This window comes from Pseudoalteromonas sp. NH0006-46, assembly GCF_057547735.1.
The window spans coordinates 57,672-288,357 of sequence record NZ_BAAJML010000003.1 but is presented as its reverse complement, the minus strand read 5'-3'; the positions used below and the strand labels follow the sequence as shown (position 1 = coordinate 288,357).

Sequence of the window (230,686 nt, the reverse complement as noted above, 5' to 3'; positions counted from 1 at the left end):
ATAAATCAGTCCGAGAGATTGATAGTTACTTGGTAGCTTATTAATAATAATAGGCCTTAACGGTTTGGCTGCTTTAAGAGTATCAATATAAATATTGCGAGCTTGATTAATTAGGCTAGGCGTTAAGTTGGTTAAGCACTGAGGATACGGAGTTTTGGTTTGTTGTTCTAAAAAAGCAACAACACTATTACTAATACTCGCGTTTTCACCTAGGCTTGAACATTGACTATGATTTGAAAGCATTTGTTCAAGTAGGGTTGACCCGCTTCTGGGCATGCCGATTATAAATACAGGCGTGATTGTGCCAGAAAAGTCTTTTTCAGGTGAAGCTAATATATCTTGAGTGTTGTATTTAATAATCTGATCATAAAAAGGGTCGAGCTCTTTGGTTTTAAATGGGCTTAATTTATATTGCAGCGTATTTGCTAGTTCAAAATAGTTAAAAGCTTGATCTGTATCACCTAGTTTATCGTAGCTCTTGCCCAATGCGTAATAACACACCATTTTAAGGCGTAGGTTGTTTGTTTGAGTTAATAAGTGATGCAAATTACTAATGTAATTGTGTTCTTTATTAAAACGACCTAGTTGTACTAATTCAAATAAAATATAGGCGGTAACAGGGTATAAGCCCATGCTTAATGCGTGTGCAAATGTGGTGTGCGCTTTATCTAAATTACCATGTGTTAAATAATGCTGTGCTAAGTAATAATGTGGCTCAGGGTTATGGCTTGCTATGCTTTTTGCGTATTCTAATACAGTAAGTGCGTCGTGTGGTGAATTAACACCATTAAAAGCGTCTGCCAACGCGTGCAGTGGTTCTAACATGTGGGGTAAACGTTCACAGGCTTTTTGTAGTAAATAAACTGCGGCATCAAACTTTTCTAGTCTTAGTGCTATCTTACCTAAACCAAATAAGGCTTCGCCATTTTCAGGCTCACTAGCAAGTAGCGTTTTGTAATGAAACTCTGCTTCTTTTAGCTTGTTTTGTTCGAGTAGTTTGTTGGCTTTATCTAATAACATAGTAGAACATTTTATTTTTTATTCACTATAAAATAAAAAAGGCGAAATGTCTTAACATTTCGCCTGAGTGCTTTCATTCTAAAAATTAGAAAGTGTACGTGGCCTTAGCGTAGTAGAAGCCACCGTTAATACCGTAAGGAGATGTTTCGTAGTATTTACCACCCCAGTTATTGTTTGGGATACCAGTCGCATCTTGGAAATCAAGTTTTTCAGCATCTTGGTCAAGTAAGTTTTGTGCACCTACAGAGAAGCTGATTGAGTCATTCACAAAGTACGTAATTTCTGCATCAAGCGTTACAGATGCGTCTGCTGTTTTAGCTGTTGCGTCGTAATCTACGTGAACGCCTTGATATTCGCCATAGTAGTTAAGACGAGTAAATGCAGAAATTGACTCCCACTGTTGAGCCCACGTAAGTGTTGCACGGTGGTTTGGTAAGTCTTCTTCTAAGCGTTTAACTTTAAACTCACCGGTAATGTCACTGAATTTAGTTACTTCAGTTTCATTCCAGTTGTAAGCAAGGCTAAATGTAGAGCTGCCACCTAAAATATCTGCTGTGTAGTTAGCTACAACATCAACACCTTGAGTTGTTGTATCAAAGTCATTAGTGAAAAAGCTAACTTGCGCAAGGCCTTCAACATTAGGTACGCCCGCAGCTGTTAGTGTATCTTTATCTGCTTGGCTAAGCGTAATTTTTTCAGATTGACTTATACGGTCTTCAACTTGAATGTTGTAGTAATCAATTGTTAGGAACAAATCGCCAAGTGTATAAACAGCACCAAATGTGTAGCTTTGCGATTCTTCAGGCTCAAGTTCTGTACCACCTAGTTGAACAGCAACTGGGTTTGTTGGTGGTAACAATGCAGAATCTCTTAGCACACCATCGCTTAGGTTTGTTTGAACGTTACTAACGTTTGCTTGACCAACGGTTGGTGCACGGAAACCTGTGCTGATTGAACCACGGATATTTAAGTCTTCAGTTACATGATACTGAGCCATTAATTTGTAGTTTGTTGTGCTACCAAACGAGTCGTAGTCTTCAAAGCGAAGCGCTAAACCCATTAAGAAGTCTTCTGTAAATGGTGCTTCAATGTCTACAAATGCTGCGTAGTTACGGCGTGTAAATTCACCCGCTTGCGACGGTTTAAAACCAGGGAAACCGTTTGAACCAATGCCAAAACCTTGCGCTGTTAATGGGCCCGCGGTGTATGATGCTTCATCACCTGAGATGATTGTAAATGTTTCTTCATGCCACTCTAAACCACCGGCTACGTTCACATCGTAAGCTAGGTCAAAGTCGAAGCCTTTAGATAGGTCTAAGTTAAAGTTTTTCTCTAACTGCTCATATTTACCTGGGCTAAAGTCACGTGGTGTATCTGGACCTAAAGACGCATTAACTGTGTTGTAAATAAAGTAACGAGATTCATTTAGGCCAACAGTACCGCTTAAATCATAAAGTACGTCTTTCATGAAGCCGTCTGTAAATTCACCTTTAGTACCAATGGTTAAAGAGGTATCAGTGATGTTGCCACCAAAGTTTGGTGTAAAGCCACCCGGGATCATTTCGTTAAATGCAAAACAATCTGGATTGTTAGCTACACCGTTAATGTAAGCAGGGTCGTCTAAAACGTTACCGTCTGTAATTGAAATAGTAGGACAGTTGGCGCTCATGTCGTCAGTTAAGTCTGCAACAAGAAGTGTTGCGCCATCATCGTTTGAGTATACACCAGAGCGAGTATGCGGGTTACGGTAATAAAAACCACCGCGTACATCGCGCTCAGAGTAGTTACCAAACATGTAAAATTGTGAACTGTTTGTTAGGTCTAGGCCTACATTACCAAAAAGTGAGATATCGTCATCAACCTCTGGTGCACCCCAAACTTGAGCAAGAGACGAGACTTCAGGTACACCTGCTGCTGCAAAACCTGCTGCATCTGGGCGTTGAACTGAGCGACTAGTCGCATCTGCTGTTTTATATTGGAAGCTTAAGTTGGCAAAACCACTGTCTGTAAATGGTAAACCTACGTTACCAGAAATTTGAGTGGTATCGCCGTCGCCTTCAAAATATTGACCTTTACGAACTTCGAACTTACCGCCTTCTGAAGCGTCTTTTAATTGGAAGTTCATTACACCTGCGATGGCGTCAGATCCGTACTGAGCAGCTGCACCGTCACGAAGTACTTCAACTTGTTTAATTGCAATGCTAGGAATAACTGAAATATCTGAACCTTGTGCACCATCGTTAATACCACCACCTAAAAAGGCGATTACAGATGCACGGTGACGACGTTTGCCGTTTAAAAGTATTAAGGTGCTGTCTGATGGCAAACCACGAAGGTTAGCAGGGCGAACTAGTGATGCTGCATCACTAATCGGGTTTTGATGAACGTTGAAAGAAGGAACAGAGCCTTTTAGAAGTTCTAGCATGTCAGTATTGCCTGACTTTTCTAGTTCTTCACCACCAATAATATCAATAGGTACCGGTGAGTCACCAATTGAACGTGGAGCTGAACGCGTACCTACTACAGCGATTTTCTCTACATTTTTATTAACTTTAACTTCGCTTTGTTCATCTGCTGCTATTGCAGAGCCCGAGATGAATAATCCGGCGGTGGTTGTGGCTAATGCAAATTTAATCGCTTGGTTTAGCGCATTGTTTTTTAATTTCATTCTAAATTTCCCCAGTTAGAATAATTTTGTTTTAGTCGTGCTTTAAAGCACGCCTTAATCATAATTGTGGAACGAACAGAGTGGTTTAAGCCGATTGAAATATCGATTCAAAAGAGCGTAAATGCTCAGCTTCCGTTAATTCCTGAATACAGACTATACATAAAAAACGACAAGAGCAATTATTAATTAACTATTAAATAACAAAACTTTAATTGGGTAAAAAATCCAAAGGTGGTGCATTTTAATGCCGATTATAACCATTTGTGTGCAGGTTGAGTGGTAATTGGGAATATTAATGCAGGTGGTGAGGGGCTTTTCGAGGTTGGTTTTTTAACTTTTATCCTGTTTTTTTGTTTTTGTTTGCAAATTTGTTAATTTCCATGTTGTTAATTTTTCTCTATATTCGTCCCACACACATGAATAACAATTGCCACTGCCGCAACATTCATCAGATTTTGGTTTTTCAGGTTTTTCAGGTTTTTGTGGAATTTGAGTTGTGAAATCAGGCATAGTTTATTCTTTTGGGCACTAGTTTGGTGCAAAGGATAAAGTATAGTCATAATCAAGTAAATTATTCTTTGTTAACCCATCAGCATGTGTGAAAATATACACATGCGATTATATAAAGTTATCCACCGTGCTCCTTGGCGTGTAGTAAAAATTAGTAAAAGACGTCAGCAGCTTCGTTTTCGTCGTGCTATGGTGGCGCTTAAAATTGCACTTGCTCAAGAAAAACAAGAAACCAAAGAAATGCTTTCTATATACAAGCGATACACACAAGGGCAAACAAACAGTGCAGAGCTTAAACGCGCCAATGAGCAGTTTGTTGATATACTGAAAGGTTTAGGCTTAGGTATATTTGCAGTGCTTCCTTTTGCTCCACTTACTATCCCTCTCGTCGTTAAGTTAGGTCGCCTTGTTGGAGTTGATGTTTTACCCAGCTCGTTTAGCATAAATAAATCAATAAAAGAACTTGATAACGAGATAGCTCAAGCAAATCAAAATTCAACTAAAAAAAACATATTAAAAAAGTAACAACAAAAATCCTTTAATTAGCGATACCTTTTAATAGTGCTTATTGGTATGCTCATAAGTACCATTTTTATAATATATGAGCTATTTAATGAGTGCATTACTTCGCAATACATCCTCTGGTATCCCTTTATCATTTATTCTTAAAAGCGAACTCTCTGATTGGCAAGCAAAACAGCCTTTATTTATACAAAATTGGTTAAGCAATACCGGTTTTGAAAAGCAAGGTTTAGCGTTAATTCCAGATCCTGACTCAGGGCAGCTAAACCAAGTAATTTGCTTAATGCAAAGCGCAGATGACTTTTGGGCTGCGGGCAATTTAGCTAATGCGTTACCTGCAGGTAGTTATCAAATTCAAGGTGATGACACGTTTATAGAGCAAGTTGCTTTAGGCTTTGTTCTTGGCGGATACGAATTTAGTGAATACAAAGAAAAACCGACGCTAAAAGCAGAGCTGTGTATTGAAAACGAGCTTTTATACACACGAATTAAACAACAAGCCGATGCTATTTTTTTAGCGCGTGATTTAGTCAATACACCGGCGGTTGATATGATGCCGCAACATTTATCGCAAGTGATGGAAGATTTAGCTTCATCTCATGGTGGAGAGTTTTCACAATGGGTTGGTGATGAACTGTTAGAGCAAAACTATCCAACAATCCATATGGTAGGCCGTGCAAGTGAAAATAAACCGCGTTTACTTGATTTGAAGTGGGGGGCCGATGATGCACCACTTATAACGCTTGTTGGTAAAGGGGTGTGCTTTGACTCTGGCGGGCTCGATTTAAAGCCAAGCTCTGGTATGCGCAACATGAAAAAAGACATGGGCGGTGCAGCGCATGTAATTGCATTAGCCCAGTTAATCATGGCGGCTAAATTGCCTGTTCGTTTACGTGTGCTAGTACCCGCAGTTGAAAATGCGGTATCACGAAATGCATTTCGCCCAGGTGATGTAATAAAAACGCGCAAAGGTATTATGGTTGAAATTGATAACACGGATGCTGAAGGGCGTTTGGTCTTGTGTGATGCGCTAAGTGAAGCACAAAATGATAATCCAGAACTTATTATTGATTTTGCAACATTAACAGGGGCATGTCGTGTAGCGTTAGGTACTGAGCTACCTGGTTTCTTTTCTACAGAGCGTGATGTAGCTAACGGTATAATTGATGCGGGCTTAAGTGTGAACGACCCTGTTTGGCAATTACCCTTGTTTGAGCAGTACCGCGGATTTTTGAAAAGTGACGTTGCAGATATGGCTAACTGTTCAAGTACGCCATTTGGTGGCGCAATTACTGCTGCGCTTTACTTAAAAGAGTTTGTAGAGCCAACCACACCTTGGGTACATTTTGATGTAATGGCGTGGAACCTTCGTTCGTTACCAGGTCGCCCAGCAGGCGGTGAAGCGCTTGGTATTAGAGCCGTGTTTAACTATTTACAAAACCGCTTTAATCATTAATTAACCGTGAAACATTAGCGCTATATGAAGCTTAAACTTCATATAGCTCTAGCGGCAAATCATCAGGGTCGGCAAAAAAAGTAAACTTTTTACCTGTAATTTCATCAATTCTAATTTCTTCCACAGCCACACTTTTACTTTCTAAATATTCTTTTGCTTTAGTTACATTGTTAACTTTAAATGCTAAATGGCGTAAGCCTTGTGCTTCGGGGTAACTAGGCCTTGATGGTGCACCTTCAAACGAAAATAACTCAACTTGGCTTCCATCAGGCATAGCTAAGTCTAACTTATACGAATTACGCTCAGCCCTGTAATGCTCGTTAACAATATTAAGTTTTAAAATTTCACTGTAAAAATGTTTAGAGCGAGCATAATCACTGCAAATAATCGCAGTGTGATGAATACCTAAAAGCTCCATAAATGTGTCTTCCTTAAACAAAAAACGCACTAAAAAGTGCGTTTTAATTCTATATTTTCAAAGCGAGCTTATTCAGCGTCTTTACATGCTTTAACAGCCGGAGCAACTAACTCTAAACCTGTTTGAGTGCAAGGCGGTAATTGTGCGTCGCTAAGGCTAATTGGGGTTACACGTTCACCCCATTTTATATAACTTGCAGCCCATGTTAAACCAGCACCAAATGCTGCAGACATAATGTTTGAATGAGGCTTTATCAACCCTTGTTCAACCGCTTCACATAGCGCAATTGCAATAGTGGCGGCTGATGTGTTGCCATAATCTGCAATGTTAACCATTACTTTTTCATCAGGCACTTTTAAACGGTGCTGAATTGCTTGAATAATGCGTAAGTTAGCTTGATGTGGTACCAGTACGTTTATGTCGTCTAGGCTTAAATTAGCTTGTTCGAGCACGTCGTCACAGGCTTCACTCATTCCTTTTACGGCACGTTTAAATATTTCGCGCCCTTCAAATAACAGATCAGACGGACCAATGGGCTCATATTTGTTTAAATCACTACCAAAGTTAGTGATATGAAGAATGTCGCGGTCTTCACTATCACACCCTGTTTTAGTGCCAAGTAAACCTGCGGGTGTTTCTGCCGCTTCTAGTACAACGGCACCAGCGCCATCACCAAATAGCACGGCACTGTCGCGGCGCGCCCAGTTTACGTACCAAGTCATTCGCTCAGCAGCAATAACAACCGCTTTTTTGATCATGCCAGCTTGAATTTGCGCAGTAGCAGCTTGTAATGCATATAAAAAGCCAGAGCACGCAGCATTTGTATCCATAGCAGCTGCGCCTGTTGCGCCGATATTTTTTTGCACTTGCGATGCGGTATTTGCAACAACTGTTGAAGGCGTACAGGTTGCAAGTATGACAAGATCAATCTCTTTTGCGTCAACACCTGCGCAAGCAAGCGCGTGTTTTGCAGCAATGGTTGCCAGCTCTGCTGTACTTACATGGCTTACACGGCGAGATTTGATGCCAGTACGCGTGGTAATCCACTCGTCGGTGGTATCAACTATTTCGCTAATTTCATCGTTGCTAATACTTGCTGGTGGTATGCATTTGCCCCAACCAGTGATATGTGCGTATGGCATAGTGTGTTCTCTTAAGGTGGTATAACTTCAATTTATTACCGGCAAGTTATACCAAAAATCAACTTGTAAGACTAGTTTATAGCGTGCTTTGTATCGTAAATATTCGCTATTAAAGGTTTTTTAAGGTAAACCTAGTATAAAAAAGGAGCATCTATGAAAACAGCACTCACAACATTATCGTCAATTGTATTGGCAATGTTCGCTAATAATGTAAGCGCAGGACATTCTAAAATTATTTACGCAGGTAGTTTACTTGTGGCACCTGAGCAAGCGCTAAAAAAAGAACAAACCTTGATTGTTACCCATGACAAAATAGTGTCAATTAAAGATGGTTATATATCAAAGTCAGCACTTAATTTACCCGATGCTGACATAATTAATTTAAAAAACCAGTTTGTTATGCCTGGTTTGATTGACATGCATGTGCATGTAACTTTTGAACGTGATGCTAAAGCAAACCCTCACCGTTGGGCTACAGAATATGAGGCCGATTACGCGCTGCGTTCCATTAAGTATTTAGAACGTACGCTTGATGCGGGTTTTACGTCGGTGCGTGACTTAGGCAGCGATTACCAAGTTATTTTTCCGCTAAAACGCGCTATTGAGCGAAAAGATATTGCCGGTCCTCGTATTTTTGCAGCGGGTAATACAATATCCCCAAGCGGCGGTCATGCTGATATGCATGGCTATAGAAAAGATATAACCGATGTTTTTAAAACGACACTAGGAATTTGTAATGGCGCTGACGATTGCCGCCGTGCAGTGAGAGAAGTTATTAAAAGCGGTGCCGACGTAATTAAAATTACCGCAACGGGTGGTGTTTTAAGTAATACCGCAGCGGGAGTGAATCAGCAACTTACTGATGATGAGCTGGCTGCTATTGTAGATACGGCTCATCATTTAGGACGCAAGGTAACAGCACATGCCCACGGAACAGAAGGTATAAAAGCAGCGCTTAGAGCTGGGGTTGATTCAATAGAACACGGTTCTTATTTAGATAGAAAAACAGTCGATTTATTCAACAAAACGCAGGCCTATTTAGTTCCTACTTTGCTTGCTGGTGCCACGGTAAGTGAAGAGGTACTTACTAATCCTAATATGCCAGCGGCAATTGCCAATAAAGTGCGAGAAGTAACGCCTAAAATGCAAGCATCGTTTAAATTAGCGCTTAAAAATAAGGTCAATATTGCCTTTGGTACCGACTCGGGCGTATCCCGTCATGGTCTTAATGCAAACGAATTTAGTTTAATGGTTGATAATGGAATGAGTGAGGCGCATGCAATAAAGTCAGCCACGGTATATGCTGCTAAATTGTTAGGACAAAGTCATCAGTTAGGCGACTTGAGTGTTGGCAAGCAAGCAGATATTATCAGCGTAAATGGCTCGCCACTTGAAGACATAAACGTACTTAAAAACGTGCGATTTGTCATGAAGGCAGGGCAAATTTACAAGCAATAGGGAAGCACATGAGCAGCAAAATTAAAGCGTCGTTGTTTAATCATTTAATTGAGGCTGAGCGTCAATTACTTGAGCCTGAGGTTCGCCAATCAGAACGTGCACTCGATGCTTTACTCGACGATGAGTTTATCGAAATTGCTGCTAATGGCACGTCATTTAATAAATACCAAGTACTCACACGCCTACCCACTGAAGTGGTGCCGCAGTTTTATAATCAGCATTTTAAAGGCCGAATGTTGAGCGTTGATGTGGCGCAAATAAGTTATCAAGCAGCGTATAGACGCTCTGCCCGTGCCGAATTTAATTATTCACTTCGCATGTCGTTATGGCGTAAAAATAGCGCACAGCAATGGCAAATGGTGTTTCATCAAGGCACACCTTGCGCTGCTTTTACAATTTCAATGGACGATGAGTAGCGCTCTACCAGAGTTTATTTTTATATATTAAATTGGAAAATCATTGTTTTGTTAATGCAAACCGATCCCACTATCAGCCGTTTACTTATGTTACGAAGCGGCGCCATTGCAGTACAATTAGTTGCTGTATTAAGTGTCTATTTTTTGCTTGATTACCAGTTAGCGTTACTGCCCTTACTTGGTGTGATTGCTTTAGAGGCGGTATTTCAACTAATCAGTTTATTTGCCTACCGACACGTTAGTCACGCTAAGCCCTCAGTTATGTTGATGCAACTCACTGCTGACGTTTTATTTTTAACTATTTTGCTTTCTTTAAGTGGCGGAGCTACCAATGCCTTTGTATCTTTGTTGCTGCTACCCATTATGATAGCAGCGGTCACATTGCGTGAAAAAGGCTTAGCTTATATTGCGTTACTTGCCATTGCAGCATACAGCTTTTTATTAATAAATATGCCCGATCACAGTATGCATCAAATGAACATGAGCGGCCATTTTATTGGCATGTGGGTTAACTTCGTTTTAAGTACCAGTGTAATAGCGCTTGTAATAGGGGCCATGAGCCGCACGCTAAAAGAACGCGAACGCATTATTGGCAAAGCAAGAGAAAAACAATTACGAAATGAGCAGTTAGTCACGCTTGATGGCGCAGCAGCACAAATAACTCATCAGTTAGCAACACCGATAGCTAACTTACAATTACTGTTTGAAGAGCTATTAGAAGACCAACCTGACAATGCTATTGTTAAGCAAATGCAACCTCCTCTTATACAATGTCGAGCGCAACTTAATAGTTTTAGAGCGCTTTCAGAGCAAATAAGGGTTAAAAATGCTAAAGATCAAATAACCATAACGCAGTTACAAACAGCCATCAGCGATACCTTTGTATTACAATACCCTGATCAACACATAAAATGGGCTGCTTCCTCAATTACCGCCGTGCTTTTAAGTGATGCAATGTTGTTACCGGCTATATTAAATTTGTTGCAAAATGCGGCTATTGCAAATCAAAAGCAAGGTAAAACAAAGCTTGAATTAAGTTGGGAGCTAAGCCCACAAGAACACCACATATACTTATTAATTCGTGATTTTGGTAATGGTTTTACCGATTCACAATTAGCGGAGCTAGGCGGGCAAGTAATGCCTAGTGAGCAAGGCATGGGGTTAGCTGTATTGTTATCTAACGTCACGTTTGAACGTCTAAATGGCTCGTTAACGTTATTTAACCATAAAGAAGGCGGTGCCGTAGCAAAGGTTAAGTTAGCCATTATTAATAGCGAGCAAACAGCATAATGAAGTTACTGATAATTGAAGATGATATAAATTTAGCCAGTACGCTTGCTAGGCGTTTAACTAAGCAAGGCTTCACCTGTGATGTTGCGCATAACCAAAGCGACGCATTATTGCGTGCGCGCCAATTAGTACCCGACTCAATTTTACTAGACATGAAACTTGGAGACGACAATGGCTTAATGCTTATAAAGCCACTGCGCAACTTATTAGAAAATACACATATAGTCTTACTAACTGGGTTTGCTAGCATTGCCACTGCGGTTGAAGCAATGCGCTTAGGGGCAAACGATTATTTAACTAAACCTATTGATATGGCAACATTATTAAAAGCACTCAATAACGAAACAAGTGAACTTCAAACGAGTATTGATGATGCTGTTATGTCGCCTGAGCGCTTAGAATGGGAGCATATTCAGCAAGTACTACACAGTAATAATGGCAATATATCGGTCACAGCTAGGCAATTAAATATGCATAGACGCACATTGCAACGTAAGTTACAAAAAAAGCCGGTTCAGCACTAACCGCTTAAGGAAAATAAATGGGTGAAAATGCAGGCACACTAATGCGTAATCGAAAAATTATATTATTCGACTCACAATGTAAATTATGTAGTGCGTGGTGTAATTTTATAATTAGTAACGATACCAATGCTATTTTTAAACTATGCAGCGTGCAATCCCCAAAAGGTGAGTTGCTATTAACTCACTTTGGCTTTTCAACTACACAATACGCCTCGATGGTGTACTTAGAAAACGGCAAAGTATTCACGCAAAGCCATGCTTTTTTTGAAGTAGTAAAGCAGCTTGGTTACCCTCACAAACTAGCAACTATTTTTAGTGTTTTACCTAACACATTTAATAATTGGCTGTACGATAAAATTGCTCTAAACCGTTATACCTTATTTGGCAAATACCAATACTGCAGAGTCCCCAGTCCAGATGATGCAAAACATTATTTAATTTGAACGCAGATACAGAGATTTATTAACGTATTGAATCATATTCTCCATTAGACAAATATATAAAGCAGTATAATAATCGCAATGATAGGATATGCTGTTTATGCATTGGACAGCTGTTTCAGACTTTCCAATATATTACAGCACCGACTTGTACAACTAATTGATTAAGTTAAGTAATTAAGCAGTTTGAAAAATCTACACGGTATTGCGAAGTCCCAAAAAACCAGGTCTTGAAATGTTTAAAAAAGTAGAGGTTTTTGTCTTTGGCTGATTACTGCTAATCTTGAAGTGTTAATTTATAAAAATTGATAGGTTATAAAATGCCAGGGCTCTTAAGTTAGAGTGTACGAATACGCTATAGAACATTCTTCCCCAACAATTAATAGAAACCAAATATGAAAAAATTTATATCTAAATTATTAGTTTTAATATTAGTTATTTTTTCTGCAAAAGCATTTCCTTTTCAGGAAAAAATTGAATGTGAAAAAATATCTTGGGGCGAACTTTTCAAGAATCAAAATGATTTGGTTGGAACTAAGGTGTGCTTAGTTGGACATTACGGACACCTTGATTTTTATGAAGATCGTGCTGCTTTAGAGAATATGTCAAAGCAATACTTAGTATTCCCATTTTACGGTGATGTAACTGAGGGGTTTGTCAAGCGTTGCAGTGATAGAATGCTTTTAGTGGAGGGCGTTATTTCCAGCCATGAAAAAAGTAAAGCACCACGAATTAGAAAAGTAACTAGGTTGAGCCCACTCTCGGACCCTGAATATAGCTGCTTAGAGCAAATATCAGGTTTCGTGAATTAAAGCGTACTATTGGTGGACCCAATTATGTGATTGGTCAGCTATAAGTAGATGCTTGGCTTAAGTGGCTGTGCTAAAATCGCCGCGTTTTAAATTATCAGGGCTTTGAAATGGCAAGTACAGCGCACGCACTCCACATATTGGTTAAACACAAAGAAATAGCAGAAGACATTATTAAGCAATTAGGTAAAGGTGCAAAGTTTCAAACCTTAGCTAAAAAATATTCGTCGTGCCCATCGGGTAAAAAAGGCGGTGATTTAGGTGAATTTAGACGAGGACAGATGGTCCCGCAGTTTGACAAAATAGCCTTTAATGGCGCTATTTTAGAGCCGCACTTAGTTAAAACTAAATTTGGCTGGCATGTTATTAAAGTACTTTATCGTACTTAAAGTAAATTTATTGGGTTATTAAAAAGGCTGCAACGCGCAGCCTTTATTGTTTGCCTAACTCATTAAGCTTCTTGCTTAGCCTCTTCTTCACTAATTTGTTTAAGTGCTTGAATGAATGAGTCGCTTGGTTGCCCGCCAGTGAGCGCATATTTATCGTTTATGATAAACGTAGGCACTGAGGTAATACCCATTTGTTTAAAGTTTTTTTGCTCTTGGCGTACAGCTTGAACGTATTTGTCTGAGTGTAAAATACTGCGGGCCTCTTCTTTATCAAGGCCAACACTTTGCACTACATCAAGCAGAGCGTCTTCTTGATTTAAATATTTTAAATCAGTGAAGTGTGCCTCAAAGAATGCGAGTTTAAGCTGTGTTTGTTTATCTTCTTCACGTGCCCACATTAATAAACGGTGCAAATCAAAGCTGTTGATCATGATACGTTTACCATCAAAGTTAAACGTAAAGCCAGCACGCTGTCCTGCTTCGAACATATTTTTACGATTTTCATCGCCTTGCTCTTCAGTTAGGTTGTACTTTTGCATTAAGTGCTCGTTTAAGTCTTGACCCTCAACTGGCATATCTGGATTTAGCTCAAAAGGATGCCATGTAATATCTGCACTCATTTCGTCTTTGAGTTGGCCAAGCGCTGTCTCTAGGTTTTTATAACCAACCACACACCATGGGCACATTACGTCTGACACGATATCAATTTTAAAGTTTTTCATATTCATCCTTTTGCGGATTGCTTTGGTATAACAGGGATATTGGGATGAAGTATGCATTATCAATCCTTAAACTAAAAAGAGCAGCTAATGGCTGCTCTTTATAAAGGGTTTAAGCATTAAGCCCAAACGGGTCATCAATACTGTAACTTGGTTGTGTAAACCAATGCGGGCCGTTGTCGGTCATATAGAAGTGATCTTCTAAACGTACGCCAAATTCATCGGGTATTACTAGCATTGGCTCGTTACTAAAACACATGCCCGATGCAAGTGGGGTTTTATTTCCACCTACTAAATAAGGCCATTCGTGAATGTCTAAGCCAATTCCATGGCCCGTACGATGCGGGCAGCCGGGTGTTTGATACTGTGGCCCTAATCCTTGTGCTGCTAAATAGTGACGAGCACTTGCGTCAACATCTTCGCAGGTAGCACCAATACTCGCGGCGTTAAATGCGGCGAGTTGCGCTGCTTTTTCATGATCCCAAAACATGCGTTGGCGTAGTGTTGGTTCACCAAATACATACGTGCGGGTTATGTCTGATAGGTAGTCGTGTACTTTGCAGCCGGTATCTATTAATACCATATCGCCTTTTTTAAGTACTTGCGCATCTTTAACACCATGTGGAAATGACGTAGCAACACCAAACAATACAATGCAAAAATAGTTACCTGGTGCACCTACCTTTTGATGCGCTTTTTTAATAAAAGCTTCTACTTCTGTGGTGGTAATACCTTCGTAAAGCATACTGGCGGTTGCTTGGTGCACAGCTAAGGTCATGTCCATTGCACATTGCATAAGCGCTAATTCGTTTACCGATTTATGCATTCTGCAATGTGCAGTAACACTTTGCGCATTAATTATATTTAAGCTTTTTTGTGCTTTGTTAATGCCATCGAATATAAAAAATTGCGCACTTTCATCAATGCCAATGGTGGCGTCGTTACTAATATTGAGTTGCTTCAATACGCTAACAAATAGCGCATAAGGATTTTCGTGCTCTTGCCAGCCGTGTATTGGTCCTTCAACCACTTTAAAGCCATTAAGGGTACCAATTTCAAAATACGGGGCTATGTATTGTACTTCACCAATCGCAGGTAAAATTGCGCCAACCATTCGCTCGCTTGCGAACCACTTCATGCCTGTAAAGTAGGTCAGGTTAGTGCCTGCATTTAAGTATATGGCATCGATGTTGTTAGCCGCCATATAAGCTTGTGCTTTTGCTATACGTTCAAGGTGTTCGTCAGCCTGAATAGGCGTTAACGATTGGGTCATATTACTTAAGCTGGCTAATGCTTGTTCTGGGGTTTGTGTGCCAATACCGATTGTGCTCATTAGGCTTCTCCTTGGAATTTTAGCCATTGTGAGCAATGCCTATTCTAAATTCAATGTTATGCGACTAGTAGCATGGTTAAGTATTTAAAGATTGCTTGGAATGAGTCGAGTTAGGTGGTTGTAAAATAAAAGGGGTGAAATACACCCCTTAATGTTATTTTTTTGCGTAGGGAAGGCGCGTTAATTTATTGGCGGTGTGGTAGCTGTCAAGGCCCGTCACAGCCACAGTATCAATGGCTTGTAAATCTAGAAAACCATCGCTTTGCAAAGCGGTTTCATCTAAATACACGTCTACAATTTCACCAATAACCAGTTCAGTACCATTAATTTCAAGATGTTTGCTTTCAACAAATTTAACAGAGTATTTTAATCGGCTTTCTTCAACAAAAGGGGCTGAAAACTCATTTAAATACTCAGGAGTAAGTCCCGTTGCGTCAAATTCAGATTCGTCTTTGTCGTAGCGTGCTGAGGTTTGATGCGCTTGTTTATAAATGGCTTTATTAACCTGATTAATAGTGTAAACACCTGTTTGTAATATATTTTCAAACGTGTGTCGCGGTACACTGTGTGGTCGCATTATCATGCCAACCAGAGGAGGATGAGCCCCTAAATGAATAACCGAACTGACAATCGATAAATTAGTGTTGCCTAGTAGGTCTTGTGTGCCTATTAAGTTTGCACTTTTAAACCCAGATAACGAGTTTATTAAATGTGTACGAGTACGTTTTTCAAGTGCGTCGATGCGCGCTTTAGTAAAATGCATTTTTAATCCTTACCACGGTATAGTTGTGCCTTGCCAATCTAAGTAGGCCGGGTCGCCATTTAGTTCTAAATCAGGGTTATTATTTGTTAAATCAAAAAGTTGGTGTGCTACAAATTCGGGTGTAAACAACTTGCCTTCGGGTACATTTTTTTGAAATGGCTTAGAAAGCTCGGTATCGGTTGTACCGGGATGGAACAGCACAAGTTTGGTGTTCTTTGCACGACGAGCGAGCTCTATTGCGGCAGTTTTAAATAGCATATTTAGGGCTGATTTAGATGCACGGTAAGTGTACCAGCCCCCCATTTTGTTATCGTTGATACTTCCCACACGTGCACTGAGGGCTGTTATTGTACAATGCGTTTTATGATTAATTAAAGGTAAAACGCTTTGCAAACAAAGCAATGGGGTGAGCGTATTAGCGTTTAGTAACAAGTTAAAATAATCAGCGTTGATGTCCTCAAGCTTTTTTTCTGGCATGTGTTCGGTGTTATGTAACTTACCGTTAAACATAATTACTTGGTGTATGTCGGCTTGTTCATCTTTTAAATGCTGAGTCAATCCAGATAAGCTATCCGCAGAGTAGTCAGTATTATAATAACTAATGTTGTCACTATTTTGTGAAACTGTGTTGCTTGAGCTTACACATACAACATTAAATTTATTTGCCTGGTTTTGAAGGTGCTTTACGTAGGCTTTAGCTATCGCGCTACTAGCACCAAAAAGGATGATAGTTTTCATTTTTTACCTTTTGATTTTATGGCGCACTGGCCGTTATTGCATTGGGTGTTAGGCATTAAAAACTGGCTAATAGAGTGCCTATGCTTTGCAAAAAAAACATACCCCCAATCTGCAAAAATTCGAATAACGGGTAGGCGAAGTAGTTTCAACCACCTGTGTTTACCAACTGTTTTCCAAGACTGATACGTTACATCTAGCCCATAAATCATCTCACCAGTGTCTAATTGCGCTTGCAGGTAAGCAAGTGCTTGAGTTTTATTCACATGAGCATAACGATGGCTAAAGTCGTTTGCATTTAAGTCTTCAAGCGTGATGAGATTGTGCTTGTCGGCTTGCTTTAGCTGCTGCATCTCGGTGCTACAAAGGGGGCAGTTGCCGTCGTAAAAAATGATCATATCGATGCTTTGTGATTATTTTATCTATATTTTTTTACGACATGACATTGCAAATGGATCTATTAAATATGCGCTCTTAATGATATTAATAGTCTTCCATGAAACAAAGGAGACTGAGAAATGAGTGAACAATATGCCGCCCTGCGAGGTAATGTAGGTCTACTTGGACAATTATTAGGTCAAACTATAAAAGATGCCCAAGGCCAAGCAATTTTAGATAAAGTAGAAGAAATTCGGGCTTTATCAAAATCCTCTCGCAGTGGTAATGAAGACGATCGCAAGGCGTTAATTGAAGTATTACATGCGCTTAGTGATGAAGAGCTTTTACCGGTTGCCCGTTCATTTAATCATTTTTTAAATTTAGCCAATGTGGCAGAGCAGTTTCATACTGTATCGCGTTTTAATGACGCTGGTCTTGGCCAGCAAAACCCTCTCACTCAAACATTAAAAACGTTAGCCGCTAAAGCACAAGAAGGTCAGCTAGATTCTAACCACCTTGCTGACACACTCTCAAAACTCCACATTAATTTAGTATTAACTGCTCACCCCACTGAGGTTACTCGTCGTACAATCATCAATAAGCACGTAGAGTTGAGCGACTGTTTAGCATCGCTGGAACGAAAAGATAACTTGGAACATGAGCGCGAAGCTATTTTAAATAGAATTGCCCAGCTAATAAGCCAAGCGTGGCATACCGACGATATTCGCCGCTCGCGCCCAACGCCTGTAGATGAAGCTAAATGGGGCTATGCAGTTATAGAAAATAGCCTGTGGCATGCAGTACCTCGGTTTTTACGTGAGTTTTCGGAACACGCAAAAGAGCAGCTTAGTTTAGAGCTGCCCATTGATTACAGCCCTATTGAATTCACATCTTGGATGGGGGGAGATCGGGACGGTAACCCATTTGTTACTGCGCAGGTTACTTCACAAGTACTTGACCATGGTCGTTGGATGGCGCTTGATTTATATGGCCGAGATATTGATACGTTATGCGCTGAGTTATCTATGTCTGATGCTAGCGAAGAGCTTATTGAGTTAGCTGGCCAAGACTTTGAACCCTACCGCACAGTGCTCAAAAAGCTCAAAGGCGAAGTGTCTGAAACAGTGGCACATTTAGGTGCAAAAATTAAACACAAACGCACTGACGCACAAGATCTTGTGACTGATATTAACCAACTCAAACACCCAATTGAGGTGTGTTATCGTTCGTTATTAAAATGTAACATGAAAGTCGTTGCTGACGGGTTACTGCTTGATTTAATGCATCGTTTAAACAGCTTTGGCCTGCGTTTGGCAAAATTAGATGTGCGCCAAGACTCATCGCGCCACAGTGACGTTTTTTCTGAACTTACGCGTTATTTAGGGCTAGGGGATTACAACCAGTGGCAAGAGCAAGATAAGCAAGCCTTTTTATTAGCAGAGCTTAATTCGCGTCGTCCGCTTATTCCTAAGCATTGGCAACCAAGCCCTGATGTACAAGAAGTGCTCGACACCTTCGATGTAATCGCACAGCAAGATGAAAAAACATTTGGTTTGTATATTATTTCAATGGCACGCACTGCATCCGATATTTTAGCTGTTCAGCTTCTTCTTAAAGAAAGTGGCTGTAGTTTTGAGTTGCCGGTTGCTCCATTATTTGAAACATTAGACGATTTAAATAACGGTAGCGACGTGATCACCACATTACTCGATAATGTGTGGTACCGCGGCCATATTCAAAATACACAAAATGTAATGATCGGTTATTCCGATTCGGCAAAAGATGCCGGTATGATGGCTGCCGGTTGGGCTCAATACGAAGCCATGGACAAACTAGTGCAACTTGCCGATGAGCGTGGCATTGAGCTTGTGTTGTTTCACGGCCGAGGAGGAACCGTTGGTCGCGGTGGTGCACCGGCTGCGCAAGCATTGCATTCGCAACCACCAGGCTCACTTAAAGGTGGCTTACGGGTAACAGAGCAAGGCGAAATGATACGCTTTAAATTTGGTTTGCCAGATGTTGCACTGCAGAGCTTAAATATATATGCAGGTGCTGTACTGCAAAGTAACTTATTACCACCGCCAGAGCCTAAGCCACAATGGCGTGAAGTCATGAAGCTTATTAGTGAGCAGTCGTGTGAGCATTACCGCAATGTTGTCCGCCACGATGAGAATTTTGTTCCTTATTTTAGAATGGCAACGCCAGAGTTGGAGCTCTCTAAACTTCCGCTTGGTTCTCGCCCTGCAAAACGCAACCCTAATGGAGGCGTTGAAAGTTTACGTGCTATTCCGTGGATTTTTGCATGGAGTCAAAACCGGTTAATGTTGCCTGCTTGGTTAGGTGCGTTAACAGGCTTAAAAAAGGCACTAGACCAATATGGCTTAGAAACACTAAACGAAATGAGCCTCAATTGGCCATTTTTTAGAGCCCGTTTAGAAATGCTCGAAATGGTATTTAGTAAAGCCGATAGCTGGTTAAGTGAGCATTATGATAATGCGCTGGTGGAAGACATGTACAAGCCATTGGGTGTAACTTTGCGAAAAGAGCTTGAAGAAGCTATTGAGCTTGTGCAGTCATTAAGTCCACAAAAAAGCTTACTTGCCGGTCAGCCTTGGATCAAAGAGTCGATTAGTTTACGAAACCCGTACACCGATCCGCTCAATGTATTGCAGGTTGAATTGCTTCGCCGTGCTCGCTCTAACGAGGAGCATAACGAAGGGGACATCGATAATGCATTAATGATCACCATGACAGGTATTGCTGCAGGTATGCGTAATACTGGTTAATCATTAACGTTTATTATTTAGCAAGGGAACACGCTGTGTTCCCTTTTTTATGTTTAATAACCTAGCAATTTGGGTCTTAACCTTTTAAACTACTTAGCCATTGAATAATTAAAAAACCTTATGGCTTCATCAACTTTTACTGTGCAACAAGACACAGCACTTATTAATAAACACATCTCTTTAAACGTAGCGCAAACAGCGTCTTTACGTAGCCAATTAAAGTCGCAACGCGGCATATTAAACGCAAACAACATTGAACAGCTGTGCAAAGAGTTTAATGTTTCAGTCGATTCATTATTACAAGGTTTAGTGCCTTTAGCGTCTGAGTTTTCGGTGGCTCCAGTATCACATTTTCATGTGGGTGCTATTGTCAAAGCCATGGATGAGCAGCAACAAATCAGCTTTTATTTTGGCGCTAATGTAGAGTTTGATCACCAAGCGTTGAGTTTAGTTGTTCATGCAGAACAGTCTGCCATTAATAACGCTTGGTTAAATGGTGCTAAAAAAATTCTTAAAATTGCTATAAGCGATGCTCCGTGTGGCTACTGTCGCCAATTTATGAACGAATTAGCCGATGCGAAAGAATTTGATATTTTACTTCCAAGCCAACATTTTAAATTAGCAGAGCTATTACCTCACTCGTTTGGGCCAACCGATTTAGGTAACGAATTTAGCTTGTTTAATCCAAAGCCTCAGCTTGCGGTTTTTGATGATGAACAGATTGAAGGTACTTTTGCTGGCTTTGCGTTAAATGCGTATGTACCGTACAGTCAAAATTTTAGTGCGGTAAAAGTAAGTACATTTAATAATGGGGATTTTTACGGCAGTTATGCAGAAAACGCAGCCTATAGTCCAAGCTTATCGCCTCTACAAAGCGCGTTGAGTCAGTTCTTTTTAGCTGGCCTTAGTTTTGATAAGGAGACAGTGAAAGGCATCACACTGTTAGAGACGAAAGGGCACGAAAATCAAGCGGGCGTATCGAAAGCGGTATTATCGGGATTTACTGATTTGCCAGAGCTACAAGTAATTAGCGCTGCGCTTAAATAGAGTCAAAAAAGCACAGCTAATAAGCTGTGCTTTTACATATCAATTTACTTATAAAGAAATACTAACCGAGTAACACTTTAGCGGCTTCTAACACAACAGCCACTGATTTCCTTTCTATTTCACCGTGGTCAACGTTAGGGATTTCTTGACGAGTACGGTTAACTAATACACCGGCAACACAGGCAGCTTGCAAGCCAAGAGCTGCACACATAGTGAATAATGTAGCCGACTCCATTTCGTAGTTCATTACCCCTAGCTTTTGCCATTCTTCGCAGCTGCCTTGAAATGCTTTTGGCACATAACCAGAATGTGTATCGTAGCGTTCTTGGCCTGGGTAAAAAGTGTCGCTAGATGCAGTAATACCAATGTGAAAATCAATGTTTAAATTTTTACATGCTTCAACCATGGCCTGTGTTGCATAAAAGTCAGACACAGCCGGGTAGCTAAGCGGTGCAAAATGTTGGCTTGCACCGTCTAAGCGCACAGACGCTTGGCTAATTAATATTTCACCTTCATTAATGTGAGGCTGAATAGCACCCGTAGTGCCAATACGTAAAAATTGACGCACGCCTAGTTGAGCAAGTTCCTCTACTGCAATCGATGTAGATGGGCCGCCAATACCTGTAGAGCATATAACAACTGAATGGCCATTTAATTGACCAAGATAAACATGAAACTCACGTGTTTGAGCAAGACAGGTTGGGTTGTCTAGGAATTTTGAAATGCGTGCAGCGCGATCTGGGTCACCGGGTACAATTGCAAGTTTTGCACCTTGTAGATCGTCAATACATAGTCCTAAGTGAAATACCTTTTCCATATCTAAGCCTTTTTAAAATAATTTTTTTCAATCTAGCATCTTTGCTAGAAACCTACCTTAAGTACAGGACGTATGTCCGTATTTATAAAATTGAGCGCGTGCCTAGGCCAGTAAAACAGGGCTGTAGCGTATTTTATGCACCAACTATGAATATTCAAGCACACTCATAAATTTATGGTTTACGTGTGCAGTTGACTTGTGAGCGTAGACATTATAAGTATCACTCAATCAAGTGGTTAGTCATGAATGACAATTGCCAGTATTAATTAAAATTTATTAAATATCAGTGTTTTATGTTTTTATTTTAAATTTTTTTAGAATTAATTTTAATTATACATACGTTAAAAAATTCCAATTTTTAATTTTTTAAAGTTTAGGTCTGTTTAATCATTTTGCATAAATAATCACTAAAATACGCACAGAACAATTCATAAGGATTTATTATGAGTCAAGAAATTCAAGCATTTAATAGTAAAGTAGAGCACTGCTTATGTGCTCCTGGCGATGGTGTTTTTACTGTTAATACTGCAAAAGAGCGAAAAGCAGCACTTCGAAATAAACTGTACGGTCAAACCGAAAATGTAGAGACGTTATGGCGTGAATCGTTAAATGAGTTGCCACACTCTCCTCATAAAGCGGTAATGCTTGGAATTAGTTCTGATTGTGGTGGTGGTATTCTACGTGGTGCTAATTGGGGTCCTTTATTTGTTCGTTCAGCATTAATTGATCAGCATCCCGAATGTCATTCGTTTGACTTAGGCGATGTACGTGTTATTCCTCATTTATTGCACGACAAGTACCTAAACGACGCAACTATCTCTAATTGCCAAAAAGCGCTATACGGAAACGAAAATAACGATTACTACGTCAGTCCGCTATCAATTACCGAAGATGTGTGCGACAGCTTTTACGCGACGTTTAAAGATAAAGGTATTTTTGGTATTGGTGGCGATCACTCTATTAGTTACCCATTAACCAAAGCTTATTTAAAAGCTAAGCGCGAGCAAGGGAAGCGCACGGCTATTATCCACTTTGATGCGCACACCGATTTACTTGTGGAGCGTCTAGGCATAGATTTATGTTTTGGGTCTTGGTGTACACATATTTTAGAGTTTTTACCTGCACCACATCACTTAATTCAATTTGGCATACGCTCAAGTGGAAAACCAAAATCACACTGGGAAAACACATTTGGGGTTAAACAACATTGGGCGCATGAAATTATTGAACGCGGTGCAGCCGCTATTGCCGCAGATACTATTTCACAATTAAAAGCTGATAATGTTGACGAAGTGTATGTTAGTTTTGATATAGATGCCCTCGATGCAGAATTTGCTTCTGCAACCGGTACTCCTGAGGATAACGGGTTAACACCTCAACATGCATTAGATATTTTATCGGCCATTGCAGATGAGTTTCCTATTACAGGCGCTGACATGATGGAAATAGCACCATTTACCGACAGTTCTTTAGTTGGGCAAGCGAGTTCTGAAACAACGTTAAAAGAAGGCGCAAAAATTTCAGCCTTTTTGATTAATGCGATGAACAAATAAAAATTAATACTATAGGCTTAATTGTATCTAATTGACTACTCAAAACTAGCAGTCTACTCAGCCTCAACTATATTTATTGAATAATTACACTGAGGTTTATTGAATGAAGGGATTCGTTTTTTTACTTTGTTTTTTATACCCTGTTGCTCATGCTAACGAAATTAATATAGTAACGGAAGTTTTCCCTGACTTTCAATATCTCGATACAAACAACCAGTTGGCAGGGCGCTCTGTAGACAAGGTAAAAAACGCCCTTAATGCTGCTGGCATTAATTACACTATGTCGGCTAACAATTGGAGTGTGTCTTATAATGCAGCCCTTAGAGATAAAAACACCTGCATTTTTTCAATTGTTCGTTTGCCACCAAGAGAAAATAAATTTGTGTGGATAGCTGAACTTGAAGAGTTTGAGTCAGCGATTTTTGGACTAAAATCTCGTGGTATAAAATTAAGGACCTTACATGATGCCAAACGCTATAAAATAGCAGTACTAAGAGATAACTTTAGCCATCATTATTTACTTGAGCGCGGTTTTAACGAAAGCCGACATCTGTTACTAATTGATAACCTAGATAAAATTGATAAGTTAATTAGTGCACGCCGTGACATTCTTGATTTTGTTGTCCTAAGTAAAAAACAATTTAATTATCGTCTCAAAACATCACCAAAATTAAATTTACTCGAGCCAGTGCTTGATTTAAATACGGCTCAATCTCCGTTATATTTTGCGTGTAACATAAATATGGATGAGTCGTTAATTGCAAAATTACAGTTTGCATTTAGACAAACTTCCTCCCTTAATTAATGGCTAAAATCCATTTAACTAACTGAATAATAAAAACTTAAACATAAATTAAAAATATCAATTGCTGCGATTAAAAAAGCGACTATAATCAGCTGCTTTTTATATAAAAAGCGCTAACTTTTTGGAGCGTCAAATGGGTGATTTAATCGGGATTAGTCTATTGATCTTGATCAGTGCGTTGTTTGCTATGTCGGAAATAGCAATTGCAGCGTCACGAAAAATAAAACTTCGCGTAATGGCAGACGAAGGCAGTTTAAATGCGGCCGCAGTATTAAAACTGCAAGAAAACCCGGGCGCGTTCTTCGCCATGATACAAATAGCACTTAATGCTATCGCTATATTAGGCGGCATTGTAGGTGAACAAGCGTTATCGCCATACGTTGAAAAAGTATTGGTTTTATTTTACCAGGGTGCGTATGTAGAGAAAATTAGCTTTTTATTCTCATTTTTTACTATTACCTCGTTATTTATTTTATTCGCCGATTTAATGCCAAAGCGATTAGCGATGATCATGCCAGAAGCTGTTGCTGTTAAGGTTGTTAATATAATGCGTTGGGTTACATTTGCGTTGACGCCTTTGGTGATGTTTTTTAATGGGGTGACTAACTTTGTGCTGCGACTATTTAAAGTTCCCGCAGAGCGTGAAGATAATGTCACCACAGAAGACATTGTTGCCATGATGGAAGCTGGCGCTGAGTATGGCAGTTTGCAAAAACAAGAGTATGATTTAATAGGTAATGTGTTTGATTTAGAAGCACGCTTTTTATCAAGCGTAATGACACCGCGCGACCAAATTGTGTACTTTGATTTAAACGAAAGTAGCCATGATATTGCGACCAAAATTATTGATCATCCGCACAATCATTTTTTAGTTGTGTCGGGTAACTTAGATAAATTACATGGCTCTGTTGAATCAAAAGATATTTTACGTCAAGTGCTCAAAGGTGAAGCTGCTAATATTAATGAAGAATTAGTTGATACCGATGTATTTTACTTACCAGAAACATTAAGTTTATCAGAGGCGTTAAATGCATTTAAAAGTGCCGCTAAACCATTTGCTATTGTGGTAAACGAATATGCGCTACTTGTTGGTATTGTTACTGTAAAAGATTTGATGAAAGGCTTTATGGGGGATTTAATAACTCACCAAGGAGATGAGTTAATAATCGAGCGAGATAAAACTTCGTGGTTAGTTGACGGGCTGACGCCAATTAGCGATTTAGCTAAAGTGCTCGATATAGAGGAGTTCCCAGAGCAGATGCATTACGAAACGGTGGCAGGCTTTTTAATTTATACAATGAAGCGTATACCAAAACGCGCTGAGCATATAAGTTACGCGGGCTTTAAATTTGAAGTGGTTGATGTTGAAGGTATCCGTGTTGAGCAGTTGCTTGTATCTAGGTTAGCCTCAAATTTGTCATCCTAATCACTTTATAAGCCGCTTTAATAAGCGCTTAACTTCATCATTTTAAACAAAGCCAAGCTTGCCTTGGCTTTTTTGTTAATAAAAGTTTATTAGTTTGTTCATTACATAAACTATATATGGCTATACTCAGGCTGTTACGTAGCAGAATGGCTTTTATTTTTAATTATATGAAATATAACATTTAAATCTCTTCACTATCTACTTTTAGGCTTTACTATGAACAAGCAGGTTTTTGCGTAAGTTATCTTCGACTTTAAGATAACTCTTTGCAGTGAAGGCGATAGCTAGCTTGTAGGTGTAAATATATTTTACAAAGAACGTTATTAACATTACTTAGTGTTTAAGTATGAGACTGCATGGTTGAGTGTAATTTTGTGTAAAGATCTGCTTATTAAGATGTATTCTCACTAACATTTAATTTAGAATGATCGTTCACTCTAAATTAAAGGTATTTAACATGCAGCGTTCTAGCACCGCTTTATTTGTATTTTCAGTTCTTCTAGGCTCAGTTGCGTTGACTGGTTGCGACCAAGTGGCAGAGCAGTCGCAGGCATCAGCTCCTAAAGCTGTACCAGTCGGGGTTATTACGCTAAAAAAACAAACGCTAACTTTAAGGCAAGAGCTGCCTGGACGTATTAGTGCATTTCAAATTGCAGAAATCCGCCCGCAAGTGAGTGGTATTGTGCAATCGCGCTTATTTACCGAAGGGTCTCAAGTAGAAAAAAATCAAGCGCTATATCAAATTAATCCTGCTACTTTTGAAGCAAACTTAGCTGCAAGTGAAGCAGCTGTTGCCCGCGCTCAAGCAAGCATTGCAAGTAGTAAAGCTAAAGCGTCTCGTTATAGTGAATTATTAAAAATCAAAGCGGTAAGCCAGCAAGATTACGACGAAGCTGATGCAGCCTATAAACAAGCAAAAGCAGAACTTCTTACTGCCCAAGCGCAGCTGCAAACCTCAAAAATTAATTTAGAATACAGCCATGTATCTTCGCCTATTAGTGGGCAAATTAGTAAATCGAATGTCACAGTAGGTGCATTAGTGAGTGCTAACCAGGCCACTTCTTTGGCAACAGTGACACAACTTGATCCTATTTATATTGATTTAACGCAGTCGAGTAACGAATTAACCAAGCTCAAAAAAGCGATTGTTTCGGGCGATTTAAGTGTAGATTCAACCAGTCAAACCGATGTTGAACTCACTATGGAAGATGGCTCTGTTTATTCCCATAAAGGCACTTTACAGTTTTCTGAAGTGACAGTTGACCCAAGTACAGGGTCGGTTACATTACGCGCTAAATTTCCTAACCCTGAAAAGTTACTACTTCCGGGGATGTATGCTCGCGCCTCAATTGTTGAAGGTGTTAAAAACGACGCTATTTTAGTGCCACAGCGTGGTGTTAGTCGAAATTCAAAAGGTGAACCTACAGCAATGGTTGTTAGCAAAAGTAACACAGTAGAGAGCCGTGTTTTGAAAACAGACCGCACCATTGGATCTAATTGGCTTGTCACCGATGGTGTAATGGAAGGTGATAAACTGATTGTAGAAGGGTTACAAAAAATTCGCCCAGGCGCACCGGTTAGTCCATCTGAAGTTCAAACCGCTAAAGCGCAATAACGGAGAATTTACATGTCACGATTTTTTATCGATAGACCTATATTTGCTTGGGTACTTGCCATAGTAGTGATGCTAGCAGGTATTTTAGCTATTAAAAGTTTGCCTATTGCGCAGTATCCATCTATTGCGCCACCGGCAATAAGTATTACGGCAACCTACCCGGGGGCATCGGCTCGTACGCTTGAAGATACCGTTACCCAGGTTATAGAGCAAAAAATGAAAGGCTTAGATGGCTTGCTTTATATGTCGTCAACGTCAGAGTCTAGTGGCTCAGCAACGCTTACACTTTCGTTTAGCGCTGAAACCGATCCTGATATTGCTCAGGTTCAGGTGCAAAATAAACTAGCTACTGCTACACCACTTTTACCAGAGGCCGTGCAACGCCAAGGTGTTGTGGTTGCAAAGTCAGCTCGTAACTTTTTGATGGTTTACGCGTTTATGTCAAAAGATGGCAGCATGACCAACATTGATATTGGCGATTATGTGTCATCAAACGTGCAAGACATTGTTTCGCGTGTTGAAGGTGTGGGTGAAGTACAGTTATTTGGCTCGCAGTATGCGATGCGTATTTGGTTAGATCCTGCCAAGCTTCAAAACTATAAATTGACGCCTGCAGACATTAGCGCGTCTATTAGTGCACAAAACGCGCAAGTGTCAGCCGGGCAATTAGGCGCTATGCCAGCAGTTTCAGGTCAGCAACTCAACGCAACTGTGACCGCGCAAAGCCGCTTACAAACACCTGAACAATTTAGAGACATTTTAGTTAAAACAAATGCTGATGGCTCTTTTGTAAGGTTGAGTGATGTTGCTCGGGTTGAGTTAGGTGGTGAAAGTTACCGGGTTGTTGCGCGTTATGATGGAAAACCAGCCTCAGGCTTGGGTATTAAATTGGCCAGTGGCGCTAATGCGCTTGATACTGCGCAGGGCGTAAAGGATGCAATTGCAGAATTAGAGCCATTTTTTCCTGAAGGGCTCGAGGCGGTTGTGCCTTATGACACAACACCGTTTGTGGCGCTTTCAATTGAAAAAGTAATTCATACGCTTATAGAAGCTGTTGTGTTGGTGTTTGTTGTTATGTATTTGTTTTTGCAGAACTTTAGGGCAACGCTTATTCCAACAATTGCAGTGCCAGTGGTATTGTTGGGTACGTTTGGTATTTTATATACTTTTGGTTACTCAATTAACACATTGACTATGTTTGCCATGGTTCTTGCCATAGGATTACTAGTTGATGATGCCATTGTTGTTGTAGAAAACGTAGAGCGTCTGATGACCGAAGAGAAACTCTCAGCGTTAGAAGCAACTCGTAAATCTATGGATGAAATTAAAGGGGCGCTTGTTGGTATTGCAATGGTGCTTTCTGCTGTATTTATCCCTATGGCCTTTTTTAGCGGCTCTACAGGAATAATCTATCGTCAGTTTTCTATCACTTTAGTATCTGCTATGGGGTTATCGGTTCTTGTGGCGCTTATACTTACGCCGGCATTGTGTGCAACTCTTTTGAAGCCTAGCCATGTTCATAATGATAAATCGTTATTTGGTAAGTTTTTTATAGGCTTTAACCGTGGGTTTGATAAAACAAATTCGGGTGCACAAAGCTTTGTAAGCCGCATGATCAAGCATGCTAAACGTTACCTTGTTATATACTTCTTAATTGTGGGTGGAATGGCTTATGTGTTTTCAAATTTACCTACCGCATTTTTGCCTGACGAAGACCAAGGCATACTGTTTAACCAAGTTTCATTGCCTGCGGGCTCTACAACTGAGCAAACACTTGAAGTGGTTAAAAAAGTAGAAAACCACTACTTGAACGAACAATCTGAGGCAGTAAACGGTATTTTTACTGTTACCGGGTTTAGCTTTGCAGGTTCTGGGCAAAACTCAGCCATAGGGTTTGTTAATCTTAAGCATTGGGATGAACGCCAACGTGATGATTTATCTGTGCAAGGTGTGGCAGGTAAAGCTATGGGGTATTTTTCCAGTATTAAAGAAGCGTTTGTGTTTGCTTTCCCACCGCCTGCAATTGTAGAGCTGGGTACAGCGAATGGTTTTAATATCTTTTTACAAGACAGAGTAGGCTTGGGCCATGATGCGCTTTTAGCTGCGCGTAACCAGCTATTAGGTTTAGCAAGCCAAAGTCCGGTATTGGCTGGTGTGCGCCCTAATGGCCAAGAAGACATGCCTGAAATACAACTCGATACTGATTTAGCTAAAGCACAAGCATTGGGTGTCTCGCAAACCGATATTAATAACACCCTTGCTACTGCTTGGGGCAGTAGCTATGTCAATGACTTTATTGACCGTGGGCGAGTTAAAAAGGTGTATATGCAAGGTGATGCTAAATCGAGAATGGTGCCTGAAGATTTAAATAAATGGTATGTGCGCAACAAAGATGGCGATATGGTTCCGTTTTCTGCCTTTGCAACTGCATATTGGACTTACGGCTCGCCTCGTTTAGAGCGCTACAATGGTTTTTCTGCAATGGAAATACAAGGGACCGCGGCGCCTGGCTACAGTACAGGGCAAGCAATGGATGAAATGGAGCGTTTAGTAAAGCAGCTGCCAAATGGTATTTCGTCAGAGTGGACAGGCATTTCGTTCCAAGAACGTTCTAGTAGTGGCCAAGCACCTTTGTTATATGGTTTGTCGTTGTTATTTGTATTTTTATGCTTAGCGGCACTTTATGAGAGTTGGTCGGTACCGTTTGCCGTCATGATGATTGTTCCGTTAGGTATATTTGGTGCTGCTATGGCTGCATTAGGTAGCGGATTATCAAACGATATTTACCTGCAAGTGGGCTTATTAACTACGATAGGGTTAGCGTCTAAAAATGCCATATTAATTGTTGAATTTGCTATACATAAAATGGATGAAGGGCTTGGTTTAGTTGAAGCGGCCGTGGCTGCAGTAAGACTGCGTTTACGCCCAATTTTAATGACTTCAATGGCCTTCATTTGCGGCGTTATTCCTTTAGCTATTGCATCAAGTGCAGGCTCTGGTGCGCAAAATGCGTTAGGTATTTCTATCATTGGTGGAACACTTGCCTCTTCTATACTAGTTGTTGTTTTTGTGCCGTTATTTTTTGTATTAGTACGCCGGGTTTTTCCTGCAAAAGAAAAAAGCACTAACGAGGAGGCTGCATAATGGCTATAAAAACGTTTTCGTTAAGTGCACTGGCTCTCATTGTTTTAAGTGGGTGCCAGTTGGCACCTGAACAGCAAGATTTAGTGTTGCCAGTGCCAAAATCGTATGCAGCTCAGACAGAGCTGGCAACAGTTAATACGCTAAAGTGGCAGCAGTTTTTTAGCGATAAAAAGCTTCAGGTGCTTATAAATCAGAGCCTTGAGCACAATAAAGACCTACAAATTGCGATGCTTAATGTGCAGCGGGTACGTGGGTTATATCAAATAGAAAACTCAACATTGTATCCGTCGTTAAGTGTAAATGGCTCGGGCACGCGTCAGCGCCTGCCAGCAAGTTTGACAGGTACTGATGAGGCGAGTATTAGTTCGCAATACAGTGCGACTGTAGGCATTACCTCTTATGAATTAGATATATGGGGTAAGGTTCGAAACCAAACACAACAAGCGCTACAGAATTTATATTCCTCTGAGCTGACTCAATATAGCTCGCAAGTATCGTTGGTGGCAGAGCTTGCAAATGCATGGCTTAATTATGCAACAGACCAACAATTACTTGGGCTTGCTGAAGAAACGTTAAAATCGCAACAGGCGTCGCTTGCGCTTACTCAGCAAAGCTTTGATTTAGGCGCAGCATCAAAAATTACGTTAGAGCAACTTAAAAGCACCGTTGCCAGCGCTAAGGTTGATATTGCAACGTATAAACGTTTACTGAAACGCGATAAAAATGCACTTGATTTATTAGTAGGAAAACCATTAAGCCCTGAACTCCTACCAAATAAAGAGCTGGACTCGTTATTAGCGTTGCCCAAAATACCGGTTGGTTTACCCTCCGATTTATTAACTCAACGCCCAGATATTAAAGCAGCAGAGCATCAGTTACTTGCGGCTAACGCCAATATAGGTATTGCCCGTGCAGCATTCTATCCAAGCATTAGCTTAACGGCTAATGCAGGCACTGCCTCTAGCGATTTAGGTGGTTTATTTGATGCAGGGTCGGGTACATGGAGTTTTGTTCCATCAGTAACTTTACCTATTTTTAATATGGGCAGGAATCAAGCTCAATTAGATGTTGCTAAAGCTGACCAAAAAATTGCGGTAGTTACTTACCAGCAAAAAATTCAGCAAGCATTTCGTGAAGTGTCTGATGCGTTAGCCGATAACGAAGGCTATCAAGCGCAATTAAATGCGCTTGATATGTTACTACAAAGTCGAGAGTCTACCTTTTCGTTATCAAAGGCGCGTTATGAAAAAGGCGTAGATAGCTATTTACAAGTCCTTGATGCACAACGCAGCTGGTACAGTGCACAGCAACAGCAAATTTTAGGTCAACAAGCGTTGCTTGCTAGCCAAATTAGCTTGTATAAAGTGGTTGGTGGTGGCTGGGAGAAAAGCGCTCAAGCCAATTAAGTATAGGTTTATAGCTGTAAACACTGTGTTGCAGCTAGTTAAAGTTAACGAGATTTTAAAAGGGCTGAATACTTATTTTTTTAGTGGCAGGTTTGTTTAAAAATAAGTAAGTATTTGCCCTACTGTCGAGTTTAATAATTCGACAGGGGAGCTTTGTATGAAAACTAAAAGACAAACAGATCCAGCTATAGCAAAAGCGCGTCGTGATCAGGTTTTAACTGCGGCGGCAGAATGCTTTCGTCGTAAAGGCTTTCATGCTGCAGGAATGGCAGAAATATCCAGAACAGCAGGGATGAGTGCTGGCCATATTTACAATTACTTTGAAAGCAAAGAAGCCATTATAGAAAGTATTATTGAAAAAGATATGGAAGAAATGTTCTCTATTTTTGAACATTTTGAAGGACAACCAGAAGACACGCTTACTGTATTGTTGAACGGCTTAAACATAGGCGTACAAAGGCACATGGATACTGGAGAATGTGCGGTCGATTTAGAGATGTTAGCGGAGGCCGGGCGAAATAATAAAGTTGCTAAATTATTACGTGATGCAGATACGCAAGCACGAAATAGAATGCGCCAGCTTTTAATAAGTGAACGCAGCGTGATAAAAGACATAGATGAGGCAGAACTAGAAAGCCGCATAAATGTTATTTTTTCAGTAATGGCGGGCTTACTTTTACGAAAAGTACTTTACCCCGAACTTACCGAAGAGACTGTTTTAATTGCGCTTCGCCCTGCAATGAGAACGTTATTAATGCCCTTTAAAGATTAAAGTCATGCTATTAAAATCCAAATACTATACACCCGCAATATTAGCGGGTTTATAGTATTAACGGCCGTTTAAGTTAATACCAATTAGCAATAATACATAATCATTTTGCGGGCTAAAAGTATCGCTATTTAGTTAAAAATTCTCATTTACGACTGCATGTATGCAGAAGGTAAAGCAATGCAGGAGCAATTGCCGAGAACAACTAAATAGCGAATTTTTTGCTCAGCTATCAACACGTTTTTTCATCCTAAAAATAGATCATTTACGTAAGCTAATTGGTATAATTATGTTTAAAAGCGTTCTATAGACCATTTTAGAGCCACAATGGCAATGCCTATAGACCCTGCAGGCATTAACCATTTTACATACCAAGTGGTTTTTCTAAGTGCTATTAATACAGGTAACGCCACAAATAAAATACTCAGTTGGCCTATTTCTACCCCTAAATTAAATGCCAGTATGCTCATTAATTGGTAGTTACTCGATAAGCCTAATTCTCCAAGTACACTCGCAAAACCCATACCGTGTAGTAATCCAAAGGCAAATGTTAACCAGCCTAGGCGAAGTATGAGTGGCCATACATTATTCAGTGCCGCAAATAAAACGGATATAGCAATAATTAGCTCAACCCAGCGAGTATTGAGTGATATTAAATCAAGCGCTGTTGCTGTAAGCGTTATAGAGTGAGCAAGCGTAAATGCTGTAACAATCCATGCAGTGTGTTTAATGATGTGTTGTTTAGAGCCAATGGCCTGCCACGTGTTTTTATCACGGGTTAAGACACAGGTAAGTAATAGCGCAATTAAAAATAAAATATGATCAATGCCTATCCAAATATGCAGTACGCCTTGGTATACATATTCTGTAAAGGTGTCTAAATAGCTTGATTGCTTTGTATTAAAGGTTTGGTTAGGTTCATTTATGCTAAAAACACGTGCTATGTTGTCTACATTAACAATAACTTTATGATTTGCGTCATCTTGAAAAAAAGCTGAATACTTAAGAGTAATAGGGCCATTTGTGAAACATGAAAATGACACGGGCAATACCAAGTAAGGCTGATTAAAGTGCTCATTAAGCTGGTAATTATTATTTACAGTGAGTGAACACGTTTGCGTGTTTTGTTCCGCGATAAGATTGTTTTTAATAAATGCGTTAATTGCTACACGTTTTGCTTTTATTTCAGCCCAAGTAATGTTGGCGTTTTGGTCTAAGTCGAGTGCTATAACGTGCTCTAAATCAGCCACGTTGATTTCCCAATTTCCGCTGTATTGAGGTGTATTGTTGCTATTAAGCGTAATGTAGCCAGTACTTAACTGGTGTGCAAAAGCTGCTGTTGTAAAAAATAAGTTTAACAAAATAATCGAAAATACGCGTATTAATTTACTCATATTATTTACATCCTTTTAGCTTGAATAATAAGCGCTTGGTCGATATTCATCTTGGCTTGTTGCCAGTTAATATTGGCCCAATACAGCGCTTTTGATTTGTTAGGCTGCACATGAATATAGTAGTTTGCTAAATCACTGGCATGAAAACTGTCGTGGCGCACTTCTCTTAGCTCTACTCGTTGCTTCATGGTGTTTTGCCATGTGTATTGCGTCGTGTTTAGTTGTTTTTCTGCAATGGCTAAGCGAAGTAAAAGCGCGTCTTCTAAATCGTGTGGTTCTTTTATTAAGTTACTTAATTTGTTGATTACTTGCTGTGGCTTATTTAAGCCCAGTTGTATGTCTGCCCATAGCACAATAAGGCTTACTGGCGCGTTTACTAAGCTTATATTTTCAAGGTGCTTTAATGCGTTTGTGTAGTTTTGTAATCTAAAGCTCATTTCAGCTAAAACATGTTTTGTGTTGAGGTCAACAGGCTTATTATTCGCAAGCTTCACTAAAGACTGATAGCTACCTAATAAATTACCGTGCTGACTTTGCACATCTAGGACACAAGTACTTGCAGTTAATGTGCTTACTCTAGTTATAAGTGCTAAACAATGCTGCTTGGCAAGTTCAAATTGGCCTTGTGTCATGTACAAGTTTGCGAGTAATAGATGAGTATTGCTGTGATCAGGCATTATTTTTAAAACATTGTTTGCCACGGTGATAGCGTCATTAAATAAATGCTCTTTTTGCAAAACGCGTGCATATAAGTAGCCTATGTCAGGGGTTGGCTCGCTAATATATAATCTAGACAACTTATTTTTTAATACGCCCTGCATATTTTCTGTTTGCCCTACAAATTGGCTTTGCTCCACCACGGTTTTTATTTCACTGAGCGATAAAGACGCTGTTATATTTGATTTAGTAACAGCAATTACGTCGTTATCTTTTGGGGTGTAAGCATTTGCAAAAAGGTTAAATGAGCATACTAAGCTTAATGCAATAATGAATTTAATGAGCCCTAGTTTCATATTCGTATCCTTAAAATAGCCATCCATGGCCGGTCAGCTTATTTACTGATTACTATTAATTAAATTATTAATATCGGTGTCTTTGTTCGTGAACTCACGTCCATTGATAGGGAGTGGCTCTGCATTAGGTGCTTGGTTAAATGCATCAGTAGCAAACTGAGCAAAGTCAACTTGCAAGGCTTCAATAGTGATATTTACTATTGCACTTACTTGGCTATTTACGCCATCAGATACGCCAAATGTAAAGCTATCTGTGCCCGTAACCTCTTTATTTGGTATGTAAGTAAAGGTGCCATCAGCATCAATATTAACCATGCCTAAAGAGGGCTCGCTGACCAATGAATATGTAAGTGAATCACCTTCTTTATCAGTGGCTGTCAGTGAGTCGGTGATATTTACCTCCGTTTGCGTTTTTAACATAATGTCGCTCACAGATGGGGCTGTATTAACCACAGGCAACGGCTTTTTATTGTCGTCGTCATTGCTACATGCTCCCAACGTTAATGCGCCAAGTAATACACCTATATGCGTTAATTTTAAATGTTGCATTAGTTTACTCCTTATTTAGAGCCCGCAAGAGGGGTAGCTAAGTACGGAAAGGTTGAGTCCATCATTGTTGCATCAACAGGTGCACCATCAGTAAAAGGCACGGTGCCAACGCTTGCATCTTCAGGCGCACACAAACCTAGGTCAGTATCTTCGCCTGCTACAGGAATAGGGTGACATAAACGACCCATTACTACACGCAGAGCAATATCAACAACGTCATCGCCAGGGCGTCGACCGTTTGGAAAGCCAGCTAAATCGTTTCCTGCAACACCAAATGCAGATTGCTCATTTTGCGGTGTTGCCGCAATGTTTGTGTTTAAACGGAGCATTTCAGACGGCGTCACCGTGGCTTGTTGATTAACACCCGCAAAACCGGTTAAAAATGCGGTAATTAAATCGGTACGAGGGAAGTTTGTTGGTGCTAATGTTTCAAGGTTAGCGCCAAGTGTCGTATTAACAGCATCTTTAAATAATATGTTTAACAGTTCAGGAAGAGCAGGATGCGACACGTAATCTAAAAACTGACCATCATCCTTAGGGTGTGCCGTAGAGAACGTATCTTTATCTTTTATACCAATAACAAGCTCATTAACCAGTGGATTACCCAGACGTGATACTTGGGTAAGTGCACCACCATTAACTGCATTATTAGCAAATTTAGCATTCGGGTTTAGTATGCGAGCTTGCGGCAAGCTTGCAGTGGTCCACGAACCAACAACGCCATTACCTTCGCCTACAATACAGCTTTTTGGTACTTCAATCGCAATCGATGTTACGTTTTTATCTGCCAGGTCGTCATTGTCAGCCGATTGAGTAATGCCTCCAGGAAAACCGCCTGCATCGCCAGCACCTGGTGCACTGTCGCCCTCTACCGGTACGTAGTTTACTAAATCGAACGTTTTACCAAGGTTAACGACAAAGGCGTCTTTTCTTTGGCCAACAAACACTTGTGCCATGCTTTCACAACCGGGAATAGACACGTTATATACAAATTGATCCGCATAAGTTTGATAGTCAGCTTCAGAGCTAAATGTTTTATTACCAATATAATCAAGTGGTTTGCTAAATGTAGATGTGCCAGTGGTTGTATTATTTAATAAGGTTGCAGCGCCTGTACGTTGTGGCCCATTAATCATACTCAGTGTGTAAGATTCACTAAAATTAGTTGCGCTGTTATCACCTGCTGATACACCGCCCACATTTTTAAGCGGAACAGAAACAGTACGCTTGTTGCCTTCAGGGCCTACAGCTAACTGCACACCTTGATTATCATTTGGTAACATGCTTTGAAAATTAAAAGCAAAGGTAATGTCTTCGATTGCATCACCATCGTTATCTATGTGTATGTTGTAAGTTGCATCCGGGTCCATAGCAAAATAATTAGGGCCGCCGTAGGCATCCTGCAATGGAATGTAGTTAGCAATTAGTGTGACGTACTCTTCTTTTCCTTGTTCATAGCTATTAAATATATAAAAATCGGTAGAGTCTAACGTTGGGAAGCGACTGATATTAGGTGCTTCTCGGTGGCTTGATGCGTTAATTGGTGCGCTTATAAAAGTGCTGCATATTACTACTGCGAGTATTGACGGTGTTAAAGCTTTCATGACTTTTTCCTTTAGTTTTAAATAGAAGTCATAGCTAATAACGGCGGGCAATTTAAATTGGATGCAAAAAAGTTAAATTTTATTTAAATAAAAAATGGCTGCTTATAAAAGCAGCCATACAGGAGATTATAGTAACACCAGCTCGGTCGTATAAAGTACCTCGGTAGGTAAGCCATTCGGTGAACCACCTAAAGGCTCTAAACTGACTGCTAGCAGTGAGATATCATCCGCATTAAAGCGTTTATCTTTTAACAAAAATTTACCACCTTGTTTAGGTAATATCCCTAACGAAACAGGTAAATCTTGTCCTTTTAAGATCATCCATAGTTGATAATCTTTGTCTCTTTGGGCAACTAATTGACTGCTGGCTTTTATAGTTAGTGCATCTTCGTTTACTTCAATAACCCATAATGACTGCTTATCTTGATTTTGTACGAGTGCAATTTGCTGATATTGCGATGGCTCTTCGATCGGCTTAACGACTAAAAATGCTAATACAATACACGCGGCGGTCGCTATAAACGACCATGTCTGCCAAAGCGACGGCTTAGTTTGCACCACTGTTTTACTTGGCTGTGGTTTAGACTCAATGCCTTGTAAAATGTTTTCCCAAACAGAATCGCTAGGTGTTTGAGGTGTAATTGCACTTGCTAAATTATTGAGGTTTTGTTCCCACATAAATATTGCCTCACGTGCTTTGCTTGAGCTGAGTAATAAACGCTGAAAACGCTTTCGTGCCAGCCCCTTAAGTGTGCCCAATACGTATTGCCCTGCGAGCGCATCTAATAAGTCGGGTTTTGTATAATTCATAATGTTAAACACCTTTGAAGTTGCGTAAGCCCGCGCCTGATCCAACTTTTTACTGTGCCCAATGGCGACTCTATATGGTCAACTAGTTCACTGTGACTAAGCCCCTTGTAGTAAGCTAAATGAATAGCCTGCTTTTGTTGAGGTTCAAGCTGCTCTATACAGTTTACTAATTTAGTATTTTCGTCGTAGTTAACATCGACGCTCTCAATATCGAAGTCATCATCTCCCATTGCTTGCTCTTTTCTTACCTTATGGTAACGCAACGCATCAAGACTTCTATACCTGACTATACTTATCATCCAACTAATAACGGTGCCTTTAGAGGCATTGTATTCTGAGGCGTTATGCCATATTTTAATGAAGGCGTCTTGCAGCACTTCTTCGGCATGAGCTCGATTAGAAAGCATATTTAAGCTAATGGCAAAAAGCTTTCCGCTTGTTTGTTGGTACAAGGTTGAAAATGCATGCTTATCGCCTTGCGACGTATCGTATAACAAAGACAGTAAATTATCGTTTTCCATAAAAATCCTATTTATTTTTATTCTCTTTTATAAACGTGTGTGGCCTAAATTTGGATGCAAAAAAGTTAAGTAGCATGTAACAGTATACTTTTTGTCCTTTTTTGCAATAAATGTATTCGTTATAGTTAAAACTGATTGAGCTTTTAAATCTTATGAGGGTAAACATGCTCAGCCCCTTGAACTCAATCGAGCAGCGACTTATAAATTCTCAAAGGGGGCCGATAAGGAGCTAAGCAGGACGCGAAAGCTTTGAACAGCTTTTATTTAGCTCATTAGCTTATAGAACACGCGCCGCAATTAAGTTGCCTTTAGGTAAGATAAATTTAATCCTTAAAAATAAACAAGCTCTAGTTAGTTCCTTTTATAGTCATTATAAAATCAGATTCGTTTTAATATTTTAAGTGTGAAAAATTAACATGCTTGTTGTGTAAAAAACGCAAAATAAAGTAATTTAAAATACGTAAATAAAAATAGCCTTATACTTCAATGTATTAAAGGTGTTGCGAGTGCCTTTTTATGGCGTGTTAATTGCAGCTATAACTATAAAAGCTGCTTGCTATAGAGTGAACAGCAATAAATACAAATGGAGATTTTATGTGGGCTGCAATTAGTTATTTGATACTGGCATGTATACTGATTTTGATAGGTTGGGAAATAAACTCGATTTATTTTTCACTCTTTTTTTACTGGACCGCGCTTTCGCTTTTTTTGGTCAGTGGGGCCTACATTTTTAATATAGGTAAAATTTTTAGAAAACGTGAAAGTGGTGTTATTCCATTTTATATACGTTGGGCGTTCATTCCTTTTCTATTAGGTGCACAAGTTTATAACGCGTGGTCACGCAAGCGCGATAAGGTACCGCCTATCCAGCAAATTAACGATAACCTTTTTTTAGCATGCCGTTTATTTCCCTCAGATATAGACACATTAAAAAGCAACGATATAACCGCTATTTTAGATGTTACCTGCGAGTTTGACGGTTTAGAATGGAGCTCTACGCAAGAGCGTATTAATTATTTAAATATTCCAGTGCTTGATCATAGCGTACCAACACATTCACAGCTCAATCAGGCAATAAATTGGATCCATCATCAAATTCAAAAAAATAATAAAGTCGTTGTCCATTGTGCGTTGGGTCGAGGCCGTTCAGTGTTTGTTATGGCCGCTTACTTGCTAAGTCAAAACAAACACGCCGATGTACACGATGTGCTTGCCCAAATTAAAGAAACGCGTGAAACTGCTAACCTAAATAAGCGCCAATTACGTCACTTGGCAAAGCGACATAAAAATGGTGAATTGACGATTAAAAATCGTGCATGTTTAATTGCCAATCCCGTATCGGGTACAAAAATATGGCAAGACAAAGAACAATTTATAATTGCCCGTTTGTCTACTTATTACGATTTAACCGTAATGACCACAAGTCCAGACATTAACGGGATAGAGCTTGCCAAACAAGCGATTGCAGAAAAGCCTGATATTGTTATTGCTTGTGGTGGCGATGGAACAGTAGCTGAAGTCGCGAGCGTATTAGTTAATACATCATGTAAATTAGGTATTATTCCACTGGGGACCGCAAATGCGCTAGCCCATGTATTGATGGGAATAAGTTCAAAATTTATACCTGTAGAGCAAGCATGTGATTTAATTATTGATGGTCAATCTACGTTAATCGACACCGCTTATTGTAACAACGAGCTAATGCTACTTTTAGCAGGCATAGGTTTTGAACATGCGATGATTGAAAAAGCAGACCGTGAATTTAAAAATAAATTTGGACAACTCGCTTATTTAACGGGTTTTTTTCAGGCATTTTCTGAACAAAAATCGCAACAGCTTAACGTTAAGTTGGACGATAACGACCCGATGACTCTAACCACAAGCAGCTTTGTTGTCGCTAATGCTGCACCGTTTACAACGCTGCTTGCTCAAGGGGGAGGGCAACCCAATCATAGCGATGGGCTTCTTGATATTAATTGGCTTATACCGAATAAAGAAAACTCCACCACGGTATTGAGTATTGCGGAGCTTATGTTCAGCAGCATAACGCAAAGTCATTTAGCGATTAACTCCCAACATACTAATGCTAAAAAAGTCGAAATAACTTCAGATAATGGGATTAAATATGTCATTGATGGAGAGGTGAAAACAGCTAACAGGCTTGTGATTGAAATACAGCCAGCATCACTTAATGTGATCAGTAAAGAAATTTAGCGAAACTAAAAACATAAAGGCGCAATAAATTGCGCCTTTATTTTTATTTTTTTATTGATGGCCAAACAAAGCCCGTTGTATTAGGTGGGGGGCTTGATGCCTTGCGTGGTGCGCTTTTCGGTTTACGAAGTGGTTTGTTATTTATTGTATGAATATATAACGCTTCAACTTTGTCTCTTGCCCAAGGCGTTTTTCGTAAAAATTTTAAACTAGATTTTATGCTAGGCGACTCTGTAAAACATTTAATTTTTACTTGTTCTCCCAACGTTTTCCAGCCCAGTCGCTGCTCTAACTCGACTAAAATTTGTTCTAGTGTGATCCCATGTAATGGGTTTTTAGGTTGATTATCCATAGCCATACTGCTTATTTAAACTATGTGTATTGTAGCTTAAATAAAATTTGTAGGCTAATTCACTGTAATTTTTTTAGGTTGCTTAGGGTAAATAATCTTCCCTTGTTCATTAAGCTTAAGCCACATTAATGCGCCATTGGTCTGATTGGGATTTTTAGCACTGCATAGCAAAGTAAACGTCTTAACGCTAATTAATGCGCCTTCACTGAAACGTTTGTCATCGTACCAACACATTGTTTGATGTTGAGTCAACTGATTGGCGTTTACAAATGTGCGGCTGTTATGTGGCTCTGCATTACAAAATAACGATAGTGATAAGCTTAAAAAACAGACGGATAGAATAATTAACGTGCGCAAAATATTCTCCTACAATAGACTCTAAAAATAGTACGTAATGCTAAAAAACATGCTAGTGTAATATTACACACTAAGAAATACACAGAACAATAAGAAGGTGAACACACATGAAATTTAACCAAATGATGATAGATGAATTCACATTACTTGCAAAGTTTCCGCTCGATAGCAAAATGCAGGGGATTAAATTGCACTCAGACGCAGAAGCAAGTTTAATTGATGCAGCACAACGATTATTTGATAAAGGCGTTATAGATAGCCCTGATGGCGGTTACTTGACGGATTTGGGTTTAGATTTAATTGAGCACGTTACGGTTATTCATAGCGTGCTCAAAAGTTAAGCTTAGCGGTACTCAGTTCGCATCGGGTTGATTTTGCGGTGCGGCGTCATTAAACGCAGCTAATTTATTACATCGCTCATAAATGGCTGCAATTTTTGGATAGCGACTCATATCAACATTAAAACGAATAGCATTAAATACTTGCGGTACTAAGCAAACATCAGCAAGGCTTGGCTCGTTCCCAATACAGTAATCATCGTCTGTGAGCATTTTTTCTATTTTATCAAAACCAACTTCAATCCAATGCCTGTACCAGGTGTTTTTAGCATCATCGTCTACGTTTAATTCATTAGATAAATACTTGAGTACACGCAAATTATTAACAGGGTGTATATCACACGCTATTGCAAAGCTTAAATTTCTAATTTGTGCTTTTCGCCAAGCTGAGCCGCTAATTAATGGTGAATGTGGGTATGTTTCATCAAGCCATTCTAAAATAGCTAATGATTGACCAAGCACACCTTCGTCGGTTTCAAGGGCTGGTAAAAGCCCTTGTGGGTTTAATGCCAAGTAGTTCTCATCAAGCTGTTCTGATTTTAATAGGTTAACAATTGCCAGCTCGTGATCAATTTTTTTTAGGTTTAACGCAATGCGTACGCGGTATGCAGCAGATGAGCGAAAATAACTGTATAGCTTCATAATTAATCCTTGTTGCCTGAATAGTGTTTTTCGATTGTTTGCCAACAATCCGTGTAATTATGCTGACGCTCTTCACCTTCTAACGCGTATTTAGTCGGTGATATGATGTAGCGCGATTCAAACATGAAGGCGAGCGTATTTTCATATTTTTGTGGAATAAGCTCTGCGTTTGACGCTTTTTCGAATACGTCAGCTTCTGGACCGTGTGGCGACATACAATTATGTAAACTAGCGCCTCCTGGTACAAAGCCATGCTCTTTAGCATCATATACACCTTCAATTAAGCCCATGAATTCACTCATGATATTTCTATGGTAGTAGGGCGGACGAAACGTGTTTTCAGCGACCATCCAACGGGGTGGAAAAATAACAAAATCAACATTAGCCATCCCTTCTGTGGCTGACGGCGAGGTTAAAACGGTAAATATAGAAGGATCCGGATGGTCAAAGCTGACTGTATTCATGACATTAAATCGCGATAAATCGTATTTATAAGGGGCGCTATTACCCGTCCAAGCGACAACATCGAAAGGAGAGTGTTTTATTTCACAGCTGAATAAGTTGCCATTAAACTTTGATATCAGTTCAAAATCACCTTCTTTGTCTTCAAAAGCAGCAACTGGATAGTGAAAGTCACGGTCGTTAGCATAGCCGTTTGCACCAACCGGGCCCCGCTCTGCAAGCTCCAAAGCATGACCATAGTTTTCGCATATATAACCACGGGCGGTTGATTGTATTAAATCAACTGAAAATTTCATTCCTCGCGGTATGACTGCAATTTCACCTGGCTTTACAAAAAGCTTACCGCACTCTGTATGTAAGAGCAGCTCGCCTTGTTGTGGTACAAATAGCATTTCACCATCAGCGTTATAAAAGTAGCGGTCAACCATCGATTTATTAGCAACATAAACATGAATACCAATGCCAGATTGCCCATTAGCGCTGCCGTTTGCAGCCATTGTTATAAGGCCATCGATAAAATCAGTTGGCTTTGTAGGAATTTCAACGGGGTTCCAGCGCAGCATAGTAGGAGGAGTTAAGGCTTCTGTAATAGGTGCGGTTCTTATCAGGCCGTTATCAATTGATTGGTAGTCACCTTGTACTACCGAAGGGCGTATGCGGTATAGCCAAGTTCTGCGGTTAGCTGCGCGAGGCGCGGTAAATGCAGTAGAGCTAAATTGTTCAGTATAAAGATCATACTTAACTTTTTGAGGAGTAAATTGCCCTATCGGCAAGGCACCGGGTAGCGCTTCGGTTTCAAATTCATTACCAAAACCGGTCATATAGTTTAATTGTTCTGCCATTGGTGACTCCTGTGAGAGAAGGCTAGTTTTATGTTTTATTTATTTCAGTTAAGATACTCTCAAGTGAGAGTAATTTCAAATTGCTCTCTGGAGGCGCTTGTAAATAAAAATGAACAGTCAGTAAACCTATTTAACGGAACAACAATGAAACTCAATTTAGATACTTTTTTAGCGTATCAACTAATTAATGCTGCAAGTTTGGTAAGTAATGATCTTGCACAGGTATATCAAGCCAAATTTGACTTAACAATACCTCAATGGCGAATTTTGGCTAACTTAGCGCAATTTGGTCAAAGTAATGCTAAAAACTTATGTGAGCAGGCAAATATGGATAAGTCGACCGTGTCGCGTGCAATAAAGGTATTAGTAGAAAAAAAGTTGTTAATAACTCAAATAAATTCAGAGGATAAGCGCGCAGCAATACTTTCATTAAGTGAATCGGGAAAGGAGTTATATAAAAAAATAGTACCCGAAGCGTTAAAGTGGGAAAAAGAATTATTGGCATCGTTAAACACACATGAACAAAGCTTATTAGTAAGTGTACTTAATAAGCTAAAAAATAACTTACAGGCATAAAAAAGCCCATCAAATGATGGGCTTTTATAATTTTAACTAATCTAACAAATTAGATTAGAAAGTGTAACGTACACCTACACGCATTTCCCATAATGACGCACCAGTTTGCACTGAAGTATTTGCGTTATTACCGTTAAAGCCTGAGTAAACGTAACGACCTTGGTCATCAATAGATGTTGAGATCATGCTTGCGCCTACGAAAGGACCTTTCTTAAGTACGCCCCAGTCATCATTTAGCATGTTTGTAAGGTTGTCGATTACGAAGAATGCTTCACCTTTATGGCCTTCCATAAAGCCTGGTAGTTCTTGTGTAATCTTAAAGTTAAACTTAACAAACCAATCAGCATTTTGTTGGTTACGGCCTGCAATTTCACCACGTTTAAGCCCTTCAGAAGCAATGAAGTCGTTGAACTCATTGATTTCAGCTGCAGACATGTTGTAAACAACGTTAGGATCGTTTTCAAGTGGAACGTACATTAACTGACGGTTGCCATTCCAGTTGTTATCACCAAAGGTGGTGTTGCGGTTAGCATCTGTGTTATCGCTACCATCAAACGTGAAGCTGTAAGGTAGGCCTTTGTATGCTTCACCGTAAAGGTTAAAGCGTGTTTCAAAGCCGTCTACAAATTCGTGTTTGTAACCAAGTGTCATAGTGAAGCGATGCGGAATTTCATAATCTGAAGACGCAACACCAGGGTTACCTGGATTAGTAAGTGCGATGTTACCGTAGTTAGAACCGGCTACAGAACTAGTCATTGGGTTTACATCGTCTGCATCCGTATACGCATAACCAAAGCTAAAGTTAATGCCGTTGTCGTACATTTTGCTGATTGCAGCAGAGATAACAGAAGAGTCACCACTATCACCACTAACATTCGTTAATAAATACTCATTACTACGTCCTTCGATTGACTCGTAAATAGGACGGCCATCAAACGTAGTTTCACCGCTTTCTCGAAGTGCGATATCACGCATCAATGCAGCATCTTTCTTCTTCGAGTATAAGTAGTCTACAGAGATTACGTATTCGTCTTCAGTTGTGTATGTAGCACCAAGTGAATATTTCCACTCTGAAGGAATTTCAAAATCTGGGTCTACAGCATTAACTGTTGCATCGCCTACACCAATTTCTGTATTTGCAACAATGTCAAACATACCTTGTGGTACGTCAAAACCAGGTGTACCGCCGTTTACGTTAGCTGTATTGAATAAATCTACACCACGGAACTGCGTACTAATGTTTGTAATACCATCGTTAGAGTACGAGTTAGACAGCCATACGTTCGGGTTACCACCAGAGAACAAGCCTAAGCCAGCGCGCACTTCAAGTTCGTCAGTTGCATACCATTGGAATCCAACACGTGGCTGCAGTAAGTCAATACCGTCAAATGTAGACTGATTGCTGAAACCATAACGGTTAGTGAAGTTTTGGTTAAAGTTAGGAACGTCATCACTTGTGTACTTGTCGTAACGTAAACCAAACTGAATGGTTGCATCTAAGTCAGTGAATGCGTATTCATCTTGAACATAGAATGTATGCTGTGCATATTTAAAGCTTGCAGCCGCATCATTCGGGTTATTAGTACCTGCAGCATTGTTGTAGTAGATACGCGCTGCTTGACCTGCTTCAAAGTCGTCAATTGAGTCAAAGCGCCACTCACCTTCTGTATGCTGTACGAACAAGTTGAAAACAGATAGCTCTTCGAACTCGTAACCAGCAGTAATTGTGTGTTGATCTAAGTAATAAGTACCAGCAACTTTAAATGTCGTTGTGTCGTAATCAAGGTCGTTTGATTGACGAGAATCATCTGGACCAATGAATACAGTACCGCCATTATCAGTACGAATCTGCATTTCACCAAAGCTGCTTGCAGCATCTAATGACTGAACCGTTGCGTCTAGCTCTGATTTACCTAGACGAATTTCAGTAGAAAAATCGTCTGACCAATCAGAGTATACAGAACCAATAATCGACGTAAACTCGGCGCTTTGATCATAGAAGTGGTTTGATAAAGAAACACGGCTAGAACCAGTATCAGACTGAGAAATTGTATTACCGTCGTTGTAGTTATAGATTAAGTTTGCACGGTGATCTTCGTTGATGTTCCAATCTAGTTTTACTAAGATTTTTTCATCTTCAACAGGCATACTTGATGGCATACCACCAACATCATATCCGTATATAGATTGAGCGATGTTAGTGATGCGTGTAATGTCATCAGCTGTTACGCTACCAGTGTTTAAACCGTCGTAGTTAAACTGGCGAACACCTTCAAGTTTTTCGTATGAAGTGAACAAAAATAATGTATCTTCAACAAGCGGAAGACCTACATTGAAACCGTAACGCTTTTCAGTGTAGTTACCGTTATCAACTTCGTTACCTTCAATTTCATCGCCTTTCATTGAATCGCTTGTGTAATCGAAGAAAACACCACCATGAACGTCGTTACCACCCGATTTTGTTACAGCGTTGATGTTACACGATGTAAAGCCACCGTATTGAACGTCAAAAGGAGCTAGCTCAGCTGAAACTTGTTCAATAGAGTCGAAAGAGAAAGGGGCACGGATAGTTGGGTAACCGTTTGAGCTTAAACCGAAGTTATCGTTCATGCGAACGCCGTCAAGCGTTAAGCTGTTGTAACGTGGGTTACCACCACCACAGTTGATTGAGCCACGGCTATCATCGATTGTGATACGTGGGTCAATACGAATAATATCTTTTAAATCACGGTTGATAGCTGGTTGGTTTTCAAGGTCAGTCAGCGTAAAAGTAGACGCAGGACCTGTACCACCAGACATAGCACTGATAGGAGCACCTGTAACTACAATTTGCTCAATGTTAGAGATATTCTCTAAAGAAGCATTTACAGGGTAATCGTTACCAATATTAAGAATAATATTATTGAACTCTTGGTCTGCATAAGTGTCAGAATCTACAACTACTTTATATGGACCACCAACACGCAGGCCTTTAGCTGTGAAATAACCAGCGTCATTAGTTTCAGTAGTTTTAACTGAGCCTGAAGGAACGTGTAAAATTGTAATTTTAGTGCCAGCAGCAGGGTTGCCGTTAGGACCAGTGATTTGACCTTTAATTGCAGATGTTGTTTCATTTGCAATTGCAGCGCCACTAACGCCAACACATGCTGCAATAGCAAGTGATAGGGCCGTTTTGCGTATTTGAGTTTTCATTTAATTTTCCCGTGTAGTTAATAATTAAATTTTTATATTTTTATTTTTTGGTTTTCAAAAAATAAACTAAATGCAGGTTTATAATTTAAAAACCATTGCTATTGTACCCCAATTGTTTGTTACAAATAAAATACAACTGCAATGTTTTTTTAATAAATAGTACAAATTTCGACTGTTTTTTACGTTTTTTTGAGTAATCACTCTATTAGCGAGCTCATACTACCGATGTTTTATGACAAACTTGTGAAATGTAAAACAAGCCTTAACAAAAAATCCCCGTGTGTAGGTTTTATGTGTCACAAATTACATAGATACTTTTTTTAACGCTGTTTCCAGCTCTTTAGCTGAAGGGTCAAACAGTGCGTTTAACAAGCCAGCCAATCGAACACCTGCCTGCAGAAGGCGTGTTTTTACAATAGGTGTATTTTTGTAGACATAGCTGTAGCCAACTTCTTCATTTGTAGACTTATAAAGTGCGTTTGCTAAATTGTGAGACTCTTCAATCCACGTAGTTGGTGTACTTTCTAAATATTCGGCGATTAGTTCGCTGTTGTTGGTGTTTATAAACTGCGCGTATTCAGTAAATGATAAGTTTTCGTTTTCAACTAACTTAGTATCCCACAAGCTGTGTAAGTTTGTATCTTGACCAAAAAACGAGACTTTAATACGGTTTCCGCCTCTATCTTCGCTTCTTCCTGCGTGGAAGGGTTGATGGCTATCACCGACCAAGTGAACTAAAAAACGTAAACTGAACTGTTTTGAGTCTAAACTACTGTTTTCGTCTTTGAGTGTTTTTATAGAATAGTGGATGCCTTCAAGAATATTGCTAACCGATTCTTTATTATTGGTATGGTCGTGATTGATTGTGAAGGACTTATTAGGTGCGGCATTAATATAGTGCCAGCGAGAAGATTGCTTTTGCCAAAACTTGCCGGGGTTTGAGCGCATTTCATCAGGCCAAGTTGAAACTTGTGCGAGTGATTCTCCCGCTAAAAATGGTTGAATAGCTGATTTTGTGGTTTCTGTTATATGGGATTCAGCAATTTTACCTACAACACGGTGACCATTTTGGCCCCAAGCAAGTGAATCGCTACTTGTAAAAATGGCACTTATTAAAAGCGCTGACGTTACCGAATATTTTACATTGCTACGCATTAAATATCCCTTAATGATTTTGTAGTGGTGTATTGCGTTGTAATGAGGTCAATTGTCCTTACTTTTTATGTAATTAGGAAGGACTCAATAAAATTCATAATTTCTTGTTCATATTTATTATTAATCAATAGTTTAGTAGTTATAGGTAAAATTACTTGTTGTAATAAGTAATTAATATTGTTCAAATGAGAGAGTGTTCTACTTTAGGGTGTCTTTAGTTTGGATATTAAAAATAAGCTGTTGCATAAAACTTCAATTGTTACATTTTTGTTTACAGTGATGGTTTTTGCTTGGATGTGTGGTCAATTAATTGTAAATGATGACGAATTAGTATTTCCTATACTTATTGAAACATCAACAGTATGTAGTACCTCGGCGACCGCAAACGACAATGAGCTGATTGTATTTACACCGTCTAAGAACATTGCAACTGAGCTTTCACAGAAGTTATGTGATGATAGTGTGGTTGCTAAACAGTACGGTTCGGTTATTGGCTATTGGGGATACAAAACATCAGACAGCTTAGAGTTTGTAGGTAAAGGAATTGCAGACCTAATTCTCGCAAAAAACAACATCATGACGGCTTTTAAGGCTGAATCTACCTATAATTATATGCCAGTTGTCGGTTTTTCTGATTACACCGCATTTTTTATATCTTCAAAAGAAAAACCCATCATTTCAAAATCGTATTTTTTAGACAAAAAAATAGGACTGCTGGATTACCCAACGAGCCGCTCTGGGCATATTCTTCCAAAGCAAGTGTTTAAAGATCTTGCTATAAATATTGCAAATTTAAATATAACATACGCAAGTTCTCACAATGAACTGCGTGACTTATTAGCCAATGGTAAAGTAGATATTATTGCGTCGTTTTGGAAAGAAAGCGATAAAGACCGTTTCTCAAAAAACTATATAACCCCACTTAGCAATAATATAACAGGCACACGTTGGTATTTAAAAATGCAACAAAATAATACTGATTTGTTGTGTTCGGTGCAAAATCACTTAATGAATATGTCTAAAGGGCAAGCCCTACATTACTATCAAAATGTAACCGCATTTTGGCTGTGTGAAAATAATACTGCTGTTTTTAAAGTAGGGGAAAATAATGAGTAGGCGAAAGTTTTTATTAACGTTCTCGTGTATATTTTTAATATTATCGTTTGTGTTTTATATATCTGTAGTGAATAAAACCGAGCGCGCAACTAAACAGCAAAAGGCTCAAATTGAAAAACAAATTGCACTGGATTTAACATTACTCGATTTGCCCAATGAGATTTATAAGCATGCAGGAAATAAAGAGGCGGTTGTAGCTTATATAGACTCGCTGAATAGTTATTTAAAAACAAGTAATTTGAAAGTCGACAACATTACCTCAGGCTTAATCAGTGAAAACGAGTTAAAAAAAACTCAATTTACAAGCCGTTTAGCGACAAGCGAAGGTCCTGTGATAATTGTTTTTAGTATAAACGAGCATTACTTCACACCTAAAAATAAGATGTTCTTTTTATTTTTTTTACTTATCAGTATTTTTGTAACGGTGTGGTTAAAAGTTGTAGAGAGTAAAAAAAGCAGTGTAAACTTAAATAAAAGCATTAACCCCGTTGCATCAACGCCGATGCCTTTAGCGCTCATCATTGACTTACGCAATAAAACACTTTCACATAGTTATGATAAAGAGCAAAGTGTTCAATTAGCTAATAAACCATTGTGTTTTTATCTCGCCCTTGTTGAATACTGTTCAGCGAATAGTGAGGTTACGTTGAATCACAACAAAAATGTCCCTGATGAGCTGATTGAACTTGCTAACAAGTATTTCTACCGTTTAACAGAGCTTGGACATACGATCAGGAAACGCCCGAACTTTAATAATAGCCTTGAGAAAACGTTGAGTGAAATAAGAGCGGGGCTTGACGAAGTATTAAATGAATACCCTGAGGAAAAAGAAATTTACTACCCACCTAAAGCGTATGGAGAAGGTTCACGCTCTCGTTTGCACAGTTACGGGCTTATAAATATAGCGAAGGGAAATATTGAAATAATAGGGAAGTAATTTTGCTTCCCTATTATTATGGGCGTTTATTTAGGGGCAAACTCAGCCGCTTTTATTGGGCTGTGTTGCGATATAAACGTTTTAAGTGCTTGGGCGTCTGTTTCGTCAGTACTTACAAAGCCTTTTAACGTATTTATAGTAGGATAACCATCACCACCAGAAGCGTTGTAACTATTTAAACTCATACGGTATGTTTTGTTTTTATCAAACGGTTTACCATTAATAAATACGTTTGTAAGCTTGTCATCTTTGCGTTCAAACGAAAGCTTGTGGTATTGCAAGTAAGCGCCAGCATCAGCAGGAAAGCTTGTAACTGTGTTTAAGTAATCCCATAGCTCAGCGCCTTGCCAGTCAATATAGGTTATACGATTTTTAAAAGGGTGAACTTTTAATATGTCTTTATAACTTATTTCACCCGCATTGATTGAACTGCGAATACCGCCACCACTTATTAACCCAAAATCTGCACCCACAACGTTCATCTGTGCTTGGATAATAACGCGAGCAAGGTTAGTTTGTTGATAGCGTACTTTGTTTCTATCGCCTTCTAATCTAGCATCTACCGAGCCAATAGTGCCTTCAATTTGCTTTGCGCCAATCGCTTGGTACTTAGCTAAAAACGCTTTTAATGCAGGGTCTGGTTTTATATATTCGTTCGCAAGGACTTCTTTTGATGTGCCGTCAGTTTGTGTTTTTTCAACATATAAATTAACTGGCATTAATTTATAATCCAGTAGGCTCAATTCACCATTTTCTAATTTGAACTCAGCTTTACCAACGTACTTACCCCATTCATGAGCTTGCATGATCCACGTGCCATTTTGCTGATCGGGTTTACACGCTAGACCAGGTTTAAAATTATCATCGTTTACATTGTTTGATGCCATACAGACGGGTTCTTGAGAGTGACCACCGATGATCATGTCAAGCGTGTTAGTAGGTAATGAGCGGGCAAGTGTTACATCCCCTGGTGCATTGATACCATGGTTAGCATCAATAAAATGGCCCATGTGCGTTACAGCAATAGTAATATCTGGGTTGTACTTTACTTTTATTTCTTCAGCTAATTTGGCAGTTACTGAAACAGGGTCTTTAAATTCTAAATGACCAATATATTGAGGGTTACCTATTTTAGCTGTGTCGGTTGTAGTTAGGCCAATAACAGCAATAGATAACCCATTTTTTTCAAATATTTTGTAAGGGGTAAAGGCATTTTTACCAGATGATTTTTCAATTATATTTGCTGATAAAAGAGGGAAGTTAGCCCAAGTTTGCTGTTTTTCTAATACGCTCAGCGGGTTATCAAACTCATGGTTACCCAGTGCCATTGCATCGTAGCCAAGTAAAGACATGCCTTTAAAGTCAGGTTCTGCATACTGAAGATCGGACTCGGGTATGCCTGTATTTATATCACCACCAGAAAGTAGTAAAACGCCATGGCCTTTCTTTTTAGCTTCACTGCGCAATTGATCCAGAAGCGTTTTACGAGCGGCCATGCCGTATTCGCCTTTTTCGTTATGCCAAAACCGCCCATGGTTATCGTTAGTGTGAAGCACGGTTAAGTATTGAGGAGAAGATGTTTTTTCGTCAGTTGTTGCTGATGTACATCCCATCACACTCAAAATGATAGAAATAATAAAAATTATACGCATAAAATACCTATGAATTAAGTTGTACTTAATGTTTTAGGCGGCTAGTTTAAACTAGTTTTGCTTATAAAAAACCTAGTTACTTATATTTTTTGGTTAATCACGGGTTGTTGCTGCAAGCTCCCTTCGCTTTAGTTCAGTGCGAGCGTAGTGTGATTTTTCATGCTTTGTAGCAACCATCCAATTTAAAAAGCTTGCTGGGAGCTTTGTGTATGCTTCACCTTTATGTAGGCCAAAGTCGCAAATTGTGTGTGGTGTGTGTGTCATGTGTGTATCCATTATCTATGTTATTTAATAATTAACAATGAGCAAAGTTAAACATTTACTCGGTTTACATTTTCATAGAAAATATAAATCAATAGTGTGTAATTGAAATGTTACCAGAACGGTCTAATTTGTATCAACTGCCTTAAAGCTATCGATTTTTTGAGTCAGTAACCTTAACCTAAACAAAACTTATTTTAAAAAATATAATAATAGGATCTAACATGAAAAAATGTTTACTGGGTTCATTGCTCGCTTCACTAAGCTTTGTTAGCCATGCAACCATAGTCGAGATGCAAACCAGCCAAGGTACAATCCAGATTAATTTATTTGATCAGCAAACACCAAAAACTGTAGAAAACTTTTTAAGCTATGTACAAGACGATTCATACAATGAAACCGTTATTCATCGTTCAATAGACAATTTTGTTATTCAAGGCGGTGGATTTACGTTTTCAGACACATTAGACCCTATCACGACCAAACCTGCAGTTATTAATGAACCTGTATTTTCTAATGTTAAAGGTACCATTGCCATGGCTAAGTTAGGGGGCAACCCTAACAGTGCCACTAGCCAATGGTTTTTTAATATGGCTAATAACAGTGCGGGTAGTGCGGCACTTGATACACAAAATGGTGGTTTTACCGTATTTGGACAAATCACTGCGGCGAGTCAGTCAACGCTTGATAAAATTGCAGCGTTAGTTCATTGCGGTGAAACACCAGTAGTCGATATAACAGCAGAGCAATGTGCCAGCAGTGATGTGTCTATTAGCAGTGCTAATTTAGTAACAATCCAAAGCGTTACAGTATTAGATGACGATCCTAATTCGGCAGCCGGATTAACTGTTGTTGAAAATACGCTGATTGACGCCGATAACTCTGATGGCTCAGGCGGTAGCTCGGGTGGGGCTTTAATATGGCTGCTGGGTGCTTTTTTGTTAGCTGTACCACGCCTTAAAAGAAATAAGTAATCTCATTCACAGCAATTTAAACTGCGCAGCTATTTTATAGCTGCGCTTTACATTAAATAAATAGTCGCCAAATCATCGCAAGCCACATCGCAAATACAGACACGCAGCCAATTAAAAACGCATTAAATCGAGCTCTTACGTTATTTGTTCCTAAATGAATAATACTATGTAGAATGCGTGTCGCTACAAATGCGCAGGCCAAAATTGCAACCACTACGCTTGCACTGTTTAATTGCAAAGCTAATAAGCAACCTACATAAAATAAAACCGGTATTTCAAATTGGTTGGTAAAGTTTCTATCGGCCACCCTTACATGGTCACCTGCGTTATCTAATCGCATCGTTGCAAAATCTTTTAAATTGAGCTGCTTATTTTTAGCTGCTGCAAAGCGTCTTCTCCCCATAATAATCATTACAGCTAAAGAAAGGGTGACTTGCACAAACATGGCAAGTATTATTATTTTTTCCATTGTAGTTCCTTGTTATTGTTTTAATTAGTAAGTATGCAGGCATTTTTCACAATGTGTTACACAAAATAACGCTAATTGCTAGAAACTGATCAGCACAAAGTGTTAGTTTATACTATTAAGCTTGCTTTTGAATTAGCATAACCTATTTTGCATCATGCCTTTAATGGAAATAAAATGAAAAAAATTATTTGTCTAAGTGCCATTGCAATCGCTGTTCTCAGCGGTTGTTCGAATACATCTTCACCGGTAGCAACCTCGCCAAAAGCATCATTATTGTCAGACACCTTAGTGGTAAGCCCAAATGATAATAGAGAATATAAAACACTAAAGCTTGCTAACGAAATTGAGGTTATTTTGGTTTCTGATCCAAGTGCCGAGAAGTCAGCAGCATCGTTAAGTGTTGGTGTGGGTTTACTGCATGACCCTATGTCTCAACAAGGTATGGCGCATTATTTAGAGCATATGCTTTTTTTAGGTACAGAGAGATACCCTGATACAAAAGGGTATTCAGATTTCATGACCAAAAATGGTGGGGCGCATAACGCCTATACATGGCTTGAAATTACAAACTATATGTTCAAAATAAATAACGATGCCTTTGATGAAGGGCTTGACCGTTTTTCTGACTTTTTTAAAGCCCCTGAGTTATACCCAGAATATACAGAAAAAGAAAAAAACGCAGTAAATGCTGAGTGGTCAATGCGACGTGAAATGGACTTTTTTGGCCAATTTAAATTAGCACGTAAGATGATGAGTGAGCATCCAGCTAATCGTTTTTTAATTGGTAACCTAGAAACACTAGGCGACAAAGAAGGCAGCTCGCTTCATCAAGAAACTGTCGACTTTTACAATAAATATTACTCGTCGAATATTATGAAGGTGGCGCTTATTTCTAATTTGCCAATTGCAGATATGGAAATAAAAGCGCAAAAGTACTTTGCTGATATAAAAAATAAAAATATTGAAAAACCAACTGTTACGGCCGAACTTGATTTTGATAAAGCCGGTGGTAAACGCGTATTTTACTCGCCAAATGAAGATGTAAAACAGTTAAAGCTTGATTTTACTATTACCAACAACAGCGATGAGTTTGCCGTAAAACCAAACCGCTTTGTTTCATACTTACTTAGTAATGAAATGCCGGGTAGCCCTGCGCAAATACTCAGAGATAAGGGCTGGGTTTCACAGCTATCGGCATCAGCTTCACCAACACAGTATGCAAACTATGGTGCGTTGACGGTTGATATAGAGCTTACTGATTCAGGTATGCAAAACCGCGAAGCAATTGTTGCAGTTGTTATGCAATATATTGATTTAATTAAAAAGGAAGGGGTCGATAGCAAGTACTTTAACGAAATACGTACGTCGCTCAATAACCAATTTAAATTTTTAGAAAAGGGTGACGAGTTTAACTATGTAAGTGCTCTTACGGGTAGCATGCAGGTTTACCCACTTAATCACACGATTAACGCACCTTACCACTATGCAAAATTTGATGCCGACGCTGTTAACAATGTGCTAAACCAGCTTAATGCAGATTCGCTGCGTATTTGGTACATTTCACAGCAAGAGGAAACAGACTCTCAGTTATATTTTTACGACGGTAAATATCGCATAAACGACATTAGCGCTGATGAAATAGCAAGCTGGAAGAAGCCAAGTGAGTTTAAATTAGCGCTCCCTAGTGTGAACAACTTATTACCTGAAAGTTTTGCAATTAAAACGGCTGAATTTAAAGAACAAAAACACCCAGAGCTTGTTTACGATAAACAAGGCATAAAAGTATGGCGTCAAGCTAGCCAGAAATTTGCCGAACAACCGAAAGGGTTAGTTGAGGTATACATAAATACGCAACAAGGTCTGAGCGATATCAGTGCTGAAGTACTCTATTCTGTGTGGGCAGATTTATATAACATTCAGCAAAGCCAATTAAGTACTGAAGCTGCGGTCGCGGGTATGGGCGTAAGGCTTGCACCAAGTAATGGGCTTGTATTATCACTTAATGGATTCACTGATAAGCAAGATGTATTGCTTAAACAAGCATTGAGTGGATTAAACGTTGAGGCTACTTCGCAAGCATTCGAGCAAGCTATTGACCGCTACACTCGTGACTTGTTGAATCAACAAAAGCAATTTCCTTATGCTCAAGCCTTTGGTGCTTACTCTAAGTTAACACGCACGGGTAGTTTTGATACCGATGAATTAATTAAAACTGCAAAATCATTGCGTGTTGCTGACTTAACAACGTTACAACAAGCCACATTCTCTAACAATGATTTACGCGTATTTAGCTACGGTAATTATAACCAGCAAGATATAGAGTCAATAGCAGGCGAACTCACAGCTGTTTTACCTAAAAATCATACGGTGAGCGAGTTTGCTCGTAGTAAAGCGTGGTTGCCACAACCGGGTGAAACGTTAGTACTACAAAAGGATATAGATGTAGCCGATGTTGCTGTGGTTGATATGACCGTTCACCCAATACCGGGTTATAAACAAAAAGCTCAAGCTGCTGTATTACGTGATCACTTTAGAACGATCGCATTTGACAAAATGCGTACTGAAGAGCAACTAGCTTATGCAGTAGGTGCTATTGCAAGTCCAATTGAAGATTATTCAGCGGTTGGTTTGTTTATTCAAACGCCTGTAAAAGGCCCCAAGGAAATTCAAGCTCGCTTCGACCAGTTCAAAAAAGAGTACGCGGTAGAGCTTGATAACATGAGCACTGATACATTTTTACAGCTTAAAAATGCGACTTTGGTGTCACTTAAAGAGCAACCTAAAAACTTAAACGATGAAATGGGTCCTTTGATCAGCGATTGGTACCGAGAAAACTTTAATTTTGATTCCAAACAAAAGCTAATTGATGAAGTGGAAAAAGTAACGCTTGCAGATATAAAACAGTACTACAAGCAAACCATGCTAAACCCACAAGCAGCGCGCTTAAACGTGCAGCTGCGCGGTACTAAGTTTATTGAAAGTGACTTTGCTGATTTACCTAATCAAACCAAAATCACTACGCTTGATGCTTATTACAATGGTATTAAGTTACAAAAATAAGATTGATAAATAGATCAAAAAATAAACCCCCAATGTATTGCTACATTGGGGGTTTTATTTATTTCATTCTACCTATAAGTATTTATGCCATAACAATAAAGCCAATAACCGCCAATGAAGCCGCTATTAATGTGTACGGCAATTGCGTTACTGCATGGCTCATTAAGTTACAGCCAGAGCCTTGGGCTGCAAGTACAGTAGAGTCTGAATAAAAACACGCTTGGCTACCAAATGATGAGGCCGATAATAACGCGCCAATTACTAATGGAATATTTGCATCAACCGCCGTTGCCAGTGGCATAACGATAGGGATAGACACTGCAAAAATACCCCAGCTAGAGCCTGTAGCAAACGCTAACACTGCCATCGCGATAAATACCACTGCTGGTAAGTATTGCGCCGTCATGTAAGGGCTTAAACTGCCTATAACAAATTGCGGTAAGCCTATTAAATCGCACACATCTTTAAAAATAAAGGCGGCAATTACAGTGCCAATAGCCGGTATCATACTCTTAAAGCCATCAAGCATACGTTCAATCATTTCGCTAACGCTCATTAATTTTTGTAGTGCATAAAAAGGCAAAGTGACCGCCATGGTTGCCAGTAAGCCTTTATATACATCTATTTCAAAGTAAACGGTAAAGGCTACAAGTAAAATTATCGGCAGTAAAAAGTTATGTAATTTCCCTTGAGGATCGGCATCTTCAAAGTTTTCTTCTACTGCTTTTACTGCGTATTCGTCAGCTGTTTGAATATCACTAAACTGAGCTGGGTCTACGCTGGCTTGCTCTATTTGTGCTATTTTTTCGGCTTTTGTCATGGGCCCAATAGCAGGTATAACACCTAATACCACTAACAAAACCACCAATACTGCAAACCAAGCATAAAACATATAAGGAATTGCTTGAATATATACAGCAATCCCTTTGCCTTCTTCGGCAATGCCGTTATCTACTAATAGTCCGCCAAAAAATACTGCCCAAGTAGATAAAGGGACAAGTACACAAATCGGTGCTGCAGTTGAGTCGACTACATAGGCAAGCATTTCTCGGCTCACTTTAAACTTATCGGTAATGCGTTTCATGGTTTCGCCAACGGTAAGCGCATTTAAGTAATCATCAATAAAAATAACTACACCTAAGCAAAATGTCATAAATAAAGATGAGCGTTTACCTTTAGTGTATTTTAGTGCCAATTTTCCAAACGCTGACGCACCGCCAGTACGCACTAATAAGGCTATTAAAGCACCAAAGCCACCGCATACGAGTATTAACCAACCTATGGTTTCGTCGGTCATGACTTTGAGCGATGTGCTGGCAAAGTTAGCAAGTACCTGAGCCGGGTCGGCTATTACTAACCCAACTAAAGCACCAATAAGTAAAGATAAAATAGGGCGGCGTAAAACAACAGCCAACACAACCACCACCGCCGGTGGCAGTAAACTTAACGCAGAAGGTTCGAGCATTTAAGTGTTCACAAAATTAAAAGCATATTTAAAAATTTAAATTGCTTATACAAAAACAAAGAAGATGATAGTTTGTTGTTAAATCATTTTCCAAGTCACTGCTTTTGTACGCGAGAGGAGTATTTAAACGGTTATGTTAAATTAAAGGTTTAAATAACACGCGTTGGCTTTGGCGCCAGACGGAGCAAGGAATGCATACCGCTATTGTTGTGCCTGTAAAAACATCGGTGCAAAAATAATCTGGTTTTGTATTTCAGTCAATAAAATTTACGTGCAAAGTAACTTTTTAAAGGATAAAACGTGGTGACCGTATTTAAAACCAAACGCTTATTTCTTCGCTATGCAAACCAGCACGATGCAGCAATATTACTCACTTTAGTGAATCAAATTAATTTTAAAAAGTATATTGGCGATAAAGCAATTTATACACTTAGTGATGCCAAAAATTATATTGAACAATCATTTATAGCCACGCATAAACACCAAGGGTTTGGCCCTTATATTATTACGTTACACAGTGGTGAAGTGGTAGGAATAGTGGGTTTTTACAAACGGACAGTGTTGCAATTGCCAGATGTAGGTTTTGCCTTGTTAGCGCATCATGAAAAAAATGGTTATATTTTTGAAGCGGCTAAAACGCTTTTACAAAATAGGCACACACTGGGTATTGATCGAGTAAGTGCTATTGCTTCGGAAAATAATAAAGCTTCGCAAAGTGTACTGCTAAAATTAGGTTTTAAAAAAGTGGGCAAGGCGGTTATTAGTGATGATAAAACCGCCATTGATATATATGGTTATTAAAGCTGTGCTTGCTCTATCGCTTTAGCCACATCTAAGTTTATGTTTAGCCAGGTTTGTTCAAGCGTGGCAACTAAACTATCGTAGCCATCGTCTTTTATGGGGAGCACGCTAGAGAAATTATGCACACTAATCAAGCGGCGGCCGGTTTCTGGGTGAGTATAATATAAGCGCCAAAGGCCAGATATATCTGCATTACCTTGCATATCACCATTAAAATGGTGAATTTCGTACTCCAGCTCGTAAAACGTTTGCTGATCTAATTCAGTTATTACAGGCAGCCCCTTAATCACCATCCAATTTGGCATGTTTTTGAATAAAGTTTGTTGGGCAGTGGCAGTAAGCATAACGTCAGGAGACTCGCCCCATAAATGATAATTTGCAGCATGAATTTGATTATTATCAATTTTCATCGCTATACCTAAATTATTTAATGCGCCTCTTAATACCACAGTTTGTACTCTCAGCTGTGCACTGGTTTCACTAACATTACGAGACGATGATTCAATAGGCTGTTCAAATTGGTAGTACTGCGTTGTTGTTTGTATTGCTGAACTACAGCCCGACAATACTAAAAGCACACTTGTTATTAGTAATAGCGTTTTCATTATTGCTTCCTTGGTATTGGATCTGCGGGCAGCGCTTTGTCAAAAATCAGCATGTTTGGTTGCTCATTTAAACCACGTGTCAAAGGTTGTATTTCTTCACTTAAGCGCTTAAATTCACGCAGTGTTTGTTGCAATTGGTGGTGAAATTCAGACCCAGCTTGATAACTTGCCATAGTTTTGTCAAATTGACGCATAGTCACTTCAAACTGCTCCATGCTTTTAGTCATTTTTGCAAAGTTGCGATTTATATCACCAGGTAAGTTTTGAGTATCTTTTTCATTTAATAGCGTGCGCATTTCATTAGCAAGAGACTGGTAGTCGGCAAAGGCAACTTGTATTTGCGCTAAGCTTTCTTCAACTTTTAAATTATTTACTTTGTTTAATACATCAGAAACTTGGTCGGCAAGAACGGTAATCCCACTTGATACACTAGGAAAAACGGTGTACTGGCCCAGTTTTTCAAAGCCAGCTTCTGGTGCGTCGGGGTACATGTCAAAATCAACATAAACTGCACCGGTTAGTAAATTACCGGGCTTTAAAGAGGCGCGCATACCAATGTTTATCCAGCCCTTTAAGCTATCTTTCCAAAAGTCTTTAGCGGTTGCGCTATGGTGATAAATACGTCCATATTCTATTTTTATCAGCACAGGCACTGATGTATTTGCACTTTTAAAGTGGGCTGGTTTGCCATTAACAATTATGTTTGCAGGGGCTTCAACCACTGTACCAATACGGATCCCTCGGTATTCAACAGGGGCGCCGGGTCTGAGTCCTCTAATAGATTGTTCAAAATCTATTATGTAATAGTCAAAGTCGTAAAAGCGTTCTTCGAGTGCTTCTTTATAGCTTTGACTGAGTGAAAAGTTGTGGCCATCGTTAGCTATTTCACCCGGTGTTTGGTTATCGGGTAAGCCAACTGAAATCCCCCCTTTTAAAAGCTTACTCAAAGAACCCGTATTAATATTTATGCCATCGGCAGATAAATCAATTTCTATACCGGCGTTGACCCAAAAAATCGAATTGTTGGTAATTAAGTTTTGGTACGGCGCTTTTATAAAGATACCGTATTTCATTGCTTGGTTTTCCCAATCAAATGTAGCAGTCTCTATTTGGCCAATTTTATAATTTTTAAAAAATATCCCGGTGCTAACATCAAGTACCTCTGCGTTATAGCTAAGTAGTTGGAAGCGACCGCCTTGCACGTCTTTGCCAATGAGCGCAGGCTCTTCTTGGAGGATGAAATGTTCTTTTAGGTTTTCACTTTCACCAGGTGCAAACTCTAAGTAAACTCCAGATAATAAGGTGCTCATTCCACTTATACCGGTTTCATCAATACGTGGCTTTACCACCCATATTTTAGCGTCGTCGGTGAGTAGGTCATCATAGTTTTTATCTATTTGAGCCCGTGCAATAACACTGTCTTGAGAGTCGGATAAACGTACGCTGTCAATTTGCCCTATTTTTACACTGCGCACTTTTATCTCTGTTTTACCCGCAATAATACCCTCGGCTTGCGGCATTTCTATATATATAGTGGGGCCTTTATTTGCTTGATATTGATAAAGCATCCACACACCGACAAAAAGCGCTATGGCTGGAATAATCCAGATAGCAGAGATTTTTGGTTCATCTGTTACTTGGGCGGTTTCGGTCATGTTTTGGTCTCTGATGATTTATTTTTAGGTGAATCCCATAACAGGCGTGGATCAAATGAGTGAGCAGCCATCATTTGGCATATTACCATAACGGTGAAAAATGCAATGCCTAAACCTGGTGTCACTGACATTAAATTACCCAGCTGCACTAGCGCTACTAAAATGGCGACAACAAAAACGTCTATCATTGACCATTTACCAATAAACTCAGTGAGTTGGTAAATTCTAGTATAGCTTTTAGTATGCCTGTTTGCGGGTTTTGTTACCATAATACACAAAAAGCTTAGTACACATGCTTTGGCTAAAGGAACAACAACACTCGCAAAAAAAATAATACCCGCAATAGGGTAAGAACCACTTTTCCAGAGTAAAATAACCCCGCCGATAAGTGTCGATGGGGTTTCATCACCCAAGCTCGTGGTATTCATAATGGGCAATACGTTTGCTGGTATAAAGCAAACAATAGAAGTAATGAGCCAAGCGGTTGCTTTTTGAACGCTATAAGGGTTACGTACATGTGTTTTAGTGTGGCATCGCTGGCATATGTTACTGGTACAAAGCTGATGACACACATGGCAGGCTTTAATATTTTCGTCGATTGCACGCTTAGCATGTTCAACACCCTCTAACTTCTTTTCAGGTTTAATTTGTGCCCATAGCCTTGGGCGATTTAAGTGCACTAAAGCGGCAATATATAAAAAAACAAAGGCAGCGTAGGCCCAAAAACTTGCGCCAAAGCTTATATCAGCTAAAGACATAATTTTAACCATGCTGACTAACACACCAATTAAAAATATCTCAGACATAATCCATGGCTCAAGTGCCAAAGTAAACTTAAGTAACCGACGAGCAATACCCTGTGGCAATGTTTTTAAAATACCTAAGTGAAGCGGGATCAAAATAATTAATAAACTCATTGGCAACGCAATAATGCTTAAATCAATAAAAAGCCCCAATAATTCACTATCGTAATTGAACAATATTCGGGCTGCATCGGGTAGGGTAATCGTTTGGGTTATGCCATTACTACTAAAGGATAAAAAAGGGTAAAACATACTGCTTAATAGCATGAGTAGGGCACTAAAACTCAAGGCCACTATGCGATTATCGTGGTTTACGTTTGCTTCGCACAATTTATGATGACAATGCGGGCATATCGCCATTTGCTTAGCAATAACTCTTGGTATATCGATGATCAGGTCGCAGCAGGGGCAAACAGTTTGCAAATTAGTACCAACCAACAAGGCATTTACTTGATTTTGCAATATTTGGGGCTGTAATACAACGCGAACAATTAACTTTTGTATACAGGCCAAGCAATAAAGTATCTGATTGGATTACTTTTTTATATATGGGTTTGTTGGCCTTTCAAGATTAAGTTTGTTGCACCAGCCTGTTTGGTGTTCAGGCAAGGCAGAGCCTATGTAGTGTGGTTATTCACCATAAATTGGCGATAACGCAGTATTAATACCAACAGGCGCTGCCCAAGGTGGGCTTCCTAGGGGCTATTTACACTTTGCTGCCTGCATAGATGTAAGCTAGAAGAATAAGACAAGAGCAATTACCGAGCCCACTGGGTTACAAACCTCGCGCCGCGATTAAATAGCCCCTAGTTTGAACACATTTTAATCCGCAAAGATCAATAGACCCTAATCAAAAACGGCAACCGTTTGGCGTGTAAGGGCAATAAGCTCACCTGATTGTGACCAAATACACCCATCTTCTAAACCATACCCATCTTTAGAGTGATGCGTGATCGCTTCAAAACCAAGCCACTCGCCAGGCGTTAAATTGGGGGATTGAACAAACTCTAAATACCACGACATACTACTTGCAGGCCCGGGTTGCTTAAACATTTGTAATAACGTGGGCGGCCATGCATCGGTTAATGCAATGATATGCGCCTCTGTAATGGTTTCGGGTGTGTGTTTAAGTCGCATCCATCCACCTAAATGTGATGTGTCTGCCCCTGTAAAAGGCATTGCGCCTTGTTGCGGGCATAAATCCACGTGTTGAAAAAATTCAGGCATTTGGCCTTTTATAAAGGGTAACGTATGGCGCTCGTTAACGGGGCTTAAACCTAATGTCTTTGAAACAGGAACATCAATAGCTGACTCTCTATTTTTAGCAAAACAAGCCTGAACAATGACGGCTACTTGCTCATTTTGAATAGCTTTAGCGAGTACTTGTGTGCTGTTTTTACCCTCACGTAATATTTCAACGTACAGTGAAAAAGGGGTATCGGCCAATAAAGGCCCCACAAAATTGGTACTCAACGAAAGAAGGCGGCGGTCATTACTCACTTGGCCTCTAATAGCTTGATATAACAATGCAGCTGATAAACCACCAAAAGCGGTTCTTCCTTGACACCAATTTTCAGGAAATTGCATGGTAAGCGTTGATTGTTCGATTTTATCTGATTGACCTATTTTAGCGGCTTGCTCAAGTAGTTGGTCAAAGTGCATGGGAAATATCCTTTAAAAGTGCAATTTAATAAATTTATAACACAATCAAACTGGTCAGGCCAGTAATTAAAGGCGTGTCAAACGCTCTAAAAATCATCATTCCTTACAATAATTAGGGTTATTTTGTAAATAAATCATAAAAAATGAATTTTTTTTCATTTTTACAGTTGAATTAGTTTTATGGCATCCCTATTTACTAGTCATCGAACGTATTAACGAATTTTGAAGTTGGAGAAGTTTCATGGGTAAAATTATCGGAATCGATTTAGGTACTACAAACTCTTGTGTTGCAGTACTTGATGGTGACAAAGCACGTGTTATTGAAAACGCGGAAGGCGATCGCACAACCCCGTCTATTATTGCTTACACGCAAGACGGTGAAACATTAGTAGGTCAATCTGCTAAGCGTCAAGCGGTTACTAACCCTACAAACACATTATTTGCAATTAAGCGTTTAATTGGTCGTCGTTTTGAAGACGAAGAAGTACAACGCGATATTGGTATTATGCCGTTTAAAATCATTAAAGCCGATAACGGCGATGCGTGGGTAGAAGCAGGCGGCGAAAAACGCGCTGCACCGCAAATCTCTGCTGAAGTACTTAAAAAAATGAAAAAAACAGCTGAAGACTTCCTAGGTGAAGCCGTAACTGAAGCTGTAATCACAGTACCTGCATACTTTAATGATTCACAACGTCAAGCGACTAAAGACGCTGGCCGTATTGCGGGTCTTGAAGTTAAACGTATCATCAATGAGCCAACAGCTGCTGCCCTTGCTTACGGCATGGACAAAAACAAAGGCGAAAACATTGTAGCTGTATACGATTTAGGTGGTGGTACTTTCGATTTATCAATCATTGAAATTGATGAAGTTGAAGGCGAGCACACATTTGAAGTACTAGCTACAAATGGTGATACTCACTTAGGTGGTGAAGATTTTGATAACCGCGTAATCAACTACTTAGTAGCAGAATTTAAGAAAGACCAAGGCTTAGATCTAAAAACAGATCCACTTGCAATGCAACGTGTTAAAGAAGCTGCTGAAAAAGCTAAAATTGAACTGTCATCTGCACAATCTACAGAAGTTAACCTTCCGTACGTAACTGCTGATGCAACAGGTCCTAAGCACATGAACGTGAAACTAACACGCGCTAAGCTTGAGTCACTTGTTGAAGATTTAGTAACTAAATCTTTAGAGCCGCTTAAACGTGCACTTGCTGATTCTGATTTATCAGTAGGCGACATCAACGACATTATCCTTGTTGGTGGCCAAACACGTATGCCTTTAGTACAAAAAACAGTTGCTGACTTCTTTGGTAAAGAGCCACGTAAAGACGTTAACCCTGATGAAGCTGTTGCAGTGGGCGCGGCAATTCAAGGTGGTGTACTAGCAGGTGATGTTAAAGACGTACTTCTACTAGACGTTTCTCCGTTGTCTCTAGGTATTGAAACAATGGGTTCTGTAATGACAGCACTTATTGAGAAGAATACGACGATTCCTACTAAGAAATCGCAAACTTTCTCAACAGCAGAAGATAACCAATCTGCGGTAACCATTCATGTGTTACAAGGTGAGCGTAAACGTTCAAGCGACAACAAATCTCTAGGTCAATTTAACCTAGAAGGTATTCGCCCAGCACAACGTGGTACACCACAGATTGAAGTAACATTTGATGTTGATGCGGATGGTATCTTACATGTATCTGCTAAAGATAAAGATACAGGTAAAGAGCAAAAAATCACGATTCAAGCCTCTTCTGGTTTAAGCGATGAAGAAGTTGAAAAAATGGTTCGCGATGCAGAAGCCCACGCTGAAGAAGACAAAAAGTTTGAAGAGCTTGTAGCTGTTCGTAACCAAGCTGATGCAATGGTTCACGGTACACGTAAGCAAGTTGAAGAAGCGGGTGATGCACTACCAAACGAAGACAAAGAAGCCATTGAAGCTGCAGTTGTAGACTTAGAAGCTGCAATTAAGAGCGACAATAAAGAAGAAATTGAAGCTAAAACGCAAGCACTTGCTGAAAAGTCTCAAAAGCTAATGGAAATTGCTCAAGCTAAAGCGCAGCAAGGTCAAGCAGATGCAGGTGAGCAACAACAATCAGCTAAGCAAGATGATGACGTTGTTGATGCAGAGTTTGAAGAAGTAAAAGACGACAAGTAATTGTTGCTGACGCTTCTAGCTAACCAAAAACACTTAACTCGGTTAGGTGTTTAGGTTAGGATGAACAAACGAGGCGCGCGAGCAATAGCTTGTCGCGCCTTTTGCATGTATTTAAGGTTCATAATTCAATGATAAATCGATGAGATTTATCGGTTTATCCCGCAGCTTACGCTGCAAAATAGAAAGAGTAGTGTGATAGATATGTCAAAACGCGATTATTACGAAGTCCTCGGCGTAAGCAAAGATGCGAGTGAGCGAGACATAAAAAAAGCGTATAAACGCTTAGCGATGAAATATCATCCAGATCGTACCGCAGGCGATAAAGAGCTTGAGACCAAGTTTAAAGAAGTTAAAGAAGCGTACGAAATACTAACTGACGACCAAAAACGTCAGATGTACGACCAATATGGTCACGCAGCCTTTGAACAAGGTGGTGGCGGTGGTCATGGCGGCTTTGGCGGCGGCCATGGTGACTTTGGTGATGTATTTGGCGATGTGTTTGGTGATATTTTTGGTGGCGGCGGTGGTCGACGTCAATCTCGTCAACAACGCGGATCTGATTTACGTTACAACATGGACTTAACGCTTGAAGAAGCGGTTCGTGGAAAAGAAGTAGAAATTAAAGTACCTACATGGGTAAGCTGTGATCCTTGTGATGGTAGTGGTGCAAAAGCAGGTTCTAAACCTAAAACGTGTACAACCTGTCATGGTGCTGGCCAAGTTCAAATGCGTCAAGGTTTCTTTGCCGTTCAGCAAACGTGTCCTACGTGTCAGGGACAAGGTCAAATTATCTCAGACCCTTGTAATAGCTGTCATGGTCAAGGTCGTGTAGAAAAAACTAAAACGTTGTCGGTTAAAATACCTGCAGGCGTTGATACGGGCGACCGTATTCGCTTATCTGGTGAAGGTGAAGCCGGTGTGCATGGCGCACCAGCAGGTGATTTATACGTACAAGTGTCAGTGAGAGAACACGAGATTTTTGTACGTGAAGGTAATAATTTATATTGTGAAGTCCCAATCAGCTTTACCACATCAGGCTTGGGCGGTGAGATTCAAGTACCGACCCTTGATGGTCGTGCAAAACTTAAAATACCGTCAGAGACACAAACGGGAAAAATGTTCCGTATGCGTGGCAAAGGTGTTAAGTCTGTTCGTAGCGGTGCGCAAGGCGATTTAATTTGTAAGGTGGTTATTGAAACACCTGTCAATCTAAACGAGCGCCAACGTGAACTACTTAAAGAGTTAGAAGAAAGCATGGGCACAGATAGCTCAAAAAACCGTCCTAAAGAGCAAGGCTTTTTTGATGGTGTTAAAAAGTTTTTTGATGACTTAACTAAATAAACATGATTATTGTTTAAAAACGGTGCTTTACAGCGCCGTTTTTTTTGCTTTAAATTTGCTAACTCCTCAGTGAAAAGTGAAAACGAAATGACGCCTGCAATCGCACTACTAGAAAAACAAAAAATAAGGTTCGAAATACTGAGCTATGAGCACGATGCAAAGAATGGTCACTATGGTTTAGAGGCGGTTGAAAAACTTAACTTAAATAGCGAGCAGGTATTTAAAACACTGGTATTAGAAACACACGAAGGCCAGTTAATAGTGGCTATAACACCCGTATCTAAACAAGTTAATCTTAAGCTGCTTGCTAAAGTAGTAAAGACAAAAAAAGTGGCCTTGGCTGCGCCTCAAAAAGTAAATGCAAGTACCGGTTATATACTTGGAGGTGTAAGCCCGCTTGGACAAAAAAAACGCCTTCAAACCTACATACATAATAGTGCCAGAGAGTTTGATATTGTATATGTAAGTGCGGGTAAGCGTGGCTTGGAGTTAAAGTTAGCCATAGACGATATAGCTGAATTAACACAAGCCACGTTTGCATTGTTTTAATTGTTTGTAGTTATTTAAGTGTCGGTTACATTTTAGTATTTGCTGCTTTAGTTAATATTAACTACATTAAAAAGACGTTAGGATTCAGGAAACTTCAGTGCAGTATGAATTTCTCGGATATTAATTTCATTTCAATACTAGTAGCCGCGCTTTCATCGTTTACGCTAAGTAATGTTTGGTATTCAAATATGTTATTTAGACAAGCATGGTTAGAAAGTTGTGGACTAACAGAGCTAGACTTTCAAGGCGCTAGCAAAAATAAAGCATTTGTGGGTACGTTTTTGTTCTCGTTTGTATCTGCGTTTTTATTATCGATATTTTTAGGAAACGATTCAGATTTAGGTTTAAGCGTGGTTACTGGATTTTCTATTGGGTTATTTTGGGTGAGCAGCTCTTTGGGTTTAAGTTATATTTATGAGCAGCGTCCAGTGAAACTTTTTTTGATAAACAGTGGTTACTATGTAAGCCAATTTTCGTTAATGGGATTAATTATAGGTGGTTGGCCATAATTGATTTATAAATACAAAACTGTTTATCTTTTTACTTATTCAGGCAACTAAATAATATGAAAATACTTGTTGTTGATGATATGCCACTGATGCGACATGTATTAATTAACATGCTTAGAAATTTAAAATACCTTGATTTAGTTGAAGCAACAGATGGTATTCAAGCACTTACATTATTAAAAAAGCAGCCGTTTGATTTAGTTATCACAGATTTATATATGCCAAAAATGGATGGCAAAGATTTACTAAATAGAATAAGAAATGACGAACAGCTTACCTCAATTCCTGTCTTAATGGTGACATGCGAAGATAACTCTAAAGCTATAAAAAATGTAATAGCAGCTAAAGTATCAGGCATTATTGTTAAACCTTTTAGTCTTAAAGTGCTGAGTGACCACTTAGACCGTGTTTTAGCCGCAGCCCATAAGCCATAAACAAAACAACTTAGGCACGCCCTAGCAATTACATCTGTTTTAATTCAAGGACGACTAAATTAAACTTACCGTATTATACCTAAAATATAATCGTTCAATTACGGAGGTGTTTTGGCACAACCAAACAAAAAAGGCCCTACAAAAACCGTTGATATTTTTTGCTCTTCATGCAAAACGCAGCTTTTTAAATACCGAAAGGGAGGCAAAGGAGCACTTGTTAAATGTTTTAAAGAACGTATATCTCAAGACTTCACAAAAACCCCTTGTATTTGCCCAAGTTGTGAGCGGGCTTTTGCAAGGCCCGCTTTAATTCGCGGTGCACCTGCCTATAAAATGATTGGTGGAAAAGTTACATTTAAATAAGCTAAAAACATAAGCGGACATATGCCCTTGTTTGAATCTACTTTGTTGTTATGATTGCCCGGTTTTGCTGTTTCAATGAATGAAAATATACCCTCCCCATGGATTGGGCCAGTTTTTTGGGTTATTTAAAAAATGGATAAAGGATAGTTTCGTGATAGCACTCTTATTTGACATCATCGGTATGACAGGTACTTTTTTAGTTGTAGGGTCGTTTTTTTTACTTCAGTTAGGTAAAACAACACCAACCAGCCTGACATACAACATGATGAACTTAACAGGAGCGATTTTATTATTAATTAGCCTCTGTTATAACTTTAATTTGGCAAGCTTTGTGATAGAAATATTTTGGATCGCAGCCTCATTAATTGGTTTATATAAGTACCTAAAAAATAGATCAGCATTAGCGACTAGTTAATTTTGATATGTTCGCCGTAGGCCTTTTGTTTACGGCGTTACTTTAAATCCCCTTTTTGATTTTTTTATTCCTTAAATCTTAACACTCTCACTAAACGCTTTAAATATTTTACTTTATATTTATTGTGTTGGGTGATGTGTATCCATTTGACAAGTCCTCACCATCTTATTTACTGTAACGTCTGTTAAAAAGCTTTTGGCGCAGTAATGTTAAGCAATCTAAACAATATTAATCAAACATATTCAATTATGCGAAGCTTGTGGTTATGGCTTGGCCCCATTGTCATGCTGTTAACCTGTTTATTAGAGCCGCCAAGCGGCCTGTCTAATACAGCCTTTAAAACAGCCGGTTTAGCGTTTTGGATGGCCTCTTGGTGGGTAACTGAGGTTGTGCCTATTCCTGCGACTTCTTTGTTGCCGCTCGTCATAACGCCACTTGTGGGTATTGCACCTATCAAAATTACAGCAGCACCTTATGCACATCCACTCATATTTTTATTTTTGGGTGGTTTTTTAATATCAATAGCTATGGAGCGTTGGGGGCTACATAAACGAATTGCGTTAACCACTATGCTCTATGCGGGTAAAAAGCCTAGCTTACAAATATTAGCCATGATGCTAGTAACAGCATTTTTATCTATGTGGATGTCAAACACAGCAACAACGGTGATGATGTTGCCCATCGCGTTATCAATTATTCATTTAGTGAGTAATTCTGATTCTAGTGAAGATGAATTTGCAAAAGCATTACTGTTATCAATTGCCTATGGTGCCAGCATTGGTGGTATTGCTACGTTAATAGGAACACCGCCTAATGCCCTTATGGCAGCTTACTTATCTGAAAGTTACCAAATTGAAATTGGCTTTGGGCAGTGGATGATGGTAGGTGTACCTTTGGCAATTGCCATGTTGTTGGTGTGCTGGATATGGCTTACTAAATTTAGCTATAAAGTTGATAAAAATGCAGAAAACATACTAGACAGTAAAACCATGTTTGTTGATGAGCTTGCAACACTCGGTTCGTTGCAACGCGCAGAAAAAGGGGTGTTTTTAGTATTTTCACTCGCAGCGCTCTGTTGGATTTTTAGACCGCTATTAGCTGACTTATCGGGTCTTGGTATTTCAGATACAGCTATTGCGATTGCAGCAGCCCTGGTGTTATTTGTTTTGCCAGCTAAAAAGGGCAGTGACGAGCGTATTTTAGATTGGGCGAGTGCGTCTAAAGTTCCTTGGGGTGTGTTATTACTTTTTGGTGGGGGCTTATCATTAGCATCACAAATTAAATCTTCTGGTTTAGCGCAATACATTGCACAGATGATAGAAGGTGCGAGTGCTATTCCGTTCGTTATGGGAATTCTTGTGGTTGTTGCGCTCATTACTTTTTTAACTGAAATAACGAGTAACACAGCCACGGCAGCTGGCTTTTTGCCGTTATTAGGCCCTGTTGCTGAAAGTGTTTTTGGATCGCCCTTAGTATGGGTTATTCCTGCTGCTATAGCATGCAGTTGTGCGTTTATGATGCCTGTTGCAACACCACCAAATGCCATTGTGTTTGGCTCGGGGAAAATTAAAATTCGCGATATGATCAAAGCAGGCTTTGCACTTAACCTAGTCGCTATCGTGTTAATTACACTTGTAACCATAACGCTCGCAAAAACAGTATTTAATTTTTAAAATGGAGTCCCTTTGTACCTCAAGCAAAGCGACTCTTAATCAGTATGTATGTTGTTGTAATAGGTAAATTAGTGTTATTGCTCGAAAAACAGAACAAGGTTATAGTCGACAATAACTTTAAAAATCGAGTAACCTATTTTGACGACAGACACAGTACAAGCAGCTTCTTTATCAACGCAGTTTAATAGTTTGCAAAATGCGTTTTTAGATAACCCTTATCCTACAGTTCATTCTCGATTAGCCATTTTAAAAAAATTACGTTCGCGCATTGTAGAGCTTGAAGAAGAACTTATCAGTGCGGTATCTAAAGACTTTGGTTACCGTACTGCGTTTGATACCTTACTGGGGGATATTTTACCTACCGTGCAAGGGCTTTCGCACATTATTAAAAAGCTACCTAAGTGGTCAAAGCCGAGTAAACGTTCTGTGGGGCTTAGCCTATGGCCTTCAAAAGTAAGTGTTACCTATCAGCCAAAAGGCGTTGTAGGCGTTATCGCACCGTGGAATTATCCAATTCAACTTGCAGTTGTGCCAGTGATCACCGCAATTGCAGCGGGTAATAAGGTTATGTTGAAGCTGAGTGAATTTACTCCTCATACCAATGCTGTTTTAGAAAAGCTTTTTGATAATAAAATGAGCCAGCACGTATGTGTGGTCCAAGGTGGTAGTGACGTTGCAAGCGAATTTTCGTCCCTCCCTTTTGCACACTTATTATTTACCGGCTCTACAGGAGTTGGCAAATTAGTAATGAAAGCCGCCAGTAAAAACTTAACCCCCGTTACTTTAGAGCTTGGCGGCAAGTCACCAGTTATTATTACTGAGCAAGCTGATATTAAAAAGGCTGCGCACGCACTTTTATTTGGAAAAATGGCGAATGCCGGGCAAATTTGTGTTGCACCAGACTATGTATTTGTGCCTAAAACCTTAGAAAGCCAGCTCATTAAACAGCTATGTGATCTTTATAAAAAGCACTTTAAGCAAGGTGTTGAAGGTAAAAATTTAACCTCTATTATTAGTGATTCGCATTATGCGCGTTTATCCGAATATTTGGTACAAGCGCAAGCACTTGGGGCAAATGTCATTAAGCCACTTGAGCAAAATCAACAAGATGCAGATAAGCATCGTATGGGTCTGCATTTAGTCACAAACGTGACTGATGACATGCAACTTATGCAAGACGAATTATTTGGGCCTATATTGCCACTTAAGAGTTATGGGAAGTTAGAAGAAGTTCTTGATTATATTAAACAGCATCCTAACCCACTTGCTCTTTATATTTTAGGTCAAGATAAACAAGCGCAAGAGTACATTATTAAACAAACGCTCAGTGGCACCGTTGCCGTTAACGATACTCTGGTGCAAGTAACCGCTGACGACGCGCCATTTGGTGGCGTAGGTCACTCAGGTATGGGGCACTATCATGGTAAAGAAGGGTTTTTAACGTTTAGCCACGCTAAAAATACACTGGTTTCTGGTTCTTTTAACCCCCGTATAGGGTTGTTACTCAAGCAAAGCAAACTGCTAACTAAACTATTAAAGTGGCTATATATTAAGTAATACAAATTAAAAAAGCTGAACTCGTTATGCGCAATGACACTAAGTTCAGCTTTATTTGTATTGCTTGACTTAAAACAGACGCCCTTCGCCTGCATATGTGCCTGCAAGAATTTTAGTGTAAATTGCGTCGGCTTTTTCTTTTGCTTCTTCAATTTCTTTTGGTAGCATGGAACGCTCATCCAGCTTTCGACTGTGGCTTGCTTGCATGTTGCCATTGTATTCGGCAATCGTATTCCATATGTATGACTTTTCAAGGTTTTTTGGCATTCCTAACCCCTCAAAGTACATAAGCGCTAAATTAAATTGCGCTAAAGAATAGTTGTTACCTGCGGCTTTTTCGTACCAAGTTTTGGCAAGTTTGTAATCGTGACTAACACCATCACCATTTGAATACATAACACCTAAGTTAAACTGTGCGGCAGGCATGTTTTTTTTGGCTGCTTTTTCGAATAGAGATAAAGCCATTTGTTTGTCTAATTTAACGCCTTTACCTTCATCGTATAATACCGCTAATGCAAACATTGAGTCTGCGTGGTTCTTTTTTACGCCTTTTTTGTATAGGTCGGCTGCTTTGTAATAATCGCGTGTAACGCCGTGGCCTTCTTCGTATAACTTAGCAAGTTCGTAAATGCCAGGTGCAAACCCTTTGTCGGCAAGGTACTCAAATTCTTTTAAAGCGAATTCAAAGCGACCTTCGTTTGCCGCAATAATACCTTCTTCAAGAGTCGCATTGGCAAAAGGGCTAGCAATTAAAGCACCCGTAAGTAATAACGTTTTTAAATTAAACTGTGACATAGCGATATCTCCAACAAGTAATCGTTTCACTGTGAGTTAAATAAAACCATTTTCTTTGCAATACTATTGCACTCACACGTAATGAAGGGCGTATAACATTGCTGTATTTTAGGTTTATTGTATTGCTACAAAAAAATTAGCGTGCATTTAGGTTTAGATAAACACTGTGTGCCAATATAGCATAGCTCAAATCGAGGTTGTTTTACCTAACCCGTTTGATGTAATAAGCGTAAGATACAGATATAACAGAAAATTTAAAAGAAATAACTAGGTCAAAGCACGGCTAAAAACGTGTTACTTTAATTTTATACTTTTGAGCTTACGTGCGATAAAAAAGAGCGTGTTCGTAATACGCAAGGTCATTATGTAAGTGCTTAGCTAAGTTAAGCGTTCATGTTTGCAGAGGTGAAAATGTTTAAAACAATAAAAAATAAGTTGTCACATATAACTATTGCGTTAAGTGTATTGCTATTAACGAGTTGTTCTGCTTCGTTTACTTATAATAATTTAACATGGTTATCGTCATTTTGGGTTGATGACTACGTCGATTTAAACAAACAACAGAACAAACAACTAAAAGAAATTATTAATACCACACAGCAATGGCACCGCGACACACAATTGCCAGCATACAAGCAGGATATTGAAAATTTAAAATTGTTGTTTAATCAACAACTCAATCATGCCCAATTAAAAGAGCAGGTGGTATTTGCCAGAACGCATTGGAAAAACCTTCTTGAACATGCGCATTACCCCCTTGCACAGTTAGGGTATACGCTTTCTAAAGAGCAACGCGACGAATTTATACAAAATATACAAGAGCAAATTAACGAAGATCGTGAGCGATATAACGAACAATCTAGTAAAGAGCGCAAAACTAAACGCCTAGAAAACCAGCTAGACTACTATTCAGATTGGCTTGGTAAGCTCACTGACCAGCAAAAGCGACTCATTGCAGACGCAAATAATGAACACACAGAATCAGGGGCTCTTTGGCTCGATTACAAACAAGCTCGCTTAGATGCGGCTAAAGTAATAATGCATAATAAAAGCTTACCAGAAAACGAGTTTGTAAATAAACTGAGCCACGTAATAAAAGAACGTGAGGCCTTTATGAGCGAAGAACAATTAGCCATAAATGCAACCAACCTCGATTTATATGTCAATTTATTAGTCGAACTCGCTCCTACATTGAGCAACAAGCAGCGTGAAAGCGTTAATGATGAATTTGACAGCCTGATTGAAACTCTAAATGATTTAATGGAATCGTAAATAGTAAACCTTTACAGTGGCTGATAATGCTTTATTTTATATAATATAAATATGATCTTATCGATTGGGTTCAACGTAAGGTAAGGCGTTTTAAAGTTAGTCAGTTAATCACAGTAATATTTGTATATTTTGAAAAATACATAATTAAAGGACTCTAATGGCACATATATGGTAACTGATTTAAAAAGCATGCTGGCTACCTGGCACCCTTTGCGAGACGAACAGCAATGGGTATTGGCAACATTGTACAAAATTGAAGGCTCCAGCTACCGCAAGCTAGGCGCTATGATGCTTATTTCTAGCCTAGGCCAGCGTTTAGGTATGCTTTCAGGTGGGTGCCTAGAGGCAGATATTCAGCGCCACGCTAAACAAGTAATGACCTCTTTAAAATCAAAAACCATTACTTATGACGCAACTGACGAGGATGATTTAACTTTTCAATTAGGCATTGGTTGCGGTGGTATTGTTCATATTGTTTTACAGCCAGTGAATGCTGCCAATGAATACTTAAGTCTCGATTCAATTTTTAATGCCCTAAAAGAAAAAGTGTCAGGTTACTATTCACAACCAGTTCAACCTGTTTGTGCGCTGGGGCAGGGCGTTTTTTCAAAACGTAATGTTTCTGATGGCCTTTCTGTTAATCGTAAAGCACAAATCATTGAAAAAAATAATCAGCATTGGCTACAAGTAGCCGTATACCCAGCCCCCCATATTTTAATTGTGGGTGGCGGTGCCGATGCTGTTGCAGTTTATTCGATAGCAAAGCAACTAGGTTGGATCGTGACCGTATGGGATCCGCGTGCAGCTAATGCTAAAAGGCAATATTTTCAGCAGGCAGATACAATTTTACGTTGTCCCCCACAAGAGCTCGCTCAATATTGTGAAATGCAAAAGGTAGATGCCAGCATATTAATGGCGCACAGTGTTGAGCTTGATGCAAATGCACTTTTTGCGTTGAGCCAATCTAATTTAAAATATATGGGATTGCTGGGTCCAAAGCACCGACGCGCACAGGTTTTTGAGCAAGCCAATACAGCTGTTGAGGATGTTAAAGCACCTGTTTTTGGTCCTGTAGGACTTAATTTGGGTGGCGACTCGCCAGAAAGTATTGCATTGTCACTTATTAGTGAAATACATGCTGTGCTTTCTAATAAAGATGCTAAATCCCTCAGTAATTGGGGCCAATAAAGTATGCGCATAGCAAAAGTATTGTTAGCCGCCGGGCAATCGTCTCGTTTTAATGGGTGTAAATTAATAGCTAATGTTGGCAACAATAAAAGCATGATCGCGCGTGCAGTTGAAGTTTTACAGCAGTTAGACGCAAGCCCTGTTTATATTGTTTCTGGTGCGTGGCATAGCGAAATTACTCAAGCGCTTAAGCACTGTAATAACATTGAAATTATTCATAATTTACATTGGCATCAAGGTTTAGGTAAATCAATTGCGCTTGCAGCCAATCACTTAAAGCATAGTGGTGATTGGGATGGTATTTTATTTACGCTAGCAGATCAGGTTGAATTAGAGACTTGCGATATTCAGCTTTTAGTTACTCGATTTCAGAAAACTCCTACCCGATGGTGTGCTAACTACGGAAAGCGCTTAGGTGTGCCAGCAATATTTCCTCATGATGATTTTGATTTACTCACCACTTTAACGACTGACAAAGGTGCGCAACACTTACTTCGGAGCTCGGGTGATATTGTAAACAGCATTTTAATTAACCAGGCAGGCACAGATATAGACACCGTTGAGCAGTTAAAACGCTACGCCTCTAAAATAGGGACTTAGTTACTAACGTGCACTATCGCTTATAAATCTATCGAAGCAGGTTCGGGTCAAATATAAAAAACAAACTAAACTTTAATTGAAAATTTTTAGATGCCTTGCAAATACAAGACTTCATCAATATTTGTAAGCGCAAAGGCATACTGCGCAGCGTGTAAACTTGCGTGCACTACTTAAGAGCAATGTTGAAGGGTCAAGTTGCTTTAATTTTAATGGTACTCCAACTGTTCAGCACAACTCGCGGTGCAGTTGATTGAAAGCTTATTCAAGGGGCGAGTTATGGTAACGTTTACAATTAATGGCAAAGTGATTGAATCACATGCAAGTGAAGATACACCCTTGTTATGGGTTATTCGCGATGAAATTGGGCTAAAGGGCACTAAGTTTGGTTGTGGCATAGCAATGTGTGGTGCTTGTACTGTGCATTTAGATGGACAGGCTACGCGCTCATGTGTTTTACCTATTGCTGCTGTAGCAGGTAAAAATATTACTACTATTGAAGGTCTTAATAACGAACATCCGCTGCAAAAAGCATGGGTTGATGAGCAAGTACCGCAATGTGGATATTGTCAGTCTGGCCAGATTATGCAAGCAGCAACATTGCTTGCAGACAATCCATCACCAACTGATGAAGAAATTGTCAATCATATGAATGGTAATTACTGTCGTTGTATGGCTTACAAACGTATAAAGTCGGCAATAAAACGTGCGGCTGATGAATCACAAAGCGCAGTACAAATGTTTAACCCAAATGAGCAAGACGTTTAATTGGAGCGGATAATGAAAAAATTATTTCAAAAAAATAGCGAAACCGTCAACTTAAATCGTCGTTCATTTATGATTGGCAGTGCTAGTGCGGGCCTAGTGATGGCATTTGCACCTGCGTTATTTACAGGGTCTTTGAGCGCCAAAGAATCAATTTCACAACAGGCATTTTCACCAACTATTTGGTGGACTATGGGGGTCAATGGTGAGGTAGAGGTTAGTATAGCTAAAGCGGAAATGGGCCAGCATATTGGCACCGCATTGGCGCGAATAGTGGCCGACGAACTAGAGTGTGATTGGGATAAGGTATCGATTACTTACGTAGACACCCATGAAAAATGGGGATATATGGTTACCGGCGGTTCGTGGTCAGTGTTTCAAAGCTTTAAACCGCTATCACAAGCTGGTGCCGCAGGGCGCTTAGCGCTTATTGATGCAGGGGCTAAAATGCTAGGGGTTAAACCAGAGCAATGCATTGCACAAAAAGGGCAAATTATTGCGGGTGGACAATCAGTAAGCTACGCCGATATTGTACAAAAAGGTGAGTTTAATCGTACCTTTACAAGTGAAGAGGTCGCACAGCTCCCTTTAAAACCAGCCAATAAACGTCATTTAACGGGTTTAAATCAAGATTTTAAAGCATTAGATATACCAGCTAAAACAAACGGTACAGCGGTGTATGGTATTGATGTTGAAATAGAAGGGATGGTGTATGCACGTCCGGTTATTCCTCCAACACGATATGGAAGTAAAGTAACAAGTGTTGATGACAGTGGCGCAAAAGCAATTAAAGGTTACCGCGGTTTTGAAATATTAAACGATCCGAGTAATACCGTTGAGGGATGGGTGGTTGTACTGGCTGATAATTATCACAGTGCAATTAAAGCGGTTGATGCCTTAAATGTTAATTACAAAGTAGGTAACACTGCTAACGTTTCTGAAGCCGATATTCAAGCGCAGGGCAAAAAATTATGTGACGATAGCGCATCTGGTACTTTATTTGTAGATGAGGGTAACACGCCTAAGGTCCTAGCTGATGCAAAAAATAAATTTGATGCAACCTACACCACCGCAACAGCAAGTCATTACCAGTTAGAACCACTTAATGCCATAGCTGAATTTAAAGACGGAAATTGGATTGTGCATACGGGTAACCAATGGCAATCACTTACGTTACCGGCGTTAGCTAAAGCCCTTGATATAGAACAAAATAACGTAATAATTCGTCCTTATTACTTGGGGGGCGGTTTTGGCCGTCGATTATTCGGCGATTGGACGGTACCCGCTGCGTTAACAGCTAAAGCAATAGGTAAACCGGTTAAGCTCGTGTTTACTCGCGCCGATGACAGTTTATTTGATCAGTCTCGCTCGGCATCTACGGCTAAGTTAACAGCCTCGTTTAGTGAAACGGGTGAGCTTAGTGCGTTAGAACATGCCTTTGCTGCAGGTTGGCCAACCAAAGCAATGGCGCCAGGCTTTTTAGCTCCGGGTGTTGATGGTAATGGTAAATTTGATTCGTTTTCTGCCTCTGGTGCCGATCACTGGTACAGCATGAGCAACCATCGTGCTCGTGCTATTAACAACGAGTTAGCGCAGAGCACATTTACACCAGGTTGGTTACGTTCAGTTGGCCCTGGTTGGATTGTTTGGAGTCTTGAGTCTTTTATAGATGAAATAGCTCATAAGCAAAGTATTGATCCGGTTAAGTTTCGATTATCAATGCTTGACGGTAAAGGCAAACAAGCGGGTAAAGCACCAGAAAGTGTAGGTGGCGCGCGCCGATTACATGATGTACTCAAAAAAGTGTCAGACAAGGTCAGCTCAATAAAACTCAATGAAAACGAAGGCATTGGTTTTTCAGTTAGTTCAGGGCAAGAGCGCCATATGCCAGCATGGATTGGCACCGCAGCACATGTTCACGTTAACAAAAGCGATGGCAAAATTACCCTTAAAAAGTTATATGCTGTTGTTGATGCCGGTTTAATAGTGCATCCTGATGGCGCATTAGCGCAATTAGAGGGGTCATTATTGTGGGGAGCCAGTATGGCCTTACATGAGTCCAACTCATACAAAAACGGCCAAGTAGCTGCTACAAACTTTAACACTTATCTGCCGCTAAGAATGCAAGACGTACCAGACATGGACATTGAATTTGTGCAAAGCGACGAGTTTCCTGTAGGGTTAGGGGAGCCAGGTGTTATTGGCGTTGCGCCAGCAATTGGTAATGCTATTTTCAATGCAGTAGGTGTGCGTTTACGCGACTTGCCAATGAAACCAAGTGCAGTTTTAAAGGGCTTAAAAGCCTAATTAAACGCTAAAAGCGTGTAAAGCTTTAGTTTACACGCTTTTGCAGTGCGATTTATTAGAGATGTTTAATTTTGAGAGGTATTTGCACCCTCAGAATTAGTTTAAATACGAGTCAACCCATGTGGTACTGTGTAAGCATAAAGCAATTCAACGCTCAAGGCTCAACGGGCTCTGTTTAAAAAAGTAAGGTTAAGGTTTATTTATGCTCATCGACCCAGCAGGGCGAAAATTTAGTTACTTACGTTTATCGATCACCGATGTGTGTAACTTCAAATGTGTTTATTGTTTACCCGATGGCTACCAATGTGACCATGATAGAGAGTTCCTTTCACTGAATGAGATCAGTAATACGATCAGTGCTTTTGCACATCATGGTATTACTAAGCTGCGTATTACCGGGGGTGAACCCACCCTAAGAAAAGATTTTATAGATGTTATTCGTGCAGCAAAAGATACCTCAGGCATTACAAAAATAGCGGCTACAACAAACGGCTTTTCAATGCATAAACACATTAACAATTGGGTAGATGCAGGCCTTAATGCGATTAATGTGAGTATTGATACACTTGATGCAAGAATGTTTAACACCATTACTGGTCACGATAAATTTAATACAGTGATGAAAGGCATCGACACCGCGTTAGATAGTGGCATTGAATCGGTAAAAATAAACAGTGTACTAATGAAGCAATATAACGGCCAAGAGCTCGATACCTTTTTAGCGTATTTGAAGCACCGCCCAGTTACTATGCGCTTTATTGAGTTGATGCAAACAAATGACAACAAAGCATTTTTTGATGCAAACCATATATCGGGTCAGTCAATTAAAGCGCGATTGCGTGCAGCGGGTTGGCAGCCAATCATTAGAAGTGTTACAGCGGGCCCAGCTGAAGAGTTTTATCATCCAGATTACCAAGGCCGAATTGGCTTAATAATGCCTTACAGTAATGATTTTTGTAGTTCGTGTAATAGGCTAAGGGTGTCGTCTTTAGGTAAGCTACACCTTTGCCTGTTTTCAGAGCAAGGCATCTCATTACGTGAATACATGAATGAAAGCTCAAGCCAAGCACTTATAGATCAGCTCTCTGTTTATATTAAAACTAAAAAGCCAACACATTTATTGCATCAGGGTGAAACCGGGGTCACAACAAACCTTTCGATGCTAGGTGGTTAGCGGTTAAAATTACTACAATATGGCCGAATAACACTCAGTTACACTTGTTATATATTTATTACACGGTAGAATAATTCCTTAGTTCGACATTACTGAGTTAATTGAATGGATATCACTGCTCTAAATAGTACCAAAGCATTAAGAAAGCATGTTCTTGTATGGATGTGTTTGTTTTTTGGCTCTGTGTCACTGTTTTTTAGCGTTTTAAACGTATTTAGTGGTGTGTTCTTCCTCGGTTTTTTAGAACTGTGTTTTTCAGTTTATTGCTTATATACCATTTATCACTTAAACAAACATGCATTACGGTTTTGGCAATCAGTTGTCATGTGCGTGTTGGTGTGCATTATAGTTCTTTACGCTAACCTTATATCAGCCCCCAAATATGGATTATTTGTTTGGTCTTTTGCCATACCCGTATTGTGTTATCTGTTGATGGGTAAGCGTTACGGTATCTTCTTTTCAAGCACAGTACTTGTTATTCAATCGTTAACTCTATTTAGTAAATATACTGGCGAATCAATTGTTAATTTTAATATGGCAATTAATTTACTATTAGCGTACGTCAGTATTTGGACTGTATCGCATATTTTTGAGGGAAGCCGTGCGCTTTCATCCAAACGTTTAAAAAATCTAGCACTGCTTGACCCACTAACGGGTGCGGGTAACCGGTTATCAATGAATCATTATTTTGAAGTGGAACTTATTGATAAAACAAATACCTATTTATTTTTACTCGACTTAGATTACTTTAAACAAATAAACGACAAATTTGGCCACGACGTAGGGGATAAGGTACTTACTGAGATTGCTACGCTTTTAAGAGTAACCTTAGCAAAGGGTTACGTGTTTAGGGTGGGTGGTGAGGAATTTGCCGTTATTCATTCGTTTGATTCAAAAGAGAACGCTTTACTTGCTGCTGAAAAACTAAGAGCGACAGTAGAGAAGACGGAGTTTAATATAGACGGTAAAAAAATAATGCTCACCATCAGTGTGGGTGTGGCAAGTCATCAGGTTAACTCTTCGCTCGAATCCATTTTTATTGCAGCCGATAAACAACTTTATAAAGCAAAACGTTTAGGCCGCAATAAAGTGTATGCTAATTCGAAAGAGCATAAAAATTCTGAACTAATACCTGCCTAATACATTTGCTCAAAGTTTGGAATACCGTGCTCCCATATTGGTTTATCTTTTCCTAAATATTCGCGTACTGCATCAAAAAATAATCGTGTACGTACAGGTAAATCTCTGTGCGGATAAACAGCATACATTGCACTGTAATCCATTAACTTTACATCCGTTAATATAGGTATTAATTTACCGTCGGTAATTTCGTCACCGATTATAAATGCCGGCGCTACAAAATAAGCTGTACCAGAGATTGCTTTCATAAGTAGTGCTTCAGCATCGTTAGCGCGATATACACTTTTTATTTTTTGCTCACATGGCTCACCCGAACTATTGTAATAGTCAACTGTTTCAACTCTCATCGAGTTACTGGCATAACTTGCGGCAGGTAAATCGGCTAATTCTTCCATTGTGGCTGGCATACCATACGTGCTGATAAATTCGGGAGCGGCAACAATTAACAAGCGATTACGGGCAATTTTGCGGGCGATTAGGGATGAATCCTTTGGCTCACCAATTCGAAATGCTAAATCGAACCCTTCAGATACAATATCAACTAATCTGTCATCAAGTCTTAATTCAACTTCAACTTGAGGGAAACGCTTTTGAAAGTCATTAAGTACAGGTTGTAAGTAGCGCCTACCAATGAGTGTTGATGAGGTTATTTTAAGGACGCCACGAGGCTCTAAATGGTAGTTTTCGGCCATTCGCACGGTTTCGCCTAGTAGTTCTCGTAGCTCACCGGCTTTTTTTATCATTTCTGCGCCGGCGGCAGTAAGTGAAAATGAGCGGGTAGTGCGGTTTAGTAATCTAACCCCTAGTTCATCTTCTAAACGACTAATTTGTTTTGAGATCACAGAACGGTCAATGTTACGTAATTCAGCAGCCTTAGCAAAAGAGCCTTGCTCAACCACTTCAAGCAACATCAAAAGCCGACTTGTCGTATCCATAAAACCACCATAAAAACACTATTAATGCCATTTTGGCATTAATGAATTTAAAAATCTATGGTTTTTGTCCGCAGGTATAAGCCGTAGTATGCGTTCTTAATCAATTAAAGGAGCGTCTTCATGAAAAAACACCTTATCGCTGCTGCATTTGCAGGCGCATTTTTAACACTTGCCGGCTGTGCAGATGAAAGCACACCGCCTTCGGCTCAAGCGCAATTTCTTCAACCTATCGATGTTGCTAACGTACTTGTTAAACCAGTACAAAGCTGGCACACCTATACAACTCGCTTAGAGTCACCGCAAGAAGTTGCACTCATGCCTCGAGTGTCAGGTGTTATAGAAGCGATTACATTTAATGAAGGCGACCTAGTTAAAAAAGGCGATGTATTATTTAAGTTAGATGACCGTCCGTTTGCGGCAGTGGTTGCCAGTTTAAAAGCGCAGGTTAGTAGTGCGCAAGCTGCACTTGAACAAGCAAAAAGCGAGGCTAAACGCGCTGAGCGATTAACTGAGCGTAAAGCAATTTCAACGGAACAAGCAGAGTCACGAACGTCTGTATTACGCCAACGCGAAGCACAACTTGCAGCATTACAAGCGCAATTAACCTCAGCCAAACTTGATTTAGAATTTACAGCCATAGTGTCACCAATTGATGGTGTGATTTCGCGTGCCAATATAACTAAAGGTAACAACATTATTGCAGGGCAAAGTGTGTTAACCAGTATTGTTTCTAACGAAAAAATGTATGCCTACTTTGACGTAGATGAGCGCACATGGAACAGCGACTTCAGTAATGTAACCGCACAAAGCCGTCAACCGGTAGTAATGCAAAAAGTAGGCGAGCGTGGGTTTGCTTACAAAGGTTACATTAACTTTATTGATAATCAAATTAACTCATCAACCGGTACGCTGCGTGTACGCGCCGTATTTGACGAAGATAACAGTCACCTACGTGCAGGTTCATTTGCGCGCATTAAGCTTGCTGCTAATTCAGTAACAGAGCAAATAATTGTCCCAGACAGAGCGATAGGGACTGACTTAAAAAACCGATTTGTACTTACTGTTGGTGAAAACAACGTGCTGCAGTACAAATTAGTGACAGTGGGTGAGCGTTATGGCTCTCTTCGCGCGGTCACGTCAGGCCTTTCAGAGGGCGATGTAATCGCAGTAAATGGCCCTGCTCGCGTTGGACCAGGCATGCCAGTGGCACCTAATAAAGTAACCATTGATAGCAGTGATGTTGCATTCACACTGACCAATGACGATTCAAGCTTAGTCGCAAAGCAATAAGGTTTTTAGATGAAATTTTCACATTTTTTTATACAGCGACCCATATTTGCGGCCATGCTGTCGTTGGTCATTTTAATTGCTGGTGGTATTTCGTTATTCCAACTGCCGGTCAGTGAATACCCAGAAGTAGTACCGCCTACCGTGGTTGTAACTGCAAGTTACCCAGGTGCTAACCCAACGGTAATAGCACAAACCGTAGCAACGCCACTAGAGCAAGAAATTAACGGCACAGAAAACATGCTATATATGTTTTCGCAAGCAACCAGCGATGGTCGTATGACACTAACGGTGACCTTTGCATTAGGCACCGATTTAGACCGTGCACAAGTACAAGTACAAAACCGTGTAAACAGTGCATTGCCTCGTTTACCCGAGGAAGTGCAGCGTTTAGGCGTAGTCGCTGAAAAATCATCACCCGATTTAACTATGGTGGTGCATTTATATTCTCCTGAAAAATCACACGATACTGCGTACTTATCTAACTATGCAGATCTCTATATAAAAGATGAAATTGCTCGTTTATCTGGTGTGGGCGACATTCGCTTATTTGGCGCCGGTAAATACTCAATGCGTGTGTGGTTAAACCCCGATGCACTTTCTGCACGAGCGCTGACCGCGACCGACGTGGTAACTGCGCTTCGCTCGCAAAACCAACAAGTTGCAGCGGGTAGTTTAGGTGCTCAGCCTGTTTCTAACGACAGCCAATTTCAAGTATTGTTAAATGTAAAAGGCCGTTTAAACAGTATTGAAGAGTTTGAACAAGTAATTATTAAAGTGGGTGATGAAGGGCAAATAACACGCCTTACTGATATTGCCCGCGTAGAGCTTGGGCAAGATAGCTACTCACTACGTGCTGAGCTTGACTCGCAACCCGCATTAGCTATGCCTATATTTCAGCGCCCAGGCTCAAATGCAATAGAACTTTCAGACCAAGTACGAGAAACCATGGCGCGTTTATCACAAGACTTCCCTGAAGGTGTTGAATACGACATTGTTTACGACCCTACAGTATTTGTTCGTGGCTCTATAGACGCTGTTATTGCTACTTTGCTTGAAGCTATTGTGCTGGTTGTTATTGTTGTTATTGTATTTTTACAAACATGGCGAGCTTCTATTATTCCACTTATTGCGGTGCCTATTTCACTCATTGGTACTTTTGCGGTAATGCAGTGGTTAGGCGTATCTATTAACACTTTATCGTTGTTTGGGTTGGTACTTGCTATTGGTATTGTGGTCGATGACGCCATTGTAGTGGTTGAAAACGTTGAGCGTAACATTGAGCAAGGGCTTTCGCCACTTGAAGCAACCCGCGTTGCTATGAGCGAAGTAACAGGGCCAATTATTGCCATTGCATTGGTATTATGTGCGGTATTTATTCCAACGGCATTTATTACCGGACTTTCAGGTCAATTTTATAAGCAATTTGCATTAACAATTACTATTTCGACTGTTATTTCGGCGATTAACTCGTTAACGCTGTCGCCAGCATTAGCAGCACTGTTGTTAAAGTCTCACGATACTAAACCAGATGCATTTACGCGTTTGTTAAATAAACTATTTGGCCGCTGGTTATTTAAACCCTTTAACCGCGTATTTGACCGTGGCGCAAAAGGCTACGAAAAATTAGTTAAAAAACTAATTCGTATGAGCTTTATTGTAATGGTTGGCTATGTGGCCTTAGTTGGCGGAACCATTAAACTGTTTGACACGGTGCCAGGTGGGTTTATTCCACAGCAAGATAAGCAATATTTGGTTGCTATTGCACAGCTACCTGATGCAGCAAGCCTTGACCGTACAGAAGATGTGCTTAGACAGATGCAGCAAATTGCACTTGAAGTACCGGGTGTTGCTAATACGGTTGCCTTTCCTGGTTTATCAGTGAATGGTTTTACTAACAACCCTAATAGCGGCATAGTATTTACCCCGTTAGACGCATTTGAGAACCGTACAGATCCAAGTCAATCTGCCATGGCTATAGCCGCGCAGCTAAATCAGCGATTTGCAGCAATTGACGAAGCGTTTGTCGCGGTATTTCCACCGCCGCCAATTCAAGGTTTAGGCACTACAGGTGGCTTTAAACTACAAATTGAAGACAGAGCAAACAAAGGCTTCGAAGCGTTATTTAACAGTTTACAAACAGTGATTGGCAAAGCACAACAAGACCCAGCACTCATGGGGCTTTACTCAAGCTTTAGAATTCAAGTACCACAAATGGATATTGATATTGACCGCGAACAAGCGTTAATTCAAGGTATTGCGCTTGACGAAGTGTTTAATGCTTTACAAATTTACTTAGGTTCTGTGTATGTAAACGACTTTAATATGTTTGGCCGAACATACCAAGTAAATGCGCAAGCAGATGCTGATTATCGTCTAGACCCAGATCAAATTCTTAATCTTAAAGTAAGAAATCGCAAAGGGAACATGGTGCCATTAGGCTCAGTGCTGACGGTGACGCCAACAATAGGCCCAGATCGTGTAATGCACTACAACGGCTATCCAAGCGCTGAGTTAAATGGTAGTCCAGCACCCGGGTTTAGCTCAGATCAAGCACAGCTAGCAATAGAAGCTATTTTGGCCGATAACTTACCCACTGGGATTGAATATGAGTGGACTGAAGTAACCTATCAGCAAGTATTAGCAGGTAACACTATGGTATATGTGTTCCCATTAGTTGTACTCCTTGTGTTTATGGTTTTGGCTGCACAGTATGAAAGCTTGCGCTTGCCATTGGCAATTATTTTAATTGTTCCAATGACTATATTTTCAGCATTACTTGGCGTGTGGTTTGTTGGTTCAGACAACAACATCTTTACGCAAATAGCGCTCATTGTATTGGTGGCTTTGGCCTCTAAAAATGCGATATTAATGGTTGAATTTGCAAAAGATAAAAACGATACCGGGTTATCCCATATAGATGCCATATTAGCGGCGTGTCGTATGCGTTTACGCCCAATTTTAATGACATCAATTGCTTTTACTGCGGGTGTTATACCGCTTGTACTTGCAACTGGAGCGGGAGCAGAAATGCGCCATGCAATGGGGAATGCCGTATTCTCAGGGATGATTGGCGTAACCGTTTTTGGGTTATTATTTACACCTGTGTTTTACATGCTCGTTGTAAAGAAAAAAAACGACGCACAGGAGTTGTCAAATGACTAAACCAATAACTAAGCAATTTAAAACACAGCTAACGGTTGCCACTGTGTTAATGGCTGCATTTTTGTCTGGCTGTGCAAGCAAAATAGATACACGTAGCGAGCAAAATGCAATTAACGAATTTGTTGCAAATGCTGCAGTAGCTGAACAAATAAGCGGTGCAGACGAAACCAACTGGTGGCTGGGGCTTGAGTCTAAGCAACTCAATCAATTAGTAACAGATGCTTTGGCTAAAAACTACGACTTAAAAACAAGTCAGCTTGTGCTTAAAAGCGCATTAGCTAGGCTGGGTGAGCAAAAAGCACAATATTTACCGCAAGGTGGTATTGAAATAGGCGCTCAAAGAAGTGGCTTAGGTAATACAAATACACGCCAATCAAGCGCTAATTTTGCGCTTGATTGGCAGCTTGATTTATTTGGGCGAATTACTGCTTTGGTTGATGCAGCGAATACATCAGCCATGAGCCAAGCAGAGCAAGTTCGCTTATTACAAATTGAAGTTGTCTCATCCGTTGTAAAAGGGTTTGTAAGCTATCAAGGTAATGTTGAAAAACAGCGTATTATTAGCCTGCAAATAGAAGCACTTGAGCAAAGTATTGATGTACTACAGGCACGTGTTGATGAAGGCGTTGCAAGCGAACTTGATTTAAATCGAACTATGGCGCAATTACGTCAGCAACAAGCGTTAATTCCCGCCATTGAGTTTGCAAAGTACAGTGATTTATCAACCCTTTCAGTGCTAACCGGTCGTTTAACTCAAAACACCAAGTTGACTAACGAACAGAGCGTTTTAACCAACAAGTTTAACGTAACACTTGCTAAGCCAAATGCCGCTATTGCATTGAGGCCAGATATTAGCCGTGCACTTTATGATTTTAGCCAAGCCAACAGCTTAAGTGTGGCTGCAAGTAAAGCATTGCTTCCAGATGTAAGCCTAAGTGCTTTTGCAGGTGTGCTTAGCTTAGGCAGTAATGGGTTTAGCGACACACAGCAGCAGTGGCAAATAGCACCTCAATTACAATGGTCATTATTAAGTTACCCTGCTCTTTTAGCACAGCGCGATGCGCAGCAATTATTAAGTGAAGCAGCCTACAACGATTATCAAAACATTGTTCTTAAAGCACTTAGTGAAAGTGAGCTCTCGTTGCAGGGAATGGTTAATCAGGCACAGCAAAAAAACTTTGCAGATGAGCGTTATGACTTTGCTAATAAAGCCTTTTTACAGGCAGAGGCCATGTATGAGGAAGGTCAAATTCCTTATCTAGAGTTGTTAGATGCCCGTCAGGATGTTTTAATAGCGCAAGAAAATGCAGTTGAAACAACCATTTTATCGTTACTTGCAAAGGTCAATGCGTACCAGTCATTTAATGGGCGTTGGAGCTATGCATTAAGTAACACAAATAAGTAGAGTTTAACGATGTCTGATACTGATATTTTAGCGCAAAATACTATACCGCAAACAATGCGTGCCATTGTATTAGAAACGCCTAATGAGCAAATAAGTTTAGCTGACATTGAGATACCCGTACCTGAGTGTTCAGATAACGAGCTATTGATAAAGGTAGAATATGTTGGCTTAAACCCTGTTGATGGGCATTTTGCAAAATCAGGTTTTTGCTTGTGGCAGTACCCGCATATTTTGGGGCTAGATGCGGTGGGTGTTGTTGTAAAAGCAAGCAAAGGGATCTTTCCTAATGTGGGTGAGCGTGTTATGTGGCATGCAAACGTAGGTGGACAAGGGGTATTAAGTGAATACACCAAAGTACCTAACTTTGCAGTATCTGTTGTACCATCAACTTTAAACCCAGCCGTTGCTGCCGTACTGCCTTGTGCCGGAATGGCGGCGCTTATTAGCCTCGATAAAATTAGTATCACAGAAGGTCAAACTGTATTTATTGACGGTGGTGCTGGCGCTGTGGGCCAGTTTGCTATTCAGTATGCTAAACAGCGAGGAGCCGATGTATTTGCAACTGCTTCTAAAAAAAATCACAAACTTGTTAAACAGCTCGGCGCGGATGTTGTGTTTGACTACAACGATAAAAAGTTGTGTGAAAAAATTCGAAGGGAGCTGGGCCCGCAGGGATTTGATGCAGTTATAGATACCGTGGGTGGCGAGTCTACAGCGCGAAATATCGAACTAATGCGATTTTGCGGCAAAATAGCCTGTTTAAATCCATTGCCATGTTTTGACCAAAATTTAATGTATAAGCGTGCACCTAATATTAGTGTTGTGTCGCTTGGTGGTGCATGGTTGGCTAATAGTTTGTGTGCCCAACAGCGTTTAAGCTTTATGGGCAATTTGTTAATAGAGGGAGCTAATAATGGCGACATTAAAGCTCCGACCCTAACGCCTGTTGAGTTTAACGCAAGCGCGGTTTCTAATGCTCTAAATACACAGTTAGCGGGTGGATTTACCGGCAAGCAAGTCGTACAAATAGGCTGTTAACACGCTTTAGTTAATACAAAACGCAGCGTATTTAAGCTGCGTTTTTTATGCCTTTTTTCTTGTATATTTATTTTAATAAGCCCAATCGTGCTGTGCATTTTTATAAAAAACGAATGATCTCATAGCACATAATTAACGTGTTAACTCTCCTTGTTTTATCCAATAAATCAGGCTTATATTTTTAAAACTAAAGCGCGATCTATTTCAGAAAACAATTCAAAAAAGCGGGCATTATTCTCATGATCTATTATTTGATGCCTTAGCGCGGCGTTTTATTCATCAATTTTTAAAAAAATACTATTTTCAGCGTACAAGTGTAAGCCTTTGTGTTTCAACAGTTTACGTTCGGGTAAAGAAAATAATTTGAAAAAACTGTTAATTAATTGGATAGAGTAATTGATCTAAAGCGATTTTTATGACGTAATGTAGGTATTATTTATCTGGTCGGATGAGTTCAATCATGAGTTTACGTACAAAGTTAAAAAAAGTTTTACCAAGTATTTCTATCACTGAGCAAGAAGCGCTAGACGCGGGTGATGTATGGCTTGAAGGTTCTATCTATCAAGGTAAGCCTGATTTCAGTGCATTACGTGATGTTCCAGCAGCTACTTTAACAGCTGACGAGCAAGCATTCCTTGACGGCCCTGTACAAGAGCTATTGGGCATGATTGATGATTCAGTTATTCAAAATGGCATTCACTTACCAAATGACATTTTAGAATTTTTGAAAAAAGAGCGTTTCTTCTCGCTTATCATTCCTAAATCGTTTGGTGGTTTAGAGTTTAGCCCTTACGCTAATTCAACAATTGTTGGCACAATCGCGACTAAAAGTTCTGCGGTTGCTGTAACGGTAATGGTACCTAACTCATTAGGTCCGGGTGAACTACTTCTTCATTTTGGTACACAAGAGCAACAAGCGCATTACTTACCACGCTTAGCAAACGGTACAGACATTCCATGTTTTGCATTAACTAGCCCAGAGGCGGGTTCTGATGCAGGCGGTATTCCAGACGTTGGTAAAGTTACTAAAGGTATACACAATGGCGAAGAAGTACTTGGCCTTGAAATTACATGGGACAAGCGTTACATCACACTTGCACCAATTGCGACTGTTCTTGGTTTAGCTTTTAAAGTTGTTGACCCTGATGGTTTACTAGGTGGTAAAGAAAACTTAGGTATTACCTGTGCACTTATTCCAAAAGAGCACCCAGGTGTAGAACTTGGTAACCGCCACGATCCAATGGGTATCCGTTTTTATAATGGTACTACACGTGGTAACAAAGTATTTGTACCAATGGATTTTGTTATCGGTGGACAGAAAAACATCGGCCGTGGTTGGCAAATGCTGGTTAGCTGTCTAGGCGCTGGCCGTGGTATTTCATTACCTGCGCTAGGTGTAAGTACAGCGCAAGTTGCACTTAAGTCTGCATCTGAATACGCAGCAGTGCGTGAGCAGTTTGGCTTATCAATCGGTCAGTTTGAAGGTATTCAAGAAAAGCTTGCTGACATTGCGGGTAAAACATACCTACAAGAAGCAATGCGTGTACTGACAACTGAAGGTTTAGGCATGGGCTTAAAACCATCGGTAGTAACTGCAATTGCTAAATACCACATGACAGAGCTTGGCCGTGATGTGCTTGATTCAGCGATGGATATTCAAGCAGGTAAAGCGATTCAAAATGGTCCGCAAAATACACTAGCTAGTGGCTATGTTGCACAACCTATTGCAATTACTGTAGAAGGCGCAAACATTCTTACTCGTAACCTGATGATTTTTGGTCAAGGTGTTATGCGTTGTCACCCATATTTACAATCTATGGTTGAATCAATCCACAGCGACGACAAAGGCGCTGATGCAGAATTCAACGGTATTTTACGTAAAACAATTGGTTACAGTACAGCAAACAGCTTACGTGCATTCCGCTTAGGTGTATTACCATTTACAGCTGGCGCAAGCTCAGCATTACCAGAAGTACGTGACTACGAAAAAGCAGTACACAAACTATCTGCAAAACTTGCAGTATACGCTGACTTCTCGTTGTTAGTACTTGGCGGTAAATTAAAGCAAGCTGAAATGCTATCAGCACGTTTAGGCGATGTAATGAGCTTCTTGTATGCAGCTATGGCATCAATCAAATACTACGAGCAAAAAGTAGCGAGCAGCGAGCGCGAGCAAGCAGCACCTTACTTCCACTATGCAACTCGCTTTGCACTACAAAGCGCAGAAGAAGCATTGCACAAGTTCTTAGATAACTTCCCTGCAAGTGGTACTCGTAAGTTTATTCGTTTTATTACGATGAACTACTCAACTAAAATGCCAAAAATCAGCGATGATTTAATTCGCGAATTAGCTGAACAAGCACAGCTTGATACAGCCTTTAAAGCGCAAATAACGCATTTAGTTAAGCCTATCGAAGGTGACGGCCATCACATTAACGAGCAAGCTTACAAAGCTAAAATTGCATCACTAGCTGAACTTGCAAAAGTTAAAAAAGCACTACGTGCAAGAACTATCAAGCCAGGTGCTCGCTTTAGCATCACCCTTGAAAACGCACTTGCTGCAAACGTAATTACAGACGCTGAGTTTGCTCAGTTAATTGATTACAACAAAAAGCGTGAAAAAGCGATTCGTGTTGATGAGTTTGATTTTGATATGAACATATTAGATGACAACGCACAACCAGTTAACCCACTTAAAAGTGTTGTTAACCAGTAATATTTTGAGTTAATTTAATTCAACAATATCAGCGCCCAGCAGTTCGGGCGCTTTTTTTTGCGTGTAGAAATACTGTTATGATTATGCTAATAATAATCCGTAGGCGAAGTAGGCAAGCGACTTCACAAGAGAGTTAATGTGGAAATCTAAACAGAAAACGACGAGCGAATATCAGTAACTGCAAAAGCTACTAGCATAGAGCTTGAATGACTAACTAAAAATAAAAGCTGTAATCATGCCGTTATTTCCATGCATGTAGTTTGGGTTTAACGCTATAGACGCCCACTTAATGAACGATGTGCGGATGATGCTATAAAAAGAGATAAGTTTTAGCCAAAAGAGCAAGCACAGTCGCGCAGTTTTATTTGCTAACAGGTTAAAAGTTATCATATGCTTTTTTACTGCAAAAAAGCAGAGAATATAATTGAGGTAAAAAATAGGGTTGTAAAATTGAATGTTTTTAAATAAGCATGCAATAGATGTTGCTGAAATGTATCTTTCATAGAAAGTGATGATTGTAGATGTTAAATAAAAGTAATAATATATACTTGTCTCTTTTTAAGGAAAAAATATGTTTTATAAGGCTAACAAACGAATAATTCCATCACCTCTATATCTATACTTACTGATCTTCAGTTCCGTTAGCTTCGCTGGTGGGTTCCCCTTCCCAGGTGGAGTGGATATATTTGAGACACCGGAAACGCCCACCAATTTTAATTATGCCCGTAACGGCAGTAGCATTAATATATCATGGAGCGGAGGAACTGATGGTAGCAACGTCAGTTTTTCTTACGCTTCCTCAACAGCGCTTTTAACCCGCTCTTTTGGTTCATTACCGTGTAATGGCAGTTGTGATACTTCTAAAACATTTACGGTTGAGGTGTCTGAAAACGCAGGTGCTTACCGTGTTCTTACATCAAGTAATACATATAATAATTATCGATTCGAACTAACGGGCAAACAAAATTATCGCTTTAGAATTAAAGCAGTGAATGTGTATACGTTCAACACCCCGTATACCTATAAAAGCAGTGGTTACTTAGTGAGCCCACTTATTGCAGCTCCCACTCAAAGTAAACTAAACAAACCGGTTATTTCTCCCAGTAGTGCCAGCATTTCAGCAAGCACTGCAATATCAATCAGTTCATCGCAAGGTAGCTCGCATCATTACAAATTAGTGAATATAGGCACCGTATGTGGCACATCAGGGTTTAGTCAATACACGGGCACATTTACATTAAGTGCAAGTAAGCGAATATGTGCAAAAGCCATAAAAAGTGGCTGGATAACCAGTGATGTGATCTTTAAAGATTTTGATGTAAACAATACAAAAAAAATTATATTCATTCATACAGATTTATTAGGAAGCCCCGAGGCTGAGACACAAGGATTAATAAGTAATGGATTATAAAAAATATATATCAATATCAATTACTATTAAATTTAACTTATTAACGGCTTTTATTGTATTGTTTAAGGATAAAACGAGTACTCATATGCATTCTTTAAGTAAAAAAGTACACAAAAAAGCTATGTTACCCACTTTTAAATCTTATGCCTTTAAACTAAAAAATCTTACTTTAGTCATGTGTTTATTGATGTTTAGCTTACCAAGTTTTGCAGAAAATTCTCTACTGATTGATATAGACGGTGGCTCTCAGCAGCAAATGGCAGAGCCTGAACTATTTTCTAAATCCTCAGAAACAACCGCACTTGATTCATCGATGAAACCGCTCACCGTAGATTCTTACGGTGATTCTATCGACCCTTATTCCGGAAGCTTATCTTTCTCTCATACCGACGTAGTTCTTCCTGGTAATTCGCAATTAGAAGTTGCAATTCGAAGGAATGTTAGTCAAGCAACCAAATATCATCCGCAACAGAGTGCAGGTTTTGGTGACTGGGAGCTTCAATTACCAAAAATTTACAGAAAAGTAGTGCAAAAAGTGCTCTACGATAGCAATGGCTGGACGAGTACAGAAAAAATAGGAAATAATATTGTTCAATTTGGGCGAGAGCAACCTTCGTGGCAGAGTAATCGTTGTTCAGCTCGCGATGCTTCGGGAGGCTATTATCAATTACCAAATCGATGGGCTACTGCTGATGGAGGGGTTAGTTTAACCCCTAACTGGAACGCTCAGATAATAGTGCCTGAATGGTTTTACGGTGAGGAAACGTATTCCAATGGTACATATATCTCAATCCCGGGTCAAAGCACTCAAGAAATACTGGATAGCCCTAATGGCAATTACTGGGGCAGCAATACCAAGAAAATAACTAAGAATAACTGGAAATTCGAATGCATAAGTAGTGTTATTGGCGGCGGGCAAGGCTTTATCGCGATTGCACCAAATGGTGACCGTTGGAAGTTTAATAAGTTAGTATTCATGCAAGCTCCGTACATCAGAATCTACCCAAAAGGTAAGGGTGGTGCTAGTACGATATACAGTATTACCGGCGCGAGTTATGCCACAATGCTAGCCACCGAAGTAAAAGATGTTCATGGTAATTGGGTCCGATACTCTTATGAAAGTGATGGTAAACTGAAGAAAGTCTACGCAAATGATGGCCGTGAAATTACTGTTCAATATAGTGGAGATAACATCTCGACGGTATCTACGCAGGGAAGAACATGGCAGTATGACTATAAACCTGCAACAGCAGTAAGACCTTCCATTTTAGAAAAAGTAACTCTGCCTGATAACCGGTATTGGTCTTTTGACTTGGGGCGCCTATATTTCGAAGCACTCATTGGCGAAGCTTGTAAACTACCTGATTTTACTGTATCAGTGACAAGCCCTTATGGCAGTACCGCCGAGTTTGAATTAGCTGAGACTGTGCGCATAAAGCCCAGTCGCATTAATGCAAGGAGTATTAATGGGAGGTGTTCTTATGATCCGACATCTCCAGGTTGGGCTTACAATAGTGGGTGGGATAAGGTTTATGAGACCGTAAGTGTCACAAAAAAAATGGTTGACGGACCAGACTTACCAAATTACTCTTGGGATTTCGAGTATGATGGCCCGAATGTGTCCGTCACAAATCCTGACCAGAGTAAAGTGAAGTTTGAGTTCTATACAAACGGAGCCGGTGAGGGCAGAGCCAAATACCAAAGGCACTTCAGTAAAGCCAACGAACTAGTTAGAACACATTATTTCGCATATCAATTTGGGCCCGAACTAGGCCAGACTTTTCGGGGCGCTTATCCTGGTTTGAGATATAAAGGAGATATCAAAAGAAGCAGGTTAATCGAGAAAAAGGTTACAGAAAATGGCGACTCTTTTACTACTAGGTACAGTAATTTTGACAGCTTTGGATTTTATCAAACTACTAGCGAATTTAACAATTTTAGTACCAATAAGCGCTATACAAAACAATTTTATCAACATGATATATCTAATTGGGTTCTAAATTTACCCACGATAACTAAAGTATCCAAGGATGGGCAAAGCTATACAGAAACCAAACGTATTAACTATAGTACTTTTCCAAATAACTACTTTTCGAATCAACAATTACCTTCAAAGGTTTATATATTTGGTCAACTCCAGCGTACATTCACTGATTATACAGATGAAGGTAATGTGGGGCGAATAGAGTTTAACTCTAAGCATTCAGTAAGCAACGTGAATAGGTTTATTGAATATGCAAACTACAAACGCGGTGTACCGCAGCTCATCACAGTTCCTGATAGGTTTACAACAGGAAACATGAATGCGAGTAGAGCCGTTGATATCAATGGTTGGGTGACACGGATAACCGATTTTAATGGTGTATCAACCAATTATACCTACGATGCGATTGGCCGTATTAAATCAGTAGATTTAAGCAATGATGCTGCTTATGGTAATTGGTATGACACATTATATACGTGGAATGATAATACAAATACGCGGACTATTTCAAAATGCACGCTAAATAGCGCACGAACAGCTTGCAATGATGCGGTTGCCTTTAAAACCACCGAGCAATACGACAACCTACTACGACTTACTCAACTAAAATTGGAAGATAGCGCAAAGAGTGCCGCAGAAAATAGTATTCGCTATCAAAATTATAAGTATGACTACTTAAACCAGCCATTATTTCAATCACACATGAGCAGTAACGCGCAAGAGAATAAAGGTGTTCGCTCGGTGTACGATGCGCTCGGCAGAATGAAAAGCCGAACAACCAGCGGCATGGGGACAGTCAATTATGCATACCTATCAGGTAACAAAATTGAAGTAACGGATGCAGAAGGCAACGCAACAACCACGACTTATCAGGCATTTGGTTCACCGACTTATAAGCGTGCAATTTTAATAGAGTCACCAGAGCAAGTTACCACATCACTCGACATTGATGTTTTTGGCCTGACTCACTCTATACAGCAAACAGGCCCTAATAAATCAGGTGCATTAACCAGTACCACTGAAAACCGCTACTATGATAGTAATAAGCAGCTTTGTTTAACAACTCGCCCAGATACCGGTAACACGTTATTTAATTACAATTTATTAGGCGAAATAACATGGAGTAAAACAGGGGTTAGTAATACCGAGTGTACCTCTGTAATACCAAGTCAACCTACACGCTATAGCTACGATAATCTAGATGATTTATATCAAGTTGATTACCCAGATAATTCAGGCGATATAACGTATGAGCGCGACAATAATGGCAATATCATCACCTTAACAGCGGGAGACGTGACGCATCGCTATAGCTATAATAATCAAAACCTATTAGAAGATGAACAGTTATTCGTCGGTAGCGAGCAGCCTTTAATGCTCAATTATAGTTATAATGCCTTACAGCACACATCGCATATAGGCTACCCAGATGGAACAACCGTCACGTTAAACCCAAATGGCTTTGGTGAACCAACAGAAGTACAAGCGTATAATAGTGGCAACGTTGCCTTAAGTTTTGCCAAAAACGCTGAATATTATGCAAATGGCATGCTTGATTCATTCACTTATGGTAATGGCGTTACCCATAAAACCACCTTGCATGCAGATAGCTTATTACCCAAACAGCTTAAAGACACCGGCCCCACAGGGTCAAGTATTCCAAGCACGGTGATGTCACTCACTTATGACTACGACCATAATGCAAATGTGACATCTATTATAGATGGTCAAAACAGCGCCTATAGTTTAACTAATTTACAGTATGACGGCCTCGACCGTTTAACCCGCACGATAGGTGGCTCCGGTATTGGCTCAAGCACGTTACGCTACGATGGTTTAGGCAACATCACCTACTACCAAAGCAAAGGTAAAACACTTAATTATACCTACGACTATACAAAAAACCGCTTAAGAAGTGTAACAGGCGTAAGTGGTCGGTATGGCTCAATAGGCTATGATACCCGCGGAAATATTACTAACAACGGCGCATATAGTTTAGATTTTAATGCGGCCAATCAACTTACCACAGCGAAAGGTAATAGTTATTTATATGATGGTCATAACCGCCGCGTAAAACAGACCGATGGCAATGGCACCAGCTATTCAATGTACAGCCAAGATGGTACATTACTTTACAGAGAAAAAGGCGACACCATCACAGGCAACGGCACTAACTATATTTACTTAGGTAAAAAACTGATTGCTAAATATGGTGATGTTACACCGCAAACAGTGAATGAAAGCCGCCAGCATACTCGCCCATTTGGTGAATCGATAGAGGCTCCTAAAGATGACTTAGGCTACACAGGCCATAAATTCGACACCGATTTAGGGTTGAGTTATATGCAGGCACGATACTATGATCCAGTTATCGGGCGTTTTTATTCTAATGATCCTGTTGGGTTTACCAATGTTCATACGTTTAACCGTTATGCTTACGCAAATAATAATCCATATAAGTATGTTGACCCTGATGGTCGTGAGGTAAAAGTCCAGTGGCACGAAGTTGCACTTGGCGATTCTCACACACTTATTCGAATAAAACCTGACAATCAATCTGGATTAGATAAAAGCATATATTCTAATGTTGATACAGATGGAAAGAGATACGCTACTCTAGGCGCTGGACCTGAAGGATTTTTAGGAGAAAACTTAGTAAGTAATATCAACAGAGAAAATGATGCAGCACCACATACTGGTGGGTTAGATGTTAAGATTCCTAGCGCATATAAGAATGAAGATGCGTTTATTAAAAAACTGTTTGAATTAGATAAGAACTATGATGATAAAGCTGATTATGATTTCTTTCCAGATAATACAGAAGAAGGTAACAATTCTAACTCTTATGTTTCAGGTATATTAAAGGCCGCAGGAGCAAAACCTCCTACGCCCAATACCTCAACACCGGGATACGATAAACCATTGGATAAAAAGGAGTTTGAAAAGAAATGACGTTTCTTAAATATCCAGTAACATGGTTAACAGCTATTGGTGCTTTTTTTAGTGCGGTAATTAAGTTTGCCGAAATTCAATATGATGACTCAGTTGTAGCTTTGGTTTTCATGGTTATATCAATGGGCTTAAGCTTAATCATTGGTTTAGCTGAAGAATTGTTACTTTTACTAAATACTGAAATTGTTACTAACAACTCTTTTATGTTAGCCATTCTACTTGGAATGACTGTAGCTTACGTTTTAGACATCGTTTTAAAAAGAGTGATTTTTTTAATTCGCTCAAGAAAGCTTCCTGAATAGTCTGGAAAACCACAGTTAAATCCAAAGCCTCGCCCTGTGGTTACCTGAAGGTTTGCACTCGCGGGGCTTTGTTTTATCTGGCTTTTGTGGCTTTGAGTTTGTTTTCAAGGCAGGCTGAGCGCCTCAATGAAAAAATCCGTTTGGTGCCAAATTCAATTGGGTGATCTGCTCAGGGCTGAAGCCGTGGCGAAGTAGTTCGAAGTCCTTTAATTGCACCTTAGTTTTTTGGCCCTCGCCAATAACTTGATAAAGGCTACCGCTAGCGGTTTTGATTAGCTGATTGTGAGGTGAGATCTTTATAATTTTAGATGTGCTAATGTAGTCGCCAGTTTTGAATCTGTAAGTCATGTCATCAACACATATACCCCACAGAACTTTGCCCACTAATTCCTCTTCATTAAAAACAGAAACGATATGCCAGTCTTTTACAATTGTGTTCATAGAAGGCTCACTTAGCTAAGGATTGATGGCCTAATCATAGCGGATCAAAATTTAAAATTTTGGTAAAACCGTGGAAGTAATCCTGAGTTTTTGTCGCATTTTGATTAAAGATAAGTTTTCAAATTGTAAATTAATAATAAAGATCTTCGATCAAATACTGATTTATACAGTGGGCTTTGACAGTTAAGTGGTAAATTTATTTCGGCAAGGTGGTAAAACTTTTTCGCAGAGTAGGTAAAATTTTATCGGAAAGCTGGTAAAAAAGGTGCGGAATATACATATGTATATTCCGTTAAAACCTACCATCACAACATCATTGACCTACCAAAAACAAAGATGACACCCATCCTAAAGTTTGTATTTTTCGTATTTTTTACTAACTTTCAATTAGTGCAAAATATAATCAGGGTGTCACATGGCAATTGCAAGAAAGCGTCAAGTAAGTTTGGTTGATACAAAGTATTATCACTGTATTTCACGTTGTGTTCGACGTGCTTTCTTGTGCGGTGAAGATCGTTTTACAGGTCAATCTTTTGAGCATCGCAGAGGGTGGGTTGAAGATAAGCTGCTTGAATTAGCAAAGGTATTTTGTATTGATGTATGTGCTTATGCAGTCATGAGTAACCACACCCACTTAGTCCTGTATGTAGATGATAAAAAAGCGGATCGGCTAAATGATAAAGCAATTGTTATTCGTTGGCACAAGCTATGTAAAGGCACCGCACTTACGCAAAAATACATACAAGGTGAGAAGTTAAGTAAAGCTGAGCTTATCTTTTTTAATCAAACAGTAAAACAATACCGTGAACGGCTAGCAAGTATCAGTTGGTTTATGCGGTTATTAAATGAAGATATTGCGCGTAAAGCGAATAAAGAAGATAACTGCACAGGGCGATTCTGGGAAGGCCGCTTCAAGTCACAAGCGCTACTTGATGAAGCAGCATTGGCAGCCTGTATGGCATACGTTGATTTAAACCCAATTAGGGCCAAAATGGCAAACACGCCAGAAGAGTCATCACATACGAGTGTGCAAACACGATTAGAAAGTGCAACAGAAGGCAAACAACCAAAAAAACTATTACGTTTTGCCGGAATACCACGTCAAATCATGCCAAAAGGGTTACCGTTTGAACTTAAAAGCTACCTTGAACTGGTTGAATTAACAGGACGTTGTATACGAGAAGGTAAACGCGGGTATATTGAAAGCACACATTTGCCCTTACTAGAAAGAGTAAATATCTCCCCAGAAAACTGGTTAAAACTGACCACGCAATTTACGCACGTATTTCACGGCGCAGTAGGCAGGGCAACCTCACAAGAAAGTTACTGTGAAAATCTACATAGAAAAAGGCGAGCAAATATAGGTAACTGCGAAAAGCTACTGGCATAAAGTTTAAAGTCTTCAATAAAGAATTAAAACTGCAATCATGCAGTTATTTTCATGCGTGTAATTTAGGTTTAACAGTGATAAGCGCTCACTTAACGAACTATGTGCGGGTGATGATGTAAAAAGAGATAAGTTTTTAGCCAAAAAGAGTAAACTTAGTCGCACCGTTTTATTTACTCAATTAAAGTGGCTGTCTTGTTTATTAATTGTCTTGTTTATTAATTGTCCTATTTTAATATTTCTCGTAAGATTGGTATAACTAATTGAATCTAGAAAGGAACTCGGCTATGGTTGAACCATGAATAAAAATAAATTTAAGACGAGTTAATCTACATGTTATTAAGGGATAAATTTAAATCAAAAGAGCAGGTACTAAATTGAAAAAAGTAACTGTTGGGGTATCGTGCCTGATGTTGTTTAGTTGCGCTCAACCATTTTATGATAAGGAAACCTCTAGCTTAGCTAATTATACAAAGCTAGAACGTGAAGTAAAAGAGCAAATACTACGTGATACTCAGTCAATAAATTGTAAAAACAATCAAATAATAGTAAATCGTAAAAGAACACTAAATGAGAAGTATAGGGAAGGAAAAAATCCTATTTTAGCTACAGAAGATCAAAAAGCAAAAGTGGGACTCAAAGGGTTCCTCATGCCCGTTTTCATTTCAAAAACAGAAGATGTAGAGAGTTTTACTGATTACTGGGAAATCGAAAAATGTAGTAACCATTTGGTATATCGAATTGATGTTGTTGAAACTGAATCTGGACATGGCTTAAAAATAAAGAGTCAAGATCCAAATATAGAAATAACTTCAGACAATTAACCCCTCTATCAAGCAGAGTAAACTGATAAATTTTACTTTGTAGCTTTTCTATTTCATTTTCGCGGGCAAAAACCAGTCAAATGAAATTTATCAGTTATCAGGGCATTGAGCCTGTAGAATTACTCACTTAAAATAAAAGCAGCTTGTTTTATGGGGTTAAAATGCATTACCTAATGCTTTAAAAACGCTTAGGGTTATTTATAGAAGCCCGTTTCTAATTGAGTTTGACTGTTGAAGTTATTCTACAGTCCCATTATTTGCCAAGGAATATTATGCGTACGATTCTGGCTTTAGTGCTTTTCATAATATGTTTCCCATTGCTAGCATGCCGGCCATCGCCTGTTGATCTTGCAAAGGAAGTTGCTGAAGCTGACGTTGTTGCAATAGCTTACATCACAGGAATTTTTTCTCCAGAAGCTGAAGCAGTTTTGCTAAATGATTCAAATGAGCCATCAGAGGAGATTGAATATCGTATTATCATTCCCGTTCAAAAGAGTGTTAGGTTAATTACAGAGCGTTCCTTGAAAGGAACAGCAAATAAAATAAATCAAACGACCACGGGTTGTTCATTTCATGGAGAGTTAATGGACAGAATAATTTTACTGAAAAAGGACTCTAGAGTTTGGGTAAGGCACTTAGATACGGAAGCCAGACAAGTTTTAAAAAGTCTAGAGCAGTAGGCAACTAACAAGTGACGATGGTAAAAATCAACATGACACCCATCCTAAATCTTGCATTTTAAGCGGGTTAAAACAACAATCTCAACCACACAAATATTTTACAGCTATAAACGCTAAAAAATAAAATAAGCAAAACTACAATGTTAAACAGAGCGTATTTAATAATTAAATTCTAATTTTAGGTTATGCTATGAGACAACTCAGGTACCTTTTTTACTTGCACTTGGCTTGTTTTCAAACGCCAGTGAAAGTGCTCTATTGAATTATTTTTCCACTTTACGATGGGAAAACCGGCTGATCATCGTAAATCAACCAACAGATCCAGATTACGTATTAAGCCTTATGAAAAATCACTCAGAGGGCATTGTTGACCGGCATATAGTATGGTTTATTTTAAAAGATAGTGAGGCTTTAACTAACTACTCTGGCCAATTATCCGAGTCATTTATGTCGAATATTAAACAGCAGTACCGACTCAAAAAAAATACTGTTACTTTAATAGGAAAAGATGGGGGCATTAAATCTCAAGGAAGCACCGTTGATGTTAAAGCACTCTTTTTGACCATAGACGCTATGTATATGCGACAACGAGAAATACAGCAAAAAAACTAAGATGGGTGTCATTTGAAAAGGAAAGCTGTGAACATATTAAACTGTATGGTTTCTATTAAGTACTTTCACCTATAACTTCGTCTAATGTTAAACTACAAAAAATTAATAACTTAATACAGCTATGGCATTTTACCTTCCTTTATTACAGCCTCACTTTAAACATATTGAAATAGGTGAAACACTTACTTCGCTGTGGAGCGGGTGTGGCAGTATTGTTGAGTGCAGGCTTGATAATGTGCCTTGTGTTATTAAGGCGATTAAAATACCCAATCACATAAACCACCCTAAAATAAAACAAAGTAAGTTTGCACTAAAAAGAAAGCAGCAGTCTTACCATGTTGAGTATCATTTTTATAAGCTTTATAGCCATCATTTACCTAAAACAGCAAAGAGTATTGCATGTGTGAAGGCTATTAATTTTGGCGATGAGTATGCGCTGGTATTTAAAAATTTTACTCAGTTTGGGTTTACTCAAGCCAGCTCATTACATATAAAGCCAATATTAAAGTGGCTTGCTCACTTCCATGCGTTTAATTTGAATAAGCAGCATGATGAATTATGGGGGCAGGGGTGTTATTGGCATTTAAATACTCGGCCAGATGAATTTAACGCGCTTATGTCAAACACTAATAACGAGTTTGATATAAAAGTAGTTGCTAAAAAATTAGCTTATCAGCTAAAACACGCTAAGTATAAAACGTTACTACATGGCGATGCTAAAGTGGCCAATTTTGCCGTTAATTCAAATAATGAGATACGTGGTTACGACTTTCAGTACACAGGCGCTGGCGTTGGTATAGTCGATGTTATGTATTTTATGACGAGCTGCTATAGCTGTGAAGAATTACATGCTAATGCAACAAGCGAACTTACCTATTATTTTTATGAGTTAGAACATGCACTAACTCAGTATCAACCTAATATACCTGCTCAAGCGGTAACAAAGGAATGGAAAGCGTTGTGGCCTGCTGCTTGGGCTGATTTTTATCGCTTTTTAGCCGGCTGGAGCCCGGAGCATTACAAAATAAATAGTTATATGCATGACCAAGTTGTGAGTTGGTTTGAAACCAACAGCTGAACTTTTACAATTGTGTTGTGCATAAATATCAAACAAACACATATATTTGCGCACAATGTATGAGAATTGGTTTAAAACTACAGGTCAAATGATCATTTTTAATATAAAATATCGCTAATTATTGTCTAAGTAGGTTTTCATCATGGCTATTCACGTTATTACTCATCCACTTGTTCAACATAAATTAGGTTTAATGCGCGCTTTCGGCATTAGCACTAAAAGTTTTCGAGAGCTGTGCTCAGAAGTCGGCACATTATTAACGTACGAAGCAACGAAAAATATTCCCCTTGAAGACAATGAAATAACCAGTTGGGATGGCAACAAACTTAACGTACAGCATATTAAAGGTAAAAAAATTACAGTGGTGCCTATCTTACGTGCAGGTTTAGGTATGATGGATGGTGTTATGCAGTTGTTGCCTGCGGCTAAAGTGAGCGTAGTTGGCCTTCAACGCAACGAAGAAACGCTTGAGCCAATTCCTTATTTTGAGAAGTTGGTTGGTAACATTGAACAACGTCTTAGCTTGGTTATTGACCCGATGCTTGCAACAGGTGGCTCGATGATTGCCACAATAGACATGTTAAAAAAAGCGGGCTGTAAAGAAATCAAAGTTATAGTGTTAGTTGCAGCCCCTGAAGGGGTAGAAAAAACGTTAGCAGCTCACCCTGATGTAGAAATATTTACCGCAGCGGTAGACAGCCACTTAAACGAGAAAGGATATATAGTGCCTGGTTTAGGTGATGCGGGTGATAAAATATTTGGTACGGTGTAGTCATCATTAATTAGCGTTAATTGTGTTTCGCGTTATGGGCAACGCAATTATAAAAGAGGCTTTCTGAGGAAGGCCTTTTTCGTGTTTGTTTATTACTTTATAACTGCAAAAAGCAATGTTTAAATTTAGGAGTGTGTAGTGAAAAGTAACGCAACGTTTTCAATTAAAACAATTTTAACTGGCGCACAAATGCTATTTGTTGCATTTGGTGCGTTGGTATTGGTACCGCTATTAACAGGGCTCGATCCAAGTGTTGCACTTTTTACAGCAGGTGTAGGCACATTACTATTTCAATTGGTGACTAAAGGGCAGGTGCCTATATTTTTAGCCTCCTCGTTTGCGTTTATAGCACCCATTATTGCTGGGGTACAAATGTGGGGCGTACCCGCTACGATGGGCGGGTTGATGGCCGCCGGCGTAGCTTATATGTTATTAAGCTTACTCGTTAAATTTAAAGGTGTCGCTACACTTCACAAAATTTTACCTCCGGTTGTTGTTGGCCCCGTTATTATGGTGATAGGTTTAGCGCTTGCGCCTGTTGCGGTTAATATGGCGATGGGTAAAACAGGTGATGGCAGTATTCAGTTAATTGATTACAACAGTGCTATTTTAATTTCCATGTTTTCACTTGTGGTTACGCTTATTTTTGCAGTGTGGGGCAAAGGAGTATTTAAGTTAATTCCTATATTAGCAGGCGTAATATCTGGTTATGGACTATCGCTTATGTTGGGTGTAGTGCAGTTTGAAGCTGTAACCAATGCATACTGGTTTGCTGTACCTAACTTTACTTTACCAGAGTTTAAATGGCAGGCTATTTTGTTTATGGTACCGGTGGCTATTGCGCCAGCTATTGAGCACATTGGCGATATGATGGCGATAAGCCAAGTGACTAAAAAGGACTTTTTAAAAAAGCCAGGTTTGCACCGTACTTTGTTTGGTGATGGGTTAGCAACGTCAGCAGCGTCGTTGTTTGGAGGCCCGCCAAACACCACTTATTCAGAGGTGACTGGTGCGGTCATGCTGACTAAAAACTTTAATCCCAAAGTAATGATGTGGACCGCTATTATTGCGATTGCCTTGGCGTTTATTGCCAAAATGGGAGCCGGATTACAAACCATACCGGTGCCAGTTATGGGAGGGATTATGATTTTGTTATTTGGCTCGATTGCGGTCGTTGGATTAAACACCTTGGTTAAGTTGGGCGATGATTTAACAGCCCCTCGTAACCTAACTATTGTTGCCCTTATTTTAGTATGTGGCATAGGTGGTATGCACATAGGTAGCAGTCAATTTAGTTTAGAGGGGGTTAGCTTGTGTGCCGTTTTAGGTATAGTGCTTAATTTAGTACTCCCCAAAGTAGAGCAAAACGCTGCATAACTTTGCACATTAGTTAAAATATTTGCACCAAATTGGCGCGTTTAAAACGTTCCTTTTTTATAACCTATTAAAAAGGTTATAAAAATAATGTTGGTCTAGTCCCTGCATTTAGTACTCTGAACACTATGTATTTAAGGAGTTACTATGTCAGAGGCCAATATTGTGGATATAACCCCGTTTTTAGCAAAGCATCAACTGCCTTTAAAGTACCAATATTTAAGTGAGCAGTACTTTGTACCCCTTGCACATGACATTCTCGAATCAAAAAAATCATCGACTCCTCTTTTTGTTGGCATTAATGGTTGTCAAGGCTCAGGCAAAACAACCTTAGCTGACTTTTTAGTTACTTGGTTTAGTAACAACACCTCATTAAACACGATTGCGTTATCGATTGACGACTTTTACCTAGGTAAAGAAAGCCGCAAACAACTAGCCGAAGATGTGCATCCATTGTTTGTAACACGTGGTGTACCGGGCACGCATGACACCGAGCTAATGAACACAACAATAACTAAGCTATTAGCTGGTGAGGTAGGGGTTGCATTACCGCGTTTTAATAAACATCAAGATGATTGCGTTGCAAAGCAAGATTGGGTAGCAACCACGGCCCCTATTGATATTGTGATTTTAGAAGGGTGGTGCGTAGGTAGCGAGCCTCAGCCGCTATTTTCTCTCAGTGAGCCACTTAATGAATTAGAGCAATTAAATGACAAAGAAGGTGTGTGGCGTCGGTGTATAAATAGCTGCTTAGCAAACGAATATAAATCTATTTTTAATAAAATAGATTATAAAGTCATGCTAAAAGCACCTAGCTTTTCTGATGTTTTTACGTGGCGAAAAGAGCAAGAACAAAAGCTAATAGCCAAAAATGGTGTTGGTGCTGGCACCATGACCGATGAACAGTTAGTTTATTTTATTTCTCACTTTGAGCGCATAACTCGTGAAAACTTAAACACATTGAGTCGCAAAGCAAACTCATTGATTGAACTTGACAGCAATCGCGACATAGCAAGCATGCACCTGACAAGTGACGATACGTTACAGCCTATTATTTTTACTGATTTAGACGGTACTTTACTCGATCATACCGATTACAACACAAGTAATGTGAGCGAATTACTTCAGCAGTTACAAAGTGCACACATTCCCGTGGTATTTAACACCAGCAAAACATTTTGCGAAGTGGTTGAAATAAAAAATGAGTTAAATATTCAGCAGCCTTTTATTGTCGAAAATGGCGCCGCGGTATTTATTCCGCAAAGCTACTTTGAGCTTAAGCCAATAGGCTGTAAAGAAGTGGCAGGTTATTGGTGTTACGCATTAGCGTCGCCATTATCAAGCTTGTTGAGTGATTTAGACACATTAGATGCGCAATACAAAGCACATTATAAATTATTTAGTGAGCTAAGTAGTGAGCAGATAAGTGAGCTTACAGGTTTAAACAACGCGAAGGCTAGGCGAGCTCAAACCCGTGATTATTCAGACCCTTTATATTGGTATGGTAGTGATGAGTTGCTGAACACTTTTGTAAGTGATGTAACGACATTAGGCTACGACATAAAAATAGGGGGCCGATTTATTCATATTGCTAAAAATACAGATAAAAGCGCTGCTCAGCAGTGGTTAGTTAAACAATTTACCCAACATTTTAGAAAGCCTCTCACAGTAATTGCACTCGGTGATAGTGACAACGATAAGCAAATGTTAGAACACGCTGATATCGCCATCATCATCAATAATCCAAGCAGTAAAAAGCCGGTTAAATTATCACATAACAAGGCACGTTATTCTCAATCGCCCGCGCCGCAAGGCTGGATTGAAGAAATAACGATACTGCCAAGCATTAGCAGCATTTTAAATACTATTGAGGAGCAAAAATCACATGGCTGATTTTTATCAAAATGGCATTATTACGACTTTGCATAACATTGCAGACAGACCCATTGAAGCGCTGGAAGAAGAGCTAGTAGGCTTTAGTAAACAGCGCCCTATGGGATTAATACTTCCTTCTTTATTTAGCGAATTGGAAGGCCCCGCACTTCAAAATATAATAAAAGAATTAAGAGAAGTGCCGTACTTATCACAAATAACAATTGGTTTAGATCGGGCCGATGAGCAACAGTACCGCCACGCACTCGGCTTTTTTAAAGAGCTGAACCAAAATCATAAAGTGTTATGGAACGATGGCCCGCGCTTGCAAGCACTTGACAAAGAGCTTCAAGAATTAGGCGTTGCTCCACGTGAACTCGGTAAAGGGCGTAACGTTTGGTATTGCATGGGCTATAAGCTCGCAACCGCTGAGGTTGAGTCTATTGCACTTCATGACTGCGATATTTTAACCTACGACAGAAGCTTACTTGCGCGTCTTATTTATCCGGTTGCACACCCGCGCTTTAACTACGAGTTTTGTAAAGGGTTTTACCCGCGTACAGCCAACGGCAAAATTAATGGCCGTGTATCGCGTTTATTAGTGACGCCTTTGTTACGTTCGTTTAAAACAATTTTAGGTAATACAGACTACCTTGAATATATGGATTCGTTTAGGTACCCATTAGCGGGTGAGTTTTCGTTTAGGCGTGATGTATTAAACGATATTCGTATACCAAGTGACTGGGGTCTTGAAATAGGCGTATTGAGTGAAATGTATCGAAACTATTCGCATAACCGTTTGTGCCAAGTAGATATTGCCGACAATTACGATCATAAGCACCAGGCGTTGTCGCTTGACGACCAAAGCGCTGGTTTGTCTAAAATGTCGATTGATATTACTAAAGCATTATTTAGAAAGCTCGCTACGCAAGGGGTAACGTTTACCAGCGAGACAATTCGTTCATTAAAAGCAACGTACTACCGCATTGGCTTAGATTTTATAGAAACTTACCACAACGATGCGCTTATGAATGGTTTAACACTGGATGTTCACCAAGAAGAAAAAGCTGTTGAAATGTTTGCACAAAACATTATGGAAGCAGGCCAACACTTTTTAGATAATCCAATGGAAGCGCCATTTGTGCCAAGTTGGAACCGTGTCGTGTCGGCTATGCCAGATGTATTTGAACGTTTAAAAGAAGCGGTAGAACTCGATAACGAAGAATATAGCTAAGTTAAAATAATAAACGGTTAAAGGAGTCGCGTGTGAGTACAGTGAATGAATTATTTTTACAGCGAGTAGAGCAGCATCTACACATTATTTATCAAGATGTTGAGCTGCCATTGTCTATACCAGAGTTTGCACAGCAACTGATAAAAATTATTTTAGGTGACAGTCCTCTTCGCGACCCAACACCCCACACAAACCGGTGGGATGAGCAAGATATTGTACTTATTGCGTATGGTGATTCGATTATCAAACACGATGACGCTGAGTTTGCAGTGTCAAATCCAATTGAAGCGCCGCTTAAAACATTGCACCGATTTATAAAAGAGCAGTGCGATATGCAAATTAACGCTCTGCATATTTTACCTTTTTATCCGTATAGCTCAGACGAAGGCTTTGCGGTAATGAACTACGTGCAAGTAAATGAGTCGTTAGGCGATTGGGAAGATATCAAAAGCATTGCTAAAGATGTAAAGCTAATGGCTGATTTAGTTATTAACCATTGCTCGAGCCGAAGTGTGTGGTTTGAAAACTTTTTAAACGATTTGCATCCCGGCAAAGATTACTTTAAAACGGCAAGCTTAAGCGACGATTTAAGCCAAGTTGTTCGTCCACGCACGTCGTCTTTACTCAATACTGTCACAACACCTAGTGGTGAAAAGCATGTATGGTGCACATTTAGCCATGATCAGGTTGATTTTGATTTTGCTAACCCTGAGGTGTTAAAAGAGTTTGTAGGTATTATCCGTCATTATTTAGATAATGGCGTGCGGCTTTTTAGGCTCGATGCTGTGGCATTTTTATGGAAACAACTTAATACAAGTTGTATTAACCTGCCTCAAACCCATGAAGCTGTCAGGCTAATGCGCACGCTCATTGAGCATGTAGAGCCTAGTGTAGTAATAATTACTGAAACCAATATACCAAACCAAGAGAACCTCTCTTACTTTGGTAATGCCAATGAAGCGCATGCCATTTATAACTTTGCTTTACCTCCGTTACTGCTGCATACCTTATTAAGTGGCGATAGTACGGCACTTAAGCATTGGATGATGAGTATGCCACCGGCCCAAAACGGTACCGCATACTTTAACTTTATTGCATCGCATGATGGTATAGGGCTTAGGCCAATTGAAGGATTGTTGCAGCCAACAGAGGTGGCATCATTGGTAAGTACGACTATGCAGTTTGGTGGTCGGGTTTCAATGCGAACCAGTAACGATGGTACTCATACACCGTATGAGCTAAATATTGCATTATTTGATGCAATGCAGGGGACGCACAATGGCCCAGATAAGTTTGGCTTTGAGCGTTTTATGTGCGCACATGCGATTATGTTTGCGCTTGAGGGAATACCGGGCTTATACATTCATAGTTTACTTGCCACAACCAATGATTATGAACGTTTTGAAAACTCGCAACACAATAGGGCCATTAACCGCCACCGTTGGCAAGAGTCAAAACTATTAGCCGCAATTGGCGAAAAATACAGCCACCACCACAAAGTGTTTTCCGGAATTAAAAACTTGTTAGGTGTTCGAAAAAAACAAAGTGCCTTTCACCCTAATGCCACTCAGTTTACGTTGCATCTTTCTGGAGGATTATTTGGCTTTTGGCGCCAGAGTATAGACCGCAGACAAAGTATTTTTTGTGTATTTAATATTAGCGATAAACCGCAAACGCTTTTATTGGCTGACTTAAATTTAATTAATACGCAGCAGTGGTTTGACTTAGTGTCGGGAAAAACAATAGAGGAAGGGCAGTTAACTATTGAGCTTGAACCGTATCAATGTGTTTGGCTAAGTAATATAAAATAACAAATAGGCCGGGCAAGCGTTGCCTGGCCTATTATTCACTTTAAATTAAAGCTTGTAAGAAAAGCTTACATAACCAAAGCGGCCAATGTTATCGTAGCTTGCACTGCCTGCACCTGTACCACGTGTACCGTATGGTAGTTCACGGTTAAATAGGTTATCTACACCTACTTTAACGCCAACACCACTATCAAAGCTGTAACCTACCGTCATATCGGTGATAAAGTATTTACCGTAGTTCATGTTGCTATTAGGGTTTGAGTTTTGAGCAAGTTCAACGTTTGTGTAAAGGTCGACCTCGTCAATAAAGCGTGTTTCAACGGTACTGAAAAAGCGGTCAATTGAGTAGCTTACAGATAAGTTGGCTTGCCATTTAGCTTCGCCAGATGTACCTGCTGCTTCAATAAAGTTGCTTGGATCATCTTGGAATGGGTAGTCTTTACGTTCAATTAAGTAAGTACCAATTAAACGCGTTTTAAAACTCCCTTCAAGGGCATCAAAATCGTAACCTAATTCAAAATCAACACCAGACGCTTTTTGACCCGCCACGTTTAATACAGAGTTTTGGATTAATGAAATCTCGCTGTTTGTATCGCGCGTAATTAAATTACAGTACTGGTTATTGATGCCTGTAGTACTGTCTACACAGCGGTCAAGAATATCTTGCGCGCTGATTGTATCAATGGCGTCTTCAAGTTCAATTTCCCAGTAATCGATAGTTAATACTGCGTTTTCAATAAACTCTGGTTGGTAAACAATACCTACCGTTGTACTTGTAGATTCTTCACCTTTTACGTCACGGTTACCGCTCGTTAAGCCATTTAAAGACGCTGAATCGTAGTCTGAGTTAAAATCATTTGCTACACCTAATGCAGCACAATTAGCACGACGGGTAGAGCTGTTTGACAAGTCGTTTAGGTTTTCTGCACGACATGGGTCGTCAACTGTGTAGAAAGTCTGGCTAGGTGCGCCAAACACTTCACCAATATTCGGTGCTCTAAGGGCAGCAGATTGCGTTACACGCACGCGTAACTCGTCGTTTACCGTCCAATCTAAACCAAGCTTCCAGCTGGTTGCATCGCCAATGGTGCTGTAATCTGCGTGGCGTACTGCGGTATCAAAAACTAAGTCTTGAATAAGCGGTAAATCTGTTAAAATAGGCATACTCGCTTCAAAAAACACTTCGCGTACATTAAATGAGCCTTTATCTTCGCCAAGCGCATTGAAAAACGTACCTTCTGCGTTATCCGGCTCGTTCGTTTCGCTTTCTTCTTTGCGATACTCTGCACCAAAAGCAATACCCACATAACCGGCTGGTAGCTCAAAAATAGCGCCGTTTGCAAGCGAAGCTGAAACAACAGTTTGCTCAATGGTAGAGTCGCCAATAGACACTGTGTTTATGTAATCAATGGCTTGTTGGCTTGGTGCGCCAAATCCCATAATATTAACAGGTACACAGCCATCAGCTTGCGCCTCTGCGCTACGACACACAATATTACCATTTGTATCTTCAACGGCATCAAGCGCATTAAAGTAGTTAGCTAAAATCATGTTAGCGCCGTTTTCGCGCTCTAATTCTGTTTTACCGTATACGATTGACGTGTCTAGTTCCCAATCTTCAAATACAGTACCTTGTAAGCCTGTGACAAAACGTGTTGTTTCACGTGTGTTGTTTTCAATGCGTCGGCCTAAGTCAGTCATCATACGATTTACCATGATTGACTCAACACCTTCTTCTTGCATACGGGCTTTGATACTTGGGTCTAGATACGGGTTATCTAGCTTAATGCTATTGTCGCTATCAAAAAAGAAAAACGCAGGTTGGCCTATGCTCTCGCCTTGGCTATTTACGTATTTAGCGTCGAAGTATGCATTTAAATCATCAGTCACATCGTAATTAACTTTAAAGTTTACGTTGTAACGTTCAAATTCTGGTTGAATTTCTTCAAACTGACCTAGGTTAAAAAAGTCACAGTTAGCACATGACAGGCCGTCAACATTGTCGCCAATGTATAGATCGCGTGCTGTGCTATCAGGGTTAAAGCTATTCGTGTAACCGTTTTCTAATGCATAAACACCCGCGTTGTTAATCGCGTAGTAACCGGCATTAGGTGTAAGTATTTTGTCAGGGAAATCTGCGCTGTCTTTGTTTTCATCGGTTTGAGCCTGATTACGTAAGCTACTGAACGATGTGCTTGTCCATGGGTGGTCTAAAGCATTTAACGACTCTTGTGAAGAGTACTCTACTGCAAAAGCGGCATTCCCTCGGTCATCATTAAAGTTTGAACCATATGAAAAAGTCGCTTTTTTGTTGTTATAGCTATTTAGATCGGCAAAGCCACGGGTCAGGCTTACATCTAGGCCTTCAATATTATCTTTTAATATAAAGTTTACTACACCCGTTACAGCATCAGCACCATATACGGCAGATGCGCCACCAGTAATAATTTCAACGCGCTCAATCCATACACTTGGTATTGTATTGGTATCAACAGATTGTGAACCCGCAGAACTTGATACGTGGCGCTTACCGTTTACAAGTACAAGTGTACGGTCTGTTCCCATATTACGTAAATCAAGAATGTTTAAACCTGCAGTACCTATAAAGCGACCAGAATTAGCCATTGAGTAAGTACTACCCAGTGCAGGGAGGTTGTTTAATGCTTCACCAATATTAACGGCGCCACTATTTATTAGTTGATCGCCAGTAATTACTGTTACGGGAGCCGGTGCAATAGCACCTTCACGTAATATGCGAGAGCCGGTTACTTCAACACGCTCTATTTTTTTTGCTATCTGCTCTTCTTGAGCGAATACTGTGCTACTCGCTGTTGCAGCAGCGGTTAGTAGTGCACATTTTATGCTGTTAGAAATTAAAGAATAATGTTTCATGTGTTCCCTGATGGGTTTTTGTTTTAAAAATGTTTATCAACGCTGCTATTAATAGACAACGTTGTTATCACATTTAGCTAAAGAATTATCGATTATTACATGCTAATAAATAAGAATAAACCCTCTGCAGGCCCTGCTATTGTTGGCTTTTCTTGTTTTATTAATTTTGTTTATGTTGTTTTATTTTGTAAATTTTGTTTAAGTTTTGCTGATAAATAGATCGCTATTTACTATTTTATTTACCTTCTTTAGTTATGCTATTTACATTGGGTGAGTAAAATTAAATTTAACGTCGTATTTTTGATCTTTTTGTTGTTTATTTCGGCTGGTGGATGCGAGAGTAAGTTTTAGTAATGGCTTCTGTTTTAGCTTACTAAATAAGCTTAAATGTAAAATAAATGTGTGCTTTTGAGTGTTTAGTGACCATGTGTTTTAGCGGCGCTATTTAAAAAAATTTTTAGGTTGAGTAAATTTCATTATCCAGTGACTTAAATGATGCTTATTTGTTGTGATTGTGTGCTAATTTATTTTTTACTAATTAAATGTAAACCCCCTTTACAGTATTAAGTCGTTGTTGCTTCGTTACTTTAAACCCTTTACTTGATACAATTAACAGACTTAAAAATATAGGGTTTTTCATGAAATATTGTTACTTCGTTATTATTTTATTATTGAGCACATTAAGCAATGCAAGCGAGCCTGTAGACCTAGAGTTAAATATGAAAAACACGGGTCTTGCATATAAAAAGGCAGTGCAAGCTACTCAGCTTACAGATTTTAATGCAGCAATTGACGAGTTTATTAACCTGGTTGAAGTAAGTAAAACAGCCAAGTTTTATCAAGAACCTGAAAAGTCTGTGCAAGGTCTAGATAAAGTGCTCTCTCAGGCAAAGCTTGCTAAAAAAGTGGCAAACGAACAAGGCTTAGCAGCAGCGAAAGTACCACTAAAAAGTATTGATAATCTACGTAAAAAGTATCACAAACTACATGAGCCTCCCGGCTTTTTTGAATTATTGTTTGGAAAGTAAGGAACAATTATGGAAATTTCAGTTTCATTATTAGATGGCCAAAAGCAAAGCGCAAAATTTGGTGATTTAGAAGTAATTAGCGATCAAAGTATTGCTGCCGGTGGTGGTGCAGAGCACCCAGAACCATTTGATTATTTTTTAGTAAGCATGGTGTTGTGCGCCGGGTTTTATGCCCGCAAATTTTGTGAGCAACGTGATATTTCTACAGAGGGAATGACACTTACACAAAATAATGAAAATGTAGATGAGAACGGTAAAAAACTATTTTCTATCGAAATTAACTTACCTGATGGTTTTCCTCAAAAGTACAAAAAAGCACTTATTGCAGCAGTGAATACGTGTACGGTAAAAAAAGTAATTCAAGCCGCGCCTGAGTTTTCTGTCGTAGTAAAATAAAGTGTTAACAGGTAGCACTTAAAGTGTTGCCTGTTTTATTAAAAATTTACCTCTTGCGCTTATGGTTCAAAAGTTAGCAAATTTACCAATGCCTTTATTACAAATACTCGCGCCATAGCCATTTCTTATTGTGTTTCTAGTTTGGTGATTACTCGTAATATCTGCTATTTCTTGCTTTAAACAGTAAATTTGTTGACTATTTAAACAAACAAATCAAAAAATAATCACTTAGATCAAAAATACTGGCTATTCATTTTTAGGCTGTTATAACTATAAATAATATAATAAAAATAGTTATACAATATATACAGTAGATACTGAGGTAATTTATGAGCGACGCGATACAACAAGAACAAATAGATCAAGGGGTAATGGAAACCCTAAGAGAGCGCGACCATAGTGCCCTAGCACAGCAAGTTAACCATCTTGCATGCAACCACAACGATATTATTGAGTTGCTGGCTCACTATATGGCGTTGAGTGAGCAAGATAATGACGAATTATTTGATGATTGGTACGATAATTTGTCAAAAGAACAACTCACAGTCCTAAAAGTTTTTGAGGTATACAGAGGCCAATACGAACACCAAAATTAATTCTGTACTATTGTAAGTATGTTTAAAAGTATTTTATATGGCTGCTAATTTAGTTAAAAGTGAATACAAATTAACTTTTAATAGCTTAGCGACAACATTGATTAGTTACTTGTGATAAAGGCGTACTTTAACGTGCTAAATTCAGAAACAATAAAATCTAGAAATAACGTAAAAATAATTGGTAGCGGCCCTAAAACATTATTATTCGGACATGGTTTTGGTTGTGACCAAAACATGTGGCGTTTTTTAACCCCTTATTTAGAGACGCAATTTAGGATTGTGCTTTTCGATTATGTGGGGTCAGGTAATTCGGATATATCTCACTACGACAAACAGCGATACAAGAAACTAGAAGGTTATGCATTAGATGTTATAGAAGTATGTACTGCTTTGGAATTATCTAATGTTGTATTTGTTGGTCACTCTGTCAGTGGTATGATTGGTGCCTTGGCTGCTTTTGAAAGGCCTGATTTAATTAGTAAGTTAATTATGGTATGCCCCTCGCCTTTCTTTTTAAATTTCCCGCCAGATTACCAAGGTGGCTTTGATAAAGAAGACTTGCAAGAATTATTAAGCTTAATGGATAAAAATTATATCGGTTGGGCTGATTACCTTGCCCCTTTAGTTGTAGGTAATGCTAACTCGGCTGAGTTGATTGGCGAGCTTTCAGGTAGTTTTTGTTCTACCGATCCTGTTATAGCCAAAAATTTTGCAGAGGCGACTTTTTTTTCTGACTATCGTTTTCTATTAAAGAAAATAAAACAACCCACACTAATTTTGCAAAGCCAAGATGATGCTTTAGCGGATGTATCTGTTGGTGAGTACGTCAAACAAGAGATAGAAACCAGCTCGCTCATTGTTATAACCGCCCAAGGTCATTGTTTACAAATGACTCATCCCGAGATTGTAAGTGAATCTATTATTAATTACATACAGTAATTGGTGTGAGAAAATTCAACCCAAATAATGTAACACCAACAACTTATTCAGTTGACTGCTTTCTATGCGGTGCTTTAATAACTGACTCTGAAAATACAATTGTTTACGTAAACAACTATTTTGAAAGCCACTTACTTTGGAAGCCGGACGAGTTAGTGGGTCAAAATATAAATAAAATTTTGACAAAATCGTCAAGAATTTTTTTTCAAAGCTACCTTATTCCCACCGTACTTCATGAGAAAAAGTCTGAAGAAATGCAGTTGATAATTTTTAATGGGCAAGGGCGAAAAACCCCGATGACTATTAACGCGCAGATAAATGAAGAGGGATTGGTGTTCTGGAGTTTGTTTAATGCAACTAAGCAAGACCAGCTTTACGATGAGTTGATAAAAACACGAGAAAAGTTAGAAGAGCAAGCTGAAAAACTAAAGTCTTTAGCAGCAACCGATGAGCTAACAGGCTTATTAAACAGAAGAGAAATGAATTACCGAAGTGGGTTGTTATTGGACCAATCGTTAAGGTCAAAGCAAACAATTGCGTTACTTGTTATAGATATAGATGACTTTAAAATAATTAACGATACTTTTGGTCATTTAGAAGGTGACCGAGTTTTAAAAGAGCTTGGGCAAGTACTTAAAAACTTTGGTCGTCAAACAGATTTAATCTCGCGCTATGGCGGGGAAGAGTTTTTAATAATGCTCCCCGACACTGATAAAAAAGGTGCTGTGCTATTTTGTAATAGGCTGCATACACTTATTGCTACGGTTTTAGTGAATGACAACCCTGTTACTGTGAGTATTGGTTTGACTATAAGTAACAATACTAAGTCATTCCTTGATTTATTTACACAAGCCGATAATGCAGTGTATGAAGCCAAAGCACGTGGTAAAAATAGAACGCAGCTATATGGCGACAAGGGTCACCTTTAATAGCTACTTTAGTTGTCGCACGTATTCTTAATAAGTGAATTGCTGGGTTGCCAAATCCGATCCCATATTTTATCAATATCATTAAAGCTCGGTCTTTGGCTAAACTTTTCAAAACTAGCAACACTTACTCCGTTTGAGTTTATTTCACCCACTTTAAAATTAAAGACATACTGGCATTCCATCCCCATACGCAAATCCGAAAGCACCACGTTATTTTGTTGTTCATGTACTGAATAAAACCCTTTGGTAAACCATTGCAATCGTTTTACTCCCCATTCATTTTTAATGTCATTTAATAACGCAGGGGTTGTGTTGTAAGCGTGTAAAGTGACTTCACTTGGTTTATCGAATACAGATGCATAGCCTTCATAATATTGCCCATCAGACATAGCAACAAAACGCCACAGTAATGTAGTAAGTGGGGCTGGCGTACTTATATAACGATCAACTGCTATATTTTGTGCACTAAGTGCAGTTTGTGCTTTACCGTCAATTATGACTTTTAAAATGAGTGATGAGCATAAATACAGTGAGCTTATTCCAAGCGCGATACTATTTATTTTGTAAGCGGTGTGTGATGATACTTTAGGAAATAACGTGCACACCACCCCTAACAGTAATGGAAGTGTATAGAGGGGGTCTATAATAAACATATTTGATAACGCAAACGGATGCTCGGTAAATGGCCACATTAGTTGCGTACCATATACCGTAAAACTATCCAGTAATGCGTGAGTTGATAAACACAAAAACACCAACCAAAACCATCTCATTTTATAGGTTTGCATGCCGGTATGTATTTTTAAGATAAGCCACACAATAAGTGGACTTATTAACAAGTGAATAAAAAAAGAGTGGCTAAAACCTCGATGATAAGTGAATGACTCTACAGGCCCGCCATAAGGCAAAAATACATCTAAGTCAGGTAAGGTACCAAGAGCCGCGCCCCACAACACGGCTTTACGGCCAATTTTATTTCCCAGAACGGCGTAGCCCACAGCACTGCCTAATACTACCTGCGTTAACGAGTCCATATTCTTCCTTATTGTTTATGATGTTGTTTATACTGAGAAACCATTAAAAAACGTCACTTATAGTTTAAGCTTAGGTTTTATAAAATCTAAAAATGCCAAAATGCGCGACGACACGGCACTGTTTTTGTAATAAACAGCTTGTATGTCCTCACGATGGTTTGGCGTTTTAATACTTTTTGGTAAAACAGTCACTAACCGGCCTGTTTTTAGATCGTCGGTAACCATAAAATGCGAAAGTAATGCAATGCCTTGGTTTGCAATACAGAGTTGCCTAATTGTTTCGCCGCTACTGGCTGTGATCCCAAATGAGAGCTTTAAGGGGATGTTAAGTGGCCAATTATTGAGGCTAGGTGAGTCGGTAAAACCGATGAGTTTATGGTGGCTCAAATTGCTTGCTTGAGAGAGCTTTGGTGCCTTTTTTAAATATTCAGGGCTTGCAACTAAATGTAATTCACTCGTGCCTAGTTTTCTAGCATGTAGGTTTGAATCTTTTAAATCACCAATACGTATAGCTAAGTCAGTTTTATGTTCTAGTAAATCAATAATGCTGTCATGGGAGGTTATATCCAGTGTGATCTGCGGATATTGCTGAGTAAATTGCTCGATTAAAGGTACCAGTTGATGCAAAACAAATGGGCTTGCAGCATCTACCCTAAGTTTACCACTTGGAGATTGTTTTAAGAGTTTGATTGCCTCCTCACCTGTTTGCAAAGTATTTAAGCCGTCACGCGCATATTTAATAAAAGTATGGCCCTCTTCTGTAAGTTCTAATCTGCGTGTCGTTCTGTTTAATAAAGTGCACTGCAGTGCATTTTCAAGGCGAGATACAGCACGCGACACCTTAGCTACTTGTTGATCAAGTAAATTAGCTGCTGCTGAAAAGCTTCCGCTATCAACCACCGTAATAAAAATTTCTAAGTCTTCAGTTTTGGCATGTTGTGACATAAACCCCTCGATTACCTTTGCATTTACTACAAAAGTATTTTGTCATTATTGCTGTTTTTCGCAAACACATTTTTAGTCAAACTACACGCCTTAATAAATAATGAGGATAAAATTATGCCATTGGCTTTGTGGGCGCTTACCTTAAGCGCATTTGCAATAGGAACAACCGAGTTTGTAATAGTAGGCTTAGTGCCTACCATTGCGAACGACTTAGGTGTGAGCTTGCCTTCAGCAGGCTTGTTAGTGAGTTTGTATGCAGTAGGCGTGGCTATTGGCGCGCCCGTGTTAACAGCATTAACTGGGCGATGGAACCGTAAAACTGTATTAATAAGCTTAATGGGCTTATTTGTAGTAGGTAACTTACTTGCATGGCAAGCACCGAGTTATGAAACACTCATATTGGCTCGCATACTAACAGGCCTAGCTCACGGTGTGTTTTTTTCAATTGGCTCTATGATTGCCACAAGCTTAGTAAGTAAAGACAAAGAAGCCAGTGCTATCGCGATTATGTTTACAGGCCTTACCGTTGCACTTGTAACGGGTGTGCCGTTAGGTACTTGGATTGGCCAACACTTTGGTTGGCGTGCAACGTTTTTAGTGGTATCGCTGTTGGGTTTAATTGCTTTGTTAGGAAGCGCTATTTTAGTGCCTAAGAATTTAAAACAGTCTATCCCGGCGACGTTTAAAGAGCAGCTTCAGGTTATTGTTAAGCCGCGCTTATTGCTCGTATATTTAATGACAATTCTAGGATACGGCGGCACGTTCACTGCGTTTACTTACTTAGCACCTATTTTAGAGCAACAAACTGGCTTTGCCCCCTCGGCTATTAGTTTAATAATGCTGGCTTATGGTGCATCTGTAGCGGTAGGCAATATTTGGGGCGGAAAATTGGCCGACAAACGCGGCCCAATAAGTGCACTGAGTATTATATTTAGCGCGTTAACAATTATTTTATTGGCTTTCACCTTTACCATGGAATCAAAAGTAGCCGCTGTACTTACTATTTTAATATGGGGTGCATTTGCATTTGGTAACGTACCAGGCTTACAGCTTTATGTCGTAAAGCAGGCGCAAAAGCATACGCCTAATGCTGTGGATGTTGCATCGGGCTTAAACATAGCGGCGTTTAATATTGGTATAGCACTGGGGTCAATTATTGGTGGTAGTGTAGTGGAGGGCATGTCGCTTCAAGATACCGCTTGGATTGGCGCAGCAATATCCGCTTTAGCATTAATTGTAACCCGTTTCAGTAGCATGCTTGATAAGCGGGAAATTCAGCGCGTATAAAGTGTAAGCTGTTAAGGTTGAAACTTAAATTAATGACCTCATTACCTGTATTGAGGTCATCATAGATTTTTAAGTGACGACACAAAAGAAGTAAAAGGTGTATTTTGTAAAGCTTTAAAGAGCTTGTTTTTAACCGATTATTTTATAAGGATAGAGCCATGACACAACGTGTAATTGAAATGCCAGATTTAGGTATGGGTACATTCCGTTTAGAAGGCGACACCGCCTACAATTCAGTAAAAATGGCGTTAGAAGTAGGATTTCGTCATATCGATACAGCGCAAATTTATGGTAACGAAGAGCAAGTAGGCCAAGCCATAAAAGACAGCAACATCCCGCGTAGCGAAATATTTTTAACCACTAAAGTGTGGAATAATAAGCTCAATAAAACCGACTTTATTGCCAGTGTAAAAAAATCACTTGAAAAGCTACAAGTAGAGTCTGTTGATTTACTACTTATTCACTGGCCATCACCAGCGAATGATGAACCAATGAGCGAATACCTTACTGAACTTTTAAAAGCTAAACAGCTTGGTTTAACTAAACACATTGGTGTATCAAACTTCACTATTGCAAATTTAAACGAAGCAATGCAAACCCTCGACTCGCGTGAAATTTTTACCAATCAGGTTGAGGTTCACCCATACTTAACTAATACTAAATTGCGCGCATTTTGTGCTCAGCACGATATACACGTAACAGCGTATATGCCATTTGTAGTAGGCAAAGTACTTAAAGATGAAACGATTATTGATATTGCCAACAAGCATGATGCGTCGCCTGCACAAGTGGTTATTGCATGGGTAAACGCCAATGGCATGACAACGATCCCCTCATCAACTAAGCGTAAAAACTTAGAAGATAACTTTAACGATCATGTTAAATTAGATGATGAGGACATTGCCCGTATTGATGGCCTTGATTGCGGCGACCGCCAAGCAACGCCAGATTTCGCGCCGCAGTGGGATCAGTAATAAAATACGCAATACGGTGTTAGGTGCAGAAAATCTGCACCTTTATTTTTAAAAGGACTGAGCATGTTAACGGTAATCGCCACTATTTCGAGTAAAAATATTGATGCAGACGTTGTATTAACCGCACTCGAAAACCTACAAAAGTACTCGCGACAAGAAGTAGGTTGCCTGCGTTATGAGCTATCGGTTAAAAGTGATGCGCAGCAAACTACTTATTTAGTGAGTGAGCAGTGGGCATCTGATGAGCATTTTGAAGCACATAAAAATGAGCCGCATTTTAAAGCCTTTGGCACACAAGTAACGGGCCTAGTAACCAGCAGTAATATTGAAGTATATAAATCAATTGGCTAAGCATAGCTAATTGATTCAATAAATTTAAACGGTGATGTAAATCTACATCGCCTTTTAAAGTTATATATTCCCTTGCTAAGGTTTAGCTTTACTATTTTTTATTTTATGGATAAGTCGTACTTTAAAATAAGCGCATCTATATAGCGGGCGCGTAGGGTTTGCTGTTTTTCGTGATCGGCCCCGTGGCCTAGTGCTTTGTTTAACAGCTTCATAGCGGGGTGTAGTTGTGTACGCTCTTGTTGATTTAAGGTTGCTTTAGTGCGCAGCTCAGTGATGTCGTCTACCAATAGGCGGCCAATATCTACACATACTATTTCATCAATTAACCCGTTTTGTGTAAGCACACCATATTTACTACATAAAAACTGCTGCCATACTTGTTGTAGGTGTTCTTCTATTTCACAACCGAACAACTCTTCGTTAAAGATAAAGCCCTGCTGAGCAAGTTTAGTAAGGCTTGCTGTGTATTGCTGCGCAAAATAATTAAAGGCATTACTTGATGATTCAATTTTTTGTTTAATTAGCCCTTGCCCCCAATTTACACAACCACGCGGGTAATAGTCATCGTACTCTTCACACTCATACAATCCAGAATACGAACTGCAACTTAGTTGACTTTTTATGCAATAGCTTGGTTTAGGAAATACGCTGTGTTGCTGCCATGTATCTAGCTGCTCGGCGTTAATATTTAAAGCATGGCAAAGCTCATCAGTATTATAAAAATGAGTGGCTAAGTAGTTAGATAAACGCATAAAGGCTCGCTTAAAGTTAAAAATATAAACACTGTTTAAATGTACAGTGTTTATATTTTGTATTATCAAACTAAATAACACAAGCCATTTTACGTTTATTATTAGCTTAAGCCTGCAAAAATGCGTGTAAGTATGTTACAAATAGCGCAAGTTTTTTAAATAATGAATTTTTATGCGCACCCTAGAACAAATTAAACAAGCAAGCTTAATTACTGCTATTAAAACCCCGTACTTAGCCAATGGTGAAATAGACCTAGCAAAGTACGACGAACTCGTTGAAATACAAATAACAGCGGGAGTCGATGGCATTGTGGTTGGTGGTACAACCGGCGAAGGCCAGTTAATGAACTGGGAAGAGCATTTAATGCTTATCGCGCACAGTGCAAATAAATATGGCGATAAGCTGGTGATTGTAGGGAATACGGGTAGCAATAATACCCGCGAAGCTATTAAAGCCACTAAGTATGGCTTTGCAAGTGGTATGCATGCCGCGCTGCAAATTAATCCATATTATGGCCGCACCTCTATTGCCGGTGTTAACGAGCACTTTAAACGTGTACTCGATATAGGCCCTGCGTTTATTTACAACGTTGCAGGGCGCACAGGGCAAGATTTAACCCCTGATATTATTGAGCCATTAGCAAAACACCCTAATTTAATTGGTGTAAAAGAATGTGGTGGTAACGAGCGTATTGCCCATTACGAACAGCAAGGCATTGCATGTTGGTCTGGTAACGATGACGAAGCACACGATGCACGCCACACGCACAATGCACACGGTGTTATTTCGGTTACCTCTAATCTTATTCCTGGGTTGTTCCGCCAGTTAATGGATACTAAAAATGATGCGTTAAATACCGCACTACAACCTTTAATGAACTGGCTGTTCTGCGAGCCAAACCCGATTGCAATTAACACCGCAATGATGATGACAGGCGCAGTAAATTCCGTATTTAGATTACCGTATTTGCCTTTAACTGAAGAGCAACAAAATATTGGTCTACCACTTATTAATCAGTTAAATGAAGCCGATGTAGTTGGTGGCAAGGCTAGTTTACTTAACAGCGATGAAGTATTAACTCTTTCTTAATTAAGGTATGAGGCTAAAAGAGAAGCGTAAATAATTTCACTTTTGGCCTTTTTTATTGCCAGTAATAATTTAATTTAAGTTTCCAGCTTGTTAGGTTTGAATGTTTGTAACTAACGCGAATGTCAAAGTTTTGATTTATAGGAATTGATATTTCAGCTTGGGTTGATGACTTATCATCATTTCCTAATATAAATTGTTCGTGAGAAGTTCTTAATTTAATATCTGAGTATAGTGTTGTTATTAGACCTAGTTCTAACGATGCATCATAAATATTGTCTGTAGCAGCAAGATCTCCAATATACCCGTTAGCAAGCGTAAAGAGCAGGGTTTTATTATTATTGGTCAGATAAGATTTACCTATTCCACCCATTACAAACGTGTTTGTGCAGCTTTGGCAAAGTGTATTCTGCCTTTCAAAACCAGCATTGACTTTCCATGAAAGGTTATTTTCTTTTGGCCATTTAACATAGGCTGGTGAAAATGACTCTAAATCCAGTAAGTGCAGTTTATCTAGATACAAATTAGAGTTTAAGATAGAGACTTCAGTATCAACCATTTCTAAATTGGAAAACGCAATGCGTGCAACATCTGACGCTAAAGAGTCAAAATAACTGAGTCTAAATCCCAAACCAAAGTTGTGTTGCTTGTTTACCTGGGTTGACGAAACAGACATATTTGATGGTTTTTGTCCTTTATGAGGCGCTTGCTGGGTATATGATGAAACGTGCACTTCATTGCCAATTGGGAGCGTTAAACGCGTTTTAATTAGTGCTTTTTTTAAGCTTTTAATATGCTCAATATTGTGTTTTTTTATTTGCTGTAATTGGGCTAGCTCAAATAATGTTTCAATAATTCGCTTTTTACTTTTTCTATTGAGTGAGATGAAATCATCTTGCTCAAGAAAGTCAGGTGTTTTGTATATTTGCTCTGCAATGGTTGATTCGTTGCTAGTCAGCTTTTTCATATACTCAATAAAAACAGTACTTCGAGATGGCGTAAAGCGTACCTCTTGAACCAGCTTTTTATTGTTATAAGTAGCCTGATTTAACTTTGAAAAAACAGTTGTCGGGATCATCCATGGCGAGCTGTTATTTGTTAACTGCTCTCCTATAACAAGTTCTATTAGTTGCGCAATATGAAACGCGCAGTTTTCATCAGCAAAATAGTAATCGAATTGCGCACCGAGTATTTCCCATAAATGATTAGCAATAAACTTTGTATCGTCATTTTTTAAGGCAAGCTTATATTCCCAAAGATCTCTAAGTTCTATTTCACCGTAATTATGTTGATGACGGTAAAATAATTGATCCGAAAACCCTGCTTTATAACCGCCAAACAAGCCTTTTGTTATATAAACTAGACCATTTTCGTTATCCGGTACATGAGCACCATAATTTATGCTGTAATCGAGTAATTTATTATTTTTGGCCGATGACCGATTTAGTTTTAACAACAAATGCCCATAAAGTGATGCCGGATTACTCATATAACCAGATGCAAATATTAGGCTTATAGAATGTATAGGTTGCGCATCTCGCCATTGTTCTAGTTCAATACAGGGGGACTTAGGCTGCGTAAATGTTAACCCTTGTTTTTGTAGCCAGGTGTATCGTGCAGGATATTTACATTGTGCTAGAGGGTCTTTGTTAAAGCTTTGCACTGTCGCTTTTAGCTCTTCAAAAGGGCTTGTTGCTCCGCGAGAAGATATAAAAAATGATGTGTTCGTAATATAGCTTTTATTAAACGCTGGTTTTTTGTAATGGCCTAAACTTAACCACGTGGGATGTTGAGCTAATTGTTTTAATGTTGCAGATGCTTGAAGATTAAACGAAGCAATAAAAAAAATAAAAATTATAAAAGAATAAATTTTCATAAATACCCAACAGGCTTGGGGTAGAAAAGGCTAAAAGGGCTAAAATTAGCCCTTTTATATATTATATTGCAGAACAGTTAGCTGAGAACTGGCTAGCAATATTGCTTTCAACAAGTGTGTAAAGAGCCTGAGCATCGTTTACAGATGTTTGTGCAAAATCATTACGTATCGTTGTGATCATTTGAGAATGAGCTGAGCTATCACACCCACGTACATTTAGCATTGCTGAGATGTACTCGCCTTCACCCTGTGCAATTTCTTGCTCTAGGATTGGGAATGTTTGTTGGATAAATTGTGCAGTTTTAACGTTTGCACCTTTACAGCTTTCTACAGATGAAACATTTGAAGAAACAGCAGTTGTTCCTAAATCCCAAATAACATTTGAGATAGCAGCGGCTGTGCCATTATCAGGAAAAACCATTGCACCAATACCACATTGCTGCCATGGGTTAACATCTGCTTGCGCTGGTGTTACTACGAAAGCGCTTGCTAATACTGCTGCAGCTAAACATCTTTTTATCATTATTAAATCCTTATTTATATGTCCCTTAAATGGGGCTTGAATTCTATACATAAGAAAGCTTAAGAGCAATAACCCGTTTTAAAAAATTAATAATAAGTATATTTTGTAAATTTTATGGGGTAAATATTTTCGATAAGTGAGGCTCTGAACACTTTGTGAGAGAAACTATTGATTTATTGGTAAGCAATTTTAATAAAACAAAATATTTAAATAGTAATATTGTTTAAAACTAACTGTTGGCTCATTTTTGCTGTATAATTTGCGACCCTTGATAATGTGGCCGTAGGTTATACAGCATGAATTTTAAATCTTTTAGTTTCGCACCTGAAATCATCCAGGCATTAGACGAACTTAACTATCACACTCTTACGCCCATTCAGCGCGCAGCTATTCCAGCTGTTCGTAAAGGTAAAGACGTTTTAGCCAGTGCACAAACTGGTACCGGCAAAACTGCCGCGTTTGCTTTACCTGTTATTCAAAAATTAATTGAGTCAGACTTAAGTACAACCAACGCACCTAGTGCACTGGTATTAGCGCCTACACGCGAATTAGCAGAGCAAATTGCCAATAACTGCAAAGAGTATGCAAAGCATACCTCGCTAAAAGTAGTGAGTTTATTTGGTGGGGTGAATACTACAGGTCAAGAAAACGCATTAAAAGCAGGTGTTGATATTGTAGTCGCAACTCCGGGCCGTTTATTAGATCACATTCGCCTAGGTAACTTAAGCTTAGCGAATGTAAAGCATTTAGTATTAGATGAAGCTGACCGCATGCTTGATATGGGCTTTATCACAGACATGCAAACTGTGATAAAAAGCTGTGCAGATGATCGTCAAATTTTATTGTTTTCGGCTACCTTCCCAGCTGCGATTAAACAGTTTGCCTCTAAAGTACTTAAGCAACCAGAAATTGTACGTGTTGACCAAACTAACAGCACCGCATCTACCGTTCAGCACGTTGTATACCCAGTCGAAGAGCGCCGTAAGCAAGAACTTCTTTCAGAGCTGATTGGTAAAAAGAACTGGCAGCAAGTGCTTGTGTTTGTAAATATGAAAGACACCGCGGACGAGCTAGTTAAAGAACTAAACCTTGATGGTATTCCTGCAACAGTTTGCCATGGCGATAAGTCACAAGGTAACCGACGCCGAGCTTTACGTGAATTTAAAGAAGGTAAAGTGCGTGTGCTAGTGGCCACTGAAGTTGCCGCCCGTGGTATTGATATTGATGGATTACCGCGTGTAATTAATATTGATTTACCTTGGCTTGCTGAAGATTACGTTCACCGTATTGGCCGAACAGGCCGAGCTGGTAACCAAGGTCAGGCAATATCGTTTGTAAGCCGTGAAGAAGAAAATACACTATTTGAAATAGAAACATTAATTGGTCAAAAAATTAAGCGTATTTATCTCGAAGGCTATGAAGTAAGTAACCGTGAAGTACTTATTGATAAGATAGGTAAAAAACCCGCTCATTTACGCCGTACTCGGTCTAATAAACTATCAGGACAGGCAACGGGTGAAGCTCGCGCAGTAAACCGTTCGCGTATATCTAACGTGCGTAAAAGCTTAAAAGGTGCAAAGCTGTCACTTAAGAAATAACAGCTAATATAAGAATTAATAAAACCTGAGTTTACTCAGGTTTTTTTATGGTCGAAATAAAAGCTTCGTCGATTATTTGAGCATGCTGATAGGCTGCCTGTGGCTGGTTTTTATTTGCAATAATAGACAATCCAACGGGTAAACCACTTACCTTACCAACGGGAAGGGTAATATGAGTTGTGCCGGCAATTGCAGATAAAGAGCTACTACTGCCTTTAAAGTTATCACCATTTACCAAGTCTGTTTTCCACGCAGGCGATGTGGTTGGAGCAATGACTACATCCACATTATTATTTTTGTATAAATTAGTAATGGCGGCGGTGGCTAATGTGCGGTAACGCTGTTTAGTTTTTTGGTATTTGTCTGTTTGCGTTAAGTCGATAGCGTTGGCTTGTATTAAAATGTCTTGCCCAAAATGGGGCATTTCAGCTGCCTTGTTTTGTTTATTAAAATCAATCAGTGCACTTAAACTTTTTACCTTCACTTGGGCAGCAGTATTTGCTAAGTAATGGTTTATTTCCTTTTTAAAGTCGTAAAGCAATACATAATATTCATCAACAAATAGCGTAGTTAAATCATCTGTTATATCAATATTAATTACTTTATGGCCAGCCTGTTGGAGAGCTGAAAGTTGATTTTGGTATAAACGCTGTGTTTCTACTGTAAACTTATCACTTGGTAGTGCACCAATAACTAATGATGACTTTTTAGCATCTGGCAATGCTTGTAATTGAAAACTATGCGTTGAGGTATCAAGCGTATCGCGACCTTGTAGAACTGATAATACAAGGCGGGCATCTTTTAATGAGTGTGCCATTGGACCAACACTGTCTTGGCTACTTGAAAGTGGCACCACACCAGAGCGCGATACTTGGCCCATGCTTGGTTTTATCGCATAAACACCGTTCACAGAAGCTGGGCAGGTAATAGAGCCATCGGTTTCTGTGCCAAGGGCTACAGGGGCAAAGTTAAGTGCGATGGCAACAGCTGATCCCGAGCTCGAACCACAAGGATTACGAGTTATGTCATGCGCATTGTGTGTTTGCCCCCCAACGGCGCTCCATCCTGATGATGAGTAAGACGATCGAAAATTAGCCCACTCACTTAAATTAGTTTTACCTAAAATAATGGCGCCAGCATTACGTAATTGCTTAACCACAAAGGCATCATTGTTAGTAATATTATTTTTAAGTGCTAACGAGCCTGCTGTTGTTGGTAATGAGCCTGTGGTTTCTATGTTATCTTTCAAAAGTACCGGTATTCCATGAAGAGGCCCAGCCCACAGCCCTTTAGCACTAAGTTCATCAATTTTTTTAGCTTGCGCAATAGCACTAGGCTCAATATTAATGACCGCATTGAATTGAGGGTTAAGTTTATTAATACGATTAATATAGTGTTGGGTAAGTTGTTGGGCACTAATTGTATTATTTTTAAACGCCGAGTGAATTTCATCTATTGTTTTTAGCTCGTGTGCTGAAGTGTTTAAAGCAACGACACAGGTTAATAATCCTAGTAATATTTTTATCATAAAAAGCACGCAAATAGTTGTTTGGTTACTTTTAACACAAAAAAGCCCCACAATGTGAGGCTTTACGATAATTAACTAAATATAGCGTTTAAGTGTTTTCAAGCATTGATAGCGCAACAGCCTCGGCTGCTTTTATGCCATCAATACCCGCTGATAATATACCGCCAGCGTAGCCTGCGCCTTCACCTGCAGGGTAAAGCCCTTTGGTGTTAATGCTTTGATAGCTTCTGTCGCGTTTTATACTAATGGGTGATGACGTGCGTGTTTCTACACCCGTTAGTAACCCGTCATTAGTAGAAAACCCACGTATTTGTTTGTTAAAAGCAGGGATAGCCTCACGAAGCGCTTCAATTGCAAAAGCAGGCAATACATTACTGAGATCTGTTAACTTAATCCCGGGCGTATATGAAGGCTTTACATCGCCCAAATCAGCAGAAGATTTTCCTTTTAAAAAGTCGCCGATAAGCTGGGCTGGTGCATCGTAGTTTTCGCCGCCTAACTTGTAAGCTTGCTCTTCTAATTTGCGCTGTAAATCAATACCCGCAAGAGGGTGACCTGGGAAATCTTTTTCAGGTGAAATACCTACAACAATAGCACTATTTGCATTGCGCTCACTGCGTGAATACTGGCTCATTCCATTGGTTACAACACGGCCTTCTTCAGATGTTGCAGCAACTACAGTGCCACCAGGGCACATGCAAAAACTATATACAGTGCGACCGTTATTGCAGTGGTGCACAAGTTTATAATCGGCAGAGCCTAAAATTGGGTTTCCGGCATTTGGACCAAAACGACACTCGTCAATCATTGATTGTTTGTGCTCAATTCTAAATCCCACTGAAAATGGTTTGGCCTCAATATATATCCCTTTGTCATGAATCATTTTAAAGGTATCGCGTGCGCTGTGCCCAACAGCAAGAACAACGTGGCGTGTTTCAATATGTTCACCGTTAGACAAGGTAAGGCCTGTTACTTGACCATTATCTAAGTGGATATCGTCTACACGCGTGCTAAAACGAATTTCTCCGCCAAGTTCTATAATACGGGCGCGCATTTTTTCAATCATAGTGACGAGTTTAAAGGTACCAATATGAGGTTTGCTTACATACAAAATTTCTTCAGGTGCGCCGGCTTCAACAAATTCAGTAATAACTTTTCGTCCATAATGTTTTGGATCTTTTACTTGGCTGTATAATTTTCCATCTGAGAATGTCCCCGCGCCGCCTTCACCAAACTGTACATTTGATTCGGTGTTTAGTGCTTTTTTACGCCAAAACCCAAAGGTGTCTTTGGTACGCTCTCGAACTTCTTTGCCTCGCTCAACAATAATTGGGTTAAAGCCCATTTGGGCAAGCACTAAGCCTGCAAACAAACCGCATGGACCAAAACCGACAACAATAGGACGCTCGGTGATATTTTCGTTTGCTTGCGCTACAAATTTATAAGATGTGTCGGGTGCTGTTTTTACATGTTGATCTTTTGCAAATGTGGCTAAAAGCTCAGCTTCGTTATCAACTTCTATATCAAGGGTGTAAATGAGTAATATGGCTGTTTTTTTACGAGCGTCGTAACCGCGTTTAAATACGTTATAACTATGTAATTGTGCAGGTTGTATTTTTAGTTTGTTGATAATGGCTTGACCAATGGCATTTTCATCATGATCAAGTGGCAATTTTATTTCAGTTAAACGTATCATTATTATCTCTATTTGGTGTCTTAGCGGTGTTTCTCCGCTCACAATAAGAAAGTGTAGGGCACGAATTGGCTTTACATTAAGGGCACACATACTACGTTAAATTGGCAAAATATGGCAGTTATTTATTGTATTTTTAAGGTGAAAGGGTATGATCGCCCACTGTTAAATTAGCTTTATGGTACAAAAATATTATGGCGTTTGTAGTTACCGAAAATTGCATAAAATGTAAGTACACCGATTGCGTATCAGTGTGTCCTGCGGATGCATTTTTTGAAGGCCCTAATTTTTTAGCAATTAGCCCAATTGACTGTATTGATTGTGGATTATGTGTTCCAGAGTGCCCAGCAGAAGCAATTTATCAAGAAGATGAACTTCCTGAATCTCAAAAAGAGTTTACCGAACTCAATGCAGAACTTGCTCTTATTTGGCCTCGTATTACACAGGTAAAAACAGCCCCTAAAGATGCTGACACATGGAACGGTGTTGAAAATAAGCTAAAGCTACTTGATACCTAAGAATAGAACAAATAATCCTTTATTATTAATTAGTTAATATTTTGCCAAATTATGTTTGCAAGGTATTAACAAATGTACCCGCTTAAATTACACTCCGGTTTAGAAATTACTCATATTGAGTAAAGTTGTTTTAAATGGATGTTTATGCAGTACTTTATAACTACAAAAAAACCACTCACGTTTTTACTTTTATCGTTCTTCCTACTAGTTAATAGCTACAGTGTATTTGCTAAAAAAGAGCAGATATCGCTGGCTCGAATAAATCAAAATATCAGTGTTGATGGCGTACTTGATGAAGCGCATTGGCAAAAAGCGACCTATGTCCCTTTGCTTGTTCAAGATGAGCCTAATGAAAGAGGCACCCCTCCTGTAAAAACCGATGCGTACATGTATGAAGATGGCACAAATTTGTATGTTGGTTTTATTGCTTACGATTCTGACCCGGATCAAATACGCGCTTCACTTCGTGACCGAGATACCCTTTGGCAAGACGATACTGTAATACTTGTAATAGACACCTTTAATGATGAGCGCTCAGGCTATGAGTTTTTTGTTAATCCGTTAGGTGCACAAGGCGATTTACGCATGAGCGATACTGATGGTTGGCAATCAGATCCATCGTGGAATGCAATTTGGGATAGCGCTGGCAAAATTACCGATGAAGGCTATATAGTTGAAATGCGTATTCCTTTTAAAGCACTGCGCTTTCCAGAAAATAAAAAAGATTTAACGTGGGGGTTTTTATTAATGAGAAACTACCCTAGGGATGTACTTTATCAAATATCCAATATGGGGTTTGACCGCGATGTTAAATGTAGCTTGTGTCAGTTTGATAAGTTAACGGGCTTGAGCGAATTAGCATCAAGTAAAAATGTTCAACTTACCCCGACGCTCACAGCACTTCGCCACGATGATAAAGCCCAACTCCCTGGCGACTGGGAGAACGGTAGCATAGACACTGAGGCCGGTTTAGATTTACGCTGGGGAATAACAAAAGACGCGGTGTTAAATGCGACTATTAACCCTGACTTTTCGCAGGTAGAGACCGATTCTCTTGAGCTTGACGTGAACACAACGTACTCAATCTATTATGCAGAGAAAAGACCTTTCTTTTTAGATGGTGCCTCTTACTTTAAAAGTAGCTTGTTTGAGCTTTTATACACTCGAACCATTGCAGAGCCAACTTTAGGGGCAAAGCTAACTGGTAAAACCGATGGGCATAGCTATGCACTTATGCTAGCTGATGACGAAAACAGTAATATCCTTTTACCAAAAAACCAAGGTTCTGGTTTTGCCTCACTGAATGAGAAAACACAGGCGGCAGTCGGTCGTTATCAATATGATTTAGGTGAACAGGGAACGTTGGGCGTATCAAGTACACACCGACAAAGTAATAATTATCGTAATACGCTGTTATCAGTTGATGGCAGTTATTGGTTTAATCAGTCAGATACATTGCTTTATCAAGTTTCGTCAGCTGATACGCGAAACTCTGACTTTTTAGTTGATAACTACGGTCTCTCTAAAACACAATCAGATCAGGCATATGCAATTGAATTAACCCGTGACAAGCGAGACTATAAACTTTTCACATCTTATGAAAATATTGGCGAGGATTATCGCACCGATTTAGGATACCAAGCCAAGGTTGATTATGAAAAAGTGCTGATTGGTGGCGGTCAAACGTGGTATCGAGATGAGTTGGATTTAATTACGTCATGGTCTTATGAAGCTGATTGGGATAAAACCTGGGCGCAAAGTGGTGACTTGCTTGAGGAAGAATATGAAGGCTTTTTAAGTTTTAAGGGGCAAAAGCAGTCTTTATTTAATATTGGCTTTATTCATCGTAAAGAGAGTTATTACGATGAGTTTTACAATCAAAATATAGGTTACCTTTATACTTCACTTAAACCCACTAAAGACTTGAATCTATCGTTTTATCTAGAATATGCAAGCCGTATTGACTATACAAATCTTGAGCTTGGCGATGTAATTAATACACAAACTCAAGCAGTGTGGGATATAAACGATCATTGGCAAGTGGATATAAGACACAGTTACAGCAAGTTAGATAACCCACGGGATGACCGCGTTTATACAGCAAATTTGGTCGACTTTAGACTGCATTATAAATTTAACATGCGATCAATGTTAAAACTGATTTTACAAGTTGAAGATATAGACAGAAACAAAGAGGCTTATTTTTATCAAGTAAGCCAAACAAATAAAGACTATGGTAGCCAACTGGTTTATTCGTATAAGATTAACGCACAAACTTTATTTTATTTAGGTTACTCAGATAGAGGGTATCAGGACGATACACTCGAAAATATTGAGCGTGACCAACGCACCTTTTTCACAAAAGTGAGTTATGCATGGCAGCTCTAACAAGGTAATGTAAATATGGGCTCATAACCAGGCGTCAAATAGAGTCTGTTTATGGGCGCACATTTAAGTTTTGTATTTTAGCCTTACTTAAAACCTTAACCCCAGCTCTTTTTCAGTCATCGCTACACTTTTTCTCGCACAAAAAATCGACACATATCAGATAAATAATTGCTTACAAATGAAAATAGGAGATATAATGAACATTTAGTTATTAAGGATCAGTATTGTTAGGGAATTTTTCATGAAAAAATTAAAGCATGTTGGATTAATTTCCTTACTCATTTTGCTATTTTGCTTTTACCTAAATACTGAATTGACGAGTCAGATAAGCCGCACCAATCTGTTCCAGTCTAATTTTAGCGTTAAAAAATTTGATATAAGCAGCACCAATTTAGATATTGCCCCTTGGTACAACCCAGTTCTGAGCGGCCATTATACAATTGACAGTGCTTCTCAAACATTACTCCTTGTTAAAACAACGGAACAATCTTTTATTGCGGCTGATGCCAATGTACTCATTTTGATGGTGCTAACGTCGCCTAAAAACATCATTATTTTTTTCTCTTGTATACTTTTGCTTGCTGTGTACATAAAAAAACAAAGCAGGAAACAAAATCATAAACATAAGTTAAGTCAACTTAATCAGCAGGCTAATAAACTTTTAGAGTCGTTTAATTTAGAGATTGAACCTGCTCAAAACCCTGATGGTATTAGCAATTTAAGTAAATCTATTACCACCCTAAATATGCATGTAGCCAATTATGTAAAACAAACACAAACAAGCATATGCCAAGATAAATTAACCCAACTCATCGATAGACATGCCTACATTGAGCATATTGGTAGGCACATAAACCAAACAGGTCAAAAGGAATTAACTTGTGCATTATTATTCATTGATTTAGATGGATTTAAGCAAGTTAACGACTCATTTGGGCATAGCTTTGGTGATGAGATACTTGTACAAGTGGCAACACGTTTGGCTAATGTTTTGCGTCACCATAAATTAAGTAATATAAACTCAGCTAATCAGTTAGAACAAAATTTATCGCGTTTAGGGGGGGATGAGTTTTCTATTTTTATTGAGTCGTTGGACGAAAGCGATAAGGTTGTCGACATAGCAAAACAAGTACTTAGTGAGCTTGAAAAAGACTTTGTACTTGGCAATAAAATTGTAAAAATTAGTGCAAGCATTGGTATTGCTACTTATCCAGAAAGCGCATCTACACCACAAGCATTGTTGCAGTTAGCAGATGTAGCAATGTATCGAGCTAAAAGTGACGGCAAGGGTATTTTTAAAGTGTATTCCCCTGAAATGGGTAACAAAATGCGCCGGTATCATTATTTACTCGAAGAGCTTCGCTTAGCCATTGCATGTAAAGACTTTTATCTATCGTTTCAGCCCATCGTGCACGTAGAAGATTGCATGATTGACTATTTTGAAGCACTCACACGCTGGAACCACCCAGTTGAAGGCATGATTTCACCTGCTGAATTTATCCCTATTGCTGAAGAGTCAAATTTAATATTAGAGTTGGGTGATTGGATTATGCTTGAGTCATGCAGGCAAATGGCTGCCTGGCACAATGCAGGTATGCGTAAAGTAAAAATATCGGTAAATATTTCAGGTATTCAGTTAAAACACCGTGATATATATGATTGGATCACAAAAACACTCAAAAGTACGGGGTTACCTGCAACGTCTTTAATGCTTGAGGTGACAGAGTCTACCTTTATTCAGGCAAGTACTCGAATTATTGATGAGCTTAGTAAGCTAAGAGAAGACGGTGTGACTATTGCTATAGACGATTTTGGTACCGGATTTAGCTCTTTAAGCACCCTAGCAGATTTACCTATTGATGTTATTAAAATTGATCGCTCGTTTATAACTCAAGCCAATAAAAGTAAAAAATATAATGACATACTCAATACCATTAGTGAGCTAGGCCAGAGGTTGGGGCTAAAAATAGTAGCAGAAGGTGTGGAAGAAATTGCCCAATTTGAGCTTGTAAAAAAGTTAGGTGTGAGCTCAGTTCAAGGCTATTTAGTGAGTCGTCCAGAGTCTTCTATTAATGTTGGAAATAAAGTGTTACGTAATAATAACGCTAATTTATCTGCATCGGGTTCTAGTGCCTGGGAAATTACTAAATAAAAATGTGTTACTTGGGCGTTTACTGGACAATTTTTTAATTAAGACATAGTTTTAGTTACATAAATAATAAAAACGAGATGTTAAGGCTTAGATAACATGCATCGAAGCTCCCTAATCGAAGAAAACCTTAATGATACAGTAAGATTACTTTACGAGAACGCTTATTCAGGTTTACTCGTTTCTTTATTTGCGAGCGCCTGTATTGCTTTTAGTTTTAATAAAGGCGAGTTATTAAGTTATAACGATAAGCTAGCTTGGTGGCTTATTATGCTGTTTGTTTTGGGGATTCGTTTTTTAGATATCCGCACATTTTTAAAAATAGACAAACGTGCTACTCAATTTGACCTCCTAAAATTTTCATCAGGGGTTGTCATAACCGCTATTGTATGGTCCAGTTATGCTTTGTATTTTCACACTTCTTTCGAGCCTTTAGAAGCCACAAGTATCATAATTATATTATCTGCTTTAGGTGGTGGTTCTGCTAATGTGTTGTCTGCACATAAGCTGACCTGTTTTGCTTATGCATTTATCCTATTATTTCCTTACGCGTTAGTGTTAATAATGTCTTCACATTATTACGAAAATGTACTTGGCTTTTTAGGTATTGGTTATGGTTCAATTAATTTATTAACTCTCAATAAAGCATCTGCATTTACACAGCAAGCAATACACTTAAAAAATCAAAACAGCGATTTACTTGAAAAAATGGAGTTAAGAGTTGACGCGCGTACTGAAGAAATAATGCATCTGTCAAATTCTGACTCTCTGACCCAATTATTAAATCGAAATGCATTTTTAAATGATGCAAAAAATCGAATTAAACATTATCCAGATCCACCTTTTGCGCTGCTTTTTATAGACCTAGATGGGTTTAAGAATATAAATGATGTGATGGGTCACAAGGTCGGTGATAACGTTTTAAAAAGAACAGCGAAACGTATTTCTGATGTGTGTGCTCATAATCAGCAAAAGTGCCGCTGGGGCGGCGATGAGTTTTTAATTTTAAGTGATTTTGTATGCAAAGAAAATACTTACGATTTTGCTAAAGAAATTATTGATGCAATTATACAGGATCATCCAGAAACAGAGCACGGCGCACGGGTAGGGGCGACCATAGGCATTGCACTTTACCCAGAGCATGGTAAAGACCTGGATAGCTTAATTTTAAATGCCGATATGGCAATGTATCACCAAAAAAGAATGAATCGTGGGCAAATTAGTTTTTTTAGCGAGTCCCTTCGTTCTGAATTAGAAAGAAAGCGCCTACTTAGCGAAGAGCTTTTAACCGCGCTTGCCAATAATTGTTTTTCGTTGGTATACCAGCCCATTATTGACTCTAAAACACATGATATATACGCGATTGAGGCGCTCATTCGTTGGCAATTAAAAGGAGAAAACATACCTCCTGACGAATTTATACCAATTGCAGAGCAGTATGGGTTAATTTCAAAAATAGGCTTTTGGGTACTTGAAACGGCGTGCCGACAAGCACTTACTTTTCAACAACTCTCCCCAGATTTATCAGTCAGCATTAATGTATCTGTGATGCAGCTTAAAGAAATAGAGTTTGCCAAGAAGGTTAAGAATATTTTGGCGAATTTGAATTTTCCTGCCCATAAGCTTCATTTAGAAGTAACTGAATCTGTATTTGCAAACGATAAGCATACATTTTTGTATGTGGTTAAATCATTACAAGAACTGGGTGTAAGAATTTCAATAGATGACTTTGGTACAGGGTATTCTTCTTTATCGAGCATGCTTGATGTAGGTGTCGATATTGTAAAAGTGGATAAAAGTTTTGTTCAAGATGAGGATGAAAGAGGCTTAAGCATTGTTAACGCAGTAGTGCAAATGGCAAGTTCGCTTAATTTTAATGTTATTGCTGAAGGGGTTGAAACACCTTTGCAGTGTAAGAAGCTTACTCAACTAGGCGTATCGCATTTACAAGGGTATTACTTTTCAAGGCCGCTGACCTCAAGCGCATTAATTGAGTATTTAAATAATAAAAAAGCCTCATAAGGAGGCTTTTTGAGTATGACGAACCTGAGTTGTGGTTCGCCACGCTAATGTTCAAAGTTAAAATTAATTAATCTTTATAAATCAAATGTTCTTGAAATTGCTAGTACGATGCGCTCATCGGCGTAGTCGTAATCAAGGCTAGTATTCTCAGCGGCTACTTCAATACCAAAGCCTTCGTAACTGGTTTGATAAGCAAGACGGTAGTGACTGTACGATTTCTTTTGGTTTACATCCCACGCCCATTTTTCACCGTCAAGTGAATTAGAAATATCAAAACTTGCACGTATTGCATGATTTGGTGCAAGTTCATAAGTATGAGCAATCATTGAAACTACATGGCCCGCACTTGTTCCAAAATAATCCCAGCTGTACCAAAAATTAAGCTCTGTTTGGCCGTAATCACTGGCGTAACCAAATTTTGTGTAAACCTCAGGGTAATTTCCATCACTGTTATTACCTTGGTATGTGTAGTATGCAATACCGTAGTCAACACTAAACTTATCGTTTAATTGTACATAGCGACCAACGTATCCATCTAGTTCAAAATCGGTATCATCACCAAAGTCTACGTTTGACGCCCATACACCGGCATACACGCCATTATCAAAAGCATAATCCAAACTTGCTTGTAATGCAGGATCGTTATCTGTTTGGCTTACACCGTTAAACGTGTAATCTGATGCTGCTGTAATAGTTGTTGACCAGTCGGCAGCTGCCGTTGTTGATAAAAGAGCGAATGGCACTGCTACTGCAAGTTGTTTTAGTTTATTGTTCATTATAAATTCCTAGCTTTGTGTTTCAATTTTAGTGTAGTCAATTTTGTTTGCTTTTGGTGAGCTATCAATATTCTTAACTGTTTTAAACTTACTGTAGCCAATAAAGCCAGCACACAGGAAGAACAAGGCAATCACTAATGCACCTACCCACTGTATTTGTAAAAATTCTAGCTTAAACAATAATGTTAATAATGAAAGCGCAAGTATGTTTCCAATCATATACTTCGCTTTACCAAAGCGTTTTACAGTAATGTTTAAGTTGTCTGTGTATAAACGCACTAACGAGTCGAGTGAGTTAATTACAAACACAATACCTACAAATACCATGGCAAAGTTTTTAATGCCTTGCGTTGGAATACCCGCTTCGTGGTAGTGGTAAAGTACGCTAAACCAGATTGCAATTGGTATTGAAGGGAAAATTAACATAGCGCCTAGAACTTGGTAAGTTTTTAAACCGCCTACAAAACGAGAGGTAAACTGACCAATCATAATGCTCCAAGCAAACCACCAAAATAAGTAAAACTCATGGTAATCGTTAAGCGGTAAAACAAATTCATTTATGTTGGCAAAGTATGTGCCGATAGAGGCTAAGTTATCAGTGAATGCTGACATTTCACTGTCACCTAATACAAACGCACCTGCCCACATAAAGCCAATTAGTGCTATAAATAACCAAGTAGTAGCAATACTTAAAAATCGTACGTACTTAATGTCTGTACTTGAATATACGGCAAAACAAATTGCTGCAAATACAATTAAGTAAAACTCAGAAACAATACTTGAACCATCGCCAATTTCTGGCAAATACCATGGAAGGTTAGAAAGTAACAGGTAAGCGGTAAAAGCACATGTACCAATAATAACTACGTTATTAATGAACTTTACCCAAGGTATTTCGAAAAATTTAACTTTAGGTTCTATTACACAGAAATAAAAGCACGTAAGAAAGTAAAATCCCCAGATTAAAAATCCCCAATAACCAAACTCAATGGCCAGTGGATTTGCAAACGCGTATTCTGGGCTTGCTTTTATGTCTGCATAACCTGCAAACTCAGTTAAAGGAAACATTATAAGGCCAACATCAAGGCCTGAGGTAAAGAGTATTGCGATAAAGGTAAGTGTTTTAACTGGTGTAACACCAACAACACGTACATTACCCCATTTTAATAAAATGATCGTAATTGCAAGTAGGGTAAAAATAATACCAGCATTAAGCCAAATGGTCATTGGTACCCTCCAATAGTGAGTTATACATAAGCACTCCGTTTTTTATTGTTCAATCTTGCATTATTACAACATAACCAATTTATGTTGTTCGCCACTGCAAGGCTCATAGAGTTAGTCTGACGAGACTAACCCTACAAGTAGCTGATTAAATTTTTGCTGCACGCTGTGTTTCTTGCCAGTTTTGAGTCATAGCAACATCAGCATTTGCTTTTTGTAAAGCAACGTTTCCTAAAATGATGTCTGCCGCTTTTTCTGCAACCATGATTGTAGGGGCATTCAGGTTACCGTTAGGTACTGTCGGAAATATTGACGAATCAACAACACGTAAACCTTCAATACCGTGCACCTGCGTATTTGAATTAACTACGGCCATGTCGTCTTCCCCCATTTTGCATGAACAAGAAGGGTGGTAAGCGCTTTCTACGGCCTGGCGTACAAAAGCATCTATTTCTTCATCTGTTTGAATATGTTTACCTGGTTGAATTTCTTCATCACGGTAATCATCAAAGGCACTTTGCTCAATAATGTCGCGAGTTAAACGCACACAGGCTCTAAAGCCTTCAATATCGTCTTTATGCTGTAAGTAATTAAACAAAATTTGTGGTGGCTGCTCAGGGTTAGCTGATTGAATAGTTACGCTGCCACGGCTTTTTGGTTTGTTATGACCTACGTGAACTTGAAAACCATGACCTGCAAATGCACTACGGCCATCGTATCGCATAGCGGCTGGTAAAAAGTGATACTGAATATCAGGCCATTCAACACCGGGCTTTGAGCGAATAAATGCACACGACTCAAAGTGGTTAGTTGCGCCTAAACCTTTTCGGGTAAAGAACCATTTAGCACCAATTAAGCCCTTAGAAATTAGGCCCAACTTGCCGTTTAGTGTAATTGGCTGCTTACATTTGTATTGAAAGTAAAATTCAAGATGGTCTTGTAAGTTTTGACCCACACCCGGTAAGTGGTGTTTAACTGCAACGCCCGCTTTTTCAAGGGTGTCTTTATCGCCAATACCAGAGAGCTGTAATATATGCGGAGAGCCAATAGGGCCAGCACTTAAAACAACCTCTTTTGCCGCGTGAGCTGTTTGAACGTGACCGTTAACTTTGTACTCAATACCTGTGGCTTTTTTACCATCAAGAATCACTTTTTGAGCAAGTGCGCCGGTAATGACAGTTAAATTACTACGCGACTTTACAGGGTCTAAATATTCACGAGAAGCCGAGCTGCGCACACCGTTTTTAACGGTCATGTGCATTGGGCCAAAGCCTTCTTGCTGCGATGCGTTATAATCGTCTGTGCTAGCATAACCTGCTTCTACACCGGCTTTTATAAATGTGGTGTACAACGGGTTTTGCATTTCGTTACCGTTATTAACGCCAAGTGGACCTTTACCACCTCGGTATGTGTTTTCACCAAGGTAAAAGCTTTCCGCTTTTTGAAAATACGGTAGACACGATTGGTAGTCCCAACCATTAGCACCGTGCTGTTGCCACTCATCAAAATCTTTTGCGTGGCCACGTACGTAAACCATGCCATTAATCGATGATGAGCCACCGAGTACCTTACCGCGAGGGCAATGCATTTCACGGTTGTCTAAGTATGGCTCTGGCTGAGTGTGAAACTGCCAAGCATACTTGTCAGTATTCATAGGAATAGACAACGCCGTTGGCATTTTTATAAAAATACTTTTATCACTGCCGCCAGTTTCAAGCAGTAGCACTTTGTTGCTTGAATCTTCAGATAAGCGATTTGCTAAAACACAACCCGCAGAGCCTGCACCAACAATAATATAGTCGTAATGATTACTCATAGTTACCACCTTAAAACGGGCTTTCTATGTCGGCCATGCCCACATAAATAGACTTGGTTTGCGTGTAATGATCAAGTGTTTCTATTCCGTTTTCACGGCCTATACCTGATTGCTTATAACCACCCACAGGCATTTCAGCAGGTGAGTTACCATAGGCATTAATCCAACAAATACCCGCTTCTAATTGATGAATAACACGGTGTGCGCGTTTAATGTCGCTCGTAAATACGCCTGCAGCTAAGCCTAGGTGAGTGCCATTGGCACGTGCAATAACATCGTCTTCGTCTTCAAAAACAAGTACGCTCATTACTGGGCCAAATATTTCTTCTTTAACGATAGTCATATCATCGTTGCAATCAATAAACACGGTAGGTGCAACAAAGTAGCCATTAGGCGCAGATTCAGGTGAAAGCGTTGAACCACCTGTAAGCAGTGTTGCGCCTTCTTCAATCCCTTTATTAACATAACTCATTACTAAGTCTTGGTGCTTTTTAGAGATAAGCGCACCAAAGTTAGTATTTAAATCTTGCGGATCGCCAGCAATAATATTTTGCTCTGTACGCGTTTTAAGCTCATTAATAAATTGCTGATATATATTTTTATGAACATAAATACGTGTACAGTTAGTGCAAATTTCGCCTTGCGTATAAAAGTTACCTAGCATGGCTGCGCTTACTGCTTGCCCTATATTTGCATCATCAAATACAACAAGCGGCGATTTACCACCTAACTCCATTGTTACGTCTTTTAAGGTACCCGCAGCACTTGCTACTACTTTTTTACCTGTACCTACTTCACCAGTAAACGACACTTTGTCAATCTCACTGTGCGAGGTTAACCATTGGCCTACGTCACCTGCACCTTGTACAACGTTAAATACGCCAGCAGGTACACCTGCTTCAACAAATACTTCGGCCAGTTTAATAGCGCCTAGTGGTGTTTCTTCAGATGGTTTAAAAATAAATGCGTTGCCAGCAGCAAGGGCAGGGCCAGATTTCCAACATGCTATTTGTAGTGGGTAGTTCCATGCACCAATACCGGCACAAATTCCTAGTGGCTCTTTACGAGTGTAGTAAAAGTCTTCGCCCACCATTTGCTGTTGACCCACTTGTGCCGGTGCTAGGCCTGCAAAGTACTCGATTACATCAGCGCCGGTTTCTATATCAACACAGTTTGCTTCTTGCATTGGTTTACCGGTATCAAGCACTTCTATTAAAGCTAGTTCATCGTTGCGCTCGCGAAGTATTGCAACGGCTTTTAATAAAATACGGCTGCGTTCAATCGGGGCCATTTTAGACCACTGTGCAAAACCTTGTTTTGCGCTTTCAATCGCTGCGTTTTGAACAAATTCATCGGCAACTTCAACACGGTAAATAACTTCACCTGTTGCAGGGTTAGTTACATCAAAAGTTTCACCGCTTTGGTTAGCAAGAAAATGGCCATTAATAAAGTTTTGATAGACTGGTGTGCTCACGCTAGGCTCCATATTGCTTGATGAGTGAATTTACATAGCTCTTTGCTAAAGTTTCACTGTGTTTAAACTGGTTTTTGTCTGATTTACTAAGAACTGCTCTTAACCATAGGCCATCGATCATAGCGGCGCTAAGTTCAGCAGCTTGTTTTGCTTGCTTAATAGGCATTAATTGCTTAAACGAAAATGCTAAATTACTTTGCAAGCGTTTACTGTTTACATTTTGCAGTCTGTGAAGTTCATCATCGTGCATTGATTGCGCCCAAAAGCTCAACCAAGTTTTGGTGGTATCACTGCGCTGTTGTACAAGCGCAAAGTTAGCTTCAACAATAAACATTAGGCGCTGTGTAGCGCTGGTGTTATGGCTAACTTTTTCAATAAGGTCTTTTTTAAGATTAGAAAGCAAATAACGAACAGTTGCTTCTATCAACCCCTGCTTACCACCAAAGTAATGACTAATAATGCCTGACGATAAACCTGCATTTTTACTGATGCTGTTAATGGTGGTTGCTTGTAACCCACGCATCGCCACTGACTCAATTGTTGCGTCAATTAACTGTTGACGCCTGACCGGTTCCATTCCAACTTTAGGCATAATTTTTATTAATTGAACGTTCAATAAAGATAAGCTTAAGGTAATAGCTCTAACAATTCAAGGGTGAAGTAAATAGTCAGATACTAAAATGTAGATGAATTATTAATAAAACTAACAGAAGGAGTAGGGACGCTAGAGGATGTGGTAGTTGATTAATTTTAATTTAAAACAGTAACTTAAGTTATTGGGTTTAAATATTTGAAAGTGTAATTATTTCTTTACTTATTGTTCTTAAATAAAAGATGAATAAAATTACTTGAGTGGTAATAATTAGAGTACTAATAGTATTTTTTTACAGCAAGTGGGCGCAAACTCAACAATTACTTAGTGCACTAATAACTTAGGCAAGCAACTGCTCAAGATAAGTGTTGCTTATGTTTCTAGATAGGACACGACAAGATAGTTAGCTCTGGCTAAGTATTACTAACCACGCTAATTTCAAACCTAATAAACAAAACCGCTTGGTATTAGTTACATGAATTGCAAATAAATTTCTTTTGTATAAACAAGGTTACTATTGTTGTTCGCCAACAACACCTTTGAATAAAAGAGGATAACGTCTCAGGCGATTTCCTATATAGTCGTCAGCTAAGATTTGGTCACAGATAAAATTAACATCATCGCTTGCCTCAAAAACCCAATCAAAGCGCTCTATAGCAAGTAAAAACCCGCGTTTTAAATGGCGTTGGTCTCTGTACTGTTCGAGATTTTTTTGAATGATAGTGAGTTTTGATGGATCTGACTTAAGCGCAGCTATAACTTGGTTTATAAAGGCTGTGTTGAGCTTGCTGTCGCTGCGCTTTCTTACTTTTCGTGGATACATTAGTCTTCGTTAGCAATGTTGTTTAATTTTTTTAAAAAATCATCTTTATGTTTATCGTGTTCGTAATCAAGATGATAGGTATTATGAAAGCCAAAGCGTAAAAGTACGCCACTACCTTGTAAATAAATTGTGTAACCATCAATATCTGAAAACGCTGTAACGCCCTGATAATGCTTACCTTCGTCGTTTATCTCTCCGCGCTTTTGAATTCGCTCATATACGGCAAGTATTTGTTTGTTGTCGAGTTCATTTTTCATATTTTGCACCTTTAATTTAAGATTCAATACGTATTTGTTATGAGGGTCGATCAGCATAAAAACAACAGATAAAATTGATTGATAATGCTTTGCGATTTACTGTTTATAAATTATGCTCATGGTTCATTTTTTATTGAGCTTTCACCATGATAGACAAGGCGTTACTGCTTAAAACTCGTGAGTTATCAGATCAACTAATTGCACTTCAAACACCTATTCGAATTCTTGATGCAATAAATTGGGATAAACAGATCAAAGAGGAATTTTTTAGGCAAAAGTGTCAAAAAAATCCCCTTATAGATCGTGCATACTACCAACAGCGCGATTTAGGCTTTGTGCCTAGTGAGTTACGCCAGGCCTTTTCAACATTACACCGAAACATTATTAACCAGTTAGGTCAGTTAAACCCTATCTCTCAATATATGGGTAAAATGTGTGGCGAATATAAAACGGTATTAAGTATGTTGGAGTACCGGGGTACACCAGAATTTCACGATTTATCAGTTGAGCTTTTTGGTCATCCTAAAGATTTATTTCATGCGGGTGAGCCTTCACTCTCTGAGCTAGCGAATATGTTAGAGCAACCACTGCAAAATTTATTAATGGCTGACATTTTACCCGATGATCCTAAAAATATAGTTGCTAGCGACGCGGTGCGAATTTTATCTGAGCAAGTTAATGCCAGTATGCCAGGCATAAATGTAGAGGTTATGTTGAGCGATGGGATTGTAAGCGACGCAGCAGCAGGTGCTAATAATATAAAGCTAAACCAAGATGTGAAATTCTCACAACGTGAATTAGATATATTAGAAGTACATGAAGGGTGGATTCATGTGGGCACGACTCAAAATGGTTTAGCCCAACCTTATTTAACGTGTTTGAGCAAGGGCACACCAAGCTCAACAGTGACACAAGAGGGGTTAGCCGTATTAACTGAAATTATTACCTTAAAATCTACCCCTAGGCGCTTATCGAAACTGGTTAATCGAATTCAAGCAGTCACCAAAGTAATTGATGGTGCTGAATTTGTTGATATATACCGAGATTACGTAGCTCAAGGAGTATCTAAAGACGATAGTTATACGTTAGCTCAGCGTGTATTTAGAGGCAGCACAGCAACAGGGTTACCGTTTACTAAAGACATTGCCTACATAAAAGGCTTTGTTTTAGTGTATAACTTAATACGCGTGGCAATTCAGTTAGGGCGCATCGATCAGTTACCGCTGTTATTAGTCGGTAAGTTGTCTATTGATGATTTTAGGTTAATTTCTCAGCTTCATGATTTAGGTGTAATTGAAAGCCCTAAGTTTGTTCCCCCGCATTTTAAAGATTTACGCGGGCTAGCAACATGGCTGAGTTTTGGGCGCTTTATTGGTGACTTATCGTTTGAGCAACTAGAAAACGATTATAAACCCTTGTTTTTATGATGTAGGTATTTTATCTGCATGCTTAAGTTAGTGAGCATAAAAAAAGCCCGTAAGGGCTTTTTTTATTTTCATCAAATTATCGTGCGTTGGTGCTTTCAAATATTTTATCTGCAGACGCTGCAACAAAGCCTGTGTAAAGTTCACCATCAGCTTTAGGGTATCGTATTGCAAACTCATAAAAACAGCTAGGAATGCGCATGTCGTCGTCGCTAAAACTGACAGCGTATTCATCAGCCAGTGTTGATGATTGCTCTAGTAGCACCTCTGGCGAGCCTTTTACTTCACCGCCTGATGTATTAAGCGTAAAGCCGGCATCTTTAAGTGCTTGGTTAACATCGTGAATGTTATCAAACTTAGCAAGCGTATTAATGTTTACAGTGAAATGGTTGGCTCGGTATCCCCAAGCTGACATCCATGCAGCGTATTCACTCTCAGCAAGTAGTTGTTTGTAAGTATCTGTAGACACTTGCCAATGCGTACCTGAATATAGAAAATTATCAGCTGTAACGGCGCTCTCATCTATTTGCTCAACCATGTCAGTAACGATTGCTTGAAGTGCTGGTGAGCACTTTTCTACTAAAAGTTCAGAAATAAATACTTTAGGTTGCGATGGATCAGTATGTTCGTAGTGTTTAGCGTACAGTTTTTTTGCTTCAAAATGGTATTCACCACACTCTTTGTAACCAATTGCCAAAAAGTGCGCAGCTAACTTTTCAAGGTTTACTTTTTCAATATTGAATGTACGAAGTGCAATGTGGTCGTTAATAATATCGTCTTGCTGCGTTGAGCCTAACAGTGAATGAATTTTGTCAGCCGACGGAGTTACTTCAACATAATTTTGCCAAAGATTTTCAAATAATGTGTTTACATCTGTATGCATGGTCAATCCTTAAATTTGGTTACTTTATTTATTCTATTATTAAGCCCGGTGCGAGGGTTTGCGGTAGGTTCACTTTATCTGATTCAACAGAAGCTACAGGGTATGCACAGTAATCGGCTGCGTAATACGCACTTGCTCTGTGGTTACCACTGGCGCCAATACCGCCAAATGGTGCGGCACTTGAAGCGCCAGTAATAGGGCGGTTCCAGTTAACAATACCTGCACGAATGCGTTTTAAAAAATGTGCGTAATCATCTTCGTTGTCAGCTAGTAACCCGGCTGATAGTCCAAAGCTGGTGTTGTTAGCTTCGGCAATGGCGCTATTAAATTCAGTATATCGGTATACCTTAATTAAAGGGCCAAAATGTTCCTCATCCGGCATATCTGTAATGTGTGTTACATCAATAATACCTGGGCTAACAAAGCCTGTTCCACCTTTTAAATGTTTCAATTCAACTAGAGAGGTAGCGCCTTTTTTAAGAAGCTCATTTTGCGCAGCAACCATACCAAGGGCTGCTTTTTCACTTATCATTGCGCCCATAAATGGTTGCTCTGTTGCAAAGCTATCGTCAACCACAATATTTTTAGTCGCGCTAATAAGTTTTTCTAAAATGGCATCGCCATTTGCTGAATTTTCTATAAACACACGGCGAGCACAGGTACAGCGCTGACCTGAAGTGATAAAACCTGACTGGATAATATCGTGTACTGCAGCGCTTACATCGGCTACATTTTTAACTATTAATGGGTTATTACCGCCCATTTCAAGTGCCAAAATTTTACCCGGATGGCCTGCAAATTGTTTATGTAGTAAATGTCCGGTATTGGAGCTGCCGGTAAAAAATAGCCCATCAATGTCTTGATGAGAAGCAAGGGCCTTACCGGTTTCTATTTCACCTTGAACAAGGTTTATAACACCTGCAGGTAAACCTGCTTTTAACCAAAGTGATAATGTAAACTCAGCCACATGTGGTGTTAACTCAGAGGGCTTAAATACTACGGTGTTTCCCGCTAAAATAGCCGGGACTATATGGCCGTTGGGTAAATGCCCCGGAAAGTTATATGGGCCAAAAATAGCAACAACACCGTGAGGCTTATGGCGTATAAACGCTTTTGCACCTGGCATTGGATTTTCGGTTGTGCCTGTGCGCTCATTGTAGGCTTTAATTGAAATAGCCACTTTACCCGTCATTGCGCCCACTTCTGTGCGCGTTTCCCAAAGTGGCTTTCCTGTTTCTCGGGCTATAATAGTGGCAAATTCTTCGCTGTTTTCTTTTAACTGCTGTACGAAGTTTTCTAGTAGGGCAATTCGCGCTTCCAGCGGTGTATCGGCCCATGATAATTGTGCAGTTCTTGCTGCTTTAATAGCACTATTTACTTGATCTGCATTCGCGCCATTGCCTTGCCAAACAGTTTCTCCGTTACTTGGGTTCACAGATGTAAATGCTGGCCCTTGGCCGCTGTGCCACTGGTTATTAATTAGTTGTGTGTTCATAAGTGTATTTACAGTCGAAAGAATCGGGCTGCATCTCCTTGACTTAAATTGAGGGCGTCAGCAACGTCTTGGCTGATCACCAATGTATGTTTGGCATGGTTGTAATGTGCATGCTGAGTAAATGTAGCTCTAAAACCACTCACTCCTTGATTGCATACAGCAAGTGTATCTGAGCTTTTTTCACTAATGTGCTCAAGCTCGCCAATAGTAATTGGGCAAACTTGCGACTCTCTAACACTTCTAATATTACCTAGCTTTGCTTCTACAGTTGGGCCTGCATCAAAAAGGTCAACGTAACCTCTGTGTTCAAACCCTTCTTTTTCTAAAAGTTTTAAGGCTGGCTTAGTTTTTTCATGCACATGGCCTATGACTGCTTGAGCTTTTTTACTTAATAAGTTTACGTAAATAGGATACTTAGGCATGAGTTCACTAATAAACACTTTATCGCCAAGGCCGACTAAATGATCGGCTTGTGGAAATTCAATACTGAAAAAATGTTCTTGTAACCATTGCCAAAATGGTGAGTGGCCGTGTTCGTCACTCACACCGCGCATTTCAGCAATCACGGTATCGGCAAAACGTTCGCTGTGCTGGGCCATAAATAAAAAGCGTGAGCGCGATAAAAAGCGGCCGGTTAAACCTTTGCGATTGTTTTCCCGTAAAAACAGCGTACATATTTCAGAGCAACCGGTGTAATCATTACACATGCTCAAAATATCTACCGTGTTGTAAACATTAAGCGTAGGGGAGTGATGAACCGTTTTACCCAAATGATAATGATACAAGGGCACTGTTAAGCCGACCGCCGCTTCAATTGCCGTTGTACCAATCACTTGACCGGTTTCACTGTCCTCTAAGACAAATAAATAGCTTTCATCTATCGGCTTATTGATATTTTTAGCAAAGCTTTTTTCAGCGCGGCTAATTTTGTCTTTTAACTGTTCGTCATCAACAGGTAAAGAAGTAAACCCATGGCCAGATTCGATAGCAATTTGTTTAAGCGCATCGAAATCGTTGGCTGTAATAGGACGTAATACTTGCATTTAGTGCATGCTCCAGTAGCACGGCAAGCCGTGCTAATTTAACTTTATTAACCGTTTACAACATCGTTAATTGCTTTATCGAAACGTGCTAAGCCTTCTTTAATATCTTCAAATGGGATCACTAGAGAAGGTGTAAAACGAATCACATCCATACCTGCTACTAAGTTCATTAACCCATTGTTAGCACTCGCCACTAAAAAGTCGCGTGCACGTCCTGCAAATTGCTCGTTTAATACAGCACCAATTAATAAACCTTTACCACGCACTTCGCTAAACACATTGTATTTTTCGTTTATTGCAGTTAAGCCTTCGCGAAATAGTTGCTCACGTTCCTTTACGCCATTTAATACATCTTCAGTATTAACAGTATCAAAGGCAGCTTCTGCTACTGCACACGCCAGTGGGTTACCACCATAAGTTGACCCATGCGTCCCTACTTTTAGATGAGCAGCAATGTCTGTTGTTGTGATCATTGCACCGATAGGAAATCCGCCACCTAATGCTTTAGCGCTTGTTAAAATATCAGGAATAACATCTAAACCTTGGTACGCATATAAGTCACCCGTTCGGCCAACACCTGTTTGTACTTCGTCAAAAATGAGTAATGCGTTATGTTTAGTACACAGCTCGCGTACTTTTTTGGCAAAATCGTTTGTTGGAGAAATAATACCGCCTTCACCTTGAAGTGGTTCCATCATTACAGCACATGTTTTGTCACTAATAAGTGCTTCAAATGCTGCTAGATCATTGTAATCACAATGGACAATGTCACCCGGTTTAGGCCCAAAACCGTCTGAATAGGCTGCTTGACCACCTACCGTCACGGTAAAAAAAGTGCGGCCGTGAAAACCTTTGTTAAATGCGATGATTTGTGATTTTTCTGCGCCAAATTTATCAAGTGCAAAGCGACGTGCTAATTTAAGTGCTGCTTCGTTCGCTTCTGCTCCCGAATTTGCAAAGTAAACTTTTTCGGCAAACGTCGCATCAACCATTTTTTTTGCAAGGCGAAGTGCAGGTTCATTAGTCATTACATTTGATAAGTGCCAAATTTTGTCACCTTGCTCTTTAAGTGCATTAACAAGAGCAGGGTGACAATGGCCTAAACAATTAACTGCGATACCGCCAGCAAAATCAATAAATTCGTTGTTATTTTGATCCCACACGCGAGAACCTTCACCGCGAACTGGAATAACAGCTGAAGGATTGTAGTTCGGTACCATTACGTCGTTAAATAAATCTCTTGTTACTTGCATCATTACACCTAAATTATATGGGCTAGATTGAAATGTTAGTTGCTAATGTAAAGAGGAGTTAAGCCATTACGCCTCAGCAAACTAATAATTATTTTATGTTGAGACTCATTATCGAAGGTTGGAAGTTAAAATTGTAGTGCTATTTTGTGAAAAATGACTAAAATAAAAATCAAAATAACGAAATTAATTGCCAATATGATAACACCTCAAGATGAAAAGCTACTTTCTATACTTAAAACAAACGCCAGAGCGAGTATTTCTGATTTAGCTAGGCTCCTTAATTTATCTCGATCTACAGTACAAAGTAGGATGCTTAAATTAGAAGAAACGGGTGTGATTAAAGGTTATAGCGTTGATTATGGCGATGCTTTTTTAAGTAAAATGGTATCGGCACATGTATCAATTAAAGTGATTCAAAAGCTGACTACAAAAACGAATATTGAATTAAAGCAAATTGATGCCATATCGCAGCTTTATGCTATTAGTGGTGAGTTTGACTTAATTGCAGTGGTCCAAGCACAGAATTTAGAAAAGTTGAGTCATTTACTCGATGATATTGGTAATTTAGATGGTGTGGAACGCACAACTTCTTCGGTTATTTTAGAGACCAAGTTTAAGCGTTAATGTATTTCATTTATGAATTTATAGCTTATTTAAGTATAGGGTTAGCGCGTTTAACAATTACTTTTTTTGCTGTATCAAGTTTTATGAAGTAGGCGTTACCCCCTATGCCCTTAAACTCCTCATCTGTGAATACAATTGTATTGTCGTCATAGAAGGTGATGGCTTCTTTTTGTGTAATGATGCCTAAATCTATTTTAGATACATCACCAGAGAAAAACTGATCATCTTCAAAGTTTTCAAATAACCAAATACTGGTAGAGTCGAGTAGCACGAGTTTTTTACGATCTGGACTTAACGCTGCCGACGTGATCCAACACAGTTTTTCCATTGTTGTACAGGTTTTAAAAGATCCAATTAATTGCGCTTTAAAGTTAGCTGCGTGGTCGCCTACTTTGTATAGATTTGTAATGCCATCAAAAGGCTCAGTGCGATTTTTTGTGAATAAATATAGGTGGCGACCCAGGGCTACAAACGCCTCAAGATCAAAATTACGATTGCTTGGTTTTATTGGGCTGCCATCCATTTCAGGGTAGGTAAACTTTATTATTTCGGCCTTTGTTGAGTCGGTTTTAATATCGATTGGATTCTCTATTTTATAAATAGTTAGCCAACGTCTATCATTTTTATTGTTACCAAAATCACCTAAAAAGAAATGACCAAATTTATTTTGTGTCATGTCCTCCCAATCAATGTTTTTAGCATTTGAGACTAAAATTTCTTGCGCAATCGACCCATCTTTATTCAAGCGGTAAAGCTTAGGTTCGTCGCCACCGTCGTTAATTGCCCACAAGCGATTACGCTTATCAAATTCAATGCCTGATATTTCTTTAAGCTTAGGATCGAATGTGATTTCTTTTTTACTGTATAGGGTATAAATTGAACTAATGGTAGACACTATTGCAACTATAAAAATAACAGCCATAGTTAATAAAATGCTTTTTTTCAACATGAAATTTACGATATTTCAGAGTGTTAACTTGCTGTGTATTATCACTTAAGTAAATACGTAACTAAAGCAGTTTATCAAACAAGTTATTTGGTCGGCTTGAATTGATTTATCAGAGTATTAGAGATAAATATTAAATGCCTACAATTGCTCTAATTGGTTTAAAAATTGCTCTATGTTGTGTATGTCATTCTTAATGTCTATGTTTTCATATTTTATGCACTAATAAAGTGCGATAAAAAGATTGCTTGCACTGTAATAAAGCGTAAACAAAAATTTGCTTTACTACGGTAAGCTCAAAGTTTGAATGAATACAATCCCACATCGCCAACTTTAAAACAGGCCCTGTGGCAATAATTAAATACCTTTTACTGTTTAGTTGGAGCCTACTATGTTGCATAAACGTTTTTTTAAAACAAAAGATGAAGCGGAAATCACCTTTGAATTTGCTCACCCGGACGCACAAGAAGTCTGTTTAATTGGTGAATTTAATAGTTGGCAACCCGTGCCAATGAAGCTTAATAAAAAACAAGGTGTGTTTAAATGCAAACAACGCCTTCCCCTAGATCAACAGTACCACTTTCGTTATTTGATAAATGGCGAATTTTGGGATAACGATCATAAAGCGGACGCTTATGAGGCTAACAGTTTTGGCACTGAAAATAGTATTGTAAATACCCAACGTATCAATTAAGGCCTGTAAATGAATGAACTTTCGCAGTTGTTTTACTTACATGGCATTGGTTATGAATTTACCAAGTACACAGGCGAGCAAATATTTTTTAGTGAAGATACCCGTAAGCGTGCCTTGCAATGCTGCGGAATCAATACTTACGATCATAACAAAATAGCTCAATTAAATTACAAGCTTGATGTACTGCCTTGGATGCAATTGTTGCCAAATGTAAGCTTAGTTGAACAAACAGACTGTTATTTAAAAGTTAAAATAGATGACAGACAACTTGGCCAAACTGCATCAGTAAGTGTTGCACAACTTGGTATACAGTGTGAGTTTACTGACCTTACTAATTTAACAGTCACAGGTGAATACCACTTCAATGGTGCCCGTTACATTGAAATTGCGCTTCCTATACCAGTCATGCCTGCAGGGTATTACCAAGTGAGTATTAATGTAGGCGAACACCATTCAAGCACCGAAATTTGGTCTGTACCTGAGCGTGTTTTTCAGGTTGAAGATACAAAAAAAACGGGTTTGTCGATTCAGTTATATACGCTTAAAAACAATGAAAGATTAGGAATTGGAGACTTTTCAGACTTACTTACGCTTGTAGATTTATGCAGTGAGCATAATATGGATTACATTTTGCTCAACCCTCTGCATTTGTTGTTCTGCGACATGCCTGAGCGTGCAAGCCCATACAGCCCTAATAGTCGTGCTTTACTAAACCCTTTATATATATCGATTGGTTTATGTGAAGACAGTAAAAATAATGCTGAAATCACAAAAATTATGCAAAGTAATGAAGCTACTTTACTTCTAAATAACAGTAAACAGTTTATTAATTACGAGAATGTTAGTTGCGTTAAATACAAATTGTTTAAGGCACTGTATAACCACTTCGAATTAACAGCCAGCAAACTACGCCGTGACGCATTTAATGCTTTTTGCGACAAACATCAGCCAACGTTACAAACTTTAGAATCAAAAAATCCTCTTTTCGACTATTACCTTCAGTGGCAAGCGCATTTACAACTTGGTTTATGTCAAGCGCGTTGTGTGCAGGGGGGTATGAAAATAGGTTTGATTAATGATTTAGCTGTTGGGTGCGCCGGCGACGGTGTTGAGTTCAAATCACAACAATCATTATTTGCTGATAATGCCAGTGTGGGCGCACCACCTGACCCTTGGGCTGAAGGTGGTCAAAATTGGGGGTTGCCGGCTTTAAACCCGCAAAGTTTAGCACATGATAACTACTCGTTTTACCGTTCATTAATTCGTGAAAATATGCAGAATGTAGGCGGGTTAAGAATCGACCATGTTATGGCTATTCGTCGTTTATGGTGGTGTTTTGAAAATAACGGTCAGCAAGATGGTTGCTATATTTATTACCCCTTTGAACATTTGCTGGCTATTTTGAAAATAGAGTCGCATATTAATCAAAGTATAGTTATAGGCGAAGATTTAGGCATTGTTCCACCAGAGGTAAAGCATGCTTTGTCATGCAGTGGTATTTTTTCAAACAGTTTATTTTATTTTGAAAAGCATAACGACGGTGACTTTTTACCGGTACACAAATTACCCGCTCAGTGTTTATTAATGATTGCAAACCACGATGTACCTCCATTTACAGGCTGGTGGCAGCACGATGACATAGCTATAAAGCTAAAATACCAATTAATTGACAACGCACAATCAACGCAATTAACCGACCAAAGAGCTGATGAGCAAATACGGTTGCTGCGTTTTATTAATGCTTCGGCTGGGCTTAAATTAACCATACACAGCGATGCTAAGTCGGTTTATGGTGCACTTAGTCAGTGCTTAGCTGGCTCAGACTCTCGGTTGTTTGCTTTACAAATAGATGATTTAGATGAACAGCAATACCCGGTGAATATTCCTGGTACAGACAAAGAGTATCCAAATTGGCGACGTGTATTAACACATACATGTGAAGAAATTTTTGCAAACAACGCCACGCTTTTAGCTGCAATCGATTCAATAAGGAAAGGTTAAATGAGCAGTACAGCTTCAAATAGTTCGGTATTATCTAAATCTCAAAACGCTGACTACGATGCGCAAGTTAATGCGCTTGGCACGGGACGATTTAAAGACCCATTTAGCTTTTTAGGTGCACATAAAGTAAATGAATCAAATGCAGAGGTGCGTTTATATTTACCCGATGCACAAAGCGCTTCTCTAACAATAAATAACAAATTAGTCGAAACACAACGATATAAGCAAAGTGACTTATTTATAGCCTATATAAGCCAGTTACCTGACTCGCCTTATTTATGTACTGCCCAATATAGCGACACTTCGAGTACGTTTTTTGATGAGTATAGTTTTAAAAGTGAGCTTGATACTGATGCCATGTACTTATTTAACGAAGGCAGCTTAGAGCATGCATACTTGCACTTTGGTGCACATTTCACTAACCAGCAAGATGTAGATGGCGTTCGCTTTTGTTTATGGGCACCTAATGCCGCCAGTGTTTCTGTTATTGGCGAGTTCAATTTTTGGCAAGCAAACCGGCATTTCATGCGTTTTCATCCTGCCAGTGGTGTTTGGGAATTATTTGTTCCCGGACTCAAAGCAGACATGTGCTACAAATTTGCTATCACAGCGCAAAGTGGTGAGGTAATAGAGAAAGCAGACCCTTATGCTTTTAAAATGCAACAGGCACCAGGTACCGCAAGTGTTCTGCAGTTCAAACCAGAAGCAATAACTCTAAGTGAACAAGCAATCAGCAATAGGCAAAAGCGCAATCATATAGACGCACCAATCAGTATTTATGAGGTGCACTTAGCGTCGTGGCAGCGTGGTGAAGATAATCGTTATTTGAGTTATATCGAGCTTGCCGACAAACTCGTAGGCTACGCGCTTGAAATGAACTTTACCCACTTGCAGCTTATGCCCATAAGTGAATATCCGTTTGACGGTTCATGGGGATATCAGCCAGTCGGATTATTCGCGCCGACCAGTCGTTTTGGTGATTACAACAGCTTTAAGTATTTTGTAGAGCAATGCCATAAATACAACGTAGGTATTTTACTTGATTGGGTTCCGGGGCATTTTCCAAGCGATCCCCATGGTTTACATCGATTTGATGGTACACACTTGTACGAACATGCCGACATGCGCCAAGGCTTTCATCCAGATTGGAACACGTATATTTATAATTATGATCGCCCAGAAGTTAAGAGCTTTTTAATTTCTAATGCAATGTATTGGCTTCATCAATTTGGCTTAGATGGTTTGAGGGTTGATGCCGTTGCGTCAATGCTGTACTTAGATTACAGCCGCAAAGAGGGAGAGTGGATACCTAATTGTTATGGCGGTCGCGAAAACCTCGGTGCCATTGAGTGCCTCAAACAAGTTAATTTACGCAGTTATAAAAACAACCCTGGCATTATGATGGTGGCAGAAGAGTCGACTGCTTGGCCGGGAGTCACACAAAGTGTAGAGCATAATGGCTTAGGTTTTGGCTATAAATGGAATATGGGGTGGATGAACGACAGCTTATTATATATGCAGCGTGATCCACTTTTTAAGCAACATCACCATCATGAAATTACGTTTTCGATGGTGTATGCATTTAGTGAAAACTTTATTTTACCGCTTAGCCATGACGAAGTTGTTCATGGGAAAGGCGCGCTAATTGAAAAAATGCCAGGCGATGATTGGCAAAAATTCGCAAATTTACGTGCTTATTATGCATTTATGTGGGCACACCCAGGCAAAAAGTTATTATTTATGGGTGGTGAAATAGCTCAACGGGCTGAGTGGGGGCATGATCATTCTATTGATTGGCATTTGCTAGAACATGAAAGTCATAAAGGTATAAAGCAGACAGTAAAAACGTTAAATCAGGTCTATAAAAATCAACCCGCGCTTTATGAACTTGATTCAAGTGCCGCAGGTTTTGATTGGATTGATAACAATAATAACGAGCAAAGCATTTTAAGTTTTGTACGTTATGCTAAAAATGCCCATGACTTTATAGTTGTGATTGCAAACTTTACGCCTATGTCATATCAAGAATATACCTTGGGCGTTCCGAGCAAAGGCGTTTATAAAGTAATCATGAACACCGATGAAAGCGATTTTTTTGGTTCGGGTATTAAAGTATCGCATAACCAATCAAATACAGTTGTCACTAACGATAATCCTCAACATGGTTTTAACCAAAGCATCACGATTGCTATGGGTGGCTTAACCACAATATATTTGCAAAAGGTACAAGATGAGTAATCAATTTGAAGTCACTCACGGCCTTGTTGAGCCCCTCGGATCAAGCTTGCATGCAAATGGTGTTAATTTTTCATTGTATGCGCCAAATGCGACACAAGCGTATGTGTGTTTATTTGATAAAAGTGGCCACTCTGAAATACTTAAAGTGGCTATGAATATAAACGAAGGCGGTATATGGAGTGTTCATATTGCACCGCTTAATACTGGGGCACTGTATGGGTTTAGGGTTGAGGGTGAATACAATCCAAATACTGGGATGCTATTTAATGAACATAAATTATTAATTGACCCTTACGCAAAAGATTTATTTGGTGAGTTTACATGGAGTGAGCGCCATTATGGACAAATGCCGATAGGCACCAAAAGTACGGTTAACAATGCCATTGATATACCAAAATCAAAAGTGTCATCACTTGTTTCATATGAACATAAAAAACCGAATCACAGGTGGTCGCAAACAGTCATTTATGAGTGTCATGTAAAAGGGACTACGTGTCGTCACCCTCAAATACCTAAAGCTTTGCAAGGTAAGTTTTTAGGATTGAGCCATCCGTTTTTTATTGAACATTTAAAAAGCTTTGGAGTAACAGCAATAGAGCTACTCCCTGTGCATGCTTTTATTAGCGAGCAATTTTTAACAGGCAAAGGCCTACAAAATTATTGGGGGTATAACACGCTTAACTTTTTTACTCCTCATAAAGACTATTTAGTAAACGACGATATTAACGAGTTTAAACAGATGGTTAAGGAGCTTCATGCTGCAGATATCGAAGTTATTTTAGATGTTGTTTATAACCATACAGCCGAAGCGGGCAACGATGGTCCTATTTTGTCATTGCGTGGGTTAGACAACCTTGCTTACTACCGCACAGCAGAAGCACAACCTAATGTATACATAAACGATACGGGGTGTGGCAATACTATTAATATTGATCACCCAAAAACGTTGCAGCTAGTGCTCGATAGCTTGCGATATTGGGTTGAAGTAATGGGTGTTGATGGCTTTAGGTTTGATTTAGCAACAATACTCGGTCGCTCTAAATCAGGATTTAGTTCAGCGCATACGTTTTTGCAAACCATTGCTCAAGACCCTGTTTTAAACAAGGTAAAGTTAATTGGTGAGCCATGGGATATTGGCCCAGGCGGTTATCAACTTGGGGCTTTTCCTCCACCTTGGCGAGAGTGGAATGACCAATACCGAGATGTAATTCGTCGTTTTTGGAAAAGTGAGGAAGGCATTATAGCCAGTGTAGCTAAACGCTTGCATGGATCGTTTGATATATTTGAGCACAGCCAACGTGGCCCATTAAACAGTATTAATTTCATAACCAGTCATGATGGATTTACGCTGGCAGATTTAGTGAGTTACGAGCATAAACACAACGAAGCAAATGGTGAGAATAACAGAGATGGCCACAGTGCTAATTACTCATTTAATTGCGGAGTAGAAGGTTTTAGCAATGATGAAAAAATAACCGCATTAAGATTACAACAACAAAAAAACTTTTTGCTTACATTAATTCTTTCTAAAGGTGTTCCTATGATTGCTGCTGGCAGTGAAATAGGGCACTCGCAAGGAGGCAATAACAATGCATATTGTCAAAATAATCGTACGAGTTGGCTTGCTTGGAAAGAATCACAACTTAATCATTCATTAACTCAATTTATAGACGATGCACTTAAAATTAGGCGTGCGCACAGCGCATTCAAACACAGTGTATTTTTAGAAGACATAGATGAGCGTTTTACCGTTAAATGGTTTACCGAAACAGGAAAAACCATGACAGATTCGCATTGGCATGAAAATTCGCGTCAATTTTTAATGTACAGCTTACTTGATAAGCAAAATAAGCATGCATTACTTATTGTATTTAATGCCAGTAAAAAAACTATTTTTTGCCAGCTACCTGCATCACCTATTAATGCACCGTGGCAAATGGTTTTATCAAGTGTAAATAATGCATCTTTAATAACTCACCAAGATGCAACCGTTGAAATTTCTGCACAGAGTAGTTGGGTTTTTAGTGCTAACTTAGAGGACGTAGCTAATGGCTAAGCAAGTTGAACAAGTATGTGTTGTAAAAGGGTGGCAAGAAGGCCCTGTGATTGACGAAAGCACCTTAAAAGATGATTTAACACGCCATTTTTATTACACCCTAGGTCGAGATAAAGTCGGCGAATCGCAGCTTTATTTATACCATGCATTAGCATTAACGATCCGCGATCGTTTGGTTGCGCGGTGCCGAGAAACTAATAAAAAAATAAAACAGCAAAAAAGCAGAAAAACGAGTTACCTTTCACTTGAATTTTTAATGGGGCGCGCACTGGGCAATGCGGTATTAAATCTTGATTTAGAAGATCAAGTTTCATCGGCATTGCAAGAGTACTGCACTAAAATTGAAACAATTGAAGATGCAGAGCACGACGCGGGTCTTGGTAACGGTGGCTTAGGGCGCTTAGCGGCATGTTTTTTAGATAGCTGCGCAAGTTTAGCTCTACCCGTTGTTGGTTATGGTATTCGTTATGAATACGGAATGTTTAACCAATCAATCAGTGACGGTAATCAAATAGAGCAACCCGATAATTGGCTACGCGAAGGGCATCCTTGGGAGCTGAGTGCCCCCGAGCATTCTAAGCGTATTAAGTTTGGTGGTTATGTAAATAGTTATACCGATAAACAGGGTCGAGAGCACCGCCAGTGGGTTAGTAGCCATGATGTGTTAGCAGTGCCTTACGATGTGCCCATTCCTGGTTATAAAAATAATATAGTAAATACACTACGCTTATGGAAATCAGAAGCGACTGACGAATTTAACCTAACCGAATTTAATGCAGGTAGTTACTCCGAAGCGGTTGCACAAAAAAACTTAGCCGAACAAATTACCATGGTACTTTACCCTAACGACAGCAGTGAAAATGGTAAAGAGCTACGACTACGCCAACAATACTTTTTATCATCAGCAAGTATTCAAGATATTGTTGATCAGTGGGTGAATGGTCATGGTGAAATCTTCACTGATTTTGCTGATTATCATGTTTTTCAATTAAACGATACCCATCCAAGTATCGCAGTTGCAGAACTCATGCGTGTTTTAGTTGATGATTACGAGCTCGACTGGGATGATGCATGGCAAATAACTACAAAAACAATGGCCTACACAAACCATACGTTATTACCAGAAGCGTTGGAGAAATGGTCAGTTTCATTATTTTCAAAATTGTTACCGCGTATTTTAGAAATAGTATTTGAGATAAACGCACGTTTTTTAGCAGACGTTGCACAGCATTGGCCTGGTGATGTTGATAAACAGCGAGAGCTATCACTGATAGAAGAAGGTGGCGAACCGCAAATCCGCATGGCTTATTTAGCCATTGTGGGTAGCTATTCAGTTAACGGTGTTGCTGCACTGCATACAGAACTATTAAAAGCCGGTTTATTTAAAGAGTTTTATGCACTATGGCCAAATAAGTTTAATAACAAAACCAATGGGGTTACACCTCGCCGCTGGCTTGCCCATTGTAACCCAACCTTGAGTGAATTGATTAGTGAGAAAATAGGCAGCGATTGGGTACGCGACTTTGCTCAAATAAATCAGTTACGCCGTTTTTATGATGACACATCATTTCAAACACAGTGGCAAAACGCCAAAGTAATAAACAAACAACGTTTAGTTGATTTAGTTAAAGAGCGCTGTGGTGTAGAGTTTGATGTGTCTATGATGTTTGACGTTCAAGTTAAGCGCATTCATGAGTACAAGCGTCAGCTACTAAATATCCTCCATGTTATCCATTTATATGACCGCATTCGTCGTGGCGACACGCAAGGACTCGTGCCTCGTTGTGTTTTACTCGGTGGTAAAGCTGCACCGGGTTACTACATGGCTAAAAAAATAATTAAGCTAATCAATAATGTAGCAGATGTGATCAATAAAGACCCACTAGCGTCATCGTACTTACGCGTGGCTTTTTTACCTAATTATAATGTCACAGCCATGGAAGTTATTTGTCCCGCTACTGATTTGTCTGAGCAAGTCTCAACAGCCGGTAAAGAAGCTTCAGGCACAGGTAATATGAAGTTTATGATGAATGGTGCATTAACTATTGGCACGTTAGATGGTGCCAATATCGAAATTAGAGATGCTGTTGGTGCTGATAATTTCTTCTTATTTGGCGCTGAAGCGCATCAGATTGATGATATTAAATCGCGTTATAACCCCGCACATTTAATTGAGCAAAATAGCGATTTAGCCAATGTCATGCATTTGCTAGAAAGCGGACACTTTAATTTATTTGAACCTTGCCTATTTGACGATGTAATTAACGCAATTAAGAGCCCACACGATCCATGGCTTGTTGCACACGATTTCGAAAGCTACGTATCTGCACAAAAGCAAGTAGATAAAGCCTATGCTGATCAAGCTTATTGGACGCAAATGAGTATTTTAAATACCGCTGCCAGTGGCATATTTTCAAGTGATAGGACCATAAGCCAATACAGTGACGACATTTGGCATTTAACCCCACTCAATACTAGTGACACTGACTCAACGACAGCTACCAGTAAAGCCACTAAAAGTTAGATAAATGGAGAGAAAAGTATGCCTAATTATGCAAATCGCTACATAAGTAGCCTAACTAGAGAAACGTATGCGTTAATACTTGCTGGTGGTCGTGGTTCTCGCCTGCACGAATTAACCGATTGGCGTGCAAAGCCAGCCGTATACTTTGGTGGTAAACACAGAATTATTGATTTTCCTTTGTCTAACTGTATTAACTCGGGTGTTAGGCGTGTGGGTATAGCAACACAATATAAATCTCACTCACTTATTCGCCACGTAAATAGAGCTTGGGGACACTTTAAAAAGGAATTGGGTGAATCGGTTGAAATATTACCTGCATCACAACGCCATGGTGATGAATGGTATTGCGGTACCGCCGATGCTGTTTTTCAAAATATGGATATTATTCGTCATGAGTTGCCTAAATATGTAATGATTTTATCAGGCGACCACGTTTATCGTATGGATTACGGTGCATTGCTTGCTGAGCATGTTCAAAAAGGGGCCGATATGACCGTGTGTTGTATTGAAGTACCCGTTGAAGAAGCTGCAGATACCTTTGGCGTGATGACGGTAGATGAAGAAAGCCGTGTTTGCCGTTTTGATGAAAAGCCAGCTATGCCAAGCTCAGTGCCAGGCAAGCCGGGTACATGTTTAGCATCCATGGGTAACTACATATTTAATACTGAGTTCTTATTTGAGCAACTTAAGAAAGATGCAGAAAATGAAGGCTCAGGCCGCGATTTTGGGCATGATATAATCCCTGCAATTATTGAAGAGCATAACGTTTTTGCATTCCCATTTAGAGACCCTCAACAGGAAGGTCAGCCTTATTGGCGCGATGTAGGAACACTCGACTCATTTTGGGAGGCTAACATGGAGCTTGTTATGCCAGAGCCTCAACTTGACCTATACGACCCAGCGTGGCCAATTTGGACATACCAAGAGCAATTACCTCCCGCTAAATTTATATTTGATGATGACGACAGACGAGGAATGGCCCTTGATTCTACCGTATCTGGTGGGTGTATTATTTCGGGTTCGGCAGTAAGAAAATCATTGTTGTTTTCTAACGTGCATGTGCGCTCATTTTGTGAAATTGAGCAATCGGTTATTTTACCGGGTGCTATTATTAACCGCGGTTGTAAAATTAAACGTGCAATAATAGACAGAAGTTGTGAAATACCAGCAGGGCTTGAAATAGGCTTTGATCGCAAAACAGATGAAGAGAATGGCTTTAGGGTATCAAAAAAAGGCATTGTACTTGTTACGCGAGAAATGCTTAGTGAACTTGCTAAAAAATTAGAACGTCAAACACAAGAAAATAAGAAACTAGCTTAATACAGAGTTAGGTAAAAACAAGCTTGCCCTGAAGCGGGCGAGCTTATTAAAACAAAGGAAGCAGTAAATTAATGCATGTATTAATGGTGGGTGCAGAAAACGATGCGTTACCTGGCGCTAAAGTAGGTGGTGTAGCAGATGTAGTTCGTGATGCACCTAAAGCTCTTGCAAAGCAAGGCGTATCGGTAGATGTGGTGATCCCAGATTATGGATTTGAGCCATTAAATAGGCATTACATAGGTGAAGTAACGGTAGCCTTTAATGCTCAATCTCATGTATTGACCTTGTTTAAAGTGGATCAAACAAAAAATAACATAACCCAAATTGTGATAAGTCATCCAATGTTTAGTGAATCGGGTAGTGTTTATTGTAATGATGCACCGGGCAGGCCATTTGCAACCGATGCAACAAAATTTGCGCTATTTAATGCCGCGGTTTGCGAAGCATTATTGCAAGAGTTACTAAAACACCCTAATACGTTGCATTTGCATGATTGGCATAGTGCATGTGTTGCTGTTCTCTTAAAGTTTGAACCGCGTTACAGCCCACTAATTGATATACATTTAGCCTATACAGTACACAATTTAGCACTACAAGGAATAAGACCTTTTAAGCACGATGAGTCGAGCTTAGAGGCTTGGTTTCCATCACTAAGTTATAACGGCCAACACTTGTGTGATCCAAGGTACACAAATTGTTTTAACCCAATGCGAAGCGCTATTAATTTAGCAGATAAAATTCATTTAGTGTCGCCTACCTATAGCCAAGAAGTACTTAAGCCAAGTAATTATAACGATGGCTTTTTTGGTGGTGAAGGGCTTGAGCACGATCTCCAAAATGCAGCTAATCTAGGGAAAGTCGTCGGCATTTTGAATGGCTGTGAATACCCTGGGCCTGAAGTAATAAAGGCAGATATTAATGAGCTGTACAGCGAGGCTGAAAAAAGTTTGTTTAGTTGGATGGGTAATAGCGAACAGCTTGAAAGCGGTCACTACATTGCACACCAACGATTGAAACAGTTTAAAGCAACCCCACATAACGGCCCACTAGTAACTAGCGTAGGTAGACTTACAGAGCAAAAAGTATTGCTATTGTGCCAGTCTTTAAATGGTGAACTTGCTATAGACGCAGTATGTAATAGTATTAATGAGCACGGTGGGCGTTTAATTATATTAGGCTCTGGCGATAAAGTGTTAGAAGCCGTGTTCACAAAAGCTATGACGCGTAACGAAAACTTATTATTTTTAAAAGGTTATGCACAAAAAGTAGGCGACTTAATGTATCAATTAGGTGATTTATTTTTAATGCCTAGTTCGTTTGAACCGTGTGGAATTAGCCAAATGCTGGCAATGCGTGCAGGTCAACCTTGTTTGGTGCATAGCGTTGGCGGATTAAAAGATACAGTAAAACACAACGAAAATGGGTTTAGTTTTAACGGCGCAACATTACTTGAGCAAACACATAGTTTGCACGTATGCCTAGCTGAAACGCTAGCATTTTATAAACAATATCCAAAAAAATGGCAGCAAATAAAATCTAATGCAAAAGCAGTACGCTTTTCGTGGTCGCAGGTTGCAAGTGATTACATTTCAACCTTGTACCGATAAAGTTTATGTGATTTGACTTAAGCGAAGTGACATTTTAGATTATTTACGCTATTAATAACTTGGTATTAATGGATTTAAATAAAGTAGGTAAAGTGTCTGTATTTGTTGCAAGGCAAGCAATTTTCAATCGGCGTCAAAAAGTAGTTGCGTATGAGCTGCTTTTTAGGGACAGCCCTAAAAACTTTTTTCCAGATATAGCCGAGGGACAGGCAACTGCGCGGCTTATTATGGAAAATCAGCTTAATTTGGGTACACGCCATATCACCTCAGGTAAAAAAGCACTTATCAACATTGGGCCAGAATCTTTAGAGCTTGACCTATGTGCCTTTTTACCATGCCAAGACGTTGTAATAGAGCTGCTTGAGAGCATAGAGCCCACCGATACAAATTACGAGTTATGCCGAGAGTTATTTCATAGTAATTTTAATCTCGCCCTTGATGATTTTGTTTATAAACCGCAATGGGATCGTTTTTTAAAGCTCGTTAAACTCATAAAATTTGATATAACCATAACCCCATTAGACGAAATTCACCCTATTATAAAAAAGCTTAAAGATCACAAACAAATTAAGTTGCTGGCCGAAAAAATAGAAACACAACAAGAATATGAAGTTGCCGCTGGTATGGGCTTTGATTACTTTCAAGGTTATTTTTTTGCAAAACCCACCATGATGAAGCATAACGACATCGATTATAACTACGGGTTAGTCGTGGCTATTTACGCTGAGATAATGAAACCTAATCCAGACCTAACGGCAATAGCACAATTGTTTGAACTTGATGCAGCACTAGCTTATAAATTACTGCGTTTTATTAATAGCGGTGTGTTTCCAATACAAAGTAAAATTGCGTCGTTAAAGCAAGCGCTTGTTTATTTAGGACAGGAGCGTTTAAAAAAGTTTGTTAGTTTAATCGTGACAGCTCACACTGCCGGTAAAAAGCCTGCAGAGCTAATGCAAGTGTGCGTGGTGCGTGCCCGTTTTTGTGAATTGATTGCTAAAAAAGTGGCCAAGCATCAGTCAGGAGAGGCTTTTTTAACCGGCTTGTTTTCACTCCTTGATGCTATTTTAGATCAACCAATGAGCTTATTAGTTGAAAAGTTACCTTTTCAAGATGATATAAAAGCAGCCCTGCTTGAAGAAAAAAACACACTGTATTACATTTTAAAAGTTGTTAAAGCATACGAAACCGGCAGCTGGTGGGCACTCGAACAAGCAGTTATATTTTTAAATATACAAAGTGATATACTACCAGAGCTTTACCAAATGTCGGTTGACTGGGCCGACAGCTATAAAAATAATATTTAACGGAAAACAGCTTTAATGCGAAATTATAATATGGACTTTATTCGCGGCATTGCCGTGCTTGGCTTAGTGTTTATGAATGGCTATGCTTTTGGTTTTATGGAATTTGGTTATGTGCCATTAACCACCCCCCCTGTAAGCGACACCCTCATTCAATATATGAATATACTGTTTATAGAAGGCCGATTTAGAACGCTGTTTAGCCTACTTTTTGGCGCAGGTTTATATATTCAATGGCAGCGCTATAAGTCATCAGTTCAAATAAAGAGCAGATTATATTGGCTAATAATTTTTGGCCTCATACACGGCTTTTTACTTTGGGCTGGTGATATTTTGTTTGTTTATGGTGTATCTGGCTGGTTTATTATTAAATATTTAGACACCGACAACCCCAAGCTATTGCAAAGAGGGCTTGAGTTTACTGCTCTCTCAGCAGTAGTTACATTTTTAGTGTTATTGAGTATTCCTGACGATCAGACTTATCGTGATTCTGCCAAGTTTATCGAGTTATTTAGCCCTCATTACAGTGACTATTTTAATGAAAATCTTTATATAAATATTCTTATGCTAATAACAGTACCGCTAATGACGATGTGGATGTGCGTTGGCATTATGCTAATAGGTATTTACGCGTACAAAGAGGGAGTTTTTAGCAAAGGTTTATCAACTCAGCAGTTGCGGATATGTACAGTAGGTGTACTTATTTCTTGTATTATAAGATTAAACACATCAACGCTTGCCGGTGGCTTGGGTTTTAGTTTACAAGAAATTTCTAACATGTTCGCCGCCCTGTTTATGGCTGGGCTTTATATTCATTTAATCGTTAAGTTTTGTGGCAATAGCCCACAGTTTGGCAAACTAATACAGCAGGCGGGTCGCATGGCATTCACACTATATATAAGCCAAACCGTTATGCAATTGCTTATTTATAGAGTGTTATTTCCAGAGTGGATACTTAGCTTTAATAGAATAGATTACTGGTTAGTTGCCGCTAGCTTAGTTGCTGCGCAGTTATTATTTACGTTATTTTACAGTTGTTATTTTAAACAAGGGCCGCTTGAAGTGCTTTGGCGTAAATTAACCGACATTAAATCGGCGGCATAACTCGCATTTTTAGGTGGTTTGGGTATACACTAGCGACCCTAAAAAATTAATACCATTAAGTGATATGACCGAATTAAAACGTTTAAATAAATTTATTAGTGAAACAGGTTTTTGTTCACGCCGTGAAGCCGATAAATATATTGAGCAAGGTCGTGTGTCAGTTAATGGTAATTCGCCAGAAATGGGCGTAAAGGTTGCAGCAACCGATGTCGTATTGGTCGATGGAAAACCATTAAAAACGCCACCTAAACGCGTTTATATTGCTTACAATAAACCAGTTGGTATAACGTGTACAACCGAGCGAAAAATACAAAGCAATATTGTTAAAGCGGTTAATTATCCCGATCGTATATTTCCAATTGGGCGATTAGATAGACCCTCTGAAGGATTAATCTTTTTAACCAACGAAGGCGATATTGTTAACAAAATTTTGCGTGCGGGTAATAACCACGAAAAAGAATATGTAGTCACCGTAGACAAACCACTTAATCGCCAATTTGTATCTAAAATGGCCAACGGCATTCCTATTTTAGATACTGTGACCAAAAAGTGTAAGGTTACACAAACAGCCCCTAAAGAATTTAAGATTATTTTAACCCAGGGATTAAATCGCCAAATTCGTAGAATGTGCGAGTATTTAGGTTACGAGGTTGTTACTTTAAAGCGCACTCGCATAATGAATGTAACGTTAAAAGGCTTAAAAGTAGGGCAGTGGCGTCATTTATCAGATGTTGAAATGGCGCAAATTAACGACTCGATTGCAGACTCAGGAAAAACTCAAGAGCATTCTTTAGATACTAATAAGGTTGTGGATAAAAACGTTGGGGTGTCGCCCAAGCGTGACTTTCAGGGTGAAAACCCGCGCCGTAATAAACAAAAAGAGCCAGGGGGCGAGCAAAAAAATAATCGCGCTAAAGCACCTTATCAAAAGCGTTCTACAACCTATGTCGGTAAACCAAAAACGGTAAAAGCAAATAGTGCATCTAGCAATAAAGCAGGCGCACGAACAAAGCTAAGTTTAAAAAAATAAGCTAAACAATTACCATTATATCTGTTTAAGTTATAAAAAATGCCACAGTTTACGCTGTGGCATTTTTATTTAGATAAACACTTAATATGTTGTTATTTACTTGGTTCGTATTCAATTCTAAAAATCATAGTATATAAAACAGGCACTACTATTAGTGTCAATATAGTGGCAAAGCCTAAACCAAACATAATAGTGACCGCCATTGATTGAAAAAACACATCAAATAGTAATGGGATCATACCCAGTATTGTGGTTATTGCTGCCATTGCGACAGGACGCACACGGCTTACGCCAGATTCGAACACTGCTTGATATGGCGATTTACCATCGCGAAGCTCAAGGTTTATTTGATCGACTAACACTATACCGTTTTTAATTAGCATGCCGCTTAAACTTAATAACCCAAGTAGGCCCATAAAACTAAACGGTGCGTTCATAGCTAATAAACCGGCACTTACACCTATAATTGCTAATGGTACCGTAGCCCAAATTACAAGAGGCTGTTTTAAAGAATTAAAAAGTAAAACAGTTATAGCAAACATAGCTAAATAGCCTAGCGGTAAAGAGCCGAATATTGCTTTTTGAGCCTTACTAGATGATTCATATTCGCCGCCCCATTCTAAAGAGTAGCCATGAGGTAGCTCTATAGATTCAATGGGGCCTCGTACTCGGGCAAATAATTTAGCGGCTGTTTCGTCGCCTAATACATTTTGATCGGCCATTATCGTAATTGTTCGCTTTCTATCGCGACGCATTATTAGGCTATCTTCCCATTCAACTATAAACTCATCAACTACTTGCGTTACAGGCACAAATACACCTAAAACAGGGCTGTATATTTGTAAATCATGAACGCTGTCTACATTTAGGCGCTCATTCGCAGGTGAGCGAGCAATAATAGGTAAAAGCTGGGTTCCATCACGATATACACCGACTTGTTTACCCGAAAGGCTTGTAAGCAGCACATCATCCAGGTCTGATTTACTGATCCCTAAACGTCGCGCTTTTTGCTCGTTAAACTGTGGGCGAATCATTTTAGTACGTGCACGCCAATCGTTTCGGATATTAAACGCGCCGTCGTCTTGCGACATTAGTTTTTCAGCCTCTGCAGCGAGTTTTCTCAGAATAACAGGATCTGGGCCGGTAAAACGAGCTTCTATTTTTGCATCAGTTGAAGGACCAATTTCCATTGGTTTTATCTTTAGCTCGGCTGATAACGCTGAGTTTTGTGAATAATCTCGTACTTTTTGCATGACGACTGCAACAGCTTCGCGGTCTTTTACTCTTATGATAAGTTGTCCATAAGACGAATAAGACTTTTGAGGCGCATAAGTTAGCATAAAGCGCGGCGCACCTTGGCCTGTCGTGCTTGTTACTTCTTCTACAAGTTCTTCTTTTTGCAAATAGTGTTCAAGCTTTTTAATACCGTCTATTGTTGCGCGTATATCTGAACCTTGTTGTTGCCAGTAATCTACGTAAAACATAGGTGTGTTAGAGGCCGGGAAAAACGACTGCTTAACCGAGCCAAACCCCACTACTGCACTGCAAAGTAATACAACCATGAGGATCATAGTTGATTTACGGTAATGCATTGCTAAATCTAAGAGTGTTTTATAGCCTGTAAAAATAAATCCTTGGTATGGGTCGTTATCTGAATAGTCTCCGGTATTTTTATCTTTTTTAAACTCATTTTCTGAAAACATAAGGTTTGCAAAAAATGGCGTTAAGGTAATAGCGGTTATCCAGCTGAGTAACAACGATATGAATAACACCCAAAATAAGCTGCCGGCAAACTCACCCGTTGCGTCAGAACTCAAACCAATTGGCGCAAACGCAGTAATGCCTATGATGGTCGCACCCAATAATGGCCACTTGGTCTGCTCTACAATATTAACAGCGGCTTTAAGTTTAGTTTGACCCCGTTTTAAGTTAATTAATATGCCTTCGGTCACTACAATAGCGTTATCTACTAACATACCAAGCGCAATGATCAGTGCACCTAGTGATATACGTTGTAAATCTATGGCAAACAGCTTCATAAAAATAAAGGTGCCTAAAACAGTTAGTAATAAAATACCACCAATTAAAATGCCACTTTTAAGACCCATAAAAATAAGCAAAACAACAATGACGATTGCAATAGCCTCTAGCAAGCTTACAATGAAGCCGTCAACGGAGGTTTCTACTTCTTTTGGTTGGTTATAAACAGCATTAACGTCAATACCATGGGGGCGCTGGTACTCAAGCTCTGCTAAATGAGCATCAATACGTTTACCCACATCAACTACATTAACGCCATTCATAAACGACACACCAATTAATAGTGCTTGTTCAGAATTGTATCTAATAACATTAGTAGGTACTTCAGCGTATTCCCTAAATACCTCGGCAACATCACCTAAGTAAATAAGCTCGCTGGCACCTGGTTTAGAAATCAGCAGGGTTTCAAGCTCTTTAACATCTTTAAATTCGCCGGTAGGGTGAAAACGAATTGATTCGTCGCCCACTCTAATTTTACCTGCGTTAGATACCGTGTTTTGTGACTGTAATAAAGCAAATATATGGCTAGGGGCTATACCAAGTTGGGCTAATTTACGGGTAGATATTTCTACCATTACTTGTGGCTGTTGCTCACCGGCAATGGTTACTTTGCTTACCCCTTTTACTAATACCAATTCACGTTTTAAATAGTCGGTATAGTCTTTTAGTTCATCGTAAGAGTAGCCGTCACCCACAACAGAATATAAAACACCATATACATCGCCAAAGTCATCTAAAATGGTGCTTGGGTAAACACCACTAGGTAGTGATGGCGAAAGGTCATTAATTTTACGACGCATTTCATCCCAAATTTGACGAAGTTGTTCTTTTCGGTAGGTGCTCTTCATTTCTACGGCTATTTGAGATTTGCCATTTGACGAAATAGACGTGACATGATCAACATACGGTAATTGTTGAATTGCATTTTCTAAAGGAAACGTAACTTCTTCTTCAACCTGTTGCGGCGAAGCACCCGGGTACATGGTAATAACCATAGCTTGCTTTAAAGTAAACTCAGGGTCCTCTAGTTGGCCTAAATCAAAATAAGATACACTTCCGCCAATTAAAAGCAGCAGTGCAAACATCCAACTAATTACTTTTTTTTCTATGGAAATTTGTGCAAAGCTCATAATTATAAGCCTCGCTCTTTATTCCATGGGCGAACTTTCATGCCTTCTTCTATTGAATGAACACCCGCAGACACCACAATTTGGCCCTCTTTAATACCGCTAAGTACTTCTATGCCATCATGGTGTAATTGGCCAACTTCAACAGCTTGCTTATGAACTTGGCCGGTATTTTCATCATAAAGCCAAACATAGGCATTATTGTTAATCGCTTTTTGAGGATCAGAAAAAACCGACTCAATAGGCAATATGGTATAAGCAACCTGCGAGCGAGTTACTTTACTTAAATCAATTAAAACACGGCCAGTCATACCGGCTAGTAAGTTAAAGTCATCAGGGACGGGTAGCGAAAATACCACTTTATAGGTCAGTGTTGCAGGATCGGCTTGGGTGTCCCATTCTTTAATGTCGAGGATGTATTCTTTATCTTCAAAGCCATCAAATTTAACCGTTGGATGGTAATCAGTGCCTTTTTTAAAACGCGCCACTATTTTTTCAGGCACCTGAATTTCTACGTCCATTAAATCGCGAGTTTCTAGGCGCAAAATATTTTGCTTTGCCTGAATATTTTCAAAGTTTTTTACAAATACCTTTGCAACGGTACCGGCAAATGGCGCACGCAGCTCGCTGTATTCTAGGTTGGTTTCAGCAATTCTAAAGGCCGATTCAGCAATTTGCATATTAGCTAAAGCTTGGTCTAACTCAGATTGGCTGGTGATTTTTTTCTCAAATAGCTGTTCTATTCTGCTCAATTGCGACTTTGCCAACTCATAACGTGCCTTTCGTTCATCAAACTGCAGTTGAAAATCTTCAGGGTCTAATTTTGCTAATAAATCACCTTTTTCAACGTGTTCACCGGCAAGAACCGGAAACTCTATAAGTTCTCCGTTTACTCTAAATGCAAGGTATGAGCCCTGGTTTGCAACCACTTCAGCTGGGAAGCTACGAATATTAATTTGTGAGTCGTGGCCTATTGTGAAAAGCTTAACAGGGCGGATAGGCTCTTCTTTAACTTGTTGTTCTGGCTCAGAACACGCTATTAAGCTAAGTAAGGTCGTTGTTAAGAAACATAGACGAAAGAGTTTCATGTCTTCTCCGTTGCAATATTGGCAAATTAATTAAGTGCAGAATACGCTGCAAACATATAAAATAAAATTCATTAAATCTTACATACTTAATAAGTTTTATTTATGATGTTTTTGGGCACAATATGAAGCTGAATCAATTAGTAATTTTAGATGCCATAGTACAAAGCGCAAGCTTAAGCGGGGCTGCTCAAAGGCTTCATAAAACGCAGCCTGCGTTAACATTGGCTATTAAAAACCTAGAATCGCAAATAGGGTTTGAGCTTTTAGACAGAACTAAGTATAGATTACAGCTGACTGAAAAAGGGCGTATCTTCCATCGTGAAGCCCAACAGCTGCTGCATGCGAACGACGAGCTTGCAAAACTGGCAGAAGAGCTCTCATTAGGGAATGAACCGCAATATAAAATTTGTTACGAGCAGCTTTGTCATAAGCAAAGCTACAACCAGATCATAAGTAATACTTTTAAACAGTTTACCAGTACCGAGTTTTGTATTAGCAGTGGAAAACGATTTGCGTCGTTAGAGCAAGTAAACAATGGACAAGCAGAGCTAGGCATTGGCCCATGGTTTGATTTATTTCATGCCACTGGCGATTTAGAAAGTTTGCCCATAGGTAAGCTCGATATTGGAATAGTAAGCGCAAAAGGGGTTTTACCCAAACAGCTCACTTATACTCAACTACAAAACTACCCCTGCTTAGCCATGTTTGAAAGCGATTTAAGTATAGACAGCGAAAGGCTTTCGTATTCCAAAGGCTCCGCAATGATGAAAATAGACGATGTGGCGACCTTAAAATCGTTTTTACTCTCAGGAGCTGGTTGGGCCATGATGAGCTTAGAGCATTGTGCGCCCGAAATAAAAGCAGATTTATTACAAGAAATCCTTATTACCGACCGAGAGCATAAATTTAGCGCACAAATAAGAGCGTTTAGGCAACACGCCATTCATCATGGCCCAGTGGCACGCATTGTATGGGACCAATTTAAACAACTGAGTAAGGTTTATGCTAATAAAAATGGATATTGATAAAGAAACCCTTATTTATACTGTTATAGCAGGCATCCCAGCTGGAAAAGTAGCAAGCTACGGGCAAGTTGCAACTCTTGCAGGCTACCCACAAAACTCACGTTTAGTAGGGCGTTTATTAAAAATAATGCCAAGTGATTCGGTTATTCCATGGCATCGTGTTGTTAATAGCCAAGGTAAAATATCGTTTCCTGTGGGCACTGACAAATACCAAGAACAGCGCCAAAAGTTATTATCAGAAGGTGTGCTTTTTAAAAACGACAAAGTAAATATGCGAGAGTGTAGGTGGGAGTAAAGTTACCATTGTTGGCCAATTGGCAGTGTAGTTCCGATAAATTAAGTGCCATTTGACACAGTGAAATATCTTGCCGGCCATTATAAAAATTATGTTTTCGGATGACTGAAGAGTGCCATTTGCGGACACTTATAACCTTAGTCACTTGTTATAAGCCTATTACTCAAATTTCTCCGAATCGTATTTAAAAGTCACATCAAAGCAGCGTTCTGCATGCTTCGATGAGTTAAATTTCCACTTTTTTAACGCACGAAGTGATTGCCTATCAAAAATTCGTATTGGCTGAGAGCGAGTAATTTGGTGCTCAAAAACCTTGCCTTCGCTATTCACTGTTACCTTAAAATCAACGTAACCGACACCTAAGAATCTTTCAGAATGTATCGGCCATTGAGGGTTTACAGCTTCAATCAACGCAAATTTTTCACCTATGCACGAATCTACCTCATACATTTCGGTATTAACAAATGACACTAAGGTTGAGGCTAAAAATAATTCGATCATCATGGCTTATAACGTTTCACATATGGGGCGCAGGCTTGCTGGCTATACTTGCGCGAAGCGCTAGCCAGCGAGTATGCCTCCAATGAGCGAAGCGAATGAATATAATGTGTTTGTTATATTTTTACTCAAAATCAACCTCTAGTGTTACATACATGCTACATCCAGTACCGTAGCTAAAACTTAAATAATGCTGCTGAGAGTTTTTATGGTCTGTAACGAACCATACTTTAGTAACACCATCATCTTCGTATGTGCTTAACGTAACGAAAAAGGTTGGTTTTTCAAGATTGCTCACGAATAGTGAGACTGAATCAAAGCGTTGACCATCAATACTTTTTGGCAACTCTGCAATTACGTCGTATGCACCACTGTTCAAAGTGGTTTCTACTTTGAAAAGATTACCGTATTTTATATTCCACTCTTCCGCCTGCGCTTCTGTATGAAAGCAAGTTGTTGAATTGGCCAAACAACTAAAAAAACACAATGCAAAGATAGCTCTCAATGTTCAATCCCTAGAAAAATATAACGCTTTAATAATAGGCAGAAAATTATAGGCTACACTGCCGCCCCGCGGAAAGCCTATGATTTTATGTCCTTATTGATTAACTTATAGTTCGACCAAGCCACTTAATTTAAAAGTAACTGACTATTATATTAAGTGGAATATGCTTCTGTTGGTTACGAATATTGAATGACGAACATCCAATGTTTTTAACAAGACGTTCGAGCCAACAGAGCACCTCGATTTCAAAACGCATACTCAGGGATTGCCAGCCAAGACTATCTATAAGATCTGCGAGAAACGAGATTTAAGCACATTCCGTCCTTAACTTTAACCGTAGGTGCTATAAAATGAAAGCATATAACGTTGATAATTTTGCTGCACTCATTGGCATTGATTGGGCCGATAAAAAACATGATATTTGTGAGCATCCAGCAAGCACTAATAAATATCATTACACCGTTGTTAAACACAGACCTGAAGCGTTGCATGAATGGGCTATGGATATTAAACAGCGTTATCCAGACCAGAAAATAGCGATCGTTTGCGAACTTAAAAAAGGCCCGCTTATTTATGCATTAGCTAAATACGACCACCTTACTTTATTCACTGTTAATCCTTGTGCTGTTGCTAAATATCGCCAGGCTTTTACGCCCAGTGGCGCAAAAGATGACCCATCAGATGCCTTTCTGCAAGTTGAAATTCTTAAGTTACACATGGATAAGCTCTCTGTCATTGAGCCCGAGTCAGCAGCTATGCGAACGCTGTCTCAGCTTGTTGAATATCGCCGAAGTTTAGTGCAAGACAGTGTCGATTTATCCAATAAAATAACGGCGACATTAAAGAATTATTACCCGCAGGCACTTGAATGGTTTAAAGAAAAGGACACGTATATATTCTGCGACTTCATTCAGAAATGGCCATCGCTCACTGCGATTAAAAAAGCAAGAAAACAGACCTTACTCGACTTTTTTGAGAGTCATAATTCACACTATTGCACGGTTAATAATGCACGACTAGACAGTATTAAAAATGCGATGCCATTAACTCTGGACGAAGGAGTAATTGTACCTAGTCAAATGCTCGTTGAAGTGCTTATCACGCAATTTAAAGTGTTATTAAAGGGCATTGAAAAGCTCCATAAAGCAATAAAATCGGCTTATAAAGCCCAGCAGGATAAAAAGATATTTGATAGATTACCCGGCGCAGGGCCACAACTCGCCCCACGTTTACTTGTTGCTTTTGGGAGTAATCGTGCGCGTTACAATGATGCTGCAGAACTTCAAAAGTACGCTGGTATAGCGCCTGTTATTGAGCGCAGTGGTCAAAAAATGTGGACGCATTGTCGTTATAGTTGCCCCACTTTTTTAAGGCAAACATTTGTAGAATGGGCAGGCTTTTCTATTCGTTATTCATTTTGGGCTAAAGCGTATTATGAGCAACAAAAAGCCAAGGGTAAGCCGCATAATAGCATTATTAGATCACTGGCATTTAAATGGATAAGGATTGTATTTAGGTGTTGGAAAACGAATACACCCTACGATGAATCGACATATTTAGCAGCATTGAAACGCAGAGGCTCACCACTTTTAAAATTTGCAATTAATAGCTAAATTTTACTAGTCGTCCACCTCAGGGCGTGTTGTTAGTTGCGAATTCTTGAGCATGTTTTTTAGCTTTAAATGGTATAGATATTATAAAGAAAAACAACATTAAGAAAATCATTGAGATAATACCAACTATATAATACAAACCCGTTTCGATCATGAAAACCATACCCGGAAAGTCAACGCTGAGAAACTCATAAATATTTTTATTGTTATCGATAATAAAAATATTTAGCCACTTAGCAAAAAGAAAAAACGAATAACTGATAGATATTGATATTACCGAAAATATACTAGAGCGAAATAAGTTAACTTTAGCACCAAGTTCCTTTACGAATATATTTAGCCAAATTAAAGCAGCTAAACTTGCACTTAGAAATAGAGAACCAATACCTCCAATTGTAACCATGGAAATAAGCCAAACCTGTTTGGTTAATTCCCAAAACTCGAAACTAAGAAATTGCTCTTCATTTGAAAAGTAAAAATAATATCCACCAAAATAAAGAAAATAAAAGAGCAATGCTATGGGGAAAATCTTTAGATTTTCTCTGTGCTCTTTTTTAGCTATTTCAGCGTGCTCTCTGTTTCGTTCAGCAAGTTTCTGTAATGGATCCATATAGCAACTAACGCCCCAATTTTCGGCGTTTGTGAGTGTTTTGGTACGAAGTACCTGCGAGTAAACGTCCTAGCAACATTGGCTTGTTAGGTGACGTTTTGATTAAAACTGAGTAAAAACTCACTAATTTCAGTCCTTAATGATAAATCCGAAGTTTGTTTAGATGCTTCGTTGGCAGTATCAATATAAATTTTAACCGCATCATTTTGCCCTAAATCTAAATACAACTCTGCAAGACTAAGCGAGATAGAAGCAATATATTCTAACTGTTCGCTATTATTTGCCAAATCCAATGCTTTTAAATAGAGATTAATCGCTTCAGATTTGTCCGAAGTAAAATCTGCCAGTGTTTCCCACTGAAAAGCATGATCTAAAAGAGTGCCTTCATGTTTTTCGCACACTTCTCTGAGTTGATTATAAGAAGCCCAATATGACTGATTACTATCTGTATTGGTCATTTCTAAAGCCATATCGAGAACAAACTCATAGTGTGGCGGTTTAAACTTCAAGGGAGGCACCTAACGCCGCCATAATCCGCGAGTGAATGCTGCACGTTTTTGCGGTTCTTCTGCAAAAAAAGTGCGGCGTTTGCGAGTCGGTTTGATGGCTTTGTTAGCTGTCAACGCTGATGAAAGCATCGTTCTTAAAATAGTAATTGATCGCGTTTAGAAAGTCAGCCAAGTTAAAGTCAGATTGTTGCTTTTTCAAGTTCTCCTTCACATCTTGAGCAGCAGCAACACTCAAGAAGGGGACGTAGCCAGCATCTCTAGGGTATATTGGCTCACCGTCATCGTCTCGTTCATCCTCAGCATCGTCATCTATAACAAGAAACGCGCTATTTTCAGCCGCACAATCGATAGGCGATATGTATAAATCAAAAGTCCAATCAAGTTGATCTATATTTTTAAGAAGCTCAGATGCACTGAGATTTAAACGCATACTATACCTCTGAAATGACAGCTAACATGTTTATAGCGAGCGAATCGCGCGTTTTTCTTCCACATTGTCGCTCGTTTGCTTGAATAACTCATTTGTAACAAACTTCTTAACTATTTGCCAGTACAACTAAAATACAGTCGTTCAGGTTTTTACGTCAGGATAAAAACGAGCGATTGGGTCGTTTTCCTGACTATGCAAGCCCTATACCTTGACGTAATTGAAAAGTAACGGTTGACGACAGCTCTAAGCTGCCATTAATAAACATAGTTACTTATTGAAATGTAATGGCAAACACAGCCTGCTATTACGAATAAGTGCCAAATGGCGTGGCTAAACTGAGTGGTTTTTGCGCTATAAAATAATGTGCCGGCACTATAAAAAACGCCGCCAGCGAGTAACCAGTAAAGTGCTTTTATATTAACGCTTGAATACAGCGGGTAAATAATGGCTAATGCAAACCATCCCATGAGTAAGTAAGTGGCAAGGGATATTTTTTTATTGCCATTTTTAACAAGTATTTTGTACGCAACACCCGCAATAGCAACACTCCATATAAAAGTGAGTGTTCCCCATGACCAAGCCCCTGAAAGTGAGAGCAATAAAAAAGGAGTGTAGGTGCCAGCAATAAGTAAATAAATGGCGCAGTGGTCACACTTTTTATATAAGGCACGTAAACGTGGTTGGACGCTGGCGTGGTATAGGGTTGATGATAAAAAGAGTATAAACAAGGTACTACCGTATATTGCAGTACTTATATAGGCTTTGGGATTTGTAGCTTGACTAAATAGATCCCACATAACAAACACGGCAAAAATAATACCCAGAGCATGGCTTATAACATTGAGCTGTTCTTCTTTACGAGAATAAGGGGCGTCGAGTGACATTACTGCTCCTACCACTATTTAATTAGCGTTTAGTGTACAAGTGTACGCTGAAATTTTCAATCACTGTACAAGTTAAACCTTTTTCTTGATTTTAAACAAAAATAATTCACTATGGGTTGGCCTATTTTCAACATAACTCAAGTTAAAAGCCATGAAAGCAAATTTAAAAGCCGCATTACTAACAGCCATTATTTATCCAGGGGCTGGGCACTTTTCGTTAAAAAAGCATTTAATAGGTGCAATATTTGCTGGTGTGTTTTCGGTATTATTAATTTTAACTATGAAGGATATTTTTGCCGTTGCACAATGCACAGCCAATGAAATTGTGGCAGGGAAAATACCTATGACTATTACCTCTATATTTGGTGCCGCAAAAGAGCCGTCACAAGCATGTGCAAAACTTGCAGAATACAAATACTTACCACTTATGATTGTGATTTGGGTGCTGAGTATGGTTGATGCCTTTCGTTTAGGTAAAAAGTAAGCCTAAGCCTATTAGTCTTTTTATATTCACTGATCTTATTATTTCAAAACCATTATTTATGGTTGCGTGTTTTTAATAATGCTTTTGCGAATCTATCAAACTGAGCATACCCACTATTTATTTTAACTAAAAAGTGGCTAAAAAATAAATATACGTGGTTAAATTAACCTCTCCTGAATTTTTATAAATTACCTAGCTTATAAAATAATTATATATATCAATAATTTAAACTTTATTTTCATCTTGGCACAACCCTTGAGTATATAACTACGTCTAAACAATACACCAACAAGGAATACCATTATGAAACATTCAATTAAAATCGCTGTGGCTAGTTTATTAGTATTAGGTTCTTCGCAAGTAAACGCGACAGAAGTTGACCTAGATGTAACTGATATTTTAACAAGCAGTGTGACAAGCTACATTAAGCAAACCACCATAGAGCTTGAAAAATCTATAAAAGATACCCTTTATTTTGATACAAAACTAACACTTGAATCGTTAATTGAGCCTGCTGACATAGTCAGTAATGAAGTAGCTGAAAGTACGAATCCAGCAGTAAAAACCGCAAAATAAGCAACTTAAAGGAATAAGACGATGAGTACCGAACTTGGATTATTTGCACTTATGTTAGCACCTGTAGTGAGTATTATAACTGCGTATGTATCTGTACAAGCATTAAAGAGCATGGGCGGGTGGCTTAATATTTAACCAGTTAAGTATATTGCAATTAATTCGATTTAGTTAAAGCTGATCGACTTAGTAAAAACGCACGTAAATAAAGGCAGTGTTATTGATAGAAGTAGACTTTATGAAACGTGCGATTTTCCCATTACCCATTTTTATTTTACCTGAAGGTTACACGCGTTTGCGTATTTTTGAGCCTCGTTATTTAAATATGGTTAAAACCGCATTAAAAAATAGCACGGGCTTTGTACTATGCACGTTTGAGCACGACACACCTTTTAATATAAGCGCCCAAGGCTGTTTGGTTGACATAATCGATTTTGACCAAGACGACAATGACGTGCTGCTTATTGATGTTTTTGCGTCTAAAAGCGTTCAAATTAACGATGTTTACCAAGACGAAGAAGAACTCCGTCATGGTTTAATATCTGACTGCAAAACGCCTTATTGGTATAACGAAACAAACACTGCTGTTGCGGAGCATTTTTTGCTACATGATGCGTTGCGCAATGTGTTTTATGGCAACCCTGAATTAAACCTACTTTATAAAACAACTAATTTTAACAATCTAGCGTGGATAGCCGCACGTTGGCTTGAGCTATTGCCTATTTCGATCGAGAAAAAACAACAACTTGCGTTCGAAACTAACTTTGATAACTTACTCAATTTCCTCCATACTGTGATTAATAACGAATTTGCCTAAATAATGTGATCCCATACAATTTATTGTACGTACTACTCATATCAAAACAATAATGGGATTAATTACTATGGTAAGTCAACAACAGTCAACTCGTTGTGAACCTAATACAGGTAAGTATACTGCCATGCCAGAAACGCCTAGTTCTGAACTTATGCAAGCATTACTTTCGGTTGCACAAGACCGCGATAAAAAAGCATTTGCCTATTTATTTGAATATTTTTCACCAAAAATTAAGCGCTTTGGAATAAAGCAGTTTGGTGTTGAAGCACAAGCGATGGAGCTTGTGCAAGAAACATTAACGTCAGTTTGGCGTAAAGCGCATTTATATAATAGCGATAAAGGTGCTGCGACTACGTGGGTTTACACAGTAATGCGTAATGCCTCGTTTGATATGCTCCGCAAAATGAAAAGTAACAAAGAAGAAAACATTAGCGAAGATATATGGCCTTTAATTAACGATTCTGAAGACACAAATCACGAATACACTGACCATTTAGAAGACAAACAGATTAAACGCTACCTTGACAAATTGCCTATCGCACAACGCGAAGTTGTTCGTGGGGTTTATTTTCAAGATATGTCGCAAGAGCAATTAGCTCAACAACTTAATATTCCAGTAGGCACGGTAAAATCACGATTACGTTTAGCCTTGCAGAAATTACGTAATGAAATGGGAGATCAGCATGATTAAACATCACCCGAGTGAAACACTACTTACAGAGTATTGTTCAGCGTCGTTAAGTGCCTCTTTGAGCCTTGCAGTTTCGATACATGTAGACATGTGTCCTGTTTGCCAAGAAAAGGTAGCAAAAATAGAAGCAAGCAATGCAGATGCGTTGTTTAGTGAAGACACCGAATCTTTTGAGCAACCGATTAATAACCAATCTCAATTGCTTGAAGAATTTGATATGAACGTGCTTGACCTAATCACTGCTGATGATTCTATAGATGAAGTGTATGAGGTAGAACCTGTTAAAGTAAGTGTTAATGAGCATAACTACCAATTGCCTCGCGCATTGTCGCGTATTTCACACAGCAAATTTACCCAAGTTGGCAAATTAGCTCGCTCACGCGTTGCACTAGACGATGGTGCGCTACGCTCAAGTTTGCTACATATAGACGCTGGCGGTGAAATTCCTGAACATACTCATACAGGTTTTGAAATAACCCTGTTACTAGACGGTGAGTTTTGTGATGAAGACGGACACTACGTACCAGGTGACTTTATTTGGCAAGATGGCAGCCACCAACATACGCCAATAACAAAAGATGGGTGTTTATGCTTTACAGTTGTGAGCAGTGCGCTACATTTTAATAAAGGGCTAAGTAAGTTACTAAATCCAATTGGTAATTTAATCTACTAAGAGATTACATGCAAAAAACTACAATAAAAATAGGTATAAGCGCCTGCTTAGCAGGCGAAAAAGTTAGATTTGATACAGGTCACAAAAGGTCAAACTTTTGTATGGACGAACTTGCAAAGCATGTTGAATATACACGCTTTTGTCCTGAGGTTGCGGTTGGCTTACCAATACCTCGACCTACAATTCGCCAAGTTCGAGTTGGTGACACTATTAAAGTTTGCCGTCCTGACGGCTCAGGCGACGTTGGTCCGCAGTTAACTGAATACGGTAAAAAGGTAGCGACTGAGCAGGCTAAAGAGTTGAGTGGTTTTGTATTTTGCGCCAAAAGTCCAAGTTGCGGCATGGAGCGTATAAAAATATACAATGAGGCTGGTACAGGTAACACCTCGGAGGGCGTTGGTTTTTTTGCCGAACAAATTATGAAGCATAATCCGCTGTTACCTTGCGAGGAAAATGGCAGATTGAACGATATGCACTTACGTGAAAACTTTGTAATGCGCGTATATGTTTTAAATAGCTGGCAGCAGCTTGTAAAAGAGCCACTAAGTGTTCACCACCTAACTCAATTTCATGCCAAGCATAAGTATTTATTAATGGCTCACAACTATCAAGCGTATCGAGAACTTGGTAAATTGCTTGGAACTTATACAGGTGACGACATAAATACGTTGGCTGATGAATACATTTTAGGCTTAATGACAGGGCTTAAAAAACCTGCATCACGCCGTAATAATTGCAACACATTAATGCACTTACAAGGTTACTTTAAAAAAGACTTAGCTAAGGTTGAAAAACAAGAACTGCGTGAAGCAATAGACGAGTATCGCTCTGGTTTAGTGCCGCTTTATGTACCTCTTACTTTACTTAAGCACCACCTAAAAGTTCACCCTAAAGAGTACCTAGAAAAACAGGTATTTTTTAATCCCTATCCTCATGACTTAAAACTACGATTTGGTATTTAATGAATACATTATTTTGGTTTAGGCGCGATTTGCGCCTTTTTTCGAATGAAGCGTTAATAGAAGCGCTAAATAATGGCGCTAAACACGCCATTTTTTTTGTTTGCGAAAAGCAGTGGCAACAGCACCAAGCAGCGCCCATACAAATTGATTTATTTAAGCGACGTGTTGCTTATTTACAAGACCAACTTGCCAATTATGGTATAACGCTTCATGTAATTAATGCCCCTAGTTTCGACGACTGTGAAACTGAATTACTTTCGTTTTGTGAAACTAACAACATTGAGCACATTATTGCTAATACAGAATACGAATTAAACGAAGTTAATCGCGACAAGGCCGTTCTAGCACAGTGTGACAAACGTTCTATTACTTTTACGTTATATGAAGGGGATTTAATTGCGCCTGTTGGTAGCGTTAAAAACCAAAGTAATGAAATGTATAAAGTATTCACACCATTTAAACGCGCATGGTTAAAGCAATATCAAGACACCCACTTTAGCTTGGCGCGATGGCCACTAGAGCAAAATCCTATAAAAATTGAAAAAAGCCAGTACCTTGAAAGCGATGGTAGCTCGGATAAATGGCCCGTTAATGATGAAACACTTTTAACCGTTGTTGATAATTTTATTTGCGATAAGTTAACAAGCTATGACGACCAGCGTGACATCCCCAGTGTTAAAGGCACATCAGGTTTAAGCCCATATTTAGCTTTAGGTATAGTTAGCCCAAAACAATTATTGATTAATATACAGCAACGTTACCCCGACATACTCACCACATCAAAAAGTAAAACATTTACGTGGGTTAACGAGCTAATTTGGCGAGAGTTTTACAGGCACCTTATTGCAGAGTACCCGAAGCTTTCGCGTGGCGAAAACTTTAACGAGAAATATAATCCGGTTGTATGGCGCAAAAACGAAAAAGAGTTTAAAGCATGGACCGAAGGGCGTACGGGTTACCCATTAGTAGATGCAGCCATGTTACAACTAAAGCAAACTGGATGGATGCATAACCGTTTACGAATGGTAGTAGCCAGTTTTTTAACCAAACACTTATTAATTGACTGGCGTGAGGGTGAGCGATTTTTTATGCAGCACCTTATTGATGGTGATTTAGCCTCAAATAATGGTGGCTGGCAATGGGCTGCAAGTACAGGCTGTGATGCGCAACCGTATTTTAGAATTTTTAACCCTATTACCCAAAGTGAGCGATTTGATCCGACAGGTAAGTTTATACGTAAGTATTTGCCTGAGCTTGAAAATGTGCCAGATAAACACATTCATTTCCCACATACTTACTTAGCTGCAACAGGCAAAGGAAGTGAATGTTATTGGCCAGCAATTGTTGATCACAAAGCTGCACGTGAACGTGCGCTCGCTGCATTTAAGGTATGATATGGATAACCAGTTACCAGTAGATAAATTTGTTGATATTTACCAGCAACTCAATAGTTCTAACTTGGATTTATTAAGTGATATTTATGCCGACAACATTCAATTTATTGATCCAATGCACGAAATTAACGGCATAGTAAGTTTGCGAGACTATTTTGCAAATTTATATAGTAACGTTAAGCACTGTCAGTTTGATATTACAGATTCGTTTGGTATTAATAACAATGCATTTGTCTATTGGACAATGCATTATTCACATCCCAAGCTGGCCTCTGGCAAAACCATATCTGTGCAGGGGCATAGCAAATTAATTTTTGATAATGAAAAAATTATTAAGCACCGTGATTACTTCAATGTCGGCGAACTACTCTACAAACACATCCCTATATTAGGCAGTGTGGTTAATTACATTGATAAAAGGGCGGGTTAATTATGGTTACCTTAATAACAGGCGCAACGTCAGGTATTGGCGAGCAATTAGCAATTAAATATGCACAAATGGGTGACACTGTTATTGCATGTGGCCGTAATACAGAAAAATTAGCGGAGCTTTCAAAACATAAAAATATTGAAAGTTGTAAGTTTGATGCAACAAGCCTAAAAGATATTAAAGAAGCAACGATTGGGTACCCGCACTTTGACCGCGTTATTCTAAATGCGGGCAATTGTGAATACATAGACGATGCGAAAAACTTTGACAGTGCCCTGTTTGAACGAGTAATTAATGCCAATTTACTGTCGGTAGGCTTTTGCCTAGAGGCGTTGCTCCCCAAAGTTAAAAGTGGCGGCCAGTTAGTTATTGTTAGTTCAAGCGTTACATACTTACCGTTACCACGCTCTGAGGCTTATGGTGCGTCTAAAGCGGGCGTGAGTTATTTAGCTAAAAGCCTAGCCGTTGATTTGACCGATATAGATGTTACGTTAGTTCATCCTGGATTTGTTAAAACACCTCTAACAGAAAAAAATGATTTTCCTATGCCTATGGCAGTGACCGCTGAAGAAGCGGCTGATTATATGATCAAAGGAATAAACAAGCGACGTAAAGAAGTACATTTTCCGTATCGTTTTACGCTTATATTAAAAGCATTGCGGATATTGCCTTTACCGCTTTGGCTTAAAATAGCAAAAGGATTAACCCGTTGAAAAAAATAGCAATAATTGGAACTGGTGTATCAGGTTTAACCTGTGGGCATTTGCTTCACAAACACTACGATGTAACTTTATTTGAAAAAAACGATTATATTGGCGGGCACACTGCGACAGTTGACGTAGCTGTTAAGGGCGTTAATTACGCAGTGGATACCGGCTTTATTGTTTTTAATAACAGAACCTACCCTTACTTTGAAAAGCTACTTGCTCGCATTGGCATAAAAAAGCAAGAAACCCAAATGAGTTTCAGTGTTCATAATGAGGCAACAGGCTTTGAGTACAATGGCCATACCTTCACCAGTTTGTTTGCACAAAGAAGAAATATTTTTAGGCCTAAATTTTGGCGCTTGTTATCTGACATAGTTAAATTTAACAAACTATGTAAAGCCATACACGAAAAAGGCGAATACCAACAATCTCAAACATTGGGCCAGCTTCTTAATGAGAATCAGTTTAATGACTTTTTTAAGTATCATTATATCCTACCCATGGGCGCAGCTATTTGGTCAACCAGTATTAAGGAAATGGAAAATGTAGGTGTAGAGTTTTTTGTAAAATTTTTCTTTAATCATGGCCTTTTAGATATTACAAATAGACCTCAGTGGTATGTTGTGCCGGGCGGTTCACGCGAATACATTAACCCATTAATAAAAGGGTTCGCTGATAAAATAAAGCTTAACACTGATATCAAATCGGTAATTCGTGCAAATGACCAAGTAACCATTGAACTTACCAATGGTGAGCAGCATATATTTGATAAGGTGGTTTTTGCTTGCCACTCAGATCAAGCACTAAAATTACTTAGTGATGCAACAAGCCAAGAAAAATCTGTACTTGGTGCAATTCCTTATACTGAAAATTCAGTAGTGCTTCACACAGATACAAATTTACTACCTGACAGAAAAGCTGCTTGGGCTAGTTGGAACTATTTATTGAACAATAACACCGACAAAGCAGCTGTTGTTACTTATCAAATGAACATATTGCAAGGTATTCAATCAGACACTCAGTTTTGTGTTACGTTAAACCACCTTGAAGGGATAGATAAAAGCAAAATATTGCGTGAATTCACTTATCATCATCCTGTTTTCAACAAAGAATCCATTGCTGCGCAAGGTCTTAAACAAACTATCGATGGCCAAAATAATAGTTATTTTTGTGGTGCCTATTGGTACAACGGCTTTCATGAAGATGGTGTTCGCAGCGGTGTAGATGTGGCAAGGCAGTTAGGGGTTGAGTTTGACTAGTGCTGTTTATTTAGGCGATGTTAAGCATCGCCGTTTTGCTGTTAAGACTCATCATTTTAGTAATCCACTGTATATGATGTGGGTTGACCTCAATAACCCTGAACAATTGAATAATAAGCATAAATGGTTAGGTACGTCTGGTTCAAAAGCATTAAAGTTTAATGAATCAGACTATTTTGTTAATAGTCCCCACAATAATGATGCTTCAATCATTGAACGTGCAAATCATCAGTTATTATCGCTCGGTGTAACAGAGACTTTTAGCCATGTTTACATGCTTGGACAGCTTCGTTGCTTTGGTATTTACTTTAGCCCAGTAAACTTCTTTTTTTATGGTAATAGTGACTGTGAATTTAAGTACATGGTCGCTGAGGTTAGTAATACACCATGGAATGAGCGACACTACTACTTGATACCTCTAGAGAAAAAAGTGAACTTTAAAAAAGTATTTTCCGTATCACCCTTTATGAATCTTGATATGAACTATCATTGGACAATCAGGTTAACGCAAGATAAAACATTGATTCATATTGAAAATAAGCGGGATGGTGAGTTGCTATTTGATGCCACTCTTCGATTAACCCGCAAAGAACTGACTGAAAAAGAAATGAGTCAGTTGTTAAAGCGTTTCCCAGCAATGACGTGGACAATATTTAAAGGTATTTATTACCAAGCGTTAAAGCTATTTATAAAAAGAGTGCCTTTTTTAGGCCATTCTTAAAAGTCACAAATTACATGTAAGCAGTAATAAAAATAACATAGGTGTTCTAATGGAAAAAGTGTCTAGCTTAAATTGCGAACAAAACACAGGCTGGTTTACAGGGCTTTATAAAAAATTAGTATTTAAAGCCTTTTCTTCAATAGAAACAGGGCAAATCACAGTGATTGATGAAGATCTGCAGCTTGTTTTTGGAGATGCATCATCTGACTTAAAAGTAACGGTAACAATCCACGACAAAGCAATGTATAAGGCATTTGCGTTGTCTGGCAGTGTTGGTGCAGGCGAATCTTACATTTTAGGTCAATGGAGCTGTGACAATCTAACCCGACTAATTGAGTTGTTTGCGATAAATGAGAAGCAGCTGGATGAATTTGAAAGAAAATTTGCATTTTTCAGTAATATTGCTAACAGGTTGACTCATTTAAAAAACAAAAATTCTCAGTCGGGATCCAAGAAAAATATAGTTGCTCATTATGATTTAGGTAACGATTTATACGAGTCGTTTTTAAGTAAGGAGATGCTTTATTCGTGTGCAGTATATCCCTCAAAAGATGCCAGTTTAGAAGATGCTCAGCAACACAAGCTAAAGCGTATTTGTGAACAGGTTGAATTGAAAGCCGGTGACTCAGTAATAGAGATTGGTACAGGGTGGGGGGCATTTGCCATTTTTGCGGCAACGCATTATGACTGCCAAGTAACGACTACAACGATATCTGATGAGCAATACGATTATGTCGCTCAAAAAGTTAAAGAGCTAGGCTTAGAAAATAAAATTACGCTCCTTAAACTCGACTATCGGTTGCTGACAGGCAAATACGACAAGTTAGTGTCAATTGAAATGATTGAGGCGGTGGGCCACGAATATCTACCTAGCTTCTTTACGCAGTGTGGGTCCTTGCTAAAAGACGATGGCGCAATGTTGATACAGGCAATCACTATTAGCGATCAGCGTTATAAGCACTACCTTAAAAATTCAGATTTTATCCAGCAGTATATTTTCCCAGGTGGGTGTTTACCCTCATTAAACGAAATGAGTGAGCAAATTAAGAACAACACCGATATGGTTATTCATACTGTTAGCGATATTGGAACGCATTACGCAAGAACGTTAGCTGATTGGCGTGAGCGTTTTATCAAGAGTTGGCCAGACCTAGACCGCTCAAAATTTGATGACCGCTTTTATAGGTTATGGTTATTTTATTTTGCGTACTGTGAAGGTGCATTTAGAACCCGTGCAACCAGTACCGTACATTTAATGGCGCGTAAACCTCGCTTTAGTAGCAGTGTAGATGAAATTGCACTCGCTTATTAATTTTATTTTGTTTCAAGCAGTGTGGTTTTTATCATTACTGCTTGAAGGGAAATCACTTTTATTTAGTGCGATTGTTATTGTTTTAATGTTTTATTTATCAAAACAAAAAAAACAAGACACATTACTCTTACTGAAAGCACTCCCAATTGCATTATTGCTCGAATATATTTCTGTAGAGCTTGGCTTACTTGCGTTTAAGGTCGATCCATTTCCTTTGTGGTTGGTTTTTTTATGGGCCGCACTACTACTATCATTAAACACATCGATGCACTTTTTGAGTCGTTTAAAATTTTGGCAAGTTTTTGTTGTTTGTTTGGTTTTTGCACCTGCTAGTTATTGGGCGGGGGCACGATTTAACGTAATTGATTTAGGGTTACCCCTTTGGCAATTTTGGTTAGCCTACGGTGCGATGTGGTCAGCAGCCTTTACGTTCATTGTACTTATAAATCAAAAAATAAAGTCGATAATACCTCCTACTTGAGGCCGGTTTACCTAGTTAATTTTTTATTTAAATAAGGACTTTAATATTGAAAGCACTCATTAATACGACTTTGCTGTACCTATTATTAAGTACTTCTGCTTTTGCTAATGCTGAATTTAGCAAAGTGGGTGAGGGTAGAATGGAGTATTTGTTTTGGGATGTATACGACGCCACCTTATATACTCCTTCTGGCGATTATGCTTTGGGTGAACACCCTGTCAAATTTAAGCTTATCTACTTACGTGATTTTGAAGCCAAAGAAATTATAAAAGCAACTAATGAGCAGTGGGAGTTAATTGGTAAGGAAGATTTAGTTAATAAATACGATAAGCAGCTTTTATCGCTTTGGCCAAACATAAGCAAAGGCGACTCTTTAACCTTGGTTACAGACGAACAAGGCAAAAGTACTTTTTTGTTTAACGATGAAAAAGTAGGTGTTATTGATGATATTGCCTTTTCGAGTGATTTTTTAGCTATTTGGTTAGCTGAAAATACGTCTGAACCGGCTTTAAGAAAAAAACTATTAGGGAATTAAAATGACTATTAATAACGCGTTAAAAATGACTTTTGTGTGCGTACTTGCGCTCCTTTTAGTTAGCTGCTCTGCACCTAGCGTTGAGCATTACAGTAAAACAACCCCCAATTTTGACTTTAAAACGTTCTTTAGCGGAAAATTAAAAGCCTACGGCGTAGTGCAAGACTTTAAAGGTGAATTAACCCGTAAGTTAGTGGTTGACATGAACGCTACGTGGGAGGGCAACCAGGGCGTTATAGAAGAAGATTTTGTGTATGATGATGGTGAAACACAAAAACGCATTTGGAAAATAACCCTTAACGATGATAACACGCTTACAGGTACTGCTGATGACGTTCTTGGTGTAGCAAAAGGTAAGAGTGATGGCAGTGTATTTCATTGGAATTATAACGTTGAGCTTCCTTATGACGGGAGTACTTTAGATGTTAATTTTGATGACTGGATGTATTTGGTAACACAATCACGCTTGATTAACCGCACATCTATTGTTAAGTTTGGTGTCGAGGTCGGGGAAGTGACCTTAGTTATCGAAAAAATATAGTTTTTACATGTTGATGAACACGCACCAAAATTGTACAAAAATTAAGTCTTTGTTAACACAAGATGCTGTATTTTAGCGGAAATTAATATAATTTTATGTGTTTTATAAGATTTTAACTAAAAATTGCAATTTGCTGTTGCTAACTTTTAAAAAATACATAAAGATAGGTTTTGCGAAGGCAAAATAATAACGAATAGGAATCTAACAATGAATAAAGCTCAATTAGTTGAAAAAATTGCTACTGACGCGGAAATTTCTAAAGCCGCTGCTACCCGTGCGCTAGACGCATTTACTGGTGCTGTAACTTCTGCACTTAAAGAAGGTGACTCAGTAGCATTAGTTGGTTTTGGTACTTTCTCAGTAAAAGAACGTGCAGCACGCACTGGCCGTAACCCTCAAACGGGTGCTGAGATCCAAATCGCAGCGGCAACTATCCCAAGCTTTAAAGCAGGCAAAGGTCTTAAAGACCAAGTAAACCTATAATTGGTTTTACAAATTAATTGAAAAAAGGGCTAATAAGCCCTTTTTTTTTATATTCTAAAAGCCGTATTTAAACGGCTCCGTATCAGTAAAGTTAGGCTTTTAAGGCTTTATCGCCTCTGCCAATTCCAACTGCACCTGAACGCACAACTTCAATGATGTCTGTTTCATGGCGTAACGTATCTAAAAATGATTCTATTTTATCTGTGCTACTTACAAGTTGTAAGCTGTAACTCTGACGCCCCATATCTAAAATATCACCTTTAAACACATCGACCACACGCGTTACCGCTGCACGCGTTGTTTCATCTTGCGCAAATACTTTTACAAGAAGTAGTTCGCGTTCAATGTGGCTCATTTCAGTTAAATCAATAATTTTTAGAACATCAACTAGCTTATTTACTTGCTTGGTAATTTGTTCAACAATTCGGTCATCACCCATTGTTGTTATCGTAATACGAGACAAAGATTGATCGTCAGTGGTACCCACTGTTAGGCTATCAATGTTGTATGCCCGTTGCGAAAATAACCCTACAATACGAGATAGTGCACCGGGTTCGTTTTCTAATAATATCGATAAAATACGACGCATTATGCTTTTACTCCTTTACGTAACCACATTTCGTCAATGCCACCTAATTTAATTTGCATTGGGTATACATGCTCTTTCTCGTCTACAAGTATATCTAAAAATACGAGACGATCAGTTATGCTCATTGCTTTATCAATAGCGGGTTGGAGCTCTTCAAGCGTGTTTACCTGAATGCCAACGTGGCCATAGCTTTGAACTAATTTTATAAAGTCAGGCAACGAGTCCATATACGAGGAAGAATGACGTCCGCCATACACCATATCTTGCCATTGACGAACCATTCCTAATGAACGGTTATTGAGAGAAACCACTTTAACCGCTAAGTTGTACTGTAAGCACGTAGAAAGTTCTTGAATATTCATCTGAATAGAGCCATCGCCCGTTACACATACTGACTCTTTATCAGGAAATGCAAGCTTAACACCCATAGCGGCAGGTAAACCAAAGCCCATAGTGCCTAGGCCACCAGAGTTTATCCATTGGCGAGGGTACTTAAATGGGTAATATTGTGCTGCAAACATTTGGTGTTGCCCAACATCAGAACTGATGTAAGCTTCTCCTTCAGTTGCTTTATAAAGGGCTTCAATAACGGCTTGAGGTTTAATTTTTTCAGATGGTTGTTGTTTATATCCCAAACATTTTTGTTCACGCCAGCTAATAATTTGTCGCCACCAATCCTCTTGTGCACTGCGATCTATTTGGATTGTGCTTTTATCTATGCCGTCTTGTAGTTGTTTAAGTACCGTGTCTAAACAGCCTACAACAGGGATATGTGCTTTAATGGTTTTAGAAATCGATGTTGGATCTACATCAACATGAACAATAGTGGCGTTAGGGCAGAATTTTTTAACATTATTTGTCACCCGATCATCAAAGCGGGCACCTAATGCGAGTATAACGTCGGCGTTAGCCATCGCTTTGTTTGCTTCTAGAGTACCGTGCATCCCTAGCATACCAATAAAATTAGGGTGGACTCCTGATATACCACCAAGCCCCATTAAGGTGTTAGTTATGGGCGCATTTAATGATTCTACTAATCGAGTTAATTGCTCAGATGTGTTTGAAATAATAATCCCGCCACCAGAGTATATAACTAGCTTTTTAGCTTCCAAAATAGCAGCCACTGCTTTTCTAATTTGTTTTGAGTGGCCTTTTGTATTTGGGCTATATGTTCGAAGCTCAGTTGTTGTAGGAAAGTCGTATTCAAATTTGATTGTCGGATTTAGCATATCTTTTGGTAGCTCAACTACAACAGGGCCAGGGCGGCCAGTGCTTGCAATATAAAACGCTTTTGCCAAAATAGCTGGAATTTCTTGCGCGCTTCTGCAGTTAAAACTGTGTTTTACAATTGGGCGAGAGCAGCCAACGATGTCTGTTTCTTGGAAGGCGTCGTCACCAATTAAACTAGTGGGTACTTGTCCTGATAATACAACCATTGGAATCGAGTCCATATAAGCGGTTGCAATACCCGTAATACAATTTGTTGCACCAGGGCCTGAGGTAGCAAGAACGACACCGACTTCTCCGGTAGCACGTGCATAACCGTCAGCCATGTGTGTTGCTGCTTGCTCATGCCTAACTAAAATGTGTTCAATGTCATTTTGTTGAAAAAGTGCATCGTATAAATCCAATACCGAGCCACCAGGGTAGCCAAATATATATTTTACTTTTAATTCTTTTAATGCCTGAACGACTAGTTCAGAGCCATTATACTCTTGTTTGCTCATCCTCATTCCTCTGCGCTTTTTGTGCATAAAAAAACCCCCGCTTAAAGCGAGGGTTTTTAAAAAGCAGTATTACCTTTTAATACATCCCCGCTGGGCTTATTACTAAGACCAGTACGAGAACGACTAGAAGATTAAATTGTGTTTTCATAGTTATTTACTCTACTTAGCAAAACACTGCTTTGATGTGAAATTTTGTATAGGGCTATTTTTAAGTGTTTTAGGTGTGCATGTCAACCTTGAATGTGTATTTTTGCATTTTAAATTCATTTGCTGGGCCTTTTTGGCTTTTTAATGCTTTATTTGAATGGTATTTAAAGGTTTTAAGGAGATAATATGCAATTTGTTTATTTTCATTTACTTACTGTTGTTTTAGGCTTAAGCAAAAATAGGTTGCTAGCATATACTTTAAGCTAGTTTATAACCTGTTTAAATGATTGTTATTAGGTATGATGTGTCTAACAATCTGTTTGAGGAACACACAGTGAACAAAATAGCGTTACTTACTTTTTTTACTCTGTTTTTTAGCACTATCGCTACTGCTAAAGCACCGACTCCGCACGATTTAGGGGTGACTAACAAAGAACGTATTTTGTATTGGCTTAATAAAAAAGAGGGTTTAACTCCCGATGAGTTAGAAGCTTCTTATAATGAATTCATCAGTAATCAATCACCACTGCAACTGCCTTTAAAAAATGGGTTTCGTCAATCATCAGGCATATCATCGTATAACTCGTTACAAAATAAGGCCTTGTTTAAACAACAACCGAGTTTTTCAACAGGCTTAGTTCCTGATGAGCGAGTAAATACAGTTAAAGTGCTAACTATTTTAATTGATTTTCCTGACTTAAAACACGACGAAAACCAGTTAACTCCTCAAGATACAGACATGTTTTATGCCGATTACTCAGCCGAACATTACCAGCAGATGTTGTTTAATCTCAGTGGATATGAAGGTCCTAATGGAGAGACTCTTTCGTCTGCAGCTGAGTATTATGCAGCTGCTTCGGGCAACAGCTTAAATTTTGAAGGGCAAGTTTACGGGTGGGTAACTGCAAATAATAATGCTAAATTTTACGGTGAACGTTTAGGCTCCACCCGAGATAAAAACGCTCCAAGCTTAGTAAAAGAAGCTGTGGAAAAAGCGGTTGCCCAATTTAATATTAATTTAGCAGACTATGATCTAACCGACCTTGATGACATAGACGGTGACGGTATTACCGATGAGCCAAATGGGATAATCGATCATGTTATGATTTTTCATTCTAGTATTGGTGAAGAGTCGGGCGGTGGTTATTTAGCCACTGATGCTATTTGGTCACATCGCTTTTATGTTTTAGACGAAAATAGCCAACCTTCTGAAGTTGTTGGTAGTGACATTAAGCTATTTGGTTACACAATAAACCCTATCGATGCAGCCATTGGTGTTGTTGTTCATGAGTTTGGACACGATTTAGGTTTAAAGGATGAATATGATTTACAGTCTAATACGGTTGGTGAACCCGTTGCTTCATGGTCTGTTATGTCATCAGGTACGTGGGCGGGCTCTCCCAGAGGGTCTGAGCCGGTCATGTTCAGCCCTTATGCGCTAGAGTATCTACAAACACGCTACCAAGGTAATTGGGTAAACCAGCTTAGCCTTGATATGGATGAGATTAATGCCAATGCTGTGCAAGTGATAAATAATGCAGCAAGTACGTCTATATCACAAAGCCAAATAAAGGTTACATTACCACCAAGACTTGAAAAATTTAAAACCCCGGTAGAAGGTGTTTTTCAATATTATTCAAATACTGGCGATAATCTTAATACGAGTTTAGTAAATACCATTGATTTACCAAGTACAACTGAGTCGCTTATGCTGAGCTTTGTTGCCTTTTATAGCATTGAGAAAGATTACGACCTAGTCCAAATAAAGGTTAATGGTATGCCTATTGCTGGTAACTATACACAATCTATAAACCCTTACTATGGCAATATTGGCCCTTATATTACAGGCGATTCATTTTTAAATGCTGATGCGCAGCTTCCTAACGGTTATTTAATACACCAATTTGATTTATCTGCTTATGCAGGGCAAACAATAGAGTTGCAAGTACAATACTTAACAGACGCTAATACGCACTATTATGGCTTTGTTATTGACGATATGCGTATTGAGCAAAGTGGTTCATTAATTTGGCAAAATAACGCAGAAACTCAAAGCACTATCACCTTAGCCGGCTTTTCAAAGGTGGGTAGTTATGTATTTGCTAGGCCATCGTATTACTACCTGCAGTTGCGTGACTATTCGGGTGTAGATAGTGGATTGCAAAAAGAAGGTTACTCGCCGGGGTTATTACTGTGGTACAGCGATGAGTCGCACACTGATAACAATACAACTGAGCACCCCGGCAGTGGTTTTGCATTGGTTGTTGACGCAGATCAGCGTGCTATCAATAAAGGAGGCACGCAATCACCAGCAAATACAGCTATTCAGGTACGAGATGCCGGATTCAGTCTTTATGCTCAGCGAGCTGGGCTAGGAGATAATGACTTATCTGCTATTAGTTCTTTTAGCGATAAGACGGACTTCAGCTTTGCAGAACAAGCAGAATCGGGTGTTAAATTACCACAAGTTGGTTTTGGTTTTACGCTCACAAACCAAGAAAGCAATAATGGAAGCATTGAAATATTATTAAATTATGAGCCATTAAATGGTATTAGTTACTCACTCTCAGATTTCACAGCTGATTTTAAAGTAGAAGGGTTATCGCTTTCACCATCTGACACGTTTATTTGGGGCTTTGGTGACGGAAAAACAAGTTCTGAATTATCCCCCTCGCACGTTTTTGAAGGTTACGGACGCTATGATGTTACATTTACGGCAAGTAACGGTAACGATGAGCAGACAGCAACAACGACAGTAACCATTGTTGCTCCCCTGAGTATCACTGCAATTGATTATGAAACAACACAAGGGCTATTAACAGCACAAGCTGACGTTGAAGGAGGGTTAGCGCCGTACAGTTACCAGTGGAATTTAGGCGATGGCAGTTCGTTAGCATCACAAAGCGTTTCACATAACTATTTATACTCGGGTGATTATTCAGTGTCGTTTACCGTGACTGATGACCAAGGGGTGTCGGTATCTCAAAATGTAAATGTAAACGTTAATGTTCCACTAGCAGTTAATACCACTTTTTCAACGAATAACTTAACGGTTCAATTTAATGCCGATGTAATAGGTGGCTTTAAAAATTATGCTTACACTTGGGATTTTGGTGACGGCAGCGACCTATCTCAAGTTCAAAACCCACGTCATACGTATCAAAGTGCTGGCAGTTACTCTGTGGCTTTAACCATAACAGACACAAATACGGGGGAGGTTATCAGTGAAAACTTGTCTGTAACTGTAGCGCAGCCAGAAAATAATAATGGTTCAAGCTCTAGTGGCGGGGCGCTTGGCGGGTTATTAATTTTAATGTTGTTAATTTCAATTAGGTCAAAACGTTTTTAAACGGCATAAAAAAGCCAGCATTAAACGCTGGCTTTTTTGAACGTCCTATTAAATTACAGACGGTCAATCACTGATTGTGTGAAATCAGTTGTTCCGTGGCTGCCACCTAAATCACGTGTAGTGCGGTCACCTGATTTGATTACATCAGCAACGGCGCTGCGTATACGCTCTGCTGTGTCACCCATATTTAAGTGCTCTAACATTTGAATAGATGCTAAAATTACAGAAGTTGGATTTGCTAGGTTTTTACCTGCGATATCTGGCGCGCTACCGTGCACAGCTTCAAAAATTGCAGCATCTTCGCCAATATTTGCACCTGGTGCCATACCTAAACCGCCCACTAAGCCAGCACATAGGTCTGATAAAATGTCACCAAATAAGTTTGTAGTAACAACTACATCAAACTCTTCAGGTGTCATTACAAGCTTCATACAGGTTGCATCAACAATCATTTCTGTTGATTCAATTTGTGGGTAACGCTCAGCTACTTCACGAGCAACTTTTAAAAATAAGCCAGACGTAGACTTTAAAATATTTGCTTTGTGAACAGCGGTTACTTTTTTACGGCCTTCACGCACTGCAAGTTCATAAGCAAATGTTACAATTTTTTCAGCGCCTTCACGTGTTATTACTGATTTTGCTTCAGCTTCATTGCCATCTTCACTCACTACTTGGCCTGCACCTGAGTACATGCCTTGTGTGTTTTCACGAATAGTGATGATGTCAATATCATCGTAACGGGCTTTAGTGCCCACAAATGATTTTACAGGGCGAACGTTTGCGTATAACCCAAATTGCTTGCGCAGTGTTACGTTAATAGACGTAAAACCTTCACCTACAGGGGTAGTTAATGGACCCTTAAGTGTAATTTTGTTTTTAGCAATGGTATCGATCGTCTCTTGTGGAAGTAACTCACCTGTTTTCTCAAGAGCGGCTAGGCCAGCATCAACAAATTCATAATCAAAATCGCATCCTGCGGCTTTTAGTATTTCAAGTGCTGAGTCGATGATGCTCGGACCGATGCCGTCGCCTTTGATCACTGTGATGGTTTGTTTGGCCATTAACGTTTCCTTTAAAGAGTTTGATGTGCACATAAAAAATTACTCTAAAAGAGTAACTGCTTGTTAGGTCATTTATGTGAATGATTGAAAATTTTAAGGGCGCATTTATACCAATTTACCACTTATTTTGCCAGTTTATAGAATAAATAATGGGTATAATTTCTATTTATAGTGGTAATAAACGAACTAAATATTGTTATATATTTGTAAACCCGCTAATTGGGCGTAAAAAGGTCGCTCATCATCCCAGCCATTTAGTCTTAGTTGCTCACTCAGAGTTTGCTGTTGCCATGGGGTTAATTTTAGCTCAGGTTTGAAAACCCGTTGTGCAATCACTTTTAAAGCAACCCATAGCTTATGCTCATTTGTTAGCTGTTTTTTTGCTGTTTGCTCTGCCTGTAACAACGTGTTTGCCCAAGGGTTATCGCTTAGTAATTGCAAAAGCAATGCTTTAATATGCTCATTATTAATATTAGCTACACCAAAAAATGCACTAAATGGAGTGCTTAACGTTTTGTTTGGCACTTCATCGATAGCTATTTTTCGTGTTAAGCGAGTACTGCATTGGGTTAACAAAAAATGAGTATATGCGTACAAAGGTAAAGTGATGTGCTCAAATTGATACTGCTTATTGTGTGTTACCAATAAAGCCATTATTTTTACCAAACAGTCTAGTCGATTTAATATAAACTTTTGTAGTGGATGGGGTGTTGAATTAACCAATTGCTCAAATACGACGCGCTGAATAATAGCAGGCGCATTATTGTATCCAACCATAGACAAGCTATGGCGCAGATCTTTAGCTGCTTGATGTTCTTTATTATAAGGTTTAACGGCTTCACATACTCGCGCAATAATCTCAGGGTGATGAGCCATTATTTTATTCAAACCTTTAAAACTATATTCTTGGTTAACTTTAATTTGACTAATTAACTCAATTAGTTGCCTTGGTTTATCTAAACTGCTTGGCTCGTTAATAGTAATATGTTCGCTGTTCCATACACTGTATAGAAGCTTTTTATCTGCACATTTCCATTGTTTGGGGTTGTCTTTTAATGTCGCTTTTACTCTAAACCAAGCTAATTTTTGTTTATTTTCAGGGGTAACTATTATATGCCTGTTTTGTTTATCGGTTGCTAGATAAACCATATTTTGATCTTGATACACAACTCGGCTACCAGCCAAAAATGCCCCTACGTGGGCAACGTAAGATTTAATTAAATGTTGTGCAAAAATATTTGGCGTGCGTAAATATAAATCGGACAAGGCCTGATAAAAGCTTATGTGCTTTTTAGCAGGGGTATGGGTTATATTCATTGCTATTATATTAGCGAGTGCAACAAGCGTAATTCCACCATCGTAAAGCATTATCTTTGGTGTATTTACGAGAGCTTGCTTATATTTATTTAGTTTTGCGAGTATATGTGTAATCGGTGCAGCGCTATTGCCACAGCTTAACATTATTTTTGCTGCAAATTGGTGGCGCAGCTGCCAAATCTTTTTATCGTTAGCACTAAATTCAGATTGTTCAGCTAGCTTGTTTAGTTGCGAGCAGACACACAAATGCTCCACAAGTGCGGCGTTTATGTAAAGTTCGGTTAGTTTTTTGTCGTAATTTTGGCTAGCACATAAGCTTGCAGTAATGACACACTGGCTTATCACTAAATTAGTTGAATAGCTGTAGTGGGAATTAAATAACGTTAATTTGGATAGTAGTGCATTAGGGCAGTGTTCGTATAAGACTCTATACTGTTCGGCTAATTTACAGGCCATAGGGTATAAGGCTTGCCAATGGTCTTTATTATTATAGCCAATTAAAAAACGCTGCGTATTTTCGTGCAGTTGTTTTAAACGATTTGCAAGGGGCTCATCCATTATGCCTTCACCTAATTTCTTCCTGATATTTACTGTATGCACTTGGTCCCCATAAAATTAGCTGGCCATTTTTAAATAATAAGCCTGTGCATTCATCCATCGTTGTTATACCGTCTGACGTAATATGCTGTGTGCGATAAAAAATAATTTGTAATACTTGTTCATTATCGCGCTTGGCAAATGTTAAGTCTGGGCTACCAAGGTAATCAAGTACGGTGTTGAGTGTAGTTTGAGAATCTAGCGAAAGCTTTTCAATGTAGCGCTTATTAAATGATTCTCGATCTTGCCAAATCATTGCTTGTGGATCGTCTTTGTAAAAAGCAATCACTAAGGTTGCAATGAGCGCGTATAGCCCCAACCCTAAAATTAAATACCGTATAAACTTTTTCAACACTATTTACCTTAAATGCTACCACGGGTATTAGTATACGTTTTGTTATAAATACACGCTATTTACTTGCGACTAATTAAGCCTAAGCTGCTTTAAACTAAACCCTAAATTTATATCTGTTCTTAAACTAACCAATTGTTTAGATATAACGAACATGTCCATATTGGCTTCAAGTTTTTTGCGTAGCGCTGTGTTTAGTAATTCATCACTCAATGCTTCATTTATAGAGGTGTAATTATTAACAAGCTGCTGAGCTGATTTTATACCAACTCCTTTTACACCAGGTATGTCATTCGTTTTATCGCCTGCAAGTGCCCAAAAATCGACGAGTTTATTTTTTTCTACACCAAAGCGCTCTTCCATTGTGGGTTCATCTAAATACTGCCTTTTAAAATAATCATAAATCTGTATTTCATTGTTTAAATACGGTAAAAATCCCTTGTCAGTAGATACAATCGTATTCATTATTTTTTTATCAGCGGCTTTGCAAGCAAGCGTAGCAATAATATCATCAGCTTCATCATTTATTGGTTCAAACACAATAATACCGGTTTCCTCAATTGCTGATTTAAAATGATGTAACGCACCTTTTAGTGTTTCGGGCATCGGGGCTCTTGAGTGTTTGTAATGTTCATAAAAGTGATAGCGCCAACTTTTATCTCCGTCAAACACTGCAATTGCATGCGTTGCTTGCGTTATGCGAAGCAATTTTTTGCATGCTTGCGCTACACGCTCACTGCACGTAAGTATTAATTGGTCTTCGTTGTTGTGTTTTTGGTTTACATCAACTGCATAAATGCGCCTAATTAAATTAAGCGCATCAATTAATAATAAATGGGGTTTCAAACTATATGACTCATGCTTTTATTTTGTAACACGGAGTATACTTACTGCCAGGTAATTTCATGCGGCCTTGGTCAACAAAGGCTTGTAAAAGTACATCCATATCTTGCATTAATGCAGGTTCACCACTGAGAGTATAAGGTCCATGTTGTTTAATAGCGCGTACTCCCTCATCTTTAACATTACCGGCAACAATACCCGAAAACGCACGTCGTAAGTTTGCTGCAAGCTGTTGTTTTGGTTGATCCAAGTGTAAATCTAGGTTTGCCATGTTTTCATGTGTAGGTGCAAAGGGCTGCTGAAAATCGTTATCAATTTTAAGCGTCCAATTAAAATAGTATGCATCGCCCTCACTTTTTCTATACTCGCGAACATTAGCCATTTTAGATTTTAGTTTTTGTCCAACTAAACTGGGATCGTCAATAATAACTTCAAATTTGTCTAGCGCTTCTTTTCCGAGCGTCATTTCAATAAATTCGCACAGTTTTTCAAAGTAATCTTTGCTTTGTTTTGGTCCGGTTAAAATAACGGGTAAGCACTGCTTTTCGTTATCTGGATGCAATAAAATGCCTAATAAATACAATAATTCTTCGGCAGTGCCCGCACCGCCTGGAAATATAATAATTGCATGGGCTGTGCGTATAAATGCTTCTAACCGTTTTTCTATATCTGGCAATATAACGAGTTCGTTTACTATTGGGTTAGGGGGTTCTGCTGCAATAATGCTGGGCTCTGTTAGTCCTAAATAACGATTGTTTTTAATACGTTGTTTTGCATGGCCTATAGTAGCGCCTTTCATTGGACCTTTCATTGCACCAGGTCCGCAACCAGTACAAATATTTAATCCACGCAGGCCCAATTCATAACCTACTTGTTTGGTATACTTATACTCAATTTCGTTTATTGAATGCCCGCCCCAACAAACCACCATATTGGGCTCGCTATTTACACGAAGCGCATGCGCATTTCTAAGCATGTCAAACACCATATGAGTAATGGCTTTTTGTTCTTTTAGATCTTTTTCGTACTTTTGACAAATAAATAAAATATCGCGGATAACTGAAAATATGTGTTCGTGTATACCGGTGATTATTTCACCATCTACAAAGGCAGTTTGAGGTGGGTTTTCAAGCTCAATTTTTATTCCGCGCTCTCGGCTGAGTAAGCGAATGTCAAAGTCTTTATACTTGTCGTATATTTGCGAACTTTCGTCGGTATGGCTGCCTACATTGAGTACCGCTAATACACAATTTCTAAATAGTTTATAACGCTCGCTAGTTGAGGATTGTTCTAATAAATCAACCTCTAACTGAGATAGTAAATCTAATACACCAGTTGGGTTTAACTGTATTAACATGGGCGTACTCCTTGCTATTTATGTAAATTACTACTGAGCCATACATTATTTATACCCGTATGGCATTATTTACTTATACAAAGGCGGTCTCTACCAGTATTTTTGGCTTCATACAAAGCATCGTCAGCTCTATCAAAAGCTTTAATTGGGGTATCCCCTTTTTTTAACTGCGTAGCGCCTACGGAGATAGTTATTTCAATTTGCTTATCTTTAAATTTAAACGGAATATTTTTAATAACTTTTCTGAGTTTTTCAAGCGGTGCAACTGCATTGTCAACAGTGGTTTCACTCATTAATAAGACAAATTCTTCACCGCCATATCGCGCTATAAAATCAGATTTTCGTATCGACTTTTGTAATGCTTTTGCGATCACTTGCAACGTAATGTCGCCAGCTGTATGGCCAAACCTGTCGTTTATTGATTTAAAATGATCAACATCTATAACGACTAGCGTAACATTTGATTGCTGAACATTAAATAAATGCATTTCGTGGTTATAGCGTTCGTCAAAAGCGGCTCTATTAGGTAATTTTGTTAAGCCGTCTAGTAGGCTTTTAAAGCGTTGATCGTTTAAGCGCTTTTTGTATTTTGTTAGTTTTGTTTCAAGCGTACCAATACGGCCATTAATCTCATTAAAACTCGATACAAGTATTTCCCTGTCTTGGCGTTCTAGTTTTTCTTTTGCCATAAAGTCTTGAGTCAACGACTTTAGTTCATTATCAACAAGCTCTTTTAAAGATGAAATAGAAGTAGCGGATTGTGTTTTTTCGTTTAAGTTTTCTATTTTACTTTTAATATTTTTATTGAGGGTCTCAAACTCAGCCCCCATTGACGTCGAATGTTTACTTGTAGCGACTATTGATTTGTGAAGTTCTTCAATTGTCTGGTTAAGCGATGATAAAAAGCTTTGAGCTGACTCGCGTTCTTTATTTATATTTTTTACGACAACAGTAATTATGTTTATGGCCGTATCGAGCAAAGAGCCTAAATTATCGCTTTCAGATATGATGCTTTTAATACGCTTAATTTCTATTGTTGCTTCATCTTCAAGAACTAAGTCGTTAGCGAGTTCAAGTAGTTTTTGTGCTAATGCAGGCGTCGCTTCACAAGTAATCTTGCTATCTGCACGTAGTTTTGTGTTTAGCGCATGGTGATAAAAGCTAATTAATTTTTCCAGTAACGGAATAAAGTCATGAGTGGAATGAACGTTATTCATTTCGTGATCGAGTAAATTTCTTAATGAACGGCGTGTGCCTTCTGGCAAGCCTTTGGTTTTTTGGAGTTGTCTGCCCGCTGATAAAACACTTTCTTGTAGGTCACGTTGTTGCGAAAGTTGAATGGACTCTTGTTTTTTTAACAGCTTTATTGTTTCGTCAATTAAAGGGGATAAATCATCAAAACCAACGCCTTTGTTGAGTGCACTTCTAAAGTTAGCAAGTCTGTTGTCAAGTTCTGTGTCAAGACCCTTACACGCTAAGGATAATTTAGATGAAAAAATAGAGAGGGTGTCTACTTGATGTTTTCGCGCGTCTTCCAGTGCCATGCGCGCACCAATTGCTTGTTTTAGTTTTCTCTCTGTAGCAGTAGATTTTTCTGACACCTAGGCAGCCACCATGATTTGTAATTTTGTTACTCTAAGTCTACAACAAATTTATATTAAGTGTAGTTATCTCGGTAAAAACTCTATATTTTTATTAGCCTTGTGCGTACAAACTCGTATACATGAGGGTTTATCGCTTTTAATTCACATTTAAATGTTCGCTTGATAACCTTGGCTGCAATCAAGGTCTTAAATAGAGTTTATATGAAAAAGTTATTAGTTTTATCAATTTGTGCTGCATTATCGGCATCTGCTTTTGCTGATGTTGACTACTCATTGAGTATCGATGAGCCTCAGCATCATCTTGGTGATGTTCGCGTTCAATTTCCTAAGTCAGCACAAGCTCATCTTGATATTAAATTACCTTCTTGGCGCACCGGCCGTTATGAAGTCCTTAATCTTGCCAATGGAGTACGTTATTTTAACCCAACGGATAAAGAGGGTAATCCTCTAAAGTGGGAAAAAATTGATCACAGTACATGGCGTGTCCATATTGATACACCCACAGAAGTAAGTGTAGGTTATCAGGTTTACGCCAATGAACTAGGTAAGCGTGCTCGCCACATTGATGATAGCCATGCTTTTATAGATGCTTCTGGCTTTTTTATGTTCAGCGAATCATTTCGTCAAGAGCCTGTAACGGTTAAATTAGAGGTTCCTAAACTGTGGCGTTCTGTTTCTGGGATGGCTAATTTAAATTCAACACACTCGTTTATAGCATCTAATTACGATGTACTCGTGGACTCGCCTATTGAAACAGGTATTAACCAACTCCATTCCTTTAGCGTTGATGGGCGTGAGTACGAATTGGTAATTTGGGGCGAGGGGAACTACGACGTTGAATTAATGCTGCGTGATCTCAAAAACCTAGTCACAACAGGTAATGTAATTTGGGATAGCTACCCGTATGAACGCTATGTATTTATGGTGCATGCAACGTCTGGCGCAGGGGGGGCAACTGAGCATTTAAATTCGACCATAATTCAACGCCCACGCGGCCGTTTTGGTAGCCGCGAAGATTATTTAGGCTTTATTAGTACCGCTGCCCACGAATTTATTCATACTTGGAATGTAAAAGCATATCGTCCAGAGGGGTTGGTACCTTACGATTACACTAATATGAATTATTCAAAATTACTTTGGATAGCAGAAGGTTCAACAAGTTACTTTGAGGATCATTTGTTAGTACGCTCAAAAATTGAGACGATTGATGAGTTTTTTAATGGATTGACAAAAACCATAAATCGACACTTACAAACACCAGGTAGAGACGTTCAAAGTGCCAGTGAAACAAGTTTTGACAAGTGGATTAACCAAGGTGGAGATCACGGACGTAATTACAGTACAAATATTTATTCAGAGGGTTCATTGCTCTCAATGGTCCTTGATATAAACCTATTAGAAAAAACAGCAGGTAAAGTCAGTTACCGGGATGTGCATAAAGCACTCTATAACAACCATAAGTTACCATTAGGTTTTAATGAAAAAGACGTACTAAGCATTTTACAAAACCTGACGGGTCTCGATTATTCAAACTGGTGGAAAGAGTATGTTGATTCACCTGCAAAAATTGATTTTGACGAATTACTCAATAAAGTAGGTTTGGTTTTTGAGCGACCCAAAGACGCTAAGGCTGTTGCCAGCATAGATGCAGTAGCTAAAAATACCGGGCAGCTTTTAACATTAACACATGTTCAACGTGGTGGTAGTGCGTGGAAAGCGGGATTAACGACCAACGATAAAATCGTAGCTATAAACAAGCATCATGTAGGAAAAGATCTGAAGTCGACCCTTGAAACCTTTAGTCCGTCAGATAAGGTAACCATTGACTTTATTCGTCGTGATTCACTGCAAAGCCTTACCTTAGTGTTAACTGAAAAGTTTGATAAGCCCAAAAAGGTAACAGCAAATCCCCAAGCAACTACAGATCAAAAAGCACGCTTCAAAGCATGGATGGGAGTTGAACACCCAAATGATGTTAAATAGAATTTAACAACACTAATAAAGGAGCTAAGGCTCCTTTATTATTATTTTAACAGTGAATAATACACTTAAGCTTACTTTTGAATATATGTGTATGGAAATTCAACAATTAACTTCTATTATAAAATGAGAAAATTTTATAGGAGATAACCACAATATGAGTTCCAACACGGTTGTTAATCAATTATCTAAACAGTTTGTTACTAACGATTCATTGCACCAACTATTTGAAAGTGTAAATTCAATTTCAGTGCAAGGTTATGATGAACAAAGACGAGTTGTGTATTGGAACAAGGGAAGTGAATTACTTTATGGGTTTAAATCAGAGGAAGCATTTGGAAATAAGTTAGAAGACCTTATCGTACCCGCTCCGATGAAAGACATGGTAGTTGAGGCTCATACAAAGTGGATAAATGAAGGCGTAGCAATACCCGCTGCAGAAATACTACTTAAGCATAAAAATGGAACTGATATATACGTTTATTCAAGCCACGTAATGTTTGAAAATGAATTTAAAGTCAAGCAAATGTATTGTATAGACATTGATTTGTCGGATGTAAAAAAGGCCCAAGCCATTGCTACTTTTAAAGAGCAAATGCTGAAAACAATCTTTGAAGCAATCCCTGATTTACTCTTTTTAATGGATCATGATGGAATCATCATTGATTACCATACTAATAACAAAAATACCCTTTATGTATCCCCTGAAAAGTTTATTGGTAATAGTATGCTTGATATTTTACCAAAGGGTGTTGCAAAAAAATTTGAAATACATATCGCTAAAGCAATCGAACAAGAAGAGATGGTGACATTTAAATATGAGCTTACAGTACGCCAAGGCTTAGCCTACTTTGAGGCAAGGATAAATAAAGTCTCTAAGTATGACCAAATAATGATAATTATTCGAGATATAACCGAACAACACCAATCAGAACAATTAATTCGTAAACAAGCTTATTTTGATAGCCTTACACAATTACCAAACCGCTTACTAGCCCTCGATCGATTATCACAGGTAACAGTAGAAGCCGATCGCAATGATGAAAAAGCCGCGATATTTTTTTTAGATTTAGACGACTTTAAAAAAATAAATGATTCACTTGGCCATGAGGCTGGCGATAAGGTTTTGATTGAAACAGCTAACCGCCTGCAAAGCGCTTTGAGAAAAGCAGATACAATTGGTCGACTAGGAGGAGATGAATTTATAATTCTGTCTAAAGGAATTTCTACTCAGCAAAATGCAGTGGGTATTGCTGAAAAGATTCTACAAAATTTTAGAGACCCCTTCACAATTGAAGGCCGTGAGTTAATGTTAACAATTAGTATTGGTGTGGCAATATTTCCAGATAACGGCAAAACGGCTTCTGATTTACTGAGAAATGCAGATACAGCGATGTATCAGGCAAAAGCACTGGGGCGCAACACATATTCGTTTTTTACCAGTCAAATGAATACCGTTATTCAACGACGCCTAGCAATAGAAGAGCAAATGCGAGGTGCTCTACAGCGAAAGGAGTTTATCCTTTATTACCAACCGCAATTTGATGTTAAAAACAATGAAATTACAGGCGCAGAGGCATTACTACGGTGGCTAAACCCTGTACTCGGTAGCGTGGCACCAGATGAGTTTATCCCTATTGCAGAAAAAACAGGCGTAATTATTTCTATTGGTGAGTTTGTTATTAAAGAATCACTTCACTTACTCAAACGATGGAAAAACGTAGAAAAGTTAAATAAAGATTTTACTATCGCTGTAAATTTATCTCCAAGTCAATTTAAAGATTTAAGTCTGTTTAACTTTATTAAAACATCGTTATTAAATGCGAATATTGAGCCTAAAAACCTTGAGCTTGAAATTACAGAAGGAGTGTTGATGACTGGAGAGTCCACCATTACTGACACTTTAACCAACATCACAAATTTAGGGGTTATTCTATCCATGGATGATTTTGGGACGGGTTATTCATCACTTAGCTACTTAAGGCAATACCCGTTTAATGTATTAAAAATAGATCGTGGTTTTATTGGGGGGATTACTGAAAACAATGAAGACTACAGCTTAGTAGAGGCAACAATTGCAATGTCGCATGGTTTAGGGTTAAGAGTGGTTGCTGAAGGAGTTGAAACTCAAGAACAACTCACAATATTAAAAGAACTTGGTTGTGATTTTGCTCAAGGGTATTATTTTAGTAAACCAATACCTGAGCAAGACCTCATTGATTTTTCGATACGTTTTTATAGTTAACTTGCAGTAAACCTTTTAAAGGGTGCGATGTAACTACCGTGTTTAAATAATATTTTATATACGGTTTTCGAATTCAAACATAAATCGATTTAAGACTTCGTTTAATTAATTACTTCCACATATTGCGGCATGAGCGCGTATTTTAACGTTTTGACTGTGCTATCGCTCTTAAATCTGTTGAGTTATATCTGCACGTCGGATTCAGCGTCTGCTATGTTTTGAGGTGACAATTTAATAGACAATAAGAAGTGCCAAGTTTAGTTCATGCTCTAGTATTAGCTGGTAGGAACTCCAAAACCAAATTAACTAGTTTAATCTTAATTTATAGATTTAACGATTATACTATTCTTTTCTTGTGGGTTTGTATTTTTACGTGCATTTAATTACCCTTAAGTGGTGTGTTTTAATAATTTACCAAAGGAATTAATTATGAAATTAGAGTCTTTAGCACTACACCATGGTTACGAGTCTGAAGAATCCACGAAATCAGCAGCAGTGCCTGTTTATAATACCTCATCGCACACGTTTGATAACACGTAACATGGTGCCGATTTATTTGATTTAAAAGTACCTGGAAATATCTATACCCGCATAATGAATCCGACCAATGCGGTACTTGAGCAGCGTATTGCGGCAATGGAAGGCGGCATTGGTGCGTTGGCTGTAGCCTCGGGTATGGCGGCGATTACCTATGCGATTCAATGTTTATGTGAAGTAGGTACTAATATTGTAAGCACCAGCCAAGTGTATGGCGGCACTTATAATTTATTTGCCCATACATTACCACGCCAAGGTATTGAAGCGCGTATGATTAAGGCTGATGACTTTAGCGCATTCGAGGATGCCATTGACGACAATACCCGTGATATTTTTGTGAATCTATTGGTAACCCTGCAGGTAATATTGTTGATATTGAGCGTTTAGCTAAGATTGCTCATAGCAAAGGTGTGCCACTTATTGTTGATAATACCGTTGCTACGCCGTATTTATGTCGGCCATTTGAGTTAGGTGCCGATATTGTGGTGCACTCACTCACTAAATATATTAACGGCCATGGTACCGCGATTGGCGGTATGATTGTTGATTCGGGCAAGTTTGACTGGAAAGCCAATGCGACTCGTTTTGTGATGATGAATGAGCCTGATCCGTCGTACCATAATGTAGTGTATACCGATGCATTTGCTGAGGCGGCGTTTATTGGTCGTTGCCGCGTTGTACCACTTAGAAATACCGGTGCGGCGCTTGCGCCTAAAAACGCATCTGATATTTTAATTGGCCTTGAAACGTTGGGGCTAAGAATGGATCGCCACTGCGAAAACGCGCAAAAAATTGCTGAATATTTAGAGAGCCATCCTAAGGTGCTTTGGGTTAATTATGCGGGATTAAAATCAAGCCCGTATAACGAAATGAGCCAAAAAATTACCAATGGTAAAGCGTCAGGTATTTTAAGTTTTGGTATTGCCGGTGGCCTTGAAGCCGGTACGCGGTTTATTGATGCTCTAAACATGATTTTACGTTTGGTAAATATTGGCGATGCTAAATCGCTTGCTTGCCACCCAGCATCTACCACTCACCGCCAATTAAATGATGAAGAGCTGGCCAATGCTGGCGTTAGCCGCGATTTAATTCGTTTATCGGTGGGTATTGAAAACATTGACGATATTATTGCCGATGTAAGCCAAGCGCTCGATAAAGCATAGTTACCTCACTACCTTTCGTAAAAAGCTTAAAACATAAAAAGCGTTAGTTTAAAATATACTCTCGTTTTTTATGTTTTTCTAAAATCAATTTGTAAGCATCTCCCTGTTTAATATTAATTTTTTATAAAACCTTTCTAATACTTTTATATTTTCACCGATTGTTTTTTATCCATATGACAATTTTGTATTGACACTAAGATTACTTACTACTACATTTGTAACAGTGTCACTACAAGTGTGTAATAGGAGCAACAATGAAACTTAGTGATTTTGAAATGGATATTATGCAGCTTCTCTGGCAGGAAGAACCCTGTACCGCCAGTCAACTACATAAAGTACTTTTATCAGATAAGCAAAAAGATAAAAAAGTAGCTTATACAACGGTTAAAACCATTGTTGATAGGCTAGAGCAAAAAGGCGCTATAGAGCGCTGTGGGCTTGAAGGGCGAGCTATTGTTTTTAGAACAATCGTGACTCAAGACACGTTATCGGAGCAAGCTATGCCTAGTTTTATGCAACGATTTTTTAAAGGCAATTCCCGTAGTTTAATTGCTCACTTTATTAAAGAAGAAAAGCTAAACGACGAAGATATTGAATACTTACAAACGCTTTTAAAAAATAAGAAGTTAGATTAAAGGAGAGGGTAATGACGGATTATTTATTTACCAGCACACTTATTAGCTTATGTATTTTACTTACAGTAAAGGGGTTAAAAAATGCCCCTGCACGATTAAACTTTTACCTTTTGATGATTGCCTTGGCATGTTGGTTTGTCCCTTGGCAATACTTATCTCAGTTATCATTTTTTGAAGGAGCAGAACGATACACATTTAATGTGGCGCAAATTGTTCCCGATATAAAAGTGTTAATTCCAGATACCTTACAAACAACGACTCCGAACACGCTACTAAGTAAGCAGAGTATATGGGACTTTGTTCCATCACTTAATAATATTTTTATCATTCTGCTTATTAGTGGTTGTGGATTGTTTTTATTGCGCATGGGCTTATACGTAAAGCTTATAAAAACTTTATACATTAACTCAAAGCCAAGTCCTGAACTTAAACACATCAAAAATCAGTATCCAATTAGACTAACAACCCATACAGAGCCAGCTTTTGCTACCGGATTAATAAAGCCTGTTATTTGGTTGGAGTCGTCGATGATGAATCGTGAAGAATTAAATTCAGTTATTCAACATGAGGTAACTCACTTACAACAAGGTGATATTTATTGGACGTGGCTTATTTGTTTCACAGAAAGCGTTTTTTGGTGGAACCCTATCTGCTTAAAGTTAACTAGCTTAGCGCGGGAGCAACTTGAACTTAGCTGTGACGAGTTGTGTATGGAAAAGCTAAAAGATAAATACCAATTAGATTTAGCCAGTTTATTACTAAAGAAGCAAAACGTTACAAGCAAAAACAACTTTTTTACCCCCCCACTTTTGAATATTGCTCATTCTAAGAGCTTTAATATTCAGAGGATCAAAATGTTAAACAAGGAAAAAACAATGAAAAGTAAATATTTGGTTATGGTTGCGGCGGCAATGTCTTTTAGTGCTTTAGCTGCAGCGCAAATTGTAGATGGTAATACGGGTAGTAAACAGCAAAGTAGTAAAACTTCTCAGGTACCTGTAAAAAGTGAAGCTTATAATCAACAACTTGCACAACTTCTTAAAAGTGCAGCAGGGGCAAAAAGTGATAACCCCGAACTGTTAAACCAAGCTGCGCAAGGCATTCAACAATGGCACTTAAATAGAGATAAACTTGCTGGTTTTGAAGAAGCTGAAATCAAACTACAAAGCTTCAGGCTGCTAAATCACATTTACTCTAAACTTGAGCAATATGAAGATATACTGAGTGCTTACGAAAAATGGTATGAGACGGGTAGTAACCCACCTTACTTTTTAAAAAATTCGCTAGCAACCGCGTATATACAGCTAGGGCGTTATGAGCTTGCTGTTGCAGAGCTTGAAGGTTTATCAAAACAGCTTGAAGGCAAACTACATGTTGGCTCTGCTGATAACTTAGCACTGGCATACATTTACCTTGCTGATTACGATAAGGCATTAAAAACCCTAGAGCAGGTTGATGCTAAAGACGATGTATACGGAAATATCCTTAAATATTATGTTTATGATAAACAAAATAACCGTAAAAAGATGGATGAAATCAAAAGCAAAATTCCAGAAGTTTTTGCAGTAACGCCAGCATTATTACCGCGCACCGGTGTACCAGGCTCGCAGTTACTAAGGCTACTATAAATATACACAATTATTAGGCTCGAATTTTCGAGCCTCTAACCAATGATTATTTTAAATCAGCTCTTGGCATTTCTAAAATCACTTTTTTTTCTTCTTCAGATAATATTATCCAATCAAATATTTCTTCATTAGTTCGCCCGCACCCAGTGCAATAACCGCCGCGGCGTTCACATATGCCTAAACAGTCGCTTTTTAATTTAGATGTGTTTTTATTCGTTTTTCGCATTATTAAAATCCTAACGGTGGGGCAATTTCAAAGCGAGTAGAAAACCCATTACCTTCTTGAATTGTAGAAAGTGTAATAACAGGATTTTTAGTATCAAATACAAATGAGCTGTAAATTGAACTTGCTGTTTCTTTTTGGCTTTCAAACCAACCTGTTTTTGATAGACATTGGCGTAATTGAATAGCAAGCATTTGATGCGACTTTACTGCATGCGTTTGTGTTTTAATAGGCGTTTGGCATTGGTAACTTACCTGCTTCGACTCATTTAAAGTAACAGTACAGGCTGAACCAATTATATGAGTATTTGTGCGCCATTGGTTAGTGAACTGGTTATTTACTTTGTCTGTTTTTATTGAGTCAAATTCAGATTCATAACCGGTTACTAGGCGGTTTATGGTGCTACATTCATTAGATGTTACTACAGAATTTACAGGCTTACTTATTGTAGGTGGAGTAGCCGTTTGTTTTGTTTTACTAGTACAGCCCGCTAAAATAATCACAACAATAAGAAGAATAATATAGTTTTTCATAGTTCACAGTAACCGATAAATTGAGCCTCGCACTATACCACACATAACTTATTCAACTAAAAGGGAAAATAAAAAGGCCCATAAATATGAGCCTCTTTGTTAGTCGCAACTGATGCTATTTATGACGACCTTGCAGGCATTTAACTACGTCTTCTAAACCTAAGCCTTGGCGTTGTAATAGTACAACAAGGTGATACAACAAATCGGCCGATTCGTTGGTAAGCTCATCGTTATCGTGTTTCATTGCGGCAAGAGCAACTTCTACGCCTTCTTCACCTACTTTTTGACAACTACGGCTTAAGTCTTTAGCAAACAATGAAGCGGTGTAGCTTTTTGATGGGTCATCATTTTTACGCTCAACAATGACATCTTCTAATTGTGCTAAAAAGCTTAAGCTTGGTTTAGCATCATCGCCAAAGCAGCTTTGTGATCCTAAGTGGCACGTTGGGCCCTCAGGGCTTGCCAGTACTAAAATTGAGTCGTAGTCACAATCGGTATGAACCGATACCACATTTAAGTAGTTTTCTGATGACTCGCCTTTAGTCCATAAACGCGATTTAGAACGTGAAAAAAAAGTCACTTTGTTACTTTCAAGCGTTACCTTTAGTGCTTCGCTGTTCATAAAGCCTTGCATTAAAATAACACCAGAGCGGGCATCTTGAACAATAGCAGGGATCATTTCGCTTTTAGCAAAATCAACTTGGGTTTGGTTTTGTTGTGTTAATTGCATAATCTTGCTGCCACTTGGTTGTCAGTTAAAAATTGTTTTAGTTCGCCAATGTTAATCACATTTTTATGAAAAACACTGGCTGCTAATGCGCCATCTACTTCGCTTTGTTTAAATACGTCTACAAAGTCTTGCATGCTGCCTGCACCGCCAGAGGCGATAAGTGGGATATTACATAATGCGCGCATTTTACTTAGCTGCTCGTTGTCGTAACCATTACGTACGCCGTCTTGGTTCATACAGTTTAAAACAATTTCGCCTGCGCCTAAGTCTTGAACGCGTTTAACCCATTCCTCGGTTTTATAACGTGTACGGCTTGATGCATTAGGATCGCCGGTTAACTGATACACTAAGTATTCGCCGGTCACTTCATCGTAAAAACTATCAATACCTACAACAACACATTGCTTACCAAATTCATCGTGTAGCTCTTTTATAAGCTCAGGGCGTGCAATAGCAGGGCTGTTAATACTTATTTTGTCTGCGCCGCGCTCTAAAACACGCGCTGCATCGGCTACCGATTTAATACCACCAGCCACACAAAATGGAATATCAATATGGCGGGCAATGCTCTCTACCCAGTTAACATCAAGTAGGCGTTTTTCAACACTTGCGCTGATCTCGTAAAAAACCAGTTCATCGGCACCAGCATCGCTGTAGGCTTTAGCCATTGTTAGAATATCACCAACAACTTCATGGCCTTTAAATTTAACGCCTTTTACTACTTGGCCGTCTTTAACATCTAAACACGGAATTATGCGTTTTGATAACATGCCAACGCCTCCTCAACACTAAATGCGCCATCAAGCAGTGACTTACCTAAAATAACGCCGCCTACGCCAAGCTCTTTAAGTTTTTTAATGTCATCTAGTGAACTTACGCCACCAGAAGCTTGCACTTTAATAGTGCTGTTGTGACGAGTTAAATCTTCGTAAAGCTCAAACGATGGACCTGTCATGGTGCCATCTTTACTGATGTCCGTACATAAAAAGTCAATAACGCCCAAGCTTACATAAAAATCAACCAGCTCAAGTAAACCAAACTCTGACTCGCTCAACCAACCATGCGTAGCAGGTGCCCAGCCAGTGGCTGTTTTATTTACATCAAGGGCAATAACAAAGTGCTCTGCGCCAAATTGTTCAATCCAGGCTTTTACTTGCTCACGTTTTTCTACCGCCATTGAGCCAATAACAACTTGGTTAGCGCCGGCTTTTAGCCAATCACTTACATCTTGCTCTGAGCGAATACCGCCGCCCACTTGGTACGGTACATTAAGCGCTTTAGTTGCGGCTTGAATATGTTGCCACTGCTTTTTACTCGGATCGCGTGCGCCCTCTAAATCTACAAGGTGTAGCTTCCCTGCGCCGCTGTCGGCGTATTCTTTTAAACGTGCACCAAGCTCAAAAGGGTAAAACTGAGCGGTGTCGTATTTACCTTGGTATAAACGAACAATTTGATTTTGTAATACGTCTAATGCTGGAATAATCACAAATAATCTCTTTATTGTTGGTTAATGGGCAGTTTATAGCTGCCAATCAACAAAATTTTGTAATAAACGGGTGCCTACTTTTGCACTGCGCTCTGGGTGAAATTGCATGCCAGCGTAGTTGTCTTTTGCAACAATAGCTGAAAAGGTTTGGCCGTATTCGCCGCTTACAAGAGTTGCATCGTTTACAGTGTGTGCAAAGCTATGTACAAAGTACACTTGCTCGTCTTGTGTTAACCCTTTAGTAAGTGCATGCTCTTTATTAATGCTTAAGTTATTCCAACCCATATGCGGCGACGTTAAACTGCCAACATCAAGGGCTTTTACTTGCCCTGGTATTTTACCTAAGCACTGTACGTTACCTTCTTCTGTGCTTTCGCACAGTAACTGCATACCTAAACAAATTCCCATAAGCGGGCGCTGGTATTCGTTTATAGCTTGTTGCCAGCCGTTATCTACTAGGCGTTTCATAGCAACAGATGCATGGCCAACGCCAGGTAATATTGCCCGCTCAAAGCCTTTTAATTGCTCTGGCGAGGTAATGACTGTCGGCGTTTGCCCTAAGCGTTCAAAGGCAAAACGTACTGAATTTATATTGGCACAACCGGTATTTATTATGGCAATCATAAACATCCCTTAGAGCTGGCTGTTTGTTGGGTCGTGTCTTGTGCTACTGCCATACGAAGGGCGCGTGAAAACGCTTTAAATAAGCCTTCTACTTGGTGATGACAGTTACCGTCGCTCACCGATAAAATAAGGCTAATAGCAGCATTATCGCTTAAGCTTTTGAAAAAGTGCTCAACCATTTGTACGTCTAAATCGCCTGCTTTTTCGCGGCTAAAATTAGCGTTTAATACAAATGATGCACGGCCCGATAAATCAATTTGTGCCTCTGCTTTACATTCATCCATTGGCAGTGCAAAACCATAGCGCGCTATTTGCGATTTAGTACCAAGCGCTTGCTTAAGCGCAACACCTAGGGCAATACCAATGTCTTCAACAAGGTGGTGCTCGTCTATGTGTAAATCGCCTTTTGCTTTAATGTTTAAACCAATGTTGGCGTGCGTGCGAATTTGATCAAGCATGTGATCAAAAAAGCCAAGGCCAGTATCTATGCTGCCATTTTTAGTTTGATCTAGGTTTATGGCTACATCAATTTGGGTTTCTTTGGTGTTACGCGTAACACGGCCTTCGCGGTTGGCTGTGGTTAGCTTGGTAACAATGGCAGGCCAGCTGCCATCGTACAAAATGCCTTCGCAGCATAAATTTTGTGCAAGGCCAATATCTGTTTGGCGATCGCCAATTACATATGAACGTGCTAAATCCACTTTGCCAGAGCGCATAAGCTCAGTTAGTAAACCTGTTTTAGGTTTACGGCAATCACAGTTTTGCTCGTCAAAGTGTGGACAAATTAATACTTCATCAAAACTAATGCCTTGACTTTGCATTATGTCCATCATTTTATCTTGTGCTATATCAAAGTCAGCAGTCGGGAAGCTGTCTGTGCCTAAGCCATCTTGATTCGATACCATCACTAAACGGTAACCGGCGGCTTGTAATTGTAATAAAGCCGGAATTACACCTGGTAAAAAGGCAAGCTTTTCAAGGCTGTCTACCTGTTTGTCGGTAATTGGCTCTTCAATTATGGTGCCGTCGCGGTCAATAAATAAATAGGGGTTATTCATGATACTTCGTTTCCTGCTAATGGTGTTGTTGTAGTCGGCGTTTGTAAGCCATCTAACCAAATTTTAACTTGTTCGAGCTCTTGTTCACTACCAATTGAAATTCGTAGCCAATCATCTTCACCGTATAGGGTAAACGCGCGCATTACTAAACCTTGCTCAAGGGCTACTTTAAAGTAGTTTTTGTTGGCTAATTTTAAGGTAACAAAGTTACCTTCACCAGTGAGGATTTTTAATGCAGCGGGGGAGGCGTTTAACCACTGTACAAGTTTAGCTTTTAAGCTATTTAAAATAGTCACTTGGCGGCGCATTGATGTAATTGCATCAGGTGCAATTGCCTGAGCTGCAATACTTGCCACCACCCCCGATACCGGATACGGCGCAATCACTTTACGAACTGGCGCAAGTACACTTTCTTGTGCAAGTGTAAAACCCGTTCTAAGGCCTGCAAGTGCAAACGCTTTAGATAATGTGCGCAGTACCACTACATTACTAAATTCGTTTATAAGTGCTGTGGCGCTTTGCTCTGGGCAAAATTCAATATAGGCCTCATCAACAATGACGAGTGCTTTTCCCGCAAGCGCTGTTGCAATTGCTTTTACTTTATTAAGCGGTGTTAGGCTACCTGTTGGGTTATTTGGATTACAAATAAACACCAGTTTCGAGTTGCCCACAGCCTTTACTATTTCATTAACACTACCATCAAGTAATAGCGCTTGCGTTAGGCTATTAATGGCAACGTTATGAGTATCAGCCGTTACTTTGTACATACCGTATGTTGGTAAAAATAACGCAATGCTGTCTTTGGCTGGTTCACAATAAGTGCGTACTAAAAGCTCAATGCCTTCATCGGCGCCTCGCGTCATTAATACGTTTTCGCTTTCAAGGTCTGTATAAGCAGCGTAGCGGTCAATCACCAGTTGCGGTTGTGGATCTGGGTAGCGATTTAAATCTTCGATACTCAGTTCAAGGTTTTTAGCATAAGGGCTTTCGTTGGCGTTTAACCACGTTGTCCCTGATAGCTTTTCACTTTTAGCAGAGCTATAGGCAGCAAGTGCTGCAATATTTTGTGGTAATAAGCTTGTCGCTTGTGCGCTCTCATTGCTCATTTTTAATTGCCTCTAAACGAATTGAAACCGCATTTGCGTGTGCATCAAGGCCTTCTGCATCTGCAAGTGGTAAAATAGCTTTTGACAGCTGTGTTAAGCCACTTTTACTAATAGTTTGCACTGTGTACGTACGGAAAAAATCAAGCAAGTTTAAACTCGAGTAAGTTGCACTGTAACCGTAGGTAGGTAAAACGTGGTTAGTACCCGATGCATAATCGCCCGCTGACTCTGGCGTGTAGTCGCCTACAAATACTGAGCCTGCATTTTTTACTTTATCTAAATAAGGTGTTGAATCTGCTAATTGCAAAATTAAGTGCTCAGGGCCGTATTGCGCTGATACGTCAAATGCTTGTTCAACAGAGTCTACTAAAATAAGTGATGAATTAGCCAGTGCTTGCTCGGCTGTCTCTTTTCGGCTTAAGTTTGCAAGTTGGCGAGTAAGGGCCTTTTGCGTTTGCTCAATGATACTTTCGCTGTTACACAATAAAATAACTTGCGAGTCAGCGCCGTGCTCAGCTTGTGAGAGTAAATCTGCTGCTATAAATTCAGGATTTGCTCGCTCATCTGCTATTACTAATACTTCAGACGGGCCTGCTGGCATATCGATTGCCATACCAGGAATTGTTTGCGCAACAAGCTGTTTTGCCATCGTTACAAAGCTATTACCTGGGCCAAAAATTTTGTTCACTTTAGGCACTGATTCAGTGCCGTAGGCCATTGCGGCTATAGCACCTGCGCCACCACTTTCTATTAAAGTTGTAATGCCGCATAACTTAGCTGCATATAATATCGCAGGGTTAATGCTTTCATCACCTTGCACAGGGGTTGCAAGTACGACGGTCTTAGCACCACTTAATTGTGCAAGTACACCTTGCATAATAACCGATGATGGCAGTGGAGCACTGCCACCTGGTACATAAATGCCCACAGCTTCGATGGCCTGATATTTCAGTTCACATACAACGCCAGGTTGGGTTGATAACTTAATATCATTAGGCAATTGCGCTTCGTGAAAACGTTTAACGTTTGCATAAGCGGTGTCAATTGCGTATTTAAGCTCTGCGCTTAGTGCCTGCTCTGATGCGTTTATTTCATCAAGCGGTACACGTAAACGAGGGTTAGCTCTATTATCAAACTTTTTAGCCATATCAAGTAAGGCTTTATCGCCTTGCTCTTTAACATCGCTCATAATTGTTTGGCATATTGCTTCAACCTTTGCGCTGGCAGAAACCGCAGGGCGCATTAGCGCCGCTGCTTGTACTTGTGAAGATTCCACATTCCAACGAAGCATGGTACTTACTCCATCATTTTTTCAATTGGCATTACTAAAATAGAGTTAGCGCCTAGGGCTTTAAGCTGCTCCATTGTTTCCCAAAATAATGTTTCGCTGCTTACCATGTGAAGCGCTACGTACTCTTCATTACCAGCAAGTGCTAGTAGAGTAGGTTGGCCTGAGCCTGGTAAAATTTCGCAAATTTCATCAAGTTTAGTTTTTGGCGCGTGTAGCATAATGTATTTGCTTTCTTTTGCTTGTTTAACACCACGAAGGCGCGGCATAAGCTTATTGATTAGCGCTAGTTTGTCTTCATCTTGAAGGTCTTTATTTTGAATTAAACACGCGTTTGATTCTAAAATTGTTTCACCTTGCATTAAACCGTTCGCTTCAAGTGTTGCACCAGTAGATACTAAATCACAAATTGCATCAGAAAGACCGGCTCGAGGGGCTACTTCTACTGAACCTGTAAGCATTACAGTGCTTGCATTAATGCCTTCGCGCTTTAACCACTGCGTTAAAATTTCAGGGTAGGTTGTAGCAATACGCTTACCTTCAAACCAGCTCTTATCACGTGGGCCAAGTTCTTGTGGCCATGCAAGTGCAAGGCGGCAGTAACCAAAGTCTAGTTTAGCTAGTTTGCTAACTTCGCTTGGTACACCTTGGCGTTCACGTTCTGCTTGTACTTCTACAAGTACGTTTTCGCCAACGATACCTAAATCACATACACCGTCCATTACTAAGCCCGGAATATCGTCATCGCGCACACGTAGTACGTCAATTGGCATATTAGTTGAGTGTGCAATTAAGCGTTGCTCACGTAGGTTTAATTTAACACCTAGTTGCTTTAGTAAATCTTGACAATCTTTAGACAGGCGACCGCCTTTTTGGATGGCGATACGTAGACGATTTGTGTTACTCATTATTCATTTTCCTTTAATTTAAAAACTAAAAACCCCGAGGGGAACCTCAGGGCGAAAATGAATCAATATGTTTTGAATCGCCAGAGGTTCCTTTTAGGAATAACCTCTCAGCGAAAGACCTGACAGGTTATTCCGGTGAATGGTGGTGATGATGTACTGTTGTCAGGTTTAAGCGCATTTTAATAATCCTATTTTGCTTAGCGCTGTTTAGTGAGCGTTAAGCTTTAATCTGTTTCAATAATTTTCAAAGCCATAAAAACATATTAGCTATGCTTATAGCAAGTTTTTTTTAGCTTAATTAAAGCATAAGTTATAACTGCCGATACTATGGATATAACGACATAAGTTTGTATTATATCAACTGTTTGATTTTTACTCACAACTAAGCGATTGCCTTTAAGGATATATGTATGGATATGATGATACCTTACTTGGGTAGAATTACCCGATTGTCACTTGAGTCAAAAGGTGCATTTTATATCGCGGGTGTGCAAAGCAGTGCTGCTAGCGAAAAAATAGAACGTGAAAACAAAAAAAAACGTGAATTACAAAAGAAGAAAAAACTCAGTGTCATAGAAGATCAAACCAAGCTGCAAGTCAAAAAAAACAGTGTTACCCAAGACGATGATGGGATAGAACACTTAGATACATGGGCTTAGATTATCATTTAAACTAAGTAACTCAATCATTCTTACGCCACTTTGCAGGGGTTAACCCTGTACTTTTTTTAAATAACCGAGAGAAAAAACTACTGTTTTCATATCCTACTTCCTCTGATATTTCGTTCACTGTTTTATCTGTTGCTAATAACTGCTTTTTGGCTTTATCTATTCGTACTTCTTGCACATATTTATTGATTGATATTCCTGTTGCTTGCGTAAATCGTCTTTTTAAATTACGTTCACTAAAATTAAATTGTTTTGCCAGCTCATTTATGGTGATTAACCCACTTGAATGGTTATGAATCCAATCTTGTATCTCATTAATTTTTTCGTCTTTATGATTATTAAATTGAGGCAAAATAAGATTTAACTTACCAGAGTCAGAAATAAGCAAATGAGTAGCGCATTGTTGAGAGAAGCGATCGCCTTTGTCTTTAGCAACAACACCTAAAAGCACGCTAATACCCGCCTCAAAAGAGCCTGTTGTATAGATATTCCCCATTTTCAAATACGATTTATGACTAATAAATTCACAATCAGGAAATAATCCACTCAGTGGTTTAACTAAACTCCAGTGAGTAGCTATCACCGTTTTGTTTAATTTACCTGTTGCTGCTAAAAAATATGAGCCAGTACTTAAACTAAGAATAGACGTATTACTCTGTATTTTTGGTTTTAGCCACTCAATAATTAGGTCAGTGCCCAATGGCATATTTTTTAATTTAGAGCCTTCTATGGGCGGAATAATCACCAAATCATATGACTTGTCAGAAAGCGAATTATCGGCAACAACCAGTGAATTACTCGAGCTTGTTATAGGTGCACCGTCGGTCGTTATTATTTCTATGTTATAACTTTGAGGCAATGAGTAATGCGAGTCGAGTAGAGAAACAATAGTAAAAAAATCTTTTGCTAAAAATACGCTAACGGCCCAGCAGCCTTCGTAGGCAATAATTGCTATATTCTTCATAATTTCATTTGGCCTAATCGGACTGTTATAAATACCTGTGCAGACATATTATTTTAATTTTTGTAGAAGTAACATTAAAACATACTTTAAAGACTAACTTATCTTTAAAGTTGTTGTTTTAAAATGTTTTTTACTATTTAAAGATATAGTTTAAATATAAGCAATTACAATAAATATATTTATTAAGGTGGCAGGTTTGAAGCAGTACTTACAAAATGATACTTTTTTTAATCAAAATCATCATGAAATAAGCAGCTGGTTAAAAATGGTAAAAGGCAGCGGGGAACGCGCTAAGGCCGTTTCAATTTATTACCTTGTAAGAGACGGAATTAAATATGATCCCTTTACACTTTTAGATGGTGCAAAGTCACTCAGCAGCGATTATTGCTTAGACAACAAAGCAGCATACTGTATTCCCAAAGCATCATTACAAATAGCATTAAGTCGGGCTTGTAACATTCCTTCGCGATTGGGCTTAGCTGATGTGCGTAATCATTTAAGTACCCCTAAATTAGATGAGTTACTAAAAAATGAGGTATTTACAATGCATGCCTATGTAGAACAGTTTATTGAAGGGAAATGGGTTAAATCAACCCCAGCCTTTAACAAGGAACTATGCGACTTAGTTAATATAAAACCGCTAGAATTTGACGGGTTAAATCACTCTTTATTCCATCAATTTACCACTGATGGTAAAAAGCATATGGAATATTTAAAAGAACATGGTCAATATGCTGCAATGCCAACAGCGTTTATTAACCAAAACTGTGAGTTTTATTACCCACATTTAAATCTTAATTTCAACAATATTTAATAATACATAAACGAAAAGGGCTCAAACATACGCTCATTTGTTTGGGTAAAGCATAACCTGATTTTGAATAGGAAAGATTAACAGACAATGTTATTCAATTATGTTCAAAACCTATAATAGTTTTATACCTTGCATAGGCTTGTATTTGCTTGCCCTTGGTTAAAGCCTTACGTAAAATCACACTATTATTATTTTGAAAAGTGATTGCTGTTATCAAACAACTGTTTAGTGCAACCGGCCCTTTGGCGTTATCTTTTGATGGCTATACTCCGCGCCAACCACAAATTGATATGGCTGTCGCAGTTGCTCAAGCATTAAAAAACAGTTCACAACTCGTTGTTGAGGCGGGCACAGGAACAGGTAAAACTTTCGCTTATTTAGCGCCAGCCCTAAAATCTAAAGGTAGAACAATTATTTCTACCGGCTCTAAAGCACTACAAGAGCAGTTGTATCATCGTGATTTACCTCAATTGGTTAAAGCACTTAGCGCGACAAAAAAAACGGCATTACTAAAAGGGCGTGCTAACTACTTATGCACATACCGTTTAAATCAACATGTTGCGCATGTACCAACAGACGATCCCGATGTAATGCATCAACTGGCTATGGTTGCAAAATTTGCAAGCGAAACACAATCAGGCGATTTAGCTGATTGTATTGGTATAGAAGACGACGCCAAAGTTTTACCTTATGTGAATTCAACTGCCGATAATTGTTTAGGCAAAGAATGTCCAGACTTTCAAGAGTGTTACATACGTAAAGCGCGTTTGACTGCGGCGGAGGCGGATGTAGTTGTTATTAATCACCATTTATTTTTTGCAGACATGGCAGTTAAAGAAAGTGGCTTTGCCGAATTGATGCCCACAGCCGACGCCTATATTTTTGATGAGGCCCACCAACTAAGTGAAATTGCCAGCGATTACTTTGGTGAAAGTGTGAGTACTAAAAAGTTGGTGGACTTAATTACTGATTTACGCGCTATATACCGAGCTGAAATTCCTGACATGTTACAACTAGGTAAAAGCTTAAATAAATTAGAAACCAGTGTTGCCGACTTACGTTTACAGTTTGGTGTAGATGGTAGCCGAGGAGATTGGCGAGAAAAGCTGAGTGATAAGCAAATATGTGCAGCACTGCATCGCGTTATCAGCGATTTAGACTTTGTTTATCAAGTGCTAAAACTGTGCTTAGACAGAAGCGATAAAATAGAACATCCATTCGAACGGGCTTTAGCATTTAAAGGGCAGTTAGAACGGGTTTTTGATACCGCACAAACTGGTTTTAGTTATTGGTACGAGACAACACGACGCTTTTTAACTATAAATATTACACCACTCAATGTGTCTGTAAAATTTGCGCAAATGATGAAAGATACCGGTGCTGCGTTTGTGTTTACCTCAGCGACGCTGTCGGTCGACAATAAGCTTACCCACTTTAATGCCAGCTTAGGCTTAAAGCCAGAGCAAAGCATGATGGTCGACAGTCCGTTCGACTACCCAAATCAAGCATTATTGTGTTTACCTAGGTACTTACCAGAATCACATGCTGATAATATGCCTCATGCTATTGTTAAATTAACCCTTGAGCTTATAAAGTCAGCACAAGGGCGCTGTTTTGTGCTTTTTACAAGTTACCGTATGATGCATTTAGTCGCTGAGGGGCTTACAACACAAATTGACTACCCCGTTTACATGCAAGGGCAAATGTCTAAGCGAATTATTTTAGAAAAATTTACCCGCCATGGTAATGCCGTTTTATTAGGTACGGCATCATTTTGGGAAGGGGTGGATGTGAGAGGCAGTACGCTTAGCTGTGTTATTATTGATAAATTGCCTTTTGCAGCACCTGACGACCCCTTGCTACAAGCTAAAATGCAGGATTGCCAAATGCAGGGCAAAGATCCATTTGCACACATTCAATTACCGCAAGCAGTTATTGCATTAAAGCAAGGTGTAGGGCGTTTAATACGCGACAGCAAAGACAAAGGTGTACTTGTTATATGTGATAACCGATTAGTGACTCGACAATATGGCCAAGTGTTCTTAAAAAGCTTGCCTGCAATGCGTCGTACGCGAAGCTTAGAAGTCGCTAATACATTTTTACAACAAATTAATTAGAGTAATAAAATGATCAAAAGTAATATTCTTGCCCTTGATGCTTCAACAGAAGCACTATCACTTGTTTTACATTATAAGGGAGAGACATTTCATCATTTTGAAGAGTGCCCACAGCAGCACAGTCAAAAAATTCTACCTTTGATTGATGAGTTATTGACCAAAGCAAACTGTAAATTAAAAGAACTGGATGTTATTGGTTTTGGGCAAGGCCCCGGCAGCTTTACTGGCGTAAGAATAAGTGTGGCCATAGCTCAAGGGTTAGCGTATTCAACTAATTTACCTCTTGTAGGGGTTTCTACACTGGCAGTTATGGCACAGCAAGCCTATGAGCAAAACAACAACACACTTGTTTTTCCTAGCATAGATGCGCGCATGGGTGAAATTTACTTTGCACAATACAAATTACATAATGGTTTAATGAAATTAGTTAATAACGAGTGTGTTATTAAGCCTGAGCTTTTAACTAGTGATTATATAACAACCAATGAAGCATCAGTTGCAGTAGGCACTGGCTTTAAAACTTATCCTGATGCATTGTCAAACTTTGAAAACATTACGATTAATACAGATATAACATTACCAGATGCACGCTATATGCTTGCCTTTGTTGATGCAGCATTTATTGCAGGCCAGGGCGTTCAAGCAAGTGATGCCCAACCAAAGTATGTTCGTGATACTGTAACGTGGAAAAAGTTACCGGGGCGCGAGTAATACCGTGTTAGGTTAATTTGCAAATTGGCTATTTTTAAATCATAATTTTAGATATGTTCAAGGGTGGAGAAGCGTGATGACGCTGCCTATAGGCTCAGGTTTTTTTACAGGTGATATTCCAGGCAGAATAATCCCTGCGAAGGGAGTGACTGCAAAACCACAAGGTTTGGCCGAACAGGATCCTGTTCAAAAAACAAATACTGATTATGTAAAAAGCAGTAAAGAGGGCGTTGAGCTTGCTAACCAATTGTTTAAAAGTACCGCCAAGAGTAACGACTACAGCCAAACAATTTACGACCAGCCGACTGCAAAAAATAGTAAAGCAATTTCTACTTATACTGAATTTGCAAACCTAGAACGCAGAGCAGAAGTCCAAAACTTAATTGGGGTAGATATTTACGCTTAAACGTAGTTAATCTCCAATAATATAAAACCCGAACTATGTTCGGGTTTTTTGTTTTACTAACTGTTTAGTGTTTAATGAAATTGATTAACTTATCTGCGATGTCGGTGTTGTTTTGAGAACCAATAAATTGCTCACTCCCTTTGCCATAAGCAAAAACTTGAACATCTACTGCGGTATGTCCACCTGTTGTCCATCCTGTGAAGCTTGTATCACTTATAATACTTTTAACGGCTAAGTTAAGTGCTTTGTCACCCATAGATTTAGCTTGTTCAAGCTTTATTTTATTTTCAGGGGTAAATTCGATATTAGTATATTTATTCCACACCAATTTTAGATCATCAGAGTCGAGTAACTGTTGAGTAATTTTACCTGCTGTTGCTTTTACACCATGAACAACATTAGCTTCCCACTTGTATTGGCCATGTGCACCTAATGTTAACCCCCCAGTGGAGTGATCAGCAGTTATAACAAGTAGGGTGTCTTTATTTTTATCAACATATGCTTTTGCTTTTTCAATAGCAGATGCAAAATCATCCATTTCAGCCATAGCACAGGCAATATCGTTTGCGTGCCCACACCAATCAATTTGACTGCCTTCAATCATCACAAAAAAGCCATTTTTGTTTTGATTGTCTAATAAGTTGAGTGCCTTGGAGGTAAGCTGCGTTAACCTTGTTGGGTTTTTGTCTAACGCAAAAGGTAAGCCTTTAGCGGCATATAAACCAATGGCAGGAATTTGCGTAATTTGATCAAGGTTTTGAATGCTATCGCCATATTGGTAACCAGCAGCTTTAAATTCGTCTACCAAATTTCTGTCATCACGTATAAAGTATTGAGTCCCGCCGCCTAGCATTAAATCAACAGGTAACTTACCTACAATTTTATTATCTATATAGTCATCAGCAATATCATCGTAATTATTACGTGATTCATTATGAGCTGCAAAGCTTGCTGGTGTTGCATGGTTTATTTGTGATGTAGCTACTAAAGCTGTGGTCATGTTACGTTCTTTGGCAATTTCTAGCATTGTTTTAAGCGGCTTTTTATCGGTATCGACTGCAATTGCGCCATTATAGCTTTTATGTCCGCTGCTCAATGCTGTTGCACTTGCGGCGCTATCGGTTACAACTGTGTGATCGTCAGGATAAGTGCGTGCCATCCCTGTGAGCATGGTATCAAAAATGGTTTGCTCAACATTTTTTGTTGTTGGGTCATCTTTAAAATAACGATAAGCCGTTGTGTAGGCGGGCCCCATGCCATCGCCAATCATATAAATTACATTTTTAGGTGCGGTTTCGGCCATTGCACCAGACGCTGTACACATTAGTGCCAGCATACTTATCTGTTTTTTCATTTTTTTCGTACCTTATGAATGTACTTTATTAATAGCTAAATTATTGTATACCTTAACTATGATAAATAAATTAATAGATTGGGACAAATCACTGATTAGTGCGATTAAACATTGTTTTGATGCGTTATAGTCTAACGTATGGATACATCAACGCCTATATTGAACTCTCAATGAGTAAAGTTTATTAGCACTGAGTAAATAGGGCACTTTATAAAATCAACATTATGAATAAAAAGGTTTTTATTCATAATGTTGTTTGCACTTGTGCTTTTGACTACTAAAATAATAAACATTTAGGTAAACTATTTAGTGGTCTGACAACTTGTATGTTATATATTTATAAAATAAGAAGGAGCATATGTGCAGCCATTTAATATTCAAACACGTAATTTAAATATTCATGGCTTAAAAATAGGTTCCGGAGAAGAGGTGGTTGTAGCGCTTCACGGTTGGTTAGACAACTGCAATAGTTTTACTCCTATGCTTAATGGGCACACTCCTGAACAAACATGGTACTGTATTGATTTTTCAGGACATGGATTAACATCGTGGCGAAGTGATGATGCACATTATTATTTTGTTGATTATATTGACGATGTTTATCAATTTATTGAAGCTATTGGTGTAAATAAAGTTCACCTTGTTGGGCATTCTATGGGGGCTATGGTCGCTGGCCTTTTTGCAAGTTGTTTTAGTGATAGGGTAAGAACAGTTAGTTTTATTGAAGGTATTGGCTGTGTGACAACACCTAGCGAGCAAGTCACTGAGCAACTGAAAAATGCAGTTCTCAATCGTACTAGAACGCATAATAAAAAAGCGCGAGTTTACCAAAGTAAAGCGCATATTTATGAGGCACGTGCTAAAACAACTGATTTAAATAATGAACTAATTTCGCTTTTAATGCAGCGAAACATAAAAGCACTTCCCAGCGGTTTTACATTAACAACCGATCCCAAGCTCAAAAATCATTCAGGTTTTAGGTTTGATGAAGTGCAATGTATTGGTGCAATAAAAGAATTACATGCACCATGCCAATTAATTTTAGGTAACCAAGGTTACCCATTTGTAAAACAAAATTTAGAAAAGTATATTAATTATTACAACCACTTGAGTGTAATTAATGTAGAAGGCGGACACCATTGCCATATGCAAAGTAGCAAAGAATGTTATGAACACATTCAAGCATTTATGGTGCAAAGTGGTGCACGTTAATTGTATATTGACGTTAAATGTGGGATTATCCTTGCATTAGAGTATTTGCTCAATTGTTAAAGTGCCTTACTTAGATTAAGGTTAATAAAAATATAATTATAAACAGGGGCTAAGAGTGGAAAAAATCTGGCTTAAGCGCTACCCAGAGGGTATGCCTGAAACAATCGATCCTGAGCATTACAACTCGTTACTCGAAGTGTTCGAAAAAAGTTTTTCTGATTACAAAGATTTACCTGCATTTACAAACATGGGTAAAACTTTGTCATATGACGAAATTGATACAGCAACTAAAAAAGTCGCCTCGTATATCCAAAATGATTTGGGTCTCAAAAAGGGCGAAAAAGTTGCCGTAATGATGCCTAACTTGTTACAAACACCTATTTCTATTTTAGGTATTTTACGCGCCGGTTGTGTGGTTGTTAATGTTAATCCTCTTTACACTGTTCGCGAATTAGAACATCAATTAAAAGACTCAGATACAAGCGCCATATTTATCCTTGCAAATTTTGCAGATACGCTTGAAAAGTCACTTGCTAAAACAGACGTAAAACACATCGTTGTTACTCAAGTTGGTGACATGGTGGGTGGTCTTAAAAAGCACATTGTTAACTTTGTTGTTAAGCACGTTAAGAAAATGGTGCCTAAATACAACTTACCGAACACCATTAAATTTTCAGATTTATTGAATGCTGACGAAAATGCGTACACACGCCCTGAATTGAATTTATCTGACTTAGCTTTTTTACAATACACAGGCGGTACTACCGGTGTATCTAAAGGCGCTATGCTGAGCCATGGTAATATGGTTGGCAACCTTGAGCAGGTTTCTGGCTGTTTAGATAAAGTGTTAGACCGTGGTACTGAAGTTGTTGTTACGGCACTGCCGCTTTACCATATTTTTGCACTTACAGCTAACTGCTTAACGTTTATGAAATATGGTGGTTTGAACTTATTGATCACTAACCCGCGTGACATGCCGGGTTTCGTTAAAGAGTTAAGCCAAACTAAATTTACAGCAATCACTGGTGTAAACACATTATTTAATGGTTTATTAAATACCCCAGGTTTTGATGAGCTTGACTTTAGTCATCTCAAAATGTCACTCGGCGGTGGTATGGCAGTACAACGTCCTGTTGCCGAAAAGTGGCAAAAAGTGACGGGTTCAAAACTAATGGAAGGCTACGGCCTTACTGAGTGTGCACCGCTTGTAACAATTAGTCCGTACGACTTACAGTCTTACAATGGCTCAATTGGCTTACCTGCGCCTAATACAGATATTAAGCTAATTCTTGAAAATGGA

At 39.1% G+C, this 230,686-nt stretch carries 199 protein-coding genes and 1 pseudogene (2 of these 200 only partly in view); 118 read left to right on the top strand and 82 right to left on the bottom strand.

Features of this window, described 5'->3' with window-relative positions; genetic code table 11:
* From AC27I2_RS09040 to AC27I2_RS09030, 3 genes are all read right to left on the bottom strand, one after another.
* A protein-coding gene (locus tag AC27I2_RS09040) for a tetratricopeptide repeat-containing sulfotransferase family protein (RefSeq protein ID WP_487204054.1) crosses the window boundary here: on the bottom strand, positions 1-1,020 show its 5' portion. 417 nt of this gene lie to the left of the window's left edge; only the first 1,020 of its 1,437 coding nucleotides appear in the window; it begins with the start codon at positions 1,018-1,020; the stop codon falls past the left edge of the window.
* Positions 1,021-1,105: 85 nt separating this feature from the next.
* Positions 1,106-3,688, bottom strand: a complete 2,583-nt coding sequence (locus AC27I2_RS09035) for a TonB-dependent receptor plug domain-containing protein (protein WP_138530306.1) — start codon at positions 3,686-3,688, stop codon at positions 1,106-1,108.
* Between the two features lie 330 nt (positions 3,689-4,018).
* Positions 4,019-4,198, bottom strand: a complete 180-nt coding sequence (locus AC27I2_RS09030) for an oxidoreductase-like domain-containing protein (protein ID WP_487204053.1) — start codon at positions 4,196-4,198, stop codon at positions 4,019-4,021.
* 102 nt (positions 4,199-4,300) lie between these two features.
* Here AC27I2_RS09030 and AC27I2_RS09025 point away from each other — a divergent pair, with 102 nt between their 5' ends.
* Together AC27I2_RS09025 and AC27I2_RS09020 are read left to right on the top strand one after the other, a co-directional pair.
* Complete coding sequence (locus AC27I2_RS09025; RefSeq protein ID WP_487204052.1) at positions 4,301-4,723, top strand: hypothetical protein; 423 nt, start codon at positions 4,301-4,303, stop codon at positions 4,721-4,723.
* An 88-nt stretch (positions 4,724-4,811) separates the two neighbouring features.
* Positions 4,812-6,176 carry a leucyl aminopeptidase family protein gene (locus tag AC27I2_RS09020; protein WP_058404620.1) on the top strand — a complete coding sequence of 455 codons (1,365 nt, stop codon included), beginning with the start codon at positions 4,812-4,814 and terminating at the stop codon, positions 6,174-6,176.
* A gap of 31 nt (positions 6,177-6,207) precedes the next feature.
* On the opposite strand, the gene gloA2 is transcribed toward AC27I2_RS09020, so the two are convergent.
* A complete protein-coding gene (gene gloA2, locus AC27I2_RS09015) occupies positions 6,208-6,594 on the bottom strand; it encodes an SMU1112c/YaeR family gloxylase I-like metalloprotein (protein WP_058404621.1) in 387 nt (128 codons plus the stop codon).
* A 68-nt stretch (positions 6,595-6,662) separates the two neighbouring features.
* Positions 6,663-7,736: a ketoacyl-ACP synthase III gene (locus tag AC27I2_RS09010; protein WP_138530308.1), complete on the bottom strand. Its 1,074-nt coding sequence runs from the start codon at positions 7,734-7,736 to the stop codon at positions 6,663-6,665.
* A gap of 153 nt (positions 7,737-7,889) precedes the next feature.
* On the opposite strand from AC27I2_RS09010, the gene AC27I2_RS09005 reads away from it, so the two are divergent.
* The 7 genes from AC27I2_RS09005 (at position 7,890) to AC27I2_RS08975 (ending at position 13,062) form a co-directional block, all read left to right on the top strand.
* Positions 7,890-9,194, top strand: a complete 1,305-nt coding sequence (locus AC27I2_RS09005; RefSeq protein ID WP_487204051.1) for a metal-dependent hydrolase family protein — start codon at positions 7,890-7,892, stop codon at positions 9,192-9,194.
* Between the two features lie 8 nt (positions 9,195-9,202).
* Entirely contained in the window at positions 9,203-9,610 is a 408-nt protein-coding gene (locus tag AC27I2_RS09000; protein ID WP_058404624.1) for a nuclear transport factor 2 family protein, read from the top strand.
* A gap of 54 nt (positions 9,611-9,664) precedes the next feature.
* The gene (locus AC27I2_RS08995) at positions 9,665-10,900 is read left to right on the top strand and encodes an ATP-binding protein (RefSeq protein WP_201020864.1); all 1,236 of its coding nucleotides are present in this window, start codon (positions 9,665-9,667) and stop codon (positions 10,898-10,900) included.
* Positions 10,900-11,424 (top strand): response regulator transcription factor, encoded by a 525-nt coding sequence (locus AC27I2_RS08990; protein WP_058404626.1) that lies wholly within the window; start codon positions 10,900-10,902, stop codon positions 11,422-11,424. Before AC27I2_RS08995 ends, AC27I2_RS08990 begins: the two co-directional genes overlap by 1 nt.
* 17 nt (positions 11,425-11,441) lie before the next feature.
* Complete coding sequence (locus tag AC27I2_RS08985) at positions 11,442-11,867, top strand: thiol-disulfide oxidoreductase DCC family protein (RefSeq protein ID WP_487204050.1); 426 nt, start codon at positions 11,442-11,444, stop codon at positions 11,865-11,867.
* Positions 11,868-12,259: 392 nt separating this feature from the next.
* Complete coding sequence (locus AC27I2_RS08980; RefSeq protein ID WP_487204049.1) at positions 12,260-12,676, top strand: hypothetical protein; 417 nt, start codon at positions 12,260-12,262, stop codon at positions 12,674-12,676.
* Positions 12,677-12,783: 107 nt separating this feature from the next.
* Positions 12,784-13,062 (top strand): peptidylprolyl isomerase, encoded by a 279-nt coding sequence (locus AC27I2_RS08975; RefSeq protein WP_004588770.1) that lies wholly within the window; start codon positions 12,784-12,786, stop codon positions 13,060-13,062.
* Between the two features lie 62 nt (positions 13,063-13,124).
* Here the strand turns inward: AC27I2_RS08975 and AC27I2_RS08970 are convergent, their stop codons facing one another.
* The 5 genes from AC27I2_RS08970 to AC27I2_RS08950 form a co-directional block, all read right to left on the bottom strand.
* Entirely contained in the window at positions 13,125-13,784 is a 660-nt protein-coding gene (locus AC27I2_RS08970) for a DsbA family oxidoreductase (RefSeq protein WP_487204048.1), read from the bottom strand.
* A 109-nt stretch (positions 13,785-13,893) separates the two neighbouring features.
* On the bottom strand, positions 13,894-15,114 hold the full coding sequence (locus tag AC27I2_RS08965) for a M24 family metallopeptidase (protein ID WP_487204047.1): 1,221 nt from the start codon (positions 15,112-15,114) through the stop codon (positions 13,894-13,896).
* Between the two features lie 154 nt (positions 15,115-15,268).
* A complete protein-coding gene (locus AC27I2_RS08960) occupies positions 15,269-15,877 on the bottom strand; it encodes a flavin reductase family protein (RefSeq protein ID WP_058404045.1) in 609 nt (202 codons plus the stop codon).
* Positions 15,878-15,886: 9 nt separating this feature from the next.
* Positions 15,887-16,615, bottom strand: coding sequence for an SDR family NAD(P)-dependent oxidoreductase (locus AC27I2_RS08955; protein ID WP_487204046.1), 729 nt, complete (start codon positions 16,613-16,615; stop codon positions 15,887-15,889).
* Positions 16,612-17,010, bottom strand: a complete 399-nt coding sequence (locus AC27I2_RS08950) for a thiol-disulfide oxidoreductase DCC family protein (protein ID WP_138530323.1) — start codon at positions 17,008-17,010, stop codon at positions 16,612-16,614. Before AC27I2_RS08950 ends, AC27I2_RS08955 begins: the two co-directional genes overlap by 4 nt.
* A gap of 120 nt (positions 17,011-17,130) precedes the next feature.
* Between AC27I2_RS08950 and ppc the strand changes: the two genes are divergently transcribed.
* Together ppc and cdd are read left to right on the top strand one after the other, a co-directional pair.
* Complete coding sequence (gene ppc / locus AC27I2_RS08945; RefSeq protein ID WP_058404048.1) at positions 17,131-19,776, top strand: phosphoenolpyruvate carboxylase; 2,646 nt, start codon at positions 17,131-17,133, stop codon at positions 19,774-19,776.
* Positions 19,777-19,896: 120 nt separating this feature from the next.
* Positions 19,897-20,823 (top strand): cytidine deaminase, encoded by a 927-nt coding sequence (gene cdd, locus AC27I2_RS08940; RefSeq protein WP_487204045.1) that lies wholly within the window; start codon positions 19,897-19,899, stop codon positions 20,821-20,823.
* Between the two features lie 61 nt (positions 20,824-20,884).
* Here cdd and udp read toward each other — a convergent pair whose 3' ends face one another.
* The gene (udp, locus tag AC27I2_RS08935) at positions 20,885-21,640 is read right to left on the bottom strand and encodes a uridine phosphorylase (RefSeq protein ID WP_058404050.1); all 756 of its coding nucleotides are present in this window, start codon (positions 21,638-21,640) and stop codon (positions 20,885-20,887) included.
* A 443-nt stretch (positions 21,641-22,083) separates the two neighbouring features.
* On the opposite strand from udp, the gene AC27I2_RS08930 reads away from it, so the two are divergent.
* The 7 genes from AC27I2_RS08930 (at position 22,084) to AC27I2_RS08900 (ending at position 32,361) form a co-directional block, all read left to right on the top strand.
* Positions 22,084-23,193 carry an arginase family protein gene (locus AC27I2_RS08930; protein ID WP_487204044.1) on the top strand — a complete coding sequence of 370 codons (1,110 nt, stop codon included), beginning with the start codon at positions 22,084-22,086 and terminating at the stop codon, positions 23,191-23,193.
* A 103-nt stretch (positions 23,194-23,296) separates the two neighbouring features.
* Entirely contained in the window at positions 23,297-23,998 is a 702-nt protein-coding gene (locus tag AC27I2_RS08925; RefSeq protein WP_487204043.1) for an amino acid ABC transporter substrate-binding protein, read from the top strand.
* A gap of 133 nt (positions 23,999-24,131) precedes the next feature.
* Positions 24,132-25,424: a polyamine export protein PaeA gene (gene paeA, locus AC27I2_RS08920; RefSeq protein WP_487204042.1), complete on the top strand. Its 1,293-nt coding sequence runs from the start codon at positions 24,132-24,134 to the stop codon at positions 25,422-25,424.
* A gap of 457 nt (positions 25,425-25,881) precedes the next feature.
* A complete protein-coding gene (locus AC27I2_RS08915; protein WP_487204041.1) occupies positions 25,882-27,039 on the top strand; it encodes an efflux RND transporter periplasmic adaptor subunit in 1,158 nt (385 codons plus the stop codon).
* 12 nt (positions 27,040-27,051) lie between these two features.
* Entirely contained in the window at positions 27,052-30,183 is a 3,132-nt protein-coding gene (locus AC27I2_RS08910) for an efflux RND transporter permease subunit (protein WP_487204040.1), read from the top strand.
* On the top strand, positions 30,183-31,589 hold the full coding sequence (locus tag AC27I2_RS08905; protein ID WP_487204039.1) for an efflux transporter outer membrane subunit: 1,407 nt from the start codon (positions 30,183-30,185) through the stop codon (positions 31,587-31,589). The genes AC27I2_RS08910 and AC27I2_RS08905 overlap by 1 nt, the downstream gene beginning before the upstream one ends.
* A 157-nt stretch (positions 31,590-31,746) precedes the next feature.
* Positions 31,747-32,361 (top strand): TetR/AcrR family transcriptional regulator, encoded by a 615-nt coding sequence (locus tag AC27I2_RS08900; RefSeq protein WP_058404057.1) that lies wholly within the window; start codon positions 31,747-31,749, stop codon positions 32,359-32,361.
* Positions 32,362-32,651: 290 nt separating this feature from the next.
* Here AC27I2_RS08900 and AC27I2_RS08895 read toward each other — a convergent pair whose 3' ends face one another.
* The 6 genes from AC27I2_RS08895 to AC27I2_RS08870 form a co-directional block, all read right to left on the bottom strand.
* Complete coding sequence (locus AC27I2_RS08895; protein ID WP_487204038.1) at positions 32,652-33,752, bottom strand: HupE/UreJ family protein; 1,101 nt, start codon at positions 33,750-33,752, stop codon at positions 32,652-32,654.
* A gap of 5 nt (positions 33,753-33,757) precedes the next feature.
* On the bottom strand, positions 33,758-34,765 hold the full coding sequence (locus AC27I2_RS08890; RefSeq protein ID WP_487204037.1) for a tetratricopeptide repeat protein: 1,008 nt from the start codon (positions 34,763-34,765) through the stop codon (positions 33,758-33,760).
* A 42-nt stretch (positions 34,766-34,807) separates the two neighbouring features.
* Entirely contained in the window at positions 34,808-35,314 is a 507-nt protein-coding gene (locus AC27I2_RS08885; protein WP_487204036.1) for an Ig-like domain-containing protein, read from the bottom strand.
* Positions 35,315-35,325: 11 nt separating this feature from the next.
* Positions 35,326-36,918 (bottom strand): DUF4331 domain-containing protein, encoded by a 1,593-nt coding sequence (locus AC27I2_RS08880; protein ID WP_487204035.1) that lies wholly within the window; start codon positions 36,916-36,918, stop codon positions 35,326-35,328.
* 126 nt (positions 36,919-37,044) lie between these two features.
* Positions 37,045-37,728, bottom strand: coding sequence for an anti-sigma factor (locus AC27I2_RS08875; RefSeq protein ID WP_487204034.1), 684 nt, complete (start codon positions 37,726-37,728; stop codon positions 37,045-37,047).
* Positions 37,725-38,249 carry a sigma-70 family RNA polymerase sigma factor gene (locus AC27I2_RS08870; RefSeq protein WP_487204033.1) on the bottom strand — a complete coding sequence of 175 codons (525 nt, stop codon included), beginning with the start codon at positions 38,247-38,249 and terminating at the stop codon, positions 37,725-37,727. The genes AC27I2_RS08875 and AC27I2_RS08870 overlap by 4 nt, the downstream gene beginning before the upstream one ends.
* A gap of 594 nt (positions 38,250-38,843) precedes the next feature.
* Here AC27I2_RS08870 and AC27I2_RS08865 point away from each other — a divergent pair.
* Positions 38,844-40,463, top strand: a complete 1,620-nt coding sequence (locus AC27I2_RS08865) for a diacylglycerol kinase family protein (RefSeq protein ID WP_487204032.1) — start codon at positions 38,844-38,846, stop codon at positions 40,461-40,463.
* A 43-nt stretch (positions 40,464-40,506) separates the two neighbouring features.
* On the opposite strand, the gene AC27I2_RS08860 is transcribed toward AC27I2_RS08865, so the two are convergent.
* Both AC27I2_RS08860 and AC27I2_RS08855 read right to left on the bottom strand, forming a co-directional pair.
* The gene (locus AC27I2_RS08860; protein ID WP_138530344.1) at positions 40,507-40,815 is read right to left on the bottom strand and encodes a VF530 family protein; all 309 of its coding nucleotides are present in this window, start codon (positions 40,813-40,815) and stop codon (positions 40,507-40,509) included.
* Positions 40,816-40,869: 54 nt separating this feature from the next.
* Complete coding sequence (locus AC27I2_RS08855; RefSeq protein ID WP_487204031.1) at positions 40,870-41,172, bottom strand: DUF1496 domain-containing protein; 303 nt, start codon at positions 41,170-41,172, stop codon at positions 40,870-40,872.
* A gap of 107 nt (positions 41,173-41,279) precedes the next feature.
* On the opposite strand from AC27I2_RS08855, the gene AC27I2_RS08850 reads away from it, so the two are divergent.
* On the top strand, positions 41,280-41,513 hold the full coding sequence (locus tag AC27I2_RS08850; protein WP_058552981.1) for a TIGR02647 family protein: 234 nt from the start codon (positions 41,280-41,282) through the stop codon (positions 41,511-41,513).
* 12 nt (positions 41,514-41,525) lie between these two features.
* On the opposite strand, the gene maiA is transcribed toward AC27I2_RS08850, so the two are convergent.
* Together maiA and hmgA are read right to left on the bottom strand one after the other, a co-directional pair.
* A complete protein-coding gene (maiA, locus tag AC27I2_RS08845) occupies positions 41,526-42,152 on the bottom strand; it encodes a maleylacetoacetate isomerase (protein ID WP_487204030.1) in 627 nt (208 codons plus the stop codon).
* Positions 42,153-42,154: 2 nt separating this feature from the next.
* Positions 42,155-43,456, bottom strand: coding sequence for a homogentisate 1,2-dioxygenase (gene hmgA, locus AC27I2_RS08840; protein WP_487204029.1), 1,302 nt, complete (start codon positions 43,454-43,456; stop codon positions 42,155-42,157).
* Between the two features lie 144 nt (positions 43,457-43,600).
* Between hmgA and AC27I2_RS08835 the strand changes: the two genes are divergently transcribed.
* Positions 43,601-44,032 (top strand): MarR family winged helix-turn-helix transcriptional regulator, encoded by a 432-nt coding sequence (locus AC27I2_RS08835; protein ID WP_487204028.1) that lies wholly within the window; start codon positions 43,601-43,603, stop codon positions 44,030-44,032.
* Between the two features lie 54 nt (positions 44,033-44,086).
* Here AC27I2_RS08835 and AC27I2_RS08830 read toward each other — a convergent pair whose 3' ends face one another.
* On the bottom strand, positions 44,087-47,224 hold the full coding sequence (locus tag AC27I2_RS08830) for a TonB-dependent receptor (protein WP_487204027.1): 3,138 nt from the start codon (positions 47,222-47,224) through the stop codon (positions 44,087-44,089).
* A 303-nt stretch (positions 47,225-47,527) separates the two neighbouring features.
* Entirely contained in the window at positions 47,528-48,379 is an 852-nt protein-coding gene (locus tag AC27I2_RS08825) for a S1/P1 nuclease (protein ID WP_219422076.1), read from the bottom strand.
* A 219-nt stretch (positions 48,380-48,598) separates the two neighbouring features.
* Here AC27I2_RS08825 and AC27I2_RS08820 point away from each other — a divergent pair, with 219 nt between their 5' ends.
* Together AC27I2_RS08820 and AC27I2_RS08815 are read left to right on the top strand one after the other, a co-directional pair.
* Positions 48,599-49,495, top strand: coding sequence for a hypothetical protein (locus AC27I2_RS08820; RefSeq protein ID WP_487204026.1), 897 nt, complete (start codon positions 48,599-48,601; stop codon positions 49,493-49,495).
* The gene (locus AC27I2_RS08815; protein ID WP_487204025.1) at positions 49,488-50,432 is read left to right on the top strand and encodes a hypothetical protein; all 945 of its coding nucleotides are present in this window, start codon (positions 49,488-49,490) and stop codon (positions 50,430-50,432) included. The genes AC27I2_RS08820 and AC27I2_RS08815 overlap by 8 nt, the downstream gene beginning before the upstream one ends.
* Positions 50,433-50,458: 26 nt before the next feature.
* On the opposite strand, the gene ushA is transcribed toward AC27I2_RS08815, so the two are convergent.
* Together ushA and AC27I2_RS08805 are read right to left on the bottom strand one after the other, a co-directional pair.
* Complete coding sequence (gene ushA / locus AC27I2_RS08810; protein ID WP_487204024.1) at positions 50,459-52,084, bottom strand: bifunctional UDP-sugar hydrolase/5'-nucleotidase UshA; 1,626 nt, start codon at positions 52,082-52,084, stop codon at positions 50,459-50,461.
* 93 nt (positions 52,085-52,177) lie between these two features.
* On the bottom strand, positions 52,178-52,348 hold the full coding sequence (locus AC27I2_RS08805; RefSeq protein WP_201020860.1) for a hypothetical protein: 171 nt from the start codon (positions 52,346-52,348) through the stop codon (positions 52,178-52,180).
* A 221-nt stretch (positions 52,349-52,569) separates the two neighbouring features.
* On the opposite strand from AC27I2_RS08805, the gene AC27I2_RS08800 reads away from it, so the two are divergent.
* Positions 52,570-53,319: a peptidylprolyl isomerase gene (locus tag AC27I2_RS08800; RefSeq protein WP_487204023.1), complete on the top strand. Its 750-nt coding sequence runs from the start codon at positions 52,570-52,572 to the stop codon at positions 53,317-53,319.
* Between the two features lie 52 nt (positions 53,320-53,371).
* On the opposite strand, the gene AC27I2_RS08795 is transcribed toward AC27I2_RS08800, so the two are convergent.
* Complete coding sequence (locus tag AC27I2_RS08795) at positions 53,372-53,788, bottom strand: MAPEG family protein (RefSeq protein ID WP_487204022.1); 417 nt, start codon at positions 53,786-53,788, stop codon at positions 53,372-53,374.
* A gap of 174 nt (positions 53,789-53,962) precedes the next feature.
* Here AC27I2_RS08795 and AC27I2_RS08790 point away from each other — a divergent pair, with 174 nt between their 5' ends.
* Entirely contained in the window at positions 53,963-56,848 is a 2,886-nt protein-coding gene (locus tag AC27I2_RS08790; protein WP_487204021.1) for an insulinase family protein, read from the top strand.
* 82 nt (positions 56,849-56,930) lie between these two features.
* Here the strand turns inward: AC27I2_RS08790 and AC27I2_RS08785 are convergent, their stop codons facing one another.
* A complete protein-coding gene (locus tag AC27I2_RS08785) occupies positions 56,931-58,313 on the bottom strand; it encodes a Na+/H+ antiporter NhaC family protein (protein WP_058404076.1) in 1,383 nt (460 codons plus the stop codon).
* A 303-nt stretch (positions 58,314-58,616) separates the two neighbouring features.
* Here AC27I2_RS08785 and AC27I2_RS08780 point away from each other — a divergent pair, with 303 nt between their 5' ends.
* Entirely contained in the window at positions 58,617-59,114 is a 498-nt protein-coding gene (locus AC27I2_RS08780; RefSeq protein WP_487204020.1) for a GNAT family N-acetyltransferase, read from the top strand.
* Here AC27I2_RS08780 and AC27I2_RS08775 read toward each other — a convergent pair.
* The 4 genes from AC27I2_RS08775 to AC27I2_RS08760 all read right to left on the bottom strand — a co-directional run bounded on the left by AC27I2_RS08775 (position 59,111) and on the right by AC27I2_RS08760 (position 63,839).
* Positions 59,111-59,719 (bottom strand): PqiC family protein, encoded by a 609-nt coding sequence (locus AC27I2_RS08775; RefSeq protein ID WP_058404078.1) that lies wholly within the window; start codon positions 59,717-59,719, stop codon positions 59,111-59,113. The two genes, AC27I2_RS08780 and AC27I2_RS08775, sit on opposite strands and share 4 nt — an antisense overlap.
* Positions 59,719-61,374, bottom strand: a complete 1,656-nt coding sequence (gene pqiB, locus AC27I2_RS08770) for an intermembrane transport protein PqiB (RefSeq protein ID WP_058404079.1) — start codon at positions 61,372-61,374, stop codon at positions 59,719-59,721. The genes AC27I2_RS08775 and pqiB overlap by 1 nt, the downstream gene beginning before the upstream one ends.
* On the bottom strand, positions 61,371-62,537 hold the full coding sequence (locus AC27I2_RS08765) for a paraquat-inducible protein A (RefSeq protein WP_235591426.1): 1,167 nt from the start codon (positions 62,535-62,537) through the stop codon (positions 61,371-61,373). Before AC27I2_RS08765 ends, pqiB begins: the two co-directional genes overlap by 4 nt.
* A 486-nt stretch (positions 62,538-63,023) precedes the next feature.
* Positions 63,024-63,839, bottom strand: coding sequence for a thioesterase family protein (locus tag AC27I2_RS08760; RefSeq protein ID WP_058404080.1), 816 nt, complete (start codon positions 63,837-63,839; stop codon positions 63,024-63,026).
* A gap of 241 nt (positions 63,840-64,080) precedes the next feature.
* On the opposite strand from AC27I2_RS08760, the gene dnaK reads away from it, so the two are divergent.
* From dnaK to AC27I2_RS08715, 9 genes are all read left to right on the top strand, one after another.
* Positions 64,081-65,997, top strand: a complete 1,917-nt coding sequence (gene dnaK, locus AC27I2_RS08755; protein ID WP_058404081.1) for a molecular chaperone DnaK — start codon at positions 64,081-64,083, stop codon at positions 65,995-65,997.
* A gap of 201 nt (positions 65,998-66,198) precedes the next feature.
* On the top strand, positions 66,199-67,338 hold the full coding sequence (gene dnaJ, locus AC27I2_RS08750) for a molecular chaperone DnaJ (protein WP_058552968.1): 1,140 nt from the start codon (positions 66,199-66,201) through the stop codon (positions 67,336-67,338).
* 87 nt (positions 67,339-67,425) lie between these two features.
* Positions 67,426-67,887 (top strand): Cys-tRNA(Pro) deacylase, encoded by a 462-nt coding sequence (gene ybaK / locus AC27I2_RS08745; protein ID WP_487204019.1) that lies wholly within the window; start codon positions 67,426-67,428, stop codon positions 67,885-67,887.
* A 104-nt stretch (positions 67,888-67,991) separates the two neighbouring features.
* A complete protein-coding gene (locus AC27I2_RS08740) occupies positions 67,992-68,396 on the top strand; it encodes a DUF1761 domain-containing protein (protein ID WP_058404083.1) in 405 nt (134 codons plus the stop codon).
* A gap of 56 nt (positions 68,397-68,452) precedes the next feature.
* On the top strand, positions 68,453-68,830 hold the full coding sequence (locus AC27I2_RS08735; RefSeq protein ID WP_058404084.1) for a response regulator: 378 nt from the start codon (positions 68,453-68,455) through the stop codon (positions 68,828-68,830).
* A 111-nt stretch (positions 68,831-68,941) separates the two neighbouring features.
* Complete coding sequence (locus AC27I2_RS08730; RefSeq protein WP_058404085.1) at positions 68,942-69,193, top strand: hypothetical protein; 252 nt, start codon at positions 68,942-68,944, stop codon at positions 69,191-69,193.
* A gap of 151 nt (positions 69,194-69,344) precedes the next feature.
* Positions 69,345-69,608, top strand: a complete 264-nt coding sequence (locus AC27I2_RS08725) for a CBU_0592 family membrane protein (RefSeq protein WP_058404086.1) — start codon at positions 69,345-69,347, stop codon at positions 69,606-69,608.
* A 206-nt stretch (positions 69,609-69,814) separates the two neighbouring features.
* Positions 69,815-71,281, top strand: a complete 1,467-nt coding sequence (locus AC27I2_RS08720) for an SLC13 family permease (protein ID WP_487204018.1) — start codon at positions 69,815-69,817, stop codon at positions 71,279-71,281.
* Positions 71,282-71,419: 138 nt separating this feature from the next.
* The gene (locus AC27I2_RS08715) at positions 71,420-72,838 is read left to right on the top strand and encodes a coniferyl aldehyde dehydrogenase (protein WP_487204017.1); all 1,419 of its coding nucleotides are present in this window, start codon (positions 71,420-71,422) and stop codon (positions 72,836-72,838) included.
* A 69-nt stretch (positions 72,839-72,907) separates the two neighbouring features.
* Here AC27I2_RS08715 and AC27I2_RS08710 read toward each other — a convergent pair whose 3' ends face one another.
* Positions 72,908-73,633: a tetratricopeptide repeat protein gene (locus AC27I2_RS08710; RefSeq protein WP_006791705.1), complete on the bottom strand. Its 726-nt coding sequence runs from the start codon at positions 73,631-73,633 to the stop codon at positions 72,908-72,910.
* A 411-nt stretch (positions 73,634-74,044) separates the two neighbouring features.
* Here AC27I2_RS08710 and AC27I2_RS08705 point away from each other — a divergent pair, with 411 nt between their 5' ends.
* The 7 genes from AC27I2_RS08705 (at position 74,045) to AC27I2_RS08675 (ending at position 82,076) form a co-directional block, all read left to right on the top strand.
* Complete coding sequence (locus tag AC27I2_RS08705) at positions 74,045-74,905, top strand: DUF6279 family lipoprotein (protein ID WP_487204016.1); 861 nt, start codon at positions 74,045-74,047, stop codon at positions 74,903-74,905.
* A gap of 168 nt (positions 74,906-75,073) precedes the next feature.
* A complete protein-coding gene (locus tag AC27I2_RS08700) occupies positions 75,074-76,093 on the top strand; it encodes an XdhC family protein (protein ID WP_487204015.1) in 1,020 nt (339 codons plus the stop codon).
* A gap of 3 nt (positions 76,094-76,096) precedes the next feature.
* Positions 76,097-76,693, top strand: a complete 597-nt coding sequence (locus AC27I2_RS08695; protein ID WP_138530384.1) for a nucleotidyltransferase family protein — start codon at positions 76,097-76,099, stop codon at positions 76,691-76,693.
* Between the two features lie 276 nt (positions 76,694-76,969).
* The gene (locus AC27I2_RS08690; protein WP_487204014.1) at positions 76,970-77,458 is read left to right on the top strand and encodes a (2Fe-2S)-binding protein; all 489 of its coding nucleotides are present in this window, start codon (positions 76,970-76,972) and stop codon (positions 77,456-77,458) included.
* Between the two features lie 12 nt (positions 77,459-77,470).
* On the top strand, positions 77,471-79,762 hold the full coding sequence (locus AC27I2_RS08685) for a xanthine dehydrogenase family protein molybdopterin-binding subunit (RefSeq protein ID WP_487204013.1): 2,292 nt from the start codon (positions 77,471-77,473) through the stop codon (positions 79,760-79,762).
* A gap of 202 nt (positions 79,763-79,964) precedes the next feature.
* Entirely contained in the window at positions 79,965-80,936 is a 972-nt protein-coding gene (moaA, locus tag AC27I2_RS08680; protein WP_058552957.1) for a GTP 3',8-cyclase MoaA, read from the top strand.
* 105 nt (positions 80,937-81,041) lie between these two features.
* Positions 81,042-82,076, top strand: a complete 1,035-nt coding sequence (locus AC27I2_RS08675; RefSeq protein ID WP_487204012.1) for a GGDEF domain-containing protein — start codon at positions 81,042-81,044, stop codon at positions 82,074-82,076.
* Here AC27I2_RS08675 and AC27I2_RS08670 read toward each other — a convergent pair.
* Positions 82,073-83,011: a LysR family transcriptional regulator gene (locus AC27I2_RS08670; protein WP_058404095.1), complete on the bottom strand. Its 939-nt coding sequence runs from the start codon at positions 83,009-83,011 to the stop codon at positions 82,073-82,075. The two genes, AC27I2_RS08675 and AC27I2_RS08670, sit on opposite strands and share 4 nt — an antisense overlap.
* A 120-nt stretch (positions 83,012-83,131) precedes the next feature.
* Here AC27I2_RS08670 and AC27I2_RS08665 point away from each other — a divergent pair, with 120 nt between their 5' ends.
* The 8 genes from AC27I2_RS08665 to AC27I2_RS08630 all read left to right on the top strand — a co-directional run bounded on the left by AC27I2_RS08665 (position 83,132) and on the right by AC27I2_RS08630 (position 99,271).
* Positions 83,132-84,301 (top strand): efflux RND transporter periplasmic adaptor subunit, encoded by a 1,170-nt coding sequence (locus AC27I2_RS08665; RefSeq protein ID WP_138530392.1) that lies wholly within the window; start codon positions 83,132-83,134, stop codon positions 84,299-84,301.
* A gap of 9 nt (positions 84,302-84,310) precedes the next feature.
* Positions 84,311-87,463 (top strand): efflux RND transporter permease subunit, encoded by a 3,153-nt coding sequence (locus tag AC27I2_RS08660; RefSeq protein ID WP_487204011.1) that lies wholly within the window; start codon positions 84,311-84,313, stop codon positions 87,461-87,463.
* Complete coding sequence (locus tag AC27I2_RS08655) at positions 87,456-88,868, top strand: TolC family protein (RefSeq protein ID WP_487204010.1); 1,413 nt, start codon at positions 87,456-87,458, stop codon at positions 88,866-88,868. Before AC27I2_RS08660 ends, AC27I2_RS08655 begins: the two co-directional genes overlap by 8 nt.
* Before the next feature lie 9 nt (positions 88,869-88,877).
* A complete protein-coding gene (locus AC27I2_RS08650) occupies positions 88,878-89,906 on the top strand; it encodes a zinc-binding dehydrogenase (RefSeq protein ID WP_487204009.1) in 1,029 nt (342 codons plus the stop codon).
* Positions 89,907-90,366: 460 nt separating this feature from the next.
* Positions 90,367-92,622, top strand: coding sequence for an acyl-CoA dehydrogenase (locus AC27I2_RS08645; RefSeq protein WP_219422054.1), 2,256 nt, complete (start codon positions 90,367-90,369; stop codon positions 92,620-92,622).
* A 676-nt stretch (positions 92,623-93,298) separates the two neighbouring features.
* A complete protein-coding gene (locus AC27I2_RS08640) occupies positions 93,299-94,033 on the top strand; it encodes a hypothetical protein (RefSeq protein ID WP_487204008.1) in 735 nt (244 codons plus the stop codon).
* A gap of 187 nt (positions 94,034-94,220) precedes the next feature.
* On the top strand, positions 94,221-98,969 hold the full coding sequence (locus AC27I2_RS08635; RefSeq protein WP_487204007.1) for an RHS repeat domain-containing protein: 4,749 nt from the start codon (positions 94,221-94,223) through the stop codon (positions 98,967-98,969).
* On the top strand, positions 98,966-99,271 hold the full coding sequence (locus AC27I2_RS08630) for a hypothetical protein (RefSeq protein ID WP_487204006.1): 306 nt from the start codon (positions 98,966-98,968) through the stop codon (positions 99,269-99,271). The genes AC27I2_RS08635 and AC27I2_RS08630 overlap by 4 nt, the downstream gene beginning before the upstream one ends.
* 123 nt (positions 99,272-99,394) lie before the next feature.
* Here AC27I2_RS08630 and AC27I2_RS08625 read toward each other — a convergent pair whose 3' ends face one another.
* Entirely contained in the window at positions 99,395-99,712 is a 318-nt protein-coding gene (locus tag AC27I2_RS08625) for a hypothetical protein (RefSeq protein ID WP_487204005.1), read from the bottom strand.
* 415 nt (positions 99,713-100,127) lie between these two features.
* Between AC27I2_RS08625 and AC27I2_RS08620 the strand changes: the two genes are divergently transcribed.
* From AC27I2_RS08620 to AC27I2_RS08575, 10 genes are all read left to right on the top strand, one after another.
* Entirely contained in the window at positions 100,128-101,102 is a 975-nt protein-coding gene (locus AC27I2_RS08620; protein WP_138529058.1) for a transposase, read from the top strand.
* Positions 101,103-101,476: 374 nt separating this feature from the next.
* Entirely contained in the window at positions 101,477-101,923 is a 447-nt protein-coding gene (locus AC27I2_RS08615) for a hypothetical protein (RefSeq protein ID WP_487204004.1), read from the top strand.
* Between the two features lie 272 nt (positions 101,924-102,195).
* Positions 102,196-102,603, top strand: a complete 408-nt coding sequence (locus AC27I2_RS08610; RefSeq protein ID WP_487204003.1) for a hypothetical protein — start codon at positions 102,196-102,198, stop codon at positions 102,601-102,603.
* 228 nt (positions 102,604-102,831) lie between these two features.
* Entirely contained in the window at positions 102,832-103,215 is a 384-nt protein-coding gene (locus AC27I2_RS08605) for a DUF4174 domain-containing protein (RefSeq protein WP_487204002.1), read from the top strand.
* A gap of 121 nt (positions 103,216-103,336) precedes the next feature.
* On the top strand, positions 103,337-104,293 hold the full coding sequence (locus AC27I2_RS08600) for a protein kinase family protein (protein ID WP_487204001.1): 957 nt from the start codon (positions 103,337-103,339) through the stop codon (positions 104,291-104,293).
* 142 nt (positions 104,294-104,435) lie between these two features.
* On the top strand, positions 104,436-105,065 hold the full coding sequence (gene upp, locus AC27I2_RS08595) for a uracil phosphoribosyltransferase (RefSeq protein WP_006791732.1): 630 nt from the start codon (positions 104,436-104,438) through the stop codon (positions 105,063-105,065).
* Between the two features lie 138 nt (positions 105,066-105,203).
* The gene (locus AC27I2_RS08590) at positions 105,204-106,442 is read left to right on the top strand and encodes a uracil-xanthine permease family protein (protein ID WP_487204000.1); all 1,239 of its coding nucleotides are present in this window, start codon (positions 105,204-105,206) and stop codon (positions 106,440-106,442) included.
* A gap of 144 nt (positions 106,443-106,586) precedes the next feature.
* Positions 106,587-108,332: an HAD-IIB family hydrolase gene (locus AC27I2_RS08585; RefSeq protein WP_487203999.1), complete on the top strand. Its 1,746-nt coding sequence runs from the start codon at positions 106,587-106,589 to the stop codon at positions 108,330-108,332.
* A complete protein-coding gene (locus AC27I2_RS08580) occupies positions 108,325-109,545 on the top strand; it encodes a glycosyltransferase family protein (protein ID WP_138529048.1) in 1,221 nt (406 codons plus the stop codon). The genes AC27I2_RS08585 and AC27I2_RS08580 overlap by 8 nt, the downstream gene beginning before the upstream one ends.
* A 32-nt stretch (positions 109,546-109,577) precedes the next feature.
* Entirely contained in the window at positions 109,578-111,356 is a 1,779-nt protein-coding gene (locus AC27I2_RS08575; protein ID WP_487203998.1) for a sugar phosphorylase, read from the top strand.
* Positions 111,357-111,401: 45 nt separating this feature from the next.
* Here the strand turns inward: AC27I2_RS08575 and AC27I2_RS08570 are convergent, their stop codons facing one another.
* Positions 111,402-114,245: a TonB-dependent receptor domain-containing protein gene (locus tag AC27I2_RS08570; RefSeq protein ID WP_487203997.1), complete on the bottom strand. Its 2,844-nt coding sequence runs from the start codon at positions 114,243-114,245 to the stop codon at positions 111,402-111,404.
* Positions 114,246-114,883: 638 nt separating this feature from the next.
* Between AC27I2_RS08570 and AC27I2_RS08565 the strand changes: the two genes are divergently transcribed.
* The 5 genes from AC27I2_RS08565 to AC27I2_RS08545 all read left to right on the top strand — a co-directional run bounded on the left by AC27I2_RS08565 (position 114,884) and on the right by AC27I2_RS08545 (position 118,133).
* Positions 114,884-115,273: a cytochrome b562 gene (locus AC27I2_RS08565; RefSeq protein WP_058404205.1), complete on the top strand. Its 390-nt coding sequence runs from the start codon at positions 114,884-114,886 to the stop codon at positions 115,271-115,273.
* A 9-nt stretch (positions 115,274-115,282) separates the two neighbouring features.
* Positions 115,283-115,669 (top strand): OsmC family protein, encoded by a 387-nt coding sequence (locus tag AC27I2_RS08560; RefSeq protein ID WP_058552376.1) that lies wholly within the window; start codon positions 115,283-115,285, stop codon positions 115,667-115,669.
* Positions 115,670-115,998: 329 nt separating this feature from the next.
* The gene (locus tag AC27I2_RS08555) at positions 115,999-116,265 is read left to right on the top strand and encodes a hypothetical protein (protein WP_058552375.1); all 267 of its coding nucleotides are present in this window, start codon (positions 115,999-116,001) and stop codon (positions 116,263-116,265) included.
* A gap of 132 nt (positions 116,266-116,397) precedes the next feature.
* Positions 116,398-117,204 carry an alpha/beta fold hydrolase gene (locus AC27I2_RS08550; protein WP_487203996.1) on the top strand — a complete coding sequence of 269 codons (807 nt, stop codon included), beginning with the start codon at positions 116,398-116,400 and terminating at the stop codon, positions 117,202-117,204.
* A 5-nt stretch (positions 117,205-117,209) separates the two neighbouring features.
* Complete coding sequence (locus AC27I2_RS08545) at positions 117,210-118,133, top strand: diguanylate cyclase (RefSeq protein ID WP_219422179.1); 924 nt, start codon at positions 117,210-117,212, stop codon at positions 118,131-118,133.
* 8 nt (positions 118,134-118,141) lie between these two features.
* On the opposite strand, the gene AC27I2_RS08540 is transcribed toward AC27I2_RS08545, so the two are convergent.
* Together AC27I2_RS08540 and AC27I2_RS08535 are read right to left on the bottom strand one after the other, a co-directional pair.
* The gene (locus tag AC27I2_RS08540; RefSeq protein ID WP_487203995.1) at positions 118,142-119,167 is read right to left on the bottom strand and encodes a metal-dependent hydrolase; all 1,026 of its coding nucleotides are present in this window, start codon (positions 119,165-119,167) and stop codon (positions 118,142-118,144) included.
* 57 nt (positions 119,168-119,224) lie between these two features.
* Positions 119,225-120,112, bottom strand: coding sequence for a LysR family transcriptional regulator (locus tag AC27I2_RS08535; protein WP_487203994.1), 888 nt, complete (start codon positions 120,110-120,112; stop codon positions 119,225-119,227).
* Between the two features lie 114 nt (positions 120,113-120,226).
* Between AC27I2_RS08535 and AC27I2_RS08530 the strand changes: the two genes are divergently transcribed.
* From AC27I2_RS08530 to AC27I2_RS08520, 3 genes are all read left to right on the top strand, one after another.
* The gene (locus AC27I2_RS08530) at positions 120,227-121,399 is read left to right on the top strand and encodes an MFS transporter (protein WP_487203993.1); all 1,173 of its coding nucleotides are present in this window, start codon (positions 120,227-120,229) and stop codon (positions 121,397-121,399) included.
* 158 nt (positions 121,400-121,557) lie between these two features.
* Complete coding sequence (gene dkgB / locus AC27I2_RS08525; protein ID WP_487203992.1) at positions 121,558-122,373, top strand: 2,5-didehydrogluconate reductase DkgB; 816 nt, start codon at positions 121,558-121,560, stop codon at positions 122,371-122,373.
* A gap of 63 nt (positions 122,374-122,436) precedes the next feature.
* On the top strand, positions 122,437-122,724 hold the full coding sequence (locus tag AC27I2_RS08520; protein ID WP_058550218.1) for a putative quinol monooxygenase: 288 nt from the start codon (positions 122,437-122,439) through the stop codon (positions 122,722-122,724).
* A gap of 98 nt (positions 122,725-122,822) precedes the next feature.
* Here the strand turns inward: AC27I2_RS08520 and AC27I2_RS08515 are convergent, their stop codons facing one another.
* Entirely contained in the window at positions 122,823-123,476 is a 654-nt protein-coding gene (locus AC27I2_RS08515) for a DUF6058 family natural product biosynthesis protein (protein WP_487203991.1), read from the bottom strand.
* Positions 123,477-123,648: 172 nt separating this feature from the next.
* Between AC27I2_RS08515 and dapA the strand changes: the two genes are divergently transcribed.
* The gene (gene dapA, locus AC27I2_RS08510; RefSeq protein ID WP_487203990.1) at positions 123,649-124,566 is read left to right on the top strand and encodes a 4-hydroxy-tetrahydrodipicolinate synthase; all 918 of its coding nucleotides are present in this window, start codon (positions 123,649-123,651) and stop codon (positions 124,564-124,566) included.
* A 52-nt stretch (positions 124,567-124,618) separates the two neighbouring features.
* On the opposite strand, the gene AC27I2_RS08505 is transcribed toward dapA, so the two are convergent.
* Complete coding sequence (locus tag AC27I2_RS08505) at positions 124,619-126,439, bottom strand: Lnb N-terminal periplasmic domain-containing protein (protein ID WP_487203989.1); 1,821 nt, start codon at positions 126,437-126,439, stop codon at positions 124,619-124,621.
* A gap of 61 nt (positions 126,440-126,500) precedes the next feature.
* Positions 126,501-126,962 carry a DUF3015 family protein gene (locus AC27I2_RS08500; RefSeq protein ID WP_058404194.1) on the bottom strand — a complete coding sequence of 154 codons (462 nt, stop codon included), beginning with the start codon at positions 126,960-126,962 and terminating at the stop codon, positions 126,501-126,503.
* A 296-nt stretch (positions 126,963-127,258) separates the two neighbouring features.
* On the opposite strand from AC27I2_RS08500, the gene AC27I2_RS08495 reads away from it, so the two are divergent.
* On the top strand, positions 127,259-128,560 hold the full coding sequence (locus AC27I2_RS08495) for a DEAD/DEAH box helicase (protein ID WP_058404193.1): 1,302 nt from the start codon (positions 127,259-127,261) through the stop codon (positions 128,558-128,560).
* Between the two features lie 31 nt (positions 128,561-128,591).
* Here AC27I2_RS08495 and AC27I2_RS08490 read toward each other — a convergent pair whose 3' ends face one another.
* A complete protein-coding gene (locus AC27I2_RS08490; protein ID WP_487203988.1) occupies positions 128,592-130,088 on the bottom strand; it encodes an amidase family protein in 1,497 nt (498 codons plus the stop codon).
* Between the two features lie 88 nt (positions 130,089-130,176).
* Positions 130,177-131,784: an NAD(P)/FAD-dependent oxidoreductase gene (locus tag AC27I2_RS08485; protein ID WP_487203987.1), complete on the bottom strand. Its 1,608-nt coding sequence runs from the start codon at positions 131,782-131,784 to the stop codon at positions 130,177-130,179.
* Positions 131,785-131,975: 191 nt separating this feature from the next.
* Between AC27I2_RS08485 and fdxA the strand changes: the two genes are divergently transcribed.
* From fdxA to AC27I2_RS08465, 4 genes are all read left to right on the top strand, one after another.
* Positions 131,976-132,299: a ferredoxin FdxA gene (gene fdxA / locus AC27I2_RS08480; protein ID WP_058404191.1), complete on the top strand. Its 324-nt coding sequence runs from the start codon at positions 131,976-131,978 to the stop codon at positions 132,297-132,299.
* A 144-nt stretch (positions 132,300-132,443) separates the two neighbouring features.
* The gene (locus tag AC27I2_RS08475; protein WP_487203986.1) at positions 132,444-134,687 is read left to right on the top strand and encodes a carbohydrate binding family 9 domain-containing protein; all 2,244 of its coding nucleotides are present in this window, start codon (positions 132,444-132,446) and stop codon (positions 134,685-134,687) included.
* A gap of 241 nt (positions 134,688-134,928) precedes the next feature.
* A complete protein-coding gene (locus AC27I2_RS08470) occupies positions 134,929-136,839 on the top strand; it encodes a putative bifunctional diguanylate cyclase/phosphodiesterase (protein ID WP_058404190.1) in 1,911 nt (636 codons plus the stop codon).
* Between the two features lie 96 nt (positions 136,840-136,935).
* The gene (locus AC27I2_RS08465; RefSeq protein WP_487203985.1) at positions 136,936-138,858 is read left to right on the top strand and encodes a putative bifunctional diguanylate cyclase/phosphodiesterase; all 1,923 of its coding nucleotides are present in this window, start codon (positions 136,936-136,938) and stop codon (positions 138,856-138,858) included.
* A 74-nt stretch (positions 138,859-138,932) separates the two neighbouring features.
* Here the strand turns inward: AC27I2_RS08465 and AC27I2_RS08460 are convergent, their stop codons facing one another.
* The 7 genes from AC27I2_RS08460 to AC27I2_RS08430 form a co-directional block, all read right to left on the bottom strand.
* Positions 138,933-139,634, bottom strand: a complete 702-nt coding sequence (locus AC27I2_RS08460; protein ID WP_138529014.1) for a TorF family putative porin — start codon at positions 139,632-139,634, stop codon at positions 138,933-138,935.
* 9 nt (positions 139,635-139,643) lie between these two features.
* Entirely contained in the window at positions 139,644-140,861 is a 1,218-nt protein-coding gene (locus tag AC27I2_RS08455) for a BCCT family transporter (RefSeq protein ID WP_138529012.1), read from the bottom strand.
* A 145-nt stretch (positions 140,862-141,006) separates the two neighbouring features.
* Positions 141,007-142,674, bottom strand: coding sequence for a choline dehydrogenase (betA, locus tag AC27I2_RS08450; protein WP_487203984.1), 1,668 nt, complete (start codon positions 142,672-142,674; stop codon positions 141,007-141,009).
* Positions 142,675-142,684: 10 nt separating this feature from the next.
* Positions 142,685-144,148 carry a betaine-aldehyde dehydrogenase gene (betB, locus tag AC27I2_RS08445; RefSeq protein ID WP_487203983.1) on the bottom strand — a complete coding sequence of 488 codons (1,464 nt, stop codon included), beginning with the start codon at positions 144,146-144,148 and terminating at the stop codon, positions 142,685-142,687.
* Position 144,149: 1 nt separating this feature from the next.
* On the bottom strand, positions 144,150-144,725 hold the full coding sequence (gene betI, locus AC27I2_RS08440; RefSeq protein ID WP_201020862.1) for a transcriptional regulator BetI: 576 nt from the start codon (positions 144,723-144,725) through the stop codon (positions 144,150-144,152).
* Positions 144,726-145,254: 529 nt separating this feature from the next.
* Positions 145,255-145,563 (bottom strand): hypothetical protein, encoded by a 309-nt coding sequence (locus AC27I2_RS08435; protein WP_487203982.1) that lies wholly within the window; start codon positions 145,561-145,563, stop codon positions 145,255-145,257.
* A complete protein-coding gene (locus AC27I2_RS08430) occupies positions 145,563-145,820 on the bottom strand; it encodes a DUF3081 domain-containing protein (RefSeq protein ID WP_058552354.1) in 258 nt (85 codons plus the stop codon). Before AC27I2_RS08430 ends, AC27I2_RS08435 begins: the two co-directional genes overlap by 1 nt.
* Positions 145,821-145,966: 146 nt before the next feature.
* Here AC27I2_RS08430 and AC27I2_RS08425 point away from each other — a divergent pair, with 146 nt between their 5' ends.
* Positions 145,967-147,247 (top strand): flavohemoglobin expression-modulating QEGLA motif protein, encoded by a 1,281-nt coding sequence (locus AC27I2_RS08425; RefSeq protein ID WP_487203981.1) that lies wholly within the window; start codon positions 145,967-145,969, stop codon positions 147,245-147,247.
* Between the two features lie 76 nt (positions 147,248-147,323).
* Here AC27I2_RS08425 and AC27I2_RS08420 read toward each other — a convergent pair whose 3' ends face one another.
* The 4 genes from AC27I2_RS08420 to AC27I2_RS08405 are packed head-to-tail and all read right to left on the bottom strand — an operon-like array spanning position 147,324 to position 151,918.
* A complete protein-coding gene (locus tag AC27I2_RS08420) occupies positions 147,324-148,127 on the bottom strand; it encodes a DUF1338 domain-containing protein (protein WP_058552352.1) in 804 nt (267 codons plus the stop codon).
* Between the two features lie 28 nt (positions 148,128-148,155).
* Entirely contained in the window at positions 148,156-149,622 is a 1,467-nt protein-coding gene (gene astD, locus AC27I2_RS08415) for a succinylglutamate-semialdehyde dehydrogenase (RefSeq protein ID WP_487203980.1), read from the bottom strand.
* Between the two features lie 8 nt (positions 149,623-149,630).
* On the bottom strand, positions 149,631-150,665 hold the full coding sequence (astA, locus tag AC27I2_RS08410; protein WP_058404180.1) for an arginine N-succinyltransferase: 1,035 nt from the start codon (positions 150,663-150,665) through the stop codon (positions 149,631-149,633).
* A gap of 47 nt (positions 150,666-150,712) precedes the next feature.
* Positions 150,713-151,918, bottom strand: coding sequence for an aspartate aminotransferase family protein (locus AC27I2_RS08405; protein ID WP_138529000.1), 1,206 nt, complete (start codon positions 151,916-151,918; stop codon positions 150,713-150,715).
* 195 nt (positions 151,919-152,113) lie between these two features.
* Here AC27I2_RS08405 and AC27I2_RS08400 point away from each other — a divergent pair, with 195 nt between their 5' ends.
* Complete coding sequence (locus tag AC27I2_RS08400; protein WP_058404217.1) at positions 152,114-152,542, top strand: Lrp/AsnC family transcriptional regulator; 429 nt, start codon at positions 152,114-152,116, stop codon at positions 152,540-152,542.
* A 25-nt stretch (positions 152,543-152,567) separates the two neighbouring features.
* Here the strand turns inward: AC27I2_RS08400 and AC27I2_RS08395 are convergent, their stop codons facing one another.
* Complete coding sequence (locus AC27I2_RS08395) at positions 152,568-153,491, bottom strand: hypothetical protein (protein WP_487203979.1); 924 nt, start codon at positions 153,489-153,491, stop codon at positions 152,568-152,570.
* A gap of 388 nt (positions 153,492-153,879) precedes the next feature.
* Here AC27I2_RS08395 and AC27I2_RS08390 point away from each other — a divergent pair, with 388 nt between their 5' ends.
* The 10 genes from AC27I2_RS08390 (at position 153,880) to rluF (ending at position 169,366) form a co-directional block, all read left to right on the top strand.
* Positions 153,880-154,182, top strand: coding sequence for an isoamylase early set domain-containing protein (locus AC27I2_RS08390; protein WP_008127875.1), 303 nt, complete (start codon positions 153,880-153,882; stop codon positions 154,180-154,182).
* A 9-nt stretch (positions 154,183-154,191) separates the two neighbouring features.
* Positions 154,192-156,183, top strand: a complete 1,992-nt coding sequence (gene malQ / locus AC27I2_RS08385; protein WP_138528998.1) for a 4-alpha-glucanotransferase — start codon at positions 154,192-154,194, stop codon at positions 156,181-156,183.
* The gene (gene glgB / locus AC27I2_RS08380) at positions 156,184-158,421 is read left to right on the top strand and encodes a 1,4-alpha-glucan branching protein GlgB (RefSeq protein ID WP_138528996.1); all 2,238 of its coding nucleotides are present in this window, start codon (positions 156,184-156,186) and stop codon (positions 158,419-158,421) included.
* Positions 158,414-160,477: a glycogen debranching protein GlgX gene (glgX, locus tag AC27I2_RS08375; protein WP_487203978.1), complete on the top strand. Its 2,064-nt coding sequence runs from the start codon at positions 158,414-158,416 to the stop codon at positions 160,475-160,477. The genes glgB and glgX overlap by 8 nt, the downstream gene beginning before the upstream one ends.
* Entirely contained in the window at positions 160,470-163,001 is a 2,532-nt protein-coding gene (locus AC27I2_RS08370; RefSeq protein ID WP_487203977.1) for a glycogen/starch/alpha-glucan phosphorylase, read from the top strand. Before glgX ends, AC27I2_RS08370 begins: the two co-directional genes overlap by 8 nt.
* A gap of 18 nt (positions 163,002-163,019) precedes the next feature.
* Complete coding sequence (glgC, locus tag AC27I2_RS08365; protein ID WP_058552342.1) at positions 163,020-164,321, top strand: glucose-1-phosphate adenylyltransferase; 1,302 nt, start codon at positions 163,020-163,022, stop codon at positions 164,319-164,321.
* A 71-nt stretch (positions 164,322-164,392) separates the two neighbouring features.
* Entirely contained in the window at positions 164,393-165,928 is a 1,536-nt protein-coding gene (locus AC27I2_RS08360; protein ID WP_487203976.1) for a glycogen synthase, read from the top strand.
* 92 nt (positions 165,929-166,020) lie between these two features.
* Positions 166,021-167,235 carry an EAL and HDOD domain-containing protein gene (locus tag AC27I2_RS08355; protein WP_487204149.1) on the top strand — a complete coding sequence of 405 codons (1,215 nt, stop codon included), beginning with the start codon at positions 166,021-166,023 and terminating at the stop codon, positions 167,233-167,235.
* A gap of 30 nt (positions 167,236-167,265) precedes the next feature.
* Complete coding sequence (locus tag AC27I2_RS08350) at positions 167,266-168,336, top strand: DUF418 domain-containing protein (protein WP_487204148.1); 1,071 nt, start codon at positions 167,266-167,268, stop codon at positions 168,334-168,336.
* 64 nt (positions 168,337-168,400) lie between these two features.
* Positions 168,401-169,366, top strand: a complete 966-nt coding sequence (gene rluF, locus AC27I2_RS08345; RefSeq protein WP_487203975.1) for a 23S rRNA pseudouridine(2604) synthase RluF — start codon at positions 168,401-168,403, stop codon at positions 169,364-169,366.
* Positions 169,367-169,458: 92 nt separating this feature from the next.
* Here rluF and AC27I2_RS08340 read toward each other — a convergent pair whose 3' ends face one another.
* Together AC27I2_RS08340 and AC27I2_RS08335 are read right to left on the bottom strand one after the other, a co-directional pair.
* Entirely contained in the window at positions 169,459-172,536 is a 3,078-nt protein-coding gene (locus tag AC27I2_RS08340; protein ID WP_487203974.1) for an efflux RND transporter permease subunit, read from the bottom strand.
* 2 nt (positions 172,537-172,538) lie between these two features.
* Positions 172,539-173,621, bottom strand: a complete 1,083-nt coding sequence (locus tag AC27I2_RS08335) for an efflux RND transporter periplasmic adaptor subunit (protein ID WP_487203973.1) — start codon at positions 173,619-173,621, stop codon at positions 172,539-172,541.
* Positions 173,622-173,743: 122 nt separating this feature from the next.
* On the opposite strand from AC27I2_RS08335, the gene AC27I2_RS08330 reads away from it, so the two are divergent.
* Both AC27I2_RS08330 and AC27I2_RS08325 read left to right on the top strand, forming a co-directional pair.
* On the top strand, positions 173,744-174,646 hold the full coding sequence (locus tag AC27I2_RS08330) for a LysR family transcriptional regulator (RefSeq protein WP_487203972.1): 903 nt from the start codon (positions 173,744-173,746) through the stop codon (positions 174,644-174,646).
* Positions 174,636-174,941 carry an MGMT family protein gene (locus AC27I2_RS08325; RefSeq protein WP_487203971.1) on the top strand — a complete coding sequence of 102 codons (306 nt, stop codon included), beginning with the start codon at positions 174,636-174,638 and terminating at the stop codon, positions 174,939-174,941. Before AC27I2_RS08330 ends, AC27I2_RS08325 begins: the two co-directional genes overlap by 11 nt.
* A gap of 159 nt (positions 174,942-175,100) precedes the next feature.
* Here AC27I2_RS08325 and AC27I2_RS08320 read toward each other — a convergent pair whose 3' ends face one another.
* Both AC27I2_RS08320 and AC27I2_RS08315 read right to left on the bottom strand, forming a co-directional pair.
* Positions 175,101-175,445, bottom strand: coding sequence for a TonB family protein (locus AC27I2_RS08320; protein WP_487203970.1), 345 nt, complete (start codon positions 175,443-175,445; stop codon positions 175,101-175,103).
* 118 nt (positions 175,446-175,563) lie between these two features.
* Positions 175,564-175,944, bottom strand: coding sequence for a hypothetical protein (locus AC27I2_RS08315; protein WP_487203969.1), 381 nt, complete (start codon positions 175,942-175,944; stop codon positions 175,564-175,566).
* A 350-nt stretch (positions 175,945-176,294) separates the two neighbouring features.
* Here AC27I2_RS08315 and AC27I2_RS08310 point away from each other — a divergent pair, with 350 nt between their 5' ends.
* Entirely contained in the window at positions 176,295-177,557 is a 1,263-nt protein-coding gene (locus AC27I2_RS08310) for an IS110 family RNA-guided transposase (RefSeq protein ID WP_487203968.1), read from the top strand.
* A gap of 19 nt (positions 177,558-177,576) precedes the next feature.
* On the opposite strand, the gene AC27I2_RS08305 is transcribed toward AC27I2_RS08310, so the two are convergent.
* The 4 genes from AC27I2_RS08305 to trhA all read right to left on the bottom strand — a co-directional run bounded on the left by AC27I2_RS08305 (position 177,577) and on the right by trhA (position 179,990).
* On the bottom strand, positions 177,577-178,167 hold the full coding sequence (locus tag AC27I2_RS08305; RefSeq protein ID WP_487203967.1) for a hypothetical protein: 591 nt from the start codon (positions 178,165-178,167) through the stop codon (positions 177,577-177,579).
* 86 nt (positions 178,168-178,253) lie between these two features.
* Positions 178,254-178,676: a hypothetical protein gene (locus AC27I2_RS08300; RefSeq protein ID WP_487203966.1), complete on the bottom strand. Its 423-nt coding sequence runs from the start codon at positions 178,674-178,676 to the stop codon at positions 178,254-178,256.
* A gap of 103 nt (positions 178,677-178,779) precedes the next feature.
* Positions 178,780-179,106, bottom strand: a complete 327-nt coding sequence (locus AC27I2_RS08295; RefSeq protein ID WP_271481420.1) for a DUF7716 domain-containing protein — start codon at positions 179,104-179,106, stop codon at positions 178,780-178,782.
* 254 nt (positions 179,107-179,360) lie between these two features.
* Entirely contained in the window at positions 179,361-179,990 is a 630-nt protein-coding gene (gene trhA, locus AC27I2_RS08290) for a PAQR family membrane homeostasis protein TrhA (protein ID WP_058405135.1), read from the bottom strand.
* A gap of 151 nt (positions 179,991-180,141) precedes the next feature.
* Here trhA and AC27I2_RS08285 point away from each other — a divergent pair, with 151 nt between their 5' ends.
* The 16 genes from AC27I2_RS08285 to AC27I2_RS08210 all read left to right on the top strand — a co-directional run bounded on the left by AC27I2_RS08285 (position 180,142) and on the right by AC27I2_RS08210 (position 192,053).
* A complete protein-coding gene (locus tag AC27I2_RS08285; RefSeq protein ID WP_487203965.1) occupies positions 180,142-180,474 on the top strand; it encodes a hypothetical protein in 333 nt (110 codons plus the stop codon).
* A gap of 303 nt (positions 180,475-180,777) precedes the next feature.
* Positions 180,778-181,050 carry a hypothetical protein gene (locus AC27I2_RS08280; protein WP_487203964.1) on the top strand — a complete coding sequence of 91 codons (273 nt, stop codon included), beginning with the start codon at positions 180,778-180,780 and terminating at the stop codon, positions 181,048-181,050.
* Between the two features lie 235 nt (positions 181,051-181,285).
* Entirely contained in the window at positions 181,286-181,864 is a 579-nt protein-coding gene (locus tag AC27I2_RS08275; protein WP_171034603.1) for an LON peptidase substrate-binding domain-containing protein, read from the top strand.
* A 67-nt stretch (positions 181,865-181,931) separates the two neighbouring features.
* The gene (locus tag AC27I2_RS08270) at positions 181,932-182,555 is read left to right on the top strand and encodes a sigma-70 family RNA polymerase sigma factor (RefSeq protein WP_008129206.1); all 624 of its coding nucleotides are present in this window, start codon (positions 181,932-181,934) and stop codon (positions 182,553-182,555) included.
* Positions 182,548-183,228 (top strand): ChrR family anti-sigma-E factor, encoded by a 681-nt coding sequence (locus AC27I2_RS08265; RefSeq protein ID WP_058405139.1) that lies wholly within the window; start codon positions 182,548-182,550, stop codon positions 183,226-183,228. Before AC27I2_RS08270 ends, AC27I2_RS08265 begins: the two co-directional genes overlap by 8 nt.
* An 8-nt stretch (positions 183,229-183,236) precedes the next feature.
* Entirely contained in the window at positions 183,237-184,190 is a 954-nt protein-coding gene (locus AC27I2_RS08260) for a YbgA family protein (RefSeq protein WP_487203963.1), read from the top strand.
* Positions 184,190-185,584, top strand: a complete 1,395-nt coding sequence (gene phrB / locus AC27I2_RS08255) for a deoxyribodipyrimidine photo-lyase (protein ID WP_487203962.1) — start codon at positions 184,190-184,192, stop codon at positions 185,582-185,584. Before AC27I2_RS08260 ends, phrB begins: the two co-directional genes overlap by 1 nt.
* Position 185,585: 1 nt before the next feature.
* Positions 185,586-186,014: a nuclear transport factor 2 family protein gene (locus AC27I2_RS08250; protein ID WP_058405142.1), complete on the top strand. Its 429-nt coding sequence runs from the start codon at positions 185,586-185,588 to the stop codon at positions 186,012-186,014.
* 2 nt (positions 186,015-186,016) lie between these two features.
* On the top strand, positions 186,017-186,727 hold the full coding sequence (locus AC27I2_RS08245; protein WP_058405143.1) for an SDR family NAD(P)-dependent oxidoreductase: 711 nt from the start codon (positions 186,017-186,019) through the stop codon (positions 186,725-186,727).
* The gene (locus tag AC27I2_RS08240) at positions 186,724-187,980 is read left to right on the top strand and encodes an NAD(P)/FAD-dependent oxidoreductase (RefSeq protein WP_138528960.1); all 1,257 of its coding nucleotides are present in this window, start codon (positions 186,724-186,726) and stop codon (positions 187,978-187,980) included. The genes AC27I2_RS08245 and AC27I2_RS08240 overlap by 4 nt, the downstream gene beginning before the upstream one ends.
* Positions 187,973-188,701 (top strand): DUF1365 domain-containing protein, encoded by a 729-nt coding sequence (locus AC27I2_RS08235; RefSeq protein ID WP_487203961.1) that lies wholly within the window; start codon positions 187,973-187,975, stop codon positions 188,699-188,701. Before AC27I2_RS08240 ends, AC27I2_RS08235 begins: the two co-directional genes overlap by 8 nt.
* A gap of 49 nt (positions 188,702-188,750) precedes the next feature.
* The gene (locus AC27I2_RS08230) at positions 188,751-190,013 is read left to right on the top strand and encodes an SAM-dependent methyltransferase (protein ID WP_058405146.1); all 1,263 of its coding nucleotides are present in this window, start codon (positions 188,751-188,753) and stop codon (positions 190,011-190,013) included.
* Complete coding sequence (locus AC27I2_RS08225; protein WP_487203960.1) at positions 189,991-190,494, top strand: DUF2878 domain-containing protein; 504 nt, start codon at positions 189,991-189,993, stop codon at positions 190,492-190,494. Before AC27I2_RS08230 ends, AC27I2_RS08225 begins: the two co-directional genes overlap by 23 nt.
* A gap of 58 nt (positions 190,495-190,552) precedes the next feature.
* Positions 190,553-191,029: a chalcone isomerase family protein gene (locus tag AC27I2_RS08220; RefSeq protein WP_487204147.1), complete on the top strand. Its 477-nt coding sequence runs from the start codon at positions 190,553-190,555 to the stop codon at positions 191,027-191,029.
* Position 191,030: 1 nt separating this feature from the next.
* Entirely contained in the window at positions 191,031-191,570 is a 540-nt protein-coding gene (locus AC27I2_RS08215; protein WP_487203959.1) for a DUF3833 domain-containing protein, read from the top strand.
* Positions 191,571-191,777: 207 nt separating this feature from the next.
* Entirely contained in the window at positions 191,778-192,053 is a 276-nt protein-coding gene (locus tag AC27I2_RS08210; RefSeq protein ID WP_006793424.1) for an HU family DNA-binding protein, read from the top strand.
* Between the two features lie 91 nt (positions 192,054-192,144).
* Here the strand turns inward: AC27I2_RS08210 and ilvN are convergent, their stop codons facing one another.
* Positions 192,145-192,642: an acetolactate synthase small subunit gene (gene ilvN / locus AC27I2_RS08205; protein WP_006793425.1), complete on the bottom strand. Its 498-nt coding sequence runs from the start codon at positions 192,640-192,642 to the stop codon at positions 192,145-192,147.
* Entirely contained in the window at positions 192,642-194,369 is a 1,728-nt protein-coding gene (locus AC27I2_RS08200; protein WP_487203958.1) for an acetolactate synthase 3 large subunit, read from the bottom strand. The genes ilvN and AC27I2_RS08200 overlap by 1 nt, the downstream gene beginning before the upstream one ends.
* A gap of 481 nt (positions 194,370-194,850) precedes the next feature.
* Here AC27I2_RS08200 and AC27I2_RS08195 point away from each other — a divergent pair, with 481 nt between their 5' ends.
* Positions 194,851-197,865 (top strand): immune inhibitor A domain-containing protein, encoded by a 3,015-nt coding sequence (locus tag AC27I2_RS08195; RefSeq protein WP_487203957.1) that lies wholly within the window; start codon positions 194,851-194,853, stop codon positions 197,863-197,865.
* A 53-nt stretch (positions 197,866-197,918) separates the two neighbouring features.
* Here AC27I2_RS08195 and AC27I2_RS08190 read toward each other — a convergent pair whose 3' ends face one another.
* The 6 genes from AC27I2_RS08190 to AC27I2_RS08165 all read right to left on the bottom strand — a co-directional run bounded on the left by AC27I2_RS08190 (position 197,919) and on the right by AC27I2_RS08165 (position 204,993).
* On the bottom strand, positions 197,919-198,926 hold the full coding sequence (locus AC27I2_RS08190; RefSeq protein ID WP_006793428.1) for an isocitrate dehydrogenase: 1,008 nt from the start codon (positions 198,924-198,926) through the stop codon (positions 197,919-197,921).
* A 186-nt stretch (positions 198,927-199,112) separates the two neighbouring features.
* Complete coding sequence (locus tag AC27I2_RS08185; RefSeq protein WP_487204146.1) at positions 199,113-200,801, bottom strand: hypothetical protein; 1,689 nt, start codon at positions 200,799-200,801, stop codon at positions 199,113-199,115.
* Positions 200,802-200,808: 7 nt separating this feature from the next.
* Complete coding sequence (locus AC27I2_RS08180; RefSeq protein WP_058405152.1) at positions 200,809-201,195, bottom strand: DUF3192 domain-containing protein; 387 nt, start codon at positions 201,193-201,195, stop codon at positions 200,809-200,811.
* Positions 201,196-201,264: 69 nt separating this feature from the next.
* Positions 201,265-202,038, bottom strand: a complete 774-nt coding sequence (gene xni, locus AC27I2_RS08175; RefSeq protein ID WP_058405153.1) for a flap endonuclease Xni — start codon at positions 202,036-202,038, stop codon at positions 201,265-201,267.
* Between the two features lie 10 nt (positions 202,039-202,048).
* Complete coding sequence (ppnN, locus tag AC27I2_RS08170) at positions 202,049-203,392, bottom strand: nucleotide 5'-monophosphate nucleosidase PpnN (RefSeq protein WP_058405154.1); 1,344 nt, start codon at positions 203,390-203,392, stop codon at positions 202,049-202,051.
* Positions 203,393-203,457: 65 nt separating this feature from the next.
* Entirely contained in the window at positions 203,458-204,993 is a 1,536-nt protein-coding gene (locus tag AC27I2_RS08165; RefSeq protein WP_058405155.1) for a GGDEF domain-containing protein, read from the bottom strand.
* A 204-nt stretch (positions 204,994-205,197) separates the two neighbouring features.
* Here AC27I2_RS08165 and AC27I2_RS08160 point away from each other — a divergent pair, with 204 nt between their 5' ends.
* The 5 genes and pseudogenes from AC27I2_RS08160 (at position 205,198) to AC27I2_RS08140 (ending at position 213,184) form a co-directional block, all read left to right on the top strand.
* Positions 205,198-206,979 carry a M61 family metallopeptidase gene (locus AC27I2_RS08160; RefSeq protein WP_487203956.1) on the top strand — a complete coding sequence of 594 codons (1,782 nt, stop codon included), beginning with the start codon at positions 205,198-205,200 and terminating at the stop codon, positions 206,977-206,979.
* Positions 206,980-207,133: 154 nt separating this feature from the next.
* Positions 207,134-209,221, top strand: a complete 2,088-nt coding sequence (locus AC27I2_RS08155; RefSeq protein WP_219422221.1) for a sensor domain-containing protein — start codon at positions 207,134-207,136, stop codon at positions 209,219-209,221.
* Between the two features lie 429 nt (positions 209,222-209,650).
* A pseudogene (locus AC27I2_RS08150) lies at positions 209,651-210,921 on the top strand (O-acetylhomoserine aminocarboxypropyltransferase/cysteine synthase family protein).
* A gap of 254 nt (positions 210,922-211,175) precedes the next feature.
* Entirely contained in the window at positions 211,176-211,556 is a 381-nt protein-coding gene (locus tag AC27I2_RS08145) for a BlaI/MecI/CopY family transcriptional regulator (RefSeq protein WP_039037384.1), read from the top strand.
* An 11-nt stretch (positions 211,557-211,567) separates the two neighbouring features.
* Complete coding sequence (locus AC27I2_RS08140; protein ID WP_487203955.1) at positions 211,568-213,184, top strand: M56 family metallopeptidase; 1,617 nt, start codon at positions 211,568-211,570, stop codon at positions 213,182-213,184.
* Between the two features lie 46 nt (positions 213,185-213,230).
* On the opposite strand, the gene AC27I2_RS08135 is transcribed toward AC27I2_RS08140, so the two are convergent.
* From AC27I2_RS08135 to hisG, 10 genes are all read right to left on the bottom strand, one after another.
* Positions 213,231-213,410: a DUF1289 domain-containing protein gene (locus tag AC27I2_RS08135; protein ID WP_487203954.1), complete on the bottom strand. Its 180-nt coding sequence runs from the start codon at positions 213,408-213,410 to the stop codon at positions 213,231-213,233.
* A 2-nt stretch (positions 213,411-213,412) separates the two neighbouring features.
* Positions 213,413-213,940: a hypothetical protein gene (locus tag AC27I2_RS08130; protein WP_487203953.1), complete on the bottom strand. Its 528-nt coding sequence runs from the start codon at positions 213,938-213,940 to the stop codon at positions 213,413-213,415.
* Positions 213,941-214,055: 115 nt separating this feature from the next.
* A complete protein-coding gene (gene hisIE / locus AC27I2_RS08125) occupies positions 214,056-214,670 on the bottom strand; it encodes a bifunctional phosphoribosyl-AMP cyclohydrolase/phosphoribosyl-ATP diphosphatase HisIE (protein ID WP_487203952.1) in 615 nt (204 codons plus the stop codon).
* A complete protein-coding gene (hisF, locus tag AC27I2_RS08120) occupies positions 214,661-215,440 on the bottom strand; it encodes an imidazole glycerol phosphate synthase subunit HisF (RefSeq protein ID WP_058405287.1) in 780 nt (259 codons plus the stop codon). The genes hisIE and hisF overlap by 10 nt, the downstream gene beginning before the upstream one ends.
* Positions 215,422-216,156 carry a 1-(5-phosphoribosyl)-5-[(5-phosphoribosylamino)methylideneamino] imidazole-4-carboxamide isomerase gene (locus tag AC27I2_RS08115; RefSeq protein ID WP_006793444.1) on the bottom strand — a complete coding sequence of 245 codons (735 nt, stop codon included), beginning with the start codon at positions 216,154-216,156 and terminating at the stop codon, positions 215,422-215,424. The genes hisF and AC27I2_RS08115 overlap by 19 nt, the downstream gene beginning before the upstream one ends.
* A gap of 33 nt (positions 216,157-216,189) precedes the next feature.
* Positions 216,190-216,780, bottom strand: coding sequence for an imidazole glycerol phosphate synthase subunit HisH (gene hisH, locus AC27I2_RS08110; protein ID WP_058405288.1), 591 nt, complete (start codon positions 216,778-216,780; stop codon positions 216,190-216,192).
* On the bottom strand, positions 216,777-217,838 hold the full coding sequence (gene hisB, locus AC27I2_RS08105; RefSeq protein WP_487203951.1) for a bifunctional histidinol-phosphatase/imidazoleglycerol-phosphate dehydratase HisB: 1,062 nt from the start codon (positions 217,836-217,838) through the stop codon (positions 216,777-216,779). The genes hisH and hisB overlap by 4 nt, the downstream gene beginning before the upstream one ends.
* A complete protein-coding gene (hisC, locus tag AC27I2_RS08100; RefSeq protein ID WP_487203950.1) occupies positions 217,835-218,944 on the bottom strand; it encodes a histidinol-phosphate transaminase in 1,110 nt (369 codons plus the stop codon). The genes hisB and hisC overlap by 4 nt, the downstream gene beginning before the upstream one ends.
* Entirely contained in the window at positions 218,934-220,235 is a 1,302-nt protein-coding gene (gene hisD, locus AC27I2_RS08095) for a histidinol dehydrogenase (protein WP_487203949.1), read from the bottom strand. Before hisD ends, hisC begins: the two co-directional genes overlap by 11 nt.
* A 5-nt stretch (positions 220,236-220,240) precedes the next feature.
* Positions 220,241-221,140, bottom strand: coding sequence for an ATP phosphoribosyltransferase (hisG, locus tag AC27I2_RS08090; protein ID WP_058405292.1), 900 nt, complete (start codon positions 221,138-221,140; stop codon positions 220,241-220,243).
* A 410-nt stretch (positions 221,141-221,550) separates the two neighbouring features.
* Between hisG and AC27I2_RS08085 the strand changes: the two genes are divergently transcribed.
* Entirely contained in the window at positions 221,551-221,799 is a 249-nt protein-coding gene (locus AC27I2_RS08085; RefSeq protein WP_487203948.1) for a hypothetical protein, read from the top strand.
* A 22-nt stretch (positions 221,800-221,821) separates the two neighbouring features.
* Here the strand turns inward: AC27I2_RS08085 and AC27I2_RS08080 are convergent, their stop codons facing one another.
* Positions 221,822-222,772 carry a GlxA family transcriptional regulator gene (locus AC27I2_RS08080; protein ID WP_058405294.1) on the bottom strand — a complete coding sequence of 317 codons (951 nt, stop codon included), beginning with the start codon at positions 222,770-222,772 and terminating at the stop codon, positions 221,822-221,824.
* A gap of 187 nt (positions 222,773-222,959) precedes the next feature.
* Here AC27I2_RS08080 and AC27I2_RS08075 point away from each other — a divergent pair, with 187 nt between their 5' ends.
* From AC27I2_RS08075 to AC27I2_RS08060, 4 genes are all read left to right on the top strand, one after another.
* Positions 222,960-223,586 carry a transglutaminase-like domain-containing protein gene (locus AC27I2_RS08075; RefSeq protein ID WP_487203947.1) on the top strand — a complete coding sequence of 209 codons (627 nt, stop codon included), beginning with the start codon at positions 222,960-222,962 and terminating at the stop codon, positions 223,584-223,586.
* Between the two features lie 200 nt (positions 223,587-223,786).
* Positions 223,787-225,703, top strand: a complete 1,917-nt coding sequence (gene yoaA, locus AC27I2_RS08070) for a DNA repair helicase YoaA (RefSeq protein ID WP_138528937.1) — start codon at positions 223,787-223,789, stop codon at positions 225,701-225,703.
* Positions 225,704-225,712: 9 nt separating this feature from the next.
* Positions 225,713-226,414, top strand: coding sequence for a tRNA (adenosine(37)-N6)-threonylcarbamoyltransferase complex dimerization subunit type 1 TsaB (gene tsaB / locus AC27I2_RS08065; RefSeq protein WP_487203946.1), 702 nt, complete (start codon positions 225,713-225,715; stop codon positions 226,412-226,414).
* Positions 226,415-226,490: 76 nt separating this feature from the next.
* On the top strand, positions 226,491-226,820 hold the full coding sequence (locus tag AC27I2_RS08060; protein WP_487203945.1) for a hypothetical protein: 330 nt from the start codon (positions 226,491-226,493) through the stop codon (positions 226,818-226,820).
* 64 nt (positions 226,821-226,884) lie between these two features.
* Here the strand turns inward: AC27I2_RS08060 and AC27I2_RS08055 are convergent, their stop codons facing one another.
* Entirely contained in the window at positions 226,885-228,174 is a 1,290-nt protein-coding gene (locus AC27I2_RS08055) for an alkaline phosphatase (protein ID WP_138528931.1), read from the bottom strand.
* 360 nt (positions 228,175-228,534) lie between these two features.
* Here AC27I2_RS08055 and AC27I2_RS08050 point away from each other — a divergent pair, with 360 nt between their 5' ends.
* A complete protein-coding gene (locus AC27I2_RS08050) occupies positions 228,535-229,386 on the top strand; it encodes an alpha/beta hydrolase (RefSeq protein ID WP_219422225.1) in 852 nt (283 codons plus the stop codon).
* A gap of 115 nt (positions 229,387-229,501) precedes the next feature.
* Positions 229,502-230,686: the 5' portion of a long-chain-fatty-acid--CoA ligase FadD gene (gene fadD / locus AC27I2_RS08045; RefSeq protein WP_058405299.1), read on the top strand. Its footprint extends 468 nt past the window's final position; the window shows 1,185 of its 1,653 coding nt (coding positions 1-1,185); it begins with the start codon at positions 229,502-229,504; its stop codon lies off the right edge, out of view.

Bases quoted from the DNA above. Each gene is read 5' to 3' on its own strand.
- AC27I2_RS08475 (WP_487203986.1), top strand. From the start codon at position 132,444: ATGCAGTACTTTATAACTACAAAAAAACCACTCACGTTTTTACTTTTA.
- AC27I2_RS08795 (WP_487204022.1), bottom strand. From the start codon at position 53,788: ATGGAAAAAATAATAATACTTGCCATGTTTGTGCAAGTCACCCTTTCT.
- gloA2 (WP_058404621.1), bottom strand. From the start codon at position 6,594: ATGGAGCTTTTAGGTATTCATCACACTGCGATTATTTGCAGTGATTAT.
- hisD (WP_487203949.1), bottom strand. From the start codon at position 220,235: ATGCTTCGTTGGAATGTGGAATCTTCACAAGTACAAGCAGCGGCGCTA.
- AC27I2_RS09010 (WP_138530308.1), bottom strand. From the start codon at position 7,736: ATGCCATACGCACATATCACTGGTTGGGGCAAATGCATACCACCAGCA.
- AC27I2_RS08860 (WP_138530344.1), bottom strand. From the start codon at position 40,815: ATGGATAATCAACCTAAAAACCCATTACATGGGATCACACTAGAACAA.
- AC27I2_RS08265 (WP_058405139.1), top strand. From the start codon at position 182,548: ATGATTAAACATCACCCGAGTGAAACACTACTTACAGAGTATTGTTCA.
- AC27I2_RS08190 (WP_006793428.1), bottom strand. From the start codon at position 198,926: ATGGCCAAACAAACCATCACAGTGATCAAAGGCGACGGCATCGGTCCG.
- AC27I2_RS08060 (WP_487203945.1), top strand. From the start codon at position 226,491: ATGACGCTGCCTATAGGCTCAGGTTTTTTTACAGGTGATATTCCAGGC.
- AC27I2_RS08805 (WP_201020860.1), bottom strand. From the start codon at position 52,348: ATGACACACACACCACACACAATTTGCGACTTTGGCCTACATAAAGGT.
- AC27I2_RS08425 (WP_487203981.1), top strand. From the start codon at position 145,967: ATGATAGACAAGGCGTTACTGCTTAAAACTCGTGAGTTATCAGATCAA.
- AC27I2_RS08540 (WP_487203995.1), bottom strand. From the start codon at position 119,167: ATGGACTCGTTAACGCAGGTAGTATTAGGCAGTGCTGTGGGCTACGCC.
- AC27I2_RS08880 (WP_487204035.1), bottom strand. From the start codon at position 36,918: ATGAAAGCTTTAACACCGTCAATACTCGCAGTAGTAATATGCAGCACT.
- AC27I2_RS08630 (WP_487204006.1), top strand. From the start codon at position 98,966: ATGACGTTTCTTAAATATCCAGTAACATGGTTAACAGCTATTGGTGCT.
- glgB (WP_138528996.1), top strand. From the start codon at position 156,184: ATGAGCAGTACAGCTTCAAATAGTTCGGTATTATCTAAATCTCAAAAC.
- AC27I2_RS08885 (WP_487204036.1), bottom strand. From the start codon at position 35,314: ATGCAACATTTAAAATTAACGCATATAGGTGTATTACTTGGCGCATTA.
- hisH (WP_058405288.1), bottom strand. From the start codon at position 216,780: ATGATTGCCATAATAAATACCGGTTGTGCCAATATAAATTCAGTACGT.
- hisC (WP_487203950.1), bottom strand. From the start codon at position 218,944: ATGAGCAATGAGAGCGCACAAGCGACAAGCTTATTACCACAAAATATT.
- AC27I2_RS08790 (WP_487204021.1), top strand. From the start codon at position 53,963: ATGAAAAAAATTATTTGTCTAAGTGCCATTGCAATCGCTGTTCTCAGC.
- paeA (WP_487204042.1), top strand. From the start codon at position 24,132: ATGGGTGATTTAATCGGGATTAGTCTATTGATCTTGATCAGTGCGTTG.
- AC27I2_RS08900 (WP_058404057.1), top strand. From the start codon at position 31,747: ATGAAAACTAAAAGACAAACAGATCCAGCTATAGCAAAAGCGCGTCGT.
- AC27I2_RS08360 (WP_487203976.1), top strand. From the start codon at position 164,393: ATGCATGTATTAATGGTGGGTGCAGAAAACGATGCGTTACCTGGCGCT.
- AC27I2_RS08210 (WP_006793424.1), top strand. From the start codon at position 191,778: ATGAATAAAGCTCAATTAGTTGAAAAAATTGCTACTGACGCGGAAATT.
- AC27I2_RS08930 (WP_487204044.1), top strand. From the start codon at position 22,084: ATGAGTCAAGAAATTCAAGCATTTAATAGTAAAGTAGAGCACTGCTTA.
- dapA (WP_487203990.1), top strand. From the start codon at position 123,649: ATGCGCACCCTAGAACAAATTAAACAAGCAAGCTTAATTACTGCTATT.
- maiA (WP_487204030.1), bottom strand. From the start codon at position 42,152: ATGAAGCTATACAGTTATTTTCGCTCATCTGCTGCATACCGCGTACGC.
- AC27I2_RS08895 (WP_487204038.1), bottom strand. From the start codon at position 33,752: ATGAGTAAATTAATACGCGTATTTTCGATTATTTTGTTAAACTTATTT.
- AC27I2_RS08645 (WP_219422054.1), top strand. From the start codon at position 90,367: ATGAGTTTACGTACAAAGTTAAAAAAAGTTTTACCAAGTATTTCTATC.
- AC27I2_RS08785 (WP_058404076.1), bottom strand. From the start codon at position 58,313: ATGCTCGAACCTTCTGCGTTAAGTTTACTGCCACCGGCGGTGGTGGTT.
- AC27I2_RS08335 (WP_487203973.1), bottom strand. From the start codon at position 173,621: ATGAAACTCTTTCGTCTATGTTTCTTAACAACGACCTTACTTAGCTTA.
- AC27I2_RS08875 (WP_487204034.1), bottom strand. From the start codon at position 37,728: ATGAATTATACAAAACCCGACTTATTAGATGCGCTCGCAGGGCAATAC.
- fdxA (WP_058404191.1), top strand. From the start codon at position 131,976: ATGGCGTTTGTAGTTACCGAAAATTGCATAAAATGTAAGTACACCGAT.
- hisF (WP_058405287.1), bottom strand. From the start codon at position 215,440: ATGTTATCAAAACGCATAATTCCGTGTTTAGATGTTAAAGACGGCCAA.
- AC27I2_RS08490 (WP_487203988.1), bottom strand. From the start codon at position 130,088: ATGATAAAAATATTACTAGGATTATTAACCTGTGTCGTTGCTTTAAAC.
- AC27I2_RS08685 (WP_487204013.1), top strand. From the start codon at position 77,471: ATGAAAAAATTATTTCAAAAAAATAGCGAAACCGTCAACTTAAATCGT.
- AC27I2_RS08405 (WP_138529000.1), bottom strand. From the start codon at position 151,918: ATGCAAGTAACAAGAGATTTATTTAACGACGTAATGGTACCGAACTAC.
- AC27I2_RS08995 (WP_201020864.1), top strand. From the start codon at position 9,665: ATGCAAACCGATCCCACTATCAGCCGTTTACTTATGTTACGAAGCGGC.
- AC27I2_RS08080 (WP_058405294.1), bottom strand. From the start codon at position 222,772: ATGAAGAATATAGCAATTATTGCCTACGAAGGCTGCTGGGCCGTTAGC.
- AC27I2_RS08215 (WP_487203959.1), top strand. From the start codon at position 191,031: ATGACTATTAATAACGCGTTAAAAATGACTTTTGTGTGCGTACTTGCG.
- AC27I2_RS08145 (WP_039037384.1), top strand. From the start codon at position 211,176: ATGAAACTTAGTGATTTTGAAATGGATATTATGCAGCTTCTCTGGCAG.
- AC27I2_RS08870 (WP_487204033.1), bottom strand. From the start codon at position 38,249: ATGGAAAACGATAATTTACTGTCTTTGTTATACGATACGTCGCAAGGC.
- AC27I2_RS08800 (WP_487204023.1), top strand. From the start codon at position 52,570: ATGAAAAAATGTTTACTGGGTTCATTGCTCGCTTCACTAAGCTTTGTT.
- AC27I2_RS08850 (WP_058552981.1), top strand. From the start codon at position 41,280: ATGAAATTTAACCAAATGATGATAGATGAATTCACATTACTTGCAAAG.
- upp (WP_006791732.1), top strand. From the start codon at position 104,436: ATGGCTATTCACGTTATTACTCATCCACTTGTTCAACATAAATTAGGT.
- AC27I2_RS08710 (WP_006791705.1), bottom strand. From the start codon at position 73,633: ATGTCACAGTTTAATTTAAAAACGTTATTACTTACGGGTGCTTTAATT.
- AC27I2_RS08975 (WP_004588770.1), top strand. From the start codon at position 12,784: ATGGCAAGTACAGCGCACGCACTCCACATATTGGTTAAACACAAAGAA.
- AC27I2_RS08230 (WP_058405146.1), top strand. From the start codon at position 188,751: ATGGAAAAAGTGTCTAGCTTAAATTGCGAACAAAACACAGGCTGGTTT.
- dnaK (WP_058404081.1), top strand. From the start codon at position 64,081: ATGGGTAAAATTATCGGAATCGATTTAGGTACTACAAACTCTTGTGTT.
- AC27I2_RS09025 (WP_487204052.1), top strand. From the start codon at position 4,301: ATGCGATTATATAAAGTTATCCACCGTGCTCCTTGGCGTGTAGTAAAA.
- AC27I2_RS08460 (WP_138529014.1), bottom strand. From the start codon at position 139,634: ATGAACAATAAACTAAAACAACTTGCAGTAGCAGTGCCATTCGCTCTT.
- AC27I2_RS09020 (WP_058404620.1), top strand. From the start codon at position 4,812: ATGAGTGCATTACTTCGCAATACATCCTCTGGTATCCCTTTATCATTT.
- AC27I2_RS08835 (WP_487204028.1), top strand. From the start codon at position 43,601: ATGAAACTCAATTTAGATACTTTTTTAGCGTATCAACTAATTAATGCT.
- AC27I2_RS08455 (WP_138529012.1), bottom strand. From the start codon at position 140,861: ATGACCATTTGGCTTAATGCTGGTATTATTTTTACCCTACTTGCAATT.
- phrB (WP_487203962.1), top strand. From the start codon at position 184,190: ATGAATACATTATTTTGGTTTAGGCGCGATTTGCGCCTTTTTTCGAAT.
- AC27I2_RS08310 (WP_487203968.1), top strand. From the start codon at position 176,295: ATGAAAGCATATAACGTTGATAATTTTGCTGCACTCATTGGCATTGAT.
- AC27I2_RS08400 (WP_058404217.1), top strand. From the start codon at position 152,114: ATGATAACACCTCAAGATGAAAAGCTACTTTCTATACTTAAAACAAAC.
- AC27I2_RS08815 (WP_487204025.1), top strand. From the start codon at position 49,488: ATGAGTAGGCGAAAGTTTTTATTAACGTTCTCGTGTATATTTTTAATA.
- AC27I2_RS08950 (WP_138530323.1), bottom strand. From the start codon at position 17,010: ATGATCATTTTTTACGACGGCAACTGCCCCCTTTGTAGCACCGAGATG.
- AC27I2_RS08665 (WP_138530392.1), top strand. From the start codon at position 83,132: ATGAAAAAACACCTTATCGCTGCTGCATTTGCAGGCGCATTTTTAACA.
- AC27I2_RS08395 (WP_487203979.1), bottom strand. From the start codon at position 153,491: ATGTTGAAAAAAAGCATTTTATTAACTATGGCTGTTATTTTTATAGTT.
- AC27I2_RS08830 (WP_487204027.1), bottom strand. From the start codon at position 47,224: ATGAAAACTCAAATACGCAAAACGGCCCTATCACTTGCTATTGCAGCA.
- AC27I2_RS08625 (WP_487204005.1), bottom strand. From the start codon at position 99,712: ATGAACACAATTGTAAAAGACTGGCATATCGTTTCTGTTTTTAATGAA.
- AC27I2_RS08705 (WP_487204016.1), top strand. From the start codon at position 74,045: ATGTTTAAAACAATAAAAAATAAGTTGTCACATATAACTATTGCGTTA.
- malQ (WP_138528998.1), top strand. From the start codon at position 154,192: ATGAATGAACTTTCGCAGTTGTTTTACTTACATGGCATTGGTTATGAA.
- AC27I2_RS08865 (WP_487204032.1), top strand. From the start codon at position 38,844: ATGTGGGCTGCAATTAGTTATTTGATACTGGCATGTATACTGATTTTG.
- AC27I2_RS08720 (WP_487204018.1), top strand. From the start codon at position 69,815: ATGTTAAGCAATCTAAACAATATTAATCAAACATATTCAATTATGCGA.
- AC27I2_RS08580 (WP_138529048.1), top strand. From the start codon at position 108,325: ATGGCTGATTTTTATCAAAATGGCATTATTACGACTTTGCATAACATT.
- AC27I2_RS08765 (WP_235591426.1), bottom strand. From the start codon at position 62,537: ATGGCGATATGCCCGCATTGTCATCATAAATTGTGCGAAGCAAACGTA.
- AC27I2_RS08420 (WP_058552352.1), bottom strand. From the start codon at position 148,127: ATGCATACAGATGTAAACACATTATTTGAAAATCTTTGGCAAAATTAT.
- AC27I2_RS08275 (WP_171034603.1), top strand. From the start codon at position 181,286: ATGAAACGTGCGATTTTCCCATTACCCATTTTTATTTTACCTGAAGGT.
- AC27I2_RS08955 (WP_487204046.1), bottom strand. From the start codon at position 16,615: ATGAAAACTATCATCCTTTTTGGTGCTAGTAGCGCGATAGCTAAAGCC.
- AC27I2_RS08330 (WP_487203972.1), top strand. From the start codon at position 173,744: ATGAAGCTGAATCAATTAGTAATTTTAGATGCCATAGTACAAAGCGCA.
- AC27I2_RS08960 (WP_058404045.1), bottom strand. From the start codon at position 15,877: ATGCATTTTACTAAAGCGCGCATCGACGCACTTGAAAAACGTACTCGT.
- AC27I2_RS08155 (WP_219422221.1), top strand. From the start codon at position 207,134: ATGAGTTCCAACACGGTTGTTAATCAATTATCTAAACAGTTTGTTACT.
- AC27I2_RS08700 (WP_487204015.1), top strand. From the start codon at position 75,074: ATGGTAACTGATTTAAAAAGCATGCTGGCTACCTGGCACCCTTTGCGA.
- ilvN (WP_006793425.1), bottom strand. From the start codon at position 192,642: ATGCGTCGTATTTTATCGATATTATTAGAAAACGAACCCGGTGCACTA.
- AC27I2_RS08980 (WP_487204049.1), top strand. From the start codon at position 12,260: ATGAAAAAATTTATATCTAAATTATTAGTTTTAATATTAGTTATTTTT.
- AC27I2_RS09035 (WP_138530306.1), bottom strand. From the start codon at position 3,688: ATGAAATTAAAAAACAATGCGCTAAACCAAGCGATTAAATTTGCATTA.
- astA (WP_058404180.1), bottom strand. From the start codon at position 150,665: ATGCAAGTATTACGTCCTATTACAGCCAACGATTTCGATGCGCTTAAA.
- AC27I2_RS08135 (WP_487203954.1), bottom strand. From the start codon at position 213,410: ATGCGAAAAACGAATAAAAACACATCTAAATTAAAAAGCGACTGTTTA.
- AC27I2_RS08565 (WP_058404205.1), top strand. From the start codon at position 114,884: ATGAAATATTGTTACTTCGTTATTATTTTATTATTGAGCACATTAAGC.
- hisIE (WP_487203952.1), bottom strand. From the start codon at position 214,670: ATGCAATTAACACAACAAAACCAAACCCAAGTTGATTTTGCTAAAAGC.
- hmgA (WP_487204029.1), bottom strand. From the start codon at position 43,456: ATGGCAGAACAATTAAACTATATGACCGGTTTTGGTAATGAATTTGAA.
- AC27I2_RS08350 (WP_487204148.1), top strand. From the start codon at position 167,266: ATGGACTTTATTCGCGGCATTGCCGTGCTTGGCTTAGTGTTTATGAAT.
- AC27I2_RS08200 (WP_487203958.1), bottom strand. From the start codon at position 194,369: ATGAGCAAACAAGAGTATAATGGCTCTGAACTAGTCGTTCAGGCATTA.
- AC27I2_RS09005 (WP_487204051.1), top strand. From the start codon at position 7,890: ATGAAAACAGCACTCACAACATTATCGTCAATTGTATTGGCAATGTTC.
- AC27I2_RS08530 (WP_487203993.1), top strand. From the start codon at position 120,227: ATGCCATTGGCTTTGTGGGCGCTTACCTTAAGCGCATTTGCAATAGGA.
- AC27I2_RS08695 (WP_138530384.1), top strand. From the start codon at position 76,097: ATGCGCATAGCAAAAGTATTGTTAGCCGCCGGGCAATCGTCTCGTTTT.
- AC27I2_RS08670 (WP_058404095.1), bottom strand. From the start codon at position 83,011: ATGGATACGACAAGTCGGCTTTTGATGTTGCTTGAAGTGGTTGAGCAA.
- AC27I2_RS08600 (WP_487204001.1), top strand. From the start codon at position 103,337: ATGGCATTTTACCTTCCTTTATTACAGCCTCACTTTAAACATATTGAA.
- AC27I2_RS08285 (WP_487203965.1), top strand. From the start codon at position 180,142: ATGAAAGCAAATTTAAAAGCCGCATTACTAACAGCCATTATTTATCCA.
- AC27I2_RS08650 (WP_487204009.1), top strand. From the start codon at position 88,878: ATGTCTGATACTGATATTTTAGCGCAAAATACTATACCGCAAACAATG.
- AC27I2_RS08760 (WP_058404080.1), bottom strand. From the start codon at position 63,839: ATGCACTTTGACCAACTACTTGAGCAAGCCGCTAAAATAGGTCAATCA.
- AC27I2_RS08185 (WP_487204146.1), bottom strand. From the start codon at position 200,801: ATGGATGAGCCCCTTGCAAATCGTTTAAAACAACTGCACGAAAATACG.
- ybaK (WP_487204019.1), top strand. From the start codon at position 67,426: ATGACGCCTGCAATCGCACTACTAGAAAAACAAAAAATAAGGTTCGAA.
- AC27I2_RS08990 (WP_058404626.1), top strand. From the start codon at position 10,900: ATGAAGTTACTGATAATTGAAGATGATATAAATTTAGCCAGTACGCTT.
- AC27I2_RS08915 (WP_487204041.1), top strand. From the start codon at position 25,882: ATGCAGCGTTCTAGCACCGCTTTATTTGTATTTTCAGTTCTTCTAGGC.
- trhA (WP_058405135.1), bottom strand. From the start codon at position 179,990: ATGTCACTCGACGCCCCTTATTCTCGTAAAGAAGAACAGCTCAATGTT.
- AC27I2_RS08910 (WP_487204040.1), top strand. From the start codon at position 27,052: ATGTCACGATTTTTTATCGATAGACCTATATTTGCTTGGGTACTTGCC.
- tsaB (WP_487203946.1), top strand. From the start codon at position 225,713: ATGATCAAAAGTAATATTCTTGCCCTTGATGCTTCAACAGAAGCACTA.
- AC27I2_RS08535 (WP_487203994.1), bottom strand. From the start codon at position 120,112: ATGTCACAACATGCCAAAACTGAAGACTTAGAAATTTTTATTACGGTG.
- AC27I2_RS08470 (WP_058404190.1), top strand. From the start codon at position 134,929: ATGAAAAAATTAAAGCATGTTGGATTAATTTCCTTACTCATTTTGCTA.
- AC27I2_RS09030 (WP_487204053.1), bottom strand. From the start codon at position 4,198: ATGCCTGATTTCACAACTCAAATTCCACAAAAACCTGAAAAACCTGAA.
- AC27I2_RS08250 (WP_058405142.1), top strand. From the start codon at position 185,586: ATGGATAACCAGTTACCAGTAGATAAATTTGTTGATATTTACCAGCAA.
- AC27I2_RS08965 (WP_487204047.1), bottom strand. From the start codon at position 15,114: ATGAGCACAATCGGTATTGGCACACAAACCCCAGAACAAGCATTAGCC.
- AC27I2_RS08370 (WP_487203977.1), top strand. From the start codon at position 160,470: ATGGCTAAGCAAGTTGAACAAGTATGTGTTGTAAAAGGGTGGCAAGAA.
- AC27I2_RS08320 (WP_487203970.1), bottom strand. From the start codon at position 175,445: ATGATGATCGAATTATTTTTAGCCTCAACCTTAGTGTCATTTGTTAAT.
- AC27I2_RS08515 (WP_487203991.1), bottom strand. From the start codon at position 123,476: ATGCGTTTATCTAACTACTTAGCCACTCATTTTTATAATACTGATGAG.
- AC27I2_RS08160 (WP_487203956.1), top strand. From the start codon at position 205,198: ATGAAAAAGTTATTAGTTTTATCAATTTGTGCTGCATTATCGGCATCT.
- AC27I2_RS08735 (WP_058404084.1), top strand. From the start codon at position 68,453: ATGAAAATACTTGTTGTTGATGATATGCCACTGATGCGACATGTATTA.
- AC27I2_RS09000 (WP_058404624.1), top strand. From the start codon at position 9,203: ATGAGCAGCAAAATTAAAGCGTCGTTGTTTAATCATTTAATTGAGGCT.
- AC27I2_RS08555 (WP_058552375.1), top strand. From the start codon at position 115,999: ATGAGCGACGCGATACAACAAGAACAAATAGATCAAGGGGTAATGGAA.
- hisG (WP_058405292.1), bottom strand. From the start codon at position 221,140: ATGAGTAACACAAATCGTCTACGTATCGCCATCCAAAAAGGCGGTCGC.
- AC27I2_RS08585 (WP_487203999.1), top strand. From the start codon at position 106,587: ATGTCAGAGGCCAATATTGTGGATATAACCCCGTTTTTAGCAAAGCAT.
- AC27I2_RS08340 (WP_487203974.1), bottom strand. From the start codon at position 172,536: ATGAGCTTTGCACAAATTTCCATAGAAAAAAAAGTAATTAGTTGGATG.
- AC27I2_RS08635 (WP_487204007.1), top strand. From the start codon at position 94,221: ATGTTTAGCTTACCAAGTTTTGCAGAAAATTCTCTACTGATTGATATA.
- AC27I2_RS08500 (WP_058404194.1), bottom strand. From the start codon at position 126,962: ATGATAAAAAGATGTTTAGCTGCAGCAGTATTAGCAAGCGCTTTCGTA.
- hisB (WP_487203951.1), bottom strand. From the start codon at position 217,838: ATGAATAACCCCTATTTATTTATTGACCGCGACGGCACCATAATTGAA.
- AC27I2_RS08055 (WP_138528931.1), bottom strand. From the start codon at position 228,174: ATGAAAAAACAGATAAGTATGCTGGCACTAATGTGTACAGCGTCTGGT.
- glgC (WP_058552342.1), top strand. From the start codon at position 163,020: ATGCCTAATTATGCAAATCGCTACATAAGTAGCCTAACTAGAGAAACG.
- AC27I2_RS08430 (WP_058552354.1), bottom strand. From the start codon at position 145,820: ATGAAAAATGAACTCGACAACAAACAAATACTTGCCGTATATGAGCGA.
- AC27I2_RS08390 (WP_008127875.1), top strand. From the start codon at position 153,880: ATGTTGCATAAACGTTTTTTTAAAACAAAAGATGAAGCGGAAATCACC.
- betA (WP_487203984.1), bottom strand. From the start codon at position 142,674: ATGAGTAATCATTACGACTATATTATTGTTGGTGCAGGCTCTGCGGGT.
- AC27I2_RS08435 (WP_487203982.1), bottom strand. From the start codon at position 145,563: ATGTATCCACGAAAAGTAAGAAAGCGCAGCGACAGCAAGCTCAACACA.
- AC27I2_RS08570 (WP_487203997.1), bottom strand. From the start codon at position 114,245: ATGAAACATTATTCTTTAATTTCTAACAGCATAAAATGTGCACTACTA.
- AC27I2_RS08245 (WP_058405143.1), top strand. From the start codon at position 186,017: ATGGTTACCTTAATAACAGGCGCAACGTCAGGTATTGGCGAGCAATTA.
- AC27I2_RS08140 (WP_487203955.1), top strand. From the start codon at position 211,568: ATGACGGATTATTTATTTACCAGCACACTTATTAGCTTATGTATTTTA.
- AC27I2_RS08660 (WP_487204011.1), top strand. From the start codon at position 84,311: ATGAAATTTTCACATTTTTTTATACAGCGACCCATATTTGCGGCCATG.
- ushA (WP_487204024.1), bottom strand. From the start codon at position 52,084: ATGCGTATAATTTTTATTATTTCTATCATTTTGAGTGTGATGGGATGT.
- AC27I2_RS08270 (WP_008129206.1), top strand. From the start codon at position 181,932: ATGGTAAGTCAACAACAGTCAACTCGTTGTGAACCTAATACAGGTAAG.
- pqiB (WP_058404079.1), bottom strand. From the start codon at position 61,374: ATGACCGAAACCGCCCAAGTAACAGATGAACCAAAAATCTCTGCTATC.
- AC27I2_RS08655 (WP_487204010.1), top strand. From the start codon at position 87,456: ATGACTAAACCAATAACTAAGCAATTTAAAACACAGCTAACGGTTGCC.
- AC27I2_RS08295 (WP_271481420.1), bottom strand. From the start codon at position 179,106: ATGCGTTTAAATCTCAGTGCATCTGAGCTTCTTAAAAATATAGATCAA.
- AC27I2_RS08560 (WP_058552376.1), top strand. From the start codon at position 115,283: ATGGAAATTTCAGTTTCATTATTAGATGGCCAAAAGCAAAGCGCAAAA.
- AC27I2_RS08690 (WP_487204014.1), top strand. From the start codon at position 76,970: ATGGTAACGTTTACAATTAATGGCAAAGTGATTGAATCACATGCAAGT.
- AC27I2_RS08970 (WP_487204048.1), bottom strand. From the start codon at position 13,784: ATGAAAAACTTTAAAATTGATATCGTGTCAGACGTAATGTGCCCATGG.
- AC27I2_RS08890 (WP_487204037.1), bottom strand. From the start codon at position 34,765: ATGAAACTAGGGCTCATTAAATTCATTATTGCATTAAGCTTAGTATGC.
- ppnN (WP_058405154.1), bottom strand. From the start codon at position 203,392: ATGTTAATACAGTTAAACCCAACTGGTGTATTAGATTTACTATCTCAG.
- AC27I2_RS08225 (WP_487203960.1), top strand. From the start codon at position 189,991: ATGAAATTGCACTCGCTTATTAATTTTATTTTGTTTCAAGCAGTGTGG.
- astD (WP_487203980.1), bottom strand. From the start codon at position 149,622: ATGAACACACAACTAATTAATAACCAGTGGCACAGCGGCCAAGGGCCA.
- AC27I2_RS08280 (WP_487203964.1), top strand. From the start codon at position 180,778: ATGAAACATTCAATTAAAATCGCTGTGGCTAGTTTATTAGTATTAGGT.
- AC27I2_RS08675 (WP_487204012.1), top strand. From the start codon at position 81,042: ATGGATATCACTGCTCTAAATAGTACCAAAGCATTAAGAAAGCATGTT.
- AC27I2_RS08465 (WP_487203985.1), top strand. From the start codon at position 136,936: ATGCATCGAAGCTCCCTAATCGAAGAAAACCTTAATGATACAGTAAGA.
- AC27I2_RS08495 (WP_058404193.1), top strand. From the start codon at position 127,259: ATGAATTTTAAATCTTTTAGTTTCGCACCTGAAATCATCCAGGCATTA.
- AC27I2_RS08505 (WP_487203989.1), bottom strand. From the start codon at position 126,439: ATGAAAATTTATTCTTTTATAATTTTTATTTTTTTTATTGCTTCGTTT.
- AC27I2_RS08520 (WP_058550218.1), top strand. From the start codon at position 122,437: ATGTTAACGGTAATCGCCACTATTTCGAGTAAAAATATTGATGCAGAC.
- AC27I2_RS08325 (WP_487203971.1), top strand. From the start codon at position 174,636: ATGGATATTGATAAAGAAACCCTTATTTATACTGTTATAGCAGGCATC.
- udp (WP_058404050.1), bottom strand. From the start codon at position 21,640: ATGGAAAAGGTATTTCACTTAGGACTATGTATTGACGATCTACAAGGT.
- AC27I2_RS08985 (WP_487204050.1), top strand. From the start codon at position 11,442: ATGGGTGAAAATGCAGGCACACTAATGCGTAATCGAAAAATTATATTA.
- rluF (WP_487203975.1), top strand. From the start codon at position 168,401: ATGACCGAATTAAAACGTTTAAATAAATTTATTAGTGAAACAGGTTTT.
- dnaJ (WP_058552968.1), top strand. From the start codon at position 66,199: ATGTCAAAACGCGATTATTACGAAGTCCTCGGCGTAAGCAAAGATGCG.
- AC27I2_RS08775 (WP_058404078.1), bottom strand. From the start codon at position 59,719: ATGAAAACGCTATTACTAATAACAAGTGTGCTTTTAGTATTGTCGGGC.
- AC27I2_RS08620 (WP_138529058.1), top strand. From the start codon at position 100,128: ATGGCAATTGCAAGAAAGCGTCAAGTAAGTTTGGTTGATACAAAGTAT.
- AC27I2_RS08130 (WP_487203953.1), bottom strand. From the start codon at position 213,940: ATGAAAAACTATATTATTCTTCTTATTGTTGTGATTATTTTAGCGGGC.
- AC27I2_RS08610 (WP_487204003.1), top strand. From the start codon at position 102,196: ATGCGTACGATTCTGGCTTTAGTGCTTTTCATAATATGTTTCCCATTG.
- AC27I2_RS08305 (WP_487203967.1), bottom strand. From the start codon at position 178,167: ATGGATCCATTACAGAAACTTGCTGAACGAAACAGAGAGCACGCTGAA.
- AC27I2_RS08925 (WP_487204043.1), top strand. From the start codon at position 23,297: ATGAAGGGATTCGTTTTTTTACTTTGTTTTTTATACCCTGTTGCTCAT.
- AC27I2_RS08905 (WP_487204039.1), top strand. From the start codon at position 30,183: ATGGCTATAAAAACGTTTTCGTTAAGTGCACTGGCTCTCATTGTTTTA.
- ppc (WP_058404048.1), top strand. From the start codon at position 17,131: ATGAGTGAACAATATGCCGCCCTGCGAGGTAATGTAGGTCTACTTGGA.
- AC27I2_RS08485 (WP_487203987.1), bottom strand. From the start codon at position 131,784: ATGATACGTTTAACTGAAATAAAATTGCCACTTGATCATGATGAAAAT.
- AC27I2_RS08740 (WP_058404083.1), top strand. From the start codon at position 67,992: ATGAATTTCTCGGATATTAATTTCATTTCAATACTAGTAGCCGCGCTT.
- AC27I2_RS08260 (WP_487203963.1), top strand. From the start codon at position 183,237: ATGCAAAAAACTACAATAAAAATAGGTATAAGCGCCTGCTTAGCAGGC.
- moaA (WP_058552957.1), top strand. From the start codon at position 79,965: ATGCTCATCGACCCAGCAGGGCGAAAATTTAGTTACTTACGTTTATCG.
- betI (WP_201020862.1), bottom strand. From the start codon at position 144,725: ATGGAACCGGTCAGGCGTCAACAGTTAATTGACGCAACAATTGAGTCA.
- AC27I2_RS08825 (WP_219422076.1), bottom strand. From the start codon at position 48,379: ATGCGTAGCAATGTAAAATATTCGGTAACGTCAGCGCTTTTAATAAGT.
- dkgB (WP_487203992.1), top strand. From the start codon at position 121,558: ATGACACAACGTGTAATTGAAATGCCAGATTTAGGTATGGGTACATTC.
- AC27I2_RS08085 (WP_487203948.1), top strand. From the start codon at position 221,551: ATGGATATGATGATACCTTACTTGGGTAGAATTACCCGATTGTCACTT.
- glgX (WP_487203978.1), top strand. From the start codon at position 158,414: ATGAGTAATCAATTTGAAGTCACTCACGGCCTTGTTGAGCCCCTCGGA.
- cdd (WP_487204045.1), top strand. From the start codon at position 19,897: ATGGCTTCATCAACTTTTACTGTGCAACAAGACACAGCACTTATTAAT.